The following is a 204,034-nucleotide window of genomic DNA, read 5'->3' on the forward strand; positions in this document are numbered from 1 at the left end:
GATCTTTTGATCTTGCCCGTAAAAACAAGATCAAAAGATCGCAGCCTTCGGCAGCTCCTACCAGTACACAACCGAATAGTGAACAAGTACACAAAACCAAAGAATTAATACATTCGACTGGCAGACTTTGGATAAGCTGCTAGCGTAAACAAGACGTGTCCTAGAGGCTTGAAAAGAAAGGGATTACGCCGTACGGCCGACAAGTGCCGAGTTGTCCATTGAGCCACCAGGGAATCGGGGATGAAGTTCAATCGAGTGGGGAAGACTCTTTTTCTGGCAAGTTCGCTGGCGGCTATGCCGTTCGCGCAAGCAGACAACGCCGAAGACTCCAATAAAAGTAACAACCCGCTGAACGTGGCGCCGGGCGCCAACCTGCAGGACTACTACACCCCCAAACTCTACGACAGCAACGCTCATACCAATGACGTCCTGCTGCGCGGCACGTTGCCGATCGCCCCGAACGACTTTATCGGTGTGCCACAACTGATACGCGCGACGCTGCCCATCAGCACCCGCCCCGATCCGCATAACGGTTACAGCACCGGCATGGGCGATCTGAACCTGTTCGACATCTTTATTCTGAAAACCGAAGGCGTGCAGTTGGGCATTGGCCCGCTGATCACCGCGCCGACCGCCGAACAGGACGAGCTCGGCACCGGCAAATGGCAAGGGGGCCTCGCGGCTGTCGCGATCGACGCCTCCCCGCGCGGATTGCTCGGCGCACTGGTTCAGTATCAAAGTTCTTTCGCTGGCGACAGCGACCGCGCCCACGTTGAAAGCGCGACCATGCAGCCGTTCATCATCCATAACCTGGAAAAAGGCTGGTACCTGCGCTCCACTGGCACCTGGACGTTCGACCTGAAAAACGACACCCACTACATCCCGCTCGGCCTGGGTGTGGGCAAAGCCTGGAAGTCCGGCAGCAACATCGTCAACGCCTTCATCGAACCGCAGTGGACCGTCGACCGCAAAGGCGACGGCCTGCCGCAATTCGTTGTTTATACCGGCATTAACTTGACCTTCGGCAAGTAAGGAAGACGCTATGCAGGTTACCCTCAAGGCCGCCGGCTACAGCTTGATGACGATGTTTGTCAGCTGTGGCGTCGGCGCCCAGGAATCCATCGCCAGCCCGCAAACTGATCGGAGCGCTATCTACGCAGCGACCGAGCGCCCGGCGGCGCCACTATTCGAATATTTATACAGCCAGAACTTTAAGCGGAGTCGTTGATGGTCAAGCCCTACGTTGTGCGCCCGTTACTGGCGCTGTGCATGATCGGCAGTCCGCTGCTGTACGCCGCCGAGGGCGGTGTTGGCCGGCCAATTACTGGTCAACAGGTGTTTTCCAACGCCGGTATCGTGCCGCCTGAGCCGGGCTGGGTCATGTCGTTGACCAGCATTTGGTACGACGGCTCGCTAAAAGGCAGCAACGGTGCGCCGATTTCCGGCGCGGTCAGTGGCGGGATCGACATGAAAGTGTCGTACACCATGGCCAACTTCACCCATGTCTGGGACACCGGCAAAGGTCGCTGGAACTACGCCTCGGCCGTTGGCATTCCCGTGCAGTACACCGACATCAAAGCCAGCATCACCGGTCCGCGCGGGCGCACGCTGGGTGACAGCGACTCCGGCACCCAATTCGCCGACGCCCTGATCACGCCGATCGCCGCCGGTTACCACTTCGACGAGTTGAACCACATCTCGCTGTCCCTGCCGATCTACGTGCCGACCGGTGCTTATAACGACGATCGACTGGCCAACCCGGGGCAGAACAATTACACGTTCATGCCGACCGTGGCGTTCACCCACCTCGACGGCAAGGGTGGCGAGCTGACGCTGTCCAGTGGTCTGGAGTTCTACACCGAGAACGACGCCACCGATTATCGCAACGGCAACATCTTCACCCTCGACGCCCTGTGGACCCACGGTTTCGGCAATGGCTGGAGCGCCGGCGTTGCGGCGGGTTATATCCAGCAACTGACCGACGACAAAGGCCAGACCGCCGATACCTTCAACGGCTATCGCGGTCGTTCCGTTGGCGCCGGACCGGTGGTGGGCTGGTCGGGTAAATTCGCCGACGCCCAAGCCAATATCAGCGCCCGTTGGGTACCGGAGTTCGACACCAAAAATCGTCCTGAAGGCAACGGCTTCAGCGTCAACATGACTCTGGCATTTTTCTAGACCCGGACACAAAGGACTGCCCCATGACTGCACTTACCGACCTCAATGCCCTGCAAGCCAGCATCGCCGAATCGGTGCTCGGTCAGGATCAAGTGATTCGGCAGATCCTGCTGGGCCTGTTGGCCAACGGCCATTTACTGTTGGAAAGTCTCCCGGGGCTGGCCAAGACGCGCACGGTCAAGGCGCTGGCCAAACACCTCGACGCGAAGATGAGCCGTATCCAGTTCACCCCGGATTTGCTGCCTTCGGACATCACCGGTGCCGAAGTGCTGCATCAGGTTGAAGGCAAAAACGAGATCCGTTTCCAACCCGGCCCGCTGTTCGGCAACCTGATTCTTGCTGACGAGATCAACCGCGCTCCGGCCAAGGTTCAGGCGGCGCTGCTGGAAGCGATGGAAGAACGCCAGATCACCGTGGCCGGCACCAGCCATCCGTTGCCGGATTTGTTCATTGTGGTCGCCACACAAAACCCGATTGAACAGGAAGGCACGTATCCGCTTCCGGAAGCACAGATGGATCGTTTTCTGATGAAAGTGCTGCTCGATTATCCGAGCGCCGACAACGAAAGCCAGGTGCTGCGCCTGCTGCGCGCCGAAGAATTCGCACAAGGCGCCAACACCGCGCCGAGCAAGGGTTTCAGCCTGACGCAGGAGGTGATTTTCGCGGCACGCAAGGAAGTCAGCGCGGTGCATGTGTCACCGGCCATCGACAGTTATCTGATCGACATCATCAACGCCACGCGCCATCCCGCCGACTACGACGAAGACCTCGCGCGCTGGATTTCTATTGGTGCCAGCCCGCGTGGCGGCATTGGTCTGGATCGTTGCGCCCGCGCCGATGCGTGGCTGCAGGGGCAGGATTTTGTTTCGCCGGACAATGTGCGCGCGGTGGTGCACCCGGTGCTGCGTCATCGTTTGCAATTGAGTTATGACGCGGTGGCTGACGGCGTCAATGCCGATCAAGTGCTCGATCGGATTCTCGATAAAGTAGCGATTCCGGCCTGATGTCAAATACGAAGAGCAACGACGGCCTGGTCTATGTCTCTCTCGCGCAGTTGATGGCGCTGGAGTTCAAGGCCCGTGACCTGAGTTTTCTCGCTCGTCAGCCGCAAGGCAGCATCCTTGCCGGCAACCATGCCTCGCGCCTGCGTGGTCGTGGCTTGAACTTCGATGAACTACGCCGTTACCAGCCGGGCGACGACCTGCGTCACCTCGACTGGCGTGCTTCGCTGCGCACCGGCAAACCGGTGGTGCGCACTTTTACTGAAGAGCGTGATCGTCCGGCGTTGATCGTGGTTGATCAGCGCATGTCGATGTTTTTCGGTTCGCAACGCAGCTTCAAATCCGCGATAGCCGCCGAACTCGGCGCATTGGCCGCGTGGATGGTGTTCAACGCCGGCGACCGGGTTGGCGGGCTGGTGTTCAACGATCAACGTATCGACAGCATCGGGCCGTTGCGCAGCCGTAAACGCGTTGAAGCGCTGCTCAGCCGCATCGCCGAACAGAATCAGGCGCTCGACGCGGCTAACCCGGATGCCGAAGGTGAAGACCAGCTCGACAAAGTCTTGCAGCGTTGCCTCGCGCTGGCCGGTCACGACCATTTGATCTGCATCGTCAGCGACTTCGCCGGGGCCGGCGAACGTACGTTGCAACTGATGCGTCAACTGTCGGCGCACAACGACGTGATCGCCCTGCAAGTCTACGATCCGCTGGCATTGAAGCTGCCGAATAATGGCCGCTTGCTGATTACCCAAGGCCAGTTGCAGGTCGAACTGGCCATCGAAAAACGCAATGTGCATCAACCGCTGGGGGATTTTCTCGGTGGTCGCTTGAAGGACGTCGCCACCCTGCTGCGCCGCAGTCAGGTGCCGCTGATGATGTTCAGCACCGCCGAAGAAGCCCACGCGCAACTGCGTGCCGAACTGGGCAAAAGCGCCGGGGCACGGCGATGAATCCGAATATCCCGAGCATCGATCAACTCAAAGAGTTGGCCCCGCCCGCGCCGGTCAGTTATGCGCCGCAAACGTGGGGCTGGTGGGTGTTGCTTGCGCTGCTGATCGTATTGGCAATCGTGATTGGCGTGCGCCGTTACCTGCAATGGCGCCGCGATGAATACCGCCGTGAAGGGTTGGCGCGACTGGCGCAACTGCGTAGCCGCAGTGACGACCTCAATGCGTTGCGCGAATTGCCCGAGCTGCTCAAGCGAGTGGCGCTTTCAATGCCTGGCCAATCTCTCAAACGCACTGCGATTCCTGTAGGAGTGAGCCTGCTCGCGAAGGGGCCAGTACATTCAACAGTTTCATCGACTGATGCGACGCCATCGCGAGCAGGCTCGCTCCCACAGGGGGTTGCGGCGCTTGGTAAAGAGGACTGGCAGCGCTTCTTGCAAGCGCACAGCAAGAAGCCGCTCCCGGCGGATTTCAGCGCACAACTCGCGCAACTCGCCTACGCCCCCGACGACACCCTGCGCGCCCTCCCCACGCCGCAGCGTCAGGCGTTGTTCGACACATGTCAGGACTGGGTGGAGCATCATCATGTGGCAGCTTGATTACCCATGGTTATTGCTTCTGCTGCCGCTGCCCTGGCTGGCTTACCGCTATCTGCCGGCCTACAACGAAGCGCGCAGCGCCGTGCGCGTGCCGTTTTTTGCGGCGATGAGCCGCGCGGTCGGCGAGGCGCCCACCCATGCCGGCACTCGGCGCAACGTCTGGCAATTACTCTTGAACCTGTTGGTCTGGGCGCTGATTTTGCTCGCCGTGGCACGTCCGGTGTTCGTTGAAAAACCCATCGAACGCCAGCAACCGGTGCGCGACCTGATGCTCGCCATCGACATCTCGCAGTCGATGGAAACCGAGGATTTCACCAACGCCAACGGCGAAAAAATCAATCGCCTCGCCGCCGTCAAAGACGTGGTGCAAGGCTTTATCGACAAGCGCAAGGACGACCGCCTCGGCCTGATCGTCTTCGGCAGCGGCGCTTATCCGCAGGCACCGCTGACCCTCGATCATGCGAGTCTGTCGCTGTTACTGGCCGACACCGGCATCGGCATGGCCGGGCCGAACACCGCGATCGGCGATGCCATCGGCCTCAGCCTGAAGCTGTTGGATAAAGCCCATGAGCAGGAAAAAGTGCTGATTCTGCTCACCGATGGCAACGACACCAGCAGCGCGATCACCCCCGATCATGCCGCCGAAATGGCCGCCAACAAAGGCGTGATCATCCACACCATCGGCATCGGCGACCCGAGTGCTTCGGGCGAGGCCAAAGTCAATCTGCCGGGTCTGGAGCAGATCGCGAAAACCACCGGCGGCCAGTTCTTCCGAGCTGAAGACCGCTCCGCGCTCGATCAGGTTTACAGCACCCTCGACCGCCTCACGCCGCATCAGGTGAAAACCCTCAGTCATCAGCCGCAACGCGAGTTGTTCTATTGGCCGCTGGGGGCGGCGATGTTGTTGCTGGGCCTATATCACCTCGGCGCGCTGCTGTGGCCTCGGCTGTCATTCGCCCGTCAGCGGCAGGAGGTCTGAGATGGACATCAACCTCAGCGACTTCCATTTCCTGCGCCCGTTCTGGCTCCTGCTCGCGCTGTTCGGCGCGTTGTTGCCGCTGATCTGGCGCCGCAGCCGAGATCTGCAACGACAGCTGCGCGGCAACATCGCCGAGCATTTGCTGCCGCACCTGTTGATCACGCCACAAGACAATCAACGCCTGCGCCCGGTGCATCTGCTCTGTGCGCTGTTGATTCTTGGCGCCATCGCGGCGGCCGGGCCGACCTGGGAGCAGGATCGTCCGGACTTTCTTGAAAACCGTGCGCCGCTGATCGTCGCTGTTGATCTGTCACCGTCGATGGACGCCAGCGATGTGCAACCGACGCGACTGGAAGCGGCCAAGCACAAACTGCATGATCTGATTCAGCGTCGCGCCGGCGCCCGTACGGCACTGATCGCCTACGCCGGCAGCGCGCACCTGGTGTTGCCGCCGACCGACGATCCCGCCCTGCTTGACTCATTTATTCAGGCGTTGGGCACCGGGTTGATCGACAAACCGGGGAAAAACGTCGCCGCGGTGATTGAGCAGGCGAAACGCTTGCTCAGCGCAGAAAAGACGCCGGGCAGCCTGCTGCTGATCACCGATGGCGCCGATACCGCGCAACTTGATGGCCTCGACAAGCAGCTGAGCGGCAGTCAGTTGCAAGTGTTAGTGATGGCGGTGGGCAGCGAGGACGGCGGCATGATCCACGACGCCAGCGGGCAGCCGCGCACCGATGCCAACGGGCGCCCGGAACTGGGCAGTTTTGATCAAGCGGCAATCAAACAATTGGCTTCTGCTATCGATGCGCCCCTCGGCAGTTTGACCCTGAATGACGATGATCTGGAGTGGATCGAACTGCACGCGCAACAGCACTTCCAAAGCGCCAGCGCCGAGCAGCGTGAATTGCACTGGAAAGACGCCGGTTATTGGCTGTGCTGGCCGTTGCTGTTGCTGGCATTTTTCGGCGTGCGCAAAGGCTGGAGCGTGAACTGGATGGCGGCGTTGCTGCTGGCCGTGGGGCTGGGTGGCATGCCGGCTCCGGCGCAAGCGAATGCACTGACCGACGCCTTCTTCACTCGCGATCAGCAAGGTCGCTGGGCCTTTGAGCACGGACACCTGCCTCAGGCAGCGGCGCTGTTTGTCGATCCGTACTGGAAAGGCGTCGCGGCTTATCACGCGTCTGACTATGACTTGGCGCTGGCGACTTTCGCGCGGCTGGACACGCCACAGGCGTACTTCTATCTGGGCAATATTTACGTGCGCCGTTTCAAGTTTGATGAGGCGATCGCCGCGTACACCCAAGCCTTGAAACTGCAGCCGCAATTCCCGGAGGCCACGGCCAATCTGGCGTTGGCGCAGGCGTTGCTCAAAGACACAGAAAGTGCCGAGAAAAATGCGCCGGAGACCAAACCGGATGAAGTGAAATTCGACAAGGCGAAGGGCAAGGGGCAGAGCAAGAAAATCGAGTCGGAGCAGGCGGCTTCGGATGCGCTGTGGTTGCAGAACCTGACGACATCGCCGGCGAAGTTTCTCAAGCAGAAATTCAGCTTGCAGGATCAGGCGGGGGTTAAGCCATGAATCTCCGGAACCGAGTTGCGGCCATCGCGAGCAGGCTCACTCCTACATTGATTTTGTGTACGGCAAAGATCCCCTGTAGGAGTGAGCCTGCTCGCGATGGGGCCAGAGCAATCACTACAAAACTCAGCATTTTGTTCCTGACAGGCCTGCTGAGCCTTAATGCCTTCGCAGCCGCCCCACAACTCAAAGTCCAGGCCCATCTGCAACCCGCCGAAGGCGCCATGGTCGGTGGCCTGATCGAGCTGCAAGTCGACGTCCTCACCGACACCTGGTTCACCAGCGCCGCCACCCTGCCCGATCTCAAACTCGACGGCGCTCTGGTCATGCCCCCGGACGGTCAGGCCCAGCACCTGAACCAGACCATCGACGGCCAATCCTTCAACGGATTGCGCTACACCTACCTGATCACACCCAACGTCGCGCGATCGTTCGATATCCCGGCCCTCACCGTCAGTGCCACTCCCGGCCAGGCTGAAAGCGAAATCAGCGCCCACAGCGAACCGCTGCAATTCAGCGCCGCCCGGCCGCCCGGTTTCAATCCCGGGGAAACGCCACTGGTTGCCACCGGACTGACCTTCAGCCAGAACGTGATCAACTCGGCCACACCACTGAAAGTCGGCGACAGCATTACCCGGCAACTCACCTTGAAGGCCGATGGCGCACTGGCCATGTCCTTGCCGATCCCGGCACTGGGCGATATCGACGGCCTCAGCCGCTATGCGAAAACCCCGCAAGTCACCAGCCTCGATGACGGCCGTGGCGACATTCTCGGCGGCCAGCGCATCGACAGCGTCACCTATCGCATCGACCGCGCCGGTTCGCACACACTGCCGGCCATCGAAGTGAAATGGTGGGACGCGAGCAGCAATCAAACGCGCACCGCGCAAGTGCCGGCAGTGACGTTCGCTGCCGCCGCCAACAGCGCCTACAAACCTGTGTTCTCCATCGCCGAAGACCTCAAGCAACTCGGCCAGAATCGCCTGCGGTTCTCCACACAATGGCTGATCTGGCTCGTGGCGCTCATCGCGATTATCGGCCTCGGCTACCTGAGCCGTCCGGCCCTGACTCGCGGCTACCGCACCCTGCAAGCGCGCAAACAAGCGCGGCACGCAGCGTGGTTGCAGTCGGCCGATTACGCCTGGCAACAAATCAATCCGCAACTTGAAGCCAAACCAGCGCAACTCAGTGCGCTGTATCTGTGGCTGCGCCGCAGTCGAATGGGTCTGAAACTCGTCGATGCCGGCCCGCGTCTGCAAGGCCTGTTGCGTGGGCTTTACGGTCGCGAACCGGCCACCGAGCAGACACTTGTCCAACTGCGCCAATCCTTGACTACGCTTCACAGTCAGGCCGAACAGCAGCACGCGAAACCGGCCTCGGCGCTGCGCCCGCTCAACCCTGTACACGAGAAGGATTTCCCATGACGCACCCGTTGCTGCACCGCCAACGTTTTGGCCTGGCTCTGCTGTTCGGTCTGGCCCTGCCGCTGCTGGCCCAGGCCAATGAGCCGCTGCCTTCGTGGAACGACGGCCCGGCGAAGAAAAGCATCATCGAATTCGTGCAGACCGTGACCGATCAGACGAGCAAGGACTTCGTCAAACCCGCCGACCGCATCGCCGTGTTCGATAACGACGGCACGCTGTGGAGCGAGCAACCGGCGTACTTCGAATTGCTGTTCGCTTTCGACGAGGTCAAGCGCACCGCCGATCAGCACCCGGAATGGAAAACCACGCAGCCATTCAAAGCGGTGATCGAAAACGACCACAAGGCCCTCGCGGCGTCAGGCATGGAAGGCCTGCTGAAAATCGTCGGCGCCACCCACAGCGGCATGACCACCGAAGCGTTTGATGATTACGCGAAAACCTGGCTGAGCCAGGCCCGTCATCCGAAAACCGGCAAGCCGTACAGCGAGATGATCTTCCAGCCGATGCTGGAAATGCTCGACTACCTGCGCAGCCAGGACTTCAAGACCTACATCGTCTCCGGCGGCGACACCGGTTTCATGCGCGCCTTCGCCGAGAAGGTTTACGGCATTCCGCCGGAACAGGTGATCGGCACCACATTTGTCACTTCTTTCGAATACAAGGATGGCAAGGCCTCGATCGTGCGCACGCCGAAACTGGCGCACAACGACGACGGCCCGGGCAAACCGGAAAGCATTGATGCGGTGATCGGCAAGCGGCCGATTCTCGCCTTCGGCAACTCCGACGGCGACCTGCAAATGCTGCAGTGGACGGCCGCCGGTACCGGCAAACGTTTCATGGGTTTGGTGCACCACACCGACGCCAAGCGCGAGTGGGCCTACGACCGCAAATCAGACATCGGCAAGCTCGACAAAGCTCTCGATGAAGCAAATTCCCGCGGCTGGACCGTGGTGGACATGGCGACCGAATGGCGCCGGATCTACCCGTTCGATCCGCCGGTAAACGAGCAGGTGCAATAAAAAAAGCGTGCTGCAGGACTGCAATAAACGTTATCAGCAATAAATGACCCCCCGCGAAAAGGAGCAAGTCAGATGACTCGCATACGCAAGTGGCTACCGAAATTCGCCTTGGTTGCGACCTCGGTGATGGCGCTGTCGGCAACCGCCACAGCGGCTGAAAAACCCAACATCCTGGTGATCTTCGGCGACGACATCGGCCAGACCAACATCAGTGCCTATTCGATGGGTGTTGTCGGTTACAAAACGCCGAACATCGACCGGATTGCCAAAGAAGGCATGATGTTCACCGACTACTACGCGGAGAACAGCTGCACCGCGGGTCGATCCTCGTTCATCACCGGTCAGACGCCACTGCGTACCGGTCTGTCGAAAGTCGGCATCCCCGGCGCTCCGGTAGGCCTGCAAAAGCGTGATATCACCATTGCTCAGGCACTCAAGTCTCAGGGTTATGCGACCGGTCAATTCGGCAAGAACCACTTGGGCGACAAGGATGAATACCTGCCGACCAACCACGGTTTCGACGAGTTCTTCGGCAACCTGTATCACCTCAACGCTGAAGAAGAACCCGAACGTCCGTACTGGCCAAAAGAAGATGCCGATTTCGTCAAGGCTGTTTCCCCTCGTGGTGTGATCCACAGCTTCGCCGACGGCAAGATCGAAGACACCGGCGCGCTGACCACCAAGCGCATGGAAACCATCGACGACGAAACCACCGCGGCGGCGCAAGCGTTCATCGAGAAACAGGCCAAAGCGGACAAACCGTTCTTCGTCTGGATGAACACTACGCGCATGCACTTGTTCACACACGTGCGTGATTCGATGAAGGGCCAGAGCGGCATGCCCGGCAACGAATATGCGGACGGCATGATCGAGCACGACGGTGATGTCGGCAAACTGCTGAAAACCCTCGATGACCTGAAAATCACCGACAACACCATCGTCGTCTACACCACCGACAACGGCCCTAACCAGTTCTCCTGGCCGGACGCGGCGACCACGCCGTTCCGCAACGAGAAGAACTCCAACTGGGAAGGCGCGTACCGCGTGCCTGCGATGATCCGCTGGCCGGGCAAGATCAAACCGGGTGAAGTCTCCAACGAGCTGTTCTCGGGTCTTGACTGGTTCCCGACACTGCTCGCCGCCGCAGGTGATACCGATGTCGCCAACAAGCTGCTCAAAGGCTGGGCGCCGACTTCCGGCGGCACCAGCTTCAAAGTGCACCTGGACGGTTTCAACCAACTGCCGTACCTGACCGGCCAGACCCCGAAGAGCGAGCGTAAGGAGTTCTACTACTTCAACGACGATGGCGTGCTGGTGTCGATGCGTTTCGGCAACTGGAAAGCCGTGTTCTGCGAACAGCGTGCACCGGGTGGTTTCAAAGTCTGGAGCGAACCGTTCGTGTGCCTGCGCGTACCGAAAATCTTCAACCTGCGCATGGATCCGTATGAACGTGCCGATATCGTTTCCGACCAGTACTACGACTGGACGACCAAAAACGTTTATCTGACCGAAATGGCGGTGATGAAATCCGCTGCATTCCTGCAGACCTTCATCGAGTATCCACCAAGCCAGAAACCGGCCAGCTTCAGTGTTGACCAGATCCGTGCTGCGGTAGATGCGAAAATCGCTGAAAAAATGAAAGCTGCACAGTAAGACCGCAAGACTGCCGCCCGCCTTCACCGGCGGGCGGACTTATTTTTAGTCGGATATCCCCCTTGTAGGAACTGCTGAAGGCTGCGATCTTTTGATCTCCATTGATAACCATAAAGATCAAAAGATCGCAGCCTTCGGCAGCTCCTACAGCGAGCAGGCCCGATCATTTGTATTGATCGTTCCCACGCTCTGCGTGGTAACTCATCCCGGGATGCTCTGCGTCCCATGCCAAAGCGGACGCGGAGCGTCCAGTGAGGCATTCCCACGCAGAGCGTGGGAACGATCAGCACAGTCGCCGTTTTTATCGAATTGAAAAAAGGCAATCCGCATGTCCTCACGTATCGCCAGCAAGCCGTCGGCCATACCCGCCTCGCACACCGCCTCCCCTTCACTGCTGACCCCCGCCCTGCTGCTGTGCATCTCCGGTGCCGCAGCACTGGTCTATCAGGTGCTGTGGATCAAGCAACTGTCGCTGGTGGTTGGCGTCGAGGTGTATGCGATCACCACGGGCATCAGCGCATTCTTCGCCGGTCTGGCCATCGGTGGCTGGCTGTTCGGACGCTGGGCGGATCGCTTGCAGCAACCGGTGCTGCTGTATGCCGGGCTGGAAGTACTGGTGGCGATATTGGGCGTTGGCGCGACCGTGGCCATGAGCATGGCGGCCAGTCCGTTCGCCTGGCTGCAGGATCACGTCGGTGTGTTCGCATGGTTGCTGCCGTTCGCCCTCGTGGGCATTCCGGCGGTGTTGATGGGCGGCACGCTGCCGGTGCTGGTGCGTTCGCTCGCGGCTGATCCGGGCAAGGCTGGCGGTCAGTTGTACGCTGCGAACACCTTGGGCGCGATTGTCGGCACCCTGCTCGCCGCGTTCTTTTTGATCGCCACCCTCGGTGTACGAGGCAGTTCGCTGGCCGCAGCGATGCTCAATCTGTTGGCGGCGGCTGGCGCCTTGTGGTTCGCCCGTCAGCATCCGGCACCGATTGTCACGCCGATCCATCACCATCCGGAGAAAGCTGCGGATCGCACGGCGCTGTGGCTGTATTCCATCGCCGGCGGTGTGGCGCTGGGTTATGAAGTGGTCTGGTCGCAATCGATCGTGCAGTTTATGAGCACCCGCACCTATGCGTTTGCCGTGGTGTTGGCGACGTACCTGACCGGCCTGTTTATCGGCAGCGCCCTGCTCGCCCGTCGCGTTGATCGCATTCGTGATCCGTGGGGCATGTTCGGTTTGTTGATTGCCGGCGCCGGCCTGATCGCGCTGCTGGAAATCGCCCTGCTCGGTCGTTGGCTGATTTACGCCCAGACCCAGACCGAGATGTGGTTGCTGAGTCTGGGCGCCAGTGAGCTGGTCGGCATGAGTGCTCGCTTTGTCGTCGCGGCGTTGAGCATTGTGTTTGTGCCGACATTGCTGCTGGGGGCGGCGTTTCCCTTGGCGCTGCGTTTGAGTGTCGGCCATGAGCGCGTCGGTCGCGATGTCGGCGCAGTGGTGGCGTTCAATACCTTGGGCGGGATTGTCGGGGTGATGCTCTGCGGCTTCCTGCTCATTCCGCTGCTGGGGCTGGTGCGCACGTTGGGCCTGCTGGCGATCATCGCGGCGGGCATCGGCTACTTCGCCGTGCGCAAGGGCCATGGTGTGAAGAAAGGCCGGCGTCAGGCAGTGGTCGCACTGAGCCTGGTCTCGGTCGCATTGGCGGTGCTTACGCCCGTCGACAAAATCGCCGGCCTGCTGCCCGGCGCACGCAACGGTACGTTGGCGTTTTACGAAGAAGGTCGTGGCGGCACGGTCGCGGTGGTTGCTCAAGGACGGGGCGAGAACAATTTCCATCGTCTGTACATTCAGGGCGTCTCTAACACTGGCGATGCCATGCCGTCGCTGCGTTACATGCGCATTCAGGCGCTGCTACCGCTATTGATCCACAACGGCGAACCGCGCTCGACCCTGGTGATCGGTTTCGGCACCGGCATCACTGCGGGCGCCATGCTGCGCTATCCGGGGCTGGAGCATCGCGTGGTCGCCGAGTTGCTGCCGTCGGTGGTGAAAGCGGCGCCGTTGTTCAAGGGCAACTTCAATGCTGCCAGTGATCCGGGTGTGGAAGTGCGTCTGCGTGATGGTCGTCAGGAATTGCTGCGCAGTGCGCAGACCTACGACCTGGTCACACTGGAGCCGCCACCGCCCTCCGCGGCCGGCGTGGTCAATCTGTATTCGCGCGACTTCTACCAATTGGCCGCGAGTCGTCTGCAGAAAAACGGCATCGTCGCGCAATGGCTGCCGCTGCCGACGCAAAACATCGATGACTCGCGCTCGCTGGTGCGCAGCTTCCTTGATGTGTTCCCGTATGCCTCGCTATGGACCAGCGAATTCCACGAGATGCTGCTGGTGGGCTCCATGGAGCCGATGGAACTGGACGCCGCGAAAATCACCGAACGTTTCCAGCAGGACAGCGTGCGCAGCACCTTGCAGGATGTCGGCATCGGTTCAGCGGCGGCGTTGCTTGCGACGTGGGTGACCGATCGCACCGGCCTTGAGCGCTTTGCCGCCGATGCACCGGCCGTAACCGATGATCAGCCGCGCATTGAATACGCGCCATGGGTGCGCAGCAAGGAAATCACTCGCGTGTTGCCGGCGCTGCTGGATCTGTATCAGCCACCGCCACTGATGAATGCTGATGCCGCTTTCACTGAGCGCATGGAAACCCATCGTCAACGGCTGATGCAGTTTTATCGAGCCAGCCTGCATGCGTATGACGGCGATCGGGATGCGTGGGGGCGGGACATGCGCGAGGTGATGCAGTGGGATGGCGCGAATCCGTATTACCGCTGGTTTACCGGGCAGTAATGCTGCCGACTGTAGGAGCAAAGCTTGCTCGCGAAAGCGGTCTATCAGGTCATTAATTACTGACTGACAGGACGCCTTCGCGAGCAAGCTCTGCTCCTACAAAAAAGGGGCCATCAGCCCCGATGCATTACTTGGATTCGGATTTCAGTTTCAGATAGGTCTGGTGCATATCAGACGCCCAGCCATCGATCACGGCTTTAACGTCTTCGGCCTTCAGCGCCTGGGAATCATTTTCCAGCGGTTTGCCGGTGCCTTTGCGCACAACTTGCGCCACGACCTTATTGCTGGCGCCGTCCATGAACACCGCTTCAGTGGCCAGGGTGGTTTCCTGATCACGGATGCCGGTGGCCGTGCTGACCGCCGCGGCTACCAAAGCAATCGGGATCACTTCATACGCGTGCAGCCCTTCGGTTTTGCTGCTGACGGCGGTGATGGCCGGACGCAGTACGATCACACCCGGCCCAGGCCCGGTGGCCAGTGGCAGCGACTTGCCCAGTTCACGCTTGAGCGCCTGATCGTAATAGCTGGTAATGCCATTGAGGGTTTGCTGAGAGATTTTTGCGGTCGGTTGCGGCTTCGGATAGAGCTGGCTTGGCTCGACGTAAACGCTGGTGAATTTATTGATGTCGAGTTTCGGATCCATCCAGCGCATCACCTCGGCACCCGACGGTGACTTGGCTTCCTTGAGCTGACTGTAATCCTTGAGAAACCCGGAGTACTCATCTGGAGCGACGGTTTTGCTCGAGCAACCCACCACGCCAAGGGTGGCGATGCACAGCGTGCCCATCATTACTGCTAGCTTCATGCTGTAACTCCTGTCAGAAAGCCGAAAGATTTGCATAAGGGGAGTTACAGGTATAGCTAAAACCTCAACTTTTGCGATGTAAAAGCAGAAAATTCACACAAGGCTGCGCGCCCGATCACAATGGTCATTTGACAGACGCCGGCCATCCGGCAAAGCTGCACCGAGCTTGAATGCACACCAGACGGTAAATGCACCTGGACCACGGAAGTCGTAATGCCCAAGCATAAAAATAAAGCGGTACAACCTGACCCTGATTCGTCTCAATCTTCACTTTCTCGTTACCTGTTCCCTGTCTCCATCGGCGTGCTGCTGGCGGCCGTGGCGGGGATCGGCTGGTTTCTGTTCAGCCCTGCGCCCGTTACCGCACCGCTCACGGTGCCCCCGATCAGTGCGCCGGCGCCCGCGCCTGCCGCGCCCAAGCCGCAAGCGGTCGCGCTGAAACCGGCGAGCATGGTCGACGAGCAACAATGCCAAGGCTGCCACACCGAGCAAGTCAAAGACTGGCAAGGCTCGCACCACCAATTGGCGATGCAACCGGCGAACGCCGAGACCATGCTCGGTGACTTCAATAACGTCACGTTCAAGGCTGAAAAAGAGACCACGAAGTTCACCCGCAAGGGCGACGAGTTCTGGGTCAATACGCCCGGCATCGACGGCAAGAACGCCGATTTCAAAGTGGCCTACACCTTCGGCATCGCGCCGCTGCAGCAGTACTTGATCGAGGTTGGCGAAGGCCGTTTGCAGGCGCTTGGCGTGGCCTGGGATACCCAGAAAAACCGCTGGTTTCATCTCTATCCCGGCCAAGGCGTGAACTTCAAGAATCCGCTGCACTGGAGCAAGCCGAGCCAGAACGCCAACTTCATGTGCGTCGAGTGCCACACCACCGGTTTCAAGCGCAACTTCGATGCCGCCAGCAATACCTTTAACAGTCAGTGGAACAGCCTCGGCGTCGGTTGTCAGGCCTGCCATGGCCCGGCCTCCAATCACCTGGAATGGACGCAGAAAAAGGGCGACCTGATCCATCAAGGTTTCGACGTCGACCTCAAGGACAAGAACGCCACGGTCGAGATCGAAACCTGCGCCCGTTGCCATGCGCGTCGTGCGCCGCTGGGCGATGGCTACACCGTCGGCAAACGCCTGATGGACGATTACCTGCCGAGCACCCTCACCCGCGAGCTGTATGCGCTGGACGGCAAGATCAAGGACGAGGTGTTCGAACACGGCTCGTTCCTGCAAAGCAAAATGTTCGACAAAGGTGTGCGTTGCAGCAATTGCCACAACCCGCACAGCAACGAACTGAAAGCGCCGGGCAACGCGGTGTGCCTGCAATGCCACAACACCGCCGGCAAAACCTCCGTTGAAGGGGTCGACGGCAAAGGCCTGCAAGCGAAGAATTACGACTCCATCGAACACACGCGCCACACCATGGGTCAGCCGGGTTCGCAGTGCGTGGATTGCCACATGCCCGGCAAGTTCTACATGGGCAACGACTTCCGCCACGACCACAGCTTCAGCATTCCCAACCCGGAACGCGCGCAGAAGCTCGGCACGCCGGACGCGTGTCTGACCTGCCATCAAGGCAAGGCTGGCGATAAAGTCACCGCGCAGTTCAAGCTGTGGAGCGCTTCCACCGCGCCGCAAGCACCGCGTTATGACGAAAGCCTGTGGCTGATCCGCAATGGCCAGCCCGGCGCCGCCGACGCGCTGTTTACGCAACTGCAACGCAGCAATCTGCCGGCAATCCAGCGCGCCACCCTGCTGGCGGAACTGCCGCTGTATCCAAGCGAACAGGCGTTGAAACTGGCGACACAGGATCTGAAAAATCCAGAGCCGCAGGTGCGTGAAAGCGCAGCGCGGGCAATCAGTGCGTTTCTGCCTCCGCCTGAACGTGCGCCATTGTTGTCGCCACTGTTGGGCGATCCGGTGAAAGCGGTACGCATTGTGGTCGCGCGGGATTTGCTCAGCGTCGCCCGCAGCAGCGGTCTCGGTGCGGCGCAAGCCAACTGGGAAGCCGCGATTGGCGAGTACGAGGCGGTGCAGAAGATTCTGCTGGAACGCGCCGAAGCGAACCTCAATCTGGCCATGCTCTATCAGGCCAGTGGGCGCAGTTCGGAAGTTGAAGCGTTGCTGCGAGATGCGCTCAAGCGTGATCCGGACTTCTACCCGGCGCTGGTGACACTGGTGCAATGGCTGGAGGCCAGCGGCCGTAGTCAGGAAGCGCAGACACTGCTCGACGACAGCATCAAGGAACACCCGGACGCCGCGCTGTTGCAGCACACTCGGGGCTTGTCATTGATCCGCGCCGGCAAGACGACTGAAGCGATGGTTGCGCTGCACAAAGCTGCGCAACTGGAACCGCAGAACGCCCAGTACGGTTATGTGCTGGCGGTGGCGTTGCACGAGGGCGGCAAGGTTGATGAGGCTTGCGCGATTCTCGAAGGTTTGCTGAAGGTACAACCAGCGAATCGTAATGCGCGGCTGTCGTTGATCCAGTACTACCTCGACAGCGGCCAGGAGCCCAAGGCGCAGGTGTTGTTGCAGGGGTGGAAGAAGATGAATATGGGGGATCCGGCGCTTAAGTGATTGGCTGGAAAATGTCGTCCCCTCACCCTAGCCCTCTCCCGAGGGAGAGGGAACCGAATGGGGAATATTCACGAGCTTCACCGACTTGAACGATCGGTTTTGAATCCATAATCGACTCGGTCTTTCACGTCGGTGTACTTCGCCCTACAACTCGATCAGTCCCCTCTCCCTCCGGGAGAGGGTTAGGGTGAGGGGCTTTTGATGGTTAAACCACAATCACCAGGAAGACGTCTCCCCGCTCCTCAACGCCATTTCCCGCCGACTACTCGCCCGCATCGCCTTGATCAGCGACACCGTGCCCACGAGCAATATCGCCGCACCAAACACAAAGTCGATGTTGTACAACTGAAAGTCCTGCACCGGCCCGACCAGCACCACCCGCACCACAGCAATCCCCACCAGCGTGGCCAGAAAATCGATCCCCGGTTCGTCGCGATAAAACACCAGCATCAGCGGCAGGCACAGCACCAGCAACATCAACAACACCACGACTTTGAACGAGTCTTTACGCTCAACGCTAAAGGCACATTCGTGCGCCCCGTAAGCCTTGTAATCCTCGTCGCGGATCAGCGAGTTTTTCTCGTTGATGTAGTCGACGCGGTTGTACTTCTGGATTGGCGTGAAGGTGTTGGACATTTCCATCAGCGTGGTGATGTTCCTGAAACGCAGGTCGATGCTCTCGCTGCCCTTGAGGTAATAGAGCACCGGTTTGTAGCCGTAGCGATAGGTGTCGAACGGGAACGCGGCGACCTGGCCCTGAACACCGATCGGGCGTGGTTCCAGTTCGGCGTAAGCGCTTTTGTTGGAGGATGCCAGGTTGCGACTGAGCGGCTGAACCTTGACTTGTTCAAGGAAGATCGGCGTCGCGCCGAATGTCCACTGCAGCGGTTCCAGTCTCAGGCGCAGTTCATTGCGACCGAGGTCGTAGCGATTGAACGTGCGCTCGGACACCACCAATGAGCCGTCGACCATGAACTCGCCGCGCAGGTTATTGGTGACGCGCAAGGTCAGTTGATCCTTGCCCAGCAACGCCGCTTGCGTGGACGGTGGCGTGCCGCACCACGCGGTGCTTTCGCCGACACCGCCGAGCTGGCCGTTGCGGTTTTCCTTGAACACATAGAAGTAACTGGCCCACAGCGTCAGCATCAACAGCATCGCCGTGAGGCCCAAAATCTTTTTGCCCACACTCACAAACCCGACTCCCTTCATCGATTCCATCGTCCAGCCGAATCCCGCTGGCGGGCGGGACTTTAACAAAATGCCATCATCGACCCAAGGAAATATCCCCGATGGCAGAGGCCCGTAAGGGTTTCCCCCACATCCAATGGCCGCAATACTTCTGCTGCCACACTGGCCCATTGTGGCGAGGGGATTTATCCCCGATGGGTTGCGAAGCAGCCCCAAAACCTGCCGACCCGGTACATCAGACACACCGCATGCAACGGGCTTGCGACTGCTGCGCAGCCGAGCGGGGATAAATCCCCTCGCCACAACGGAGTTCTCCTGACAGTGTCGGTGCAGCGGGAAACAGGCTCGGCGAAGGTACAAAAAACCATATCAGACCGCGTCAGATAGCCGCAGGCAAAGCCAATATCTGATCCGCACAAATCAACAATTCCTGAGCCTGTTTTGTTTTCCACGGTGTTCCTACAGTGCAGCCCATGTCAGACCGGGTGGCCTGGCAAGACTTTGCAACCGTGGATGAACTGACCATGAGCACAGCAATAATCGGACAGGCTTATAACTACAAAGTCGTCCGCCAATTCGTCATTGCGACCATTTTCTGGGGTGTCGTGGGGATGGCGATGGGGGTATGGATCGCCTCTCAATTGGTATGGCCGGACATGAATCTGGACTTGCCGTGGACCACCTTCGGCCGCTTGCGACCGTTGCACACCAGCCTGGTGATTTTCGGCTTCGCCGGCAGCGCGCAATTCGCCGCCAGTTACTACGCGGTACAGCGCACCTGCCAGGTGCGGCTGTACTCGGACACCCTCGCAGCGTTCACTTTCTGGGGCTGGCAATCGGTGATCGTGATCATGCTGATCACCCTGCCGCTGGGCTACACCACCACCAAGGAATACGCCGAAATAGAATTTTCCGGCGCGGTGTGGATGGCCGTGGTCTGGGTCGCCTACGCCGTGGTGTTCTTCACCACCGTGGTGCAGCGCAAGACCAAACACATCTACGTCGGCAACTGGTTTTTCGGCGCGTTCATTTTGGTGATTGCGATGCTGCACGTGGTCAATCACCTGTCGATTCCGGTCGACTGGTTCAAGTCGTATCCGGTGTATTCCGGGGCCACCGACGCGATGGTGCAGTGGTGGTACGGGCACAACGCGGTGGGTTTTTTCCTCACCACCGGTTTCCTCGGGATGATGTATTACTTCGTGCCGAAACAGGTCAATCGACCGGTGTATTCGTATCGGCTGTCGATCGTGCATTTCTGGGCATTGATCACCCTGTACATCTGGGCCGGCCCGCACCACTTGCACTACACGGCGCTGCCGGACTGGGCGCAGTCACTCGGCATGGCCATGTCGTTGATCCTGCTCGCGCCGAGCTGGGGCGGGATGATCAACGGCATGATGACGCTCTCCGGCGCCTGGCATAAATTGCGCACCGACCCGATTCTGCGCTTTCTCGTGCTGTCGCTGGCGTTCTACGGCATGTCGACGTTCGAAGGGCCGATGATGGCGATCAAAACCGTCAACGCCCTCTCCCACTACACCGACTGGACCATCGGCCACGTTCACGCCGGGGCGTTGGGCTGGGTGGCGATGATCACTTTCGGCGCGACCTACCACATGGTGCCGAAAGTCTTCGGCCGCGAGCAGATGTACAGCACGCCGCTGATCAACCTGCACTTCTGGCTGGCGACGATTGGCACGGTGTTGTACATCGCCTCGATGTGGGTCAACGGCATTACCCAGGGACTGATGTGGCGGGCGATCAACGAGGACGGCACGCTCACGTACTCGTTTGTCGAAGCACTGCAGGCCAGTCACCCGGGGTTCATCGTGCGTTTTGCCGGCGGGGTGTTCTTTCTTAGCGGGATGTTGCTGATGGCTTACAACGTCTGGCGTACGGTGCGCGTGGCTGATGTGGCGCTGGCTCAGCGTGAAGCGCAGATTGCCTGAGGCTGGGAGGCCGTCATGATCGAGGTGTTTTTTGATGGGCTGGGCGTGGTGTTTTTGTGGCTGGCGGTGGAGTACTGCTTGCGGCGGGAGACGGCGGAGAGTCTGGATGAGGCTAGTATGGTGCCGTTTGCTGACGATCCGGAGGTGGCGCGGCGGGTTGAGTTGGCTACCGGGAAAAGCGTGAAAGCGGTGGCGCCGGAAGCGCTAAAACCGGGTTGGATCAACCTCGATATGTAAATCCCGGCCCCTGTAGGAGCTGCCGAAGGCTGCGATCTTTTGACTTTGGATTTTTAGAAGCAAGATCAACAGATCGCAGCCTTCGGCAGCTCCTACAAAGGCGCGTGCGATCAGCCGCGTTCGCGGGGGATAAGGCTCTGCAATTGCAACGCCAAAAAATTCGCATCAAACACAAACGTGTCCGGATCCTTCAAACCATTGGTCTTGCGCCACTGCCACTCGCCGCCCGGCAGCCCCACCAACGAAATACTGCCGTAACGCGCCGCCGTCAGCCCCATCACCGCCAGCGAAATCTGCCCGGCGCTGCCCATCACATCGGGCACAAACTCCACCGGTTTGCCGGCAATCACGATGCTCAGTTTCTCGGTCTTGAACGTCGAGGTCTCGACCGGCGTACTCGGGCCGAACGCAACGTACGCCTCGCGGCTCACTTCCAGCAGATTCGGCGCCTGCACCGGCTCCAGCCATCGCTGAATATCGCCGAACAGCCCTTCGATCCGGCTCGCCCAGACCTGCGACTGCGTTTCGAACAGTTGCTTTTTGTGCGCTTCGCTTTCGGCGTAATGACGAAGCATCTCGCCCAGTTGCTGTACGTCGCTCATTGCTGTGTGCCTCGGAAAGGATCCTGCGATGTTCGATAGTGGCAGATCGAAGCCCCGGTGTACGGTAAATCGCCTGCGGTTTTGCAACACACCGTGACACTTGCGTGAAAGATCAGCGGTACAGTCAATTGCTGCTGGCATCAGGCCTTGAAGAAAAGGACACTCGGGGAAAACACAGATCATTGATCGAGGAATTTCAATGCGCACCATCGGCCTGATCGGCGGTATGAGCTGGGAGTCCAGCGCCGAATATTATCGACTCATCAACCAACAGGTTCGCGACCGGCTCGGGCCACTGCGTTCGGCGCAAATACTGATGTACAGCGTCGACTTCGGCCCGGTCGAACAAGCCCAGCACGCCGGGCGCTGGGACGATGCGGCGGCGATTCTGGTGGATGCGGCGCGCAGGCTCGAAGCGGGCGGCGCTGATTGCGTGGTGCTGTGTACCAACACCATGCACAAGGTCGCCGAGCAGATTCAGGCAGCGATCACCATTCCGTTTTTGCACATCGCCGAACCGGCAGCCCAGGCTGCGATCGCAATCGACGCACGCACCGTTGGCCTGCTCGGCACAGCGTTCACCATGGAACAGGATTTCCTCAAGCAGCGCCTGATCGCTCAGGGTTTGAAGGTTCTGGTGCCGGACGAAGCCGAACGCAAGGACGTGCACCGGATCATCTACGACGAACTCTGTGTCGGCGTGATCAGCGAAGCCTCGCGGCAGACCTACCAAAAAGTCATTGAATCCCTGACCGCACGCGGCGCTCAGGCAATCATCCTCGGTTGCACCGAAATCGGCATGTTGGTCAAACCCGAACACAGCGCCCTGCCCCTGCTGGACACCACCGAACTGCATGCGCAGTCGGCTGTGGCGTTCGCACTGGGCGACTGAGTCAGGTTTTAGTGCTGCGTCGCAGTCGGGCCATGCTCAGGGTGTCGACCCATTGCCCGTCACGCACCGCGTAATCGCGGAACAGCCCTTCATCCTCGAACCCGAACTTGCGGTAGAGGCTGATCGCCGCTTCGTTGTCGGCATACACCGAAAGCTCGACGCGGTGCAGGTTCATCCAGTTGTCGGCGACGTCCAGCGCCGCCGTCAAAAGCTTCGACCCAACACCTTTGCCCTGCCACGCCACCGCAACGGCCATGCCGAAACTGCCGGCATGCGCCCGGCGAATCCGTGAAAACGCTTCCAGCCCGAAATTGCCGATCACCACACCTTCATGCAGCGCCACCAGCTTCACCGCCCGATCGTTTTCCGCCTGCAACCGCTGACGCCAGACTTCGGTGGATTGAAACGGCATCTGCAACACCTGCCGCGCCACGGCCGGGTCGTTATACAGCGCAGTGACGCCCTCGATGTGGGCTTCGCTGAAGCGTTCGATATGGATGTCGTCAGGCATGGCAGATCCGTCCGTGATCTCTATGTGGCCGTCCACTCTAAACCGACAACGCCCTCATCCGCCACAGACAAACCCGTGTAGGAGCTGCCGAAGGCTGCGATCTTTTGATCCTTGTTTTTTAAGATCAAGATCAAAAGATCGCAGCCTTCGGCAGCTCCTACAGGGGGATGTGTGTGTCAGGTCAGGGCGACTTCTTCTTCGGCGACGGCCGCTGTTGCGGTTGTGGTCGAGGCTTGCGCGGTCTGGCTGAAATCGCGCAGATAGACGATGAATTCCTGCAACAGGCGATCCCACAATTCGAGGTTGCCGCGCAGGTGATCGTTGCTGACCCCGGCGCCGACCACCACGTCCATTTCCATCACCAGAAATTCGCCCTGCAACGACAACCGCGCAAAACGCCGAGTGGCGTTCCAGCGTTCCGCGACGCCGGCCGGCAGCTCACCTTGCACGCGCAATGCGCAACTGAACGTGAAGTCGACGTAGCTGCCCTGCTCCGCCGCCGGATTGCCGAAACGCACGGCGTAGCCGATGCCTTGGCTGGCGCTGAGTAGCTGGACGATGCCGTTCTGTTCGGTCTGGTTGACGCGATAACCGGCGGCTTGCAGCACATCGGTCAAGGATTGCGGGGACACCTGGGTGATCAATTGAGTCATTGGATCTTCCTTGTTCTTCAGATTGAGACGCCATGCTTGGGCTGATTCGGTCATGGCGTTTTCAAGCGTAGACCGTTCTGCCGGGTTGGCATGGAGAATCAAAATCAAAAGATCGCAGCCTTCGGCAGCTCCTACAGGGGAATACCGCCCAATGTAGGAGCTGCCGAAGGCTGCGATTTTTTGCTTCAGGAATAGACCGGCCAGGTGTCGACGATTTTGCCGCCGCGCACCGCGAGTAAATCGCCGAATTGCAGCAGTACGGCTTCAGTCTGGGTCGGGCGCAGGAAGACTTGATCTTCGATATTCAGGCCCACCGCGCTGGAGCCGTTGACCATCTCCTGATTGGAGCTGCGCCCGTATACCGTGTTGCTCTGCAAACCCTGTGGCGATTCGAATTCGGCCATCCAGTTGCCGCCGTAGATGAAAAAGGTCTCGCGCTGATTCGCGTCCCACCAAGAAAACAGCCGCGACTTGTCGTCCAGCGCCGGGATGTTCACCGCGCCGGTGCTTTTCAACACCGGCGTGGCGATATAGGTCGCAGGTACATGCTCGGTCAGCGACGGCAAATCGTAGTGCGTCGGCTTGAGCATCGCCGTGCCCACCGACACTTCCGTGCTCAGCTTCTCATGTTCATGCATGCGATAACTCGGGCTGCCGGCGGTGTTCAGGCACAGTCCGTCGTGCCACAAACCGGGAAACTGCTGTCGAGTGAAATCAACGCAGCGCTGATAAATCACCATGACTTTGGCGAACAATTCCTCGGGCGAACCGAGTATCCCCGGCACGCCCATGCCCACGAACGGGTCGTAGCCCATAAACCCGGCAAACTGCAGATGCTGCGGGTTGGCGCTGATCAGGGTGAGCATTTGCCCCAGCACATTCACATCACTGACCCCGCCACGATGCAGGCCAACATCCAGCTCGATGTTGATGCGCATCCGCGTGCCCAAGCCCTGTGCGAGTTGCAGGTATTGCTGCAATCGTTCAGGGCCGTCGAGCAGCCATTGCAACTGCTTCGACGGATCAAACGGGCCTTTGTGGGTTTGGTAAAACAACTCGGCTGAACGTACCGGCAATGGCTTGCCGAGCAAAATATCCGACTGCGGAAAGGTCACCGCATCGTGATTGAGAAACGGCTGATGAAACGACATCAAACGCTGTGTCCCCGCGCGTTGCGCGATGTAACTCAGCAGCCCCGGCGACGGCAGTGATTTCTCCACCAGGCGCAAATGTTTGCCGCCGCGCTTCACCGACTGCATGACCACGTCGATGTTGTGATCGAGGCGATCCAGATCGATCAGCAGCACCGGCCGCATCGAGCCTTCATCTTTCAACTCGCGATTGAGCGCACGAAAATAATCGCTGTAAGGCCCGCCACGATCGCCCGGCCGCAACCACGCGCCAACCCCGACCAGCAAGGCGCCGACACCCAATGTACCGAGCAGGAAGTTACGTCGATTAACCGCCATCAGCTCACCCCCAGAATCGATGACAAATGCGCGTTCAAGAATCGCCCGCTCGGATCCAGCGCCTGGCGCACGTCGACAAACTCGCGCCAGCGCGGGTACAGCGGTTGCAGGTTTTTCGCGTTGAGCGTGTGCAATTTGCCCCAGTGCGGGCGGCCGTTGTACTTCCAGAAAATCGGTTCGACCGCCGCAAAAAAGTTGTGATGATCCATCTGGTAATGCTGGTGCACCGAGATCGAACAGCTGTCGCGGCCCTCGAACATGCTCAGCGGAATGTCGTCGGCTTTGACGTAACGGTACTCGATGGGAAACCAGGTGCGCAGATCCTTGTCCTGAATCAGCTTGAGAATCTCGCGCAGACAGGCCGGGCCGTGTTCGGCGGGCACCGAATATTCCATCTCGTTGAAGCGCACGGTGCGCACGTTGGCGTAGATGTCAAACGAGTCGCCGATGCGATCATCGAAACTCGCCAAATGGCGCAGGCTGTTGAGCATGGTGCGGCGCAGGTCGGGGAAGTCGCTGCCATATTTGTCGATCTTTTCGATCAGAGTGACGAACTCGTTGCCGCCCTCTTCTTCCGGCGGGATGGGCGGCGTGGCCGGCTCGTCGGTTTCGTTGAGGGCGATGGACAAGGCGTAGTCGGAGTGGGTGACTACGAGCATTTCCCAGTGCTGGTTTTCGCTGGTGTTCTTGTCGATGTCTTCCAGCAGCTCTTCGGTTTTGGCGATCCATTGACGTTCGCGCAAGCGATAAGCCGGGCGGTTTTGCAGACGAATTTTGGTCGCCACGCCGAGGGCGCCGAGGGAGACCCGCGCCGCGTTGAACACCTCGGGATGACGCTGACTGTCGCAATCGAGCACCTCGCCGCTGGCCGTCACCAACTGCATGCCGCAGACGTGGGCCGAGTAGGACTGGAAGTTTTTGCCGGTGCCGTGGGTCGAGGTGGAGATCGCGCCGGCGAGGGTCTGGTAGTCGATGTCGGCCATGTTTTGCAGGGCCTGGCCGATGTCTTTTAACGGTACGCCCATGCGCGACATTGGTGTGCCGGCGGCGAATTCCGCCTGTAAGGTTTTTGCATCGTGATCGAGCAGGCCGTTGAAGTAGCTCAGCGACAGCAGCGTGCCGTCGGTGGGCACCAGAGCGCTGAAGGAATGCGCCGAACCGACCGGGCGGATCTTGCCTTGGGCCTGTTTGATCACACTTGTCAGTTCGTCGAGATTCTTCGGCGCAAGGCGCGCCGCCGGCAGGCAACTCTGCCCGCCCGACCAGTTGCGCCACGGAATCAGCCGTGGCGCGCGCATCAATTGGCCGAGAGCCGGATTGCTCGCCAACGCGCTGAACGCGCCGATGATGCTAGCCCGTTGCAATAACTGGCGCCGTGTCAGATCCATCGTCATGCCGGGCACCTTATTGTGGGAGCGGCTGGTCGGCCATGAAGCCGATCAATTGCAGAAATTGTTCTTCGCTGCACTCGACGCACTGACCCATCGGCGGCATACCGTTGTAGCCGTTGATGGCGTGGTCGAGCAGCGTGTCGGCGCCTTGCTGGATGCGCGGTTCCCAGGCTTTGCGGTCGCCGGTGAGTGGCGCGTTGGCGGCGAGATTGGCGTGGCAGAGCTGGCAACTGTTGGCGTAGATCTGCGCCAGTGCCGGGTCTTTGGGCATGGCGTTGCTGGCGGTGGTGGCCGGAGGTTTGGGGTCTTCGCCGCAGCCAAACAGCGCCACGGATAAAGTCAGCAGTAATGTGATGGGAATTGCCCGCATGACGATCCTCAAGGGTGGCATCGCTTATTGTTGTGATCACACCTTAAGGCAGGCGCGCCAGCGGGTTGAGGGCATTGCGGGACAGTGAGGGGGGCAAACGGGGCCAGCCGAATCCGACATATCCCCCTGTTGATGATCGTTCCCACGCTCTGCGTGGGAATGCAGCCCCGGACGCTCTGCGTCCGATTGGAACGCAAAGCGTCCCTTGAGGCATTCCCACGCGGAGCATGGGAACGAGCAGATCAAAAGATCGCAGCCTTCGGCAGCTCCTACAGGGGGGCTATGGGGCCACCCCTTCTGTTCTGGGGGTTTGCGTGACATTCGGGTGACATTTGCGGGTTTAAAATTCAGGGCATTCAGGCGTATAACCGTTACAGACTTTCAAATTGGTACGCGGGGTAGCGACATGAGCACAGCAAACATCCTTGGCAATCTGTTCCCTTCTGTCAGCGACATCCCGGAAAAATATCGCCTCGACGGTCAGGTCGAGCAACGTGAATATCTGGTCGACGGCCAGTTGCGCCGCTGGGACGGCCCGCTCGCCACGGTGCGCAGCCCGGTGTATCTGCACGGTGACAATGGCGACGAGCAAGTCATCCTCGGCAGCACGCCGTTGCTTGATGCCGACACCGCCCTCACCGCCCTCGACGCCGCCGTGCGTGCCTACGACCGTGGCCAGGGCCTGTGGCCGACCATGCGCGTGGCCGAACGCATTCAGCACGTCGAAGCCTTCCTCGGCCGCATGCGCCAACAGCGCGACGCCGTGGTGAAACTGCTGATGTGGGAAATCGGCAAGAACCTCAAGGACTCGGAAAAAGAGTTCGACCGCACCTGCGATTACATCGTCGATACCATCAACGCGCTCAAGGAACTCGACCGCCGCTCCAGCCGTTTCGAGCTGGAACAGGACACCCTCGGCCAGATCCGCCGCGTACCACTCGGCGTCGCGCTGTGCATGGGCCCTTACAACTATCCGCTGAACGAGACCTTCACCACGCTGATCCCGGCGCTGATCATGGGCAACACCGTGGTGTTCAAACCGGCCAAGCTCGGCGTTCTGCTGATCCGTCCTCTGCTTGAAGCGTTCCGCGACAGCTTCCCGACCGGCGTGATCAACGTGATCTACGGCAGTGGCCGCGAAACGGTCAGCGCGCTGATGGCCAGCGGCAAGATCGATATTTTCGCCTTCATCGGCACCAACAAAGCCGCCAGCGACCTGAAAAAACTGCACCCGAAACCACACCGCTTGCGCGCCGCCCTGGGTCTGGACGCGAAGAACCCGGGCATCGTCTTGCCGGAGGTCGATCTGGACAATGCCGTCAGCGAAGCCGTCACTGGCTCCCTGTCGTTCAACGGCCAGCGCTGCACCGCACTGAAAATCCTCTTCGTCCATGAAGACGTGGTCGACAGCTTTATCGAAAAATTCAACGCCAAACTGGCCACGCTGAAACCGGGTATGCCGTGGGACAGCGGTGTGTCGCTGACGCCGTTGCCGGAGGCTGGCAAAGTCGATTATCTGCACGGTCTGGTGGCCGACGCGCAGAGCAAAGGCGCGCAAGTGGTCAACCCCAATGGCGGCGAATCCCGTGAATCGTTCTTCTACCCGGCGGTGCTGTACCCGGTGAACCCGCAGATGCGCGTTTATCAGGAAGAGCAGTTCGGCCCGGTGGTGCCGATCGTGCCGTACCGTCACCTCGATACGGTGATCGATTACGTGCTGGAGTCGGATTTCGGCCAGCAGCTGAGCATCTTCGGCACCAACCCGGTGGCGGTCGGCCGACTGGTCGACACCTTTGCCAATCAGGTCGGGCGGATCAACCTCAACGCGCAATGCCAGCGAGGCCCGGACACTTATCCGTTCAACGGGCGCAAAAACTCCGCTGAAGGGACGTTGTCGGTGCACGACGCACTGCGGGTATTCTCGATCCGCACGCTGGTGGCGACCAAGTTCCAGGACAGCAATAAGGATCTGATCAGCGAAATCATTCGTGGCCGCGATTCGAGTTTCCTGACCACGGACTACATCTTCTAAGCGGATTGGGAAGTCATCAGCTTCTCGTCTAAATCCACAAAGCCCCCGGCATTTCAGTGTCTACACTGATTCCAGCGCTGCACTGGATGCCGGGAGCTGGACATGCTTGATTACGTCGCGTTGGGTCTGTTGGTGTTTGTCGGTCTCGTGCTGTTCTACGGGATCATCGTGCTGCATGACATTCCGTACGAAATTGCCGTTCACCGTAATCACCCGCATCAGGATGCGATCCATGCCACGGGCTGGGTCAGCCTGTTCACCCTGCATGCGCTGTGGCCGTTTCTGTGGATCTGGGCGATGGCGTATCGCGAGGATCGCGGTTGGGGTTTCGGTGACGGCAAACCGGTGCAGAACCATGTGCTGCGGCTGGAGCAGCAAGTCATAGAGCTGCAAGGTCGCATTGAGCGGCTTGAAGCGCAGTCACCGCGCTCTGATAAAGAGGGGAACTGAGCATGGATCTGCTGCTCATCCTCACGTACGCCGCATTCTGTGTCGCGCTGTTCAAGATCTTCCGCATCCCGCTGAATAAATGGACGGTGCCCACCGCCGTTCTGGGCGGAATCCTGATCATCGGTGCGCTGATTTTCACCATGAACTACAACCACCCCTACTCCGAGGTGGCGCGTTCCTACTTCGTTTCTGTGCCAGTGATTCCCATCGTCAGCGGCCAGGTGATCGAAGTACCGGTGCACGGCAACGAGCCGCTGGAAAAAGGCGATGTGCTGTTTCGCATTGATCCGACGCCGTTTGAAAACCGGGTGAAATCGCTGAAGGCGCAACTGGTCGCGGCCAAGGGCGATCGTTATCGCATCACCGAATTGATCCGCCGTAACTTCGGCACTCAGCGCGAACTGGATGCCGCCATCTCACGCACCGATGACCTGCAGGCGCAACTCGACAACGCCCAGTTCGAGCTGGACAACACCACCGTTCGCGCGCCGAGCAAAGGTTTCGTCACCCACGTTTCGTTACGCCCGGGAATGATGGCGAGCAAGTTGCCCTTGCGTCCGTCCATGGTATTCATCCCTGAAGAAGGCCAGTATTTTGCGGCGTGGATGCGTCAGAACAGCCTGCTGCGTCTGACTGTCGGCGACGAGGCAGAAGTCGCCTTCGACGGCATTCCCGGCAAGGTCTTCGAAGGTCGGGTGAAAAGCGTCATCGGCGTGATTGCCGAAGGACAGATTCAACCGTCCGGCACGTTGATCGGCTACACCGGTTCACCGCCGGCCGGGCGAGTGCCGGTGATCATTGAGATCACCGATCCGGACTACGCCCAGTACGCCAAACAGATGCCCGGCGGCGCTTACGGTCAGGCGGCGTTGTACAGTCAGCACTTCCACCACATCGGCGCGATGCGCAAAATTCTCCTGCGCATGGCGGCCTGGATGAATTACATTTTCCCTTTCCATTGATCTGAAAAACACTGACGAGAGGTTCGCACTGAGTACTCACAGCACCCATCGACTGCCACCGCTATTGCGCCGAATCCTGCGACCGTTGCTCGATCCATACCGGCGCTACCGCCACGCCCGACTGATCCACGCCGTGCGTGTTGCCCTCGGGTTGCTGGCGACGATTCTGCTGACCACCGGCATCAATCTGCCCCACGGCGAGTGGGCTTCGGTGACCATGCTGGTGGTGATTGGCGGCTTGCAGCACCACGGCAACATCGGCAAAAAAGCCGCCGAACGCGCCACCGGCACGTTGATCGGCGCCGCCGTAGGCTTGGTTCTCGTGGCGCAACAGGCGTGGCTCGGCATGCCGTGGCTGACGTACTTTGCGATGGCGGTGGTCTGCGGATTCTTCTCCTATCACGCCATCGGCAAGGGGGGTTACACCGCTCTGCTCTCGGCGATCACGGTGTTTATCGTCGCCGGGCATGGTGACAACCCGATCACCGACGGCTTGTGGCGCGGCGTCGATATTCTGATCGGTATCGCCCTCGCCCTGGCCTTTTCCTTCGCGCTGCCGCTGTACGCCGTGTACTCGTGGCGCTACAACCTCGCCGATGCGCTGCGCGATTGCGCCACGGTGTATGGACGGATCATCAGCGGCCAACCGGTCAGCGCAGACGAGCATTTGAAACTGATGGGCCGTTTGGGCACGGTGATGGTGCAACTGCGCTCGCTGATGCCGTCGGTGTCCAAGGAAGTGAAGATTTCCATGACCGAACTGGATGCGATCCAGCGCAACCTGCGCATGTGCATCAGCACCCTGGAAATCCTCGGCAACACCCGCCCGGACGCTAACGACCCCGAGGCCATGGCGCATCTGCAATCAGCGCTGAAGGCTGAACACCGGCAGATTCGGGTGCAATTGATCGGCATGGCGCGGGCGTTGAAAACCGGCGCAAGCCAACGTCTCGATCGACCTGTGGAGTTGCCGGACGCCGGCCTGGACGCCCCGGTTTACAGCGCGCTGGACGGTTATCGCTTATTGACCCGACAGCTTGCTGCGAACATCGGCGACATGCGTCAGCGGCTAGCGAAAACCGCGCCGCGCTGGAACATCTGAAGCGCGGCGAATTTTCCCATGTAACAACGCAGACATGATCACTACAATGCGCCATCGCAAAGTACGTGAATGGATGCGCACATGCAGTTCAGGGAAAACATCAATGCTTTGAGGGCACTCGCCGTTTTGTCGGTGGTGCTCTTTCACTTCAACGTCCTCGGTTTCGATGGCGGCTTTGCCGGGGTCGACATGTTTTTCGTGATCTCCGGTTTCCTCATGACCGGGATCATCTTCAGCGGCCTGCAAAAAGAGAAGTTTTCCCTGCTCGGCTTCTACGCCTCCAGAGCCCGGCGGATCATCCCGGCGCTGGCGACGCTGTGCGTGGCGCTATTGATTTTCGGCTACGTGTATTTGCCGCTGGATGATTTCCGCGAATCGATCCGCACGATCAAAAGCAGTCTGCTGTTCAGCTCGAACTTCTTGTTCGCCAAAGACGGCAATTACTTCGACGCACCGCTGCACGAGAACTGGCTGCTGCACACCTGGTCGCTCTCCGTCGAATGGCAGTTCTACATGCTCTACCCCGTGCTGTTCATGGGGCTGCACAAATTCTTCGGTTCGCAAAAGACCCGCTATGCGCTGCTCGCACTGGCGGTGATCTCCTTCGCCGCATCGGTAGTGGTGACCGAGAAAAATCCGACCTTTGCCTTCTACATGCTGCCCACCCGCGCGTGGGAAATGATTGCCGGCGGACTGGTCTTTCTGTTTCCGCTGCGGCTCAGCCAGCGTAACGGCCTGCTCAGCGAAGCGTTTGGCTTGATCGCGATTTTGATCAGCGTTCTGGGCTTTTCCGAAAACGATCTCTGGCCAGGTTATCTGGCGCTGCTGCCGGTGCTGGGGACGATGCTGGTGATTTACGGCAACACGCATTCGCTGTTCAGCCGCAACAAGGCGCTGCAATTTACCGGAAGCATTTCCTACTCCGTTTACCTCTGGCACTGGCCGCTGGTGGTGCTACTGTATCTGTGCGGTTTGCTCAGCAGTTGGCCGCATGTGCTGGGCGGCATTGTTCTGTCGTTCGTGCTCGGTGCGCTGTCATTCCGATACGTGGAATCGAAAACCCGCAAGATCACCACGCCGCCGCGCACGCTGTTCAAGTTCGCCGCGCTGACGGTGGCGGTCATTGCCGTGGCGTCGGTGACCTCGTCGCTAGTGAAGAAGTATCCCGCTGCGCGGTTTGCATTCGTCGACCTCGGGCAACCGCAATACGCCAGCAAACTCTACCCAAAAGCGTGCTACGCCAACGCCTACGACGCGGCGGACTGCAAACTGGGCACCGGGGACGTTTCAGTGATTTTGTTCGGCGACAGTCATGCCGAATCGACCGCCGCTGCGGTGCAGATGAACAATCCGCACGCCGCCCTATCGTGGTCACGCGGTGGCTGTCCTCAATTGCAGAACTTCGAAATGCACGACAAGGATCTGCAAGCCAAATGCCAAGCCTTCAACCATGAAAAGCTGCAGATCTTGAAGGATTCGTACAAAGGCGTTCCAGTGGTGCTGTTCAGTCGGGCCGCGCTGTACTCCGATCCCGGCCGGGGCAACAGCTATCGCATTCACTTCCCTGACAGTCCCAAAGGTGAATCGGCCTTCATCGATGAATACGTGGCCGAGTACAGCAAAACTGTGTGTGCGATCGCGCAAAACCATCCGGTGTATATCGTCCGGCCGATCCCGGAAATGCCCTTCAGCGTATATAAAGGCCTGAACCTCAATCAGCGGATTTTCCAGCAGACCGCCGATATCTCGGTGCCTTTGGTCGACTATCAAAAACGCAACAGGATCGCCAATTTCACCATCGAAGCCGGTGCCAAACAGTGCAACGCAACAGTGATCGACCCGACGCCATCGCTGTGCCCCGATGGCAATTGCATGGGCTCGCTGAATGGCGAGCCGCTGTACTTTGATGACAATCATCTGGTCGATGCCGGCAATCAGCTTTTGAAAGGCGCGTTCAAAGATTTAATCAAAGCCATTTAAGGCCGTGCAGCGACACCGGTTCTGGACTTGAAACCCCAGCCCTGTTGCATGCCCGCTGCCGCCAGCAGAATCGCCGCCACGCCCAGCCATTGCAGCGGTTGCAGTCGATGACCGAAGGCAAACCAGTCGACGAAAATCGCCGCAATCGGATAGATGAACGACAGCGCACCGGTCAGTGCGGTCGGCAGTTTCTGGATCGCGCCGTAGAGCAGCACGTACATCAGACCGGTGTGGACGATGCCCAGCGTGATCAGGCTGGCCCACGCACTCGGCGCTTGCGGCAGCGCGGAGAAATGCGCGAATGGTGCGAGCAACAGTACGCCGGTGCAGACCTGGATCAGCGCGATCAAGTGCGGCGGTGTGCCGGTCAAACGCTTGATGATCAGCGCGGCTATCGCATAGAGAAACGCCGCGCCCAATGCCAGGGCAATGCCCATCAGGTAATCGTTTCCGCTCGCGCCCTGAGTACCGTGGGCGCTGACAATCGCCAGCATCCCCATAAATGAAATCGCCAGCCAGAACAGTTTCTGCAGGGTGATTTTTTCGCCGAGAAACAGCGCCGCCAACCCCACCAACATGAATGGCTGCACGTTGTACACCGCCGTGCCGATGGCAATTGAGGCTTTCGAATACGAGGCGAACAACAGCAGCCAGTTGCCAACAATCGCCACACCGCTGAGCACCGCCAGCAAGAATGTGGTGCGAGTGAGGATGCCCGGGCGCAGAAAGCCGAACGCAGCGCAAATCAGCAACAAGGTGCCAGCGCCGAACACGCAGCGCCAGAACACCACGTCCAGCACCGGTTGCCCGGAGACCAACACGAACCAGCCGATGGTTCCGGATATCAGCATGGCGGCGGTCATTTCAAATGAGCCGCGGCGGATTGTTGTGTCCATCATTTATCTCCTGTCTTTGTGACAAAAGTATGCCAAGCGGACAGCGGCTCTCTCCAGAGCAAAAGACAGGCTAAACTGCGAATCTGCCTTTTTTATCGCGGGTGATTTTCTGAAATCGCCTAATCCGGGAGGAGCTACATGACTGACGATATCGACCAGATTCTGATTAGCGCATTGATGGAAGACTCGCGCCGCTCGCTAAAGGCATTGGCGCAGATCAGCGGATTGTCGTCACCCAGCGTGGCCGAGCGCTTGAAGCGTCTGGAAGAACGCGGCGTACTCAAGGGCTACACCGTTGAGATCGATCCGAAATGCTTCGGCTATCAACTGCAAGCCATCGTCCGCGTGCGGCCGTTGCCGGGGCAGTTGCAGGAAGTCGAGCGGCAGATCATGTCGATCCCCGAATTCACCGAATGCGACAAGGTGACGGGCGAAGACTGCTTTATCGCCCGCCTGCATGTGCGCTCGATGGAACAACTGGACACCCTCCTCGACCGCCTCAATACGCTGGCGGAAACCAACACCGCGATCGTCAAGAAGACCCCGGTCAAGCGCCGTTTACCGCCGATGGCGTGAGTGCTTTTCCAACAGGTTCGGCGTAGATTGAGTTTTTTCCGGCGAAGGATTGGCGGTGATGAAAACTCAGGTCATGTTGATTGCAGCGGTGCTGTTCAGTGGTTGCGGGACGGTGCAAACGGTCGTGCGCAGCGATCAAGCCGCGGCCAAGAGCCTCAAGGACGAAAAAACCTACTGCGGCGCCGTGCCCCGAATCTACAGCGGCGTGACCTACGACTTCTGCCTGATGCACGCGGAAGTGAAGGACGGTGTCGACACCTTCGACTACAACAATGCCAACCCCGGCGTGCTGATCGATGCAGCGGCGTCCGGCGTCCTCGATACGCTGTTGCTGCCTTACACCATCTATAAACAGCACACAGACGGCAGCATCATTATCAATTGATCCCGTAAGCTTTCCTGCAGACAACAAAAAACCCGCCGAGGCGGGTTTTTCGTTTTCTAATGACAGCGATCAGTCGTCGCGGCTCATGATGCCGAAGATCTGCAACAAGCTGATGAACAGGTTGTAGATCGATACATACAGGCTGATGGTCGCCATGATGTAGTTACGCTCGCCGCCATGGATGATGGCGCTGGTCTGGAACAGAATGCAGACCGACGAGAACAGCACGAAACCTGCGCTGATCGCCAGTTGCAGGCCGCTGATCTGGAAGAAGAAGCTAGCCAGCGTTGCGCCCAGCAAGACGAAGAAACCAGCGGTGATGAAGCCACCGAGGAAGCTCATGTCTTTACGAGTGATTAACACGTAAGCCGACAGACCACCGAAGACCAGTGCAGTCATGGCAAATGCCGAGCTGACCACTTCAGCGCCGCCCTGCATGCCCAGGTAACGGTTGAGGATCGGGCCGAGCAGGAAACCCATGAAACCGGTCAAGGCAAACGCCGACACCAGGCCCCACGCGGAATCGCGGAGTTTGTTAGTGAGGAAGAACAGCCCGTAAAAGCCGATCAGCACCACGAAAATGTTCGGGTAGCCAACGCGCATCTGCTGCGCAACGAAAGCCATCACGCCGCTGAATGCGAGGGTCAGAGCCAGTAGGCCGTAAGTGTTGCGCAGGACGCGGCTAACCTCTAGCTGCTCAGCCTGCACGCCGTTATTAACTGCGTAATCCTGTTCGCGCATGGCGACACTCCTGTTGGTTTGAAACGTTCAGTCGCAAAGATCATAACAGACGCTCTGTAACAAGCCATGCAGAGAGTTTGACAGTGTGTTTCATTCAGGTATTATGGCGCCCGCAACGCAACGGAGGTGTGGCCGAGTGGTTTAAGGCAACGGTCTTGAAAACCGTCGACTGTAACAGGTCCATGAGTTCGAATCCCATCGCCTCCGCCATATTTGGTACCGACAAAGCCCTGATTATTCAGGGCTTTGTCGTTTCTGGCGTCTGAGAATTGCGCGCAGTGCCTCACCTACCGCGTGATCGCCGCAGGTGAGGCATGCCCCCCCACGGCACGCTAAAACCCTTGCAATAAAGCACGCTCCCCAAGACGTCCTGATTGATTGCCTCCAGCGAAAACAAACGCTGAACGCAGGCATTTACCTGAGGCCTATCGCCTGAGTAGAATGCGAGTCATTATCAATCATGTACTTTCCGGGATGCCGATGAGCAGCGACGACACACTAGGCACTGCAGATCTAGCGCTGCTCTATCGCACCCACCACTCGTGGTTACATGGCTGGCTGAGCCGACGCATTGGATGTCGCGATAACGCCGCAGACCTGGCGCAAGACACCTTTGTGCGTCTGCTCAAATCCCGGCAATCAAGCCCCTTGCGCGAACCCCGTGCCTATCTGAGCAGCATTGCCCGCGGGCTGATGATAGATCAGTATCGTCGTCGCGAACTCGAACGTGCCTACCTGGAAAGCGTCGCGTTGCTGCCTCAACACGAGGTGCCCTCGGAAGAGAGCCGACTGCTCATTCTGGATTCGCTCGAGCGCATCGACCGCATGCTCGACATGCTCAAACCGCGAGTTCGCCAAGCGTTTCTATTTGCCCGGCTCGACGGTTTGACCTGTGCGCAAATAGCGGAAAAACTCGGCGTTTCCCGGGCGACGGTGGAGCGCGACCTGGCCACCGCCCTGCAACACTGCTATCGGTTGCGTTATGTCGAGGCATGAGTCGCAGGCGCTGGATCCGGCCGTTGTAGACCAGGCCATCCACTGGCAGGTGCGTCTGCGCTTCAACAAGGCAGATGAGCAAACGCAGCGCACTTTTGAGCTTTGGCTGCAGCAGCGTCCGGAGCATCGATTGGCGTGGCAGCGTGTGGAATCGCTTGGAGATGAATTCGCGAGCATGCCGCCGCAATTGGCCCGACAAACCCTTGATGGTTCCCGCCATGGCCTGCGCCGACGAGAAAGCCTGAAGCTATTAGGCCTTTTGGCCACGGTTGGCGCCGCCGCCTGGCTCGGCCGGGATTACACACCCGTACCGGCCATGCTTGCGCAGCAACGCAGCAGCACCGGCGAGCAACGCCGCGTGCAACTCGATGACGGCAGCCTTGTCCAGCTCAATAGCGACAGTGCGGTCGACAGCGATTTCGACGCCCAGCGACGCCTGCTCATTCTGCGGCGTGGTGAAATCATCGTGAATGTCGGCGCGGATGAACATGCGGCGCACGCGCGTCCCTTCTGGGTACAAACACGCGACGGAATCATGCGCGCACAGAGTCCCCGCTTCCTGGCGCGGGAACGTGACGACGGCACCCTGCTCGCGGTTCAGGGAGGCACCGTCACGGTGTTTCCTGGCGCCAGTCAAGCCTTGGCCGCCAGCAGTAGCCGCAGTGCCCAGACCGCCAATCAGTTGCTGTTCACATCAAGTGGCGCCCGTGAGTACAGGGAAAATGGCCTGGATGTCTGGGGCTGGAATGACGGGGTGATCAGCGCACGCAATATGCGCCTTGGGGATTTTATCGCGGAGTTGTCGCGCTACCGCCCCGGCGTATTGCGCTGCGCCGAAGAGGTTGCCGACCTTCGGGTTTCCGGCACTTTTCAGCTCGCCGACAACGATCAGGTACTGACATTGGTCGCGCAGTCGCTGCATCTACGCGTTGATTATCGGACGCGTTATTGGGTGACGTTGACCGCTGCCAGTTGAATAAACTTCTTTTGTCTTATTTAGCAAAAATAATGAGGTAGTTTCTCATTCTCGTTCGACTTGTAAGGAAGGCCGACTTACAGGCCAATCTGTCGATACCCTTCCTTGGAGCGAGAAAATGAGTTCGTCCGCGGTAACACAGCGCCATCCACTGAGCCACGCCGTACACGGTGTGATTCTGGGTTTGATGGTCAGCAGCTACGCCCTGCCGTCGCTGGCGCAATCTTCGAGCGCCGAACAGCGCAAACAGGTTCAGCAGTGGAATATCGCTGCCGGCCCACTGGCGCCGGCGCTTGACCGCTTTGCGCGCGAGGCTGGCATCAGTCTTTCCTACGATGCCTCGAGCGTTGCGAATCGCACAACGGCAGGCGTGAACGGCACGCTGGATACGTCGACCGCACTGTCGACGTTGTTGCAGGGAAGCGAATTGCAGATCGAGCAGCAAGGCCCGTCCGCTTACCTGCTGACACCTCAACCAGCGCCTGCCGGCCCACTTGAACTCGACGCAACGGGTATCGAGGACTACCGCCTCGCCCCCCTCATCATTAATGCCAAGGTCAGGGTCAGTGCCGACGACGACGCCAACTCGGTGGTCGCCAAGGAACTCTGGGTAGGCGGAAAAGTGGCCACCAGCATTCTCAATACACCGGCATCGGTATCGGTGGTTACCAACAAGGAAATGGAACAGCGCAGCGTCAGCACCACGGAAGAGGCGCTGCAATACACGCCGGGCGTAATCACTGACTTCTACGGTACGGATGACCGTAACGACTATTTCCAGATCCGCGGTTTCCAGGCCACCACCTACCGTGACGGCTTGACCCTGAGTTCGATGCGCGGCGTGCGCGAAGATCCATTCGCTTACGAGCGCATCGAAATTCTGCGCGGCGCCAACTCCACCCTGTTCGGCCCGGCCGATCCCGGAGGCTCGGTAAACTTCGTGACCAAACAGCCGCGCTTCGAGCAGTTCGGCCAGGGCTATGTGACCTACGGTTCGTTTGACCATGTCGAGACAGGCATCGATGTCGGCGATGCGCTGAACGACGAGAAAACCCTGGCTGGCCGCTTTACTGCCAAAGGCCAGAACAGCGACCGCGAGTACGACCACTCGCAGGACGACAACCAGTTGTTTATGGGTGGCCTCACGTGGGCACCGACGGATTACACGTCGGCGACGATGATTCTGGACTACCTGAAAACCGAAAGTTCGCCCAACAGTGGTGGCTATCCGCTGGACAAGGAATACGACCGCAGCAAGTTCTATGGCGAGCCCAGCTACAACTTTCACGATGTCGAGCGCACCAGCCTCAGCGGTAACATCACCCATGACTTCGACAATGGCTTCGTGCTGCGCAGCAACCTGCGTTACAGCAAGTTGACCGATGATTTCGGCTACGTTTACCTCAGCGACAGCGCCGCGCGAGTCGGTACTACCGTTGACCGCTATCAGTTTGGAACGGACACCGAAGCCGACCAGTTCAACGGCAATCTGATGCTGCAATACGATGCCCGTTTCGAGAACATCGACAGCAGCAGCCTGGTGGGCGTGGAGTACCTCGATTCGACCACCAAGGAAAGCTCGGTCTACGCCCCGACGACCTCGATTGACATTGCAAACCCGGTGTTTACGGGCGTGTCACGCTCAATCGCGCCGTATGCCGTGAACAAGCGAGACGCGACCACTAAAGCCGTCTTCCTGCAGCAGAACCTGTCGTTCTACGAGCGTTTCATCGTCACCGGGGGCGTGCGCAACGACTCGATGGATCTGACCAGCAAAGGCCTGGAATCGACTGAGAAAGACACCTTCTCCGAAACCTCTTACCGAGGTGCATTGACCTACATCGTCAACGATGAGGTGTCGACCTATGTGAGCATGGTGGAATCCGTCTCGCCGCCGCAGGTTGGCGTCACACCGCAGACTGGCAGGCAGTACGAGATAGGCGTGAAGTATGCGCCGATGGGGATGGACGCCCTGTTCTCCGCAGCCGTTTATGACCTGACCCAGGAAAACGTCACCATCGCCGTGGTGCTGCCGAGCGGCATCATTGAGCAACAGACGGTAGGCGAATCGCGTGCGCGTGGTCTCGACCTGGAGGCCAAGGCGCAGGTGACGCAGAACCTCAGCCTGATCGGTGGTTATTCCTATATGGAGTCCGAGGTACAGCGCGGTTCGTTGTACGACGGCAGCTCCCTGAAGGGCAATGAATTCGCCACGGCACCCAAGCATTCCGCTTCGCTCTGGAGTTATTACGACGTCCCCGCCACGGATGTCAGCGTTGGCTTGGGTGCGCGCTACGTCGGCGCGTATTACTTCGACGCCGCCAACTCAGGCAAAAGCGATGGCACCACGCTGTTCGACGCCGCGTTCAACTACAAAATCGCCAAGGGCACCGACCTTGCGGTGAACCTCAGCAACCTGTTGGATGAGCAGCACGTGGTCGGTTCCGGCACCGCGAACTTCTACAACCCGGGCCGCGAGATTACCGCCAAAGTGAGTTACAAGTGGTAAGCCGGTAGGCAGGCCTTCTCGCACATTGGAAGCGGTAGCCGCTGTACGGCGGGTACCGTCAACCTGGGCATCAATTGGCGAGCATTTGATACCGACAACACCGCGCCCGAGCCTAACGTGCGCACTCACGCGAGAAACGCGACCCAACCGGGTCGCGCCTCTCCGTCTCCAGACTGAGGTCTGTATTCAAAAGCCGCTCGATTACCGTTTCTTTTCCAGCGTGGCAGCTTGATTACCACCCTGCTCCGCAATCTTGCTCAGCTTCTCGTCAGCGCCTTTTTCTTCCGCAAGCGTTGCGGCCAATAGAGCCGCTGCGTCGTCAAGCTTGAGATGCCTGGCCATCGCAATCAACGTGCCATAGGCCGCAATTTCGTAGTGCTCAACCTTTTGCGCCGCTCCAATCAATGCCGCGTCGAGCACCGCGCCCTTGTCGATCTCTTCCAGCAGTTCTTTCGACTCTTCGACGAGACCTTCCATGGCCACGCACTTCATGCGCTTGAGTTTTATACCGGTCAGTTCCACCAGTTGATCAATGCGCTCAATCTGCCCATGAGTCTCCTCCAGGTGGGACGTAAACGCCTCTGCCAACAGTGGATTGGTCGCGGCTTTCGCCAAGCGCGGCAAGGCTTTGGTGATTTGTTTTTCCGCACTGTAAACGTCAGAGAGTTCATGGATAAACAAGTCTTCGACAGTTTTTCTAGCCATTTCCAAACTTCCTTCTGGTCAGTATTGGCGTCGCCTGATGGGCGTCCGCATGGGATCAACATGCATGCAAAACTTGCCGTGCATGAAGACTGACTCGCCTCATTCAGGACGTGTTCCGAAAATGTTCAAGGTGACGGACAAAAGGCTTTTTTCCTAAATCTGAAAACCGGGCGAACCAGCCACAAAGCGGTACGCCCGGTGCTCTGCATCAGATAGAAAACCGCACGCCAGATGGCGTGCGGCTAGCTCTTCAAGGTTGTGGTTCGCCTTGTACACCGGCCCCTAAATCCGCTCCCGTGATCGGATTGCTGTCCGGGTCGGACATCGTCCTGGCTTTCATGTCCATGAGCAGCGCTTCGTCCTCGGCGCTCAATTGCACAGAGGCGCTGCCGTCCCCACCATCCACGGCAGGCGCGGGCTCTTCCACGAAGTCCCAGTCGTCCCCTTCGTTCCAAGGGCCACGAGTGCTGCCTTCGCCTTGAGACATGTTGAAGTACACATTGGTGAACTCCGGCATACCCGGCAGTTTGCCCTGAGGGAAATTTGGCTGGATGGCGTGCAGTGCTTTTTCGAAAGATAACTGGTGGGCGATTTCACGCGTCATCAGAAATCCAAGCGCCTCTTTCACACCCGGATCATCAGTCACATTCATCAGCCGCTCATAGACGATTTTCGCCCTCGCCTCAGCAGCGATATTGGAGCGCATGTCTGCTGTCGGTTCGCCGATGGTGTCGACGTAAGCGGCCGACCAAGGAACGCCCGCCGAGTTAGTCAACGGCGCACCGGCGCCGTACAACAGACTCGTGATGTGGGAGTCGTTGCCGGCGCCGTTGATGGCGCGGTATAGCTCGCCTTCTTCCTCGACACCTTCGGCCATTTGTCCTTTGGCGCCCTTGTTCAACATCACGATGATCGACCCGACGATTTCAAGGTGACTGAGCTCCTCGGTGGCGATATCCATCAGCAGATCCTTTCGACCGGGATCGTCTTCCGCCAATGCTTGGGTGAAGTAGCGGGAGGCCGCTGCAAGCTCGCCCTGAGCGCCCCCGAACTGCTCCAGTAATAAATTAGCCAAACCAGGATTTGGCTGGGCAACGCGCACGGTGTATTGAAGTCGTTTGTTATGTAGGAACATGACATTCTCCTCAGGCGAATCAGGGTTGCGGTTCATTCGATAAGAGACCGAATGCCAACCCACGATCATCTGAAGCAAATGCGTCCTGGATAATTTCAAAAACCTTCTGCACTAACGACCAACGGAGGCTGATGACTGTTCAGCCTCCCCCGCCAGACGATGTGTTCGCGTACGGGATTTCAGGCGGCTGCTCAATTGCCACTGGGGTTGCCATGCAGCAGTCGAGTTCAATGACCAGCGTGATAATCCTCACCCGCCACCGCGCGCAGATAGGCTTCATCTGCATCCCTTCGCAGGTCGCACCATTCGGTCAGCGTTAACATGCCCAACCGATCCATCTCGTCGGACTGGCGCAACAGTTCGTCGTGCCAGGCATCGGGGCAGTCCATGCGCAGTGCTCGATTCTCCGACATCCGATGCCAGGCATCCAACGCCAGCAGTCTTGCTTCTTGCTCAGTCGTCAGCTGATTTCTGAAAACATTCATCACATCCACCCCCGAACATTTCCCGGTTGAGCAGGCTGTTTTGAAATAGGTTCAAAAGGGCTGACGAAGCACCGTCTTGCGCAAAGTTCGAATCACTCGTGATGGCGCCTGACCGCCCTCTCGTTAGGGTTGAGTCAGCGCCGCTGCACTTGCTTTCGAGCGCCAGGTAAACGCCAGCACCATCAGCAGGCCCAGACTCGCCATCGCTGCACCGGCCAAGGAGATCGCCGGATAACCCAGCCCGGCATTGATCACCGCGCCGCCCAGCGCCGCACCAATCGCGTTACCAAAATTGAAGGCACCGATGTTGACCGCCGAGGCCAGATTGGGCGCGTCTTTGGCCGCTTCCATGACGCGCATCTGCAGCGGTGGTACCAGGGCGAAGCTGGCGATACCCCAGATCAAAATGGCCACCGCGGCCGGCAAAGGCCAGCGCATCAGGACGGTAAACGCCAGCAAGATCACAATCAGCACGCTCAGCGAAACGATCAGGGTGCGATCGATCGAACGATCCGCAGCCTTGCCGCCCCACATGTTGCCCAGCGTCAGGCCCACACCGAATAGCACCAGCATGGCGGTGATGAAAGCGGAGGACGCGTGGGTCTCGCTGCTGAGGATCGGTGCAATGTAGGTGAAGACCGTAAACATCGCACTCGAGCCGACGACGGTCAGGGCCAACGCGCCCAGCACCGGGCCTCGGCCCAGTACGCGTATTTCAGCCAGTACGCCCACGCTTTGCGGTGCGCGCAGGTTGGGCAGCGCGAACCACAACGCCGCCATGGTCACCACGCCAAGGCCGGTAATACCCCAAAATGCAGTGCGCCAGCCGAACAGCTCGCCAAACCAAGCGGCCAGCGGCACACCGCCGATGGTCGCGAGAGTCAGGCCCATGAACATTGCCGCGACCGCCCCGGCACGTTTCTCCGGCGCGACCACACTGGCAGCCACGACGGAGCCGACGCCGAAGAACGCTCCGTGATTCAGTGAGGTCACCACCCTGGCGATCATGAGGCTGTAGTAATCGGTCGCCAGCGCTGACATCAGATTACCCAAGGTAAAAATCGCCATAAGACCGATCAGCAACGTTCGCCGCGGAATTTTGCCGGTGGTGAGGATCATCAACGGCGCGCCGAGCAGTACGCCCAACGCATAAGCACTGACCAGCAGGCCTGCGGCGGGAATGGACACGCCGAGATCCGCAGCAATGCCCGGCAGCATGCCCATCGGGGCGAACTCGGTAACGCCGATGCCAAAGGCACCAATGGCGAGTGCAACAAGGGGTGGATTGATACGCATGGAAAGGCTCCTTATCTATGCCGCCAATGCTACGATCCAGGCGTTTGAGGCGGTAGATAGCGATTTCGGCAATCACCTTTGCGTAAGAGGCACAAATGGACGTCAATGGCAGGTCAGGTGAAATGAGCGTGTTCGTCACGGTGGCGCAGGAAGGCAGTCTTTCGGCGGCGGCGCGCGCCTTGGGGCTGACGCCCTCGGCAGTCAGCCGGATCATCGCGCGTGCCGAACAGCGTCTGGGCACTCGTCTGCTGTTGCGAACCACGCGAGCGATCACCTTCACCGCTGAGGGCGAGGCATTCTTGCGAGGTGCCCGACGTATTCTGGCGGACATGGACGAGGTTGAAGACGCCATCGCCGATCAAGGCGTACCCAAGGGCCGATTGCGCGTCAGCGCGGCGCTTGGCCATGGTCGGCTGGCCATCGTGCCGTTGGTGGCCGCGTTCAGCGCGCAGTACCCGAATATCGTCGTCGACCTCACGCTCGGCGACGAAGTGGTCGACATCCTCGCTGGCCAGGCCGATGTGGCGGTGCGCTTTGGCCATCTGCCCGACAGCCCGCTGACCGCGCGCAGGATCGGCACGACCGGCCAAGTGGTGGTCGCATCGCCCGCGTATCTGCAGCGTCACGGCACCCCTCAAGAACCGCAAGACTTGCTCAGTCACAACTGCCTGCGCTTCAACTTTCGCCGCGCCGAACCCAACTGGCCGTTTATGCGCGACGGCCGTGAGTTTTCCCTGAAAGTCAGCGGCAACATCGAATGCAGCAGTGGTGAAGCACTGGCACAACTCGCCCGAGTCGGTGCCGGCATTGCGCGCATCGGTGAGTTCAGCGTCAGCGAGGATCTGCAGCGCGGCGACCTCATACCGCTACTGGAAACCTGGAACCCCGGCGATCAGGAACCGATTCATGCGGTGTTCGTCGGCGGCTCGACAATGCCGGCGCGAGTGCGCTTGTTCGTCGACTTCTTGCTGGAGCATCACCGGATGTAAGCGGTGTTCATCGTTCGATGCTCAGGCGGCGGATCTGCCGTAACTCACCTGCGTCCTAACGTCGCAGCAAACAGCTATTGGCAAATCCTGCACAAGCCTTAGAATCCCGCGCTCTCAAACAGTCACCCGAGTCGGTGGCTGAAAGCATCGCTGTTATAAATCACGTACCAGAATGGCTGGCCACACTTGCTCAAGTGCGGCCGATTGAACTGCCCTGCCCGTTCGGCGGGCGCTTGCACAACACACTTCGGTTTGGCATTGCCCTGCGCAGAGACGCACGTTCCGCTGCCCGATCCCTTGAGGTTTCTATGTCTCCGCGTTTGCTGGCCATGGCGCTGGCGCCCCTGCTCGGGCTGTTCATTATTGCCTTGGGCAACGGATTTCTGTCTTCCCTGACCACCCTTCGCCTGGACGCCGCCGGTGCGTCGGCGACGATGATCGGTGTCGTGTCATCGGCCTATTTCATCGGGCTGACCCTGGGCGCCTTATTCAATGACCGCCTGATTCTGCGCATCGGCCATATCCGTGCCTACGGCAGCTTTGCCTCGCTGATCGCCGTGACCATCCTCATGCAAGGATTGTTCTATGACACTTGGGGCTGGTTCGCCCTGCGCCTGATCAATGGCTGGGCCACGGTCGGCGTGTTTCTGGTGATCGAGAGTTGGCTGCTGCTGGCGGGTGACGCGAAGATTCGCGGACGCTTGCTCGCGCTGTACATGATCGTCTTGTACGGCGCCGGTGTGCTGGGTCAGGCAACGCTGGGCAAGATCACGGGTTTGAGCGACAGCGCACCGTTCATGGTTGCCGGCATGCTCGCATCGCTGTCGGTGCTGCCAATCGTGATCCTGCCGCGCGTGTCGCCCCTGCTCGATCAGGTCGAGCCGCTCAAGCCTCGGCAGTTGCTGGGCGTGACGCCGACCGGGCTGGTCGGGTGTTTCGGCTCGGGCGTGAGCATCGCGGCGATTTACACGTTGCTGCCGCTGTACCTGCAACGCATGGGTCTGAACGTGGGGGAAGTCGGCAGCATGATGGCCTGGACGATCCTTGGCGCCATGCTCCTGCAATACCCGGTCGGACGCTGGTCTGACCGTCAGGATCGCCTTCAGGTGCTGACCCTTCTGACCGTGGCATGCACGGTGTTGTCGCTGGTGATCGTGTGGCTGCCGTTGTCGTCGACGATGCTCGCGGTGATGCTGTTTTTGCTCGGCGGCGGCGTGTTTGCGCTGTATCCGGTTGCCGTCAGTCATGCCGCCGACCGCGCCCCGGCGGAAGCGTTGGTGCCGATGATTCAGGGTTTGCTGCTGATCAACTCTTTGGGCTCGGCGATCAGTCCGATGATGATCTCGCCGGTGATGAACTCGTTCGGCGCAAACGGTCTGTTCTGGGTCTTCGCTCTGGTCAATCTGTGCATGGTCACGTTCTTTTTCTGGCGGCGCGGCAAACGCCCGGTTCCGGCCAACCCCGCGCCTTTCGCAGCCGCAGCGACTTTCTCGCCGACAGGCGCGGAATTGCGCGTGACCGAAGATTTGCGCCAAGCGGTGCAAGAGCACCCGCCCATGGTCGATGCATTGAGCGGCGAGCCGGCGCCGCAGTGCGAAACGCGCTGAGTCCCACGCCAGTGCGGACGCTGGCGGCCCGCGCCTAAGCATCAATCCCCCAGATCATCCCAATAAGGCGGAGTGCCGATCGCTTTGATGAAGTACTCCCACACCACGCGAACCTTCTGGGAGCGCATGCGATTCTCCGGGGACAGCAAATGGATCGGGCTAGGCGTTGGCTCCACCGATCCTTGCCAATCCGGTAACAGCCGAATGAGTTGCTGGCTCACGAAACTCTCGCGGCTAAACAGCCAGGACGGAAAGAACACGATCCCCCTGCCCGCCAGCGCCGCTTCCACCAAGACCTGACCATTGTTACTTCGAAGCGGCCCCTGCACGTCGATGATGTCGGCCTTATCGCTGCCAGGCTTTGTGAAATACCAGCGCTGCGCCCCGCCCGTGCCCTTGTAAACCAGACAGGCGTGATGCCGCAGATCCTCTGGCGACGCGGGTTTGCCGTGCTTCGCGATGTACTGCGCACTGGCGCAAAGGACGTATTGCTGATCGCAGATTTTGCGGCCGATCAACCCGGAGTCGCTCAGGTGTCCGACCCGGAAGATGATGTCGACGCCCTCCTGCACCGGGTCGATAAAGGCATCGGTGACGGTCAGCTCGACCGTCAATTCGGGATACTGGTCATACAGACCGTTCAACAGTTTGACGATGTGCAGGCTGCCGAACGCGACCGGTGCGTTAATCCGTACCAGTCCACGAACCTCGCTACCCTTGCCGGTGATTTCCTCATCAGCGGCATCAAGCAGTTCGAGCACTTCGCGGATTTGCTGGTAGTAGCGCTCGCCCGCGTCCGTCAGTTTCACCGCACGGGTGTTTCGATACAAAAGTTGCTGACCGACCTCTCGCTCCAACGCCGCGATGAAGCGAGAAACGGAGGACGCCGGTACGCGAAAGTGCCGAGCCGTCGCCGAGAAACTTCCAGTCACGGCGACCATGGCAAAGTACCGGTGCGCTTTGAGGTGCATAAAAAGTCCGATCATCAAGAACAGTTGATGGGCACTACAGCAGAACTTCGTCTGCTTGTCCCGCCGCGAGATCCTTTCAGGCCTGTTTGCACCGGACACGAAAAAGCAGCCGCCCCGAATAACGGTGGCGGCTGCCAATGTGTCAGCTGCTAGTTAGCCTTGATAAGGCGGGTAATCGACATAACCCTCGGCGCCACCGCCATAGAAGGTTTCGCGTTTGGCTTCGCTCAGCGGCCAGTCGTTCTGCAGCCGCGCCACGAGATCAGGGTTGCTGATGTAAGCGGTGCCGAACGCGGCGAGGTCGATGATGCCGTCATTAATCAAGTCATCCGCACGCTGGCGCGACATGCCGCCCGCCAGAATCAACGCGGTGTCAGGCAGTTTCGACTGAATGGTCGACAGCAAATCGAGGAATGTTTCCTTCGGCCCGCCACCACCGCCCTCGGTACCCGGAGCCGGAAACCCGGACTGATCCATCACATGAACGTAGGCCAATTGCCGCGCGCCAATCTCGGCTGCCAACGCGGTGTAGGTTTCATCAATCTGCTCATACAACGGCATGTCGAACAGCTGACCATACGGCGAAATACGGATGCCCACCCGAGCCGCGCCAATGCGTGCGACCACGGCATCGATCACTTCCAGAGTGAAGCGCAGACGGTTTTCCAGGCGATCCGCCGAGTACTGATCGGTACGATCATTGACCAGCGGGTTCATGAACTGCTCGAACAGATAGCCATTGGCACCGTGAATTTCCACGCCATCAAAACCCGCCTCGATCGCGTTGTGCGCAGCCTGGGCGAACTCACCGACGATCCGCGACACCTCGGCGGTTTCCAGTTGGCGTGGCGCCGGTGGCTGTACCAGCGCCGGCTTGCCGTCAGCGTCGTAACCAAACGCAGTCGCGCCGACCGCTTGCTTCGACGTGGCGCTCACTGGCAATTTTCCACCTTCCTGGATCGACGGGTGCGAGACGCGACCGACATGCCAGAGCTGCGCAAACATCTTGCCGCCCACCGCATGCACCGAGTCGGTGGTGAGGCGCCATCCGGCGATCTGCTCGGCAGTGAAGATACCGGGGTTGAACAGATAGCCCTGCCCCTCACGGGAAATCGGCGTGCCTTCGCTGACGATCAAACCGGCGGTAGCGCGTTGTGCGTAATACAACGCGATGCGTTCATCGGCAGCATCATGGGGTGCGCGCGAGCGGGTCAGCGGCGCCATGACAATACGGTTTTTCAGCGTGGTGTCGCCCAGCGCGAATTCGTTGAAGAGTTTGGACATTGGAGTTTCCGATGTAGATCGAATGTGGCGACGATCAGCGGGAGCGACAGGTTGACGATGCGAACTGTCTCGAACTCGCGCCAAAGGCCCTGAGTTGCAACGATGGATCGATGCTAACTTCTGAGCCAGACGGCAACAATCCGCCGAAATCGCAAATGACTATTGCTTTTTCAGCAACGGGATTCGGCTTTTCTCTTCGGAATTTCTGGAGGGTTGTTGCTGGTGCGAGAGAGATAAAGCAAATGGGCGGCTACTTGAGCCGCCCATTTGAGGGTCACGCCTGAATCCATTTCAGGAAAGGCCTAGTTCTTCAACGCAACCTGTTTGGCCTCGATTTTCAGATCACTGAGGCGCTTGAGCATGGCGATGATGTTGACGCGAGCAGAGCCTTCATTGGCCAGGCGCAGACGTTTGACGCCAATAACGGAATCACCGAAACCCGCGGTAAAAGGCGTGCGGATGATTTCACGCAGAACAACCTTGTTGGTCGCGGCTTCCACCAACGTGTATTCCACCTCGCTGGTGACCTCGAAATTCAGCCCGAACAGTGGCTGGTCAACGCGCAGCAAATTCGCCCGCAGGGCATAAGCAGCGGATTCGCTGCCCAGCAAATCAGCGTTTGCGAGCGATTGCTTGAGTGCAGCGCCAAAGTCAGGACTATCGATTTCCGACGTCCACAGAGGATTGGTTTTATCCCCGCCATTCACTTCCGAAACCCGTACATTATTTTTCAGCTGTGCGTCATAGGTGCTTGCCTTGTCTTGATCGGCCGCGACCGTCATGCCGGAAATTTGAGCGGACGTGGCACAGCCCGTGCAGAGGGCGATCAGGGCAGAAGCTAAAAGCAGGCGCAGATAAGTCATTCGAAAATCCTTGAGAGTGTAAAATCCAACGAAGTCGCAAATGCTAGCACTTAGCCACTTTTTCAGCCACTTAGCGGTTCCTAGGTTCCTGGCAGCTGACTGAAAAACTTGTCCTGCTTGTATCGCAATGGTTGGATAGGCCGGCAGGACGAGGAAACATGTTTGTCGTAGCCGCTCTATTCAGCGGCTAGGCTCAGTGAACAGGTTGATGAATGTCGAAGAAAACGCCAGAAAACAAAGAAGCCGCCACCGCTACAGAGATTGAGCGATCGATTCAGGCCTTGAACAAAATGGCTGAACGGCTCTGGGGCGATGGTCGCGAAACTGAGGCCAAAGCTTTGCTGGACGCTTTGGATGCGCTTAACCGCGCACTCGACCGGATCCGCATTGGCGAGAGTCGGCGGGTGATTACGCTGCATTGAAGATTGGCCGACGCTGGCTGCTTACATGCAGCGCATCGCCGCTCGACCGAGTGTCCTTGCAGCCCTCGCGGCTGAGGCGGCGACGCAGCCGGTCTGATCCCTAAGGTTTCACCGCAGCCGTTGCCGCCTCATCGATAAACGCCGCCACTTCGGCAGCACGCGAGGCCAGCGAGGCATGGCTGGCATCCAGTGTGATGATCTTTTTCGCACCGAGTTTTGCCGACATCTGCCGCTGATTGTCGGGATGGATCATGTGATCTTCCGTGGAGATCTGATACCACGACGACTTGTTCTTCCATGCCGGATTGCTGATCGTGTCGCCGAAGGTGCTGGCCAACGGGGCCTTCTGTGCGACGGCCATGACCAGTGCTTCATCGGCGCTGAGATCCTGGCAAAAACTTTCGTGAAATTTATCGGCTTTGAGCCAGAGGAAACCGTCGCTGTCCGGCGCAAGATTCGGTGCGGCGGCCGGCAGGTGTTGCTGGGTCAGACCGCCGGGGCTTTCGCCGGCATCCGGGGCGAACGCGGCGATGTACACCAGGCCGACGACGTTCGGCTGATTGCCCGCCTCGGTGATCACCGCGCCGCCGTAAGAGTGGCCGACCAGCAACACCGGGCCGCTTTGTTGCGCGATCATTTTGCGCGTGCGTTCGGCGTCGTCGGCGAGGGACGTCAGCGGCATCTCAACCGCGTGAATATCCGTGTAGCCCTTGCGCGCCAGTTCGAGAATGACTTTGCCCCAATGCGCGGCGCCGCCCCAGAATCCGTGAACCAGTACAATCGTCGGTTTGTTGCTCATGGCCCTGCTCCTGTCTGAGAAGAGAAGATCGTTTGCCAATACCGCGCGAAAGTATGGTGCCGAATGCCGAAACGGGCCATGTCGGTGACGAACCTGTAAACTGGCGCGATTCTTAGTCGCTCACACAAGGGATCACCCATGGCCAACCAAGACATCATCTTCACTCCCGATCCGGACGCGGACTCCATTTCCTCGGACGTGACCACGTTCAACGGGATCATGATGTCCACGCAGATTCCGACCCGTGCCGATGGCAGCCTGGAACTCGGCGATATCACCCTGCAAAGCGAATGCACCCTGCAAGCGCTGAAGGTTGCGCTGGAACGTGCGGGCAGTTCGATGGATCGCGTGATGCACCTGACCATCTACCTCACCGACATGGCCGATCGCGCCGCGTTTAACGAAGTTTACAAACGCTACTTCGCCAAGCCATGGCCAGTACGTGCTGCGGTTGGCGTTGCGTCCCTGGCCGTCGAAGGCATGCGCGTAGAAGTCACCGCGATGGCTGCCAAGGCCTGATTTTCACCCCAGCCTTGCGCCGAACCAACTGACGCCTTCGCGAGCAAGCCCGCTCCCACAGGTTTCTTTGTCGCCCGCCTACTCGGCGACCACCGCTGGATCCCTGTGGGAGCGGGCTTGCTCGCGAAGGCGTCTGGTCAGGCGAAATCTTTATTGAATGCACCACCGCTTTCGCGAGCAAGCTCACTCCCACAGGTTCTTTGTCGCCCGCCTATTCGGCGATCACCGCTGAACCCTGTGGGAGCGGGCTTGCTGGCGAAGGCGTCTGGTCAGGCGACATCTTTATTGGATGCACCACCGCTTTCGCGAGCAGGCTCACTCCTACAGGTTTGTGTGTCACCCACCTATTTGGTGACCACCGCTGGATCCTGTAGGAGCTGCGGCACGCTGCGATCTTTTGATCTTGATCTGAAAAGGTCAAAAGATCGCAGCGTGCCGCAGCTCCTGCAAGGGCCCGGTGCCATCGGGCAGCACGGGCGTGCCGGGCGCGCGTTTCGGGGGTAGAATGCGCGCCTAACCGTGACAGCCTGACTAAAAAAACTATGTCCTTGCCCAAGCATCATCTGGAATTGCTCAGCCCTGCCCGCGATGTCGCCATCGCCCGTGAGGCGATCCTGCACGGCGCCGATGCCGTGTACATCGGCGGCCCGAGCTTCGGTGCGCGCCACAACGCCTGCAACGAAGTCGGCGAAATCGCCGAACTGGTCGAATTCGCCCGCCGTTACCACGCGCGCATTTTCACCACCATCAACACCATCCTGCACGACAACGAACTGGAACCGGCCCGCAAGCTGATCCATCAGTTGTACGACGCCGGTGTCGACGCGCTGATCGTTCAGGATCTGGGTGTGATGGAGCTGGACATTCCGCCGATCGAGCTGCACGCCTCGACCCAGACCGACATCCGCACCCTTGAGCGAGCGAAGTTCCTCGATCAGGCCGGTTTCTCGCAACTGGTATTGGCCCGTGAGCTGAACCTGCAAGAAATCCGCGCAATCGCCGACGAAACCGACGCTGCCATCGAATTCTTTATTCATGGCGCCTTGTGCGTGGCCTTCTCCGGCCAGTGCAACATCTCCCACGCGCAGACCGGGCGCAGCGCCAACCGTGGCGACTGCTCGCAAGCCTGCCGTTTGCCGTACACCCTGAAAGATGAAAAGGGTGGCGTGATCGCCTACGAAAAACACCTGCTGTCGATGAAAGACAACAACCAGAGCGCCAACATCCGCGCCCTGGTCGAGGCCGGCGTGCGTTCGTTCAAGATCGAAGGTCGCTACAAGGACATGGGCTATGTGAAAAACATCACCGCCTACTACCGCCAGCGCCTCGACGACGTGCTCGAAGACCGCCCGGATCTGGCCCGCGCTTCCAGCGGCCGCACCGCGCACTTCTTCCTGCCTGACCCGGAAAAGACTTTCCACCGTGGCAGCACCGACTATTTTGTCACCGATCGCAAGATCGACATCGGCGCCTTCGACTCGCCGACCTTCACCGGGCTGCCGGTGGGCACCGTCGAGAAAGTCGGCAAACGCGACATGCAGGTCATCACCCACGAGCCGCTGTCCAACGGTGACGGTTTGAACGTGCTGGTGAAACGCGAAGTGGTCGGTTTCCGCGCCAACATCGCTGAAGCCAAAGGCGAGTTCGAAGAGGACGGCGAGAAGCGCTACCGCTACCGCGTCGAGCCGAACGAAATGCCCGAAGGCCTGTTCAAGCTGCGCCCGAATCACCCGCTCAATCGCAACCTCGACCACAACTGGCAACAGGCGCTGCAAAAGACCTCGTCCGAACGTCGCGTCGCCCTGAGCTGGGTCGCACGTCTGCGTGAAGAACAGCTGGAAGTCACCGCCACCAGTGAAGAAGGCATCAGCGCCAGCGTCACCCTCAACGGCCCGTTCGGCGTCGCCAACAAGCCTGAGCAAGCGCTGGAACAGTTGCGCGATCTGCTCGGCCAGCTCGGCACCACGCAGTACCACGCCACCGACATCAAGCTGGATGCGCCACAGGCGTTCTTCATCCCCAACTCGCAGCTCAAAGCCCTGCGCCGTGAAGTGATCGAGAACCTGACCGCCGCGCGAGTCGCCGCTCACCCGCGCGGCGGCCGTAAAGCCGAAACCAGCCCACCGCCGGTGTACCCGGATTCGCACCTGACCTTCCTCGCCAACGTCTACAACCAGAAGGCGCGCGACTTCTACCACCGTCACGGCGTGAAGCTGATCGACGCGGCGTACGAAGCACACGAAGAGCCTGGCGAGGTGCCGGTGATGATCACCAAGCACTGCCTGCGTTTCTCCTTCAACCTGTGCCCGAAACAGGCGAAAGGCGTGACTGGCGTGCGCACCAAAGTCGCGCCGATGCAGTTGATCCACGGCGATGAAGTGCTGACGCTGAAGTTCGATTGCAAGCCGTGCGAGATGCACATCATCGGCAAGATGAAAGGCCACATCCTCAACCTGCCGCAACCGGGCAGCGTGGTCGGCCACATCAGCCCCGAAGACCTGATGAAAACCATTCCGCGCGCACCGCACTGAGTGGACGGCGTGCGCGGTGCTTCGGCGCCGCGCACGCCCGTATCACCAAGCCTGGCCAAATCGCAGGCATAAAAAAACGCCAACTTCTTGCGAAGTTGGCGTTTTTTCGAATATGGCAGGGGCGGCTGGATTCGAACCAACGCATGGCAGGATCAAAACCTGCTGCCTTACCGCTTGGCGACGCCCCTACTGCTCTTTCCAGCTACTTCGTTAGGTTCGCTGTGAGAACGGGGCGCAATTTACCAAGGTTTGTGAGGTTTGGGAAGCACGAAGTGAAATATTTTTTGTTTTAAAACAGAGACTTCCAAAACGCGCCTATTTCACCAGACGCTTTTCCTTTGAAGGACGATAACCAAAGAACGCGCTGTAGCACTTGCTGAAATGGCTCGGCGAGACAAATCCGCAAGCCACCAACACTTCAACCTGCGACAGCTCAGTGTGTTGCAGCAAACGCCGCGCTTCGGTAATCCGCAGTTCCAGGTAATAGCGCTGCGGTGTGGTGCCCAGTTGTTCCTTGAACAATCGCTCCAGTTGCCGACGCGAGCGCCCGGCGTACACCGCCAGTTGTTCCAGCTCCAGCGGCTCTTCCAGATTGGCGTCCATCAGCTTCACCACTTCACGCAGCGGCGCACTGACGCAGATGTTCTCGTCAGGCTTGATCCGCCGGTAACGCGATTCCTCAAACGCCAGAATGTCTTCGATGCCTTCAACCAGCGCCTTGCCGTGCAGGCTTTTGATCCAGTCCAGCGCCATGTGGAAAGCACCTGATGGACTCGACGCCGTGAGCCGATCGCGATCGATCACATACGGTTCGCTGCTGACGTGGGTGGCTTTGGCGATTTCGGTCAGTGCCGGACGATGCTCCGGATGAATCGCGCAACGATAGCCGTCGAGCAATCCGGCGCGGCCGAGAAACCACGAACCATTCCACAACCCGGCGAGACTGACGCCCCGCTCCGCCGCCGCTTTGAGTAGATGAATAAACTCATCACTCGCACGCAGCTCGGTGCGATAACCGCCGCACACCACCAGCAGATCCAGCTCTTCAAGCGCTGCCAAATCAAGACGTGCATCGGGCCGAATTACCAGCCCCAGATCACTGACCACTTCGCCGTCGCCCAAGCCGAACGTGCGCGAGGCAAACAGCCCCGGGCGCAGCAGATTGGTGGTCACCACCGTGTCCAGCGCCTGGGTAAACGCCGGCAGCGAAAAGTGTTCCAGCAGCAGAAAACCGGTACGGGTCAGGCGCGGGCTATCAGCGCTTTGCTCATTCAGATAGCGGAGGTTTTTCCCCTTCATGCCTCCGCTGAATTGGCGTCGTTCGATCAAGTTTTGTTCCATCGGTCATGTTGTTATGCGCCGATAGTTGGCTTGATCCGCGAAAGAGTCAATCACGCCTGTGGTTGATGGCTGGTTACGCAGTGAATCCCGCCGCCACCGGCCGCGATGGCATCGATGTTCAGCTGCACGATGTCGCGATCCGGGTACAGCGCGGACAGCAGATCGAAGGCCTTCTTGTCCGCGGCTTTGTCACCGAATTCCGGGGCGATGATCGCGCCGTTGATCACGAAGTAGTTGATGTAGCCGGCAGCGAAGTCCGGGTTGTTTTTGCTGAACTTGCTTTTGCGCGGATTGAGTGGCGGCGAAATCGTGTGGATCTGCAATTTGCGGCCGTCAGCATCGGTGGCGTTCTTGAGGATTTCCAGGTGCGCCAGCGTGACCTTGTAATCGTAGGATTCAGGATCGGTGTCGAGGTTGGCGATCACCACACCGGGCTTGATGAAGCGCGCGTAGAAATCGACGTGAGCATCTGTGATGTCCTTGCCCTTGATCCCCGGCAGCCAGATGATTTTGCGCAGGCCCAGACGCTCTTTCAGTTCCGCTTCGACGTCGGCCTTGCTCCAGTCGGGATTGCGATTGCGGTTGATCCAGCTGCTCTCGGTCATGATCCCGGTGCCGTGGCCATCGACTTCAATAGCACCGCCCTCGCCCGTCAACTCACTGCGGATATAGGTCGCTTGTGCGCCGTTGGACACGAGCGCGGCGATTTTCGCGTCTTTGCTGTGCTGCTGTTTATCGCCCCAACCGTTGAAGTTGAAATCCACCGCGCCCAATCCGCCCTCGTCGTCGATGACAAAGTTGGCGCCGATGTCGCGCATCCAGATGTCGTCCAGCGCCGTGGTGACGTAAGTGATGTTATTCGTGCCACAGAACTCTTCGGCAATGCTGCGCTCGTTCTGGCGGCAGAACACCGTGACTGGCTCATATTTGGCGATGGCACGGGCGATGCGACCGAGGGCTTCCTGGACGTCTTCGGTGAAGTCTTCCCAGATCGCGTCCTGCGCGCCGAAAGCGATGTAGGCGCGTTCGTGCTTGTCGCCTTCGTCGGGCATGAACCAGCGCCCCTGAGCGGCCGCAAGCACCTTGCCCGGCGACAGACCGAGGCCCATGAACGCAGCGCCCACACCGGCGGCAACGGTGACTTGTTTGATGAACTCACGACGAGTCGACATGCAGTGTATTCCTGTAAAAACCAGGGCCGGCGAATGCGCCGGCCGTGGATCATTGGCCAGTGGCAGTCTTGAATTTAGTCCAGGTACGCATGCGTGCGCGCATGTCGGCCTGAGGGATGTCTTTGCCCGGAATCAAACGCGCATAGGTCGCTTCGTCGAGGTAGATGTCCGGGTTGTCGCGCATGCTTGCATCGACACTCGCCCGCGCCTTGGCGTTGGACGTCGGGTAACCAGTGAAATTGCTGATCGCCGCCATGTTCGCCGGGCGCATGACAAAGTTGATGAACGCGTAGGCGTATTCCGGGTGTCTGGCGTCGACCGGAATGGCCATGGTGTCCATCCACACCGTGGTGCCCTCGCGCGGCACACGGTACTGAAACTTCGTGTGCTTGCCGGCGCTGTCCGAGGTGCGCTGGGCTTGAGTCATGTCGCCGCTGTAACCCAGCGACAGGCACAGGTTGCCGTTGACCAGATCGGTCACCGGTTGCGACTGGAATTTGCGAATGTATGGCCGCAGTTTCATCAGCAATTCACTGGCTGCAGCCAGATCCTCGGCTTTGCCGCTGCGCGGATCGCGACCGAGGTAATTGAGCACCACCGCCAGCGCTTCGTCCGGCGAATCGATCATCGAAATTCCGCAGTCGGCAAACTTCGCCGCCAGCTCCGGTTTGAACAACATGTCGAGGCTGTTGACCGGCGCATCGGCCATGCGCTTTTTGATCTCTTCCTCGTTGTAGGTCAGGCCGATGGTGCCCCAGGTATACGGCACCGTAGCTTTGCTGGAGTGCTCGTAGTGGCTGCGCAGTTTCTGCAAACCGGGCTCGATGTCGGCCAGTTCCGTCAGTTTCGATTGATCCAGCGGCATCAGGCTGCCGGCGCGCATCAAGCGCTCGGCGACGGTGTCGCCGGGGAAGATCAAATCGTAACCGCTGCCGCCGGAGAGCATCTTCGCTTCGAGGGTTTCGCTGCCGTCCATGACGTCGTAAATCACCTTGATCCCGGTCTCGGCGGTAAAGCGGCTCAGCGTGTCTTCGGCAAAATAATCGGCCCAGGTGTAGAGGCGCAGGGTTTTGTCTTCGGCGTGCAGCGACGGCATCACGCAGATCAGGGCCAGGCCCATCGCGCCGAGCAATCGTTTGTGGTGGGTAACCATGTCAAACCCCTTGAGTGTTCCAGCGTGCATGAAGGTGGCGACCGTCCTGACTCAGCAGCGGCCCATACATTTCCGGACGACGATCGCGGTAGATGCCCCAACTCAAACGTTCTTCACGCATGGCCGCCAGATCGACGCTTTGCACTAGCACACCGGTGCTGTCACGGTCGGCTGTGGCGAGTAACTGGCCCTTGTGATCGCTGATGAACGAGGAACCGTAGAAGCTCATTTGCAGGCTCGAATCGGTGGTCGCGGTTTCGCGCCCGACGCGGTTCGACGCCACCACCGGCAGTAGATTGGCAGCGGCGTGACCACGCATGGTCATCTGCCAATGGTCGCGGGAATCCAGCGCCGCGCAGCCCGGTTCCGAACCAATGGCGGTCGGATACAGCAGCACCTCAGCCCCCATCAACGCCAGACAACGCGCGGTTTCCGGGAACCACTGATCCCAGCAGATGCCGACACCGAGATGGCCGAACGCGGTGTCCCAGACTTTGAAACCGGTGTCACCGGGGCTGAAATATTCCTTCTCCTGATAGCCGATGGCGTTGGGAATGTGCGTCTTGCGATACACGCCCAACAAACGCCCGTCGGCATCGGCCACGCTCAGCGAATTGAAGTAGGCGTTGCCGGCCTTCTCGAACCAGCTCAGCGGCAACACCACGCCCAACTCGCGGGCCAGTTCGGCGAAACGCGCGAGCACGCGGCTGTCGCGATACTCCTCGGCCAGCGACATGTGTTTGTGGCTTTGTTCGATGCAGAAGTACGGCGTGGCGAACAGTTCCTGCAAGAGGATCACTTGCGCGCCCTGCTTCGCCGCATCACGGACGAGTTGCTCGGCACGATCAAGGTTGCCGGGTAAATCCCAGGTGCACGGCATCTGGGTGGTGGCGATGGTCAGTGTTGTCATGATTTCAACCCTTCACTGGCCAGGCTGGCTGCTGCTGGGTGATGCAATGCACACCGCCGCCGCCATGCGCCAGATGGTTGATCTGCACCGGCACCACTTCACGACCGGGGAAGGCTTTTTCCAGCACTCTCGCCGCGACGTTGTCCGCCTCGATGCCATAGGCCGGCATGATGATCGCGCCGTTGGCGATGTAGAAATTGGTGTACGAGGCGCAAAACACTTCCGCTTCGGTGTCGACTGCGTTGGTGGCTTCGAACAGTTCGATCAGCTCGAATTTGCGTCCTTGCGCATCGGTGGCCAGCTCCAGCGCTCGACGGTTTTCCCGCGCCACTTCGGCGTACACCGACGATTGATCGTGCGTCGCATCGACCAGCAACACACCGGGACGGGCAAAGGCGCAGACGCCGTCAACGTGGCCATCGGTCATGTCGCCGGTGACGTAATCCGGATCGCCCGGCAGCCAGATGGTTTTCTTCACGCCGAGCAGGCGGCTGAAGATCTCTTCCATCTCGGCTTTGCTCATGCCTGGGTTGCGATTGGGGTTGAGCAGCACCGATTCGGTGGTGATCAGCGTGCCTTGGCCATCGACATGAATCGCCCCGCCTTCGTTGCTCAGCGGCGTGCCTAAGCATTCCAGACCGAGGTGATTGAGCGCGCGGCGCGCCAGGCTTTCGTCCAGATCGTGCGCCGACTTGCCGCCCCAGGCGTTGAAGCGCCAGCTCACGCCAGCCAGGCCTTGCTGCGGGTGGCAGACAAACGTTGGGCCGGAGTCGCGGCACCAACTGTCATTCACCGCCAACGGGATCAGTTCGATGTTCGGCCCGCACAAGGCTTTGGCGCTGGCAATGGCCGATGGATCGACCACCAGTTTCACCGGTTCAAACCGGGCGATGGCATTGGCGACGCGAGCGAAATCTTCCTGCACCTGCGCCAGCGTCACGCGCCAACCGGATTCCCACAACGTCTGGTTGTGCGGCCAGACCATCCACGTCGCGGCATGGGTCACCCACTCTGCCGGCATCATCCAGGCGCTGTTTTTATTGTCGTTGTGCTGCATGATAAGCCTCGTTAGTTAAGCCACTGTGTTCAATGCGCTTATGCTACGGGCCGTAAAATCGGCAAACAAACGATGGATTTAGCAGACAACTGATTAGCGGAGCTTATCGATATGCTTAAACACTGGCCGCCGCTCAGCTCCCTGCGCGGCTTCGAAGCGGCCGCTCGACTGGGCAGTTTTCACAAGGCCGCTGAAGAGCTGAGCCTGACGCAGTCGGCGATCAGCCAGCAGATCCGCAGCCTTGAGGCGTATCTGGAGCAGCCGCTGTTTTTTCGCAGCGGACGCAGCGTGGCGCTGACCGATGCCGGCCACGATTTGCTCAGCACCACGCAGGCGATGCTGCAGCAATTGGCGGTGGGGATTCGCCGTTTGGGCCAGTATCAAAAGCCCAATCAACTGGTGCTCAACACCACACCGGCGTTTGCCCGGCACTGGTTGTTGCCGCGCCTGGCGGATTTCCGCGCGCTGCACCCTGAGGTTGATCTGTGGATTTACAGCACCGACGAAGTGCCGGACATGGCCACGCAAACCATCGATCTGGCGGTGCGCGACGACATCAGTTCACAGGCTGAATGCAGCTTCAAAGTGCTGCACGCCGATCGCCTCTATCCGGCGTGTCATCCGAGCGTTTTGGCGCTGCCGGCGCCACAGCGCACCACATTGCATGGCGAGCGGGAAATGGATTGGAGCCATTGGGCGGTCGAGGCCGGAATCGATGTCGGCCAGCAGGATCAGGGCCTGAATTTCTCCGATCCGGGATTGCTGCTGGACGCCGCGTGTTCAGGGCTGGGCATTGCGCTGGTGAGTCAGTTGCTCAGCCGTCAGGCGCGGGCTGACGGCGTGTTGCAGCCGTTGGTCGAAGACAGCATTCGGGGGCCGAACTGGGCGTTGCTGACCCACCGCGACAGTGAACAGGATCCGATGGCACGCAGCTTCAGCGAATGGTTGATTCATAACCTCAGCGCTGAATAACCGGTGCGTGCTGCGCCAAGACCTCAACCACCCAGTCGATGAAAACGCGTAATTTTAGACTGACGTGGCGGTTTGGCGGGTACGCCACGTAAAGCGGCATCGGCTCGAGCTGCCAGTTTTCGAACAACGGCACCAGTTCGCCCCGCGCTTCATGCTCGCTGGACATGTATGTGGGCAGCCACAGCACGCCCATGCCGGCCAGCCCGGCCGCGAGGTAGGCGTTGCCGTCGTCGACCGCCAACACGTGGCGACCTCTGATGTGCAGATTTTCGCTGGCATTGTGCAGGGCGTACGGCACTGGTTTGCCGGTGCGCGCCCAGAGAAAACCAACCACGCGGTGATGGGAATCTTCCAGTTCTCGCGGGTGATGTGGCGTGCCTGAACGAGCCAGATAAGCCGGTGCGGCAAACACGCCCAATCGCAGATCGGCGACCTTGCGCGCCATCAATGACTGATCCAGCAACTCGCCGCCACGCACCACGCAATCGACGTTCTCATCAATGATGTCGACAATGCGGTCACTGACGCCCATATCGATCTGAATATCCGGATAGCGCGCGTGAAATTCTGGCAGCGCAGGAATCAGGATCAACCGCGCCAGCGGGCTCGGCACATCCACTCGCAATCGTCCCTTCGGCAATGCCGCCACGCCCGGCAGACTGGTTTCGGCATCGTCCATATCGGCGAGCAGCTTGATCACGCGCTCGTAATACGCCGCGCCATCGGCGGTGACGTTGACCTTGCGCGTGGTGCGATTGAGTAATTTCACCCGCAATCGTGCTTCCAGTTGCTGCACCAGTTGCGTCACGGTGGTCTTGCTCATGTGCAGGGTTTCGGCGGCTTTGGTGAAACTCCCAGCCTCGACCACTCGGGCAAACGCCTGCATTGCGTCAAATCGATCCAAGGTTCGCGCCTCGATTGTTTGGGATTCACAAACAGTGAACGCCAAGCTTGCGCGTTTATCGCCCGCCTGCAAATACCTACAGTGGCTTCATCAACTCACCGATGGAGACACCCCATGACTCAGCGCGATGTCGTTTTTCCGGCCGCACGCCGTACCCTTTATGAGCGCAATCGCTACTCGCCAGCGATTCGCTCCAACGGTTTTCTATTTGTCTCGGGGCAAGTCGGCAGCACCGAAGACGGTACGCCGGAGCCGGATCTGCAGAACCAGGTGCGGCAAGCCTTTATCAATCTGAATGCGATCCTCAGCGAGGCCGGTTGCAGCTTCGACGATGTGGTCGACGTGACGATTTTCATCGTCGATCCGCACAGCAAATTCGAGACGATCTGGAATGTTGTGCTCACCGAATTCTGGGGCGATGCGCCGCATCCGACGGTCACCGCAGTGGGTGTGACGTGGCTGTATGGCTTTGATTTTGAGATCAAGGTGATTGCCAAACTGCCGTAAGCGATTTCCGGTCGTTCATACAACTTTGTTGCGTCCGCTCTGCTTGGCGGCGTAAAGGCGTTCATCTGCGAGTTTCAACACGCTTGGCGATGTCGCAGTGTTTGCATCGCGGCACGCCACACCGATGGACATCGTCAACTTGCCCACCTGCGGCACCTCGGTTTCTTCGAGGTGCGCGCGGATTCTTTCGGCAATCATCCGCGCGGTCTCCAGCGGGGTATCCGGAAGAATCAGTGCGAACTCCTCACCACCGGAGCGGCACGCCCAGTCACCCGAGCGCGAGTTCTGTTTGAGGATGTCGGCAACGCTTCGCAGGGCCACGTCGCCGGCGTCATGTCCAAAGGTGTCGTTGACGCGTTTGAAATGATCGATATCCAGCGCCAGCACGGAATACCCCTGCCCGGCCTGATCCAGCAGGTTCAGCGCAGCGTCCATGGCGCGACGATTGGCCAGGCCTGTGAGGGGATCACTTTGCGCTTCATGACTGAGCTGACCGAGTTTCTGATGGAGCAATTGCACCCCGGCCAGCATCGCCTGACGGATTGCAGCGGCGTCGCGGTACCAGGCATGCACCCGGTTCAAGCGCTCCGTGGTGTCAGGCGCGGCCAACTGGTCGGCGGCCGCCGACAATTGCCGCAAGGGTCGGGCGATCAGCGCTGTTCCAGCGAGGATTAGGGCCAGCCCGAGCAAACCCGCCGGTATCATCCCCACAACCATATCGCGCATCAGCTGTGCCAACGGCGCCAGGCTGCGTTCGCGAGGTTGCTGGACCACCACAGCCCAATTGGCTTCCGGCACACGAGCGTAGCCGGCCAGCATCGGCACACCTCGGTAGTTGTCGCCCTGCAAGGTGCCGTTTTCACCACGCAATGCGGCGTCCACCGTCAGGCTCCAGCCCAGCACTTCGCCGATCCGCTTCGAGTCAGGGTGATACAACAGCCGCCGATTACCGTCAGCGACGAAAGCGAAGGTGCCGTCGTGATGAAAATGACGACTGATCACCGTGTGAAACGCGCTTTGCTCAAGCAAGTAAACAGAGCCGCCCACCACACCGAGAAATGCACCGGACGGGCTGAAAACCGGTTGCGAAACAAACACCACCAGATTGCCCGCCGAGGAAACGTACACCTCGCTGACCAAGGGCCGGCGCTCTTTGAGGGCTTGCTGGATGCCCTGGGATTGCAGCGTGGCACCGACGATCTGCAAGCTGTCCGGATATGCCTGAAGCACTTGCCCGTTCGCATCGAGAATCGTCACCGAGTTGAAATCGGTGTCCTGCGCCTGCAAGCGCATGGCTTCTTTGCGCAATGCCCCAGGCTCATCCCAGTGATCGCCCAGCACCGTCGCGCTGTAATTCAAATGATTGTGCGCGGCGCCGAGAAACTCGCCGATGCTCGAAGCTACTTTCGCCGCATACGCGCCATTGGCTTCCAGCGTCGCGTGAATCAATGCGTCACGCTGTACGCGATAGGCGACATAGAGGCTGTTGCACAGCGTCGCGACGACCGACAGCAGGACAAAAAGCAGTATCAGTCCGCGCAGGTCGATTGGCAGCGGTCTGGAAAGCTTCATTCCGCCACCCACTGCGTGGATATCAACATTGGGGCATTGAGCGATGTGGATAACAGTAGATCCATGAACAAGACTTTTGCTGAGGGGAGCGAAACAGGAAACCGTCGCTGCCACGTTGGGAATGTCATGGAGGATAGGCAGAGACCTTGCCTTTGTCACAGCCCGGAATAGTGCGGTAACAGTTTCTCGGGGGTGAGTAATAAACAACCCTGTGGTGAAGGGATTTATCCCCTCACCACAGGGAGTAGCGTTTATCGTCCATAAATATTCCGACACACCCATTCGTTTGCCATTTCCTAGGTCGTCTGTTTGCATGCTCCACGGAATCAGCACTTGGATCATGGAGACGATCGATGAATATTTTGGTGGTGGGTGCGAGCAAAGGTTTAGGCAGGGCTTTCATTGAAGGCCTGGGCAACGCGGGAGACACGTTGATCGGCGTTTCCCGCTCGCGCCCAGACGGTTTGCCAGCGGATGCCGAGCGATCTGTACGCTGGGTAGAAGCCGATCTGATGAACCCGGCCAAGGCTGCGCAGGAGATTGAAAAAGCGGTACAGGCCGACGGACTGGATACGCTGATTTACAACCTCGGCATCTGGGAAGAGTTCGCCTTCGACAGCGCGTACGACTTTGTCGAAAGCGCAGACGACGAAGTGCAGGCCATCGTCAACTGCAACATCACCTCAACCATTTTGCTGATCAAACGTCTGCTGCCCCTTCTGCTAAAAAGTCCCCATCCCAGAATCATCCTCACCGGTTCGACCTCGGGTCTGCCACAGAGCGGGCGTCCGGAAGTCGCTTTCGGCGCATCCAAATTCGCCCTGCGCGGGATCGCCGAGACCCTGCGCGAAGGCTACAGAGAGCAGCGTCTGGCAGTGACCTGCCTGAATCTCGGCTATCTGAACACCGAAGATCTACTGAGCACACCGATTAATGTCGCGGCGCAGCGTGGAGAGGGACATCTAATCCCCGTACACGATGTCGTCGAGGTGGTGCGCATGATCCTTAGTTTGTCTCCGGCCAGCTACGTCAGGGAACTGACCTTGCCGGCGATCCTCGACGAACGTTTCTGAGCGCATCCCCCCGATGGCGCTGGCCTTTGCGCGCGTGAGTACGTATAACCTCGCCGATTCGTCTACCCTCACGTAGCGCCCTCTTTCAGCTCTTCACATCTTTTTGCCGCTCATGAAACGGAGATTTCCATGCTCAAACGAACCCTGGCATTGACCGCCGGCCTGGCCCTGTCCCTTTCTACGTTGATGGCTCAAGCCGCAGACGTTTTGCGCGTCAGCGCGATTCCCGATGAAGCGCCGACCGAACTGCTGCGCAAGTTCGAACCGCTGGGGGCTTATCTGGAGCAGCAAATTGGCATGAAAGTGCAGTTTGTGCCGGTGGCCGATTACCCGGCTGTGGTTGAAGCACTCGCTACCGATCGCCTCGATATGGCCTGGCTGGGCGGTTTCACCTTCGTTCAGGCACGTTTGAAGACCGACGCCACCACGCCGGTGATCCCGTTGGTGCAGCGTGAACAGGATGCGCAGTTCACCAGTAAATTCATCACCGCTGACCCGAACGTGCACAGCCTCGCCGACCTGAAAGGCAAGACCTTCGCCTTCGGTTCGGTGTCGTCGACCTCCGGCAGCCTGATGCCGCGTTATTTCATGCTGAAAAACGACGGCATCAAGCCGGAAGCGTATTTCAGCCGCGTTGCCTACTCCGGCGCTCACGACGCCACCGTGGCCTGGGTACAGGCCGGCAAGGTTGACGCCGGTGTGTTGAACGCCAGCGTCTGGCAAAAACTGGTAGACGCCGGCAAGGTCGACACCAACAAGGTGAAAGTCTTCGCCACCACCCCGACCTACTTCGATTACAACTGGACCGTGCGCGGCACCCTTGATCCAGCACTCGCGGCGAAGATCAAAAAAGCCTTCCTTGATCTCGACCCGGCCAACCCGGAGCAGAAGAAGATTCTGGATCTGCAAGCCGCCAGCCGCTTCATCGACACCAAGCCTGAAAACTACAAGGGCATCGAGGAAGCCGCCCGCGCCGCCGAACTGCTGAAATGACCTTAAGCCTCAAACAGGGCAGCCTGCGCCACGCCAATGGCGTCGATGCCCTGCGCGGTATCGATTTGCAGATTGGCGTTGGCGAACAGGTTGCGATCATCGGCCCGTCCGGGGCTGGCAAGTCGAGTCTGCTTAATCTGCTGGCCACCGCACTGCGGCCCAGCAGCGGTGAAATCGAAGTGCTTGGCGAACGCGCCTGGCACTTGTCTGCCCGCCTGCGTCAACGCCTGCGTGCACGCATCGGCCTGGTGCATCAGGCACCGCCGCTGCCGCCGCGTCAGCGCGTGGTCACGGCGGTACTGGCCGGCAAACTCGGCCAGTGGAGTCTGGGCAAAAGTCTGTTGAACCTGCTGCACCCGCTGGATGTGGCCGGTGCGCGTGCGGCATTGGCGCGACTGGATCTGGGCGACAAGCTGTTTGCCCATTGCCAACAATTGTCTGGCGGTCAGTTACAACGCGTCGGCATTGCTCGTGTGCTGTATCAAGCGCCAGAGATTTTGCTGGCCGATGAACCGGTGTCGGCGATGGATCCGGTGATGGCCGGGCATACCTTGTCGATCCTTTCGCGCCATGCCCGTGAGCACAACGTCACACTGATCGCGAGCCTGCATGCGGTCGATCTGGCGTTGTCGCACTTCCCACGGATCATCGGTTTGCGCGAAGGGCAGATTCTGTTCGACAGCCCGTCCGATCAAGTCAGCCCGGACATGCTCGACGCGCTGTACGCCAACGAAAAGCTGCAATCGCCGACCGCTGTGGCCGTGCCTTTGACTGTGCAGATTCCACGATGCTGAAAGCCGATTCACGCGATCCCGCTGCATGGCCACGATTGCTGCTGAGCTTGCTGGCCATTGCTTTGTTGTGGCCGGGGATTCAACTCAGCGAGCTGGATCTGAGTGTGCTGTTGCCCGGCAGCCAGAATGAAATGGGCCAGTTTGTCGCGCAATTCTGGCCGCCGGCGCACGACGAAGCCTTTCTGCAAATTCTGCTTAAAGCCACCCTGCAAACCCTGGCCATTGCCACTGCCGGTATGGCTTTGGCGTTGCTGCTGGCGGTACCTGCCGGTTTGATTGCCAGTCGCGCCCTGTCACTGTCCGCCGCCTCTCGCGGTGGCGTGCCGAGTCGTTTGGGACGTTTGTTGCGCTGGCCGGTTCGCGGGCTGCTGATTTTCCTGCGCAGCGTGCCGGAGATTGTCTGGGCACTGCTGTTCGTGCGTGCGGTCGGCCTCGGCCCGGCAGCGGGTGTGCTGGCGATTGCCATTACCTACAGCGGCATGCTCGGCAAGGTCTACGCGGAGATTTTCGAATCCACCGACCAACGCCCGGCGCATGCGTTGTTGCAGGCTGGCAGCGGCCGACTGGCGGCTTTCGCTTACGGCACGCTGCCCAATGTCGGCGCGGAATTGCTCTCGTACACCGTGTATCGCTGGGAATGCGCGATTCGTGCCTCGGTGGTGATGGGGTTTGTCGGCGCGGGGGGCCTGGGTCAGCAAATCGACCTGTCGATCCGCATGTTCGCTGGCGGTGAAGTCGCCAGCATGTTGCTGACGTTCCTGCTGCTGGTGCTGGCCGCCGATCAACTCAGCCGCTTGCTGCGCTGGAGGCTGGCATGAATCGCCTGATCAATTTGCTGCTGATCGCCGCTATCGGGGTTGCCGTGATTGCGTCCTTCGCCTATCTGGGTCTGGATCTCGGTGAACTGGGCAGCGCCACCAGCCTGAAGCAAATGGGCGCTTACGTGCAGCGTTTTCTCAGCCCGGATTTGAGCGCTGACTACCTGAAAGCAATCTTTCACGGCTCAATGGAAACGCTGGCCATGTCCGCTGTCGGCACGCTATTGGCGGCAGTTGTTGGCATTGTTCTGGCGCTGCCGGCGGCGGGACGTTTCGGCTGGCCGCTGCAAAGCGTTGCGCGCCTGCTGCTGAATGCCTTGCGGGCGATTCCGGAACTGGTCTGGGCGGCGCTGATGGTGCTCGCCGCCGGCCTCGGCCCGAACGCCGGCACCCTCGCCCTCGCCTTGCACACCACTGGCGTGCTCGGCCGGTTGTTCGCCGAAGCGCTGGAAAACACGCCGCCGCAACCGGCCGAGGCCATCCGTTTGCAGGGCGGCAACCCGATTCTCGCCTTCTGCTACGGCACCCTGCCCAATCTGGCGCCGCAACTGCTCGCCTACATCCTCTATCGCTGGGAAAACAACATTCGCATGGCCAGTGTGCTGGGTTTTGTCGGTGCTGGCGGCCTCGGCCAGATGCTCTACGTGAGCCTCAGCCTGTTTCAGGAAGCGCAGGCCAGCACGGTGATTCTGGCGATGCTGGTACTGGTGTTCCTAGTGGACTGGTTGAGTGCCTGGAGTCGCCAGCGCTGGGTCAAGGCGTAAACGGCGATGCTGGCGAGTGGATATCTGCCAGAAGCTGATTATGCTTCAGGAAAGCGTGCACACCTGCCCGACGGCAAACTGTGCACGCTTAACGCATCAGCGCTTCAGGCATCTGCCACAAGGCCAGGGTGAGATAAGCGGTATTGGGGGACTCCGGCCTACAACAGTAAGCACGACGGAGAACACCCATGGCCACGACTTACACAACATCCACCGGCAGTCCACCGCGCAGCGGCGGCATCACCAAGGAGGAGCGCAAAGTCATCTTCGCCTCCTCGCTGGGCACCGTTTTCGAGTGGTACGACTTTTACCTCTACGGCTCACTGGCGGCGATCATCGCCAAGCACTTCTTTGCCGGCGTCAACGAAACCACTGCGTTCATCTTTGCCCTGCTGGCGTTTGCGGCGGGCTTCGCGGTGCGGCCGTTCGGCGCGATTGTGTTCGGCCGGCTCGGCGACATGATCGGGCGCAAACATACGTTTCTGATCACCATCGTCATCATGGGCGTCTCGACCGCGATTGTCGGTTTGCTGCCCGGTTACGCGACCATTGGCGTCGCTGCACCGGTGATTCTGATTACCCTTCGACTGCTGCAAGGCCTGGCACTGGGCGGTGAATACGGCGGCGCGGCGACTTACGTGGCCGAACACGCGCCACGTAATAGACGCGGCTTCTTTACCTCGTGGATTCAAACCACCGCGACCCTCGGCCTGTTTCTGTCGCTGCTGGTGATACTCGCCTGCCGCACCGCGCTGGGCACTGAAGCGTTTGAAGAGTGGGGCTGGCGAATTCCGTTTCTGCTGTCGATCCTCCTGCTGATCGTCTCGGTGTACATCCGCCTGCAACTGAGCGAGTCGCCGGTGTTCCAGAAAATGAAGGACGAAGGCAAAGCGTCGAAAGCGCCGCTAACCGAGTCTTTTGCCCGTTGGGACAACCTCAAAGTGGTGATCATGTCGTTGCTCGGCGGCACGGCCGGGCAAGCGGTGGTCTGGTACACCGGGCAGTTCTATGCGCTGTTTTTTCTCTTGCAGACGCTGAAGATCGACCCGCAAACCGCCAACCTGCTGATCGCCGGATCACTGTTGATCGGTACGCCATTCTTCGTGATTTTCGGCAGCCTGTCCGACCGGATCGGGCGCAAACCGATCATCATGGTCGGCTGCATTCTGGCGGCGCTGACCTACTTCCCGATCTTTCATGCGCTGACCCAGTACGGCAATCCTGATGTGTTCATCGCTCAGGAGAAAAACCCGGTCAAGGTGATCGCCAACCCCGAACAGTGTTCGTTCCAGTTCGATCCGGTGGGCAAGGCCAAATTCACCAGTTCCTGTGACCTGGCCAAGACGCTGTTGGCAAAACGGGCGATTCCGTATGAGAACGTCACCGCCGAACCGGGCACCGTGGCGCAAGTGCGTATTGGCGACAAAGTCGTCGAGAGTTTCGACGGCAGTGCCCTGCCCGCCGCCGACTTCAAAACTCGCAATGATGCCTTCACCACGACCCTTGGCGCTGCGCTGAAAGAAGCCGGTTATCCAGAGAAAGCCGACCCGGCAAAAACCAATTACCCGATGGTGCTGCTGTTGCTGACCATTTTGGTGATCTACGTGACCATGGTTTACGGGCCGATTGCGGCGTGGCTGGTGGAGCTGTTCCCGACGCGAATTCGCTACACCTCGATGTCGCTGCCGTATCACATCGGTAACGGCTGGTTCGGCGGGTTCCTGCCAACGGTGGCGTTCGCGATGGTCGCGGCCACCGGGGATATCTACTACGGCTTGTGGTATCCGATCGTGATTGCGGTGATGACGGCGATACTGGGTACGTTCTTCCTGCCGGAAACCAAGGATCGCGACATTCTCAAAGACTGACCCGCCCCCTTGTAGGAGCTGCCGCAGGCTGCGATCTTTTGATTGTGTTTTTTAAGGTCAAAAGATCGCAGCCTGCGGCAGCTCCTACAGGAGTGTTGCGGTGTCAGAACGGGCCTTGGGTGACCACGCGGGTGTCGATGATCTGCTGCAATGCTTGAATTCGCTGCTGATAAACGTCGGTGAGGCATTTCACATCAGCGGCGCATTTGCCACGGGTTTTCAGCCACGCCTGTTGCTCGTCAATCAAGGCACCACGGCCGCCCATCGGCAGAAACCGGCGATCCAGTTTGTAGAGCAGCGCCATGCTCACGTCCATGTCGTTGAGCGCACGGTTGGCGCACACCGCTTTTTCATCAGCAGCCTTGGCGCGGTCGCAGTCGAAACTGGCGGCGTGTGCAGCATGGCCGATGATCAGGGCAGACAAGCCGAACAAGGTTGAAAGTAGAGTTTTGTTGCGCATAGGTTGGGTCATCCAGACAGCGATTGATCCCTCTTGGGCTAATGCATGAGCGCAAAGTTTCTGAACGCCTGCCAAACCACCGCCTCCAATGTTTACACCACTGGAGGTCACCACCATGAACAGCAACGACGACAAAACCCCGAACGCCCCGCCTACCGACACATCCGGCAAACCGGTGAACGTGGTTGAGCGTGATCTTGAAGACCACGATGACGACACCAAAGGTGTGGATGAGGTGATTACGCCTTCGTCTACCCGAGTGAAAGAGCAGGATGCCGAGACGCTGCAGCGCAAGGTCGATGAGATAGAGCGCAAAGTGGGGGATGGCAACTGAGGTGGGTTGTCTGCGAGATTTACCCCCTCACCCCAGCCTCTCCCCCAAGGGGTAGAGGGGGAAAGGGAGCCGAACTCTATGCCCTTCAAAACCCGAGTTCTGCTCGATATTTCATGTCGGCGCAACTTGATCCAGCAGCTCGGTCAGTCCCCTCTCCCTCCGGGAGAGGGTTAGGGTGGGTAAAGACCGGGTACATCCTTTACGTTTGAGACCGGGGACATGGTTTACAGGTATCAATCATGGTCAGGAGGTGCTGACCATGCCCTGGAATCAAGAGTCCCCAATGGATCAACGAGTGAAGTTAGTCAGCGACTGGCTTGGCGGCAGTTACACCAAGAGCCAATTAAGCCGGCGCTATGGCGTCAGCCGTCCGACCATCGACAAGTGGCTGGAACGATACGCAGCGTTGGGCGTAGATGGCTTGAAAGAGCAATCGCGCAAGCCGTTGAACTGTCCTCATCAAACGCCCGACGAAATCATCGCCAAGTTGCTGGCCAAGAAAAACGAACATCCCGATCGGGGACCCAAACAGATCATTGATCGCCTGCGCGTTTCCGATTCGCATATCCAATGGCCGGCGGCGAGTACCGCCGGGGAGTGGCTGAAGAAAGCTGGTTTGGTGGTGGCGCGACGGCCCTATCCCCCGCGTCCCCGTGCTCCAACACATTTGCGTCCGGTCGACGCGCCCAACCAGACTTGGTGTGCTGATTACAAAGGGCAGTTCAAAATGCAGGACGGTAATTGGTGCTATCCGCTGACCATAACCGATCAGATGAGCCGCTTTTTATTCGTCTGTCGCGCTTTGCCCAGTACGCACGGAGCGCCGACGCGGGAAGGCTTCGAGTGGGCTTTTCGAGAATATGGGCTGCCGGATGTGATCCGCACTGACAATGGCGCTCCTTTCGCATCGACAGGTCTGGCGCGACTTTCGAAGTTATCGGTTTGGTTTATCAGGCTTGGAATCCATGTTGAAACGATTACGCCAGGCCGTCCCGACCAAAATGGTCGACATGAACGGATGCATCGAACGTTAAAGGCAGCAGTGCCACCGGCGGAAAACCTGGTGCGCCAGCAGCTGGCTTTTCAGGATTTCATCCAAGACTTCAACCACCACCGACCGCATACCGCGCTGGGCATGAAACCACCGGCATCTGTCTATAGCCCGTCGATACGCGCTTATCCCGGTTACTTGCCTGCGCTTGAATATGGTTCCGATGTTGAAGTGCGCAAGGTTCGGTCAAATGGGGAAATTAAATGGAAAGGACAGCTGATTTTTCTAGGAGAGGCTCTGATTGGAGAGGACATCGCGCTGAAGGAGGTGGCTGATGATGCTTGGGAACTGTACCTTTGCAGCCACTGTTTAGGCAGGCTTGAAAGGGGCGCCAAACGCGTTTCAAGCCTGTAAAGGTGTAAACGATGTCCCCGGTCTAATTTGTAAAGGATGTACCGGTCTCTACAGTGAGGGCTTTTTCGTCGTATTCAGCTTCACAGCCGCCCGAATCAACGCCATCAACCCTTTTTCATCAAGCTCATCACCCTCGTGAATATCAATCGCGCGCCGCACATTCCCTTCCAGGCTGGCATTGAACAAACCCGTCGGATCTTCCAGCGCAGCGCCTTTGGCGAAGGTCATTTTCACCGCCGCTTTATAGGTTTCACCCGTACAGATAATCCCGTCGTGATACCAAGTCGGCACACCGCGCCATTTCCACGCTTCGACCACGTCCGGATCAGCCTTGTGCATGATCGCGCGAACCTTCGCCAGGGTTTCGCCGCGCCAATCGTTCAGAACCTGGATACGCTGATTGATCAGCACCGACGCTGCCTCTGCGCCCTCTTCTGGCTTGTCTTTCTTCATCACGGCTCTCCCGAGATTTTGGAGAAAGAACTTTAGACGTCACACTTTGCCCTCGCCAATTTCACCCCACACAAGTAACAGCGAAACGCTGGTGAAGGCTGAACTGTGGCGAGGGGATTTATCCCCGATGGGGCGCGCAGCGGCCCCGATTTTAAAAGCCGTGATCAGGCTTAATGATTCTGGACACCCCTAAAGGGCGTTAATCTACGCCCAACGACGAGGTGTGATTTGACCAGACGATATTTTTCGACAGATTTCAAACGGGATGCAGCGTGCCTGGTTTTGGATAAAGACTATTCGGTGAGTGAAGCCTGCGAAGCAATGGGCGTGGGCCCTACAGCTCTGCGCCGCTGGGTTGAGCAACTGCGTACGGAGCGCAGCGGCAAGACGCCTGAGAAGTCCAAGGCCATGACCGTTGACCAACAACGCATCCAGGAACTGGAAGCAACAATTCGACGGATTGAGCGCGAGAAAGAAATTTTAAAAAAGGCTACAGCTCTCTTGATGTCGGATTCCCTCGATCGGTAAGGCTGGTCGAGGAGTTAAGCGAGCAATATTCAATATCTGAGTTGTGCGGCGTATTTGGAATCAATCGCAGCAGTTATTACGAGCGTCTGAAGCAGCATGCAAAAGTGGATGTCGAGCGCGATCGCCTAAAGATCAATGCTGTTGAATTACATGAGCAAAGTCGCGGATCAATGGGCGCGCGCAGCCTGTCAAAAGCGTTGTGTAACGAAAAAGAGTCTGTAGGTCGTTACATGGCTCGCAGCCTAATGCGTGAACTCGGGCTGAAGAGCCAGCAACGGCGCAGGCATCGTTACAAACCCAGCGGTGGGGAGGCGCAATACGCCCCCAATCATTTGGAGCGTAAATTCAATGTCGACGCCCCCAATCGGGTGTGGTGTGGCGACGTGACTTACATTTGGGCCGGTACTTACTGGGTTTATCTGGCTGCTGTGCTTGATCTGCATGCCCGCCGCATCGTCGGCTGGGCGATGTCCAGAAGTCCGGATTCCGCTCTGACCTGTCGAGCGTTAAAGATGGCTTTCGAGTCGCGAGGACGCCCTGAAAACCTAATGTTCCATTCGGATCAGGGCTGTCATTACAGCAGTAAAGTGTTTCGTGAAACGCTGGCGGACCTGCGTATAAAACAAAGCATGAGTCGACGAGGAAATTGCTGGGATAACGCCCCGATGGAGCGTTTCTTTGGCAGTTTGAAATCTGAATGGATACCCAAGACTGGCTACCGAAACGAAGATGAGGCCAGTACCGATGTGTTGCGTTACCTGACCCATTATTACAATCGGATCAGGCTGCACAGTCACAACGGATATCGGACTCCGGTAGCAATGGAAGCCTTGGCAGCATGAGAAATGACCTAAACCCTATAACCGTGTCCAGTATCGTTTGACCAGATCACCGGGAGCGCTGCGCTCCATCGGGGATAAATCCCCTCACCACAGGGTAAATATCAGCTTGAGCGGCGGTTTTAACGAAATTTTCATACTCCCCCGCCTATGATCCCGCACCTCGTTGGGGAGTAGCCTGTTTCCGTGCACTGCGGAAGCGTTCGTATCAACATTCTCGGCAACATGCCGTGGTGCGAACACCTTTTGGTTGGTGAGACCGACGACACATCCATGCCTAAAGTCGGGCGTGTGGTTGTGTCGTTGACTCATAGCCCGACTGGAAGTATTCCCGTGAATCCTGTTTCCCTCATTTTCCTTGCCCTGGCCATGTCCACGGATGCGTTTGCAGCCGCCATCGGCAAGGGCTCCAGCCTGCATAAACCGCGTCTCACGGAAGCCCTGCGCACCGGTCTGATCTTCGGCGTGATCGAAGCCATCACCCCCATTATCGGCTGGCTGATCGGCCAGGCCGCGAGCCAATGGGTTGCCGAATGGGATCACTGGATCGCCTTCACCTTGCTGGTGGTTCTTGGCCTGCACATGATCTACAACGGTCTGAAGCATGAAGAAGAGGAAGAAGAAAAACCGGGTTCGCATTCCTTCCTGATCCTCGCCGTCACCGCGTTTGCCACCAGCATCGACGCCCTCGCCGTGGGCGTTGGCCTGGCGTTTGTCGACGTGAACATCTGGGTGGCTGCGGCGGCGATCGGTCTGGCGACCATGACCATGGTGACCATCGGCGTCATGCTCGGCCGGGTGTTGGGCTCTATGGTTGGCAAAAGAGCTGAAATCGTTGGCGGTGTGGTGCTGATGATCGTCGGTGCGACGATTTTGTATGAGCATCTCGCGGTCTGAGATTAGCCGTCAGACAGCGCCGTCAGTGCCAACGCGTTGCCTGGCGCCGCCCCGCTGGCGGTGTTGTCGAAAATGCACCAGGTCGTCGCGCCATGCGCATCGGCGGCCTGCAATACGCTAGCGAGGCTCTCTAAATAGGAGTCATCGTAGGCACTGTGGTAAATGCGCGGCGAACCGTGCAGGCGCCAATACCGCGTCCCTTGCCAGCCAACCGCGTAAGAATCACTGCTGATGCGCGACGGATCGACCACAGCCTGAGCGATCCGGTAAGCGATCAACAATGATTCGGCAGCCATCCACGACTCATGACGCGGCTCCAGCACCACGTCGCCGTCGAAACGCTGGCGCAACGCACTGAAAAACGCTTCGGCACTGACCGCATCAAATGCCAGTGACGGCGGCAATTGCAGCAACAAACAGCCCAATCGATCAGCCAAACCGCTGCACTGCGCCAGGAATTCCTCGAGCGCTTCGTCGCAAGCCACCAATCGACGTTCATGGCTGATCTGCTTGGGCATTTTTACCGAAAAGCGAAAACCTTCCGGCACCGAATCCGCCCAACGGTCATAGGTTGAGCGGCGATGTGGGCGGTAAAACGAGCTGTTGATCTCCACACAGTTGAGCCGCGCCGCATAGCGTTGCAAATGCGTGCCCTCCTCCGGAAATGCCGGCCAGTGTTCACGCCCAAGACTCCAGCCGGCACACCCAATGAAAATCAAACATCACCTCCTACCACGACACTCCCATGTAGGAGCTGCCGCAGGCTGCGATCTTTTGATCTTACAAACAACGTCAAAAGATCGCAGCCTTCGGCAGCTCCTACAGGGGGACATTATTTTTTGCTGGGGAGAACTGAGCTCAAAACCTGCTTGGCGGTTTGCACCAGAATCCCCGCCTCGTCCGGATCGCCCTTGAGCAACGTCGTGGCGAATTTCTTCGCTTGTTCGAGCTTGATGTGCGGCGGCAGCGGCGCCACGTTCGGGTCGGTCTTGAACTCGATCAGCACCGGCACATCGGAAGACAAAGCCTGTTCCCATGCGCCCGCTACGTCCTCTTCGCGATCAACGAAAATGCCTTTCAGGCCGATGGAAATCGCGAACAAGTGATACGGCACATCGGGAATGTTCTGCGACGCCTCGAACTTCGGATCGCCCTCCATCACTCGCTGCTCCCACGTCACCTGATTGAGATCTTCGTTGTTGAACACCGCGCAGATCCATTTCGGGCTCTTCCACTGCCGCCAGTATTTGGCAACGGTGATCAGCTCGGCCATGTTGTTCATCTGCATCGCACCGTCGCCCACCAGAGCAATCACCGAGCGTTCGGGATAGGCGAATTTAGCCGCAATCGCATAAGGCACAGCAGCGCCCATCGAGGCCAACCCGCCGGACAACGAACACATCATGCCGCGACGAATTTTCAGGTCACGGGCGAACCAATTGGCGCACGAACCGGAGTCGCTGGTGATGATCGCTTCATCCGGAACTCGCGGTGACAGCTCATAAACCACCCGTTGCGGATTGATCGGTTTGGCCTTGGCCATCGCGCGTTTTTCCAGGGTTTTCTCCCAGCTACCGCGCCAGCCTTCGACTTTCTTGCGCCACTTGCCCGAGGTTTTTTGTTCGAGCAACGGCAACAACGCCGCGAGGGTTTCCGCTGCGTCGCCGACCAGATTGACCTCCATCGGATAACGCAGGCTGAGCATGTCGGGCTGCAGATCGATCTGCACACCACGCGCCTGACCTTCTTTAGGCAAAAACTCCGAATACGGGAAGCCCGAACCGATCATCAGCAAGGTGTCGCACTCGGTCATCAACTTGTAACTCGGCTCGGTGCCAAGCAGGCCGATGCTGCCGGTCACCCACGGCAAATCATCCGGAAGCACCGCTTTGCCAAGCAGCGCCTTGGCCACGCCGGCACCAAGTTTTTCGGCGATGGCGATCACTTCATCCGTTGCCTGCAAAGCGCCGGCGCCGACCAGAATCGCGACCTTCTCGCCTGCGTTCAAAACGTCTGCCGCACGCTTCAAATCTTCGTTATAGGGCAGCACTTTCGGCTTGGTGTAACCGACGCCGGAATGCGCGGTGCCGTGCGCGCGGGCCGGTGCCTGATATTCGAGATCCTGCAAATCATTGGGCAGGATCAGCGCGGTCACCCGACGTTCGCCAACCGCCGTACGCACCGCGCGGTCGAGCAAATGCCGTACCTGCGAAGGCGCCGAGGCCTGCTGCACAAACGCGCCGGCGACGTCCTTGAACATCGACACCAGATCCAGCTCTTGCTGATAGTGACTGCCCAACGCCGTGCGCGCCTGCTGCCCAACGATGGCCAGCACCGGCATGTGATCCATCCTCGCGTCGTAAAGCCCGGTGATCAAATGCGAAGCCCCGGGGCCGGACGTGGCAATGCATACGCCCAGCTCGCCAGTGAATTTCGCGTGGGCCGAGGCCATGAACGCGGCCATTTCCTCATGCCGCGCCTGCACAAATTCAATCTTGCCTTTAGCTCGATCGAGCGCGCCGAACACGCCATTGATGCCGTCGCCCGGATAACCAAAAATCCGCGTGACGCCCCATTGGCTGAGCCGCTCAACCAGAAAATCGCCTACTGTCGTTGTCATCTCGATCCTCGTCTTTTCGCCGGTGTAAGGGTCTGGACAGTTGGGCGGATGGCGAAGTTTCGATTGATTACCTTGAAACGGTTTCTCGTTTACGATCCAACCATTGAGCCCGCAGGCCATTCGCGAGCAAGCCCGCTGCCACATTTGCAATGCATTGCAAAGTGGGAGCGGGCTTGCTCGCGAAGAGGCCAGAGCCATTCACACAAAATTTCGGCAGAGGAACACAGCATGCAAACGCCCCCACAATCCCTGCTGCTCCAACCCAACGACTGGGTACCGAACAACCCGCGCTTGGCGGTTTTAATCTACCGCCAGGCGATTGCCATCGAAGGCAACGACCCTGCCACGCTGTTCGAGCAAACTTTCAACGCCAATGGCTGGCCACCGCAATGGCGCTACGGGATTTACGATTATCACCACTATCACACCGAGGGCCATGAAGTGCTCGGGGTTGCCGTTGGCCATGCGCGATTGATGCTCGGCGGGCCCAACGGACATGCCGTTGAAGTCAGCGCTGGTGACGTGGTGCTGTTGCCCGCCGGCATCGGCCATTGCAACCTGGAATCAAGCGATGACTTCCTCGTGGTCGGCGCTTATCCGCCCGGGCAGCATGCCGATATCTGCCGCGAGGCGCCGACTTCGCAGCAGTTGGAGAAGATCAAGAATCTACCGTTTCCGCAAACGGATCCGGTGCAGGGATTGCACGGCGCGGTCAGCCAGCAGTGGTCGAAGTAACGGTCAACGATGCGGATGCACCGTCATCGAAACCAGTTTGATCACGATCGGCCGCACCACGAGGATGCACAGAAACGCCACCGGCATCGCCAGCTTGTAGGCGTGCAGCGCATTACTCAGGTAGTCGTTATCAATGCCTGAATTGGCGGCGGTAATCACCAGCGACATCAGAAAAGCCATGATCGTCGCCATGTACAACGCAAACACATACGGTGTCGCTCGCGCCGAGAGCCTGCGGCGACGGACATAAACGGCTTCAGCACTGCTTCGTTGATTCATAGGGCTTTCCATCCATTGACAGGGAGCGGGCACGTTAGCAAAGCCCTGGCCCCTCAACTAGACGGCCAAATGCAGGTGCTTTATAAAGCAGAACTTACGAATCAATCCCTTCCGGCAGGCCATCGATGAATCTGTTAGCGGCGATTGCCAGTTTTATCAAAGTGGTGGAATCCGGCTCTATCGTCGGCGCCGCCAAGGCGTTGGGCGTCAGTGCCGCAGCGGTCAGCCAGACCATTAATCGCCTGGAAACACACCTCGGTGTGCGACTGCTGCAACGCACTACCCGGCGCATGGCACTCACCGAAAACGGCGCGGTGTATTACGAAAAGGTCAAGCGAATTGCGGAGGATCTGGAGTCCGCGCAAAGTTCGATCAATCGCGAAGACAGCGAACTGCAAGGTCGCTTGAGCATCGCCTCGACCTCGGCGTTCGGCCGGCATGTGCTGGCGCCGCTGATTGCCGGTTTCGCCGCGCAACATCCGCGCCTGCTGATCGAATTGTCGACCACCGACGGCAAGATCAATCACATCCAGGACGGCATCGATCTGAGCTTGCGGATCAAGCCGCAACTGGAGGACGGCATCGTCGCACGCAAGATCGTTTCGTTGCCCTTCATCATGTGCGCCGCGCCGGCCTATTTGCAGCGCGCCGGTTGGCCGCAATCGCCTGACGATCTGCAAAACCATGCGTGCCTGGCGTTTCGGTATCCACTGGACGGGCGCTTTCTGCGCTGGAGTTTTATCCGCGATGGCCAGCGTTACGATGCCGATATCACCGCGACCGCGATCAGCGACGACATCGACGCGCTGACGCAAATGGCAATCCACGGCGCCGGCATCACCCGACTGGCGGAGTTCGTCGCGGCGCCGTATCTGCAAAACGGCCAGCTGCTGCCGTTGTTTGCACAACGCGACGACGCAACTCATGCGGTTGTCGAGCCCATGGAGATTTTCGCCTGCGTGCAGGAGCGCGCGGCGATGACGGCCAAAGTCAGAGCGTTTATCGAGTATTTGACCGAGCACCTGAAACAGCACTGGCCGATGGATTTTTGATACAAGTCGAACTCGCCCAAACGCGCGGAATCAGGCACAGTCGCGCCTCGGTGATCGCTGTACATCCTTCATGGAGAACCAAAACAATAATGCTCACACCTTCACCCCAAACCTTCCGCGGCAGTTGCCTCTGCGGGACCGTCAAATACCAGATCCGCTCACGGCCAAAAGCGCTTTCGCACTGCCATTGCAGCCAATGCCGCAAAAGCCACGGCGCAGCATTTGCCAGCTACGGCAGTGTGATGCGCGGCAACCTGGAACTGTTGCAGGGCGGTGAAGACCTCAAGTCCTACCAGTCTTCAGAATCGGTGGTGCGCCAGTTCTGCTCGCACTGCGGCTCGTCGATGTTCTGGTCGCGGGCACAGGGTGAATTTGCCGAGTGGGTTTCGGTGGCACTGGGCACGCTGGATACGCACTTCACCTCGGACAATCAGAAGCACGTCGAGCTGACGTCTAAGGCGTCGTGGTACGAGATGGCGGATCAACGGCCGAAGAGCCGCGCGTGAAGAGGGTAAACGGTGGTCGGGGTGATGCGACGATTTCAGACGCCCGACGATCTGCTTAACTGAGTGGTTGCAGTTCTTCATTAACGGAGGCCAGCCATGAAATTCAGTCATTCACTCACCGCACTGTTGGTAGTCGCCAGCCTGTTCGGTTGCGCCTCTGAATCCAAGCCCGGCGCAAACGTGACGCTCACCGCCACTCGCCAAAACAGCGGGCAGATCGGCAACGTCACGCTCGCCGACTGGGGCAAGGACACCGGTTTCAGCTTCTTCATCAGCGGCGCACCCAACGGGGCTTCCCTGCCCTTGCGCCTGTACACCTTCGTCAACAACGGCAGCTGCGCACAGCCCGGGCCCGTGGCGTATGCGATGAACGACAAGGTCAATACCGAACGCCAACCGGTGCGTGGTTGGGCCTTCTCAAGAAGCGCGCCGGTGCCGTTGTCGACGTTGCTGGCCGGTGAGTATTACGTGGTGGTGCGCACGGCCGCGAATGATGGGAATGTCGATATTTTCTGCGGGGATATCCGCCAGTAATCAGATCTCAGCGTCTGACAGATTGCTTTCGCGAGCAGGCTCGCTCCCACATTTGATTTGGGGTGTGCCCGGGCTTTGTGTTCGACAGAAATCTGTAGGAGCAAAGCTTGCTCCCACATTTGAGTTGGGTGTACACGGGCTTTGTGTTCGACAGAATATCTGTAGGAGCAAAGCTCGCTCGCGATGGCGACGGCGCAGACAACATCTCCATCGCCTGACACACCGCTTTCGCGAGCAAGCTCGCTCCCACATTTGATTTGGGTGTACACGGGCTTTGTGTTCGACAGAATATCTGTAGGAGCAAAGCTTGCTCGCGAAGGCGTCGGCACAGACAACCTCTCCATCGCCTGACACACCGCTTTCGCGAGCAGGCTCGCTCCCACATTTGATTTGGGGCGTACACGGGCCTTTGTGTCCGACAGAAATCTGTAGGAGCAAAGCTTGCTCGCGAAGGCGTCGGCACAGACAACCTCTCCATCGCCTGACACACCGCTTTCGCGAGCAAGCTCGGCTCCTACAGGATTTGGGATGTAACCGAGATTTTGGGTGCGGCCGAGAACCCTGTGGGAGCGAGCCTGCTCGCGAAGGCGGCGGCACGGTTAGCATCAGCGTGGCAGGCAGTCCGGTTTTACATGCATCACCCTTGATTGGGTATATTCCTCCTCGTGCATTCATCGATGACGAGGTCTGTTTCATGAGCAAGTCGCCCTACGTTCCGCCCAAAGTCTGGAAACACGAAGCACCGTCCGGCGGCCAGTTCGCCAGCATCAATCGACCAACCGCCGGGCCGACTCACGACAAAACCCTGCCGGTCGGTAAGCATCCGTTGCAGCTCTATTCGCTGGCCACGCCCAACGGCGTCAAGGTCACTATCCTGCTCGAAGAGCTGCTGGCATTGGGGCACACCGCTGCCGAATACGACGCTTGGCTGATCCGCATCAACGAGGGCGATCAATTCTCAAGCGGCTTCGTCGAGATCAACCCCAACTCGAAAATCCCCGCCCTGCTCGATCACAGCACCGAGCCGCAGACTCGCGTGTTCGAATCCGGTTCAATCCTGCTCTACCTCGCGGAGAAATTCGGCGCCTTCCTGCCCAAAGATCCGGCTGGGCGCACCGAAACGCTCAACTGGCTGTTCTGGCAAATGGGCGCAGCGCCCTATCTCGGCGGCGGCTTCGGCCATTTCTACGCCTATGCGCCAGAGAAGCTCGAATACCCGATCAACCGCTTCACCATGGAAGCCAAGCGTCAGCTCGACGTGCTCGATCGGCGTCTGGCGGAAAGCCCGTATCTGGCCGGCGACAGTTACACCATCGCCGACATCGCGGTGTGGCCGTGGTACGGCCAACTGGTGCGCAACAACGTTTATTCAGCGGCGGAGTTTCTCGCGGCGCAGGAATACACCCACGTGCAGCGCTGGGCCGAAGAGATCGCCAATCGTCCTGCGGTGATTCGTGGCCTGCGGGTCAATCGCACGTGGGGAGATGAGGGAACTCAGGTGCCTGAGCGCCATCAAGCCGAAGATTTAAGCTGACCCCCTCTCCCCCTCGCTGCCGATCACAATGTTCGTTGATTGGCAGCGACTCCCCGCTTAGCCCCCCGTGTTCTTAAACGCGCCAAATGTGAAAATTTCATTAACTAACTGACTCGTACGGGTTTCTTCGAGCGATTCGATCTGCCAGACTAATGCGAATAATTCCTACACGCAGTCGCAACAGATTCGTTTTTGTATTACTTGGGGAAGCAGATTGATGTCGTTTCACACCAAAAGCCGTCGTACAAACCGTTCACCTAACCTGTTGGCACTCGCCATCTGCATGGCCAGCATCACCAGCGTTTCAGCGGATGAAACGCCTGAAACCAAGCCGAAAGATGACACAGCAGCAACCGTTCTGGAGCTCGGCGCCACCGAAATCGGCGCCACGCAAATGAGCAGCACCACCGAAGGTTCGGGCTCCTACACCACCGGCCCGATGCAGACCGCGACCAAATTGCCACTGACCATGCGCGAAACACCGCAAGCGGTAACCGTCATCACCCGCCAGCGCATGGACGATCAGGCCATGACCAGCGTCAACGACGTGGTCAAAGCGACGCCCGGGTTGTTCCTCAGTCAGTCCAGCGGCCCGGGCCGGCAGACTTACAGCTCGCGCGGTTTTGACATCGACAACATCATGTACGACGGCCTGCCGAGTTCGTACCAACCGTTCTCGATGGCCGTGCAACCGAATCTGGCGATGTTCGACCGCGTGGAAATCATTCGCGGCGCCACCGGTCTCGTCACCGGCGCCGGCAACCCTTCGGCCGCGATCAACATGGTGCGCAAACGCCCGACGGCCGAGCAGCAAGTCACCCTCACCGGCGCCGCTGGCAGTTGGGATGATTATCGCGGCGAGATCGACGCCTCCAGCCCGTTGAACGAGAGCGGCACATTGCGCGGCCGCGTGGTGGGTTCCTATCAGGGCGCCGACAGTTTCCGCGACAAAGAACAAAACGATCACGGCTTGTTCTACGCCATCGGTGAAGCCGACCTGAGCGACAGCACCACCGCATCCCTGGGCTTCTCGCGTCAGAACGAGCAGACCAACTACTTCTGGGGCGGCTTGCCGCTGGGCACCGACGGACACCACCTCGACCTGCCCCGCTCGACCTATCCCGGCACCGACTGGGAAAACAAGAAGCTGCAGATCGACACCGTTTTCGGCGATATCGAGCACCGCTTCAACAACGATTGGCGCCTGCACGTCGCGGGTTCCGCCTCGACGCTGAACGGCGAATTCTCCGGCACCTATCTGTCGCGCTACAGCGGCCCGCTGGAAACCACCGCCTACCAGTCGCACAACACCGACAAACAAAGATCGATCGATGCGTTTGCCAGCGGCCCGTTTGAAGCCTTTGGCCGCACCCACGAACTGGTCGTCGGTGCGAGCAATCGCGTCTACGATGCGACCTCCAAAGAATACGACCCATACACCACCGCCTGGCCGATCGGCGCGCCGAAACCTGATTTCGTGCGCGACAGCAAAACCCGCACCGTCACCACGCAGGACGCGGTTTACCTGACCACGCGCCTGAGCCTCGCCGACCCGCTGACACTGATCCTCGGCAGTCGCCTCGACTGGTACGACTACGATGACCGCAGCGGCGATGGCGACTTTAAAGTCACCCGCAACCTGACGCGCTACGCCGGCCTGATCTACAAACTCGACGATCATCACTCGCTGTACGCCAGCTACACCGACATCTTCAGCCCGCAATCGTCGAAAGACTTGTCCGGCAAAGTGCTCGATCCAATCGTTGGCGAAAACTACGAAGTCGGCATCAAGGGCGAATACTTCAACGGTGCGCTCAACGCCAGCCTGGCGGTGTTCCAGATCGACCAGACCAACCGCGCCACCACCGCCGAAACGCAGTTGGGTTGCCCGGTCATGACCTGTTATCAGGCCTCGGGCAAGGTTCGCAGCCAGGGCGTCGACATGGAATTGCAAGGTGCGCTGACCGAAAACTGGCAAGTGGGCGCCGGCTACACCTACACCCGCGCGCACTACATCAAAGACGAAAACCCGGCCAACGATAATCAGCAGTTCGACACCGACACGCCGGAGCACCTGTTCAAGGTTTCGACGATGTATCGCTTGCAAGGCCCGCTGGAAAAACTCCGCGTCGGCGGCAGCGTCTACTGGCAGAGCCGCATGTACAACGACGTGCCAGTCGCCAACGGCACCTATCGCGTCGAACAGGGCAGCTATGCCACCGCCGACCTGATGGCCGGTTACGAAGTCAACCAGCACCTCGATCTGCAAGTTAACGCCAACAACATCTTCGACCGCGTCTACTACTCCGCTATCGGCTCCAACACCACGTGGGGCTCCAACGACAACTACGGCGATCCGCGCAGCTACATGCTGACCGCCAAATACAAGTTCTAAAACGACCAACGGCGCCGGGATTTTCTCGGCGCCGTTGCATTTGTTGCGCTGGAGCAATTAGTCATGTCGGCTAATAAGAGATAGTCTTTGACAGATATCTTTTCGAAGCGCCCGCCATGACCGACCCGCAATTCTCAGCTGACATCGACGCGATCAGCAGCATAGACGCCGTGCCGGTAATTCTGAGCATGGTCAAACACCTCACTGGCATGCGCTTCGCGGCAGTTGCCCGCGTCACTGAGCGCAACTGGGTGGCCTGCGCTGTAGACGATTCCATTGATTTCGGCCTGAAACCGGGTGGCGAGTTGGTGCTGGAGTCAACCATCTGTCACGAAATCCGCCAACACCAGCAACCGGTGATCTTCGGTCACGCCAGCACCCACCCGATCTTTTCCACGCACCACACGCCGATAACCTATGGCCTGGAAAGCTACATTTCCATTCCGATCGTCAAAGCCAATGGCGATTTTTTCGGCACGCTGTGCGCCATCGACTCAGTCCCGGCCAATCTCGATGAACCGGCCATCGCGAAAACCCTGACCCTGTTCGCCCAGTTGATCGCCATGAGCCTCGACACGCAAAGTCATCTGGCGGCCACCAAAGTTGAACTGGCCGATGCCAATGAACTTGGCCGATTGCGCGAGCAGTTCATCGCGGTGCTTGGGCATGATCTGCGCACGCCGTTGAGCGCGATTCGCATGAGTGCCGATCTGCTGGAAACCAAGACCGAGGAAAAACGTTCGCTGAATCTGATTTCGGCGATCCGCAACAGCTCGTTGCGCATGGGCGTGCTGATTGAAAACATCCTCGACTTTGCCCGTGGGCGGCTGGGTGGCGGGATTCCGATCCAGCGCAAACTGGTCGATGACCTGCAACAGACGCTGCAACTGACCCTTGAAGAAGTGCAGGCGTCACACCCGCGAGCGACGTTCACGCACACGCTGAACGTGCCGAGCGGCGTGTATTGCGATGCGCTGCGCATCAGCCAGTTACTGTCCAATCTTCTGGGTAATGCGGCCACTCACGGTTCGGTTCACGCGCCGATTGTCTTGAACGCCTACGCGGAAAACGATGAAATCGTGATCTCGCTGACCAACCAGGGCACGCCGATTTCGGCGCAATTGATGCCGCTGCTGTTCGAACCGTTTTCCCGTTCTGAAGCCGGCCATCGCAAAGAAGGTTTGGGGTTGGGGCTGTATATCGCGGCGCAGATTGCCACGGCGCACAACGGCACGTTGAGCGTGACTTCAGACGCCGAGTCGGGAACACGCTTTGTCGCGCGGTTCCCAGCTCAGTTCAAGTGGGTTTGAGACGTCGTCCCTTACGCCGTCTGCCGGCGCATCGCCAGAATCGCCGCCCCGAAACCAATGAACGTCGTCCCCACCACCCGGCTAACCCACCGTGACAGCGCGGGCCGGGTCAGTACGCCTTTGGCGCGTGACGCCAACGCCGCGTAGACGCTGAGCGACGATACCGAAAGCGCCATGAAGATCGAGGTCAGGATGAAAAACTGCGGCAGCAGCGCCGCGTCCTGATCGATGAACTGCGGGAACAGTGCGGTGAAAAACATCGTCGCTTTCGGGTTGGTCACTGCGGTGAGGAATGCCGATTTGAACAGCTTGCCGCGACTCGGGCGGTTTTTGCTGGTATCGCCGTCACTGCCAACTGCGAGCATTGGGCCCTTTTTCAGCAGTTGCTTGACCCCGAGGTAGAACAGATAGCCGGCGCCGAGAATCTTCACTGCGTTGAAGAGCATCTCAGAACTGGCGAGCAAGGCGCCGAGGCCCAGCATCGCGGCGGCGGACAGGCAGAACAGGCCGCTGGCGTTGCCCAGGGAAGACCAAATCGTGCTGCGCTGTCCGTGGGCCAGGCTGTTGTTGATGGCCATCAACGTCGCAGGGCCAGGGCTGGCAATTGCGATGGCGCCGACCAGGGTGAAGGTCAGAATCGAGTGAGAATCCATTTTCAGTGCTCGCGACAGGTGGGTGTCGGCATGTTACAGCAGCCAATCCGCCACACAACCTCAGGCCAATCATAGAACCTGTGGCGAGGGGATTTATCCCCGCTGGGGCGCGCAGCGGCCCTTTCTTTTGAATCTAAAGAGGGGCTGCTTCGCAGCCCATCGGGGATAAATCCCCTCGCCACAATGACCTCACATGCCACAGAGGTTTTTCTCATGAAAGATTTCGTAGAGGCAAAAAAAACCCCGCAACCCAATAAAGGCGCGGGGCAAAGAATTGGTTGGTTGCGGCCAACCAAAGGAGCTCTTTCAGATACGTGTTCGCACAGTCTTCAGATGCAATCCTGTGCAGCACGTTCAAAACTGGAGGGCAGCAAGTTCGAGGCGAGCAAGTGTCGTTCATAGATAAACACCTTGCCGCCAGTGCCGGCCTTGTAAGCCTCCAGCACGTTGTCGGCGGAAATCTTGCTCGGCACCACGATCCGGTAGCTGCGCTGGGTTTGCGAAACAGTCGGGCTGAGCGCATCGCCCTGCAACTTCGGCACCACGCAATCGGCGTATTGCGCCGGGGTCTTGCTGGTCTGCAGGGTCAGGCTCGGCGTGTTCGGGGCGGAAGCACAGCCGCCGAGCAACAAGGAAGCAACCACCAGAACAGGCGCAAATAAAGGACGCATCGGGTTCAATCCTGAAAATAAAAGGTTCGGTTTAACCGGCAATGGTTCAGCCTCACGGAGCCGCCATGGCCATTTATGTGTTGGGTTCAGCTCGCGGCGACCAGGGCCTTGAGCGAAGCGTCGAACTGCTTCAACGCATTCAGTTGCAGGTCACGCTGCTTGTCGATCTGCGCAGCAACAGCAGGCGCTGCCTGGTTATGCACCCAGACCGATGGCAAATTTTTCTCCACCGCGCCTTCGGCCTTGCCGATGTATTGCAGATTGGCGTCGTAGAATTTCGCGGTAAAACGCGCTTCAACCAGGCTATTACGCTGAGTCAGCAAGCGATTGAACGTGTCGAGCTTGACCACCACGTCCGGATGCGCCTGAATCAAGGCATCGAGATTGTCGTAAACGGTCACCGACAAAAACTGCTGCTGCAATGAACTGATCAACCAGTCGACCGCCAACTCCGGATCGGAACTGGCGACAAACGCTTCACGAATCCGCGAGTCCAGCGCGTCTTTTGCGCCGTTCGCCGCCATGTCGTGGTAACGCTCCAGATATTGCAGGTTTTCCAAAGTGTTTTCGCTGTACAACACGCCGACCGTTTGCGTGTGTTTCAACGCCGCACTGCTGGCCGTAATGGGTTGCAAGTGACACGACCGGGCGTCGTCTGCGTAGGTCGGTGCAGCGGCAACCGCCCCGCCCATCAGCAGGGCGACCATGGCCAGTCGAGTCAATGTGTTCATCGCGCAAATTCCTTGAGCAGCGTGTTCGATGGGGGCAATTTTCCGCCTAACGCCGCTAAAGCAGAACTTCCGTTTCGTGATGATCACTATTACTTCCAGCGATAGTTGCGCGCCGTGTAGATTGATACACACTCAATTCCAACGAAAAATAATCACAGAGGATCTTTCCTTGAGAACGTTTGATCTGATCCGCGACGCCGTACTGCCCGACTTCCGTGATCGGGTGGCCGAATACCTTGTCCAGTACGAAAGCGTCCTGCTCGACAAAGACATCCACGACCCACAGCTCATTCTCGACACCGCCAATCAACTGCGGGGCTACCTGCGTGGGCTGAACACCACGCGGGTGTTAGGCATGGCCTATTGGGAAGAACTGGATCGACGGGTGGTGGACACCTGGCTCGCGCCGCAGCCATGACCGAACGCCCGACGCGCGACGGCTCACACCGTCCGCGGCCGGGCCGACACCAGTGGTCTGCGCGGCAACGCGCCCCCTGCGAAAAATCCGCCCAAACGCTTACAATCGCCGGTCTTAATGCCCAATAGACAGGCTCGCTCAGAAATGCCGCTCGACCCTATTACAATGCTGACCATCTCGATTGCGCTTGCAGCCGCCGCGGCGCTGTATCTGGCAATCGAGTGGCGCAGCATTCGCGAGCCTTCCCTGCTGTTCTGGAGCGCCGGTTTCGCCACGATCACCGTCGGTTCCACCCTCGCCTTGCTACGCAGCAGCGGTTTTTTGCTGATCGGCATCTGGTTCGCCAACGGTCTGCTGGTGACCGCACACTTTCTGTTCCTGCTCGGTGTCGCGCGCTTCACGCAGACGCGCCTGTCGAGTGCCTGGTACCTGATTTTCGTCACCTGGCTGGTGATGTTGCTGCTGCCGGACGGGCCGCTGTGGTCGAAAGTCATGCTCGCGGCCAACTCGCTGCTGGTGGCGCTGGCAACGCTCAAAGGCAGTTTTCTGCTGCGCCCGCACGGTAAATCCCTGAGCGTCGGCGCCGTGCAACTACGCTACGTGTTGCTGGTGCACGGCGCTTTTTATATCGCCAAGGCGCTGACCGTGGTCATCCCCGGCACGCTGATTGATCTGGCAGCGTTTCGTGGCGAGATCATCCAGATTTCACTGGTCGAAGGCGCGATGGCGATCATGCTGATTGCGCTGTCGATGACCGGCACCGAGCGCTATCGCCGCGAAAAAGAGATCGCCCGCCTCGCCGAGCGCGACCCGCTGACCGCCCTCTACAACCGCCGCGCCCTGGAAAAACGTGCGCCGCGCTTGCTCGCCGATGTCTCGGCTGAACGTCCCGGCGCCCTGCTGCTGATCGATATCGACAACTTCAAACTGGTCAACGACCAGTACGGCCATATCGCCGGCGACCGCTTGCTGATCGCCTTGAGCGAGATGATTCGTTCGCTGCTGCCACGCAATGCGCTGACAGCTCGATTGGGTGGCGACGAGTTCGTCATCCTGCTCAACGGCGCCACAAGCGAGCGCATCGTCGAACTCGGCAACGTGCTGCGCGAGCAGTTTCTCGGCACCACTGCGCAGACATTCCCCACCACCGAACCCGTCACCTTGAGCCTCGGCGCCACCCTGTTCGAGGTGCCACCGGCCAGTCTGGCGGCGCTGATCGAACAAGGCGACACCGCGCTTTATGAATCCAAACGCGGTGGCCGCAACCGCATTCGCCTCACCGGGCTCCCACTTTCAGGATGAAATCAACATGACCAGCCTCGACACTGCTTTGCAAGACAGCGCCGCGCCAGAAGGCGTTTGCTATGGCTGCGGCGGCAGCAACCCGCACGGTCTGCACATCAAAAGCTACTGGCATGAAGACGGCGTGCACGTCCTCGCCGACCACGTGCCGGACGCCAAATACTGCGGCTGGCCGGATCTGGTCTACGGCGGCTTGATCGCGATGCTGGTCGACTGCCACTCCAACTGGACGGCGATGGCCTACCACTACCGCGCCGAGAGTCGCGAGCCGGGCAGCCTGCCGCGTATCGATTGCGTCACGGGCAATCTGGGCATCAAATTCATCAAGCCGACGCCGATGGGTGTGCCGCTGACCTTGCGCGCCAGAGTTGAAGGAGAAGTCGGGCGCAAGTCGCGGGTGATCTGCGAAGTGTTTGCCGGTGATGTGCTGACAGCGGTGGGTGATTCGGTGTTTGTGCGCGTTGATACGGGATCATTGGCGGATGCAGCGCACGGACGTTAAGGTAATTTGAACTCAAAACTTTCATCAAGGATTGTGAATGTCGCTTATCTCGCAACGTGTCGAAATGGCCCGCAATGGCAGCAACGATAAAGTCATCTGCCGCATGGCTTCGGGCTGGGCAGTCATGGGCGATGTGCAGTTTCTGCCGGGTTATTGCCTGCTGCTGCCCGACCCGGTGGTGCCGAGTTTGAATGATCTGGACGCGGAGGCCCGGGCGGTTTACCTGCTCGACATGGCGCGCCTTGGGGATGTGGTTTTGGCGGTGACCGGTGCGCTGCGCATGAATTATGAAATTCTGGGTAATTCAGAGCCAGAGCTGCATTGCCATTTGTTTCCCCGTTACGCCACGGAACCAGACGACAAACGCAAAATGCCTGCGTGGTTTTATGACTGGAAGACAGCGGTGCCTTATGCGGAGGAAGTGCATGGGGAACTGCGGATGAGGATTGCGCAGATGCTGGAGCCCCTCACCCTAGCCCTCTCCCAGAGGTAGAGGGGACTGATTGGGGGATGCTGATGAGGTTCGCCGACCTGAAAGTGCTTTGCCGAATCCAGAATCGACTCGGTCTTCTGAAAGTGCTTCACCGAATCCATAATCGACCCGGTCGTTCAGGTCGATGTATGACGCAAGACACCTCGGTCGGCCCCCTCTCCCTCCGGGAGAGGGCTGGGCGGGCGGCGTTCCGATGAGGGTATCGCTTAACGAGCCTGAAAATCAGCCCGAGCCGAATGCAATTTCTTATAGCTCTCAATCAAGCGCAAATGCCGATCCAGCCCTTCCAGCTTCATGCTGGTCGGCGTCAAACCGTAGAACCGCACGCTGCCATTCACCGAGCCAATCGCCGCATCCATCCGCTCGTCACCGAACATCCGGCGGAAGTTGGCTTCGTAGTCTTCCAGCAGCAAATCCTCATCCAGTTCCATCTCCAACACCACGTTCACCGCTTGATAAAACAAGCCGCGCTCAACCGTGTTGTCGTTATATTGCAGGAACGCTTCAACCAGATCCTTGGCCTGTTCAAACTTCTGCAATGCGAGATAAATCAGCAGACGGAGCTCCAGAATCGTCAACTTGCCCCACGGCGTGTTGTCGTCGAATTCGATGCCGATCAGCGTGGTGATTTCGGTGTAATCGTCCTGCTCGCTGTTTTCCAGGCCCTGGGCGAGGTTGCGCAGGCCGACTTTGCTCAAGCTGTGCAGGTTGAGGATGTCGGCGCGGAATTGCAGGGCTTTGTTGGTGTTGTCCCAGATCAGGTCTTCGATCGGGTAGATCTCCGAATAGTCCGGCACAAGGATGCGGCACGCCTTGGCGCCGATGTGCTCGTAGACCGCCATGTAGACTTCTTTGCCCATGTCTTCGAGGATGCCGAACAGCGTCGCGGCCTCTTCGGCGTTGGAATTTTCGCCTTGTCCGGAGAAGTCCCACTCGACGAATTCGAAATCCGGCTTGGCACTGAAGAAGCGCCACGACACCACACCGCTGGAGTCGATGAAGTGTTCAACGAAGTTGTTCGGCTCGGTCACCGCTTGCCCGGAGAACGTCGGCTGCGGCAAGTCGTTCAAGCCTTCAAAACTGCGACCCTGGAGCAATTCAGTCAGGCTGCGTTCCAGCGCCACTTCCAGGCTCGGGTGCGCGCCGAACGAGGCGAACACGCCGCCGGTGCGCGGGTTCATCAGGGTCACGCACATCACCGGGAATTCACCGCCCAGCGACGCGTCCTTGACCAGCACCGGGAAGCCCTGCTCTTCCAGACCTTTGATGCCGGCGAGGATGCTCGGGTATTTCTCCAGCACTTCCTGCGGCACGTCCGGGAGGGCCATTTCGCCTTCGAGAATTTCGCGTTTCACCGCGCGTTCGAAGATTTCCGACAGGCACTGCACCTGCGCTTCGGCGAGCGTGTTGCCCGCGCTCATGCCGTTGCTGAGGTAGAGGTTTTCGATCAGGTTCGACGGGAAGTACACCACTTCGTCATCGGACTGGCGCACAAACGGCAACGAGCAGATGCCGCGCTGAGTGTTGCCGGAGTTGGTGTCGTACAGGTGCGAACCGCGCAGTTCGCCGTCGCGGTTGTAAATGCCGAGGGTGTACTCGTCGAGGATTTCAGTCGGTAGTTCGTCTTTCGCGCCGGGCTTGAACCATTGCTCGTCCGGGAAGTGCACGAACTCAGCGTTGGCGATTTCTTCGCCCCAGAACTGGTCGTTGTAGAAGAAGTTGCAGTTCAGCCGCTCGATGAACTCGCCCAATGCCGACGCCAGCGCGCCTTCTTTGGTCGCGCCCTTGCCGTTGGTGAAGCACATCGGCGAATGCGCGTCGCGGATGTGCAGCGACCAGACGTTCGGCACGATATTGCGCCACGAAGCGATTTCGATCTTCATGCCGAGGTCGGCAAGGATGCCGGACATGTTGGCGATGGTCTGCTCCAGCGGCAGATCCTTGCCCGCGATGTAGGTGCCAGCCTCAGACGTGGAAACCGGCATCAACAAGGCTTGCGCATCGGCATCGAGGTTGTCGACTTCTTCGATGATGAACTCGGGGCCGGTCTGCACGACCTTCTTCACCGTGCAGCGATCGATCGAACGGAGGATGCCCAAGCGATCCTTGTCGGAAATGTCCGCTGGCAGTTCGACCTGAATCTTGAAGATCTGGTTGTAGCGGTTTTCCGGGTCGACGATGTTGTTCTGCGACAGGCGAATATTTTCCGTGGGGATGTTGCGGGTGTCGCAGTACAACTTCACAAAGTAAGCCGCACACAACGCCGACGAAGCCAGAAAGTAGTCGAACGGTCCCGGTGCCGAGCCATCGCCTTTGTAGCGAATCGGCTGATCGGCGATCACCGTGAAGTCGTCGAACTTGGCTTCAAGTCGAAGGTTGTCGAGAAAATTGACCTTGATTTCCATGCGGGATTACCAGAATACGGCTAAACGAATGGCCGCCATTATCCGGTTTTTGCGCGGGAAGTCTTGCGGTTTCGGGAATGGCCGATGACGGGGGCTGCCGTTATTTCGCCAACAGCTCGCGCACCCGCCCACCCAGCGCATCGACGGCAAACGGCTTGGTCAGCACGTGCATGCCGTCCTCAAGCTGACCGCCGCCAAACACTGCGCTCTCGGCATAACCGGTGATAAACAGGGTCTTCAGCTGCGGGCGCAATTGCAGCCCCGCTTCGGCCAGTTGCCGGCCGTTCATGCCGCCCGGCAGGCCGACATCGGTGACCAGCAAATCAATGTGCACATCGGAGCGCAACAGCTTCAGCCCGGCGACGCTGTCGGCGGCTTCGATCACCGTGTAACCGAGTTCGCCCAGCACGTCCGCCAGCAGCATGCGCACGGTCGGCTCGTCGTCGACCAGCAATAGGGTCTCGCCCAGTTGCGAGGCCGCGACGGACTCATCGGCAGGGTCATGTTCGTCCTGGCTGGCCTCGACATGATGGCGCGGCAGGTAAATCGACACCTGCGTGCCCTCACCCACCGTCGATTGAATCTGCACTTGCCCGCCGGATTGCTGAGCAAACCCGTAGATCATCGACAGCCCGAGGCCAGTGCCCTGGCCGATCGGTTTGGTGGTGAAAAACGGTTCGAACACATGCGCCATGACGTCCGGCGACATGCCGGTGCCGGTGTCACGAACGCTGACACAGAGGTAATCGCCTTCGGGCAGATCAATGCCGCGCGCTGCCTCGCGATTCATCCACTGATTGGTGGTTTCCAGGGTGATGCGACCGCCATCGGGCATGGCATCGCGGGCGTTCAGGCAGAGGTTGAGCAGCGCGTTTTCCAGCTGACTCTTGTCGACAAACGCCGGCCACAGCTCCGAGCTGCCGAGCGTCTCGACGACAATGCCCGGCCCGGCGGTACGCTGGATCAGCTCGGCCATGCCGTACATCAGCGTGTTGACGTTGGTGGCGTGCGGTTCGAGGGTTTGCCGGCGCGAGAATGCCAGCAGGCGATGGGTCAGCGATGCCGCACGTTTCGCCGCGCTTTGGGCGGCGACCATGTACCTGTCGACTTCGCTCAGGCGCCCTTGGCCGATGCGCCGGCTCATCAGCTCAAGCGCACCGGAAATACTGGTCAGCAGGTTGTTGAAATCGTGGGCGAGGCCCCCGGTCAGTTGCCCCACCGCTTCCATTTTCTGCGATTGGCGCAGTTTCTCTTCGGCCTGCATCAATTCGGCGGTGCGCTCGGCAACGCGCTGTTCGAGGGTCTCGTTGAGTTCGCGCAAACGCGCGGCGGTCTGCCGTTGCTGCTCTTCGACTTCGCGCAACGCCTCTTCGGCGATGGTGCGTTCGAGCAAATCAGCGGCCTGACGCGCGAGAATGTCCAGCAGGCGCAAATCGCGCTCGGAGGGATGGTGCGGTTTGTTCCAGTGCGTCGAGATCATGCCGAGCAGATGGCCATCGCGCGACATCAACGGCGTGGTCTGCGACGAACGGATACCGGTGCGGCGGAATGCGAGCAGGTCTTCGGTGCCGGCAATGTCGGCCCATTGTTCGAAATCGGGAATGATCGCGCGCTGGCCGAGTTTCAGCGCCAAGGTGCAACTGCTATAGGCCGCCGGGCTGACGTAATGCCAAAAACCGACCGCCTCGGCCGGCAGGCCATGGGCGTACAACAATTGCAGCTCGCCACCATGGCCGGCGCCGTGTTCCGGCGTACAGAGCAATTGCATCGTGCCGAACTGTGAACCGGTGATGAACACCGCCGCATCGACGATTTTGCCGTAGAGCGCTTCGCGATCCTGCTCGCCGATCAGGCTGACGCTGATGCTGTGCAGCAGTTCGATATCCGACAGCGCGGTTTGCGCCGCCGAAACATTGCCAGGAGCCAGGTCTGGAGGAAAAGCGGCGTAAAGGCCAGTCATGAGAGGCTCCCGAGAGCTGCAGATAATCGGGCGGCAGGTTACCAGCTAACGTCGGATTAAGGGATGCGACGTGCTGGCGCGCCGCCATCATCCGACGAGCAGCGCTTCATGGAACTCGATCGACGGGATCGCCACCTCGGCGCGGCGACTGTCGAGCCAGCCTCGGGTTTTGCCGACATCGAAGATTTGCCCCTGCTCAATCAGGATCAGCAAGAGTTCGTCGGCCACGCGATAGCGCCCGCAGTCCGGACAATCGCGTTCTTCCCATGGGCCTTGGCAATGAATGCGCTCAGCGCCCCCCGCACAAATCAGACAACTCATGACAGACACCTTTTTATAGTTTTCAACCGACCCGTCGTATGGCCGGTTTTGTGGTTGTCTGGTCGACTCGATGGAGGGGATGAAAGTTCTCGGGGCTGACGTTTTCAGAACAGACAGGTCGCATCTGCCAGTATCTGGCCAGCCAATACGCCCTCAAGAAGACTTGATCGGCCGCACTTTGCCGCTGAAGACTTTGAAGCCAAAGATGTTGTAAACCAGGGTCACCGGGATCAGCACGGCGAAACCAATCAACATGAACAGTTGGCTTTTCGGGCTGGACGTGGCGGCTTTCAAGGTCAGATCCGGCGGTACGATCAGCGGAAACAACGCAACCAGCATCAGCGCGAATGCCAGCACAAACACGCCCAGCGCGGCGAACAGCGGAACGCCATCGAAGCGGCTGCGAAACCCCGACCAGAACACCGCTGAAAGAATGGCGAGCACGGTCAGCGTCGGCGCCCAGACGCGAATATCGGTCAGGCGTTGCATGTATTGGGCCTGCAACGTTGCCGTCCATATCACCAACACGATCAACAGCATCACAGTGATCAGCGCCAGCACCCGCGCCTGGCGTGCGCAGCGCCGCTGCAAGTCGTCGACGGTTCGCCAATACAGCCAGCAAGCGCCGAGCCACGTGTAGCCGAGCACCAACACCACGCCGCAGAACAGCGGAAACGCCCCCAGCCATTCCACACCGCTGCCGGTGTAGTGACTGCCCTGATGCGGCACGCCTTGCACCAGCGTTCCCAACACCACGCCCTGAATCGCGCCCGCCAGCAAAGAACCGCACAACAGCGCGCCATCGACCCAACGCTTGATCGCTTCGTTGGGCGAGTGGTCGCGAAATTCCAGCGCCACCGCGCGCAGAATCAGCGCGAGGAACATAAGGATAAAAGGCAGATAAAGCGCCGGCAGCAAAATCGCGTAGGCCAGCGGAAACAGCGCGAGCAGCCCGCCGCCGCCCAGCACCAGCCAGGTTTCATTGGCATCCCAGATCGGCAGAATGGTTACCGCCATGGCGCGGCGGTGCTGGCTGTTTTCGGTCAAGCCGAGCAGCACACCGACGCCCAGATCCGTGCCATCGAGCAGCACGTAATTCATCACCGAGAAGGCCAGAGCGCCCGCGCACAGCAGCGTGATCCAGTCGGTGTCCATCAGGAATGCCCCGTTTCATCGGCCAGCGTCGGCTGCGGCCCGGACTCGTCCTGCTTTGGCGGCTCGCGCAATAAACGCAGCAACACCCACAGGCCGATGCCAAAAATCAGCAGATAAAACAGCAGAATCAGCCAGGTCGAAGCCAGCACTTGCGCGCGGGACACCGAGGACAGGCTGTCGGCCGTACGCACCAAGCCGTAGACGGTAAACGGCTGGCGACCCACCTCGGTGACAACCCAGCCGCTGAGCATCGCGACAAAACCCGCCGGCGCCATGCACACGCTGGCCCATAACCAGCCGCGCGACGTGTACAGGCTCTTACGACGACGGAGAAACAGGCTGACCACGCCCTGCCCCAGCATCAAAACGCCCAGTCCGACCATCAGCCGAAACGCAAAAAACACCGGCGCCACGGGCGGAATGTCCTGCGCGGGAAATTCATCGAGGGCGGCGATGGTGCCGCTGAGATCGTGGGTCAGGTACAACGAAGCCACTCGCGGAATCGCCACTTCCCAGTGATTGTGCCGTTGCGCCATGTCGGGCCACGCGAACAGCCGCAACGGTTCGCCCGCGCCCTCGGCTGGACGCGTCCACGAACCTTCAATGGCGGCGACTTTCTGCGGCTGCACTTTCAAACTGTGCTGGCCATGCAGATCGCCGACCACCATCTGCACCGGCATCAGCACGACGAGCAGCCACAGCGCCATGGAAAATCCCAAACGCGCCCGTGGATTGTCGGCGTTTTTGAGCAATTGCCAGGCACTGATGCCGGCCACCAGCGTCGCGGTGCCGAGCAACGCTGCCAGCGTCATATGCACCAGCCGATAGGGAAACGATGGATTGAAAATGATCGCCCACCAGTCTTCGGCGAAAAAACGGCCGTCGGCGGCAATCGAATACCCCGCCGGCGTGTGCATCCAGGAATTCGCCGAGAGAATCCAGAACGCGCTGATCAGCGAGCCCACCGCCACCGCGCAGGTGGCGAAAAAATGCAGGCGCGGGCCGACCTTCTTCATGCCGAACAGCATGATGCCGAGGAAACCCGCTTCGAGAAAAAACGCCGCCGACACTTCGTAAAACATCAGCGGGCCGAGAATATCGCCCGCCTGAACCGCCAGCCGCGACCAGTTGAGGCCGAACTGATACTCCAGAATCAGCCCCGAGGCAGTGCCCACCGCGACATTCAGGGCAAATACTTTCAGCCAATAGCGGTAAACATCGAGATAAATCTGCCGTCCGCTCTTTAGCCAAAGCGCCTCGAGCACCAGCAGAAAATTGGCCAGGCCGATGGTGAACGCGGCCAGCACGATGTGAAAACTGATGGTGATCGCAAACTGGCTGCGCGCCGCCATCAGCGCTGAGTCGAGCGAGTCCATGGCATCACTCAACCGTTGCCGATTTTATCTGCGCGCTTGATCGGGATGCGTGAACACGCTGCCCGCATCGCGCACCAACTGACGCCATTCGGCGCTGGTGATCAGCCCTTGCTCCTCCATGTCATCGGCGGCTTTGAGCAACTCGTCATATTGTTCTTCCGGATCCAGGCGCTTTTGCGATTGCGTCGCCAGTTTGCGCCATGCCGCCAGTGATTCTTTCTTCCGCTGATCGAACATAGGGGATTTCTCATCGAGGGCTTCACCGATAGAGATAAGTCCTTCCTGCGTCGTTCAGCGCGGGCGACGGATGGAGGGTGTTTATGCCGGTTGCGGATTCTCCTGAAAGAATCGCTTGGGCAGCACTGCCGGGCACAGATGGATGATCGACATGCGCACCACGTGATTGAGCATCACGAACGCCGGGTCGAGTTTGAGCAGCAACGCCGCTGCCGTCATCACCTCGACGCCGCCCGGCACCCACGACATGAACAGTGCGAGAAACGGCTTGCCGGTGAACTGGCTGAACGCGAAGGCAATCGCCAGCGTCGAGCAGAACGTCAGCGCGGTGACCACCAGCCCGGCGCGGATGTAGCGGACGAAATCCTTGAGGGTGATGTCTTTGAGACGGATACCGATCAGGCCGCCGAGCAGGATCAGCGCGACAATCGCCAGTGGCTCGGGCACCTGCAAATCGGCGTGAAAACCGACGTTGGCCGCCGCTGTGCAGAGCAAACCGGTGAGCATGTACGGCGCGGGGACATCGAAGCGTTCCAGCAGATACCCGGCGATTACTGCCGCCAGCGCGGGCGGGATCACCCGCAGGTAATCGTCCAGCGCGCCCAGAGTCGGTGCCGTGTTGTCTGCATGACCGCCCGCGATGACCGTCACCACCAGCAACAACGCGAGCAACCGCACGATGTGCACAAAGGCGATCCGCCCCGAGGCCGGGCCCTCCGCGCTGGTGACCGTCATCACCGCCGCCATTGCGCCTGGTATCGAACCGAGCAGGCTTTCCACATGACCCCAGCGTTCCATGCGCCGCAGCCAGTTGTAGCCGACGACGATTTGCGCGGTCATGCAGATCAGCAGGCCGAGCAGAATGCTGAAATCGCTGAGCTCGCCGAGCATTGAAGCGGTGACGATCGATCCCACACTGACGCCGAGCAACAACTGCACGGCGGCCACGAACGGGTAAGGCATACGCATGCGCACGCCGATTTTGCTTAACGCGGTGACCAGGCAGATCGCGCCGATCAGCTCGCCCAGCGGCAGGCCGGTCAGGTAACCAAGCCATGCGCCGAGCGCGGCCACGGGGATCGGGATGAGGCTTTCGAGCAGAGTCTTCATTGAATATCCATGTAGTTCTGAAGGCGATGTTGAGAAGCCGCAGGAATTTTCAGAAATATTTTTAAACATTTTTATAAGATGAACGCTGCACGGATCCAATACCGATTTCCGACCGATTGATACCCAAGGATGAACATGCTCGATCTGCGCCGCCTGCGTTACTTCCTGATCGTCAGCGACGAATTGCACTTCGGCCGCGCCGCCGCACGTCTGCACATCGCCCAGCCACCCCTGACCCGGCAGATTTCGGCACTGGAAAAAGAGCTGGGGTTTCAGCTGTTTGATCGCAGTAGCCGCAATGTCACGCTCACTGCAGAGGGTCGGCATTTTTTACCGCACGCGCGAGCGCTGCTGGAGAAGGTGGAAATGACGGAAGGCATTACGCGTAAGCTGGCGACTGGGTCTGCCGGGCATTTGGCGGTGGGGTATGCGAGCTCGATTGCGTTGTCGGATGTGTTTAGCGAGACGCTTAAGCGGTTTTGTTCTTTGTATCCGGATGTGCAGGTGACGGTGGATGAAGGGGCTTCGAATCATCAGTGTGCGCAGTTGATTGAGGGGCGGCTGGATATTGGGCTGAGTCGTTTGTTGCCGGTTGGCGAGGATGCGCGGGTTCAGGCGATCTGTTTGGGCAATGAACCGTTGGTGGCGGCGGTAGCAAGCGATAGCGCGCTGGCCTCGCGGGATCGGGTGACGTTGGCGGAGCTGAGCGCTTATCCGTTGATTGCGTTCCCGCAGGATTATGGTTCGGGGTTGAATGACATCGTTGAAGCGCTTTTTCGCCTGCATGGGCTGACGCCGATCGCTGGCCCGACGGGCAAACAGATCACCTCGATTATTGCGTTGGTCGCGGCTGGTCGAGGGGTTGCGGTGGTGCCTGAATGTGCGCGGGCGCTGGTTAAGCGTGGCGTGGTTTATCGGCCGCTAGCCGAGCCAGGTGCCGTAGCGCCGCTGTTGCTGCTGACGCGCAAGCACGAACGCAGTGCGCGGGTGCGGGCGTTTGTCGAAGTGATCAAACAGACAACACCAAACTGTAGGAGCTGAGCTTGCTCGCGATGGCGGAATCTCTGTTCCGAAGATGTTGCCTGACCCACCGCCTTCGCGAGCAAGCTCAGCTCCTACAAGGATTTGAGGGGTGTTCGTGGATTTGTGTACGGCGCAAAACCCTGTAGGAATGAGCTTGCTCGCGAAAGCGGAATGTCTGTGCCGAAGATGTTGCCTTACCCACCGCCTTCGCGAGCAAGCTCGCTCCCACAGGGTTTTGTGGGGTGTTCGGGATCTTCGGTACGACCGAGCCCCCTGTAGGAGCTGAGCTTGCTCGCGAAAGCGGTGGATCTGTACCGGAGATGGTGACTGACCCAAAGCAATCGCCAGCAGGCTAGCTCCCACAGGGATTGTGGGGTGTTCGGGATCTTCGGTACGACCGAGCCCCCTGTAGGAGCTGAGCTTGCTCGCGAAAGCGGTGGATCTGTACCGGAGAGGGTGACTGACCCACCGCTTTCGCGAGCAAGCTCAGCTCCCACAAAGATTTGTGGGGTGTTCGGGGATTTGTGTACGACCGAGCCCCTGTGGGAGCCGGGCTTGCCCGCGAAGGCGGCGGTGGGTTCAACATCGCACCCGGCTGCGTATCAGAATTTTTCGGCCACACGCCGATACGGATAATTCGGATCCTTGTACTTGCCCGCCTTCTGCCGCTTCGGCAGTTCGACCTTCTCGCGCTTCACATCCTCATAAGGAATGCGACTCAGCACATCAGTGATGATATTCAGCCGAGCCCGACGCTTGTCATTCGAATCCGCCACCAGCCAAGGCGCATGTTCGGTATCGGAATGTTTGAACATCTCATCCCGCGCCCGCGAGTAGTCGTACCAGCGGCTGTAGGATTTCAGATCCATCGGCGTCAGTTTCCAGATCTTGCGACCGTCATTGATCCGCGCTTCCAGCCGCCGCGTCTGCTCTTCCGGGCTCACTTCCAGCCAATACTTCAGCAAAATCACCCCGGACTGCACGATCGCATGCTCAACCCACGGGATCGACTTGAGAAACTTGTCCGCCTGCTCATCCGTGCAAAAGCCCATCACCCGCTCGACACCGGCGCGGTTGTACCAACTGCGGTCGAAGATCACCACTTCCCCCGCCGCCGGCAGATACGGCAAATAACGCTGCACATGCATCTGACTCTTCTCGCGATCGGTCGGCGCCGGCAGCGCCACCACGCGGAAAACCCGCGGGCTCACACGCTCAGTCAGCGCCTTGATCGTACCGCCCTTCCCCGCACCATCACGGCCCTCAAAAACAATACAAACCTTGACGCCCTCGGCGATCACCCACTCCTGCAACTTGACCAGCTCTACGTGCAGTTTGCGCAGTTGCTCAAGGTAATCCTTGGTTTTCAGCTTCGGACTTTCAGGCGCCTTGGCGTCCTTCTTTTTGTCTTTTGCCATGACCCGGCCCTCTCGAATGAATGCAGAAACAGAATGTTTATTGACGACACACACCAGACACGTGAGGTTAGTTCATGACCTGCTGTTTGCCATCGCCGGGTAAAAAGCAAAATTGCCATGTGTTTCCTTCGTTCTTTCCTGCGTCGCACTGTTCATTCATTGCCCGCCCTTGCCTGTCTGGAGTTTTTCGATGCCGTCGCCAAAATCCCTGCCCACTGCCCTGCTGGGCCTGGCCCTTGCCTGCCCGGCAATGGCCGAGACTCAAGGTCTGGAACTGGGGCAAGTGCTGATTTCGGCCGATGAGCAACGCGGTTCGGATGCGTCGGTTGAAGAAGCCAAAGAGCGCCTCGAGCAAGTGCCCGGCGGCACCAACGTGGTCGATATGCGCCAACCGTTGCAGGGCCGCGTCTCGAGTAATCAGGATGTGCTGGCCTATCAACCGGGCGTTTACGCGCAGTCGGCGGGCAACGAAGGCGTGAAGATTTCCGTGCGTGGTTCGGGCATCAATCGCGCGCCGGGCGCCCACGCCTCGGGCCTTTACACCATGCTCGACGGCCTGCCGCTGACCGGCCCCGGCGGTACGCCTTACGAATTGCTCGAACCGCTGTGGGTCGATCACGTTGAAGTGCTGCGCGGCACCAACGGTTTCGACCGTGGCTCACTGGCCCTCGGCGGCGCCATCGATTACGTCAGCCACACCGGCTACAACGCGCCGAAACTGCAAGTGCGCTACGCCACTGGCAGCCACGGCTATCAGCAGCGTCAGGTCAGTTCCGGGCAAGTGCTCGGCGACTTCGACTACTACGTGTCGCTGACCGATTCCAACGCCGACGGCTATCAGGATCACACCGCCAGCGAAAGCAAAGGCGTGATCGCCAACTTCGGTTATCGCTTCAACCCGAACCTGGAAACGCGCTTCTACATTCGCTACCGCGAAACCGACAACGACCTCGCCGGCCGCGTGACCAAGCACTCCATCGAGCACGATCCGCGCGCGGCCAACCCGTCTTACGTGGCGCGCGACGACAGCCGCAAGCAACCGGGCAGCACCTTCATCGGCAACAAAACCACCTTCTACATCGACGACGATTCAAGCATCCAGACCGGCCTCGTCTACCACGACTACCCGATGGATCTGCGCGAAGGCCCGAACCGTTTGAAAGTCGCTTACACCGATGTCAGCGGCACCTTCGACTACAAACGTCGCGACACGATCTTCGGCATGGAAAGCCGCAGCAACGTCGGCCTGCGCGTGACCAAACACCTGCCTAATGATGGCGCCAGCGAATTCGTGCGCATCCCCACCGGCAACACCGCCGGTTATGCGCCGGGCACAAAAATGCGCGATTTCACCTATCAGGGTTCGGACACCGTGCTGCATTTCGGCAACGACCTCGAAATCGCCAACGATCTGTGGCTGACCACTGGCCTCGCCGCCATCTACACCCGCCGCGAAAGCGACGTGACCTATCCGCAAAGCGGTGGCAAAACCAGCATGAACGACTGGGACTACGCGCCGCGCCTCGGCCTGCGCTACCAGATCAACCCGGATCTGCAAGTGTTCGGCAACCTCAGCCGCTCCGTCGAAGCGCCGCACCCGTGGTCGCTGATCTACAGCTCCAACGTGCGCTTCCCTTCCGGTAACGGCGCCGCGACGGGGACGCAGAAAGACCCGATCAAACTGCAAAACCAGACCGCGACCACGCTGGAACTCGGCGGGCGTGGCGACAGCGCCATCGGCGAATGGAGCCTGGCGTGGTACTACGCACAGGTTCGGCATGAACTGCTTTCAGTGCTGCCGGATGCCAACGCCGTCACGCCGTATGAGTTGAACGCCAGCCCGACCGTGCATCAAGGCGTCGAAGCGAGCCTCAACAGCAAACTCTGGTCGGCTGCCGATGGCCGCCAGTTGAGCCTGCGTCAGGCGTATACGTTCAGCGATTTCCACTATCGCGACGACGACCGCTTCGGCGACAACCGCTTGCCGGGCCTGCCGATGCATTACTACCAAGGCGAATTGCGTTACGACTGGCCGCAGGGGTTCTTTGCGGCGGTGAACACGCAACTGGTGTCGAAAGTTGCCGTGGATTATGCCGACAGTTACTACGCCGATCCGTATGCACTGTTCGGCGCAACGCTCGGCTACAACGCGCCGAAAGGTGATTGGCAGGGTTGGGTCGACATGCGCAATCTGACCAACAAACACTACGCCGCCACGGTCACGCCGGGGTATGACGACAAAGGTCTGGATGCCGCGCGGTCGACGCCGGGCGAAGGCATGGGGGTTTATGTCGGGGTTTCGTGGAGCTTGCTCTAACCCCACACCTTTGTAGAAGCAGAGCTTGCTCGCGAAGACGGCGGCACATCCCACACCTTCTTGGCTGACACACCGCTTTCGCGAGCAGGCTCACTCCTACAGGGGCTTTGTGTTCTGACTCAGATTTTGTGTACGACAGAAAATCTGTAGGAGCTGAGCTTGCTCGCGAAGGCGGCGGCACATCCAACATCAATGTGGCTGATACACCGCTTTCGCGAGCAAGCTCGCTCCCACAGGGATTTGTGGTGTGTGGTGGCGATTCTGTGTACGGCATAGCACCCTGTAGGAGTGAGCCTGCTCGCGAAGACGTCGGCACTTTCAATATCACTGTGGCTGACCCACCGCTTTCGCGAGCAGGCTCACTCCTACAGGGGATTTGTGGTGTGTGGCGAATTTTGTGTACGGCCGAGAAACCTGTGGGAGCGAGCTTGCTCGCGAAGACGGCGGCACGTTCAATATCACTGTGGCTGACCCACCTCTTTCGCGAGCAGGCTCACTCCTACAGGGGATTTGTGGTGTGTGGCGAATTTTGTGTATGGCCGAGAAACCTGTGGGAGCGGGCTTGCTCGCGAAGGCGGCGGCACATTCAGCATTTCTTTGACTGACCCACCGCTTTCGCGAGCAAGCCCGCTCCCACACTGACTGGTGTCGATCAGCCTATCTGCGCCAAATCCGCGTGTTCAACCATCCGAACACTGGCAAACGTCGACTCATTCCGTGCCTGCTCCAGCACCGTCAGCGGTTGCGTCGACACCGCCTTCAGCGCCGGTTTGCGGCTCATCTCCGACCCACCGCGCTCGTCGCTCGGCGGGACGCCAAAGTGTTCGCGATAGCATTTGGAAAAATGCGGCGTCGAAACAAAGCCGCAAACATGCGTCAACTCAACGATCGACAACGACGTTTGCTTGAGCAGTTGCCGCGCGCGAATCAGGCGCAGTTTCAAGTAATAACGCGACGGCGAACAGTTGAGGTATTTCTGGAACAACCGCTCCAGCTGTCGACGCGACAAATCAACGTACGCCGCCAGGTGATCGAGCTCAATCGGTTCCTCAAGATTGGCCTCCATCAGCGCCACAATTTCTTGCAGCTTCGGCTGATGCGTGCCGAGCACGTGCTTGAGCGGTACGCGCTGATGATCCTGCTGGTTGCGGACGCGCTCGTAGACAAACATCTCAGAGATGGCAGCGGACAAATCGCGGCCATGATCGCGACTGATCAGGTGCAGCATCATGTCCAGCGGCGCGGTACCGCCGGAGCTGGTGACGCGATTGCGATCGAGGCTAAACAGGCTGGTGCTGACGCTGACACGCGGAAACGCTTCCTGCATCGCCGCGAGAAACTCCCAATGCACGCTGCACTCAAAACCGTCGAGCAACCCGGCTTTCGCCAGCGCCCAACTGCCGGTGCACACGCCGCCCAAGCGCTTCGATTGACGCGCCAGGGCCTGCAGCCAAGTGATGTGCTCCCGCGAAATCACGCTCTGAATGCCGACGCCGCCGCAGACAATCACCGTGTCCACGCAGGGATTACTCCACGACCCATCCGGCGTGATCGGCACGCCGTCGCTGGCCCAGACCGGCGCGCCGCCAACGCTGAACGTCTGCCAGCGATACAGCTCACGCCCGGACAATTGATTGGCCATGCGCAACGGTTCGACGGCGGACGCCAGCGACATCAGGGTGAATTTGTCCAACAACAGAAAGCCAACGGATTGAGTCGCACCGTCAGGCGTGGCGGTCGATGACATCGGATTCGTGTCCTTACAGAAGCGTTGGTGGTTCGGCGTTAACCCGCTGACGTCACCCGGGCCGCCTGTGCAGGATCACGCGAGGTCACCAGGCCGAGGAAGGAAATCAGCAACGCGAGGCCAATGGTCGTGCTCACTTCGGTGCGGTGTTGTGGGGTGATCATCATCACCGTCAACGCCGCGCAAATGAACACGATCACCAGCCAGGTCAGCCACGGGAACAGCCACATGCGGAACGTCAGCTCGACGTTGCGCTGGCGCAAGATCCGCCGCATGCGCAGCTGCGACACGGCGATGGTCAGGTACACCAGCAAGGCAATCGCCCCAGAACTGGCGAGCAGAAATTCAAACAACCCGGCAGGCATGAAATAGCTCCATACGGTGATCGCCGCGCCCAACACGGTGCTGGCGAAAACAGCCGCCCGTGGCACGCCGGCGGCCGATGTCACCTTCAACGCCTTCGGCGCATCGCCACGGCGTCCTAGCGAAAACAACATGCGCGAAGCAATGTAGATCGAAGAATTCATGCAACTGGCGACGGCGATCAACACGACGACGTCGACCATGAACTTGGCGTGAGGAATATTCATGATTTCCAGCGCCCGTTGATACGAGCCGACCGAGGCCAGCAACGGATCATTCCAGGGCACCACGGAAATCACCACGAAGATCGACAGCAGGTAAAACACGCCGATGCGCCAGATCACTGAGCGCGTGGCTTTAGCGATGTTCTGCGCCGGGTTGTTGGATTCGGCGGCGGCGATGGTGACCGCTTCGGTGCCGATAAAACTGAACATGATGGTGATGAAAGCGCCGACCACCGCCGACAGGCCGTTGGGCGCGAACCCGCCGTGGGTCGCCATCAAACCGCTCAGGCCGCTGACTTCGCGATCCGGCACCCAGCCCATCAACACGGCAAAACCGACGCCGATAAACCCGATGATCGCCACGACTTTGGCCATGGCGAACCAGAACTCGAACTCACCGTATTTGGACACGCTGAACAGGTTGGTCACGGCCAGCGCAATGATCGACACCAACGCGAACAGCCACGCATCGATCTGCGGAAACCATTGATGGAGCACATGGCCGGCCGCCAGCGCTTCAATGGGAATCACCAACACCCAGAACCACCAGTAAAGCCAACCGATGGTAAACCCCGCCCAGCGCCCGATGGCCTGATCGGCGTAGGTGGAAAACGAGCCGGTGTCCGGATTGGCCACCGCCATTTCACCGAGCATGCGCATGACCAGCACCACGAGCAAACCCGAGAACAAATACGCCAACAACACCGCCGGCCCCGCCGCCGCAATGGCATGCCCCGAGCCCACGAACAAACCGGCGCCGATGATCCCGGCGATAGACAGCATTGTTACGTGACGAGGCTTAAAGCCCTGCGCCAATTGGCCATTCGAATCCTTGGACGGGCTAATCATTGGTTTTTTTATTCTCTGCTGATCGACATTTAAGCGACTGGACAGGGGCAACGGATCACCGTTGTTGCCGTACAAGAAGCACCGTCCAACCGCCGCAGTTCTTATCAAACCGATGTGGTTTTTTAATGAAAAGACACTTCACCTTATCTGGCTTGGTGGAGGGCTCAGTAGCCTGATGGCGTCATGGTTTGGTCTGAAATCGACACGGGGGAACCTTACAGTCTCGATCAAGACCCATCAGTCGAAAACCCAAAGCAAAACCTGTGGGAGCGAGCCTGCTCGCGAAGACGTCGGCACGTTCAATATCAATGTGCCTGACACACCGCTTTCGCGAGCAGGCTCGCTCCCACAGGGGATTTGTGGTGTGTGGCGGATTTTGTATATGGCCGAGAAACCTGTAGGAGCGAGCCTGCTCGCGAAGACGCCAGCACATTCAACACCTAAACAACTAACCCACCCTGCCCAGTCGCAACAATGGAAAACCACCCCCACCCTGCTAACCTCACCCCAACCACGCTAAGCATCCCCCACCACTGGATACCTCGATGAACTTCCGATGTCCTGACTGCAACCATCTCGTCAGCCACATCCCGCCCACCCACAAATGCCCCGACTGCGGCCACTTCTCCCACGACTGGCTCATCGATGACTGGGAAAGCTTTGCTGCCATCAAACGCAGGCACATCCACTACAACCTCATCATCATGGGCCTCGTCCTGATCAACATCCTGGCCGCCATCCTTTACCAATCAACCAACCCCTTCCAGTGGCTGATCAACCTGATCTTCCTCCCCGCCGTCATCAGCTGGATCCGCTGCCGCCAACAGCTCAGCCAAAAAGCCCACTACAAAGGGCATAAAGGCAACGTGGTATTCCCATGGTTCGCAGGCTTCGGCGGGCTATAACTAATCGCCACCCCCTGTAGGAGTGAGCCTGCTCGCGATAGCGCTCATCCAGCCAACATCAACATTGAATGACCCACCGCCATCGCGAGCAGGCTCACTCCTACAAGGATTTTGCCTGCTTACCCAGACCCCAAACCCGCCACCAACACTGTGGGAGCGGGCTTGCCCGCGAAGACGTCAGCCCATCCAACCCAAATCCAACAGCCATCAATCCCGCCGCGCCACGGTAAACCCCTGCCAGGAAAAATAGGCAAGTCTCAATAAAACCTTCTGTGGCGAGGGCGCTTGCTCCCGCTGGACTGCGCAGCAGGCCCTCTTTTTGATTTCAAAAAAATGGGGCAGCGCTGAACGGATCAGACTACAACCGAATGCGTATTTGCCTACGAAATCTTCGGGAAGTGGCTGGCTTGGACTGTGCTCCCCGCCACTCGATCGTGAAGATTTCGCCCAAGGCAGTACGCCGTTCTAACCATCCAGAACAGGCCAAACCCTTGGGCGTTTTTTATCGAAAAACGTGCGGGCCTAAAGCAGATGAACTGTGCCCCGCTCACTCATAAAACTTGCCAGCCAACAAAATAGCCGCACACCGCCGCCAGACATTCGACACTGCCGCATCCGCCTGAGCATTCCTCGAAGTAGCAACCGCCCAAGCAGCTGCCGCATCAAGAAACGTATCAACCGATCCATTTTCCCAGCCCGATGCGCCCGCCTCATAAGGAGACGATGCAGTCGCCTCCAACGCCCGCTCACGGGAGAAATCTGCACCCAGCGCAGCGACGAACTCGGTGAACGATTGCTCATCGGTCACACGTTCCAGCAACTCATCAAGATCTACAGACATAATCATCCTTGCGTCGAAAGGTTAGCGCCCAAAAACACGTGATAATCACGAGGAGCCCAAGCGCTACGCATCAACCTCAACATAACTCGACTCCCCGCCCCCACTCGCCCCAGACAGCCAGCCCCACACAAAACCCAACGTCGTCCGCCCCGCTTCATCAACCCCCACCGTCCCCCGCGACCAACCGGAAAGCATCTCGCCTCCCGTCGTCAAACAATGGAAAAGCAGCTCAATCGTATCGGCCCCAGTCACCCGGCCAACCTGATGCCCGAAGCGAATCCGACCGCCCTCATAAGTACTCAAAATGCCCGAACCCTCAACACGGTAATGAAACACCGTGTCAGCCCCCGACAACCCTTGCGCGTTGTTCGCTACGGCAAATCGACGGTCGTGCAAACGCTCGGTGACTTGTGAAAAAGCAGATTCCATAAAGGCTGCGTCCTTGTGTTCAGAGTTTCCGTTCCGATTGCCGATCATCCTAACTCAACGTCCGACCATCATTGGGAGGTGCCCGCCACGCAAGCGCAAAAACTACAACATCGAAGGCAATCGCCTACAGCCACCTCGGATCTCACCGACTTGTTTGTCCTCAGGTCAAACCCTATCGTTGAGCGCTTGCTGCAACCCAAGCGACTCGCTTTAACCCTATCAAGAACGGATTCATATGAACTGGGTCAGCCATTACCTGAAAAGTTTCAAAATAATCTCGAACAACTATCGATGGTTTACCGCAAGCTTCATCGCGGTATCCACACTGTTCATACTCTGCAGCGCCCTTAATTCCCTACTTCCAATACTACTGAGAAATGCCGCAAACACCTTTGACGGCGCTCCGAACGCAAGCACCCAGTTCCTCTTATTCGCAGGCTGCTACGCCTTACTCTGGACAGTCTCACAAGTGCTTTCCAGCGTTCGCGGCGTCTTTTCAGCGTGGATACTCGCCAAGTGCGACGCGACCCTTTACGAAACCATCCTCACCCGAATTTTTCAGTACGCTCACAGCAAACAGCGAACGCTCGACCCTGGCTATGTAGCGGCTGACATCAATCGATCGGCCAGCAGTTTCAGCCTGGTCACCGTGGGTGTTTTCTGGACAATCGTTCCTATCGCGGTTGAAATAATCGTCGCCATCAGCGTGCTTTACACCATTATGGGTGCGGCTTACGCGATGCTGTTTCTCGTCGCCTGCGTCGCACTGACATCCCTGGCCATCTACGTTGCCAAGTCCAGTTCAAGCATTCATCGCGCCTTGTTTGAAGCCGACAACAACCTTTCAAGCTATACCGTCGAAAGGCTTGGCAGGGTTTACGACATCAAGATCAACAACAGCTTGCCCAAGGAACTCGCCCTTGGCCGAACCTTCTTCGACAACTACGTCAAAACCATCAGAGACGCCAACCTTCGCATGGGCATTCGGATTGCCTGCCAAGGCTTGGCGATTGGCGCCGTACTGACATTTTTCATACTGTTATCCGGCCTGTACTACCGCACGAATTTTACGGCTGGCGATTTCATCATGATCGTTGGATACATCACCCTGTTCACCCTGCAACTCCATCTATTGGCGGGCACTCTGTTCAACCTTCAAGCCCACCTCATATCGTTGAACGACGGCATCAAATACATCGAAGAAGACATTAAAGAGCAGAACCACCCGAAGCATCACGCAGACGTCGAAGGCTTTACGCTCACAGGCGTAACACTGGCAAAGGACAACAGAACCATCCTGAACAACATCAACGGTCAGTTGATGTCTGGCGTAAATATCATTTCAGGAAAATCCGGCGCGGGAAAAACAACGCTGGTAAACATTCTTTTGGGTCTCGAAGAATCCCATACAGGAACGGCCCTCTACAGAGGACACCGGATCAGTGAGGCACTCACCGAACACATACTGTCAGAGGTTTCCGTCGCGCCGCAAAAACCGGTTCTGGTGTCCGGTACGCTCGAAGATAACCTGCTGTATGGCGCTGGTGATGTATGCCAAAACAGGCTAAAGGAAATTGTCGAACTGCTCGGATTCACACGGCAAGGCACTGACGCTGACGCTTTGCTGGCAACAGTAATAGACGTCGCCGGCAGCGGATTGAGTGGTGGTGAGAGACAGCGAATCGCCATCGGACGGGCGATATTAAGAGACAAGCCCACGCTAATACTGGATGAGCCCACGGCGGCGCTTGATGAACGAACCGCGCACAAAATCGTTGAATGGCTCGCCCTGCATACACGCAACTTGATCATCGTCACCCATGACGAAAAGCTGAAAAAGAAGTACGGCATAAAAATAGAATTGAATGAGACCACCGCTGACTCTATTCAAGTGTGACCCCGCGGAGTTCAAAAATCATGATCGCCGGGTGCCAAGGCAACTTGCCCAAACGCTTTTCCACGCTAAGTTTAAGGTCAGTAACAACAACGACCCCGCCCTCGCCCAGTACGAATCCACGGGAGGCTTGATGAACAACTTCCCGATCATCGCCACCGTTCTCTCGATGATCCTCGGCCTCTCCGTCACTCGCCTGCTGCTCGGCGCTCTCACGGTATTCCGCATCCGCCGCGTGGCAGCGCCGGATTGGGTGCCGCTGGTCTGGGCAGTGATGCTATTCACCACGCAACTGGAATTCTGGTGGGCTGTCAACGCACTCTCGACGGTCAAACAGACCTTCTCGTTTCTCGAGTTTTTACTGCTGGTGATGCTGACACTGTCGCTGTTTGTCACGGCGGCGTTATTGCTGCCGAGCCGTAGCGAAGATGAGCAGAACGGCCTGCGCGTCTACTTCGAACAGGATGGGCGATACGCATTGCTATCGCTGTCCACGTACTTGTGCCTGGGGATGGTCGTCAACGTCATGTTGTTCGACGCCTCGCCATTAGCACTGTGGGGCCTGCTGGACGCGATCATGATTGTGCTGCCAATCTGCGCGTTCTTCGCGCGATCGCGTAAAGGCTATACGACCATCACCCTGATCTACGTGCCTCTGAGCGTGATCGACTTCGTCATTTCGCTGGCGACCTGAAGCCGCAGAATGCATCTAAAACCCACTAACCTCCGGCGGATGAAGCCATAGGTGGCGAGGGAGCTTGCTCCCGCTGGACTGCGCGGCAGGCCCCGCTTTGAAAAGCAAAACCCACCCCACGCCCCGCCGAAAGCAAGCCCCTCCCCACAAATGACTGCCCTAAGCCGAAGCCTTCAGCTCGACATTATCCAGCGCCTTATTCACCGCCAACTCCCCCAACATCACAACCTGCGCAATCCCCAACAACGTATTGCGATTCGGCCCCTCCAGCATCCCGGCAAAATCCCCAAGCATCACCGTCGCCGAGGCCAACGACTCACACGCATTGACCAGCAACGTCTCAGTATCAGATTGCGGATTAACCATGAACAAAGTGCTGGGGCTATACGGCGTGGCCATGATCTTCTCGGGCGCAAGATAATGATCGAGCGCCCGCTCCGCCGCATCGTGAAGCTTCCTCGAATCGAACGATTCATAAGGCGACGCCGGATCCGTCACCGGCTCCTTCGGTGGTGTAGTGCTCATCAACTAAAACTCCAATCAGCAAACATCGAATAAACCCCCGTAGGAGCTGCCGAAGGCTGCGATCTTTTGATCTTCTTCTTACAACCAAACGAAAAATCAAAGGATCGCAGCCTGCGGCAGCTCCTACAGGGCGATCGCGGCGAAATCGCTAGTGCGGCAAGCGACGGCCATCCAGAACTCGATTGACCATCAGCTCACTCAGCATGATCACCTGATGCAGCATCAACAGCGCCCGGCGTTGTGAGTTGTCAACGTCATTGCCGATATCACGCGCCATGTCGCTGGCGGCGGCTAACGATTCACAAGCTTCGACGAGCAGGGTTTCTTCGTCCACGGCGGGATCGACCAGGAAGATCTGGCTGGTCTTGCGGGAAGGGATTGAGAGTTTCAGTGCGTCGGGGTTGAGGTAGAAATTGATGGCGCGTTCGGTCGCCTCTTTTATCTTTTGAGGTTCGAGCGATGGGTCGTACGGGATCGGATCGGCGTCCGGTGGGTTTGGAGTAACTTTGAACATAACAGCACCTCTTTCTTGAAAGAATGAAGAGCCGTCACTTTCGCTACCAAACGAAGGGTGGCGGCCATACGTGGGTTGGTAGACCGGTCAAGACAGAGAAAACCCGGCGCTCCCGGAGGAGCCCCACGCATGGCCACCATAAAGGCAGAGCCTCAAAAAAGAGACTGCATAAGGTGAAGCCGAACGTTCGTCAAGATACGGGCTACCAAACCCGATCACTGTTTTTTGCAGTGACAGGTACACGATATAGCCCGCTCCATAGTCGCGTATGCCAGCGGATTCTGAGGTGCGCGTAGGCAAGGGCGCAAGGCGATGTAGCCTTTATGGCGTAACGGTTTGTGTAATTTAAACGCGCCTGCAGCGTTACGTTTAATCAGAGCGAAACACTCATCTCCCATGGAGCGTCGAGCATGCTAAGGCTGTAATTGCAACACGGTTCAGTTCACGTTGAGCCGGATCCAAACAACGAACGACTGCATTCGGCCAAAAGCAGACCATGGACATGCGGGCGATACATAAGTAGTGTGTCCAATATCACGTCGTTTACCGCCTGGCCTAATGTCGCGTTTCTAGCGTGCCACTCAGCCAATCAGGGAGTTACACATGAACAAGGATCACTATTAGGCACAAGTGACGGAAAGCATTAAGCCATATTTGTCGTGTAGTTAGGAAAATAAATCGATTCAGGATTGAACATGAATTATAAGGATTACGACGAAAGCAAACCTCCATATATGGAGTTTGCAAATGACGACGCATCGATTTATCCCATATTGGAGGCGTTCGCCCCCAACAAGGATCATGATGCACTATATAAGTTGAATGCCATTTACAGATGGTCTGAAAACCTTATGGCCAATGCTTCAAGCCAAGCGGTGTGCAAGTCTGGTTGTTTCCATTGCTGCGCTCAGAAAGTCGCGGTTAAACCAGTTGAGCTAGATAATATACGTACCAATATTGGTGGCTTTCAGGCTAGGGATAATGGTCGCTTTTGCCCTCTGTTAGACATAGAGAAGGGGGCGTGCGGGATATACGAAGTGCGCCCATTAGTATGCAGAGCGATGTTGACTTTTGACAACCCCAAGTACTGTGAGAGCGGCGAAAGACACTGGATTTTTGATTTTAAACAACTCAATCCTGTGATGAATCAAGTGCTTGTTGATCATGAATTAGGTGAATATCTAGCACACAACATAGAGCAGATAATGCTAGGGGAAGAAGTCGACCTGAGAGATGAGTTCCAACCCTAGGCTTTGTCTGAAAAAAGGTGTCGCAGACACCGCATGGAACAAGCCAGCGAGACCATTGCGGCGTAGCTTTTGCAAGCTTGTCGAAACGCGTGACGATGGGGCGGTTCTCTGGCGGAAAACACTACGCCACTTGTGGCGCCTAATAATCGTTATACGCAAGAGGATATAGTTTGATAAATTTATTGATCGGGGGGATTCTTGGTCTAATTATTACTACGGTTGGCTTTGATATCATTCAAAGTCAAGATAGAAACTTAACATTTCAAACAATAACCAACATCATAATCGCCCTTGCTACTGTGGTCGCCGTCGCTATTAACTATCTTTCCGTAAAAAGCCAAAGAGAAAGCCGGCGCTGGGAGGTTAACAAAGACGCACTAATTAACGTTAGCACCACGTTATCCGACTTAATGACGCAAACCGGAAAGCTATCTGATAATGCCTTCAACGGTGCGCAAGGCATTCCTGAAGAACACAAATTCACACCTGATAATTCTATATATTCAAAGTTTGACAAATATTTGGCGCATACCGTTAGCGTTTATGGGCCGCTGCTGAATAAGGATATAATTTCCGCTATAGAAAAATACAAAAAGATTGATTCGAATATTACACGCGCATACAACATTGATGAATGTGATCTTTTTCAGGCATATGACGCTTCCTATGCTGCCCAAGAAGAACTCATGAAAATATTAAACAGATACATTAAAAAATACGCATCCATATAAACGTATAGCAACTGATTCAAATCGTTCGCTTCGCTCCCTGAGACTGGCTAAAGCCCGCCCCTTCGGTTAATCGTTGGCCAGCGTCCGCAACTGGCCGAAAGGAGTCCTAGCGGGAGCTACTCCCCCGCATAAACAAATATGGCCGCGTCCTTGTACTAGTGGCCTCTCACCCCTTCTTCCTAAACAGTTTTTCCACGTAGTACGTCACGCTCCACCGATCCTTCGGCCGCGGCTTATAGTGCGTTTTATTCCTCTGCCCCTGCTCCCCACCCGCCCCATTCGCCGTGTAGTAATAAAGCGCAATCGACCGCCGAGTGACGTGTTCAGGCGTAGTCAACGGCTCCGGATGCCCATGGTTACTATCCTTATCCGTATTAAAAATCACACACCGGTTATAAACCGGCAGCACCTTCTTCAGGCATTTCTTCATCCCCACATCCCAAAGCTCCAGGTTGCCGCCGTACGACTCCTGCCAGTCCTCAGTCAGGTAGATGATCACGTTCAGCCGCCGCTCAACATTGAGCTTTTTGTTCAGCCGAAAATCCGAGTGCACGCCCAGGAAGCCGCCGGTTTTGGTTTCGTGTAATCCGCCACCCGCGAAGTAAGGATCTGGAATCAGGCCTTGGATGCCGGTGAGTTTTTCGAGGAATTCCAGCATCGGTGCGGAGTTGAAGGTGTTGAACACGTTCTTCAGGTACGGGCTGCAGGCGTTGGGGCTGATCTGGCGTTTGAGTTGGCCTTTGTAGCCGCGCTCGTAGATTTGTTCATTGTTGGTCGGTTCGACCGGGAAGTGTTCGCGGATGCTGGCGATGACGTCTGCTTGCAGGAAGTTGTCGATGACGATGTGCGGGAATGGCGTGGCTTGGGTGTATTCGCTGGTCAGCGATTCGCCGAAAGCGCTGGCGGCGTTTTGGTCGAAGTCGAGTTCCGGGGTCAGGGTGATGGGGAGTGTTTGCGTGTTGGCTTGCATTGCCGCTCCAATGTTCTTCAAGTCTTTCAGGTCACGTCAAACAGGGCCAGGCGCTCGGCGCGGTGCCGCTGTTTGTTCGCTGGGTACAGTGGCGAGCAGGTTGCCATGTCGGCAATGGCCTGCCGAGTGTACTTTTCTGAAACGTGCTGTGGCGCTGTAACCACATGTTTCTGACTGTCACAAACTGGTCATATTTCCTCTGCTAATCTCCTCGGCGCCCTACCCCTACACCCTTGTCCTAGAGCCCCCACACGAAGGTGCCGCCACGGTGTTTCCGACTCACGTTCGCCAGCAAATTATCCTGCGCTCCGACAACCTCCGTTCGGATGACTTCGGTGCACTTTTTTCGAAGTTGTTTGGTAATCGCTATGCCGACAATCCGCCGCTGCCGTCGAACATCATTATTGGTGGGGTTTACGGGCGGCACGATGGTGTTAGTTTTCGGCGGATGCATTATCACGGCGATTTCACGGTGTCTTTTCCGGATCAGCAGGATGAGATTACGTTTGTCATTCCTACGGCGGGCAAGATTGTTTTTAACCATGCGACGGAGTCTGTTGGCGTCACGCAGGTTGGGTTGGCGATTGATAAGGCTGAGATTCGCTCGATGCGGTTTTTTGATGATCATGCGCATCATGGGATTTCGGTGAATAGGCATCAGTTGACGGAGCGGTTGTCGGCGCTGTTGGGTAAACCGATTCTGGAGAGGATTGTGTTTGAGCCGAGTGTGAATCTGGACTCGGCGGCGTTTCAGGGGATCAAGGCGTTGATTGATCTGGCGACGGGCGCGGAGTTTGATGCGCTGATCAACAGCGGGACGTTGATGCCGTCGCGGTTGCGCGAGATGTTGATTGATGCGGTGCTGGAGGCGTGGCCGCACAATTTTACCGAGGCGTTGCGGCGGCCGGCGCCGATGGTCGCGCCACGGCATGTGAAGTTGGCGGTGGAGTTTATTCAGGCGCATCCGGAGCAGTTGGTGAGTGGTGTGGATCTGGCGCGGTTGAGCAATGTGAGTCAGCGGGCGTTGCAGGAGGGGTTTCGGCGGTTTGTCGGGACGTCGATTGTGGCGTATCAGCGGCAGGTGCGGCTGGAGCGGGCTTATGAGGTGCTGGCGCGGCGGGAGTCGGGGTCGGTGACTGAGGTGGCGTTGAGGTTTGGGTTTAGTAATGTGGGGCGGTTTTGTCAGTATTTTCAGGGGGCTTATGGGGTTAGTCCGGCGGAATTTCGGGCTCGGCGGTGATCCTTTATTTGCCTGGGACACCATTGTGGCGAGGGGATTTATCCCCGTTGGACTGCGGAGCAGGCCTGATTCTTTGGGGCCGCTGCGCGCCCCATCGGGGATAAATCCCCTCGCCACAGGTTTTGTATCAGGCTTATGGATTTGAGTCTGGCTCTCAGATTTTGGGGTCGTCCTTGACCTTGGGTTTTTAGAAGGCGTAGCTGGCTTTCAGGCCGCCGTTAAAGCCGTGGCTGTCGCCGCCGCCATTGGCACCCACTTCTGCGCCCAGGCTCAGGGCGCCGAGGTTGGCCATGACGTTGACCCCGCCAGTGAACTGATCGCGGTTGTCGAAGGCGGCGCGTTGTTCGATATCCAGCCCTAGCAGGTGGCTTTGGCTGTCGACTTCGTTATCCCCCAGTGTGCGTTCGTAACCCACTTGTACGCCCGGCACCAGTTGCCATGCGCCCATCGCCACCGGGGCGAAACCGACGTTGAGGCTGGCGACGGCGCTGCGGCGGGTGGCGGTGTTGTCGTCGACGTCGAGGGCGAGTTCGCTGCCCTTCTCTGTGAAGCCGTTGAGGTCGAGGTGGCTGATGCGAAAGCCCAGGCTCGGCTCGAAAACCATGCCGTTGACCGGGGCGCGGTAGCCGAGGGCCAGCGTGGCGCCGGTGAGGTTGCCGTGGGTGTCGCCCTTCGCTGAGCCGAGGCCGCCGCCGAGGTCGCGTTTGCTGTCGTAGTCGATGTAGCCGGCGCTGGCGTTGGCGTCGACGAACAGGCCTTGTTCCAGGCTGGTGAAGCCGTAGCGGGCGCCGACGTTGAGGAAGGTGAAGTCGGTGTCAGCTTCGCCCCCCGCGCCGCCGACGGTGCCTTTGCTGTAGCCGAAACCGCCGCGTGCGCTGAGTTGTTCGCTGAAGCGTTGGGTGACCCCGACCATCAGGCCTTGGCTGTGTTCGTTGCTGCTTTCGGCGTGGGACGAGCCGTCGGTGCCGAGGTAGCCGGCCAGCGCGGTCGTCCACAAGCGGTATTGGCCGACTTTGAGGTCGGTGCCGCTAGCGAACGGTGCGGCGGCTTGTTCGATCATCGCGTTTTGACGCAGCAAGTAGCTGGCGGCGTCGGCGTGCACCTGGCCGCCGACCTGGGATTCGACACCGCCGAGGGTGCCGGCGTCGATGGCCGATTGCAGGTAATAGTTGTAGGCGCTGTAGGTGCCGGACAGATTGGTGTTCTGCAATTCGCGAAGCAGTTCGGCGCCGGCAGCGGCGTTGCCGATCAACCCAGCCTGACCCGGCAGGCTGTTGTATTCGACGAGTTTGCCGCGCAGGACGTAGATGGTTTCCTGCGAGAGGCCGAGGCCTTGTTTGAGGTAGTTGTCCATCGTGCCGTATTGCGCGGTGACTTCGTCGAGACCGGCTTGCAAGTAGCTGGCCTGCACGCCGAGCAGCGGCCCGTAGACGGCGGCCATGCTTGGCGGCATCGCTTTCAATGTGGCGGCGACGCGCGCGGAGGTGTAGTCGTTGGTCGCGAGGTAGTTGGCCATGATTGTTGCGTTGTCGACACCGGCGATGCTTTGCAACACGGCGGCGGTCCAGCCGGTGCGGTCTTTACCGGCGGTGCAGTGGAACAGTTGCGCGGCGTCGACGCTGGCGAGTGCGTTGAACAGCGTGCCGAACTGGCTGCGCATGCCGGCATCGTTGACGAAGGCACGGTTGGTCTGTTCCATCATGGCGACGGCGTCGGCGGCGCTGTTGAAACTGATGTTGGTGATGTTCGAGCCGGAGGTGGTGGCGCCGATGATGTCGATGTTTTGGTAGTTCGCGCCGTTGAGCATGGTGTCGGGCGTGCCGGCGATTTCGCTCGGGGTGCGCAGGTCGTAGACGGCTTTGATGCCAAGGCTGTTGAGCGTCGCCAAGTCCGCCGCCGACGGCGTGATCGCGTTGGAGCGGTAGAACACGCCCGCGCGCATGGTGCCGTCGTGGGCGGTGGAATAGCCAGTGGTGATGCCGGCGACATCGCGGAAGTTGTCGATGCTTTTCAAGCGCGGCGTGTCGAGGGGCACGGACTCGGCAGCGTGAGCAGCGGCGATGGACAGGCTCAGTACGGACAGCGAACACACAAGACGTTGAAACACGGTGCAGCCTCATTGTTTAAGCGTTGGGCTGCTGACTATGCGGAGCGAAGTGATACTGAATATGACAGTTTCGGTTTGTCGCGAAATGGCTGCGCGATTGGGCCGTCTGCTGCGTGATTGGGCTGTGGGGGATTGAATTTTGGGGTGTCAGTTGGGTTGGTTGTTGGCCGGGCTCCTACAGGGATTGTGTGTGTCTGTTGAATGTATGGGCACCGCCGAACATTGTAGGAGCTGAGCTTGCTCGCGAAAGCGGTGGGTCAGCGACGGTGATGTCGACTGGCATACCACTTTCGCGAGCAAGCTCGGCTCCTACAGGGATTGTGTGTGTGTCTGATGGATGTATGAGCACCGCCGAACATTGTAGGAGCTGGGCTTGCCCGCGAAGGCGGTGGGTCAGTGACGGTGATGCTGGCTGTCACGCCGCTTTCGCGAGCAAGCTCGGCTCCTACAAAGTCCGCGGTGGTTTGGGGTTATTGGGTGAACCGCACGCCTGGTTTGGCGCGTTCGTCGACGCTGAGTTCGAAGATGTCCGGGCGGGCGTAGTGGCCGACGACATCGTAGTCGTAACGCGCGCGGATCAAATCATCCGTGTCGATTTCTGCGCTGATCAGCCCGGCTTCATTGCGCAGCGGCCCGGCCAGAACGTCGCCCATCGGCCCGATGATCACGCTGCCGCCGGCAATCAATGGGCGCTCGGCGGGCCAGTTGGCAACGTCCACACCCAACTCGCGCGGCGACGCTTGCACCTGGCACGCGCTCACCACAAAACAGCGCCCTTCATGAGCAATGTGGCGCATGCTGACCTGCCACATTTCACGCTCATCAACCGTCGGCGCGCACCACACTTCTACGCCCTTGGCATACATCGCGGTGCGCAGCAGCGGCATCATGTTTTCCCAGCAGACCACCGCGCCGAGCTTGCCCACCTGCGTGTCGAGCACCGGCAGCGTCGAGCCATCGCCCTTGCCCCAGATCAGCCGTTCCGTACCGGTCGGCATCAGCTTTCGGTGCTTGCCGACCAAACCCTCGTGCGGATCGATATACAGCACCGTGCAATACAACGTGCTGCCCGCGCGCTCAATCACGCCGATCACCAAATTGGCGCCAGTGCGCGCCGACAAACCGACCAGCGCCTCAGTCTCGACACCCGGCACATCAATGGCGTTGGCAAAATACCGCGCATACGCCTCGCGCCCTTCCGGTAAGCGGTAACCCAATTGCGTACCAAACCCCTCACCTTTCGGATAACCACCGAGCAGCGCTTCCGGCATCACCACCAACGCCGCGCCGGACTCAACGATGGCCGCTTCATAACTGAGAATCTGTTCGAGGGTTTCGCCTTTGCCACCCGGCAAGGAGCCGATTTGCAGCGCAGCAACAATTGATTTGGCCATGTCAGTTCACTCCATAAGATCAGGTGTTGCTGATTCTCCGGCCGCACGGGATCATGAATAAAGCCCGATTCACTGCTGAATGAGATGAGCCTTATGAATATCGCCACCGTCGACCTCAATCTGCTTAAAGTCTTCGAAGCCCTGCATGAAGAGTCCAGCGCCAGCCGCGCCGCGCTGCGTCTGGGCGTGACGCAATCGGCGGTCAGTGCAGCGTTACGGCGTTTGCGCGATGTGTATGGCGACCAATTGTTCGTGCGTACCGGGCGCGGTCTGGCGCCAACGCTGAAAGCCAATCAGTTGAAACCGGTGGTCAGCGAGGCGTTGAACAAGTGTCGGCAGAGTCTGGCGATGGTCGACCCGACCACGCAGCAGTATGAGGGTCGCTCGGTAACCGTCGGCCTATCGGATGATTTCGAGATCGCCTACGGCCGGCGCCTGATCGAGGAAATTGCCCGCAGCGCGCCGAAGTTGCGCCTGATCTTCCGCCAGACCCACAGCCAGATCGTCGCCCGCGATCTGATGGAGCGCAGCATTGATCTGGCGATCACCGCCGGCGGTTTTGCCGAGCGGTTGCTCAGTCGTCAGGTGTTGGGTGAAGGCGGTTATGCGTGCCTGGTCGATCCGGCGAGCCTGGCGCCCGGTCAGCAGCAGATCGATCTGCAGGAATTCGTCGCCCGCGAGCACTTGCTGGTGTCGTCCGGGGGATTTATCGGGATTACCGATGAGGGGTTGGCGGCGCTGGGTTTGAGTCGTCGGGTCTGCGCCTCGACCACGCATTTTGCCGCGCTGCCTTATCTGCTCAAGGGCAGCCAGGCAGTGGCGACCATCCCGACGCACGCCGCCGAGAGTATCGCGGCGATCAGCGGGCTGACGTTGCTGCCCTGCCCGCTGCCGTTGCCGCGCTATCCGATCGAACTCGGCTGGCGCACCAGCACACAGATAGATCCAGTGGTGGTGAAGGTTCGCGAGGCGATTGCCGCCACGTTCACACCGGGCTGAGGCGTTACTTGTTCGCCGCCATCAGGCGATTGACTTCACTGCGCACCATGTTGGCGAATTCCGGCGGCGACATCGTGTCCAGTTCCGAACGTACCCATTCCGCCCATTTGCCTTTGCGCTTGCCGCGCTCGCCGAACAAACGCGCGGCTTCGCCTTTGGCTTTGCCCAGATTGTTCTGCCAGAGTTCGAACAGACGGGATTTCTCGTCCTCGAGCGCCGCGCGCTCAGCGAGGGATTTGTCGGCCAGATTGAAACTCATGGGGATTTATCCTGCTGCGTAAAATGGCGACATCTTACACGCTCGGCGGAAATCTCCTGCGCAGGTTTTGCCTGTTGATCTACATTCAGTGCAACTTTTCGCGCACCGTCGCACTCCATTGATCACGTCCATTCAACTGCAAGGAGTCACCCAATGGCCCGGAAATCCGCCGTGCAAGCCGCCCAGGATCAAATCAAGGATCAAGCCTTCAGTGAGCTTCAGGCGTTGATCGAAGAATCCGACAAACTGCTGAAGAACAGCGCTTCACTGGTTGGCGAGGAAGCGGAAACCCTGCGCGGGCAAATCGCCCAAAAATTGCAGCAGGCACTGGAATCGGTGTCCAGCGTGCGCGACCGTACCAAGCCTGCGGTAGACGCCACCGAAAGCTACATCGGCGGCCATCCATGGCAGACCGTGGCCATCTCGGCCGGTTTTGGACTGGTGGTTGGGTTGCTGCTCGGTCGTCGTTGATTTTTCTGCGCGATTGAAGCGAATGCCAGTCAGTTTTTGCTGACTGGCATTTTTGTGTGTGGATGCTGCTCTATGTGCAAGGCTTTGGACCGAGGTGATGCCTTCGCGAGCAAGCCCGCTCCCACATTGGATCTATGTCGTACGCGAAACCCCTGTGGGAGCGGGCTTGCTCGCGAAGGGGCCCGATCAGACAACGCAAATGTCAGACCGATAGCAGCTCATCAATATGCCGATACTCAGCCGCCAGCCCCGCCGCCAATTCCCGGGCGCGGCCCAATCGAATCGGCCCGCGCTCGATATCGATCAACAGCCCCGGACACGCCAGCGTCGGTAATCCCGTCCACGCCTTCAACCGCCCATCCGTGACCACCAGCAAGCGCTGCTGCTCGGCCGGAAAACGCTTGCGCCGCACCGTCAGCCATTGCTGCGCCTGTGCCAACGCCGCCACCAACGGCGTGCCACCGCCGGCGCCCAAAGCATCAAGCCAAACGCGCAAGCCGCTGGACGCCTTCAACCCCTGCACCTGCCACTTCGGCGCCGATCCGCTGGCCGTCAGCAACGCCAACCGCGCGCGTTGGCGATAAGCATCATCGAACAGTTGCGCGAGCAGACCTTTGGCATCGCTCAAGGCCTGATGTCGGCGGGTAGACGCCGAGGCATCGACGATCACCAGCCACAGCTCATGCGGCGTGCGGGTGCGCAGTTGAAACAATAAATCGGCGCGAGTTTGCGGGCGGCCGTTGAGCAGCGTCGCCGGCCAGTTCACCAAACCGCTGCGTGCGGCGTGGCGTTTGCCTTGGCGTCCGTTGTCCAGCCGACCAGCGCGGGGTCTGGCATCCGCCCCCGCGTCGGATCGGGGGCGAATGCCTAAAGCTTTTTTGGCCAGCTCGGTACTTCGCGGCGAGCACCGGTGGCGAGGGCCGGCGCGGGCATGTCGCCCCACTGCCCCTGCCCTTCGCTTGGTTCAGCCTGAGCATCGCTTGGCGATTGCGGTGGTTGTTGCGGACTCGACGCGGACTGCTCACGACGGCGATGGCGCAGTGCGAATTCAGCAACGGCGTCGATATCCGCTTCGCTGATCGCCTCTGCACCGCGCCATGCCGCGTGCGCCCGAGCGGCGCGCAGCCACACCAGATCTGCGCGCAATCCATCGACGCCGGCAGCAAAGCAACGCTCAGTGATCTGCGCCAGTGCGGCGTCGTCCAGCGGGATGTTGGCCAATGCACTTCGCGCATGTTCGCAACGCTCACGCAGGGTTTGTTGCTGAGTTTCCCACTGCGCGCAAAACCCTTGCGGGTCGCTGTCGAAATCCAGCCGACGCCGAATGATTTGCCCGCGCTCGGTCGGCGCGGTGTGGCCGCTGAGGGCGACGTTCAGGCCGAAACGGTCGAGTAGCTGTGGACGCAACTCACCCTCTTCCGGGTTCATCGTGCCGATCAGCACAAACCGCGCCGAGTGGCGATGGGAAATGCCGTCGCGCTCGATCAGGTTGGTGCCGCTGGCGGCGACGTCGAGGAGCAGATCGACGAGGTGATCGGGCAGCAGATTGACCTCATCGACGTAAAGCACACCGCCGTCAGCCTTGGCCAAAACGCCGGGAGAAAATTGCGCGCGGCCATCGCTGAGGGCCGCGTCGAGGTCGAGGGTGCCGACCAGGCGTTCCTCGGTGGCGCCCAGCGGCAAGGTGACGAACTGGCCGCTGGCGAGCAGATCGGCGAGGCCACGGGCCAGGGTCGATTTGGCCATGCCGCGCGGGCCTTCGATGAGCACGCCGCCGATTTTCGGGTCAATGGCGGTGAGGCACAGGGCGAGTTTCAAGTCATCGGCGCCGACCACGGCGGAGAGGGGGAAATGCGGGGTGTCGGTCATCATCATTACTCGGTCATGGTCGGTGAAATGCTTTTAATTGTGGGAGTGAGCCTGCTCGCGATGGCGGTGTGTCAGCCTACAACGAGTTAACTGAGACACTGCTATCGCGAGCAGGCTCACTCCTACAAGGAATCGCACTAGATATTTTCTTCTATGTCCAACAACAGATTCTCCAGTGCCTCTTTATAAGCCCCCGGCTCCTGCCACATCCCGCGCTGCTGCGCCTCTAGCATCCGTTCGGTCATATCACGCAGCGCATGCGGATTATGCTCACGGACAAAATCCCGCGTCGCTGGATCGAGCAAATACGCATCCGCCAGCAACGCGTACTGGTGATCATCGATCAACTGCGTCGTCGCATCAAACGCGAACAGGTTGTCGACCGTCGCCGCCATTTCAAACGCGCCTTTGTAGCCGTGACGCTTGACCCCGTCGATCCATTTCGGATTGGCTGCCCGCGAGCGAATCACCCGGTTCAGCTCTTCCTTCAACGTGCGGATCTTCGGCAGATCCGGCTGGCTGTGATCGCCGTGATAACTGGCCGCCGCTTCGCCGCGCAACGTTTCGACGGCGGCGAGCATGCCGCCCTGGAATTGGTAGTAATCGTTGGAATCGAGCAAGTCGTGCTCGCGATTGTCCTGATTCTGCAGAACCGCTTGCACCTGGCTCAGGCGCTGGACGAATTGTTCGCGGGCGGCGGTGCCTTCGTCGGAACCGCCGTAAGCGTACGCGCCCCAGTTCAGATAAACCTCGGCGAGATCGTCGCGGCTTTGCCACAAACGCCCGTCGATGGCGCCCTGCACGCCCGCGCCATAGGCACCGGGTTTGGCGCCGAAAATCCGCCAACCGGCCTGACGTCGTGCAGTGTCTTCATCGACGCCCGATTGCAGCAGCGCCTCGCGTTCGGCGCGGACTTTCGCGGCCAATGGGTTGAGATCCTCCGGCTCATCCAGCGCGGCAACGGCTTGCACGACGGCGTCGAACAGGCGGATCAGGTTGGCGAAGGCATCGCGGAAGAATCCGGAGACGCGCAGCGTGACGTCAACACGCGGGCGGTCGAGCAGGCTCAGCGGCAGAATCTCGAAATCGTCGACACGCTGACTGCCCGTCGCCCACACCGGACGCACGCCCATCAGCGCCATGGCTTGAGCGATGTCGTCACCGCCGGTGCGCATGGTCGCGGTGCCCCACACCGAGAGGCCGAGTTGGCGCAGGTGATCGCCGTGGTCTTGCAGGTGGCGTTCGAGGATCAGCGTGGCCGACTGGAAACCGATGCGCCACGCAGTGGTGGTGGGCAGGTTGCGCACGTCGACCGAGTAGAAATTGCGCCCGGTGGGCAGGACGTCGAGGCGACCACGGCTGGGTGCGCCGCTGGGGCCGGCGGGCACGAAGCGGCCGCTGAGGGCGTCGAGCAGGCCACGCATTTCGGCGGGGCCGCAGGCGTCGAGGCGTGGGGCGACGACTTCGCGCAGGTTCTCGATGATTGCGCAGACCTCCGCCCAACGCGGTTCCTGTGGGAGTGAGCTTGCTCGCGAAGGCGTCGTGTCAGTCGGTATGGATTTATCTGACCCACCGCTTTCGCGAGCAAGCTCGCTCCCACAGGGGGATTGTAGGGATTCGAAAATTAAGCACGTGGCGAACAGTTCGAGGCGTTCGCGGGTGTCGCCGGCGGTGCGCCAGGACTCGTCGCTTTGCGATTGCAGTGCTTCAGGACGCGGGCCTGTCCATGGCTCGGCCAACGCACAATCGAGTGGATCGAAACCCAGTTCGAACGCTTTGGCGAGTGCTCGCAATAGACTCGATTGCGCGCCTTTGCCGTCACCTCGTGGAATCCGCAGCAACGCCAACAATGTATCAATGCGCAAGCGCCCCGTCGGCGACTCGCCGAAAATATGCAAGCCATCGCGAATCTGCGATTCCTTCAGATCACACAAATACGTGTCCAGACGCGGCAACCAGATCGCCGCATCGGCGTCACTGTCCAGCCCGGCATCCAGCTGCAATTCACGATCAATCTGCGTGTCGCGCACCAGTTGCAGAATGTCGCGCTGCAACTCACGGGCGCGGCGCGGGTCAAGCAGTTGCGCCTCGTAATATTCGTCGGCCAACAGTTCCAGATTGCGCAGCGGCCCGTAGGTTTCGGCGCGGGTCAGCGGCGGCATCAAGTGGTCGATGATCACCGCTTGCGTGCGCCGTTTGGCCTGGGCGCCCTCGCCCGGATCGTTGACGATAAACGGATAGATATTCGGCAGCGGCCCGAGCAGCGCGTCCGGCCAGCAACTCTCCGAGAGCCCGACGCCTTTGCCCGGCAGCCATTCGAGGTTGCCGTGCTTGCCGACGTGGATCACGCCGTGCGCGCCGTAGGTGTTGCGCAACCAGAAATAGAACGCCAGATAGCCGTGCGGCGGCACCAGATCTGGATCGTGATAAACCGCGCTCGGATCAACCTGATAACCGCGCGCCGGTTGAATGCCGACGAAGGTCAGGCCGAAGCGCAGACCGGCGATCATCATGCGGCCGTCGCGGCACATCGGATCGTTTTGTGGCGATCCCCAGCGCTCAATTACCGCCGCGCGATTCGCATCCGGCAGCGCATTGAACATCGCTAAATAAGCGTCCATCGCCAGACTTTGCTGGCACGGGCGCAGGTCAATCGTGTCGAGATCGTTGCTGACGCCACCGAGCAATTGCTGGATCAACTCGGTGCCGCTGCCCGGCAACTCTGACGAGATCGGATAACCCTCGGCCTGCAACGCGCGAAGAATATTCAGCGCCGCTGCCGGGGTGTCGAGGCCAACACCGTTACCGATGCGGCCATCGCGGGTCGGGTAGTTGGCGAGAATCAACGCGATGCGTTTTTCAGCGTTCGGCACCTGCGCCAGATCGATCCAGCGCCGCGCCAGTTCAGCGACAAAATCCATGCGCTCAGGCTGCGCGCGATAGCAGACCACATCGGACTGACTGCGCTCGCTGCGCCACGCCAGATCCTTGAAGCTGATCGGCCGGCTGATGATGCGCCCGTCGAGTTCCGGCAAGGCAATGTGCATCGCCAGATCACGCGGGCCGAGGCCTTGCTCGCTGTCGCGCCAACCGGGCTCGTTGTCCTGCGCGCAGATCGCCTGAATCACCGGAATGTTGCGGCGAAACGGCCGCAGGTGCGGCGCTTCGGGGCTGGACTGGGCGAAACCGGTGGTGTTCAAAATCACCCCCGCCTCGACTTCATCCAGCCAATCCTCGACCACCGCGAGGCAGGCGGGCTCTTTCAAACTGGCCACCGCGATCGGCAGCGGATTCAAACCCGCCGCTTGCAAGCGCTGGCAGAACACATCGATGAACGCGGTATTCGCCGCTTGCAAATGCGAGCGGTAAAACAGCACCGCCGCGACCGGTTGCTCAGGCAGCCATTCGGCTTGCCAGTCACTCAGTGCAGCGGTGTTTTTAGTCGGGTGGTAAATCGCCGTGCGCGGCAGGGTCTGCGGCTCATCCCACGAGTAATCACGGGCGAGCCAACGGTTGGCCATGCAACGAAAGAAATCCAGCGCATTGCCCAGACCGCCCTGACGCAAGAACTGCCAGAGGCGGTCGCGATCCTCGGCATTAACGGTGCTCAAGTCGCTGAGCTCCGGATCAGGCCGGTCATCGCCCGGCACCAGAATCACCTGCACACCGCGTTCGGCCAACTCGACCAGACGCTCGACGCCATACCGCCAATAGGCGATGCCGCCGTGCAGCGAAATCAAAATCACCTTGGCGTGGCGCAGCACTTCATCGACGTACAAATCGACCGAAGCGTGATTCTGCACCTGCATTGGATTGGCCAGACGCAGGCTCGGATAATCCTCAGGCAACTGCTGCGCCGCTTCGGCGAGCAGCGCCAGACTCGAGTCGCCGCTGCACAGGATCACCAGCTCGGCGGGGGTTTGGCCAAGATCGGCAATGTTGTCATCCGAGACGAAACCGCCGGGCTGAGTCCTGAGCAGGTGCATGGTTTAAACGCTGAGCGCGGCGCGCAGTTGCGCTTCGAGTTGCGCCGCGTCGAGCTCCTGACCGATCAACACCAGACGCGTCACGCGCGCTTCATCGGCGCCCCACTGACGGTCGAAATGCTTGTCGAAACGCGTGCCCACGCCCTGAATTAACAGACGCATTGGCTTGTTCGGAATCGCCGCGAAACCTTTGACACGGAGGATGCCGTGCTTCACCACCAGTTGCGTCAGGGCGTCGAGCAACAGGCTTTCGTCGGCTTGCGGCAGTTCGATGGAGATCGAATCAAAGGCGTCGTGATCGTGGTCATCGTGATCGTCATCGCCTTCACCGTGGTGGTGATCGTGATGGCTGTGGCGGCTGTCGATGTGCTCTTCGGAACTGGCGCCGAGACCGATCAACACGTCGAGCGGCACACGACCGTTGCTGGCTTCGATGATTTTGACGGCGGGCGGCAATTCTTCGGCGACTTCAGCGCGAACGCGAGCGAGGTCTTCCGGGCTGGTCTGGTCGGCCTTGTTGAGGATTACCAGGTCGGCGCTGGCCAGTTGGTCGGCGAACAATTCGTGCAGCGGCGACTCGTGGTCGAGGTTCGGGTCGAGTTTGCGCTGCGCGTCGACCTGATCCGGGAACGCGGCGAAGGTGCCAGCGGCCACAGCCGGGCTGTCGACCACGGTGATCACTGCATCAACGGTGCAGGCGCTGCGGATTTCCGGCCACTGGAAGGCTTGCACCAGTGGTTTCGGCAGGGCCAGACCCGAGGTTTCGATGAGGATGTGGTCGAGGTCGCCGCGACGGGCGACCAGTTCGCGCATCACCGGGAAGAACTCTTCCTGAACGGTGCAGCACAGGCAGCCGTTAGCCAGTTCGTACACGCGGCCAACCGCTTCTTCTTCGCTGCAGCCGATGGTGCATTGCTTGAGGATTTCACCGTCGATGCCCAACTCGCCAAACTCGTTGACGATCACCGCGATGCGCCGGCCCTGAGCGTTGTCGAGCATGTGCCGCAGCAGCGTGGTTTTGCCCGAGCCGAGGAAGCCGGTGACGATGGTGACGGGGAGTTTGGCCAGTGTTTTCATCGGTATGCCCTTTGGCAAGCGGCGGGCATACGGGACGAGAACCGGCAACGCGCGTGCGTGCCCGGAGAGTTCGCCACCGGATCACCCCGCCCGGTTGAAATTGAGAATCTGTGACGAGGCAGGTCTCCTGGCTGACGGCGTTCAGGCGCGGGGCCTGGCGTTGGCTGCGCCTTCCCGCTGGCTCATGGGTTGAGCTGGCAGTGGCGTGGCAGCGAACAGCGCCGTTCACAGTTGCGGGGGCAGCCGCGGCATTGACCGCGTTCCCTTCTTAGCTTCGGCGTGGGCCGAAGAACCTCGAATGCGCAAGGCTACGCATCGGGTGGTGACCGGTCAATGGGGTTGGGTTTTGGTTATGTGAGCCTATCCATTGCTTCGGTGATGGCTGCTGGCGGTTTCGCTCTTACAGCGACTCACTTTTCCAGACGCCGAAAAGTAAGCAAAAGGCTTGGCCCCGGCGTACGGCACTTCGCTGAGGCTCAGTGTTCCCTCGCTACGGTGTCCATCCGGGGACATCGCCTACGGTTTGCTTCGCTGCACCTCCTCTCGATGTGTGCGGCTACGCCGCACGGCGCTACGCGCCTGATCTCCGGATGGACACCTACACTCGGCCTGCCGAAGGGGCTGAAAATCAAAAGCCGGATCAAAAGCCAAAGCAGATCAAAAGATCGCAGCCTTCGGCAGCTCCTACAGGGGTTTGCTTCGAAAGATGGGTTGGCTGCCAGCCTGCTTTCGCCAGCGAACAAAAGCACAGCCGATAACTCATGTAGGAGCTGCCGCAGGCTGCGATCATTTGATCTTGCTCTTAAAAGACAAAGTCAAAGGATCGCAGCCTTCGGCAGCTCCTACAGGTGGTCGCATCGGAAAGTATGTTGTCATCGCGAGCAAGCTTTGCTCCTACGAAAATCAAAAGCGGAAAACCCACGCTCCTCACCACTCAATAGGCCGAGTGTCAGCTCGCCTGCTTTTGATCTTGATCTCGGAGCCCGTCGGCAGGCTGAGCGGAGGGATTGATCCGGGGGTGGGAGCGCAGCGACCGTTTGGCGCAGCCAAACACAGCGAGAGGAGGTGCAGCGAAGCAAACCGTAGGCGCTGCCCCCCGGATCAATCCCGCAGTGAAGGAACCCGAGCCCTAGCGAGGGCCGAACGTCAGGGCAAAGCCTTTTCGGTTACCTTTTCGGCGTTTGGAAAAGGTGACTCGCCGTAAGGGCGAAACCCTAAGCCGCCGTTACCGCAGCAACGGATATGCCCCCCATCCAATTGACTCAAATCCCCCCTCATGCTCTCCTACACAACTTGTTACGGGTGCCCTTCACAGGGTGAAACGGGAAACCGGTGAATCATGTGCTTTACTCAAGCCATGTCAGTCCGGTGCTGCCCCCGCAACGGTAAGCGAGCGAAGCGTCAAAACCACTGTGCCCAAAAGCATGGGAAGGAGACGCTTGCAGGTCGGCCTGACGCCAACCCCTCGTGAGCCCGGAGACCGGCCTTTAACACACAGCGCGCACCTCGTGCGCAGCTGAACATAACAAACCCGCGGTGGGCGGGCGCTGTTCGAACCTCTGCGAGCCCGACCCGCAGGGGTTTTCATGCGCTCAAATCACCCACTGACACTCCAGAGGGAAGCGCCATGTCGATCATCAGCAGCACCGGCAGCAACACGGACAAAATCGCCAGCACCGCCACACTGAGCCAACGCCTGACCGCCGCGATCTTCGCGTCGATCCTCGGCGCCGGCCTGGTCTACTTCGCCGGCTTCTCGCACATCGAAGCGGTACACAACGCCGCTCACGATACCCGCCACAGCGCCGCGTTCCCGTGCCACTGAGACCTGCCGACATGATCAAGCGTATTGCGCAAACCGCAGGTTTTACCGGGCTTCTGGCCGCCCTGCTCCTCACCCTGCTGCAAAGCTTCTGGGTCTCGCCGCTGATTCTTCAAGCGGAAACTTTCGAAAAATCCGAACCCGTCGCCGTGCATGAACACGCCGAAGGCGCCATGGCTGGCCATACCCACGATGCCGAAGCCTGGGAGCCGGAGCCCGGCTGGCAGCGCGTGGTTTCGACCACGGGTGGCAATCTGGTCGTCGCCGTCGGTTTCGCCCTGATGCTCGCCGGTCTCTACACCCTCCGTGCGCCCACCAAAACTTCGCAAGGCCTGCTCTGGGGTCTGGCCGGTTACGCCACGTTCGTCCTCGCGCCGACTTTGGGTCTGCCACCAGAACTGCCGGGCACCGCCGCAGCTGATCTGGCTTCGCGACAGATGTGGTGGATCGGCACGGCCGCGTCGACCGCTGTCGGCCTGTCGTTGATCGCGTTCAGCCATCACTGGCTGATGAAAGTTCTCGGTGTGGCGATCCTCGCCGTGCCGCACGTGATCGGCGCACCGCAGCCGGAAGTGCATTCGATGCTCGCCCCTGAAGCATTGGAAGCGCAGTTCAAAATCGCTTCGCAGCTGACCAACGTCGCGTTCTGGCTGGCCTTGGGCCTGATCAGCGCCTGGTTGTTCCGCCGCAAAAGCGATGGCCAATACCACGCATGACGAATGACAGCGCAGCGCCGACCTTCGTGGTCGGCCTGGGTTGCCAGCGCGGCTGCCCCGTCAGCACGCTGCGCGCGTTACTTGATCAGGCGTTACAGGCGCATCGCATCGAGTTGCAAGCGATCAAGGCCTTGGCCAGCATCGACCTGAAGCGCGACGAGCCCGGTTTGCAAGAGCTCGCCGCGCAACTGGCGCTGCCGCTGCTGTACTTCAGCAGCGAAGAACTGGCCAGTTATCAGGAACGTCTCAGCCACCGTTCCGAGATTGCTTACGAACGCACCGGTTGCTACGGCGTCGCCGAAAGTGCCGCGCTGGCCCTCGCCGAACAGTTGATTCAGGCACCGGCAAAACTGCTGATTTCCCGACAAAAATACGCTCAGGCCACCTTCGCATTGGCCGGCGCTGCGTAAATTCCCGATAATCCCCGCCATTGATCATGAGCAATCTTCATCTGAAGTGTTGGCCATGCCCCTTTTTCACAGGATTTAGCGATGACCGTCTACTTCATCGGCGCCGGCCCCGGCGACCCGGAACTGATCACCGTCAAAGGCCAGCGGCTGATTCGCAGCTGTCCGGTGATCATTTATGCAGGCTCGCTGGTACCGGCGGCGGTGCTGGACGGTCATCAGTCTGAAACAGTGGTCAACAGCGCCGAATTGCATCTGGAACAGATCATCGAACTGATCAAAACCGCGCACGCGAACGGTCAGGATGTGGCGCGGGTGCATTCCGGCGATCCGAGTCTGTATGGCGCGATTGGTGAGCAGATTCGTTATCTGCGCGAGCTGAATATTCCGTTTGAGATCGTTCCCGGCGTGACGGCGACGGCGGCGTGTGCGGCGTTGCTGGGGGCGGAGCTGACCCTGCCGGATGTCTCGCAAAGCGTGATTCTGACCCGTTATGCCGATAAAACCGCGATGCCGGTGGGTGAGGAGCTGGGCAGTCTGGCGCAGCATGGGGCGACCATGGCGATTCATCTGGGCGTTAATCATTTGCCGAAGATTCTGCTGGAGTTGCTGCCGCATTACGGCGCGGATTGCCCGATTGCGGTGATTCACCGGGCGACGTGGCCGGATCAGGATTGGGTGGTGGGGACGCTGGCGGACATTGCCGAGAAGGTTGAAGCGAAAGGGTTTCGGCGTACGGCGTTGATTCTGGTCGGGCGGGTGTTGGGGAGTGAGGTGTTTAGCGAGTCATCGTTGTATCGCGCGGGGCATGCACACCTTTACAGGCCCTGAAAGCAAAAGATCGCAGCCTTCGGCAGCTCCTACAGGGAAATATATTCCAATGTAGGAGCTGCCGAAGGCTGCGATCTTTTGATTCTGTGGCTTTAGACAATGTATTCATCACGGGAAAATGCATTGCCTGAACTGGAACTGCTGCGCAGTTCATCGGGGATAAATCCCCTCGCCACAGCGCCGTTTTTCATATCCGCAGCGAACACCTTAGTAGTAGGCGTTTTCTTTCTGCGTGTGGTCGGTCACGTCACGAACGCCCTTCAGCTCCGGAATACGCTCAAGCAAAGTGCGCTCAATGCCTTCCTTCAACGTTACGTCCGCCTGGCCGCAGCCTTGGCAGCCGCCGCCGAATTGCAGAACGGCGATGCCGTCTTCAACCACATCGATCAGGCTGACCTGACCGCCGTGGCTGGCTAGCCCCGGGTTGATTTCGGTTTGCAGGTAGTAGTTGATGCGCTCGTTGACCGGGCTGTCGGCGTTAACCATCGGCACTTTGGCGTTTGGCGCCTTGATGGTCAGCTGGCCGCCCATACGGTCGGTGGCGTAGTCGACAACGGCGTCATCAAGAAACGCTTCGCTGAAGTGATCGATATACGCGGTGAAGCTTTTCAGCCCCAGCGCGGTGTCTTCAGGTTTTTCTTCGCCCGGCTTGCAGTAGGCAATGCAGGTTTCGGCGTACTGGGTGCCAGGCTGGGTGATGAAGACGCGGATGCCGATGCCCGGGGTGTTCTGCTTGGAGAGCAGATCAGCCAGGTAATCGTGGGCGGCGTCAGTAATGGTAATAGCGGTCATGGAAACTCCTCGCAGGCTTGGGCGCAGTTTACGCCAATCGTTGCGCCGGACAAAGTCCTAGTATTTTTGTCGGGAAAGATTCTCGTCAGGCTCGCCATCGACCCGCGCCTTGAGCCAGCGGTAACTGCGTTTTTCCACCCATTCGTAGCTCAGCCACGAACCAACGCCGATCGCCAGCGCACAGACGACGAACATCAGATACGGGTTGATCCCGTAGCGACGCGCAATGAAACCGCCCGCCGAGAGCACCAGCACGTGCATCAAGTACACCGAATACGAGCAGTCACCGAGCAATTTCAGCAAGCGGCTGCGCTCGACATAACGCTCCAGCGCCATGCACGACATCACCAGCACCGCACTCGGCACGCCCCAATTGAGCAGCCGTGGCGCCGGCGCCAAGTGATAAATCGCCAGCAACGCCGCGACAATCCCGGCCAGCGGCAGCCATAAACCGGCGCCGATCCAGCCGCGACGATAGAGCATGCCAATGCCAATCCCCAGCAGAAACTCGTAAACGATGTCCGAACGATAGAACTCGCTGATCCAGCCAAACCCCGTCCACGCCTGACTCACCGCAAACAGCAGCGCGGCGACCACCAGCAGACGCACTTGCAAGCGAAACAGCAGCGCCCAGGCAAACAGCACGTAGAAGAGCATTTCGTAATTCAGCGTCCAGCCGACATTGAGCGTCGGGTAGATTCCGTAGCCACCGGGGTTTTCAGTCGGGATGAACAGCAACGACAGCAGAAAATGGCCCCAATCCACGGTTTGATCGGGCAGCAACGGCTGGGCGAACACCACCAACAACGCCATTAGCGCCGTGTACAGCCAATACGCGGGGACGATGCGAAACAGGCGATAGAGCAGAAACCGCGCGGGCGGCAGCGGCTTATTTTCGGTGGAAAGGAAGATCACCAGACCGCTGATGACAAAGAACACATCGACGCCCACCGCGCCTTTGTCGATGAACCACTGCCCAATCGGCCCGCGCGCTTCGAAGTCGAAGAAAATCTGCATGAAATGGTGGCAGACCACCGTCCACGCAGCCAGCGCACGCAGGGCTTGCACTGAAATCAACATCACCCGCTCCCGTCCACACTCTCAAATCCACCACCACCCCAACGTCATCCGAACACTTCGATATGGCGCTGAACTCATGTAGGAGCTGCGGCACGCTGCGATCATTTGATTTTGATTTTCAAGATCAAAAGATCGCAGCGTTCCGCAGCTCCTACAGAGGAATTTTGTGGTGTTGCTTATGCGTGGGACAGCGGGCGGGCCTCAAAAGATCAAAGATTCTCGTACCGGTTCATATCGAGCACGCCCTCTTCCACCGGGTTGGTTTCGTGGATGTAGCGGCTCAGATCATGGAAATAGAACCAGAACTGCGGATGACTGCGACGAATCCCCCAGCGCTCGACGATTTTCTCGAATTGCGCCTGATCCCTGGCACTGTCCATGGCATCGACAAACGCCGGCACCTGATCAGCCGGGATGTTGAAGATGAAATTCGGATAGCTGCTCAGTACGCCGGGATAGATCGTCAACGTGTCCAGCCCTGGCTGATAACGCAGCGATTCTCCGGTGAGGAACGCCACGTTGCTGTGCGCGCGGTTGCGCAGCAGGCTATAGACCTCGCGTTTGCCGCTGGCCGTTTCGATGCGCAGCATGGTCGCTTCCGGCAACTGATCAATTACCTTCAAACCGGCGGCCGGCCGCGAGGTCAGGCGACTCAGCGCCTGTTCGGCATTTTGCAGCGCCGGGTCGATATTCGGTCGTGAGCAATAGGCGTTGTCGCAACGGTTGATCGGATCAGGTCGCGCATTCAGATCGCCATACCGCGCCAGCAATTGCATGGCGAAATCGTATTTCGGATCTTTTTCGTTGAGTTTCAGCGCGGTCGGTTTGTCGTCGTCGATCGACTCGTAATCCAGCCACATCTTGAACTGACCGCTGCTCTGGTACCAATCATCGAGGTAGTCCTCGCGGGAATCGGCGGGCATCAAGCGCAGGAAGTTCTGCTCGGCGCCGTTGCGGATCAGGTCGAAATACAGGCGGGTTTGCGCCTGATGGGAGACGTTGCCGAACACATCGAAGTTGACCGCCAACTGGTAATAGGTGCGCTCCAGCAGCGGATAGTCGAACAACCACATGGTTTGCGGCACTTCGCCGATCAGGCCTTTGGTCACCGAAGCACTGTCGAAGTGGCGGAAGATACTCAGCAGCGCGTTGTCGTTGCCGGCCCACAGCGTCGACCAGCTCGGCGCAGGGACTTCGGCATAGCTGTCGCGGCGCAGGGCCTCGTATTCATTACGTTTGTCGCGGTAGTTGTGCCACAGGGTCAGCACGCTGCCGACGTCGTCGTTCTGCCCCGGCATCGCCAGCAACGGCGTGGCCTGGCCGCGATAGTTCGGGTCGGTGATGTACAGGTCGTGCTCCGGGGCCTGGAACAGCGCCCAGAAGTTGTCGCGGATCACGTCCGTCGCGATCTGCCCACGGCACACCGGGCCGCGAATAAAGGTGCGGACGAAATACTCAGCGTTATCGAGCATGAACTGATAACGCGCCTGTGCCGGAATCGCTTCGAACGTAGCGAATGGATTGGCACGGCTGTTCGGCCCATAACCGGGCAAGGCGTTGACCTGCCAGTTGCCGCTGTAAAACAGGCTTTTCACCCGCGCCATTTTCGCCGCGCTCAGCGGGTAGGTGATGTGGGTTTTGTGCACGATCACCCCTTGCACCGGCCACAAGCGGTAATACACCTGCGTGCCCGGATCGTCGTTCGGGCGGCGGGTGGCGATCAGGTCGATCGGCTGGCCGGTCGGCGTACGCGAACGCACCCACTGGAAGAAATGCCCCGGCTCGCCGTCCTTGAAATAAAGGTGCGCGAGGAACAGATGCTCGTACAACCAACGACCGACCAGGCTTTCGCGGGCGCCGGGAGCGTTGAGGAGGTTTTCCCACTGAACGATTTGCAGGGATTCTTTGGCGCTCGGCGCCAGACCTTGTTCGTCAATCGGCGCACCGGAGGCGAGCCAGCGCTGCAACGTCTGGTATTGCTGATCGGTCAGGCCAGTGACCGCCAGCGGCATGCCCTCTTTCGGGTGAGCACCGGCGTAGCCTTCAAATTCGGCAGGCATTGCGCATTGATTTGCGCGGTTTAACCCCAGAACAATGTCTTCGGGCAACTTGGCGTTAGGCGTCAGCGGCGTCTTGTGCCCCAGCTCGAGCATCCGCGCCATCAGCGCCGCTTGGCTGCCCTGCGCATCGAGTACCGAATAGAAGTCTTTCTGCTGCCAGGCACGTTTGCCGAAGGCGTCATAAAACAATCGGGTGGTCGGCGCCGCTTTAGTGCGCTCGCCGTCATACACCGGCATTTTGCTCGCGCCACGGGCCGCGCCTTCGCCACTGCCAAGATTGAGCTGGCAGGCGGAGTCGTAGCACGCATGGCAGGCCACGCACTTCTCGGTGAAGATTGGCTGGATGTCGCGGGTGTAGGAAATAGATGGGGAAATGGCAGGTGCAGCCGCTGGCTCTTGCGCCACGGCGCCCCAGCTGAGAAACAGCAACACAAAACCCATGACGCGGTAAGACATGCTGCTGATCCCGATTTTATAAAAAAACGCCGCGATTCTACATTATGACGTCCGTACCAACATGAGCGATATTCATGCAAAAGCGCCACATGCTCTAAAACCGCACAGGTTTGTTATGATCCCGCTCCTTCGTAATGGTCTTTCCGAGTAGTCCAAATGTCCGATCGCAGCGTCCGCCTTCAAGCTCTCAAGCAAGCTCTCAAAGAGCGCATCCTGATACTCGACGGCGGCATGGGCACGATGATCCAGAGCTATAAGCTCGAAGAGCAGGACTATCGCGGCAAACGCTTCGCCGACTGGCCGAGCGACGTCAAAGGCAACAACGACCTGTTGGTGCTGACCCGCCCTGACGTGATCGGTGGCATCGAAAAAGCCTATCTGGACGCCGGCGCCGACATTCTCGAAACCAACACCTTCAACGCCACGCGTATTTCCATGGCCGACTACGGCATGGAAGAACTGGCCTACGAGTTAAACGTAGAAGGCGCACGACTGGCGCGCAAGATCGCTGACGCCAAGACTGCCGAAAACCCGGAAAAGCCGCGTTTTGTTGCCGGCGTACTCGGCCCGACCAGCCGCACCTGCTCGCTGTCGCCAGACGTCAACAACCCGGGCTATCGCAACGTCACCTTTGATGAACTGGTGGAAAACTACACCGAAGCCACCAAAGGCCTGATCGAGGGCGGCGCCGACCTGATCCTGATCGAAACCATTTTCGACACCCTCAACGCCAAGGCGGCGATCTTCGCCGTGCAAGGCGTGTTCGAAGAGCTGCACCTAGAACTGCCGATCATGATTTCCGGCACCATCACCGACGCCTCCGGCCGTACCCTGTCGGGCCAGACCACTGAAGCGTTCTGGAACTCGGTGGCGCACGCCAAGCCAATCTCCGTCGGCCTCAACTGTGCGCTCGGCGCCAGTGAATTGCGTCCGTATCTGGAAGAGCTGTCGAACAAGGCCAGCACCCACGTTTCCGCGCACCCGAACGCCGGCCTGCCGAACGAATTCGGCGAGTACGACGAACTGCCGTCGGAAACCGCCAAGGTCATCGAAGAATTCGCCCAGAGCGGTTTCCTCAACATCGTCGGCGGTTGCTGCGGCACCACGCCGGGGCACATCGAAGCCATCGCTAAAGCTGTGGCCGGTTACGCGCCGCGTCAGATTCCGGACATCCCTAAGGCATGCCGCCTCTCGGGTCTGGAGCCGTTCACCATCGATCGCAGCTCGCTGTTCGTTAACGTCGGCGAGCGCACCAACATCACCGGTTCGGCGAAATTCGCCCGGCTGATTCGTGAAGACAACTACACCGAAGCGCTGGAAGTCGCCCTGCAACAGGTCGAGGCCGGCGCGCAGGTGATCGACATCAACATGGACGAAGGGATGCTCGATTCGAAGAAGGCCATGGTGACCTTCCTCAATCTGATCGCCGGTGAACCGGACATCTCGCGCGTACCGATCATGATCGACTCCTCCAAGTGGGAAGTGATCGAAGCCGGCCTCAAGTGCATTCAGGGCAAGGGCATCGTCAACTCGATCAGCATGAAAGAAGGCGTCGAGCAGTTCATCCATCACGCCAAACTGTGCAAGCGCTACGGCGCCGCCGTGGTGGTGATGGCGTTCGACGAAGCCGGCCAGGCCGACACCGAAGCGCGCAAGAAAGAGATCTGCAAACGCTCCTACGACATTCTGGTCAACGAAGTCGGCTTCCCGCCGGAAGACATCATCTTCGACCCGAACATCTTCGCCGTCGCCACCGGCATTGAAGAGCACAACAACTACGCGGTCGACTTCATCAACGCCTGTGCCTACATCCGCGACGAGCTGCCGTATGCGCTGACCTCTGGCGGCGTGTCCAACGTGTCGTTCTCGTTCCGTGGCAACAACCCGGTGCGCGAGGCGATTCACTCGGTGTTCCTGCTGTACGCAATCCGCGCGGGCCTGACCATGGGCATCGTCAACGCCGGTCAACTGGAGATCTACGATCAGATCCCGCAAGAGCTGCGCGACGCCGTTGAAGACGTGGTGCTCAACCGCACGCCAAACGGCACCGACGCCCTCCTCGCCATCGCCGACAAGTACAAGGGCGACGGCAGCATCAAGGAAGCCGAGACCGAAGAGTGGCGTAGCTGGGAGGTCAACAAGCGTCTGGAGCATGCGCTGGTCAAAGGCATCACCACGCACATCGTTGAAGACACCGAAGAATCGCGCCAGTCGTTCGCCCGCCCGATCGAAGTGATCGAAGGCCCGCTGATGTCCGGCATGAACATCGTTGGCGACCTGTTCGGCGCCGGCAAAATGTTCCTCCCGCAAGTGGTGAAATCCGCCCGCGTGATGAAGCAGGCCGTGGCTCACTTGATCCCGTTCATCGAACTGGAAAAAGGCGACAAACCGGAAGCCAAGGGCAAGATCCTCATGGCCACCGTTAAGGGCGACGTGCATGACATCGGCAAGAACATCGTCGGTGTGGTGCTCGGTTGCAACGGCTACGACATCGTCGACCTCGGCGTGATGGTGCCGGCCGAGAAGATTCTGCAGGTGGCCAAAGAGCAGAAGTGCGACATCATCGGCCTCTCTGGTCTGATCACGCCGTCGCTGGATGAAATGGTGCACGTTGCGCGGGAAATGCAGCGTCAGGATTTCCATCTGCCGCTGATGATCGGTGGCGCGACCACGTCCAAAGCGCACACCGCAGTAAAGATCGAGCCGAAGTACAGCAACGATGCCGTGGTTTACGTGACCGACGCTTCCCGCGCGGTCGGCGTGGCGACGCAGTTGCTGTCGAAAGAATTGAAGGCCGGTTTCGTCGAGAAAACCCGTCTGGAATACGTCGATGTACGTGAGCGTACGGCCAACCGCAGTGCTCGTACCGAACGTTTGAGCTACGCAGCGGCCGTCGCCAAGAAGCCGCAGTTTGACTGGGCGACTTATCAGCCCGTTAAACCAACCTTCACCGGCAGCAAGGTTCTGGACAACATCGATCTGAAAGTCCTCGCCGAATACATCGACTGGACGCCGTTCTTTATCTCCTGGGATCTGGCCGGCAAATTCCCGCGCATCCTCGAAGACGAAGTGGTCGGTGAAGCCGCAACTTCGCTGTACAAGGATGCGCAGGAAATGCTCGCCAAACTGATCGACGAGAAGTTGATCAGCGCCCGTGCGGTGTTCGGTTTCTGGCCGGCCAATCAGGTGCATGACGACGACATCGAACTGTACGGCGATGACGGCAAGCCATTGGCCAAACTGCATCACTTGCGCCAGCAGATCATCAAGACCGACGGCAAACCAAACTTCTCGCTGGCCGACTTCGTTGCGCCGAAAGACAGCGAAGTGACCGACTACGTCGGTGGTTTCATCACCACTGCCGGCATCGGCGCCGAAGAAGTGGCCAAGGCCTATCAGGACGCTGGCGACGACTACAACTCGATCATGGTCAAGGCACTGGCCGACCGTTTGGCCGAAGCCTGCGCCGAATGGCTGCACCAGCAAGTGCGTAAAGAACACTGGGGTTATGCCAAGGACGAAACCCTCGACAACGAAGCGCTGATCAAAGAGCAATACAGCGGCATCCGCCCTGCCCCGGGCTACCCGGCCTGCCCGGATCACACCGAAAAAGCCGCGCTGTTCGCCCTGCTCGACCCGGAGGCCGAAGAAATGCGTGCCGGCCGCAGCGGCGTGTTCCTCACCGAACACTACGCAATGTTCCCGGCGGCAGCGGTCAGCGGCTGGTACTTCGCCCATCCGCAGGCGCAGTACTTCGCGGTGGGCAAGGTCGATAAGGATCAGATCGCCAGCTACACCTCGCGCAAAGGTCAGGAACTGAGCGTGACCGAACGCTGGCTGGCGCCGAACCTCGGCTACGACAACTGATCCAGCCCTGACGCAACATCCCGTGTGGAGCGGGCTTGCTCGCGAAAGCGGTCTATCAGCCAACACTTATGTTGAAGCCGATGGCCTCTTCGCGAGCAAGCTCGCTCCCACAGTTCGTTTTGCAGTGTTCTCCAAAGGGTTGGTTGGCGCCGAACCTCGGCTACGACAACTGATCCAGCCCTGACGCAACATCCCCTGTGGGAGCGAGCTTGCTCGCGAAAGCGGTCTATCAGCCAACACTTATGTTGAAGCCGATGGCCTCTTCGCGAGCAGGCTCGCTCCCACAGTTCGTTTTGCAGTGTTCTCCAAAGGGTTGGCTATGCTTGTCTGACACACACGGCAGACGAGGGATTTATGGACGATCCAGTCGACAACAAACCGCCGACCTTCTGGCAGATGCTGCACAGCGTCATGGCAGCGGCGTTCGGGGTGCAGAGCGGCAAGAATCGGGCAAGGGATTTCACCCATGGCAAGCCCAGCCATTTCGTGGTGCTGGGGATTTTGTTCACGGCCGTATTCGCGCTGACGCTGTTTGCCATCGTCAAACTGGTGCTGCATTTCGCCGGGGTTTGAAGGGGGTCAGCGCATCAGGGTTTGCAGGTTGAACGGGTAACGATAGGAATCCGGTTGGCCCTTGGCGGACAGCTTGCGGAAATGCACGCCGTAGTCCGGAGAGTCGCCCATGGCCAGCATTTGCCGAGCCTGGGGCTTGTCGATCAGTTGCAGCAAGGGGATTTGCCGATCGCTGCCGCCGTAGCGGTTCAGATCCACGCCCTTCTCGTAGTCGTGCAACTCGACCATCGCCCAGCCGCCTAGCGTGAAATGGCCGCCGACCAACGCGCTCAATCGACCGTCGACGAACGCCTGCAATGCCGCCGGTGAAGTATTGACCGCACTGAACAAAGCATCCTTGCCCGGGACTTTGCCGGTTTCGGCGTAGGCACGCATCGCCCCGAAGGCCATTTCATCGTTGGCCGACCACACCAGCGAAACCTTTGGATAGCGGCCGAATAGTTGTTTCGCCTGTTCGTAGGCGCGCTCTTGAGTCCAGCCGCTGTAAACCAGTTGGCGCAAACGCACGTGAGGATGCTCGGCCAACGCACGCTGCATGCCGTGCTCACGCAATTGCGCTGACGGGGTGATTTTCAGTCCGGAGAACGCCAGCATTTCAATCTGCTCACCCGCTGCCACCGGCGGATGCACACGGATCAGCTCCTTCATCATCAAGTAACCGCCCTCCTCGTCGTTCGGCACCAGACTGCCGATCTGATCGCCGCGCTCGCCGACTAACGCCTGTTGATCCGCCGTCAACGCGTTATTGACCATGAACAGCTTCACGCCACTGTTGTGAGCCAGGCGCAGAATTTGCGGCGCGATGTACTGTTCGTTGACGAAAATCAGGTAGTCGGGACGATTGGGCCCTTGCAGCGCGATGCGCGCCTGAGCGAGGGTCAGCTCTGGCTGACGTTGCGAATAGAGGATGTGCAGACCAATGCCGAGGTCGCGAGCGGCTGCCTGCATGAACTGCGAATAGCTGACCCAGAAGGCTTCCTGCGTCGAGCCCGGATTGAGGAACAGCACAGACTCCGCTCGCGCAGCGGTTGACAATAGCGCGCTGAACAGCAGCAAGCCGAGGTGCAAAAACTTCAACATGAGTCATCCGGGCCCAAGAAAAAATGGCCGCGCATTATAGCCCTCGAATCATCGGCTATTGGTGCCTGATCCCGTTTTTGTCCGACAATCGTCGCATGCGGGGCCCGGATGAGTCGTTTACTGATGGCTGACCCAGAATACCGCTGTCCCTACTACGAGAATGATCAGGAACAAAATGGCCCACGCATCGACGCTACTGTCGCTTTTTCTTGCCTTGGTCGGATTGCTCATTGCATCGCCTCTTGTCGGTTTTATCGGTGATTGCAGAAAGACTCGACCACAGTTAAGACGATGATTGTCCGCACTACAAATGTGGATTAGTTGACAGTGATTCTCGTTAGGCGTTTTGGTTCTTTACATATACTCAAACATCACTTTTGCGCATAACCCCAAACAGGTATATTGCCCCGGCTCCGTTAGGGAGAGCGCGGCCGTGCGCGCAGAATTGCAGAGGCACAATCGGACTCCAGCAAGCGAAAACGCAGTGCTACTCCGAATGGCCCAAGCCTGAGAACAGGACTTATATGTACGTATACGACGAGTACGATCAGCGGATCATCGAGGACCGCGTCAAGCAGTTCCGTGATCAGACCCGACGCTATCTGGCAGGTGAGCTGAGCGAAGAAGAATTCCGCCCCCTGCGCCTGCAAAATGGCCTCTACATCCAGCGTTTTGCGCCGATGTTGCGTGTGGCGGTGCCTTACGGCCAGCTGACGTCGCGTCAGATGCGCATGATGGCCAAGATTGCCCGCGACTACGACAAGGGCTACGCCCACATCAGTACGCGGCAGAACGTGCAGTTCAACTGGCCGGCGGTGGAAGACATCCCGGACATTCTGGCTGAACTGGCCACCGTGCAGATGCACGCAATCCAGACCAGCGGTAACTGCCTGCGCAACGTCACCACCGACCAGTTCGCCGGTGTCGCCGCCGACGAAGTGATCGATCCGCGCCCGTGGTGCGAGATCGTCCGTCAGTGGACGACGTTCCACCCGGAATTCGCCTACCTGCCGCGCAAATTCAAAATCGCCGTCAACGGTTCGACCGCTGACCGCGCCGCCATTGAAGTCCACGACATCGGCCTTGAGCCGGTGCACAACGCCGCTGGCGAACTGGGCTTCCGTGTGCTGGTCGGCGGTGGCCTCGGTCGTACGCCAGTGGTTGGCGCGTTCATCAACGAGTTCTTGCCATGGCAGGACCTGTTGAGCTACCTCGACGCCATTCTGCGTGTGTACAACCGCTACGGCCGTCGCGACAACAAGTACAAGGCGCGGATCAAGATCCTCGTCAAGGCACTCACGCCTGAAGTGTTCGCGCAGAAAGTCGACGCGGAAATGGAACACCTGCGCGGTGGCCAGACCACGCTGACCGAAGCCGAGCTGCAGCGTGTGGCCAAGCACTTCGTCGATCCGGACTACAAGGCCCTGGAAAACCAGACCGCTCAGTTGGCCGACCTCGACAAAGAGCATCCGGGTTTCGCCCGCTGGCGTACCCGCAATACCCTGGCGCACAAGAAGCCGGGTTATGTCGCCGTGACCCTGTCGCTGAAGCCAACCGGCGTTGCCCCGGGCGACATCACCGACAAGCAGCTCGACGCCGTCGCCGATCTGGCCGACCGCTACAGCTTCGGTCAACTGCGCACCTCCCACGAACAGAACATCATTCTCGCCGACGTTGAGCAGAGCCAGTTGTTCACCCTGTGGGGCGAATTGCGCGAAGGCGGTTTCGCCACGCCAAACATTGGTTTGCTGACCGACATCATCTGCTGCCCTGGCGGTGATTTCTGCTCGCTGGCCAACGCCAAGTCGATCCCGATTGCCGAATCGATCCAGCGCCGTTTCGACGACCTGGATTATCTGTTCGACATCGGTGAGCTGGATCTGAACATCTCCGGTTGCATGAACGCCTGTGGTCACCACCACGTCGGCCACATCGGCATCCTCGGCGTGGACAAGAAAGGCGAAGAGTTCTATCAGGTCTCCCTCGGCGGCAGCGCCAGCCGTGATGCGAGCCTGGGCAAGATCCTCGGCCCGTCCTTCGCTCAGGAAGTCATGCCTGACGTGATCTCGAAGCTGATCGACGTGTACGTTGAACAACGTACCGAAGACGAGCGCTTCATTGACACTTATCAGCGTATTGGCATCGACCTCTTCAAGGAACGCGTCTATGCAGCGAATCATTAAGAACAACGAAGTCGTCGACGAAACCTGGCACTTGCTGCCAAAAGATTTCAACATCGACGAGATCAGCAATTGCGACGACTTGATCGTGCCGTTGCAACTCTGGCGTGAACACAGCCGTATGCTCAAGGCCCGCGACGGCGGCCTGGGTGTCTGGCTGGACGCTGACGAAGAAGCCGAAGAAATCGGTGAAGACGTTGCCGAGTTTCAGGTGATTGCCCTGAACTTCCCGGCGTTCACTGACGGCCGCAACTACTCCAACGCCCGTTTGCTGCGCGACCGTTACGGTTTCAAAGGCGAACTGCGGGCGATTGGCGATGTGCTGCGCGATCAGCTGTTTTACATGCACCGCTGCGGTTTCGACGCCTTCGCTGTGCGCCCGGACAAAGACCCGTACGAAGCCCTTGAAGGTCTCAAGGATTTCTCGGTGACCTATCAGGCCGCCACCGACGAACCGCTGCCGCTGTTCCGTCGCCGCTAACCCGCGTTAGCCGTAACACCCGAATCTGAAACCGGAGCTGATCCGGTTTCAGATTTTTTATTGCCTGTTGTTTGATATGGGCTAATCAGCAGGCCCGAACGTTGGTACTTCAACAGGTGCCAAATGAGCTGTAAAACGATCCAGCGCAGCTTGAGTCAATCGATTGAACAGCGCCTTACGTAGATTGCCGTTATTCTCGGCTATGGCGGCCATCCGAAATGAAAGCTGCTCTCGGCTCAAATGCGTTAAACGGTCAAGTTCTAGCAATGCGAGCCTGGAACCTATTTCTATTTCGTCGAACAATTCGCTGTAGGCCCTCTCCAGGTATTCACCCCAGACGGGATGGGTCTTGAGCGAGTCCAACAACTCCGTCCCCTGCTCCGCTTGAATGACCTGCCGATAAACTTCATCAGCCGTTTGCGTGGAAACGTCCACGTCCAGGCGCTCGTTGATAGCAGTGGGTTGGCCAAGAAGATCAAGGCGTTGAGCCAGCCTCATTCGAAGCACAAAACTGATTTGCCCGGCTTCTTCGTTCGTCACCGATTGTATTTTCTGAAGGGCAATGACGTGCTTATAGGCCAGCTTCTCGACCAATCGCAAACGAAACAGGCTGCGTAACAAGCGCACAAACTGACGTTCCAGCAGGACATTACCCACTTGTGCAGCGCCCAAGGCTCGGTAACACAGAACGGTAACGGCCAGGTCACTGAACAGCAATGAGCAATCATCAATGCTGCGGGCATCCTTTTCGGCTATACGAAACAGCGATCTGCGCAATGCTGTGTCTTGGGAGGCTGATTCAATAACGCCCCAGACTCGCTCACGCAGATTGTTAAATGCCACGCGATAATCAACGGTGTATCGCAGCCGGATCAGCAAGGCGAAGAAACATCTGGAATTTGGCTGCAGGAACAATGCGCGCCACAGGTTACGCCGGCTCACCAGCAACTTTTCGGTTACACCTGTCAGCCAGATCGAGCTCATGGACACATCGAGCAATACCCGCGCAACCAGATCCGATTGCCCTGCCTGTTGGAGCCCGAGACTGATTTCGTTGAGTTGCTGATATTTCGAAAGACGATTCAGAGAGTCTTCGGAAAGAGGGTTTCCGCGTATATCAGTCCCGCGATTCAGAAGGTCGGCGTTGACCAGTACGTTTTGCGGGACGGATTCAATCTGATTGTCGCGCAGATCCAGTGTCCGCAAATTCGGCAGTCCCGCCGTGCCGTTTGGCCATTCGTTGATTCCCGTATTACGCAGACCAAGGTGTTCGAGTAAAGGCAGACGGGAGACATCGGGACAACGACCCAGGTCGGGATTGAAACTGAGTTCCAGGCGCTTTAATGAGCTCATTCCTGCCAACTGCCCCACCGACAGCTCTGTCAGATGAATGCGGTTTTCACTCAGATCCAGTGTTTCAAGGCTTTTCATCTCGCTGATGGCGGCTGGAAGACGTGTCAGTTCGGTGCCAACCAGGGACAGGACGCGTACGTTGCTGAATCCTGCGAGAAAACCGCTGAGGCCCGTTCCAGTGGCCACTCGATCCATGATCAGCGCGCCAACGTGGCTGAAATCAGCCGTCAGGTGCGGTAGATCGCCGATCAGCAGCGCCGGCAAAGACAGCTCATAGAGGCCTCCGTCCAGCGTTAACATCCGCGGCGTTTCTCGACGCCAGCAACGAATGATCTGAATCGCCGAGCGAAACCTCGCCAGCTTAGCCACTGTGACTCGCGGTCCGTTCAGCCCTTGATAGCTGCTATCACGCACCACCCATCTCTGTAGCGTTACACGCAGATTGAAAAACTCGACGCGCAGTTGCTCCAGTCGTCGAAGCACCATCAGCTCATCGTCACCCAGACGCTGAAGAAACTGATTGATTTGTTCATGGGAATACGCCGGATAAAGCTCCTGCGCTCTTTGCCGCAGTACGGCAGTGTCGGCACTGATCATGTCTCCGACGGGCGCTTGGCGCAAAGGCTCTTGCTGAATACGATCGGCCAGGCGCATCGGTGATTTGTAACCAGGGTGGACGGGCGAATTGCTCAACGTCAGATGAGCAAACTCGCGCCGCTGCAGGGCCATTGTGGTGATTTTCTTGCGCAACGTTGTGGCGCCATCGGCGCCGGCTACGCCCAAAGCTGTGCGGCGGTTCGGTGACAAGCCTTGCCAGAGTGCCTGAAAGAAATGCTCTCGCGTCCGCCCGGGCAGCACGGTGACGCGCTCGAACTTTTCGTCCAACACCTCGTAAGCGTACCCATGAGCGAGAATCTGAAAGTGCTCTTTTGCTGTTTCGTTGCCGAGTGCCGCCATCACATCATCGGTTTGCGTGCCATCAAGTATCTGAATGTAGATGCCATTGCTCCATCCGGGCAGATTTTCAAGTGCATCCAGCACCAGACGTCCGGTGTCTGTTGCACTTGCAGCATCAAGGTAAAAACCTTCGAATGCGCGGTTCTCACGAACCACCTGCAAATAGCGTCGAGCCTCCTCGGCCTGGCGAAGCGGCACATGACCCGCCTCCAACTCAAGTAGCTCATGAGCATCGGCATACCACACCAACTCATTGGCAAAAGCACCAGGCAAGTCAGGAAACAGATCCACCAGCAATGCAGACTGTTGGCTCAATGTAGGTCCGTTACGTTCATAAATAATTTGGAACAGATTGAAATTGTTGCCGATGGCGTGCTCAAGCACTATCTGACGCAGAGCCTCCTCCCCCGCTTCAGTGGCACTGACAGTCGAGAGCAGATGGTCGCGCTCCGACGCTCTGAAAGCCGACAGCACATCGCGGTAGAAATAACCTTTACTCAAAGCGTCGCGACTCACTTTTATATATCGGGTAACTGCCGCTCCCGATGAAAAGCTTTTGAGTGTCTGCCCAGTAAAATCGGTCATGTTCAATGCCGTATGCGCCGGCCACCGTGGCAGGGACGTCAGCAAATAAAGCTGCAGTTCGAAATCTGCCTGCAAAGCCGTCTGCAGCGTTTTCATCTGCGTGATAAAGCTGTTCACATACAGATCGGCATTGAACCGTTGTACGGTATCGTTCAATGCTGCGGGCGGGCTCCGGAGCTCGAGAATTGCCTGACGCAATTCATTTTCATGCACCCCGCTAGCGGTCATTGCCTCCATTACCAAAGCATCATCCAGTTGCGCTTCGCTGTAACCAAGACGCCTCAGCAGCGTCAGGCGACTCCATTCCTGCGGTAGCTCGGCATCATGACGCCAAGCGCCGGAACCATTGGTTTCAAGCAGAGGTGCGTACTCGTTCGGCAGTCGCGAGGGAGGCTGGAGTTCCCACATTTCAGTATCGAGTTGCGGGCGCACGGCATACAAATAAGGCCCCAGTATCAAATAGGCTTGTCCCGCCAGCCGACGCAGGCCCATTTCATCGGTTTTCAGCCAGGAGGGTAAGGCGATCGTCTGACGATAGGGTGCTATGTCCGGATCCCACAATCGCATTTTTCCGCTGGACATTTTGATTTGACGGAGCCGCGCAATTACCCCGTCGCTCTTGAGGGTTTTATACGCGGCGGAGATACCGGCCTGCCCCCCGGCGAGCACCGTAGCGAGGATCAGGTTCTCCATTGTGTCGAAGAAATACTCAGTCGCCTGTTCCTGATCGCCTTGCACCCAGCTTTCGATACCGAGGTAAACACCTTGCAGTAACTGGAATGCGGTGACCGCCATCAGAACTTCACCGACCCCCGGAATAAATGACGCCGCAAACAGTGCCAGATCAATGCCTACCGTTTCGTAGGTTTCAAGCCGAGCCAGTCGCTCTTTCTCATCTTCATCGCCTGTCGGCACCACCAACCGGCGCGCGTTGCTCTTGACCAATGCAAGGCGGTGTAGAAAAAGACCAGTCAATCCGTCCCCGTTCATGTCCAGGGTGGTGAGTCGTAAAACGGTCGCTTTTTTGGGCAAGGGAGATGCATTGGATGGCTCAAGCAGACGCGCTTTTATCTCGGTACGAAAAACGACTTGCTCCTCCAGTGCAACGAATCGTAAAAAGTACTCAAGGAATTCCGGATGCCAGAACCGAGCGCTCAGTCGAACCTCCAGCCTAAAAAAATCTGCAAACTCCTGGAGGGGTTGCTCACGATTACCCGGGAGGTAGAGAATCCAGCGTTTGTCATCAGTTTTCAGCTGAAGAACCATCACCCCGTAGATCGTGCAGTCCAGCAACTTGAGGGAGTGAAAACTGAATGCCTCCTGAGAGAACCCGTCAGCGTCACTTTGCGCCAAAGCGCCCCGTAATCGCTGATGGGTATCTGCCGAGATGTACTGTTTCATCAGAGAAAGCTGCATATCGACTTCAAGACTGCGTCGCGAATGAGTCACGCAGGCTTTTTGCGCCAGCGGATCACTCTCAAATATCTGCGTCAGATGTTCCTGATATTGCTTTCCAAAATCCTGGTTTCGACATAAAAGCGCAAACTCATGGGGTTTTATTGGCAAAACACGGTTGCCTTGCCCGGGGATGTGTTCTGGCAAGTAAATCAGTGAATCAGCATGATAGTTATCGGGGGTTGTTTCGCCTGATGTGAAGTTTTCGCAGGCTGCCCGCACGAGATCCCTGGCTAATGGAAGAACTAGCTTGCGCCTCAGTCCCAGCAGACTGGATGTAGATCTGACGTGCTGAAAAACGCCGCCCGTGATATCCAGTGACTCCTTGAGTTTTTCGGACAATGCCCGCGTTAACTTTACGGTGACAAAACGATCGGGGTCTTGCAGTTTCTCGAATACGTTGCGCGCCTTGTCTTTAGAGGCAAAACTGGCGATCAACGTGTCATACAGTGCTTTTCGTTGTGCAGAACTGCTTAGCGTGAACCACGCCGGTAACTCCGCGCTCTTGAAGAACTCGAAGAAAACGCCTTGCTCGTGAGGTGTCAGTGTGACGCGCGGTGTCGTATTGCCCGTCATGATTGCGCCCCCCCATCGATCGGCGCCCTTTTGACTGGAGACGGAATGAACGCGGAGATTCGCTCTTCAATCCGTAAAAAACCAGTGAATGGGTCACTGCCTTCTGGCGGTGATAATTGCAAATCCTGAAACAGGTACCGACACAGTTCGCTAGATGAATCCATCTCCTCAATCATGTGCCAGACACGACCCTGCAACGGCGCATAGTTAATGACGTAATCTGCAGTACGCGCCATCGTTCCGAAAATACCGAAGAGGCGCTCACTTCCAGATTGAGAGGCAATCCGCGACCAACTGGCGCTGAGTTCGACAGCTCGCTCGGCGCGTAATCCGGTGACCCATGAATCTGGCAGATACAAGGTATGCGTCGGTGCAGCCAGCCACACGTTAATACCGGTCTGCTGTCGATGTTCAACCACCCAGCGCAAACTATCCAGGTCGATTAGCGGGTTACCCGAGAGCAATAAATTGCCCTCAACCACAGACTGTTTTCGAACAGCTTCCGGGATGCGAAGCAAGTGGTTATCACGCAAATCCAGACGTTCCAGGTAGGGAATGTCGAAGATGCCAATGGGACTTACCGTGAGGCCGGATGCGCGTAAATTGATCTGACGCAATTGCGGCATGTCCACCAACAAGGGGGGAATGCCTAGCGGGTTATCGCTCATATCGATGTAGCGCAGCTGCTTCAACCCGGCAACTTGCCCCGCCGTGGCTTCGGTCAACGTCAGACCGGTGGAGCGCAGATTGAGCACCTCCAGCTGACTCATCTGGCCAATCGCTGGCGGCAATGTACCGACTTCCTGTCCAAACGCATTGAACAAACGCAGATCGACGTCCTTCATGTTCAACCAGCGCAGCTTGGGAAAACACTCAAGAAAGCCATTGAGACTGCCCCGCTGAGCAAGATGAAAGCCAGGCATGGACAGCGATATCACGTCACGAAACTTGATGTTGATTTGCGGCAGGCTGTACATCGGGTCAAACGCCATGTCCAGATGGAAACCGACAAACTGGCCACTCTCAAAGACCAGGCTCTCCGGGCCGCTACGCCCTTGCCAAATGGAGATCAGTTCATCAGCGAGCTCGTAACGGTTCTCTCGCTCCCGATCCATTCGGTTTTCGATGCGAGCGTCGTTTTCGTCTTCAATTTCAACAAGGCTCATGCCCCGCGACAGCCCCTCCTCTTCGGTCAGCAGTTCGACGTCCATATCATTGATATCCCAATGGATGTCTTCGATCCACTCGCTGATATCAGCACCCAACTGCTCCATTTGCAGTCTCAGTCGATCGATTTCAATTTGTGCACCGTCTCCAAAAATCCTCAGGAACTCATCCGCCTGGGCATCGGAAATGGCTGGATAGAGCTCTTTGACCTGAAGCCGCATCACTTGACGGGAAAACTCGGCGTTTTGTGCGGTTGCGGGAAAGCCACCACCTCGCAATCCGGAAAAGTGAAAACTCGCCCCGGAATCCATCCGTTGCAGTCCAATCATCAATTCGGAGTGCGTGAACGCACCTTCGCGGATCTTCGCCTGAAAATCCGCGAGTTGATGTTCGATACGCAAGCCAATTGCCACGCGCTGTTCAACCGTCAACGCATTGAGCAGGCACTGTTCGAAGGGCACATTGGGCGTCTTGATCAATTGTATTTTCAAGGTTGCAGAGGGCAGTCCGATGCTGTCGACGATGCGGCTGCCGATGCCCTCCTCCAGTACTTCGATTCGCAGGTGCAAAGGCCAGCCGGACAAGCGCTCGAGCGTGTGTAGCACCAGCACATCGGTGTCGACGCTGCTCGTCGACTGAAGATAAAGCCCCTCGTAGGCGCGACAGGTTCGGATGTGCTGCTCATACTGGCGCGCCTTGTCACTCAACCGGGCAAAAACGCGCTTGATGTCCTCCAAGGTATGCGGCGCATCGATGTCGATCCCGGAACGGTCGAGGAACTGCTCCACCGCGCATTTCGGAAGCGTTGGGTATTGCTGACGAAACAGCTGGATCCACGGATTGTCCGAGTGCTGCAAGGCTTCATAACGCTGGCGAAACAGTTCGGCCCTGTCGTGCTGCACCTGGCCGGCTTCAACCGAGCCCTCCGGAAGCGCATCTGCGGCTTGTTGCAAATCCTGATCGATCGCAAAACGGTCGATGGTGTCCTGCAAAATAGGTGTTGGCGCTCGCCCGTCTGTCTGAAGCAGTCGTAGAGCATCGTCGCTGACGCCACTGACATGGCGAATCTGCAACAAAACGTCGTGGCTGAATCGCTCGACGCTTGGCCCGATGCCGCGCATCAGGGCAATGCGCTCAGCAACGGGCACGGTTACCGGTGACTCAGTCGCCACGGCGGTATCTTCGGAGCCTACCGGTGTCATGACCCGCTCGTGCGGTACGCTTTTGATGCTTGCCTGCTCAGTGGCCGCAGTCGCCCCGGCAGTCAACAGCGGCAGCGCATTCAGCAAACCGAATACAGTACGGGTGATGCCTTGCGACCGTTCGGTTGTGGTCGTTGCATCAACCGTTTCCGCCAGCCCGTAACCGGCATCAATAAGACCCGCCAGTGCGAGCAAGCCCTCGCCACCGGGGATCAATAAAGCCAGCGGCCCGTAACGATTGAGCCATTGCACCAGCGGCTCGACCACTGCGCTCAATTGCTCGCGATTGACCTGGGCATCGTCATGGATCGTGGCGATGCTGTCGAGCGCGGCCTGTTTCATCGCGAGTACCATCTGCGCGAAAGGGTCTGTGTCGACCGTGACTTTCTGCAGGTTTATATATTCAGCCGGATCCCAGTAACCATCGTTGTTGAAAAAACCGGCAGACGTGGTCAGAAGATGCTGGCGAGGGAACATCGCCATCCCCTGCAAAGCGGTGACAACACCGGCGTGCAGAATGCCATCAGCCCGTTCATCTTCGATGTAGTGCGCCGCCAAAGCTTGAGTTGTTTCGCTGGTGCCTGCGGCCTCTACCACCCATCGTCGTAATGCTTGCAGGTCGACGAATTCGTGAAAAGGTGATGAGTTACCGGGGATATACAGCAACCTGCGATCGTGACCGGGCTGAGCGAAGCACCAGATATCAATCGAGTCGTAGCGGTAGATTCGCAATCGACTGAATTCGATCTCTCTCGAAGCGACAAATCGCCCTTGCAGTTGCTCAAGCGTGAGCGTTTCCCAGGCTTGCTGCGCGTCCAGCCCGGCACCGCGCAATGCCAATTTTAGTCCCTCGTCCGAGAGGCTGTGTTCTTGATGCTGCAAATACGCAGCCATGACATAAGCTGACTTGACCCCTGTTTTTAATGGATACCCGTCAGTTGCATTGATGTCTTTGTCAGGTGGCCAGGTCTGATTGACGTAGTCGCCGTAGCGAGTCTTCAGCTCCAGCGTCCAGACCCAGCGTTTGAAATCATGAGGTGTCAGCGCCAGTTGTGTATCCGATGCATAGCGCTGGGGGATGGTTTGGCGGTAGATGCCTTCGTAGTCACGATGACCGCCGCCGGGAAACGACGTTTCATCGATCTCGGCAATGGCAATTTCTGGCCCTACCGATGGTGGGGTGTACAGGCCGAAGACGGTCTCGCCAAAACGCCCGGCGCCGACCGTTTGCTGGTTGGTCATGGCCGCCTGCAGCAGGCTTTCCGTTCTGATCAGACGGCCTTGATGAATGCCATTGAGCGAGGGATAACCACGAAAATCATATTGCAGATACGCCAGTTGTGACGTCGTCGGGGCAATGTCCTTGCCCCAGCGATTCTCGATCAAGTTCCGGGTGAAGCGGGTGGCACTGCGTGGCAGCGCTGTTTCCAGTTCCGAGGCCCACTGCTCATGTCTGAGCCGGCGGTTTTCTCCGTTCTCCGTCATTCTCTGCAATCCTTTGCATCGCTATAGGAGTTATCAGCCTATAGGGTGCGCGGCGAGAAAAATGCAGGACGTTTCCGCGATGGGCGAGGAAATTTCGCTAGGGGGGATGGGTGTTCAAGATCAAAAGATCGCAGCCTGCGGCAGCGCCTACATGGGGATATCTGTAGGCGCTGCCGCAGGCTGCGATCTTTGCGGACGAGCCGCTAATTACCAGAAGCGTTGTTGGGTCAAACGACTCCACCAGCTCAGCAACACGCGATCGACCGAACCGCTGGCCGCCATGCCGATGCGCTCTTGCAGGCTCTTACGCTCGGCGTAATGCAGGTGATAAACCTCGGACTTCTTCGCGCGTTCAGCGAGATACTCGTCACTGGTCTTGAGTTCGTCGACCAGCTGTTTGTCCAGCGCTGCCACACCGAGCCAGACTTCACCGGTAGCCACTTCGTCGATCGCCAGTTGCGGGCGATAGCGTGACACGAAGTTCTTGAACAGTTGGTGGGTGATGTCGAGGTCTTCCTGGAATTTCTCGCGGCCCTTTTCGGTGTTTTCGCCAAACACGGTCAGGGTGCGTTTGTATTCGCCGGCGGTCAGCACTTCGAAATCGATGTCGTGCTTCTTCAACAGGCGGTTGACGTTGGGCAACTGCGCGACCACACCAATCGAGCCGAGGATCGCAAACGGCGCGCTGATGATCTTCTCGCCAATGCACGCCATCATGTAACCGCCACTCGCGGCCACCTTATCGATGCACACGGTCAGCGGCACGCCGGCTTCGCGGATACGCGCCAGCTGCGAGGACGCCAGGCCATAGCTGTGCACCATGCCACCGCCACTTTCGAGACGCAGGACGACTTCGTCTTTCGGCGTCGCGAGAGTCAACAGTGCAGTGATTTCATGACGCAGGCTTTCGGTAGCCGAGGCTTTGATATCGCCATCGAAATCCAGCACAAACACCCGCGCTTTGGCGTCAGGTTTGTTCTTCTGCTTCTTCTCGGTTTTCTCGGCTTTGGCCTGGCCCTTGCGCAGCGCCTTGAGCTGATCCTTGTCGAGCAATGTCTGCTCCAGGCGTTCACGCAGGCCCTTATAGAAATCATTGAGCTTGCTGACCTGCAACTGACCGGCCGATTTGCGCCGGCCCTTGCTGCGCAACGCGGCAAAACTGGCGAGCACCACCAATATGGCGATCACCAAAGTAACGGTCTTGGCCAGGAAACTGGCGTATTCGGTGAAAAACTCCACAGAGACTCCTTAAAACAATGCGCGGATGCGAAACACACGCGGGATGACGCCAGCATACCCATGCACCGGCCCGTCGGCCAGCCGTGAAACCTCTGGCAACACGCCTGTAACGGGCATTTCAAACAAGCGTATGTTTTTTCATTGACAGCTCTCCGTCATCCTCATAACCTCGCCAAACCTTCAACGTACCGGGATGACGCGGACGTGGGCAGCATCTATCTGATTCGACATGGCCAGGCCTCCTTTGGTGCAGACGACTATGACGTCCTGTCGCCGACCGGTGTACGCCAGGCAGAAATCCTCGGTCAGCACCTCGCTGAACTGGGGATCAGCTTTGATCGTTGCATTGCCGGAGACCTGCGTCGTCAGCAACACACGGCTACCAGCGCACTGGAACAGTTCAGCGCTAAAGGCCTGAATGTGCCAACGCTGGAAACCGATGCCGCGTTTAACGAGTTCGATGCCGACGCGGTGATCCGCGCCCTGCTCCCGGCGATGCTCGAAGACGAACCGGAAGCGCTCGACATCCTGCGTAATGCCGCGCAAAACCGTGGCGAGTTCCAGCGTATTTTTGCCCTGATCATCGAGCGCTGGCTGGCTGGCACGTACGACACGCCGGGGCTGGAAAGCTGGCTGGGGTTTGTCGAGCGGGTTCAGGGCGGGCTGCATCGCATTCTCGATCTGGCGGACAAAAACCAGAAAATCGCCGTGTTCACTTCCGGCGGCACCATCACTGCCCTGCTCCACCTCATTACACAAATGCCTGCCAGACAGGCCTTCGAACTGAATTGGCAAATCGTCAACACCTCGCTCAGCCAGCTGAAATTCCGCGGCCGCGAGGTGGCACTGGCTTCCTTCAACAGTCACGCACATCTGCAACTGCTGAAGGCCCCGGAACTCATCACTTTTCGCTGAGTCCGGATGACTGTGACCCTTGCTGTAACCACCCAGCTCCTATGACCAAAAAAAGGATCGAATCATGACCTCCGTAGCTGATGCCGTAAAAGCAATGCAAGCCAAGTTCAACCCAGCCGCTGCTGCCGGCCTGGATCTGGTCTTCGGTTTCAACATCACTGACGAAGACAAGCAATACTCGCTGATCGTCAAAGACGGCACTTGCGACATCCAGGAAGGCGAAAACCCGGACGCCAACTGCACGCTGGTGCTGGACAGCGAAACCCTGAAAGGTATCGTCAGCGGCGAAACCGACGGCATGCAGGCTTTCATGGGCGGCAAGCTGCGCGTTGAAGGCGACATGATGCTGTCGATGAAACTGTCCGAACTGTTCCCTGCTTAATAGCAGCGTTCAGCGACACAAAAATCCCGCCCTTTGTGGCGGGATTTTTGCGTTCATGAGTTGGAGAAATGGTCAGTTCAGCGCCAACTCTTCCAACAATCGGGTATCCAGGCCGAAACGCTCCTGCGAGATCATGCGGAACTGCCCTTCGGCCAACTCGCAGCTCACCAGCAAATTCCATGAGTGCCGGGTCGCCGCCGAGGGCACCAGCAAGAAAGGGTGTTCGGCGAGTAACGCATCGGCAAAATCTTGCTGATTCGGTGACGTCCGTGCAGGACTCATCCAGTAGGGATTCGGCAATTCTTCCGGCTGGACGACCCGAACCAGGGCCTGATCGGATATCTCAAAGCACGTAAGGACATGGGGTTTTGTATCCAGACGATTAAAACTGCCGTGTGCCGCCACTTCGAGAATGGCCGTGGACGGATCGACTGACGCGTATACAACACGCCGTCCCGGACGGTTCCAGCGTCCCCCCTTACGCTCGGAGCCAATGCCACTGCTCCACGTGCATTTGTAGGCTTCCGGGTCGACACGCCAGGCAAACCAGCGATCATCCCAAGGCAGCGGGTTCATTGATAAACCCCGTATTTTGTCCGGTGCAGGTAGGCGTCGACCACTTGATAACCGAAAGGATTCTCGACCAGTTCAATCGGTTTGTAGCCGTTGAGCCATTTGGTCGGCTTGCGCAACCATTCTTCGGCCTCCGCCTGACCGTCGAAGACCTCGGTGGCAACTTCCAGCACATGGGCATATTGAAAGGCAACCATGCTTTGTTGCTGGCTGAGCAGGAAGGGTTTGCTGTCTTTGAGCAAGCGCCGCACGGTTCGGATGGATTTGCCGGTGATCATCTGAACAAGCTCACCCTCCTGGTAAAGCTCAGAGGTGGCGATCAGATTGACGACGTCCTGCAGTTCAAAACCTTGCTGCGTGTACCGGATGATAAACATAGGGTCTTCACCCCACTCCCTGCCGCGCAAGAGTACGTCGACAGGTTTGCCTTCGACCCGCTTCAGCCCCGTAAACCGAAGCGGTTTAGCAGTGGACATCGCATTGGCCTCCGAGGGGCACCTGGCTCGAACATCGCGCCAAAAATAGCGAGGGTGATAACGCGCTGCGTCGTTTTCAACGTGTATGTTTTGCATAATCCATCCGTTGTCAGGGGCCCGAACGTCCGAGCCGTAAGCGACTTCAATGTCACGTTCGATGTTATAGACCAGGCGTCCGACGACCAACCTGAAACAGTTGTCGGAAATATCCCGGTATTTGCGAAAAACACTCCGGCATCCGTAGGACGTTACTGGCGTTCAATACGCACGCACAGCAGTAATCATCGGGAAACGTTGACCCTGATCAGATCAATCCCCTCTCCCCCCGGGAGAGGGTTAGGGTGAGGGGCTTTTGCCCTTACAATACGCCGACCTCCCAAACCGGCCCGCCCATGGACATCGACCTCGCTCGCACCTTTCTCGAAATCGTCCGCCACGGCAGTCTCGCCGCCGCTGCGCAGAAGCTGTTCGTCACGCAAACAGCGATCACCGCCCGCGTGCAAAAACTCGAAAGCCAGCTGGGCAGTACGTTGTTCGTGCGCAACCGCGCCGGGGCAAAACTGACGCCCAACGGCGAAGCGTTCGTGGTCTATGCCAATCAACTGGTGCAAACCTGGGAAGCCGCGCGTCGTGATCTACCGCTCCCCGAAGGCCTGCACAACGTGTTGCACATCGGCGGCGAAGTCAGCCTGTGCAATCCGCTGATGCTCAGTTGGGCCGCTGAATTGCGAGAGAAAATCCCCGGGCATGCCCTGCGCATGGAAATTCGCGACGGTGAAAATCTGCTGCGGCAGCTCGAACTCGGCGTTCTTGACGCCGCGCTGGTCTATCAGCCGGAATACTGGCCGGGACTGCAGGTCGAGCAAGTGCTGGAAGAGAAACTGATTCTGGTACGCGCACCCGAGCGTCCCGATCCCTACGTTTACATCGACTGGGGCCCGGATTTCCGTCGTCAGCACGACGCCGCCCTGCCGGAAAAAGCCAAAGCTGCGCTGAGCTTCAACCTCGGCCCGCTGGCTCTGCAATACATCCTCGAACACGGCGGCAGCGGCTATTTCCGCACGCGCGTGGTGCGCACGTATCTGGAAAGCGGCGCGTTGGAAGCGGTGACCAAAGCCCCGGAATTCAGCTACCCGACGTATCTGGTGTATTCGCGAGATCGCGACTCGGCAACGCTGCAACAGGCCTTTGATCTGCTACGCGAGGTGATCCACACCGATGACGACTGGTCGCAGCGCTGGAACCCACTAAGCTGATAGCCGTTTTACACCGAAGCATGGCGCATGTGACCTCAAGGTTCGGCCTGCACAAATGGCCGGATCGGCTACGCTGCCGGGTATAACAACGATACCCGCAGGTGAACGCAGTGAGGCAGACCACCGAGGCATTTCGCAGCCGCTACCGTGCGGCCATTCATCCGCGCTACAACCCTTGGCTGCACGGGGTTTTCGTGCTGCTGTTCGGCGTGCTGGCCATCGTCGGGTTCTGGGGCACCGTGCAGCAAGTGCGGCCGCTGGAATGGCTCACTGTGCCGTTGAGCCTGTTGCTGTTCAACTTCGGCGTGTACATGGTTCATCGCCATCTCGGCCACCATAAAAAAGCCTTCGCGAAGATGTTCTACGCCCGGCATGCCGGCGATCATCACAGTTTTTTCACCCCCGGCCACATGACCTACGACAGTGCTCGCGACTGGCGGGTGATTCTGTTCCCGGCATGGCTGATCGTCATTCACACGCTGCTGATCACCCTGCCGTTGTGGTGGCTGATCGCGCAGGTGAACGCCAACGTTGCCGGGCTCTTCGCCGGGTGCATGGTGCTCGGATATCTGACTTACGAAGTGTTTCACGCCTGCGAACACCTGCCGCCAAACAACCCGCTGACACGCTTGCCGTGGATCCGGCAGATGCGCCGTTTGCACGAACTGCATCATCGTCGCGAACGCATGCAGGAACGTAATTTCAATATCGTTTTCCCGCTGATGGACTACCTGTTCGGCACCCTTTACTGGGAGTCGGAACCCGCCCCTTTGAGCTATTCAAAAATGCCCATGACCCGCCTGCAGCACCAGATCGATATCGCCGGTGAGCCGATCGCCGTGCTCGCCTACGCCGCCAGCGTCAACCGCTGGCCGGAGTGGCATCCGTCGTCGCTGAAGATCGACGGTGCACACGGCCCGCTGCATGCCGGCTCGCGTTTCGAAGAGGACATTCATGCCGGAGGTCGCGCAGGGCATTTGCGCTGGGAGGTCACCGAATACCTGCCGGGCCGCCGCTGGTGCGCGCGGGCCCAAGGTGATCATGGCTTGTCGTTGCTGCTGACGTATGAGTGCGCGGCCGAAGGTAACGGCACGCGGTTTGTGCGCACGCTGGATTATCGCTTTGAAGGTTTGGGCATGCGCATCGCCAATCACCTGCTGCTCAAACGCCGGATTGATCGCGAATCGGCGGCGTCGATGTTGGCCTTGCGCGACATGGCTGCTCAGCACCTGGCCTCGGCGAGGGCCAGCGCGTGAAGGTGCGGCACGTTGTGTTGTTACCGCTCGTCATCGTCATCGGATATTTACTGCTGATGCCGACCAAAATCGAACCAGTCGCCTGGTCGCCGCAGCATGCGCCATCGCTGAAAGAAGGCCCCTACGCCGAGAACCAGAAACTCAAAGGCGCAGCGCAAGTCGGGCCGAGCGATATCGAAGGCCCGGAGGCGCTGCTGCTGGAGGAGGATTTCCTGATCACCGGCCTGCATGACGGCCGACTGATCCGCACCAGCCTCGATGGCACGCAGCGCCAAGTGCTGGCCGATACCGGCGGGCGTCCGCTGGGATTGGCTCGGCATCCGAACGGCATGCTGGTCATTGCCGACGGGGTGAAAGGCTTGCTGTCGCTGGATGCGCAAGGGCAATTGATCCCGCTGACCACCGCCGCCAATGGCTTGGCCTTCGGTTTCACCGATGATGTGGCGATCGATGCGCCCGGGCATTTCGCCTATTTCAGCGATGCGAGCAGCCGTTGGGGTTACGGCCATGACGGCGAGGCGATCATCGAGCACGGCGGCGACGGGCGTTTGCTGCGCTATGACTTTCAGACCGGCAAGACCAGCGTGTTGCTGGACAAACTGGAGTTCGCCAACGGCGTGACCCTCGGCCCGGATGACGCCTATGTACTGGTCAATGAAACCGGGGCTTATCGCATCAGCCGCTATTGGCTGACCGGGCCGAAAGCCGGCACTCACGACCTGTTTATCGACAATCTGCCGGGGCTGCCGGACAACCTCGCGTTCAATGGCCGTGACCGGTTTTGGGTGGCGCTGTATGCGCCGCGCAATACGCTGCTGGACGCCACGGCGGGGCATCCGTTCCTGCGCAAGATGATCGTGCGGGCGTTGAAGCTGGTGCCGGCGCCGGTGGACAAGCGCGGGTTTGTGCTGGGGCTGGATCTGGACGGCAAGGTGATTGCCAATTTGCAGGACGCCAGCGATGGCAATTATTCGCCGATTACCACGGTTAGGGAGTATGGGCAGTGGTTGTATTTTGGGTCGTTGAAGGCGACGCATATGGCGCGGATGTCGTTGGATGGGGCCCTTAAGTGAATCTGGTGGATTGATGTTGAATTGAACGACGCCTTCGCGGGCAAGCCTTGCTCCTACAGTTGAAATGCAATCATCTGTAGGAGCAAGGCTTGCCCGCGAAGGCGTCAGTCAGTTACTGGATTTATCGAATTTTTCGGGATCTTCGTCTTCCGGCAAATCCTCATCCGGCTCTTCCGGATTAGCCGTCGTGTGCGCCGGGCTATTCGGCTCAGGATGCGTCGGAACCGGGTCAAAAGCGCCCTGCTCTTCACTGGGGAATTTGGGATCGTTCATAAGGCACCTCGCAAAGAGTCGATGATTGAAGACTCTGAACATTCGAGGTGCCGGTCGGGGCTCTCGTTCCAGTCAATCCGCAACCGATGGTCGGCGGATCAACCCGCCTTCAGGATCGCGCCTGCAATTGCTCGACAATCTTGTCTTTGACCTGCAAGCGTTTCTCTTTGAGTTTTTTCAGCGTGTCATCGCTGGGCGCATCCGAGGTCGCCGTCTCGGCCTTGACTACATCGGCGTCTGCCTGGGAATACTTGTTGATCAGTGCGTCCAGATGTGGATCCGCGGTGCGTTTTTGCTGGATCTCTTCCTTCGTAAGCTTCAAATCCTGTAACAAGTCATGAGTCACCGGCATGGAACACCTCCGTCAATTGATCGGCTGGCCCGCGCGACCGATTGCGCTGGCCAGTTATCAGAATGGCCTCGGTTGGGGCGTTCTGTCGACCACCTGTCAGACCAGCGGTGCCCGTTCGTCGCCCTGTCGCAAATGCGATAAAACCTTTAAACGCCGCGCCGCCTCCATTGAGTATCACCAACAAAAACCTGCGTGGAGATACACCAATGGACGGATTCAACTTGCGTCATCTGTTTTTGGCTGTCGCTTTGAGCACCGGTATGGGCAGCGCTTTCGCCGCGACTGACAATGATTTCGTCGATAACGCCGCTGCCGGTGGTATCGCTGAAATCGAAGCGAGTCGCCTGGCCCTGGAAAAGAGCTCATCGGCCGATATTAAAGCGTTTGCCAACATGATGATCACTGACCATGGCAAGGCTAACGATGAGCTGGCGAGCATTGCCAAGGCCAACGATATCGAGGTGCCGGATACCACGACGCTGGTCAAACAGGCCAAGGAAAAAATCCTCGACATGCGTGATGAGTCGTTTGATGCGGCCTACGCCAACAATCAGGTGAAGGCGCACGAAGAGACCATTGAGCTGTTCAAGAAACAGGCGAATACCGTGACGGATGACAAGGTCAAGGGCGCGACTGAATTGAAGGCGTTTGCGCAGAAAATGTTGCCGGGGTTGGAGAAACATCTGGCGGCGGCGAAAGAGCTGCAGGCCAAGCATCCTAGTAAGTAAAGGCTTTACCGTCACCCCAGCCCTCTCCCGCAGGGAGAGGGGGCCGACCGAGTTGAATGTTCGAGGTACGTCGACCTGAAAGGTCTGCATCGAACTCAGGATTCAGATGCTAACTCAGGTTCAAGTATCGAAATCCAGAGTCGAACTCAGATTTTGAACAACACAAAGATCGGCTCCCTTCCCCCTCTACCCCTTGGGGGAGAGGGCTGGGGTGAGGGGGATCGATTCAAGCCCCACCACGATAACCAAGCAAAAAAAGCCGCATCCAAAAGATGCGGCCTCATCATTTACGCCCAACCTCAACCCCCATCCGTATCAATATCCGCATCCGTCTCCTCCCCCGGTTCCGCACGATCCGGCTTAGGCTCAAACCCCGGGCTGAACTCGTTGTCATTATCCGTATGCTTGTTCTTCTGATCCACCGCCGGATCGGCGCTTTGCGCCTGGCCATCCTCACCCTGCTGCTGCGTCGGCGCAGGCTGCCCCGGCACTTGCGGATCGATTGCCGGATCGTTACGGTTGATCGGTTCGGAGGATTGATTCTGTTGCGGATTGGTTTGCTCGTTCATAATCACCTCGTTCGTCAAAGCAAGCGCGACTGAAACCAGCCGGGCCTTGAAGATTCGAAGCCTGCACCACGTCAACGTTCAAAACATCTCCACTCCCCGTCACGCCGACTAGAGTTACCGGGGCGTTCGTTGCGCCAGATCAAAAATATCCTGGCGGGATCGAACAACTATTTAGAACGGCAAATGTCGATGTCTTCGCGCCGATCAATTTTTATCGAATCGGCCCCAAATTCGTTACGGAGCAACAGGCACATGGCAGCACTGCAGAACAGCACACTCGATGCGATGAAAAACAAGCAAACGCAACTGCTGAGCGAATGGATCAACGGCCTGCAAGCCAGCGGTTCCACGCGCAATCTGAAAGAACACGACCTGCAGCAACAAACCTCCGAATTTCTGCAATTGGTGGTCAGCGGTCTCGAGAACGACAACGGCACCAACATCGCCACGCCAGGTTGGGAGGCGACCCGCCAGTTCCTCGAAAAGCTCTCGCACAGTCGCGCCCTGCTCGGCCAGGATTCGCAGCAAACCGCCAGCTTCATTTTCGCCCTCAAAGGCCCGCTGTTTAACCTGCTGCAAGCTCACTACAAAGAACAACCGGCGCTGCTCGCCGAACAACTCTGGGAGATCTCCGAGCTGCTCGACGCGTTCGGCATGCACACCATCCGCACCTTCCAGAAATCCCGTGAAGCGGTGATCAAGCGTCAGCAGGAAGAACTGCTGGAACTGTCGACTCCGGTGGTCAAGCTGTGGGACGGCGTTTTGGCGCTGCCGATGATCGGCACGCTCGATTCGCAACGCACGCAAGTGGTGATGGAATCGCTGCTGCAACGCATCGTCGACACCGGTTCGGAAATCGCCATCATCGACATCACCGGCGTGCCGACGGTCGACACCCTGGTTGCGCAACACCTGCTGAAAACCGTGACCGCGATCCGCCTGATGGGCGCTGACTGCATCATCAGCGGCGTACGTCCGCAAATCGCGCAAACCATCGTCCACCTTGGTCTCGACCTGCAAGGCGTGGTGACCAAAGCCAACCTGGCAGACGCGTTGAAACTGGCCCTGACCCGTCTGGGTATCAGCCTCGTCAAGACGGCTTAAGCATGGAACGTATCCCGATTCTTCAGATGGGCGACTTTTTGCTGGTGACCATTCAGGTCGACATGCATGACCAACTCGCCCTCACCCTGCAGGACGATTTGTCCGAACGCATCAGCAAAACCTCGGCGCGCGGGGTGTTGATCGACATCTCGGCGCTGGACATGGTCGACTCGTTCATCGGCCGGATGATCGGCACGATTTCCGGCCTGTCGAAAATCATGGACGCCGAAACCGTGTTGGTCGGCATGCAGCCGGCCGTCGCGATCACCCTGGTTGAACTCGGCATGACCTTGCCCGGCGTGAGCACCGCGCTGAACGTCGAGCGAGGGATGAAACTGCTGCGAGAACGAGTATTGCAACAATGACCGTGCGCAGTAGCGGTACTCAACCGATCCATATCGAGCAAGACGTGGTACTCGCGCGTCAGACCGCGCGCAAGCTCGCCACTGAGTGCGGCATGCGCCTGATCGACCTGACCAAAATGGTCACGGCGGTCAGCGAGCTGGCGCGCAACACCATGGTCTATGGCGGTGGCGGCGACATGGACTGGCAGATTCTCGATGAGGATCACAAGGTCGGTCTGCGTCTGACGTTTCGCGATGAAGGCCCCGGCATTCCCGACTTGAAACTGGCGATGACCGATGGCTGGACCTCCGGCAGCGGCATGGGGCTGGGCCTGACCGGCGCTAAACGATTGGTAGAAGAGTTCGAACTCGACACCGAACCCGGCAAAGGCACTCGAATAACGATTACCCGATGGACATGAATATCCGCTCCAGCCTGACCCAGGTGCTGCCGATCGAGGACAGCAGCCAGATCGGCTACGCACGGCGTACCGCGCAGCAATTGGCCGAACGGCATGGCTTCGATGAACGCGATGCGGGGCGTGTTGCACTGGTGGCGACAGAGTTGGCCAGCAACATACTCAAGCACGCCAGCCACGGTGAAATGCACTTGCGGGTGTTGCCGCGCCCTGATGGTTTTGGCATCGAAATGCTCGCCGTGGATCGCGCCCAGGGCTTTGATCTGGAGGCTTGTCTGGCCGACGGCTTCTCCACCGGTGGCACCCAAGGCATCGGTCTCGGCTCGATTTCGCGCCAGGCCGAAGTGTTTGATGTCTACGCCGATAACCGTGGCGCGGTATTGCTGGCGCGACTGTATCCGCGCGCTGACCGGGCGCCCGACATTCGCTTCGGTGTCAGCCAGCACTCGCTGCACAACGATCCCGCGTGCGGCGACGTCTGGCACCTGGCCTATGAGGACGGCAACATCAGTGCGTTGATCATCGACGGTCTGGGCCATGGCGAAGAAGCCGAACGCGCCGGCCTTGCAGGCGCCGAAACCTTCGCCCTGACGCCGTTCGCCGAACCGGTCATGCTGATGGAGGACATGCATCGCGACATGATCGGCAGCCGGGGCGGCGCTGTCGCGTTTACCCAGTTCAACGCGCACCGCGACAGTCTGACTTTTGCCGGCGTCGGCAACATTGGCGCCAGCCTGATCTCCGCCGACAAATCCCGCGGGCTGGCCTCGCACCCAGGCATTGTCGGCGTGCAGTACCGGAAAGCCCGGCCCTTTGACTATGCTCACGTGAACGGACATCTATTGATCATGTACAGCGACGGCTTGCAGTCCCGTTGGAACCTTCAAGACTATCCCGGCCTGGTGCACCGCCATCCCGCCGTGATAGCCAGCGTCCTGCACCGCGACTTCTGTCGCGGGCGCGACGATGTAACGGTGCTGGTCGTTGCCCTGGAGGCCGCCCATGGCTGAGTCGCCGATTCTCAACAGCGCCGAACAGGCCGCGCTGATTGCGCAATTGCAGAGCGAAACCGCGGCCCTGCGCGAAGAGCTCGATGAAACCAACCAGGGCGTGCTGGCCCTGTACGCCGAACTCGATATTCAGGCTGAGGAGCTGCGCCAGGCCTCGGACTTGAAGAGCCGTTTTCTGTCGTACATGAGCCACGAGTTCCGCACGCCGCTGGGCTCGATCCTGAGCATCAACAGCCTGCTCGCCGATGAACTCGACGGCCCGCTCAGCCCTGAGCAGCACAAACAGGTCGCGTTCGTCAGCACTGCCGCCCGCGAGCTCAGCGACATGGTCGATGACTTGCTCGATCTGGCGAAAATCGAGGCCGGGCGCATCACCATTTCCCCGGCGTGGTTCGACATGTTCGACCTGTTCTCGGCACTGCGCGGGATGTTCCGGCCGATTGTCGATGCCTCGGCGGTCGATCTGATTTTCGAAGAACCGGTCGGCCTGCCACGTCTGTACACCGATGACAAGAAACTCGCGCAGATCCTGCGCAACTTCATTTCCAACTCGCTGAAGTTCACCACACGCGGCGAAGTGCGGGTGTCGGCGCGGCTGGAAGGCATCGACAAAGTACGTTTTGCCGTCAGCGACACCGGTATTGGTATCGCTGCCGAGCTGCATGGCGCATTGTTCGAGGACTTTTCCCAGGTCGACTCGCCGTTGCAGAAACGTCTGCGCGGCACCGGGCTGGGCCTGTCGCTGTGTAAACGCTTCGCGGCCCTGCTGGGCGGTGAAGTCGGCCTGGAAAGCACGCCGGGGGTCGGTTCGACCTTCTTCGTGATCATTCCGCTGGCGATCGCTCTGGAGAACGTCGATGAAACGTGACATCCGCCTGTTGATCGTCGACGACAACGTCGCCACCCGCTACGCCCTGCGCCGGCGTCTGGAACGCCACGACTACCAAGTGCTGGAGGCCGGCACCGGGACTGACGGGCTGGCGCTGATCGAGAGCGAACCGCTGGATGCGCTGATTCTCGACGTCAACCTGCCGGACATGAGCGGTTTCGACATTGTGCGCATCTTGCGTGCCGATGCGCGCACCGCGTTGCTGCCAGTGATCCACGTGTCCGCCGCCTCGATTCAGACCGGCGACATCATCACCGGTCTCGACGCCGGCGCCGATGCTTACTTGATTCACCCGGTCGACCCGGATGTGTTGCTCGCGACCCTGCGCACACTGCTGCGAGTGCGCGACACCGAAAACGCCCTGCGTGAGAGCGAGGCGCGATTCCGCGAGATTTTCGCCAACGTCTCGGCGCCGATTGCGGTGCTTGATGCGCATTTGAAAGTGCATGAATGTAACCACGCCTTCGCCCAACTGATTCTCGACAATCAGGATCCGCAAACCCTGCGCGAATGCTTCGCCGACGATCAAAGCGCAATCCTCAACGAACTGCGCCTGCGCCTGGTCGATGGCGAACGCTGGAAAGGCACGCTGAACATGCGCGTGCTCGGTGAGCTTCGCGAGACTGAATGGCAGATTTCGCCGTACCGCACGCCGGAGCTGAGCCTGGTGTTCGTCGAAGACGTCACCGAACACCGTCATCGCGAACGCTCGCACCTGGCGCGACTGGACGACACCACCACGCAACTGGCCAAGGAAGTCGCCGAGCGTGTGCGTGCCGAATCGCAGTTACTGCAAGTGCAGAAAATGGATGCGCTGGGCAAACTCACCGGCGGCATCGCCCACGACTTCAACAACCTGCTGACCGGCATCATCACCAGCCTGGAATTGATTCAGAAACGCGTGGCTGACGATCGACCGGAAAAGGTGCAGTTCTACGCCAAAGCGGCACTGAACTCGGCAATGAGCGCCGCCGCCCTCACCCATCGCTTGCTGGCCTTCGCCCGTCAGCAACCGCTGGACACGCGGCCGGTGGACATCAACGAGCATGTGCGGTCACTGGAAGAACTGCTGACCCGCACCATCGGCGAACGCATCAACCTCAAGCTTGAGCTGACCAGCAAACCGGCGATTGCGCTGGTCGACCCGGTGCAGCTGGAAAGTGCGGTGCTCAATCTGGTGATCAACGCCCGCGATGCGCTGCCCTCGGGCGGTAATGTCTGGGTCAACACTTACGCCGCTTATTCCCATGGCGATCCGAATCTGGCCGATGGCGCTTACGTCGCCCTGTCGGTGCGCGATGACGGCACGGGCATCGAGCACAACGTGATCGACAAGGTCTTCGATCCGTTCTTCACCACCAAACCGCTGGGCCAGGGCACGGGGTTGGGGTTGTCGACCATTTACGGTTTCGCCCGCCAGTCCGGCGGCGATGCGCACATTCGCAGCGTGGCGCGACGCGGCACAGAAGTGACAATCATGTTGCCGGCGACCAGCGATCCGACCGGTGCTGACATTCCGGCACCAGTGGTCGATCCGCAGGGCACCGGTGAGCATGTGCTGATCGTCGAGGACATGCCGTCGGTGCGGATGTTTGTCACTGAAGTGCTGGAGGATGCCGGTTATCGCTGCACCCAGGCGGCGGATATCGAAACGGCGCTGGAACGATTGCAGAACGATGCGTCGATCAATCTGCTGCTGACTGATGTCGGCTTACCGCGCATGAGCGGGCGGGAACTGGCGGACGTGGCGCGGGGCTGGCGTGAGGGTTTGCCGATCCTGTTTATGACCGGGTATGCGGAAACGGCGATCAATCGGCAGGTGTTTCTCGGGACAGGCATGGACATGCTGGTCAAACCATTCCAGATCAGCGAACTGCTCGACAAAGTCCGCCGCACCCTCGACGGCGCCTGACAGATCGTTTTCGCGAGCAAGCTCGGCTCCTACAGTGTTCTGCGGTGTACTCGGAACCATCGTAGGAGCTGAGCTTGCTCGCGAAGAGGCCAGCCCGGCCAATACACCTATCGGTTCAACGCGCGGGCCAAAAACGGCGCAGTCTTGCTCTTCTTGCTCGCCGCAACCTTCTGCGGCGTGCCCGCCACCACAATCTTGCCGCCCTGATCGCCCGCACCCGGGCCGATGTCGATCACCCAGTCACTCTGCGCGACCACGCGCATTTCGTGCTCGACCACAATCACCGTATGACCCGCCGTCACCAGCGTATCGAGCTGTTCCAGCAACCGGTCAACATCGCGCGGATGCAACCCTGTGGTGGGTTCATCCAGCACATACAACGTCGCGCCGCGTTGATTGCGTTGCAACTCGGTAGCCAGTTTGATCCGCTGTGCTTCACCGCCGGACAACTCTGTGGCCGGTTGCCCGAGGCGCAAATATCCGAGGCCAATATCGCGCAGCACTTCCAGCGAGCGACGAATCCCCGGCTGCCCGGCAAACACCGTCACCGCCTCATCGACCGTCAATTGCAGCACCTGCGCGATGCTCAAACCCTCCCACAGCACCGCCAGCGTCTGCGGGTTGTATCGCGCGCCATGACAGGTCGGGCACGGCGCATACACGCTGGGCATAAACAACAATTCCACACTGACAAACCCTTCACCCTCGCACGTGGCGCAACGGCCCTTGGCGACGTTGAAAGAAAACTGCCCGGCGTCGTACCCCGCCGCGCGCGCCTCGGGGGTGGCGGCGAACAGCTTGCGCACGTTGTCGAACAGCCCGGTGTAGGTCGCCAGATTGGAGCGCGGTGTGCGGCCGATGGGTTTCTGATCAACTTGCACCAGCCGTTTGATCGATTCCAGTCCAGCCGTGACCTGGCCGCTGCTGACCTGCGGCGCATCGTCTTCGAGGCTGAGCTCTTCCGCTTCGCTTTCAACCGTCGGCCGCCCCAGTTGCGCGCCGACCAGTTCGAGCAATGCCTGACTGACCAGACTCGACTTGCCCGAGCCGGAGACACCGGTGACCGAGGTAAAACAGCCCAAGGGAAATTCAGCACTGAGGTTGTTGAGGTTATTGCGGGTGATGCCATCAAGTTTCAGCCACGCCGTCGGCTTGCGCGCAGCGCGAGTTTGTCGCTGGGTTTCAGCAAACAGATAAGCGCGGGTTTGCGACTCTTTAATATCGGCCAATCCCGCCGGAGGGCCGCTGTACAACACCTGCCCGCCCTTCTCGCCCGCCGCCGGGCCTACGTCGATCAACCAGTCAGCGCGGCGCATGGTTTCCAGATCATGCTCGACCACGAACAGCGTGTTGCCGTCCGCCTTCAGCCGCTGCAAAGCTTCGAACAACGCCTCGCCATCCGCTGGATGCAAACCGGCAGAAGGCTCGTCGAGCACATAAATAACGCCGAACAACTGCGAGCCCAATTGCGTCGCCAGGCGCAAGCGTTGCAGCTCACCGGACGACAACGTCGGCGTGCTGCGCTCCAGCGCCAGATAGCCGAGTCCCAGATCGGTTAAGGTGCTGACGCGCTCCAGCAGATCTTCGGCAATGCGCTGCGCCGCCAGACGCTTCTCCAGCGACAGGTTCGGCGTGTGTCGCACATCCGGCGCACTCGCGTGACCACTGCCGCCGTGGGCCACCCTTTGCTGACGAGCCTCGCGGGTTTGCGCATGGCTCAGGGTTTCGCCGGTTTCCTCGGCGTGCTGCAGATAGCTCGCCGCAGCTACCGGTCGCAGCACCTCGGCCACTTGCAGCAACGGCATCTGCGACAACTCACCAATGTCGTACCCGGCAAAGGTCACCGACAACGCTTCACGCTTAAGGCGTTTGCCGTCACATAACGGGCAAGGACTGCCGAGCATGAATTGCGAAACACGCTTCTTCATCAGCGCACTTTGCGAATGGGTAAACGTGTGCAGGATGTAGCGACGCGCGCCGGTGAAGGTGCCCTGGTAGCTCGGCTCCATTTTGCGCTTGAGGGCGACGCGGGTTTCTTCCGGGGTCAGCCCGGCGTACACCGGCACGGTCGGGGTTTCTTCGGTGAAGAGAATCCAGTCGCGCTGCTTTTTCGGCAGTTTCTTCCACGGAATGTCGACGTCGATGCCCATGGTCACGAGGATGTCGCGCAGGTTCTGCCCTTGCCACGCCAGCGGCCAGGAGGCCACGGCGCGCTGGCGGATGGTCAGATTCGGATCGGGCACCATCAGCGCTTCGGTGACTTCATAGACCCGGCCGAGGCCATGGCAGTCCGGGCACGCGCCCTGCGGGGTGTTCGGCGAAAAGTCTTCGGCGTACAGCATCGCCTGCCCCGGCGGGTAACTGCCGGCGCGCGAATAGAGCATGCGAATCAGGCTCGACAATGTGGTCACGCTGCCCACTGAAGACCGCGTGCTTGGCGTGCCGCGCTGTTGTTGCAGGGCCACGGCGGGCGGCAGGCCCTCGATGGAATCGACATCGGGCACGCCGACCTGATCGATCAGCCTTCTCGCGTAGGGTGCGACGGATTCGAAGTAGCGGCGCTGGGCTTCGGCATACAAGGTCGAGAATGCCAGCGAGGATTTGCCCGAGCCGGACACGCCAGTGAATACCACCAGCGCATCGCGGGGGATGTCGATGTCGACGTTCTTCAGGTTGTGTTCACGCGCGCCCCGCACACGAACCATGCCGGCGGGTGCTTTCGAATTACGCTTGGAAGTCATTGGCGGGCCTTGATCGGAAAACAGAAAAAACGTCTATGACTAATGAGGCCTCATTGATTGCGGAGTTCATTGTGGCGAGGGGATTTATCCCCGTTGGAGTGCGAAGCGCTCCCCTGCATTTTTCCAGTTGAACCGCATTCTCAGGATTTACGACTGCTGCGCAGCCGAACGGGGATAAATCCCCTCGCCACAGGTAACTCCCTACAGAGCTCGAGTAGGCTCAAGGTTCTGTCCCAGTCAGGCATTAAGCACCGCACGAATCATCTGCAACATCGCTTCCGGGCTGTACGGCTTGCTCAGCAAATGCGTGTCCGGGCTCAACTGGTGATTGCGCGAGATGATGTCGCGGGTGTGCCCGGAGGTGAACAGCACCGCCACCGCCGGTATCTGCACTTTGGCCCACGCCGCCAGATCCGAACTCTTGATCAACCCCGGCATGACCACGTCGGTAAAGATCAGATCCACCTCGATCCCTTCCAGCAACATCTGCATCGCCACATCGCCGTTACCGGCCGTCAACACGCGATAGCCTTCCTCGCGCAGCAACTCGACCGCCGAGGCACGCACGGCGTCGTTGTCCTCGACCACCAGAATCGTCTCATGCCCGCCGCCCTGCAGATTCTCCACACTCGGAGCCTCATCGCGAACCGGCCGCAAGCTGCGCGGGAAATACAACTGCACCCGCGTGCCCTCGCCGACCTGGCTGGCAATCTCGACATGCCCGCCGCTCTGTTTGACGAAGCCAAACACCATGCTCAAACCCAACCCCGTGCCTTGGCCGTCAGCCTTGGTGGTGAAGAACGGTTCGAACACTTGCTCAAGTATCTGCGCAGGAATACCAGCGCCGGTATCGCTCACCGCCACGCGCACAAACTCGCCGGGGACGATGCCTTTACCCGCGCAAAACTCGCTGTCGAGTCGAACGTTGGCGGCACTCAAACCAATCGTGCCTTCGCCCTTCATCGCATCGCGGGCGTTGATCGCCAGATTGAGAATGGCGTTTTCCAGTTGATTGCGGTCGACGTTGATGTGCCACGGCTCTGCCGGTAATTGCACATCAATCTGAATGGTTTCGCCCAGTGCGCGCTGGAGCAATTCGCCGACGCCATCGAAAATCTGCTGCGGATTGCACACCGCCGGCGACAACGGTTGCCGGCGCGCGAATGCGAGCAGTTGCGAAGACAGTTTGGCGCCACGCTCGACCGCTGCCAGCGAGGCACTGACGCGGCGCTGCACGTTGGCGTTATCAGGCTCATGCCGGGCCAGCAAATGCAGATTGCCAGCGATCACTTGCAGCAGGTTATTGAAGTCGTGGGCAACGCCGCCGGTGAGGCCGCCAATCGATTCAAGCTTCTGCGACTGGCGCAGTTGCTCTTCTGCCGCGAGCCGCGCCTCGACTTCTGCGCCGACGCGCTGTTCGAGGTTGCGGGTGAATTTAAGCAGGGATTCTTCGGCGATTTTGCGTTCATGAATGTCGATCAGCACGCCGGGGAAGCGCAGCGGTTCGCCGTTCTCGTTGAACTGGCAAGCGCCGCTGGCCAGCACCCAGAAATAGCTACCGTCGCCGCGACGAACCCGATATTCGGCGTTGTACGGCTCGCCGGTCTGCACGCACCGGGTGACTCGTTCCTGCACCCAGTCGAAGTCATCCGGGTGGATGCGCGACTCGGCAACGTCCTGAGACAAATTGCTCAGATCCTGATCCGGCGGGTAGGAGAAGGTGCGGGCAAAACGCTCATCCGCGGACAGTCGGTTGTTTTTCACGTCCCACACGAATGAACCGACCAACGCCCCCGCATTCAATGCCAGACGCACGCGTTCGTTATCGGCGCGATAGGCGTTTTCGGCCTCTTGGCGCAGTCTTTCGGAAATCACGAACTCGGTGGTTTCCACCACCATTGCCATCACCCCGGCAGGCGCTCCGGCATCATTGGAAACGGGACTGTAATAGAGATCGAGCCAAACCTCCTCGGGGACACCATCGCGCAGCAGTACCAGCGCCTTGTTGCGAAACGACAAGGTGCCGCCCGCCAGGCAGGTGTCGACCACATGGCGATTGAATTCGGCGACTTCCGGCCAGCCCAGTTCTACCGGCACACCGAGCAGATACGGATGGCGACCACCGGCAAATTCCGAATAGGCGTCGTTGTAGATCATGTAGCCGGCACGGCCCCAGAGCATGACCATCGGCAGCGGCGAGGCCAGCATCAATTGCACCGCACTGCACAGGCTCGCCGGCCAGGTATTCAGTGGGCCCAGTTCAGTGTGGCTCCAGTCGAACGCGCGGATACGTTCGGCCATTTCGCCTTGCCAGCCATCACAGCCGTGGCTATCGGATAAAAACTGCATCGACTGACTCGGTGTCCTGTGGTGGTTGCCCGATAAATCGCGACGCCAGAACGACGCGACGCCCGTCTGTTTCGAGCGTCTTCAGTCGTATTGGTTTCGTAAGAGGTATAGCCGATTTCGTCCCCGCTCGGAGACTAGACCCCGATCAGGTGCTTGAGCGGATGGTAGCCAGTTTTCATCTTCGCGGCGACGTCGAGAATGGCTTTTTCGATGCCGTTCAAATGCATGCAGGTCAGCTCGATGGCAGCGCTCTGATTGCCAGCCTCGATGTATTCGATCAGGCGCAGGTGTTCGTCATCGCGGCACACTTCATGGCTGTCGTCGTCCAGTGCGGCGGCATACAGCGAGGCGCGCGAGATCAGCTTCTGGAACCAGTCGAGCAACACCGGGTTATTGAGGCTGCGCGCCAGTTTGATGTGGAACTCGCCGAGCAGATGAATCAACCGTTCGTGGTCACCGGCAGCGTGCGCTTCGTCTTCCAGCAATAGATGTTCACGCAAGTCCTGCATCGCCGCGCTGTCCTTGCGTCGGCACAGTTCAGTGACGATGCCGATCTCGATTAGACGGCGGGTTTCGAACAGCGAACGGATCTCTTCATTGCTCGGCAATGACACCGACGCACCTTTGTTGGGCTCGGTGGTAACCAGGCCATCGGCCTCCAGTTGCTTCAACGCGGCGCGAACCGACGTGCGGCTGACATTGAATAAATCGGCCAATGAGGCCTCGCCCAGCTTCATCCCCGGGCGCAACGAGCGCTTGCTGATCGCCTCGTAAACCCCTTGGTAGACGCGGTCGACCGTGGTTTCCAGTTTCTTCTCGGTCATTCAAACACTCCTTTAGCGTCGGGCAACCAACCCCTGGCGATCGCTGGCCAAAGAAAAAGGGGGTTGCACACGCAGATTAATCCGGGTATTTCTAAATTGCATTCAGATATTGCATACAATAAATAGAGGATTGCACCAATATGGGTCAACCAATAGCAATTGAAGTGCGCAACGTCTCAAAACGATACTCTGATGATCCAGGCCTCGCGCCGGCCCTCGACAATGTTTCGGTGAACATCGCCGACAACGAATTCTTTACCCTGCTCGGCCCTTCGGGCTGCGGCAAAACCACCCTGCTGCGCACCATCGCCGGCTTCGAACACGTCAGTGAAGGCGAGATTCGTTTGGCCGGTGAACCGGTCAACGATCTGCCGCCATTCAAGCGCCGGGTCAACACGGTGTTCCAGAGTTACGCGCTGTTTCCGCACATGAGTGTGGCGCAGAATATCGCCTTCGGCCTCGAGATGCAGGGTCTTGATCGCAAGTTGATTCCGGATCGCGTCAACGAAATGCTCGCGCTGGTGCAAATGGAGCATCTGGCCGGGCGCAAACCCGCGGAATTGTCCGGTGGCCAGCAGCAGCGCGTGGCTCTGGCCCGGGCCTTGGCGCCGAAACCGAAAGTGCTGCTGCTCGACGAACCGCTGTCAGCGCTCGACCTCAAGTTGCGCAAAGAAATGCAGGTCGAACTCAAGCGCGTACAGAAAGAAGCCGGGATCACCTTCATTTTCGTCACCCACGATCAGGAAGAAGCGCTGACCCTGTCCGATCGCATTGCGGTGATGTCGGCCGGCAAGATCCTGCAGATCGGCACCCCGACCGATATCTACGAGCACCCCAAACACCGTTTCGTCGCGCAGTTTATCGGCGATATCAACTTCTTGCCTGGCCAGCTCAAGCACGGCGAACACAACGAAAAACTCTTCGTGCCCAACGGCATGCCAATCGAAATCCCTTGTCAGCAACAGAGCTTCGCCGGCAGCAGCGTGCAACTGGCGTTTCGCCCGGAGCGCTCGCAACTGGTCGACGCCAGCCAGCCGCATCACCTGCGCGGGGTCATTGAAGCTGTGCTGTATGTCGGCACGGCGACGCTGTACCAGTGCCGGCTGAACAACGACATCAAAGTCATGCTGCGCGAAAACAACGAGGGCTTGAATCCTGGCCGCGCAGTTGGCGAACGCGTTGCCGTGCACCTGCCGCCGCACGCCTGCCTGTTGATGGAGGCCTGAGATGAGCGTCAGCAGCACTTCCCCTGCCCTCAACCGCGCGCTGTTGCTCAGCCCGGTGGTGTTGACCCTGCTCGCCCTGATCGCCATTCCGCTGGGGATCATGGGCTACATCAGCCTGCTGCCGCGCAACACTTACGGCGGCGTCGACTGGCAAGCGCCATGGCAACTGCAAAGCTACGTACAGCTGTTTTTTCAGGAAGGTTTTGACGGTGAACTGGAACTGAACTGGGTCTATGCCCAAGCGTTGCTGCGCTCGGTGCTGCAGGCCGGCGGCACCACCGTGCTGTGTTTCCTGTTCGGGTTTCCGGTGGCATTGTGGATGTCGAGCCTGACCCCGCGCCGGCGCAATTTGATGGTGTTGCTCATCACCATTCCGTTCTGGACTAACCTGCTGATCCGCAACTACGCGTGGCTGATCATCCTCCGCGAACACGGTTGGGTTGCGCAGAGCCTTAACGCGCTGTTCCCCAGCGCCGGCGGCATCACCCTGCTCTACAACGATTTCGCGGTGAGTGTCGGTCTGGTCTACAGCTTCCTGCCGTTCATGATTCTGCCGATCTATTCGACGCTGGAAAAACTCGACTGGCGTCTGGTCGAAGCCGCTTACGACCTCGGGGCCAATCGTTGGCACGCGTTGCGCCGCATCATTCTGCCGCTGTCGATGCCCGGTGTGATCGCCGGCGCGTTGCTGGTGTTTGTGCCGAGCCTGGGCGCGTTCATCACTCCGGCGATTCTCGGCGGCGGCAAGACGCTGATGATCGGCAACCTGATCCAGCAGCAGTTCGGCACCGCGCGCAACTGGCCACTGGGCAGTTCGCTGTCGTTCCTGTTGCTGGCGATTCTGCTGGTGTCGCTGGTGCTCTATGCGCTGTACAGCCGCCGCGCGGCGAAGACCATCCATCGGGGGGCGAAAGCATGATTTCCCTGCACCTGAAAAAACTCCCGGGCACCCGCGAAATCAGCCTGCTGATCCTCGCCTATCTGTACCTGCCGATCTTCGTGTTGATCGCTTACAGCTTCAACGCCAACCGTTCGGCGACGGTGTGGACCGAGTTTTCCTTTGCCTGGTACGGACGGATTCTGGCCAACCCGTCGATTCAGACGGCGGCGCTGAATTCGATCATCGTCGCAACCATTGCCACGGTCTGCGCCACGGCAATTGCGCTGCTCGCGGCGCTGGCGACGTACCGGCCGTTCTACGGGCAGAAAATGGTCGAGGGCGGCATCAACCTGCCGCTGATCCTGCCGGAAATCGTCACGGCGGTGGCGACGTTGCTGCTGTTCATGGCGCTCGGCATCAAGCTCGGTTTGCTCACGGTGATCGTCGCGCACATCGGCTTCTGCATTCCTTTCGCTTACTTGCCGATCCGTGCGCGGCTCAACGATCTGGACAAGAGCCTGCTGGAAGCGGCGAACGATCTTTATGCCAATCCGTGGCAGGTGTTTCGCCGCGTGACCTTGCCGTTGCTGTGGCCGGCGGTGTTGTCCGGTGCGGTGCTGGCGTTCGTGGTCAGCCTTGACGATTTCATCATGACCTTCTTCGTCGCCGGCCCGGGTTCGACGACGTTGCCGGTGTACATCTTCTCGGCGATCAAGGCTGGCGTGACCCCGGAAATCAACGCGATTTCGACGCTGATGCTGCTGATCTCGATTGTCCTGGTGGTGCTGGCCTTCTGGCTGGGCCAACGCGGTAAACAACAATAAATCTGGAGCGCTCTGTTCATGAAAATCAAAAGCATGCGGTTGGCAATGTCCGGTCTGGCCCTGAGTTGTTTCACCGCGTTCAGCGCCCACGCCGCCGAACCGAAAGAGCTGTTTTTCTACAACTGGACCGATTACTACCCGGTCGAATTGTTGGCCAAGTTCGAGAAGGAAACCGGGATCAAGGTGACCATGGACGGTTACGACAGCAACGAAACTTTGCTCGCGAAATTGCAGGCCGGTGGCGCTGCGTATGACGTGATCGTGCCGTCGCAGTCGATCATGCAGACGTTGATCAAGCAGGATCTGTTGATGGAAATCGACACGCCGACCTTGAGCAATTTCCAGTACGTCAAAGAACCGTTCCGCGATCCGAGTTTCGATCCGGGGCGCAAGTTCTCGGCGCCGTATTTGTGGGGCACCACCGGGTTTTCCTACGACAGTGCGCGGGTGCCCGGCGGCAAACTGGATGACTCGTGGAAAGAGTTCTTCGAACCGCGCAAAGAGCTGCAAGGCCAACTCGCCGCGCTGGATACGTCGAGCAGCGTGATCAACGCCGCCAGCCATTACCTGAACGTCGACGAATGCAGCGAAAACCCGCAAGACGCCAAACGCATTCTGGAATTGCTGCAAAAGCAGAAGCCGTTTTTGAAGATGTACAGCTCCGACAACACCGTCGACCGCATGGCCTCGGGCGAGGTGATCATGATGCAGAACTGGAACGGCTCGACCGCGCGGGCGACCTTGCAGAAGAGCACGATCAAGTACGTCTATCCGCGTGAAGGCGTGGCGATGTTCCAGGACAACTTCGCCGTGCCGAAAAGCGCCCCGCATCCGGGCAACGCGAAGATTTTTATCGACTGGATGATGAAGCCGGAGAACGCCGCTGCCGTGTCGAACGCCATTGCTTACGCCAACGGGATTCAGAGCGATTCGTTGCTTGATCCGAAGTGGAAGGTGATGGACGCGATCAACATGCCAGAGGAGTACGCCTCGCGTCTGCGCCCGGAGAAGGAATGCAGCAACAAGGCGCGGGAGCTGCAGGATCGGATTTGGTCGAAGCTCAAAGGCTGATCCGAGACCGCTGCCCTCACCCTAGCCCTCTCCCAGAGGTAGAGGGGACTGACCGAGGTGTCTTGCGCCATACGCCGACCTGAAACAACCAGTCGACTATGGATTCAAAGCAAATATTCCAAGTCGGTGTATCTCTCCAATATCCCCCATTCAGTCCCCTCTCCCTCCGGGAGAGGGCTAGGGTGAGGGAAAAAATCCAAAGACCTGAACGAGGTTTGTATGACCCAGCCACACTGGCTACGCAACGTGCGCCCCTACGGCGCCGCCGTCGAAGACCTGCTCATCGAAAACGGCCGCTTCACTCAGCGCCGTCCGGCCAGCAATTCGCCGCTGTCCGCCAGCGACATCGACGGCCACAATCAACTGCTCACCAGCGCATTGGTCGAAAGCCACGTCCACCTCGACAAAACCCTCTACGGCCAACCCTGGCGCCCAAACAGCGCGGGGCCGACGCTCAAGGACTACATCAGCAACGAGCGCCGCATTCTCCGCGAAGTCACCGCGCCCATCGCCGAACGCGCCGGCGCGCTGCTGGAAAACTGCATCGCCCGTGGTTCGCTGACCATGCGCTGCCACGTCGACATCGACCCGGAATTCGGTCTGCGTCACGTCGAAGCCATGCAGCAACTGCGGGAACGCTACAAAGACTTCATCGACCTGCAACTGGTGGTGTTCCCGCAAACCGGTTTGATCAGCCGCCCCGGTACCGCCGAATTGATGCGTGAAGCAATGGCGCTGGGCGTGGAAAACGTCGGTGGGCTCGACCCGTGCGGCATCGACAACGATCCGATCGCGCAGCTCGATTTCGTTTTCAAACTCGCGGCTGAATTCGGCCGTGGCGTCGATATTCACCTGCACGACAAAGGTGAGCTGGGCCTGTGGCAAATCGCGCTGATCGCTGATTACACCGAGCGTTTCAACTTGCAAAACCGGGTGATGATCAGCCACGCCTACTGCTTCGGCATGTTGCCGTGGAGCCAGGTCAAACCGGTCGCCGAGCGTTTGGCGGCGCTGGGGATTTCGCTGATGAGTTCGGCGCCGGCCGACACCGCTGTGCCGCCGTTTCTCGCGTTGCGCGAGGCCGGCGTCAATGTCTGCCTGGGTTCCGACGGCATTCGCGATGCATGGTCGCCGATGGGCAATGGCGACATGCTCGAACGGGCGATGTTGTTGGCGTTTCGCTTTGATTTGGGCAAGGACGATGAGCTGGCGGCGGCGTTCGAGGCGGCCACGGTAAATGGTGCGCGGGCGCTGGGTATCGAGGATTACGGTTTTGCAATTGGTCAGCGTGCGGACTTCTTGCTGATGCCGGTTGAGACGCTGGGCGAGGCGGTCGTGGCGCGGCCGTTGCGTCAGGTCTATCGCGGTGGCACGTTGATCGCCGAAGGTGGCCGTTTGCTGAGCAGCCGTCTGTGAAACGCATCGGTCTCAAGGCCAGTTGCGTGGTTGGTTTCGACGGCGCGCAGCATGTGCTGTGGCGCGACGGTGAAGTGGTGTTTTCGGGGTCCCGTATCGAATTCGTCGGGCGCGGTTATGCCGGGGCGGTGGATCAGTGGATTGATTACGGCAATGCGCTGATCGGCCCTGGCTTCATCGACCTCGACGCGCTGGGCGATCTCGACTCCACGGTGTTGACGCTGGACAACGGCGACGAACGCGCCATGGGCCGCATGTGGTCATCCGAGTATCTGGCCGCCGGCCCGCGTGAGACATACAGCGCCGACGAAGAAGTCTTCAAATACCGCTACGCCTTCACCCAGTTGATCCGCAACGGCATCACCACGGCGATGCCGATCACCTCGATGTACTACCGCGAGTGGGCGGAAACCTACGACGAATTTGCCGCCGTCGCCGATGTTGCCGGTGAACTCGGTTTACGCACTTACCTCGGCCCCTGCTACATGAGCGGCATGAGTTACTGGCAGGCCGACGGTACCCTCGCCCATCACTGGGATGAAGCTCGCGGGCTGGCCGGACTGGATGCGGCCGAACGCTTTTTCAAGGATTTCGACGGCGCCCATGACGGTTTGATTCGTGGCGCGCTGCTGCCGGATCGCATCCAGACCTGCACACCGGCATTGCTGCAACGCACCGCCGCGCTGAGCCGCGAACTGAATGCGCCGATGCGTCTGCATTGCTGCCAGGCGCTCAGCGAAGTGGCGATGGTTGAGCAATTGCGCGGCGCGTCACCGCTGGAGTGGTTGCAGCAACTGGACTTGCTCACGCCGCGCAGTCTGCTGCCGCACGGCATCTACACCGCTGGCGACGATGATTTGCAACGGCTGATCGACGGCGGCGCGAGTCTGGTGCATTGCCCGTTGGTGTTTGCCCGCGATGGCGAGGCGTTGAATTCATTCGGTCGCTACCGCGACAAGGGCATCAACTTCGCCCTCGGCACCGACACCTGGCCGGCGGATCTGCTGGAAAACATGCGCCACGGTTTGAACATTGCGCGGCTGATGGAGGGCGGCTCGGCGTTGACCAGCAGCCTCGATCTGTATAACGCCGCGACCCTCGGTGGCGCGCGGGCGTTGGGTCGCGATGACCTCGGTCGACTGGCCCCCGGCGCCAAAGCCGACATCACCGTATTCAGTCTGCGCGGCCTTCATCTGGGGCCATTGTTCGACCCTTTGAAAAACTTGCTGCTGGCCGGGCGCGGCGACGATTGCGTCGCCAGTTACATCGACGGTCGTTGTGTGATGCACGACGGTCAGGTCACCGGCGTCGACTACCCCGCCCTGCAACGTCAGGCCCAACTTCAATACGAAAAACTCATGCGCAGCCACAGCGACCGCGCGTTTACCCGGCCGGACTGGAAAACCCTGTTCCAGCCGTCCATTCCATTCGCCGATGACTACAGCGCCGACGCGCCATTGAGCGCCATCGATCCACTTTCCTAGAGGTTTTTGCCCATGCACAGTTTCGATTTCAGCCAGCTCAGCCCACGGGAAAAATACAAGATTCTCATTGGCAGCGTCGTGCCTCGGCCGATTGCGCTGGTGACCACCATCGATGGCGAGGGCCGGATCAATGCCGCGCCGTTCAGCTTCTTCAATGCACTGTCGGCGGATCCGCCGATTCTGGCGCTGGGCGTGGAGAACTATGGCGATCAGAGCCCGAAAGACACCACGCGCAATATTCAGCTGAATCAGGAATTCACCGTGAACATCGTCAGCGACGCGTTGGTGGAGGCCATGAACGTGTGTGCCGTGCCGTTTGCTCCGGGTTTCGATGAGTTGACCGCTGCAGGCCTGACGGCGATTCCCGGTACCACGGTGAAATGCCCACGCATTGGTGAGGCGCCGGTGGCGCTGGAGTGCCGGCGGATGATGGCGCTGAACATCGGTCAGTCGCGGGAGATCATTTTCGGTGAAGTGTTGATGGCGCATGTGCGCGATGAGCTGATCGATCCGAAAACCTTGTACATCGATCAATTGGGGCTGGATGCGATTGGGCGTATGGGCGGCCATGGTTATGCGCGCACCCGTGATTATTTCGACCTGCCGACTCGCTCGTTGCAAGCGTGGACGGAAGCACCGGGCGGTGGCGAACGGTTCTGGCCAGCCGCAAAATAAACCAACAGCAAAAGATCGCAGCCTTCGGCAGCTCCTACTGATCGTTCCTACGCTCCGCGTGGGAATGCCGCCATGGACGCTCTGCGTCCACTGTGACGCGGAGCGTCACGGGATGCGTTCCCACGCAGAGCGTGGGAAAGATCAATGCATTCCCCCTGTAGGAGCTGCCGCAGGCTGCGATCTTTTGATCTTTCAGTCAGTGCCGTATTTCGGCGAACGCGGGCCGTATAGCAGGCCTGCGTGCTGACCGGCCGAGAGCAGACGATTGCTCGCCACACCGGCAATCGGGTAACCGGCATCGGTCGAACTGTTGATGATCTGCTTCACCGCTGCGGTGATCAGCATGCCGATCAAACCGCCGCCACCGTTGTTGCCGCCCTCTTCGCTCGACGCCCGCGCCGAACCGGTCCACAGCGTTGTGCCGCTTTTCAGATCCACCAGTTTCGCCGTCGCGGTCACGGCGGTTTCACTGCTGATCACCAGATAACGCGTGCCGTACTCGGTCACGGTGATATACAGCGCCGCGTCCGCACCGAAGATTTCCTTCAGTTTGTTCGGCGGGGCCTGATGGATATCGTCCGGGGTGGTCAGGCCGTTCTGGCGGAAAGTTTCATCCACCAGCGCAATCGGCAACACGTAATAACCGGCCTCGGCCAGCGGGAACGTCACTTGCGACAGCAGGCTGTAAGAGGCCTTCACATCCGGCGAAGTGTTCAGCGGCGGCAGCACCAGAATGGTCTTCGGGCGTGCCTGTTTGTACGCCGAATAGTCCACGGTTTTTGGCGCTACGCAGCCACCGAGTACGGTCAGGGCCAAACCAGCGGCGAGTAACTTCAGGGTACGCGAGATCATTTGGCGTCTCCGGTCTTGGCGTTTTTAAGCAGAAAATCCATGTACGGGCCGGACTCGGGGAACAGCGCTTTCTCGGTGTTGAACTGCTGCACCATCTGATCGTCCTTGCCCATGCTCAGGTAGAGCAAGCCAAGGTGGGCGTGGTAACCCGGCGGCACGGCTTTGCCGGTGGAGCGAATCTTTTGCAGGTCACGTTCCAGCACTTCGGCCTGCGCTTCTTTCGGCTCTTCGCCTTTGAAGTATTCGTAGACCTGCGGTTGGTAATCTTCCCACTGGTACAGGGTTTTCGGGCCGGCACAACCGGCCAGCAAGGCACTGGCGGCCAGCGTCAGCGCCATCAGCGAGCGCGACAACGTCGAATTCATGGGTGTTGCTCCTTGCAATCAATGGGCGTCGATCAGTTGCCCGGCTTCCAGGCACCGGCGTTCATGCCATCGACCAGACGATTGATCGCCTCGCGCATGGCCAGATCCAGTACTTTGCCGTTGAGGGTGGAGTCGTAAGCTGCGGTGCCGCCGAAGCCGACGATTTCGCGGTTGGACAAGGCGTATTCGCCAGCGCCTTGCGTGGAATACACCACTTCGGAAGTGCTGATGTTGACGATGTTCAGGTTGACCTTGGCGTACGCGATCTGGGTTTTGCCACGGCCAAGAATGCCGAACAACTGGTGATCGCCGATCTCTTTGCGGCCGAACTCGGTAACGTCACCGGTGACCACGTAATCAGCACCCTTCAAGCGCTGGGCCTGGCCCTTGATCGCCGCTTCCTGCTGGATCTCGCCCATGTTGTCGCGATCCAGCACGCTGAAGCGGTTGGTCTGCTGCAAGTGGGTGATCAGGATGGTTTTGGCCTGGCCGCCGAGACGATCGACGCCATCAGAGAAGATCCCGCGCATGTAGCTGGAGCGGTTGTCGAACTTGCCCACGGCCATCGGCACACGTACGCCAGTCCAGACTTGAGAGGCGCTTTCAACCTTGGCCACTGGCAACGCGCGCGAGCTTTCGGTGGCGCAACCGGCAAGGGTACCGGCCAACGTGCCGAGCACGGCAATGGCAACGCCTGAGACCAACATCCGGGAGATCATTCTCACTGAGTATTCCTTCTTGAAAAACGGTGTGTCCCGGCACGGCGACGTGGGGTGGGAGCTTGAAAGGGGCGGCATTATGACAAAGTGCCATCATTGCGAACAGATATTTTTGACGCCAACGAAATGGCCTGTTTACCCCCTGTCGATCGTTCCCACGCTCTGCGTGGGAATGCCGCTACGGACGCTCTGCGTCCGCTGTGACGCGGAGCGTCACGGGAGGCGTTACCACGCAGAGCGTGGGAACGATCAGGTCGGAGTTTTATTAGTGGAAATCGCGGCTTTGCACGCGGATGCCATTGAGCAGTGGGCTGAGGTCGCTCAAGCGTCCAGCAATCAAATGGCGGACTTCGCCTTGGCGCTCCCAGCGGCCATCCACCTTGAGCAGTTGCGAACCGACCAACACCTGCCGTTGACGCTCGGCCAGATCGCGCCAGACCACCACGTTGACGTTGCCGAATTCATCTTCGAGGGTCACGAAGGTCACGCCACTGGCGGTACCCGGTCGCTGCCGCCCGGTGACCAGTCCGGCAACGCTCACTGGCCGGCCATGCTCGACATCGAGCAACTCCTGCGAACTGCGGCAGCGCAGTGCCTTCAATTCACCGCGCAACAGCGCCAGTGGATGAGGGCCCAGCGTGGTGCCAATCGTCGTGTAATCCGCGTGCAAATCCTCACCGACACTCGGCTTGGGCAGCACTACATCAGGCTCTTCCTGACTCGGCAAGCCAGCAAATAATCCCAGTTGTTTCTGCACCCCGGCGACTTCCCAACGCGCCCGATGCCGGTGCCCAGCCAGGCCGCGCAACGCGCCGGAGTCCGCCAACAACGCCTGCGCCCGACTGTCGAGCGCGGCCCGTTCGCCGATGTCGGCGATGTCGGCAAATATCCCGCGCGAGCGTGCAGCTTCAATGCGCCGGGCATCGTCTTCGCGAAAGCCCTTGATCATGCGCAGACCCATGCGGATCGCCGGTTGTGCCCCGGCAATCGGTTCCAGACTGCAATCCCAATCGCTGGCGCGCACATCGACCGGGCGAATCTGCAAATGATGCCGGCGTGCGTCTTGCAGGATTTGATCGGGGCTGTAAAAACCCATCGGCCAACTGTTGATCAGCGCACAAGCGAACGCCGCCGGTTCGTGGCACTTGAGCCAGCAACTGGCGTAGGTCAGTAAGGCAAAACTGGCGGCGTGGGACTCAGGGAAACCGTAGCTGCCGAAGCCTTTGATTTGCTCGAAGATCTGCGCAGCGAACTCCGGCGTGTAACCGTTTTTCTTCATGCCGGCGGCCAGTCGTTCCTTGTGCGGTTCGAGTCCGCCGTGACGTTTCCACGCGGCCATCGAACGGCGCAACTGATCCGCCTCACCGGGGCTGTAATCGGCGGCAACGATGGCGATCTGCATCACCTGTTCCTGAAACAGCGGCACCCCCAGGGTTCTTTCCAGAACGACCTTGAGTTCTGGCGACGGGTAGGTTTCCTCTTCTTCCTTGTTCCGGCGGCGCAGGTACGGGTGCACCATGCCGCCCTGAATCGGCCCCGGCCGGACGATGGCGACCTCAATCACCAAGTCGTAAAACGTCGCCGGTTTCAGGCGCGGCAGCATCGACATCTGCGCCCGCGATTCGATCTGGAACACGCCGATGGTGTCGGCGCGGCTGATCATTTCGTAGGTCGGTTTGTCTTCGGAAGGAATCGTCGCCAGGCTCAAATCCTGATTGCGATGCCGGCGCAGCAGGTCGAAGCAGCGGCGAATCGCACTGAGCATGCCGAGGGCAAGGATATCCACCTTGAGCAGGCCGACCGCGTCGAGGTCGTCCTTGTCCCACTGAATGATCGTGCGGTCGGCCATCGCCGCATTTTCGACCGGCACCAGCATGCTCAGCGGTTGCTCGGAAATCACGAACCCGCCGGGGTGTTGTGAAAGGTGCCGGGGGAAACCGATCAATTGGCCGGTCAGGCTCAATACCCGCCGTAGCACCGGGCTGTCAGGGTCGAAGCCGCCCTCAAGCAAACGCTCCAGCGGTGGCGTTTCGTCGCTCCAGTGGCCGCAACAATCGGCCAGCGCGTTGATCTGATCCGGTGGCAGGCCCAAGGCCTTGGCCACGTCGCGTACGGCACCGGCCGCGTGATAGGTGCTGACCACCGCCGTCAGCGCCGCACGATGACGGCCATAACGGCGAAACACGTATTGCAGGACTTCTTCGCGGCGTTCGTGCTCGAAGTCGACGTCGATGTCCGGCGGCTCGTTGCGCTCTTTTGACATGAACCGCTCGAACAGCAACGTGGTGTGATCCGGATTAATTTCGGTGATGCCCAAGGCAAAACACACCGCCGAGTTGGCCGCCGAGCCACGGCCCTGACAGAGGATTTTTTGCTCGCGGGCAAAGCGCACCACGTCATGCACGGTGAGGAAGTAGCTTTCGTAGCCGAGCTCGGCGATCAGCTGCAATTCCTTGTTGATCTGCCGCAACACCTTGAAGGGCGCGCCCTTCTTCCAACGCCAGGCGATGCCCTGTTTCGTCAGTTGTCGCAACCAGGAACTGGCGCAGTGCCCCTCCGGCACCAACTCTTTCGGGTACTGATAACGCAACTCGCCGAGATCGAAAGTGCAGCGCCGGGCCAGAGTCACCGACGCTTCCAGCAGTGCTGGCGGATACAGTTCGCGCAACACCTCGACACTGCGCAAATGCCGCTCGCCATTGGGATGCAGGCGCAACCCGGCCTCGGCCACCGGCACGTGATGACGGATCGCAGTCATGGTGTCTTGCAGGGCGCGCCGACCACGGGCGTGCATGTGCACATCACCGCTGGCCACGGCGGGAATCTGCAGTTCACCGGCCAGACTCAACAACCTCGCCAAACGCTGTTGATCGTCCTGGCCACGATGCAATTGCACCGCCAGCCACAGGCGCTCGCCGAACGTCTGCTTCAGCCAGCGGCCCTCTTCCACGTCATCCAGTGAGTCCGGCACCCACAACACCAGCAACCCCGGCAGCGGCTCGCTGAAATCTTCGCGCAGTACCTGATACTGACCTTTCTGGGTGCGCCGCCGGGCGCGAGTGATCAAGCCGCACAGCGCCTGATAACCGGCGAGGCTCTCCACCAGCAACACCAGTTTCGGGCCGTTTTCGATGCGCACTTCGCTGCCGATGATCAGCGGCAGCTCAACCGATTTCGCCGCTTGCCAGGCCCGGACGATCCCGGCCAGCGTGCATTCATCGGTGATCGCCAGCGCCTGATAGCCGTGTTTTTTTGCCCGTTGAAACAGCTCAAGGGCACTGGAGGCACCGCGCTGGAAACTGAAGTTCGACAGGCAGTGCAATTCGGCATAGCCGTCATTCATGCGAACCAGCCTTGCAGCCACAACGGCCCGCCCTCACCCACCGCGCGATACGCCCAGCCTTGCTGACCGGCGCGGTTCTGGATCAGGTAATAATCGCGGCGTACATCGTCACCGTCCCACCAGCCGGATTCGATGCGCTCCGGGCCCATGAGGATCCGCGCCGAACCTTGCGGCACACTCTGCGGCTCACCGAGCAACCAGCCCGGACGGTGCACGCCGGGCAACACGGCGCAGCGCTGTTTATCGACGCCGTGCTGCCAAGCGCACTCCGGTCGATGATCAGCCTGAAAGCGCAAACCCTGCACCGCGTCATCACCCAGACGCGCGCGCAGGCGTTCGCGCAACTGCTCCCACGGCAGCGTCTGCTGCGGGCGGTCATCGAACAGCTCCTGAAACTGCGGGACGAAACTCGGCAGATCTTCGGCGCGCAGACGAAAGCCGCGCACCGGCGCCTCAACCTGCACTTGTTCCAGCCGCCCACGGGCCAATTCGAAAAGCATTGCCGGATCACGTTCGGCGCTGAGCAGGCCGACTTTGATTACGGTGTCCGGCAGCCCGGCATGTTCCAGATGCAGATCAAAACGCTGCACGCCGCTGTCGCGACCACAAAGGAACGCCGACAGATCACCGGTCAAACGCCGTAACGGGAACAACAAGGCCTGATGCGATTGCACGTCGAAGTTGAGTTCGATGCGTACATCAAAACGATCCGGCGGCAGGTAAAACTCCAGCGCCAGTGGTCGTGCACCGAACAAGGTGTCGAGGTGTTTAAGCATCTGCGCTTCGAAACGCCGGGCCAGCGCCTGACGCGGCAGGCTCTGCACCTGACTGAGGTTGCGCAGGCCCATGCGCGACAACGCCGTGGCCACGCCCGGTTCCAGACCGACGCGGTCAACCGGCAACTGGCCGAGGTGATGCTGCAAAGCTTCGCCGTCGGGCACCACTAAACCGTCGTAAGCATTGGCCAGCACTCGCGCGGCCACCGGGTTGGGGGCGGCGACGATGCGATGGCGGAAACCCAACTCGGTCAGCTCCTTGCGCAAACGCGCTTCTAACTGCGCCCAGGAACCAAACAGACCAAGGCTGGACTCGATCTCGAACACCACGGTGCGCGGGTAATGCACGCTGACCTGCGCGCTGAAACCGTAGGCCCACGCGGCAAGAAACTGCTGCCAGTGTTCGACTTCGGCGGCCTCGTAATCGGCGGTAGCAAAACCTTTGCTCATCGCCTGAGCGGCGGTCATCGACTGTCCGGCACGCAAGCCAAGTTTGCGCGCGGCCGGGTTGACTGCTTGCAGCACCCGCCGCTGAGCCGGGCCGCTGAGCAGCACTAACGGTTCATCCGGATCAGCGCGCTGACGCAGCACCGCGTCCAAGGCCAATTGCGGAAAAAGAATACAGACCCAGCGCATGCTGACCTCAATGACCCACGGCAAAGGCAATCGGCGCCGTACGCGCCAAGCCGCCACGGCACTTGAGCACGCGCAATTGTGCGGGTTTGGCGTCGATGGCGATGCGCAACGCCGCCGGTGACGGGTTGACCGCTTCGCTCAACGGTCGCCAAGCAAAGGCCAGGGTCTGACCGGTTTCCGCCGCCACCTGCAAACGCCGCAACGCACGATCATCGGCCTTGTGCGGCCAACACAGCACCGCGCCGCAACTGCCTGAACGCAAACACTGTTCCGCCGCCCACAAGGCATCGCGCTCACTGGCTTGGATCACCGACAATTGACGCAGATCGACCCCGGCGTTTTCCCACGCCTGCGGATACGGCACGAACGGCGGCGCCACCAGCACAATGCGCTCACCCGCCGCCGACAATCGCGCCAGCGTCGGCCAGACCAGTTGCAGTTCACCGACACCGGGGCCGGCCAAGAGGATTTCACTCAACGCCGCTTCCGGCCAGCCACCGCTGGGCAGTGCCGCGTCCAGCGCTGCATGTCCGGTCGGTTGCGGGCTGGCCGCCGGTGGCGCAGGCCGGCCCTTCCAGACCTGGCCGCCATTGAACAGCGTATCCAACGCAACGACGGCGCCCATCAGCCTTGCCTCACCAGACCGCAGAACACCCCTTCGATGGCCAGATCCTGATCGTCACGCACGACAATCGGCCGATACGCCGGGTTGCGCGGCAACAAGCGCACTTCGTCGCCAACCCGTTCGAAGCGTTTGATGGTGACTTCACCGTCGAGGCGCGCCACGACAATCTGGCCGTTAAGCGCTTCGGGATTACGTCGCACACCGACCAGATCACCGTCGAGAATGCCGTCCTCGATCATCGAATCGCCCTGCACCCGCAGCATGTAATCGGGCGTGCGCGAGAACAGCGCCGGGTCGAGCATCAAGCGGCTATGGACGTCGGCATCGGCGCCAATCGGCGCACCGGCAGCGACGCGGCCGAGCACGGGAATGTCGAGCAGTTCGGGGCGCGGCGGCTGACCGAGCAAACGAATGCCCCGGGCCTGATTGGGATTGACCTCGATAAAACCGGCTTCAGTGAGCGCGAGCACATGCTTGCGCGCCACGCTGCGCGAGGCAAAACCAAAAGCCTCGCTGATTTCAGCGAGGCTTGGGGGCTGACCGTGCTCGGCGATTCGATCGCGGATAAAGGTCAGGATGGCGGTACGGCGGGGAGTGAGGTTCGTCATGGAGTACATTTGTACTCTTTTGGCTTTTTCCTGACAAGCGCCGCCAGTCCGGATCCCCGGAAATCAATGTAGGAGCTGCCGAAGGCTGCGATCTTTTGATCTTGTTTTAAAAAGCCACATCAAAAGATCGCAGCCTTCGGCAGCTCCTACATGAAGTGAACGCGATCATCGTGGAAGACGGTGAGGCCATCACCCAGGGGAATGGGGTATCAGCTTAAGCCACGTTCGGCCAGGAATTCGGCGATGTAATCAATGAAGGCGACAACCTTGGCCGTGGCCCGCCGATGGCTCGGGTACACCGCCAGAATGTGCGGGCCAAAGGTGTCGGGATCGATTTCGTAATCAGCCATGACCCGCACCAGTCGCCCGTCGGCGATATACGGCGCGGCGCTCCACAGCGGCGTGTGCAGCAAACCGCGCCCGGCCAACGCACTGGCCAGCAACAAATCGTAATTATCGCTGCGCAACAACGGCGCCGTGGGTTGCGCCAGACTCAAACGCTGGCCATCGCGTTCGGCCCACCAGAATTCGCGGCTCAGCAACGGATGCTGATAAAGCAGCCATTCATGTTGTTCAAGGGTCTGCGGATTCACCGGCAAGCCCTTGCGCGCCAGATACTCGGGGCTGCCGCACAGGGCCAGACGATTGCTGCCGACCACCCGCGCGATCAGCCCCGGCAAATCATCGTGACCCTCGCGCAACGCCAGGTCATAACCACTTTCCAGCAGATTGACGAACGCATCGCACAGATCCACTTGCAGGCTGATCTGCGGGTATTGCTGTAAGAATCCGTCACACACTTGATCGAGAAACGCCCGCCCATAGGCCAGCGGCGCAGTAATTTTCAGGCTGCCGCGCAAGCCGTGCTGTAACTGCTCGATTTCCTCGCTGGCCTCGTCGAGTCGCTGCAACACCAGTCGCGCGGTTTCCAGGTACACCCGGCCGATTTCCGTGAGCAGAATCCGCCGCGTGCTGCGCTCGAACAGCCGCGCGCCCAGCTCCGACTCCAGATGATTGACCGCTTTGGTCAGCGCCGACGGGGTCTTGCCCAACTGCTCGGCGGCGCGGCTGAAACTGCCGAGCTGCGCGGTGACCACGAACATCTTTAATGCGCCCAACTTGTCCATGCTTTTTCCATTCAGGCAAAAACGTTTTTCGTGAGGGAGGCGTTCTGTCAGCCGCTGACAGCCACTAATCTCGCCATCAGACGCAATAACAAGGAAATCTTCAATGAAAAGATTCATCCCGAGTCTGTTGGTAGCCGCTGTAAGTTTTGCCTCGATGGAAGCCATGGCCGCACCTGATCTGATCCTGGTCAACGGCAAGATTTTCACCGCCGACCGCGCGCAACCCAAGGTGCAGGCCCTCGCCGTAGAGAACGGTAAAGTGCTGAAGGTCGGTACCGACGCGCAGATCAAAGCGCTGATCGAACCCGGCACCCAAGTCATCGACCTCAAGGGCAAAGCATTGATGCCCGGCCTGATCGACAGCCACTCCCACGCGATTTTCGGTGGACTGGAGATGACTTCGGCGAACATGGAAGACGAAGTCGTCGGCCTCGACGAACTGCAAAAGCGTCTGCGCGACTGGCGTGCAGACGGCAAGGCGAAACACGGCGACGTGCTGAGCATTGCCGGCATGAGTTCGGTTTATTGGGCGCAGGCAGAGGCCTTGGGCAAAACCTTCAACAGCGGCGAATGGGCCGATGTGCCGGTGGTGTTTATCGGCAGCGACCACCACACGGCGTGGGCCAACAATGTGATGCTCAAGCGTGCCGGGATTGACGCGGCCCTGCTGAAAACCCTGCCCGACGCGGAAAAAGACACCATCGGCAAATTGGCCAGCGGCGAGCCGAACGGTTTTGTGGTCGATGCCGGTTGGGATCGGGTCGCCTCGAAAATGCCAGTGCCAAGCCCCGCCGACATGTTGAAGGCCGCAAAATCAGCGGTGCGCTACAACAACAGCCTCGGCATCACCGCGTGGATGGATCCGGCCGCCAACGCCGCACCGGGCGAAGCGGTGTTCGCGCTCAAACCCACCGAAAAAACCGTCGGCGTGCTGCCGGCTTATAAAGCGCTGTCGGAAAGTGGCGACATGAGCGTGCACGTCGCGGCGCTGCTGGTGGCCAATCCGAAAAGCGTGCCCGCCGATCTCGATACGCTGGACAAGGTGCGCCAGCAATTTCAGGGCATTCCCAACCTGACCCTGCCCGGCATCAAGATCTTCGCCGATGGCGTGATCGAATTCCCGGCGCAAAGCGCGGCGATGATCGACCCGTACAGCAACTCGCACAAACAGGGCGAACTGCTGATCGATCCGCAGCATTTCGGCGAACTGGTCAGCGCCATCGACCAACGTGGCTGGCTGGTGCACATCCACGCCATCGGCGACCGCGCGGTGCGTGAATCGCTGAACGGCATCGCCCAGGCACGCAAGGATCGCCAGAGCGGCGTGACTCACTCGATCACTCACCTGCAAATGGTCAACCCGAAAGAGTTCGCCCGTTTCAAACCGCTCAACGTCATCGCCTCGATGCAGTTGCTGTGGGCCAGCGCCGACGACTACACCACCGACATGATCAAGCCCTACGTCAGCGCCCTCGCCTTCCGTTATCAGTACCCGGCGCATTCTCTGCTCAAACAAGGCGCGACAATTGCCGGCGCGAGCGACTGGCCGGTGTCGACGCCGAACCCGTTCAACGCCATGGCGCAGGCGATCACCCGCGTCGGCCCATTGGGCGTGCTCAATGCTGATGAGCGTCTGGATCGCGACACCATGTTCTATGCCTACACCGTCAATGCGGCGCGCACGATTGGCCTGGAGAAACAGATCGGCTCGCTGACGCCGGGCAAGCAGGCGGACTTTATCGTCCTCGATCGCGATGTGTTCAGCGTCGACAACAAAGATCTGCATGACACCCAGGTGTTGCAGACCTGGTTTGGCGGCCGTCAGGTCTACACCGCCACCCAATAACAACGCGTTTCCCCCTGTGGGAGCGGGCTTGCTCGCGAAGAGGCCAGTCTATTCAACATCTTCATTGACTGAACCACCGCTTTCGCGAGCAAGCCCGCTCCCACAGGATTTGTGTGGGTGGCAGGGATCGCATTCCCACCCACAATTTTCGTACTGCCCCAACAATAATCACAACATCGGGACTTCACATGAAAGCCTTGCCCCTGTTCGCCCTGAGTTTCTTGAGCGTGCTGCCCTTGAGCAGCCAAGCGATCCCTTTGAACGATGACTTTGCTGTGTTGGTGGATCTCACTTTAGCCAGCGACTACCGCACCCGTGGCATCTCGCAAACCCAGAATGACCCTGCCGTGCAGGCCGGTCTGACCCTTGCCCACAGCAGCGGTCTGTACCTCGGCGCGTGGAGTTCGAACGTCGATTTCGGCGGCGGTCTAAAAACCCGTCAGGAAGTCGATTACTACGCCGGTTGGCTGTGGCAAGCGACCGAAGCGGTCAGCCTCGATCTGGGCTACATCAAGTACGCTTACCCCAAGGAAAGCCAGTTCAACCAAGGTGAGGTCTACGGGATTCTCGGCGTGTACGGGGTGAAACTGGCGGCGTATTACTCCAACGACGCGCCGGGGATCGATAGCAAGCAAAACTCGCTGTACACCTACATCGGTTATGAAACCGAATTGCCGTACGACTCGGGGCTGAAGCTGCGTTACGGCAATATGGATTTCAAGGATCCGCATTTGTATTCGGCGTCTGGCAGCGCTGAAGACTCGTACCGCGAATGGGAGGTGAAACTCACTCACAACCTCGCCGGCGTGGTGTTGGGCCTGAGCTATATCGATACCGACCTCTCACAGAGCCAATGCCTGAGTAACTGGGGCTTCAAGGACGTCTGCACCGCGACCGTCGTCGCCAGCCTAAGCAAATCCTTCTGACAAATCGATCCGCTGTAGGAGCAAAGCTTGCTCGCGAAGGCGTCGTATCAGTCAGCAAATATGTTGGCCGACATGACGCCTTCGCGAGCAAGCTCTGCTCCTACAGGGGCGGCGGTATTTTCTGTAGTTGTTACAGGATGTTTACGGAATTTTTACTATTGTTCTTCTACAGTTACACGCGCAACCGTGTGTGTTTTCTATTTGAGTAGAGGAAAAATGCGAATGGCTTTGGGCAACGGACTGCGTTTACCGTCCATCACTTCTACCCGACTGGTGCTGTTGTTTTCGTTGGCACTGGTCGCGCTGTATAACCTGGCGACCTGGAAGGCGCTGGGCACGCTGATCACCCTGCAAGGCGCGCAAAAACTGGCGTTTTTCGCCTCCTTCGGGCTGTTTTTGTGGGCCGCCATTACTCTCTTGCTGACTCTGGTGTCGTTCCGCTGGACGTTGAAACCGGCGCTCACCGTGGTCGCCCTGCTCTCGGCCTGCGCCGCGTATTTCATGAATGAATACGGGATCACCATCGACACGGTGATGATCCAGAACGTCTTCGAAACCACCCCGTCCGAAGCCACCGCGCTGTTCAACGGCAAATTGCTGACCTATGTGCTGCTGCTCGGCGTGCTGCCGGCGGTGTTGATCTGGCGTTGGCCGGTGAGTTATCGGCCGTTCTTTCGCGGGTTGCTCAACAAGGTTCTGGTGATCATCGGCTGCGTGCTGGTAATTGCCGCATCGGTGGGCACGTTCTATTCGACTTACGCGCCGATCTTTCGCGAAGAAGACAAGCTCACCCACTTCATCAACCCGACCAACTACATCTACGCGATCAGCAAATACACCAAGCAACGCCTGGGCATCAAAAAGCACTTCGTGGTGCAAGCCATCGGTGAGGACGCGGTGATGAACACCAAAGCGGCCAGCCGCGAGAAAAAATCGCTGATGGTGTTTGTCGTCGGCGAAACCGCCCGGGCCGATCATTTCTCGTTGAACGGTTATGAACGCGAGACCAATCCCGAGCTGAGCAAACTCGACATTCTCAACTTCACTCAAGTGCATTCCTGCGGTACGTCGACGGCGGTGTCGGTGCCATGCATGTTTTCGATGTTTCCGCGTGAGGATTACAGCGACAAGAAAGGCAAAACCTACGAAGGCCTGCTCGACATTCTTCAACGGGTTGGCGTGCAAGTGTTGTGGCTGGACAACAACAGCGATTGCAAAGGCACCTGCCTGCGCGTGCCGCACCGTGACATCGCGAAGAGTCAACCGGGGCCGTTCTGCGACGGCAATAACTGCCTCGACGAAGCGTTACTGCAAGACCTGCAAAGCTACATAGACAGCCTCAAGGGCCACGCGATCATCGTCCTGCACGCCGACGGCAGCCACGGCCCGGAATACTACGAGCGCTATCCGCAAGCGCTGGAGCGCTTTAAACCGATCTGCCACACCAATCAGTTGGGCAGTTGCAGTCGCGATGAACTGGTGAATGTCTACGACAACACGATTCTGTACACCGACCATTTCCTCGCCAAGGTGATCGAGTTGCTCAAACGCAATCAGGCGACGCTGGATACGTCGATGATTTATGTGTCCGATCATGGCGAATCACTGGGTGAGAACGGCCTGTATTTGCATGCGGCGCCGTATGCATTGGCGCCGGAAGCGCAGACGCATGTGCCGATGGTGATGTGGTTTGGTGATCACACACTGGCCAATGAAGGGATTGATCGCGGTTGCCTGCAGGGTAAGACCGGGGAAGCCGGTTTGAGCCACGACAACCTGTTTCATTCGGTGCTCGGGTTGTTTGAAGTGAAGACGTCGCTGTATCAACCGGGGCTGGATATTTTCCACGGCTGCCGGCCCTCAATGACAGCCGCGCAATAACCCGACTGGCTGATTGCTGATTGGCAATGATCAATGTAGGAGCTGCCGAAGGCTGCGATCTTTTGATCTTGATTATAAAAAACAGGATCAAAAGATCGCAGCCTGCGGCAGCTCCTACAGGGATTGTCATAGGTTTGCCAGATAGGCCCACGGGTAGATGCCGCGTTGGTGGCCGTCGCTGAAGATCAGTTGCACGCCGTAGCCCTGGGGGTTGAGTTCGATCAGGCGAATGCGCTCATCTACCAGCGGCACCATGCCTTTCAGGCGAAACGCGCGGCATTGCGAGCAGGGGCACTGGCGGCGCAGTTCGGCGTGGTTGAGTTGCTGTTCACGGCCATCCGGCCAGTTCAGGCGCAGCGTTCGTTCACTTTGTGAGTTACCCACCGACAGCGGGTTCATTGCAGCTGACTCAGGGCAATGCGCACGGCTTTGCGCACTTCCGGGTCGCCGTCATCCTGCGCGGCCTGCAACGCGGCGACGGCGCCGCGATCATTCAGTTCACCCAAGGCCAGTGCGGCTTCTTTGCGCAGGTTGCTGATGCGATGGCCGAGGGTTTCGATCAATGCGTCCAGCGCCGGAGCGAAACGCAGGCGACCGAGGCTGCGCGTGGCACGCAAACGTACCTGCCAATAGTCATCGCTCAAGGCGTCAACCAGTGCTGAGCCCGCGTCAATGTGGCCGATCTTGCCCAAAGTCGTCGCGGCTTCTTCGCGCACTTGCCAGGCGTTGTCCTGCAAGGCCTGGCGCAGTGCTGGCAGAACGTCGGCGCTGGAGGCCAGGCCCAATGCACCGGTGGCGGCGCGGCGAACTTCGGTGTCGGGATCGTCGCTGGCCAATCTTGCTAATGCCGGTAACGCGTCGAGTTGCTTGAGCCAGCCGAGTACGCCCACCGCTTCACGACGCACGCTGGCATCGGCATCGTTCAGCGCCGAGAGCGCAGCCGGTGCGGCATCGGCGAATCGCAGTTCACGCAATGCACGGAACGCCGCAATACGAACGCTGACATCAGCGTGATCCGTCCACGGCAGAATCACCCGCCCCGCCGCTTCGGTTTTGAGCAGGCTCAAACTCTGCGCGGCAGCGGATTGCACCGATGGCGCGGGATCAGTCAGCGCCTCACACAAGGCTTGCACGACGTCTTCATCTTCCCAGGCTTCCAGCAATCGCGCGGCTTCAGTGCGGACTTCTTCAGCGGGATCCTGGCCCAAGCGATCCACCAGCCAGAGCAGGCCATCCGGCTCTTCAAGATCGGCCAGATCAATCAGGGCAATGCGCCGTACCCCGGCGTCTTCAGCGGTCAGGCGCGGTTGCAGGGCGAGGATGTCAACGTTATCGGTCACAGCAAAAATAGAGGTCATAGGGCAAATCGCGGCAAAGGGTTTTCGGGAGGCAGACCGAGCGGGTTGAGGCGCGGCAGCGGTCGGTCGTCGTCGTGGCGCAGCAGGTCGAGGCAGTGGCGTTTGAGGCGCGAGAATTCAGGGCTGGTGACCAGCTCGGTGGTGCGCGGTCGGGCAAAGTCGAGGCGCAGATCTTCGATGATGCGCCCCGGCCGCGCGCTCATCACCAGCAAGCGGTCGGCAAGAAATAGCGCCTCGTCGATGTCGTGGGTGACGAACACCACGGTGGTGCGGATGCGTGTCCAGATGTCCAGCAGCAGCTCTTGCATGTTCAACCGGGTCAGCGCATCCAGCGCGCCGAACGGCTCGTCCATCAGCAACAGGCGCGGGCGATTGACCAGCACCCGGGCGATTTCCACGCGTTGCTGCATGCCGCCAGAGAGCTGGTCGGGCCAGCGTTCGGCGAAGCCTTCGAGGCCGACCAGTTTGAGAATGTCGTCGGCGGCGCGATGCCGTTCAGCTTTGCCGATGCCGCGCATCTTCAGGCCGAAAGCGACGTTGTCGCGCACCGTGCGCCACGGGAACAGCGTGTGATGCTGGAACACCATGCCGCGCTGTGGTGATGGGCCGGACACTTCGCCGCCATCAACTTTCAGGCTGCCGGCGTGAGCGCTCAAATGCCCGGCCAATGCACCAAGCAACGTCGATTTGCCGCAACCGGACGGGCCGAGAATGCACACGAACTGGCCGGGCTCGATCTGGCAATCGAGGCCTTGCACCGCTTCAAAGGCTTCGAGACCTTCGCCGAGGACGATGGACAATTGGCGAATGTCGATCCGCCCTTCCGGGGTTTGCATCGCGCTCATCAGGCTTTTCCTCGCGGTCGATGCCAAGGCGTGAACAACCCGCCCAGACGTTTGATCAGCAGACTGCTGCCCATGCCCAACACCCCGATCAAGAGCATGCCGACGACGATGTCGGCATAGTTCTGAATGGTGTAGGACTCCCAGGTGTAATAGCCGATGCCGAACTGGCCGGAGATCATTTCCGCCGTGACGAGGCAGAACCATGAAGTGCCCATGCCGATCGCCAAACCGGTGATGATGCTTGGCGCAGCGCCGGGCAGGATCACTTCCAGCAGGATCGCCCGGCGCCCTGCCCCGAGGCTTTTCGCTGAGGCAATCAAACGTGGGTCGACGCCTTCGACGCCGTGCACGGTGTTGAGCAGGATCGGGAACAACGCGCCGGTGAAGGTGATGAAGACCATCGACAATTCGGAGGACGGGAACATCAGAATCGCCAGCGGAATCCACGCGACGGCGGGGATTGGGCGCAGGACTTCCAGCGGTGGCAGCAGCAGGTCTTCGGCCCATTTTGAACGGCCGATGGCGAGGCCCAGGGCGATGCCGATGACGAGCGCTGCGAGGTAGCCGGCGAAGACGCGGCTGAGGCTGGCGGTCAGGTGTTGCAGGAGCTTGCCGGAGTCGCCGAGGCCCAGCGCGGCTTCGATCACCGCGATGGGTGTCGGCACGTTGGCGAAGGTGACGAGGCCGAGGTTCCAGTGGTGGCTGGCGGCGAGTTGCCAGAACAGCAGGCAGAGCAGCAGTGATGCGGCCCTCGGAACCCAGCGAAAGTAAGATCGATACACAATTATTCCTCACAACCGAGATCTGATCGTTCCCACGCTCTGCGTGGGAATGCATCCCGTGACGCTCCGCGTCACATCCAAAGCGGACGCAGAGCGTCCATTGAGGCGTTCCCACGCAGAGCGTGGGAACGATCTACGTTTGAGTTAACGACTGGCAACGGCTTGGGTGGTGGCATCGGTGAAGTCAAAGACTTTGCCGCCCTGCGCCGAGGCAAATTGCTGAGCCTGGCCTTTGAGCAGGAAGGCGCTCAAGCGCCCCTTGGCATCACTGGCGAACCACGCCTGTTCGGCGAGCAACTTGATCCCGCTATCACTGGCCTGCGCATACACCGCCCGAACGTTTTTACCTTCTTGCTTCAACGCCGCCAGCGCAGTAAACGCCTCTTCCGCCGAGGCGTATTGGCGCACCTTGCCCTCACCGCGCACCCAGATTTCGGCGACATGGCTAACGTCAGTGATTGCTTTTCCCGTTACCGCATCCGTGCTCTTCAACGGCGTCTGCGCGTAATCCGCCAGCTGCGCCGTGTAATCCAGACCCGACGCTTTGAACGCCGCACGAATATATTGATCGTCAATGAAGTTGTTCAGATCGAGCCCGCGATCAGCCTTCTTCAGCAGCTTCAGCGTGTCGATCGCGGTACCCACCGCCTGACGATATTCCGGCTTCCAGCTCAGGTCGCGGGTCTGCACACCGAGCGGGCCATGGAACAGGTAGTTCACCTCAGCATCGACACCGGTGACTTTGGCGATCAACTCGCTGTACTTCTCAGGCTCAGCGGCGAGCAACTGATTGGCCTCGATGCTCGCACGCAGATAAGCGACGACGACTTCCGGGTACTTCTTCGCATACGCCTGATCCACCAGCGCACCATGGAACGTCGGCGCATTGGCCTGGGCGCCGTCATAAATCTTGCGCGCGAAACCCCGGCTCGGGAACAGTTCGGCGAACGGCACAAAATCGGCGTGAGCGTCGATCTTGCCGGCCTGCAATGCGGAGCCGGCGACTTCCGGCGGCTGGGCGATGATGTTGACGTCCTTCAGCGGATCCCAGCCCTGCGCCGCCACGGCACGCAGCAACATGCCGTGCGCGGTGGAGGCGAACGGCACGGAAATGGTCTTGCCCTTGAGTTCGCTCAGCGACTGCACACCCGATGCGCTCGGCACGACAATGCCGTTGCCGCTGCCCTTGATGCTGCCCGACAGCACGCTGATAAACAGGCTGTGCTTGCCGGCGGTTTCAAACGCCACGCCGTTGAACGCACCGGGGAAATCGGCCATGGCGCCGAAGTCGAGTTTGCCGGCGACCATCTCGTTGGTCAGCGGTGCGCCGCTGGTGAAGTTCTTCCACTGCACATCGTACGTGGCGTCTTTGTAGGCGCCGTCGTGGGGCAGGTATTTGTCGAGCAGTCCGAGTTCACGAATCAACAACCCGCCGGCGGCGCAGTTGATGGTGGTGTCCTGGGTGCCGATGGCGATGCGGATGGTTTCGGCCGAGGCCGACACGGTGAACGAAGCCAGTACCAGACCGGCGATTGCTGCACGCAACATGGTTGTTTCCCCTCGAATCATTTATTTGAGTTCGTCTCCGCCGCGATCAGGGCGCGGTGGGAAACGAGGGGTTTTCGATGGATCCAGCGTCCGGGGTTTGCCGGATGGCTAATGGTTTGCCACAAATCCCTGTGGGAGCGAGCTTGCTCGCGAAAGCGGTTTGTCAGGTGTCGATGTGCTGGCTGGATCACCGCATTCGCGAGCAAGCTCGCTCCCACAGTGGATTGCGTTTCAACGCAGGAGATAGGGAATGTCGACTTTCACGGCACCCGTCGGGCAATCCTTCTCGCACGGCATGCAGTACCAACATTCATCGAACGCCATGTAGGCCTTCTGCGTCGCCGGATTAATCGCCAGCAAGTCCATCGGGCAGACATCGACACACACGGTGCAGCCCTTTTCGGCGATGCATTTGTCCTCATCGACGGTGACGGGGGCGTTGGAGCGGAAGAAGATTTCTTGAGCTTGATAGGCCATGGTTCGGACTCTCTTTCAGGTGTGCATCAAGCGGCAAAGGCGCCGACCCGCAAACGGTCGTAGGCCTGCATTTCCTCGGCATCGAGCGGGATGATGTAAGGCTCGACGGCTTTCTTGAAACTGGTCATCTGGCCGTCATCGCCCTTCTTCAGATGGCAATGGCAGAACCACTCGCTGTCGTTACGCTGCGGGTGATCGACACGATAGTGATAAAGACCCCAGCGGCTTTCCGCACGGAACAACGAGGCGCGCGCAGCCATTTCGGCGCAGTCGCGAATCACGCTGGTTTCCATGGCGCGCATCAGTTCGTGGGCGTTGTTGGCTTTCATCTGATCAAGATCGCGTTCGATGTCGCTGAAGCGTTGCAGGCCGATCTGCATTTTCTTGGTCACTTTCGGCGGTTGCAGGTAATCGTTGACGAAGCGCCGCAGCTTGTATTCGACCTGCGCCGGCGGCAGACCGTGTTCGCGATCCAGCGGCGCGTAGACCCGGGCTTTTTCCTTTTCAATCTGCTCGGCATCCAGCGCAGAAAACTCACGCCCGGCGACAAAATCCGCCGCGTTGTGTCCGGCAAACCAGCCGTAGGTGAAGGCGCCAAGCATGTAGTTGTGTGGCACGGCCGCCATGTCGCCCGCCGAGTACAAGCCTTTCACCGAGGTTTCCGCGCGTTCGTTGACCCACACGCCAGACGCCGAGTGACCACTGCAAAAACCGATTTCGGAGATGTGCATTTCAACCATTTGCGTGCGGTAGTCGGTGCCGCGATTGGCGTGGAACTGGCCGCGACTCGGGCGCTCGTTGCTGTGCAGAATTTCCTCGATGTTCTGGATGGTTTCTTCGGCCAGGTGATCGAGTTTGAGGAACACCGGGCCGTTGCCGCTCTCCAGTTCCTGGTGGAATTCCCACATCATCTGCCCGCTCCAGTAGTCGCACTCGATGAAGCGTTCACCCTTGTTGTTCGCGGTGTAACCACCCAGCGGGCCGGTGACGTAGGCGCAGGCCGGGCCGTTGTAATCCTTGATCAGCGGGTTGATCTGGAAGCACTCGAGGTTGGCCAGTTCGGCGCCGGCGTGATAGGCCATCGCGTAGCCGTCGCCGGCATTGGTCGGGTTTTCGTAGGTGCCCATCAGGTAGCCCGACGATGGCAGGCCGAGTCGTCCGGCGGCGCCGCAGGCGAGGATTACCGCTTTGGCTTTGATCACATGGAAATCGGCGGTGCGGCAGTCGAAGCCCATCACCCCGTTGACGGTGCCCTCCTCGTCGGTCAGCAACCGCGTGCAGACGAGGCGATTGGTGATGCTCACCCGCGCACGTTTCAACTGGCGATAGAGGACTTTTTTGATGTCGTGCCCTTCCGGCATCGGCAGCACGTAGGCGCCCATGTGGTGGACTTTTTTCACTGCGTAATCGCCGGTTTCGTCTTTCTCGAACTTCACGCCCCAACGGTCGAGTTGTTCGATGGTTTCGAAGCTGTGCGTCGCGTAGGCGTACACCGCAGCTTGGTTGACGATGCCGTCATTGGCGATGGTGATTTCCTTGGTGTACTGCTCCGGCGTCGAGTGGCCGGGGATGATCGCGTTGTTCAGGCCATCCATGCCCATGCTGATCGCGCCGCTGCGTTTGACGTTGGCCTTGTCGACCAGCAGCACGCGCAGGTCGCGGTTCTTTTCTTTGGCCTTGATGGCGGCCATCGGCCCGGCAGTGCCGCCGCCGATGACGACGATGTCGTATTCCTGTTCGAGAACGTTGCGGGTCATGCCTGCTCCCCTTTTTGCCGGTCGATCCGCAGGCGGTACTGGAACGCATCGCCACGGTAGTAAAGGTGTTCGAAGTCCAGCGGCTGGCCTTGTGCGTCGTGGGTCAGCCGCTCAATGCGCATGATCGGTGAGCCGGCCTCGACATTGAGCGCCTGGGTCAGATCGCTGTCAGCGAGCACCGCGTCGATGGCCAGATCAGCGTGGCCGAGGGCGATGCCGCAGTCGTTTTCAAGGATCAGGAAGATGTCGCGGGTGACCAGATCAGCCTTCTCCAACCGTTCGCCGACGGCTTTGGGCAGGTAGGTGATTTCCAGCGAGATTGGTTCGCGATTAATCAGGCGTACACGCTTGATCTGCGCGACGATCTCGCCTTCGGCGACCTGCAAACGCTCGGCCACGCGCTTGTCGGCCGGGATGAATTTGAAGCTGCGCAGGCGGTTGATCACCTCGTAGCCACGCCCGGTCATGGACTCGGCGAGGCCTTGCAGGCTGCTGACGTTTTGAAAGGTTTTCGGCTTGGCGACGAAGGTGCCTTTGCCGTGGATCTTGAAGATCAGGCCTTCTTTTTGCAGATCGCCCAAGGCCTGGCGCACGGTGATGCGGCTGACTTTGAACAGTGCACCGAGCTCGCTTTCGGACGGCATCTGGCTGTCTTGCGGGTATTCGCCGTCGAGAATGCGCGCACGGAGGACGTCGCGTAATTGGGTGTGCAGAGGAACGCTACTGAGGGAGAGAACGTTATCGGTCATCGCGGGATCACTTGTTATAACGAGTTATGACGTGATCTTAGAGTTGTTATGACAAGGTTAGAAATATTGTTTGGGCATAACCTTAGATTCGGTGTTGAAAATCAAAAGATCGCAGCCTTCGGCAGCTCCTACATGAGACCGCGA

The 204,034-nt window shown here is 59.2% G+C and carries 180 protein-coding genes, 2 tRNA genes, 1 pseudogene and 3 riboswitches; of the genes and pseudogenes, 95 read left to right on the forward strand and 88 right to left on the reverse strand.

The window, feature by feature from the left end; all coding sequences use genetic code 11:
* Positions 1-240: 240 nt before the first annotated feature.
* The 12 genes from AD669_RS13705 to AD669_RS13760 all read left to right on the forward strand — a co-directional run bounded on the left by AD669_RS13705 (position 241) and on the right by AD669_RS13760 (position 14,212).
* Positions 241-1,032, forward strand: coding sequence for a hypothetical protein (locus AD669_RS13705; protein ID WP_053120622.1), 792 nt, complete (start codon positions 241-243; stop codon positions 1,030-1,032).
* A gap of 10 nt (positions 1,033-1,042) precedes the next feature.
* Positions 1,043-1,228 (forward strand): hypothetical protein, encoded by a 186-nt coding sequence (locus tag AD669_RS13710; protein WP_053120624.1) that lies wholly within the window; start codon positions 1,043-1,045, stop codon positions 1,226-1,228.
* Positions 1,228-2,178, forward strand: coding sequence for a transporter (locus tag AD669_RS13715; protein WP_053120626.1), 951 nt, complete (start codon positions 1,228-1,230; stop codon positions 2,176-2,178). Before AD669_RS13710 ends, AD669_RS13715 begins: the two co-directional genes overlap by 1 nt.
* Positions 2,179-2,201: 23 nt before the next feature.
* Positions 2,202-3,182, forward strand: a complete 981-nt coding sequence (locus tag AD669_RS13720; RefSeq protein WP_053120628.1) for a MoxR family ATPase — start codon at positions 2,202-2,204, stop codon at positions 3,180-3,182.
* Positions 3,182-4,129, forward strand: coding sequence for a DUF58 domain-containing protein (locus AD669_RS13725; RefSeq protein WP_053120630.1), 948 nt, complete (start codon positions 3,182-3,184; stop codon positions 4,127-4,129). Before AD669_RS13720 ends, AD669_RS13725 begins: the two co-directional genes overlap by 1 nt.
* Positions 4,126-4,725 (forward strand): DUF4381 domain-containing protein, encoded by a 600-nt coding sequence (locus tag AD669_RS13730; RefSeq protein WP_053120631.1) that lies wholly within the window; start codon positions 4,126-4,128, stop codon positions 4,723-4,725. Before AD669_RS13725 ends, AD669_RS13730 begins: the two co-directional genes overlap by 4 nt.
* Entirely contained in the window at positions 4,712-5,704 is a 993-nt protein-coding gene (locus AD669_RS13735; RefSeq protein ID WP_053120633.1) for a VWA domain-containing protein, read from the forward strand. Before AD669_RS13730 ends, AD669_RS13735 begins: the two co-directional genes overlap by 14 nt.
* Position 5,705: 1 nt before the next feature.
* On the forward strand, positions 5,706-7,286 hold the full coding sequence (locus tag AD669_RS13740; protein WP_053120635.1) for a VWA domain-containing protein: 1,581 nt from the start codon (positions 5,706-5,708) through the stop codon (positions 7,284-7,286).
* Positions 7,283-8,707: a BatD family protein gene (locus AD669_RS13745; protein WP_053120637.1), complete on the forward strand. Its 1,425-nt coding sequence runs from the start codon at positions 7,283-7,285 to the stop codon at positions 8,705-8,707. Before AD669_RS13740 ends, AD669_RS13745 begins: the two co-directional genes overlap by 4 nt.
* A complete protein-coding gene (locus AD669_RS13750) occupies positions 8,704-9,726 on the forward strand; it encodes an HAD family phosphatase (protein ID WP_053120639.1) in 1,023 nt (340 codons plus the stop codon). Before AD669_RS13745 ends, AD669_RS13750 begins: the two co-directional genes overlap by 4 nt.
* A 72-nt stretch (positions 9,727-9,798) precedes the next feature.
* Positions 9,799-11,379, forward strand: coding sequence for an arylsulfatase (locus AD669_RS13755; RefSeq protein ID WP_053120641.1), 1,581 nt, complete (start codon positions 9,799-9,801; stop codon positions 11,377-11,379).
* A gap of 328 nt (positions 11,380-11,707) precedes the next feature.
* A complete protein-coding gene (locus tag AD669_RS13760; RefSeq protein WP_053120643.1) occupies positions 11,708-14,212 on the forward strand; it encodes a fused MFS/spermidine synthase in 2,505 nt (834 codons plus the stop codon).
* Positions 14,213-14,339: 127 nt separating this feature from the next.
* Here AD669_RS13760 and AD669_RS13765 read toward each other — a convergent pair whose 3' ends face one another.
* Complete coding sequence (locus tag AD669_RS13765; RefSeq protein WP_053120645.1) at positions 14,340-15,017, reverse strand: DUF3313 domain-containing protein; 678 nt, start codon at positions 15,015-15,017, stop codon at positions 14,340-14,342.
* A gap of 213 nt (positions 15,018-15,230) precedes the next feature.
* On the opposite strand from AD669_RS13765, the gene AD669_RS13770 reads away from it, so the two are divergent.
* Positions 15,231-17,600 (forward strand): tetratricopeptide repeat protein, encoded by a 2,370-nt coding sequence (locus AD669_RS13770; RefSeq protein ID WP_053120647.1) that lies wholly within the window; start codon positions 15,231-15,233, stop codon positions 17,598-17,600.
* A gap of 216 nt (positions 17,601-17,816) precedes the next feature.
* Here the strand turns inward: AD669_RS13770 and AD669_RS13775 are convergent, their stop codons facing one another.
* Entirely contained in the window at positions 17,817-18,791 is a 975-nt protein-coding gene (locus AD669_RS13775; RefSeq protein ID WP_053120935.1) for a hypothetical protein, read from the reverse strand.
* A gap of 521 nt (positions 18,792-19,312) precedes the next feature.
* Here AD669_RS13775 and ccoN point away from each other — a divergent pair.
* Positions 19,313-20,740: a cytochrome-c oxidase, cbb3-type subunit I gene (gene ccoN / locus AD669_RS13780; protein ID WP_053120937.1), complete on the forward strand. Its 1,428-nt coding sequence runs from the start codon at positions 19,313-19,315 to the stop codon at positions 20,738-20,740.
* Between the two features lie 15 nt (positions 20,741-20,755).
* Positions 20,756-20,977, forward strand: coding sequence for a hypothetical protein (locus AD669_RS13785; RefSeq protein ID WP_053120649.1), 222 nt, complete (start codon positions 20,756-20,758; stop codon positions 20,975-20,977).
* Between the two features lie 110 nt (positions 20,978-21,087).
* Here the strand turns inward: AD669_RS13785 and AD669_RS13790 are convergent, their stop codons facing one another.
* Positions 21,088-21,579, reverse strand: a complete 492-nt coding sequence (locus tag AD669_RS13790; RefSeq protein ID WP_053120651.1) for a hypothetical protein — start codon at positions 21,577-21,579, stop codon at positions 21,088-21,090.
* 199 nt (positions 21,580-21,778) lie between these two features.
* Here AD669_RS13790 and AD669_RS13795 point away from each other — a divergent pair, with 199 nt between their 5' ends.
* Complete coding sequence (locus tag AD669_RS13795) at positions 21,779-22,471, forward strand: aspartate/glutamate racemase family protein (RefSeq protein WP_053120653.1); 693 nt, start codon at positions 21,779-21,781, stop codon at positions 22,469-22,471.
* A 1-nt stretch (position 22,472) separates the two neighbouring features.
* Here the strand turns inward: AD669_RS13795 and AD669_RS13800 are convergent, their stop codons facing one another.
* The 5 genes from AD669_RS13800 to AD669_RS13820 all read right to left on the reverse strand — a co-directional run bounded on the left by AD669_RS13800 (position 22,473) and on the right by AD669_RS13820 (position 26,865).
* Positions 22,473-22,982 (reverse strand): GNAT family N-acetyltransferase, encoded by a 510-nt coding sequence (locus AD669_RS13800; protein ID WP_053120655.1) that lies wholly within the window; start codon positions 22,980-22,982, stop codon positions 22,473-22,475.
* A 176-nt stretch (positions 22,983-23,158) separates the two neighbouring features.
* On the reverse strand, positions 23,159-23,635 hold the full coding sequence (locus tag AD669_RS13805; RefSeq protein WP_053120939.1) for a YbjN domain-containing protein: 477 nt from the start codon (positions 23,633-23,635) through the stop codon (positions 23,159-23,161).
* Positions 23,636-23,820: 185 nt separating this feature from the next.
* Positions 23,821-25,029 carry a DSD1 family PLP-dependent enzyme gene (locus AD669_RS13810; RefSeq protein ID WP_172680116.1) on the reverse strand — a complete coding sequence of 403 codons (1,209 nt, stop codon included), beginning with the start codon at positions 25,027-25,029 and terminating at the stop codon, positions 23,821-23,823.
* Positions 25,030-25,103: 74 nt separating this feature from the next.
* A complete protein-coding gene (locus AD669_RS13815) occupies positions 25,104-26,432 on the reverse strand; it encodes a D-arabinono-1,4-lactone oxidase (protein WP_172680117.1) in 1,329 nt (442 codons plus the stop codon).
* Between the two features lie 76 nt (positions 26,433-26,508).
* Entirely contained in the window at positions 26,509-26,865 is a 357-nt protein-coding gene (locus tag AD669_RS13820) for a cytochrome c5 family protein (protein WP_053120664.1), read from the reverse strand.
* 406 nt (positions 26,866-27,271) lie between these two features.
* On the opposite strand from AD669_RS13820, the gene AD669_RS13825 reads away from it, so the two are divergent.
* The 5 genes from AD669_RS13825 to AD669_RS13845 all read left to right on the forward strand — a co-directional run bounded on the left by AD669_RS13825 (position 27,272) and on the right by AD669_RS13845 (position 33,391).
* Entirely contained in the window at positions 27,272-28,897 is a 1,626-nt protein-coding gene (locus AD669_RS13825; protein WP_053120666.1) for an NADP-dependent glyceraldehyde-3-phosphate dehydrogenase, read from the forward strand.
* Between the two features lie 102 nt (positions 28,898-28,999).
* Positions 29,000-29,347, forward strand: coding sequence for a DUF3302 domain-containing protein (locus AD669_RS13830; RefSeq protein ID WP_053120668.1), 348 nt, complete (start codon positions 29,000-29,002; stop codon positions 29,345-29,347).
* 2 nt (positions 29,348-29,349) lie between these two features.
* Positions 29,350-30,309 carry an HlyD family secretion protein gene (locus tag AD669_RS13835; RefSeq protein ID WP_053120670.1) on the forward strand — a complete coding sequence of 320 codons (960 nt, stop codon included), beginning with the start codon at positions 29,350-29,352 and terminating at the stop codon, positions 30,307-30,309.
* Between the two features lie 52 nt (positions 30,310-30,361).
* Positions 30,362-31,411, forward strand: a complete 1,050-nt coding sequence (locus AD669_RS13840) for an FUSC family protein (protein WP_172680118.1) — start codon at positions 30,362-30,364, stop codon at positions 31,409-31,411.
* Positions 31,412-31,492: 81 nt separating this feature from the next.
* A complete protein-coding gene (locus tag AD669_RS13845) occupies positions 31,493-33,391 on the forward strand; it encodes an acyltransferase family protein (protein ID WP_053120672.1) in 1,899 nt (632 codons plus the stop codon).
* On the opposite strand, the gene AD669_RS13850 is transcribed toward AD669_RS13845, so the two are convergent.
* Positions 33,388-34,287 (reverse strand): DMT family transporter, encoded by a 900-nt coding sequence (locus AD669_RS13850; protein WP_053120673.1) that lies wholly within the window; start codon positions 34,285-34,287, stop codon positions 33,388-33,390. The two genes, AD669_RS13845 and AD669_RS13850, sit on opposite strands and share 4 nt — an antisense overlap.
* A 138-nt stretch (positions 34,288-34,425) precedes the next feature.
* Here AD669_RS13850 and AD669_RS13855 point away from each other — a divergent pair, with 138 nt between their 5' ends.
* Entirely contained in the window at positions 34,426-34,863 is a 438-nt protein-coding gene (locus tag AD669_RS13855) for an Lrp/AsnC family transcriptional regulator (protein ID WP_053120674.1), read from the forward strand.
* A 58-nt stretch (positions 34,864-34,921) separates the two neighbouring features.
* Positions 34,922-35,248, forward strand: coding sequence for a YceK/YidQ family lipoprotein (locus AD669_RS13860; protein ID WP_053120675.1), 327 nt, complete (start codon positions 34,922-34,924; stop codon positions 35,246-35,248).
* A gap of 69 nt (positions 35,249-35,317) precedes the next feature.
* Here the strand turns inward: AD669_RS13860 and AD669_RS13865 are convergent, their stop codons facing one another.
* Positions 35,318-35,989 carry a Bax inhibitor-1/YccA family protein gene (locus AD669_RS13865; protein WP_053120677.1) on the reverse strand — a complete coding sequence of 224 codons (672 nt, stop codon included), beginning with the start codon at positions 35,987-35,989 and terminating at the stop codon, positions 35,318-35,320.
* Positions 35,990-36,111: 122 nt separating this feature from the next.
* Between AD669_RS13865 and AD669_RS13870 the strand changes: the two genes are divergently transcribed.
* From AD669_RS13870 to AD669_RS13885, 4 genes are all read left to right on the forward strand, one after another.
* Positions 36,112-36,199, forward strand: a tRNA-Ser gene (locus tag AD669_RS13870).
* A 270-nt stretch (positions 36,200-36,469) separates the two neighbouring features.
* Positions 36,470-36,985: a sigma-70 family RNA polymerase sigma factor gene (locus AD669_RS13875; protein ID WP_053120679.1), complete on the forward strand. Its 516-nt coding sequence runs from the start codon at positions 36,470-36,472 to the stop codon at positions 36,983-36,985.
* Complete coding sequence (locus tag AD669_RS13880) at positions 36,972-37,961, forward strand: FecR domain-containing protein (protein ID WP_053120681.1); 990 nt, start codon at positions 36,972-36,974, stop codon at positions 37,959-37,961. The genes AD669_RS13875 and AD669_RS13880 overlap by 14 nt, the downstream gene beginning before the upstream one ends.
* Before the next feature lie 118 nt (positions 37,962-38,079).
* Positions 38,080-40,470 (forward strand): TonB-dependent siderophore receptor, encoded by a 2,391-nt coding sequence (locus tag AD669_RS13885; protein ID WP_053120683.1) that lies wholly within the window; start codon positions 38,080-38,082, stop codon positions 40,468-40,470.
* 201 nt (positions 40,471-40,671) lie between these two features.
* On the opposite strand, the gene AD669_RS13890 is transcribed toward AD669_RS13885, so the two are convergent.
* From AD669_RS13890 to AD669_RS13905, 4 genes are all read right to left on the reverse strand, one after another.
* Positions 40,672-41,175: a ferritin-like domain-containing protein gene (locus AD669_RS13890; RefSeq protein WP_053120685.1), complete on the reverse strand. Its 504-nt coding sequence runs from the start codon at positions 41,173-41,175 to the stop codon at positions 40,672-40,674.
* 250 nt (positions 41,176-41,425) lie between these two features.
* The gene (locus AD669_RS13895; RefSeq protein ID WP_053120687.1) at positions 41,426-42,310 is read right to left on the reverse strand and encodes a manganese catalase family protein; all 885 of its coding nucleotides are present in this window, start codon (positions 42,308-42,310) and stop codon (positions 41,426-41,428) included.
* A 227-nt stretch (positions 42,311-42,537) separates the two neighbouring features.
* Positions 42,538-42,795, reverse strand: a complete 258-nt coding sequence (locus AD669_RS13900; RefSeq protein WP_053120943.1) for a hypothetical protein — start codon at positions 42,793-42,795, stop codon at positions 42,538-42,540.
* A gap of 123 nt (positions 42,796-42,918) precedes the next feature.
* On the reverse strand, positions 42,919-44,091 hold the full coding sequence (locus AD669_RS13905; RefSeq protein ID WP_053120689.1) for an MFS transporter: 1,173 nt from the start codon (positions 44,089-44,091) through the stop codon (positions 42,919-42,921).
* Between the two features lie 95 nt (positions 44,092-44,186).
* Here AD669_RS13905 and AD669_RS13910 point away from each other — a divergent pair, with 95 nt between their 5' ends.
* Both AD669_RS13910 and AD669_RS13915 read left to right on the forward strand, forming a co-directional pair.
* Positions 44,187-45,080 carry a LysR family transcriptional regulator gene (locus AD669_RS13910; protein ID WP_082341444.1) on the forward strand — a complete coding sequence of 298 codons (894 nt, stop codon included), beginning with the start codon at positions 44,187-44,189 and terminating at the stop codon, positions 45,078-45,080.
* Between the two features lie 308 nt (positions 45,081-45,388).
* On the forward strand, positions 45,389-46,687 hold the full coding sequence (locus AD669_RS13915) for an MFS transporter (protein WP_053120692.1): 1,299 nt from the start codon (positions 45,389-45,391) through the stop codon (positions 46,685-46,687).
* A gap of 41 nt (positions 46,688-46,728) precedes the next feature.
* Here AD669_RS13915 and AD669_RS13920 read toward each other — a convergent pair whose 3' ends face one another.
* The 3 genes from AD669_RS13920 to AD669_RS13930 form a co-directional block, all read right to left on the reverse strand.
* Positions 46,729-47,796, reverse strand: coding sequence for a LysR family transcriptional regulator (locus AD669_RS13920; protein WP_256218859.1), 1,068 nt, complete (start codon positions 47,794-47,796; stop codon positions 46,729-46,731).
* Positions 47,797-47,811: 15 nt separating this feature from the next.
* Entirely contained in the window at positions 47,812-48,942 is a 1,131-nt protein-coding gene (locus AD669_RS13925) for an alkene reductase (protein WP_053120696.1), read from the reverse strand.
* Positions 48,943-49,244: 302 nt separating this feature from the next.
* Entirely contained in the window at positions 49,245-49,805 is a 561-nt protein-coding gene (locus AD669_RS13930; RefSeq protein ID WP_256218860.1) for a hypothetical protein, read from the reverse strand.
* A gap of 212 nt (positions 49,806-50,017) precedes the next feature.
* On the opposite strand from AD669_RS13930, the gene AD669_RS13935 reads away from it, so the two are divergent.
* Positions 50,018-50,227: a hypothetical protein gene (locus tag AD669_RS13935; protein ID WP_053120698.1), complete on the forward strand. Its 210-nt coding sequence runs from the start codon at positions 50,018-50,020 to the stop codon at positions 50,225-50,227.
* Positions 50,228-50,327: 100 nt separating this feature from the next.
* On the opposite strand, the gene AD669_RS13940 is transcribed toward AD669_RS13935, so the two are convergent.
* Positions 50,328-51,026: an alpha/beta hydrolase gene (locus tag AD669_RS13940; protein ID WP_053120700.1), complete on the reverse strand. Its 699-nt coding sequence runs from the start codon at positions 51,024-51,026 to the stop codon at positions 50,328-50,330.
* Between the two features lie 138 nt (positions 51,027-51,164).
* Here AD669_RS13940 and AD669_RS13945 point away from each other — a divergent pair, with 138 nt between their 5' ends.
* Together AD669_RS13945 and AD669_RS13950 are read left to right on the forward strand one after the other, a co-directional pair.
* A complete protein-coding gene (locus AD669_RS13945) occupies positions 51,165-51,545 on the forward strand; it encodes a RidA family protein (protein WP_053120702.1) in 381 nt (126 codons plus the stop codon).
* A gap of 542 nt (positions 51,546-52,087) precedes the next feature.
* Positions 52,088-54,076, forward strand: coding sequence for a U32 family peptidase (locus AD669_RS13950; protein ID WP_053120704.1), 1,989 nt, complete (start codon positions 52,088-52,090; stop codon positions 54,074-54,076).
* Positions 54,077-54,189: 113 nt separating this feature from the next.
* Here AD669_RS13950 and AD669_RS13955 read toward each other — a convergent pair.
* From AD669_RS13955 to AD669_RS13980, 6 genes are all read right to left on the reverse strand, one after another.
* A tRNA-Gln gene (locus AD669_RS13955) sits at positions 54,190-54,264 on the reverse strand.
* Positions 54,265-54,391: 127 nt separating this feature from the next.
* The gene (locus tag AD669_RS13960; protein WP_053120706.1) at positions 54,392-55,417 is read right to left on the reverse strand and encodes a GlxA family transcriptional regulator; all 1,026 of its coding nucleotides are present in this window, start codon (positions 55,415-55,417) and stop codon (positions 54,392-54,394) included.
* 50 nt (positions 55,418-55,467) lie between these two features.
* The gene (locus AD669_RS13965; protein ID WP_053120709.1) at positions 55,468-56,589 is read right to left on the reverse strand and encodes an agmatine/peptidylarginine deiminase; all 1,122 of its coding nucleotides are present in this window, start codon (positions 56,587-56,589) and stop codon (positions 55,468-55,470) included.
* Between the two features lie 49 nt (positions 56,590-56,638).
* Positions 56,639-57,742: an extracellular solute-binding protein gene (locus tag AD669_RS13970; RefSeq protein WP_053120711.1), complete on the reverse strand. Its 1,104-nt coding sequence runs from the start codon at positions 57,740-57,742 to the stop codon at positions 56,639-56,641.
* Position 57,743: 1 nt separating this feature from the next.
* Positions 57,744-58,652 (reverse strand): N-carbamoylputrescine amidase, encoded by a 909-nt coding sequence (gene aguB, locus AD669_RS13975; RefSeq protein ID WP_053120713.1) that lies wholly within the window; start codon positions 58,650-58,652, stop codon positions 57,744-57,746.
* Positions 58,653-58,656: 4 nt separating this feature from the next.
* Positions 58,657-59,709 (reverse strand): agmatine/peptidylarginine deiminase, encoded by a 1,053-nt coding sequence (locus AD669_RS13980; protein ID WP_053120715.1) that lies wholly within the window; start codon positions 59,707-59,709, stop codon positions 58,657-58,659.
* Positions 59,710-59,820: 111 nt separating this feature from the next.
* On the opposite strand from AD669_RS13980, the gene AD669_RS13985 reads away from it, so the two are divergent.
* Positions 59,821-60,681, forward strand: coding sequence for a LysR substrate-binding domain-containing protein (locus tag AD669_RS13985; protein WP_053120717.1), 861 nt, complete (start codon positions 59,821-59,823; stop codon positions 60,679-60,681).
* Here AD669_RS13985 and AD669_RS13990 read toward each other — a convergent pair.
* The gene (locus AD669_RS13990) at positions 60,668-61,585 is read right to left on the reverse strand and encodes a LysR family transcriptional regulator (RefSeq protein WP_053120719.1); all 918 of its coding nucleotides are present in this window, start codon (positions 61,583-61,585) and stop codon (positions 60,668-60,670) included. The two genes, AD669_RS13985 and AD669_RS13990, sit on opposite strands and share 14 nt — an antisense overlap.
* A gap of 114 nt (positions 61,586-61,699) precedes the next feature.
* Here AD669_RS13990 and AD669_RS13995 point away from each other — a divergent pair, with 114 nt between their 5' ends.
* The gene (locus AD669_RS13995) at positions 61,700-62,092 is read left to right on the forward strand and encodes a RidA family protein (protein WP_053120721.1); all 393 of its coding nucleotides are present in this window, start codon (positions 61,700-61,702) and stop codon (positions 62,090-62,092) included.
* A gap of 15 nt (positions 62,093-62,107) precedes the next feature.
* Here the strand turns inward: AD669_RS13995 and AD669_RS14000 are convergent, their stop codons facing one another.
* Positions 62,108-63,664, reverse strand: coding sequence for a diguanylate cyclase (locus AD669_RS14000; RefSeq protein ID WP_053120723.1), 1,557 nt, complete (start codon positions 63,662-63,664; stop codon positions 62,108-62,110).
* 353 nt (positions 63,665-64,017) lie between these two features.
* Between AD669_RS14000 and AD669_RS14005 the strand changes: the two genes are divergently transcribed.
* The 6 genes from AD669_RS14005 to AD669_RS14030 all read left to right on the forward strand — a co-directional run bounded on the left by AD669_RS14005 (position 64,018) and on the right by AD669_RS14030 (position 69,974).
* Entirely contained in the window at positions 64,018-64,737 is a 720-nt protein-coding gene (locus AD669_RS14005) for an SDR family oxidoreductase (RefSeq protein ID WP_053120725.1), read from the forward strand.
* A gap of 129 nt (positions 64,738-64,866) precedes the next feature.
* Complete coding sequence (locus AD669_RS14010; protein ID WP_053120727.1) at positions 64,867-65,730, forward strand: putative selenate ABC transporter substrate-binding protein; 864 nt, start codon at positions 64,867-64,869, stop codon at positions 65,728-65,730.
* A complete protein-coding gene (locus AD669_RS14015; RefSeq protein WP_053120729.1) occupies positions 65,727-66,524 on the forward strand; it encodes a phosphonate ABC transporter ATP-binding protein in 798 nt (265 codons plus the stop codon). The genes AD669_RS14010 and AD669_RS14015 overlap by 4 nt, the downstream gene beginning before the upstream one ends.
* Positions 66,518-67,342, forward strand: coding sequence for an ABC transporter permease (locus tag AD669_RS14020; RefSeq protein WP_053120731.1), 825 nt, complete (start codon positions 66,518-66,520; stop codon positions 67,340-67,342). Before AD669_RS14015 ends, AD669_RS14020 begins: the two co-directional genes overlap by 7 nt.
* Positions 67,339-68,106, forward strand: a complete 768-nt coding sequence (gene phnE / locus AD669_RS14025; protein WP_053120733.1) for a phosphonate ABC transporter, permease protein PhnE — start codon at positions 67,339-67,341, stop codon at positions 68,104-68,106. The genes AD669_RS14020 and phnE overlap by 4 nt, the downstream gene beginning before the upstream one ends.
* Before the next feature lie 188 nt (positions 68,107-68,294).
* Positions 68,295-69,974: an MFS transporter gene (locus AD669_RS14030; protein WP_053120735.1), complete on the forward strand. Its 1,680-nt coding sequence runs from the start codon at positions 68,295-68,297 to the stop codon at positions 69,972-69,974.
* Between the two features lie 103 nt (positions 69,975-70,077).
* On the opposite strand, the gene AD669_RS14035 is transcribed toward AD669_RS14030, so the two are convergent.
* Positions 70,078-70,434 carry a lysozyme inhibitor LprI family protein gene (locus tag AD669_RS14035; RefSeq protein ID WP_082341445.1) on the reverse strand — a complete coding sequence of 119 codons (357 nt, stop codon included), beginning with the start codon at positions 70,432-70,434 and terminating at the stop codon, positions 70,078-70,080.
* Between the two features lie 115 nt (positions 70,435-70,549).
* On the opposite strand from AD669_RS14035, the gene AD669_RS14040 reads away from it, so the two are divergent.
* Together AD669_RS14040 and AD669_RS14045 are read left to right on the forward strand one after the other, a co-directional pair.
* On the forward strand, positions 70,550-70,768 hold the full coding sequence (locus tag AD669_RS14040; RefSeq protein ID WP_053120737.1) for a hypothetical protein: 219 nt from the start codon (positions 70,550-70,552) through the stop codon (positions 70,766-70,768).
* A 259-nt stretch (positions 70,769-71,027) separates the two neighbouring features.
* On the forward strand, positions 71,028-72,173 hold the full coding sequence (locus tag AD669_RS14045) for an integrase core domain-containing protein (protein ID WP_053120739.1): 1,146 nt from the start codon (positions 71,028-71,030) through the stop codon (positions 72,171-72,173).
* 48 nt (positions 72,174-72,221) lie between these two features.
* Here AD669_RS14045 and AD669_RS14050 read toward each other — a convergent pair whose 3' ends face one another.
* Positions 72,222-72,626: a DUF1801 domain-containing protein gene (locus AD669_RS14050; RefSeq protein ID WP_053120742.1), complete on the reverse strand. Its 405-nt coding sequence runs from the start codon at positions 72,624-72,626 to the stop codon at positions 72,222-72,224.
* A gap of 228 nt (positions 72,627-72,854) precedes the next feature.
* Between AD669_RS14050 and AD669_RS28120 the strand changes: the two genes are divergently transcribed.
* Both AD669_RS28120 and mntP read left to right on the forward strand, forming a co-directional pair.
* Positions 72,855-73,996, forward strand: a protein-coding gene (locus tag AD669_RS28120; protein WP_371262377.1) for an IS3 family transposase whose coding sequence is annotated in 2 segments (ribosomal slippage) — positions 72,855-73,116 and positions 73,116-73,996 — 1,143 coding nt in all. Because the reading frame shifts where the segments join, the coding sequence is not laid out codon by codon here.
* Between the two features lie 153 nt (positions 73,997-74,149).
* A riboswitch (yybP-ykoY riboswitch) is annotated at positions 74,150-74,319 on the forward strand.
* A 7-nt stretch (positions 74,320-74,326) separates the two neighbouring features.
* Entirely contained in the window at positions 74,327-74,890 is a 564-nt protein-coding gene (gene mntP / locus AD669_RS14065; protein ID WP_053120748.1) for a manganese efflux pump MntP, read from the forward strand.
* Positions 74,891-74,892: 2 nt separating this feature from the next.
* Here mntP and AD669_RS14070 read toward each other — a convergent pair whose 3' ends face one another.
* The gene (locus tag AD669_RS14070) at positions 74,893-75,609 is read right to left on the reverse strand and encodes a DUF72 domain-containing protein (RefSeq protein WP_053120749.1); all 717 of its coding nucleotides are present in this window, start codon (positions 75,607-75,609) and stop codon (positions 74,893-74,895) included.
* A gap of 113 nt (positions 75,610-75,722) precedes the next feature.
* Positions 75,723-77,510 (reverse strand): thiamine pyrophosphate-requiring protein, encoded by a 1,788-nt coding sequence (locus tag AD669_RS14075; RefSeq protein WP_053120751.1) that lies wholly within the window; start codon positions 77,508-77,510, stop codon positions 75,723-75,725.
* Positions 77,511-77,738: 228 nt separating this feature from the next.
* On the opposite strand from AD669_RS14075, the gene AD669_RS14080 reads away from it, so the two are divergent.
* Positions 77,739-78,245, forward strand: coding sequence for a cupin (locus AD669_RS14080; RefSeq protein WP_053120752.1), 507 nt, complete (start codon positions 77,739-77,741; stop codon positions 78,243-78,245).
* A gap of 3 nt (positions 78,246-78,248) precedes the next feature.
* On the opposite strand, the gene AD669_RS14085 is transcribed toward AD669_RS14080, so the two are convergent.
* The gene (locus AD669_RS14085) at positions 78,249-78,524 is read right to left on the reverse strand and encodes a DUF2798 domain-containing protein (RefSeq protein ID WP_053120754.1); all 276 of its coding nucleotides are present in this window, start codon (positions 78,522-78,524) and stop codon (positions 78,249-78,251) included.
* Positions 78,525-78,649: 125 nt separating this feature from the next.
* Here AD669_RS14085 and AD669_RS14090 point away from each other — a divergent pair, with 125 nt between their 5' ends.
* The 6 genes from AD669_RS14090 to AD669_RS14115 all read left to right on the forward strand — a co-directional run bounded on the left by AD669_RS14090 (position 78,650) and on the right by AD669_RS14115 (position 85,855).
* Complete coding sequence (locus AD669_RS14090) at positions 78,650-79,576, forward strand: LysR family transcriptional regulator (protein ID WP_053120756.1); 927 nt, start codon at positions 78,650-78,652, stop codon at positions 79,574-79,576.
* An 89-nt stretch (positions 79,577-79,665) separates the two neighbouring features.
* Complete coding sequence (locus AD669_RS14095; protein ID WP_053120758.1) at positions 79,666-80,082, forward strand: GFA family protein; 417 nt, start codon at positions 79,666-79,668, stop codon at positions 80,080-80,082.
* Positions 80,083-80,178: 96 nt separating this feature from the next.
* Positions 80,179-80,616, forward strand: coding sequence for a hypothetical protein (locus AD669_RS14100; RefSeq protein WP_053120760.1), 438 nt, complete (start codon positions 80,179-80,181; stop codon positions 80,614-80,616).
* Positions 80,617-81,310: 694 nt separating this feature from the next.
* Entirely contained in the window at positions 81,311-82,150 is an 840-nt protein-coding gene (gene yghU, locus AD669_RS14105; RefSeq protein WP_053120762.1) for a glutathione-dependent disulfide-bond oxidoreductase, read from the forward strand.
* Positions 82,151-82,367: 217 nt separating this feature from the next.
* Complete coding sequence (locus AD669_RS14110) at positions 82,368-84,545, forward strand: TonB-dependent siderophore receptor (protein ID WP_053120764.1); 2,178 nt, start codon at positions 82,368-82,370, stop codon at positions 84,543-84,545.
* A 116-nt stretch (positions 84,546-84,661) separates the two neighbouring features.
* On the forward strand, positions 84,662-85,855 hold the full coding sequence (locus AD669_RS14115; RefSeq protein WP_053120767.1) for a GAF domain-containing sensor histidine kinase: 1,194 nt from the start codon (positions 84,662-84,664) through the stop codon (positions 85,853-85,855).
* A gap of 11 nt (positions 85,856-85,866) precedes the next feature.
* On the opposite strand, the gene AD669_RS14120 is transcribed toward AD669_RS14115, so the two are convergent.
* The 3 genes from AD669_RS14120 to AD669_RS14130 form a co-directional block, all read right to left on the reverse strand.
* Positions 85,867-86,508: a LysE family translocator gene (locus tag AD669_RS14120; RefSeq protein ID WP_053120769.1), complete on the reverse strand. Its 642-nt coding sequence runs from the start codon at positions 86,506-86,508 to the stop codon at positions 85,867-85,869.
* Positions 86,509-86,837: 329 nt separating this feature from the next.
* Positions 86,838-87,179: a hypothetical protein gene (locus AD669_RS14125; RefSeq protein WP_053120771.1), complete on the reverse strand. Its 342-nt coding sequence runs from the start codon at positions 87,177-87,179 to the stop codon at positions 86,838-86,840.
* Positions 87,180-87,265: 86 nt separating this feature from the next.
* Positions 87,266-87,910, reverse strand: a complete 645-nt coding sequence (locus AD669_RS14130; RefSeq protein WP_053120773.1) for a hypothetical protein — start codon at positions 87,908-87,910, stop codon at positions 87,266-87,268.
* Between the two features lie 169 nt (positions 87,911-88,079).
* Between AD669_RS14130 and AD669_RS14135 the strand changes: the two genes are divergently transcribed.
* The 4 genes from AD669_RS14135 to AD669_RS14150 all read left to right on the forward strand — a co-directional run bounded on the left by AD669_RS14135 (position 88,080) and on the right by AD669_RS14150 (position 90,625).
* Positions 88,080-88,328 carry a hypothetical protein gene (locus AD669_RS14135; protein WP_053120775.1) on the forward strand — a complete coding sequence of 83 codons (249 nt, stop codon included), beginning with the start codon at positions 88,080-88,082 and terminating at the stop codon, positions 88,326-88,328.
* Positions 88,329-88,472: 144 nt separating this feature from the next.
* Positions 88,473-89,630, forward strand: coding sequence for a GGDEF domain-containing protein (locus tag AD669_RS14140; RefSeq protein WP_053120777.1), 1,158 nt, complete (start codon positions 88,473-88,475; stop codon positions 89,628-89,630).
* Positions 89,631-89,637: 7 nt separating this feature from the next.
* Positions 89,638-90,132 carry a PaaI family thioesterase gene (locus AD669_RS14145; RefSeq protein ID WP_053120779.1) on the forward strand — a complete coding sequence of 165 codons (495 nt, stop codon included), beginning with the start codon at positions 89,638-89,640 and terminating at the stop codon, positions 90,130-90,132.
* A 37-nt stretch (positions 90,133-90,169) separates the two neighbouring features.
* Positions 90,170-90,625: an HIT family protein gene (locus AD669_RS14150; protein ID WP_053120781.1), complete on the forward strand. Its 456-nt coding sequence runs from the start codon at positions 90,170-90,172 to the stop codon at positions 90,623-90,625.
* A gap of 206 nt (positions 90,626-90,831) precedes the next feature.
* Here AD669_RS14150 and AD669_RS14155 read toward each other — a convergent pair whose 3' ends face one another.
* The 7 genes from AD669_RS14155 to AD669_RS14185 all read right to left on the reverse strand — a co-directional run bounded on the left by AD669_RS14155 (position 90,832) and on the right by AD669_RS14185 (position 99,189).
* The gene (locus tag AD669_RS14155) at positions 90,832-93,030 is read right to left on the reverse strand and encodes an OsmC domain/YcaO domain-containing protein (RefSeq protein ID WP_053120782.1); all 2,199 of its coding nucleotides are present in this window, start codon (positions 93,028-93,030) and stop codon (positions 90,832-90,834) included.
* A gap of 100 nt (positions 93,031-93,130) precedes the next feature.
* Positions 93,131-94,990 carry an ATP-binding protein gene (locus AD669_RS14160; protein WP_053120783.1) on the reverse strand — a complete coding sequence of 620 codons (1,860 nt, stop codon included), beginning with the start codon at positions 94,988-94,990 and terminating at the stop codon, positions 93,131-93,133.
* A gap of 87 nt (positions 94,991-95,077) precedes the next feature.
* A complete protein-coding gene (locus tag AD669_RS14165; RefSeq protein WP_053120786.1) occupies positions 95,078-95,311 on the reverse strand; it encodes a hypothetical protein in 234 nt (77 codons plus the stop codon).
* Positions 95,312-95,464: 153 nt separating this feature from the next.
* Complete coding sequence (gene cydB / locus AD669_RS14170; protein WP_053120787.1) at positions 95,465-96,466, reverse strand: cytochrome d ubiquinol oxidase subunit II; 1,002 nt, start codon at positions 96,464-96,466, stop codon at positions 95,465-95,467.
* Positions 96,466-97,842, reverse strand: a complete 1,377-nt coding sequence (locus tag AD669_RS14175) for a cytochrome ubiquinol oxidase subunit I (protein ID WP_053120789.1) — start codon at positions 97,840-97,842, stop codon at positions 96,466-96,468. The genes cydB and AD669_RS14175 overlap by 1 nt, the downstream gene beginning before the upstream one ends.
* 24 nt (positions 97,843-97,866) lie before the next feature.
* A complete protein-coding gene (locus AD669_RS14180) occupies positions 97,867-98,079 on the reverse strand; it encodes a hypothetical protein (protein ID WP_053120791.1) in 213 nt (70 codons plus the stop codon).
* An 81-nt stretch (positions 98,080-98,160) separates the two neighbouring features.
* Entirely contained in the window at positions 98,161-99,189 is a 1,029-nt protein-coding gene (locus AD669_RS14185; protein WP_053120792.1) for an AbrB family transcriptional regulator, read from the reverse strand.
* A 135-nt stretch (positions 99,190-99,324) separates the two neighbouring features.
* Here AD669_RS14185 and AD669_RS14190 point away from each other — a divergent pair, with 135 nt between their 5' ends.
* The gene (locus AD669_RS14190; RefSeq protein WP_053120949.1) at positions 99,325-100,230 is read left to right on the forward strand and encodes a LysR family transcriptional regulator; all 906 of its coding nucleotides are present in this window, start codon (positions 99,325-99,327) and stop codon (positions 100,228-100,230) included.
* A 584-nt stretch (positions 100,231-100,814) separates the two neighbouring features.
* Here the strand turns inward: AD669_RS14190 and ppk2 are convergent.
* Positions 100,815-101,630 (reverse strand): polyphosphate kinase 2, encoded by an 816-nt coding sequence (ppk2, locus tag AD669_RS14195; RefSeq protein WP_053120794.1) that lies wholly within the window; start codon positions 101,628-101,630, stop codon positions 100,815-100,817.
* A 190-nt stretch (positions 101,631-101,820) separates the two neighbouring features.
* Between ppk2 and AD669_RS14200 the strand changes: the two genes are divergently transcribed.
* Positions 101,821-103,947 carry a TonB-dependent receptor domain-containing protein gene (locus tag AD669_RS14200; RefSeq protein WP_053120796.1) on the forward strand — a complete coding sequence of 709 codons (2,127 nt, stop codon included), beginning with the start codon at positions 101,821-101,823 and terminating at the stop codon, positions 103,945-103,947.
* 652 nt (positions 103,948-104,599) lie between these two features.
* On the opposite strand, the gene AD669_RS14205 is transcribed toward AD669_RS14200, so the two are convergent.
* Positions 104,600-105,694, reverse strand: coding sequence for a GlxA family transcriptional regulator (locus AD669_RS14205; RefSeq protein ID WP_053120798.1), 1,095 nt, complete (start codon positions 105,692-105,694; stop codon positions 104,600-104,602).
* A 38-nt stretch (positions 105,695-105,732) separates the two neighbouring features.
* Positions 105,733-107,130 carry a GABA permease gene (gene gabP / locus AD669_RS14210; RefSeq protein ID WP_053120800.1) on the reverse strand — a complete coding sequence of 466 codons (1,398 nt, stop codon included), beginning with the start codon at positions 107,128-107,130 and terminating at the stop codon, positions 105,733-105,735.
* Between the two features lie 545 nt (positions 107,131-107,675).
* Between gabP and AD669_RS14215 the strand changes: the two genes are divergently transcribed.
* The gene (locus AD669_RS14215; protein ID WP_053120802.1) at positions 107,676-108,035 is read left to right on the forward strand and encodes a hypothetical protein; all 360 of its coding nucleotides are present in this window, start codon (positions 107,676-107,678) and stop codon (positions 108,033-108,035) included.
* 547 nt (positions 108,036-108,582) lie between these two features.
* Here the strand turns inward: AD669_RS14215 and AD669_RS14220 are convergent.
* Positions 108,583-108,876, reverse strand: a complete 294-nt coding sequence (locus AD669_RS14220) for a hypothetical protein (RefSeq protein WP_218187433.1) — start codon at positions 108,874-108,876, stop codon at positions 108,583-108,585.
* 63 nt (positions 108,877-108,939) lie between these two features.
* Positions 108,940-109,305 carry a hypothetical protein gene (locus AD669_RS14225; RefSeq protein WP_053120950.1) on the reverse strand — a complete coding sequence of 122 codons (366 nt, stop codon included), beginning with the start codon at positions 109,303-109,305 and terminating at the stop codon, positions 108,940-108,942.
* A gap of 235 nt (positions 109,306-109,540) precedes the next feature.
* Here AD669_RS14225 and AD669_RS28895 point away from each other — a divergent pair, with 235 nt between their 5' ends.
* Both AD669_RS28895 and AD669_RS14235 read left to right on the forward strand, forming a co-directional pair.
* Complete coding sequence (locus tag AD669_RS28895) at positions 109,541-111,202, forward strand: ABC transporter ATP-binding protein (protein WP_053120806.1); 1,662 nt, start codon at positions 109,541-109,543, stop codon at positions 111,200-111,202.
* A 130-nt stretch (positions 111,203-111,332) separates the two neighbouring features.
* Positions 111,333-111,893, forward strand: coding sequence for a hypothetical protein (locus AD669_RS14235; protein WP_053120808.1), 561 nt, complete (start codon positions 111,333-111,335; stop codon positions 111,891-111,893).
* 159 nt (positions 111,894-112,052) lie between these two features.
* On the opposite strand, the gene AD669_RS14240 is transcribed toward AD669_RS14235, so the two are convergent.
* Together AD669_RS14240 and AD669_RS14245 are read right to left on the reverse strand one after the other, a co-directional pair.
* Positions 112,053-112,418, reverse strand: a complete 366-nt coding sequence (locus tag AD669_RS14240) for a DUF6124 family protein (protein ID WP_053120810.1) — start codon at positions 112,416-112,418, stop codon at positions 112,053-112,055.
* Between the two features lie 148 nt (positions 112,419-112,566).
* Positions 112,567-112,932: a DUF6124 family protein gene (locus AD669_RS14245; protein ID WP_053120812.1), complete on the reverse strand. Its 366-nt coding sequence runs from the start codon at positions 112,930-112,932 to the stop codon at positions 112,567-112,569.
* Positions 112,933-113,627: 695 nt separating this feature from the next.
* On the opposite strand from AD669_RS14245, the gene AD669_RS14250 reads away from it, so the two are divergent.
* Complete coding sequence (locus AD669_RS14250) at positions 113,628-114,182, forward strand: YkgJ family cysteine cluster protein (protein WP_053120814.1); 555 nt, start codon at positions 113,628-113,630, stop codon at positions 114,180-114,182.
* Here AD669_RS14250 and AD669_RS28465 read toward each other — a convergent pair.
* A pseudogene (locus AD669_RS28465) lies at positions 114,179-114,291 on the reverse strand (IS5/IS1182 family transposase); the annotation flags it as partial. The gene AD669_RS14250 and the pseudogene AD669_RS28465 sit on opposite strands and share 4 nt — an antisense overlap.
* Positions 114,292-114,352: 61 nt before the next feature.
* Here AD669_RS28465 and AD669_RS14255 point away from each other — a divergent pair.
* On the forward strand, positions 114,353-114,913 hold the full coding sequence (locus AD669_RS14255) for a hypothetical protein (protein WP_053120816.1): 561 nt from the start codon (positions 114,353-114,355) through the stop codon (positions 114,911-114,913).
* A gap of 166 nt (positions 114,914-115,079) precedes the next feature.
* Here AD669_RS14255 and AD669_RS14260 read toward each other — a convergent pair whose 3' ends face one another.
* A complete protein-coding gene (locus AD669_RS14260; protein WP_053120818.1) occupies positions 115,080-115,883 on the reverse strand; it encodes a 2OG-Fe(II) oxygenase in 804 nt (267 codons plus the stop codon).
* Between the two features lie 268 nt (positions 115,884-116,151).
* On the opposite strand from AD669_RS14260, the gene AD669_RS14265 reads away from it, so the two are divergent.
* The gene (locus tag AD669_RS14265) at positions 116,152-117,123 is read left to right on the forward strand and encodes an AraC family transcriptional regulator (protein ID WP_053120820.1); all 972 of its coding nucleotides are present in this window, start codon (positions 116,152-116,154) and stop codon (positions 117,121-117,123) included.
* Positions 117,124-117,310: 187 nt separating this feature from the next.
* On the opposite strand, the gene AD669_RS14270 is transcribed toward AD669_RS14265, so the two are convergent.
* On the reverse strand, positions 117,311-119,230 hold the full coding sequence (locus AD669_RS14270) for a tyrosine-protein phosphatase (protein WP_053120822.1): 1,920 nt from the start codon (positions 119,228-119,230) through the stop codon (positions 117,311-117,313).
* Positions 119,231-119,700: 470 nt separating this feature from the next.
* Positions 119,701-120,624: a carbon-nitrogen hydrolase family protein gene (locus tag AD669_RS14275; protein ID WP_053120824.1), complete on the reverse strand. Its 924-nt coding sequence runs from the start codon at positions 120,622-120,624 to the stop codon at positions 119,701-119,703.
* Positions 120,625-120,708: 84 nt separating this feature from the next.
* On the opposite strand from AD669_RS14275, the gene AD669_RS14280 reads away from it, so the two are divergent.
* Entirely contained in the window at positions 120,709-121,623 is a 915-nt protein-coding gene (locus AD669_RS14280; protein WP_053120825.1) for a LysR family transcriptional regulator, read from the forward strand.
* 4 nt (positions 121,624-121,627) lie between these two features.
* Here AD669_RS14280 and AD669_RS14285 read toward each other — a convergent pair whose 3' ends face one another.
* Positions 121,628-121,882, reverse strand: a complete 255-nt coding sequence (locus AD669_RS14285) for a hypothetical protein (RefSeq protein ID WP_053120827.1) — start codon at positions 121,880-121,882, stop codon at positions 121,628-121,630.
* A 153-nt stretch (positions 121,883-122,035) separates the two neighbouring features.
* Here AD669_RS14285 and AD669_RS14290 point away from each other — a divergent pair, with 153 nt between their 5' ends.
* Positions 122,036-122,353 carry a YqjD family protein gene (locus tag AD669_RS14290; protein WP_008088645.1) on the forward strand — a complete coding sequence of 106 codons (318 nt, stop codon included), beginning with the start codon at positions 122,036-122,038 and terminating at the stop codon, positions 122,351-122,353.
* Between the two features lie 202 nt (positions 122,354-122,555).
* Here AD669_RS14290 and AD669_RS14295 read toward each other — a convergent pair whose 3' ends face one another.
* The 4 genes from AD669_RS14295 to cobW all read right to left on the reverse strand — a co-directional run bounded on the left by AD669_RS14295 (position 122,556) and on the right by cobW (position 129,285).
* Positions 122,556-123,239 (reverse strand): VWA domain-containing protein, encoded by a 684-nt coding sequence (locus AD669_RS14295; RefSeq protein ID WP_256218863.1) that lies wholly within the window; start codon positions 123,237-123,239, stop codon positions 122,556-122,558.
* Complete coding sequence (locus tag AD669_RS14300; RefSeq protein WP_053120954.1) at positions 123,221-124,222, reverse strand: ATP-binding protein; 1,002 nt, start codon at positions 124,220-124,222, stop codon at positions 123,221-123,223. The genes AD669_RS14295 and AD669_RS14300 overlap by 19 nt, the downstream gene beginning before the upstream one ends.
* 137 nt (positions 124,223-124,359) lie before the next feature.
* Positions 124,360-128,208 (reverse strand): cobaltochelatase subunit CobN, encoded by a 3,849-nt coding sequence (gene cobN, locus AD669_RS14305; protein ID WP_053120829.1) that lies wholly within the window; start codon positions 128,206-128,208, stop codon positions 124,360-124,362.
* A 3-nt stretch (positions 128,209-128,211) separates the two neighbouring features.
* Positions 128,212-129,285 (reverse strand): cobalamin biosynthesis protein CobW, encoded by a 1,074-nt coding sequence (gene cobW, locus AD669_RS14310; protein ID WP_053120831.1) that lies wholly within the window; start codon positions 129,283-129,285, stop codon positions 128,212-128,214.
* A 99-nt stretch (positions 129,286-129,384) separates the two neighbouring features.
* A riboswitch (cobalamin riboswitch) is annotated at positions 129,385-129,597 on the reverse strand.
* A 971-nt stretch (positions 129,598-130,568) separates the two neighbouring features.
* Positions 130,569-130,789, forward strand: a riboswitch (cobalamin riboswitch).
* A gap of 123 nt (positions 130,790-130,912) precedes the next feature.
* Between cobW and AD669_RS14315 the strand changes: the two genes are divergently transcribed.
* The 4 genes from AD669_RS14315 (at position 130,913) to cobM (ending at position 133,061) form a co-directional block, all read left to right on the forward strand.
* On the forward strand, positions 130,913-131,110 hold the full coding sequence (locus tag AD669_RS14315; protein WP_053120833.1) for a CbtB domain-containing protein: 198 nt from the start codon (positions 130,913-130,915) through the stop codon (positions 131,108-131,110).
* A gap of 11 nt (positions 131,111-131,121) precedes the next feature.
* Positions 131,122-131,823: a CbtA family protein gene (locus tag AD669_RS14320; RefSeq protein WP_053120835.1), complete on the forward strand. Its 702-nt coding sequence runs from the start codon at positions 131,122-131,124 to the stop codon at positions 131,821-131,823.
* Positions 131,820-132,233: a cobalamin biosynthesis protein gene (locus tag AD669_RS14325; RefSeq protein WP_053120837.1), complete on the forward strand. Its 414-nt coding sequence runs from the start codon at positions 131,820-131,822 to the stop codon at positions 132,231-132,233. Before AD669_RS14320 ends, AD669_RS14325 begins: the two co-directional genes overlap by 4 nt.
* A gap of 81 nt (positions 132,234-132,314) precedes the next feature.
* A complete protein-coding gene (gene cobM / locus AD669_RS14330; protein WP_053120839.1) occupies positions 132,315-133,061 on the forward strand; it encodes a precorrin-4 C(11)-methyltransferase in 747 nt (248 codons plus the stop codon).
* Positions 133,062-133,268: 207 nt separating this feature from the next.
* Here the strand turns inward: cobM and nfuA are convergent, their stop codons facing one another.
* From nfuA to AD669_RS14345, 3 genes are all read right to left on the reverse strand, one after another.
* A complete protein-coding gene (gene nfuA, locus AD669_RS14335) occupies positions 133,269-133,853 on the reverse strand; it encodes a Fe-S biogenesis protein NfuA (RefSeq protein WP_007912592.1) in 585 nt (194 codons plus the stop codon).
* 57 nt (positions 133,854-133,910) lie between these two features.
* A complete protein-coding gene (locus AD669_RS14340) occupies positions 133,911-134,933 on the reverse strand; it encodes an acyltransferase (RefSeq protein WP_053120841.1) in 1,023 nt (340 codons plus the stop codon).
* A 209-nt stretch (positions 134,934-135,142) separates the two neighbouring features.
* Positions 135,143-137,449 (reverse strand): fatty acid cis/trans isomerase, encoded by a 2,307-nt coding sequence (locus AD669_RS14345; RefSeq protein ID WP_053120843.1) that lies wholly within the window; start codon positions 137,447-137,449, stop codon positions 135,143-135,145.
* 156 nt (positions 137,450-137,605) lie between these two features.
* Between AD669_RS14345 and metH the strand changes: the two genes are divergently transcribed.
* Together metH and AD669_RS14355 are read left to right on the forward strand one after the other, a co-directional pair.
* Complete coding sequence (gene metH / locus AD669_RS14350; RefSeq protein WP_053120845.1) at positions 137,606-141,316, forward strand: methionine synthase; 3,711 nt, start codon at positions 137,606-137,608, stop codon at positions 141,314-141,316.
* A gap of 354 nt (positions 141,317-141,670) precedes the next feature.
* Positions 141,671-141,889, forward strand: coding sequence for a DUF2970 domain-containing protein (locus tag AD669_RS14355; protein WP_008080467.1), 219 nt, complete (start codon positions 141,671-141,673; stop codon positions 141,887-141,889).
* Positions 141,890-141,895: 6 nt separating this feature from the next.
* On the opposite strand, the gene AD669_RS14360 is transcribed toward AD669_RS14355, so the two are convergent.
* Positions 141,896-142,969, reverse strand: coding sequence for an ABC transporter substrate-binding protein (locus tag AD669_RS14360; protein WP_053120847.1), 1,074 nt, complete (start codon positions 142,967-142,969; stop codon positions 141,896-141,898).
* A 524-nt stretch (positions 142,970-143,493) separates the two neighbouring features.
* On the opposite strand from AD669_RS14360, the gene AD669_RS14365 reads away from it, so the two are divergent.
* Together AD669_RS14365 and AD669_RS14370 are read left to right on the forward strand one after the other, a co-directional pair.
* The gene (locus AD669_RS14365; protein WP_053120848.1) at positions 143,494-145,152 is read left to right on the forward strand and encodes a nitrite/sulfite reductase; all 1,659 of its coding nucleotides are present in this window, start codon (positions 143,494-143,496) and stop codon (positions 145,150-145,152) included.
* On the forward strand, positions 145,136-145,630 hold the full coding sequence (locus AD669_RS14370; RefSeq protein ID WP_008080464.1) for a DUF934 domain-containing protein: 495 nt from the start codon (positions 145,136-145,138) through the stop codon (positions 145,628-145,630). The genes AD669_RS14365 and AD669_RS14370 overlap by 17 nt, the downstream gene beginning before the upstream one ends.
* An 81-nt stretch (positions 145,631-145,711) precedes the next feature.
* Here AD669_RS14370 and AD669_RS14375 read toward each other — a convergent pair whose 3' ends face one another.
* The 3 genes from AD669_RS14375 to sohB all read right to left on the reverse strand — a co-directional run bounded on the left by AD669_RS14375 (position 145,712) and on the right by sohB (position 155,649).
* Positions 145,712-150,556 carry an NEL-type E3 ubiquitin ligase domain-containing protein gene (locus AD669_RS14375; RefSeq protein WP_053120850.1) on the reverse strand — a complete coding sequence of 1,615 codons (4,845 nt, stop codon included), beginning with the start codon at positions 150,554-150,556 and terminating at the stop codon, positions 145,712-145,714.
* The gene (locus AD669_RS14380) at positions 150,553-154,410 is read right to left on the reverse strand and encodes a dermonecrotic toxin domain-containing protein (RefSeq protein WP_053120852.1); all 3,858 of its coding nucleotides are present in this window, start codon (positions 154,408-154,410) and stop codon (positions 150,553-150,555) included. Before AD669_RS14380 ends, AD669_RS14375 begins: the two co-directional genes overlap by 4 nt.
* A gap of 207 nt (positions 154,411-154,617) precedes the next feature.
* Positions 154,618-155,649, reverse strand: coding sequence for a protease SohB (sohB, locus tag AD669_RS14385; protein ID WP_053120855.1), 1,032 nt, complete (start codon positions 155,647-155,649; stop codon positions 154,618-154,620).
* 204 nt (positions 155,650-155,853) lie between these two features.
* On the opposite strand from sohB, the gene AD669_RS14390 reads away from it, so the two are divergent.
* Positions 155,854-156,564: a histidine phosphatase family protein gene (locus AD669_RS14390; RefSeq protein WP_053120857.1), complete on the forward strand. Its 711-nt coding sequence runs from the start codon at positions 155,854-155,856 to the stop codon at positions 156,562-156,564.
* Positions 156,565-156,628: 64 nt separating this feature from the next.
* Positions 156,629-156,946 carry an SCP2 sterol-binding domain-containing protein gene (locus AD669_RS14395; RefSeq protein ID WP_053120860.1) on the forward strand — a complete coding sequence of 106 codons (318 nt, stop codon included), beginning with the start codon at positions 156,629-156,631 and terminating at the stop codon, positions 156,944-156,946.
* Positions 156,947-157,018: 72 nt separating this feature from the next.
* Here AD669_RS14395 and AD669_RS14400 read toward each other — a convergent pair whose 3' ends face one another.
* Together AD669_RS14400 and AD669_RS14405 are read right to left on the reverse strand one after the other, a co-directional pair.
* On the reverse strand, positions 157,019-157,522 hold the full coding sequence (locus AD669_RS14400) for an RES family NAD+ phosphorylase (protein WP_053120862.1): 504 nt from the start codon (positions 157,520-157,522) through the stop codon (positions 157,019-157,021).
* Positions 157,519-157,995: an antitoxin Xre/MbcA/ParS toxin-binding domain-containing protein gene (locus AD669_RS14405; RefSeq protein ID WP_053120865.1), complete on the reverse strand. Its 477-nt coding sequence runs from the start codon at positions 157,993-157,995 to the stop codon at positions 157,519-157,521. Before AD669_RS14405 ends, AD669_RS14400 begins: the two co-directional genes overlap by 4 nt.
* 392 nt (positions 157,996-158,387) lie before the next feature.
* Here AD669_RS14405 and AD669_RS14410 point away from each other — a divergent pair, with 392 nt between their 5' ends.
* From AD669_RS14410 to AD669_RS14420, 3 genes are all read left to right on the forward strand, one after another.
* Complete coding sequence (locus AD669_RS14410) at positions 158,388-159,251, forward strand: LysR family transcriptional regulator (RefSeq protein WP_053120866.1); 864 nt, start codon at positions 158,388-158,390, stop codon at positions 159,249-159,251.
* Between the two features lie 110 nt (positions 159,252-159,361).
* Complete coding sequence (locus AD669_RS14415) at positions 159,362-160,507, forward strand: SRPBCC family protein (RefSeq protein WP_053120956.1); 1,146 nt, start codon at positions 159,362-159,364, stop codon at positions 160,505-160,507.
* A 56-nt stretch (positions 160,508-160,563) separates the two neighbouring features.
* Complete coding sequence (locus AD669_RS14420) at positions 160,564-161,580, forward strand: SMP-30/gluconolactonase/LRE family protein (protein ID WP_371262378.1); 1,017 nt, start codon at positions 160,564-160,566, stop codon at positions 161,578-161,580.
* A gap of 108 nt (positions 161,581-161,688) precedes the next feature.
* On the opposite strand, the gene AD669_RS28605 is transcribed toward AD669_RS14420, so the two are convergent.
* On the reverse strand, positions 161,689-161,853 hold the full coding sequence (locus AD669_RS28605; RefSeq protein WP_172680115.1) for a hypothetical protein: 165 nt from the start codon (positions 161,851-161,853) through the stop codon (positions 161,689-161,691).
* A gap of 109 nt (positions 161,854-161,962) precedes the next feature.
* Positions 161,963-162,205 carry a YdcH family protein gene (locus AD669_RS14425; RefSeq protein WP_053120870.1) on the reverse strand — a complete coding sequence of 81 codons (243 nt, stop codon included), beginning with the start codon at positions 162,203-162,205 and terminating at the stop codon, positions 161,963-161,965.
* Between the two features lie 206 nt (positions 162,206-162,411).
* Here AD669_RS14425 and AD669_RS14430 point away from each other — a divergent pair, with 206 nt between their 5' ends.
* Positions 162,412-162,933 carry a DUF4142 domain-containing protein gene (locus tag AD669_RS14430; RefSeq protein WP_053120872.1) on the forward strand — a complete coding sequence of 174 codons (522 nt, stop codon included), beginning with the start codon at positions 162,412-162,414 and terminating at the stop codon, positions 162,931-162,933.
* A gap of 299 nt (positions 162,934-163,232) precedes the next feature.
* On the opposite strand, the gene AD669_RS14435 is transcribed toward AD669_RS14430, so the two are convergent.
* A complete protein-coding gene (locus AD669_RS14435; protein ID WP_053120874.1) occupies positions 163,233-163,502 on the reverse strand; it encodes a hypothetical protein in 270 nt (89 codons plus the stop codon).
* 252 nt (positions 163,503-163,754) lie between these two features.
* Between AD669_RS14435 and AD669_RS14440 the strand changes: the two genes are divergently transcribed.
* The 6 genes from AD669_RS14440 to AD669_RS14465 are packed head-to-tail and all read left to right on the forward strand — an operon-like array spanning position 163,755 to position 169,180.
* Positions 163,755-164,606, forward strand: a complete 852-nt coding sequence (locus tag AD669_RS14440; protein WP_053120876.1) for an STAS domain-containing protein — start codon at positions 163,755-163,757, stop codon at positions 164,604-164,606.
* Positions 164,607-164,608: 2 nt separating this feature from the next.
* The gene (locus AD669_RS14445; protein WP_034155679.1) at positions 164,609-164,971 is read left to right on the forward strand and encodes an STAS domain-containing protein; all 363 of its coding nucleotides are present in this window, start codon (positions 164,609-164,611) and stop codon (positions 164,969-164,971) included.
* Positions 164,968-165,372: an anti-sigma regulatory factor gene (locus tag AD669_RS14450; RefSeq protein ID WP_008084828.1), complete on the forward strand. Its 405-nt coding sequence runs from the start codon at positions 164,968-164,970 to the stop codon at positions 165,370-165,372. The genes AD669_RS14445 and AD669_RS14450 overlap by 4 nt, the downstream gene beginning before the upstream one ends.
* Positions 165,369-166,379 carry an ATP-binding protein gene (locus AD669_RS14455; protein WP_053120958.1) on the forward strand — a complete coding sequence of 337 codons (1,011 nt, stop codon included), beginning with the start codon at positions 165,369-165,371 and terminating at the stop codon, positions 166,377-166,379. Before AD669_RS14450 ends, AD669_RS14455 begins: the two co-directional genes overlap by 4 nt.
* Positions 166,372-167,247: a sensor histidine kinase KdpD gene (locus AD669_RS14460; RefSeq protein ID WP_053120878.1), complete on the forward strand. Its 876-nt coding sequence runs from the start codon at positions 166,372-166,374 to the stop codon at positions 167,245-167,247. Before AD669_RS14455 ends, AD669_RS14460 begins: the two co-directional genes overlap by 8 nt.
* The gene (locus AD669_RS14465) at positions 167,237-169,180 is read left to right on the forward strand and encodes a response regulator (RefSeq protein WP_053120881.1); all 1,944 of its coding nucleotides are present in this window, start codon (positions 167,237-167,239) and stop codon (positions 169,178-169,180) included. The genes AD669_RS14460 and AD669_RS14465 overlap by 11 nt, the downstream gene beginning before the upstream one ends.
* Positions 169,181-169,287: 107 nt before the next feature.
* On the opposite strand, the gene AD669_RS14470 is transcribed toward AD669_RS14465, so the two are convergent.
* From AD669_RS14470 to AD669_RS14480, 3 genes are all read right to left on the reverse strand, one after another.
* Positions 169,288-171,921, reverse strand: a complete 2,634-nt coding sequence (locus AD669_RS14470; protein WP_053120883.1) for an excinuclease ABC subunit UvrA — start codon at positions 171,919-171,921, stop codon at positions 169,288-169,290.
* Positions 171,922-172,158: 237 nt separating this feature from the next.
* Positions 172,159-174,270, reverse strand: coding sequence for a PAS domain-containing sensor histidine kinase (locus tag AD669_RS14475; RefSeq protein WP_053120884.1), 2,112 nt, complete (start codon positions 174,268-174,270; stop codon positions 172,159-172,161).
* A 134-nt stretch (positions 174,271-174,404) separates the two neighbouring features.
* Positions 174,405-175,094, reverse strand: a complete 690-nt coding sequence (locus tag AD669_RS14480; protein WP_053120886.1) for a GntR family transcriptional regulator — start codon at positions 175,092-175,094, stop codon at positions 174,405-174,407.
* Positions 175,095-175,234: 140 nt separating this feature from the next.
* On the opposite strand from AD669_RS14480, the gene AD669_RS14485 reads away from it, so the two are divergent.
* From AD669_RS14485 to AD669_RS14515, 7 genes are all read left to right on the forward strand, one after another.
* A complete protein-coding gene (locus AD669_RS14485; protein ID WP_053120888.1) occupies positions 175,235-176,320 on the forward strand; it encodes an ABC transporter ATP-binding protein in 1,086 nt (361 codons plus the stop codon).
* 1 nt (position 176,321) lies between these two features.
* On the forward strand, positions 176,322-177,239 hold the full coding sequence (locus AD669_RS14490) for an ABC transporter permease (protein ID WP_053120890.1): 918 nt from the start codon (positions 176,322-176,324) through the stop codon (positions 177,237-177,239).
* Positions 177,236-178,024 carry an ABC transporter permease gene (locus AD669_RS14495; RefSeq protein ID WP_053120891.1) on the forward strand — a complete coding sequence of 263 codons (789 nt, stop codon included), beginning with the start codon at positions 177,236-177,238 and terminating at the stop codon, positions 178,022-178,024. Before AD669_RS14490 ends, AD669_RS14495 begins: the two co-directional genes overlap by 4 nt.
* Before the next feature lie 18 nt (positions 178,025-178,042).
* Positions 178,043-179,095: an extracellular solute-binding protein gene (locus AD669_RS14500; RefSeq protein WP_053120894.1), complete on the forward strand. Its 1,053-nt coding sequence runs from the start codon at positions 178,043-178,045 to the stop codon at positions 179,093-179,095.
* A gap of 219 nt (positions 179,096-179,314) precedes the next feature.
* Positions 179,315-180,511, forward strand: a complete 1,197-nt coding sequence (locus tag AD669_RS14505) for an amidohydrolase family protein (protein ID WP_053120896.1) — start codon at positions 179,315-179,317, stop codon at positions 180,509-180,511.
* A complete protein-coding gene (locus AD669_RS14510) occupies positions 180,508-181,995 on the forward strand; it encodes an amidohydrolase family protein (protein ID WP_053120898.1) in 1,488 nt (495 codons plus the stop codon). The genes AD669_RS14505 and AD669_RS14510 overlap by 4 nt, the downstream gene beginning before the upstream one ends.
* 12 nt (positions 181,996-182,007) lie before the next feature.
* Entirely contained in the window at positions 182,008-182,670 is a 663-nt protein-coding gene (locus AD669_RS14515) for a flavin reductase family protein (protein ID WP_053120900.1), read from the forward strand.
* A gap of 192 nt (positions 182,671-182,862) precedes the next feature.
* On the opposite strand, the gene AD669_RS14520 is transcribed toward AD669_RS14515, so the two are convergent.
* The 8 genes from AD669_RS14520 to AD669_RS14555 form a co-directional block, all read right to left on the reverse strand.
* Positions 182,863-183,522: a DUF799 domain-containing protein gene (locus AD669_RS14520; protein ID WP_053120902.1), complete on the reverse strand. Its 660-nt coding sequence runs from the start codon at positions 183,520-183,522 to the stop codon at positions 182,863-182,865.
* Positions 183,519-183,887 carry a DUF4810 domain-containing protein gene (locus AD669_RS14525; RefSeq protein WP_053120904.1) on the reverse strand — a complete coding sequence of 123 codons (369 nt, stop codon included), beginning with the start codon at positions 183,885-183,887 and terminating at the stop codon, positions 183,519-183,521. Before AD669_RS14525 ends, AD669_RS14520 begins: the two co-directional genes overlap by 4 nt.
* Before the next feature lie 32 nt (positions 183,888-183,919).
* Entirely contained in the window at positions 183,920-184,606 is a 687-nt protein-coding gene (locus AD669_RS14530; RefSeq protein WP_172680119.1) for a CsgG/HfaB family protein, read from the reverse strand.
* A 265-nt stretch (positions 184,607-184,871) separates the two neighbouring features.
* Entirely contained in the window at positions 184,872-187,970 is a 3,099-nt protein-coding gene (locus AD669_RS14535) for an error-prone DNA polymerase (RefSeq protein ID WP_218187434.1), read from the reverse strand.
* The gene (locus AD669_RS14540) at positions 187,946-189,361 is read right to left on the reverse strand and encodes a DNA polymerase Y family protein (protein ID WP_053120910.1); all 1,416 of its coding nucleotides are present in this window, start codon (positions 189,359-189,361) and stop codon (positions 187,946-187,948) included. The genes AD669_RS14535 and AD669_RS14540 overlap by 25 nt, the downstream gene beginning before the upstream one ends.
* 7 nt (positions 189,362-189,368) lie before the next feature.
* The gene (gene imuA, locus AD669_RS14545; RefSeq protein ID WP_053120911.1) at positions 189,369-189,986 is read right to left on the reverse strand and encodes a translesion DNA synthesis-associated protein ImuA; all 618 of its coding nucleotides are present in this window, start codon (positions 189,984-189,986) and stop codon (positions 189,369-189,371) included.
* Positions 189,986-190,603 (reverse strand): transcriptional repressor LexA, encoded by a 618-nt coding sequence (lexA, locus tag AD669_RS14550; RefSeq protein WP_053120913.1) that lies wholly within the window; start codon positions 190,601-190,603, stop codon positions 189,986-189,988. Before lexA ends, imuA begins: the two co-directional genes overlap by 1 nt.
* A 200-nt stretch (positions 190,604-190,803) precedes the next feature.
* Positions 190,804-191,721, reverse strand: a complete 918-nt coding sequence (locus AD669_RS14555; RefSeq protein WP_053120915.1) for a LysR family transcriptional regulator — start codon at positions 191,719-191,721, stop codon at positions 190,804-190,806.
* A gap of 103 nt (positions 191,722-191,824) precedes the next feature.
* Here AD669_RS14555 and AD669_RS14560 point away from each other — a divergent pair, with 103 nt between their 5' ends.
* From AD669_RS14560 to AD669_RS14570, 3 genes are all read left to right on the forward strand, one after another.
* Positions 191,825-193,567, forward strand: a complete 1,743-nt coding sequence (locus AD669_RS14560; protein WP_053120917.1) for an amidohydrolase — start codon at positions 191,825-191,827, stop codon at positions 193,565-193,567.
* A gap of 188 nt (positions 193,568-193,755) precedes the next feature.
* Positions 193,756-194,493 carry a TorF family putative porin gene (locus tag AD669_RS14565; RefSeq protein WP_053120919.1) on the forward strand — a complete coding sequence of 246 codons (738 nt, stop codon included), beginning with the start codon at positions 193,756-193,758 and terminating at the stop codon, positions 194,491-194,493.
* A 222-nt stretch (positions 194,494-194,715) separates the two neighbouring features.
* A complete protein-coding gene (locus AD669_RS14570; RefSeq protein WP_053120921.1) occupies positions 194,716-196,374 on the forward strand; it encodes a phosphoethanolamine transferase in 1,659 nt (552 codons plus the stop codon).
* A 126-nt stretch (positions 196,375-196,500) separates the two neighbouring features.
* Here AD669_RS14570 and AD669_RS14575 read toward each other — a convergent pair whose 3' ends face one another.
* From AD669_RS14575 to AD669_RS14610, 8 genes are all read right to left on the reverse strand, one after another.
* Complete coding sequence (locus AD669_RS14575) at positions 196,501-196,773, reverse strand: DUF971 domain-containing protein (protein WP_053120923.1); 273 nt, start codon at positions 196,771-196,773, stop codon at positions 196,501-196,503.
* Positions 196,770-197,732, reverse strand: coding sequence for a HEAT repeat domain-containing protein (locus tag AD669_RS14580; protein ID WP_053120924.1), 963 nt, complete (start codon positions 197,730-197,732; stop codon positions 196,770-196,772). The genes AD669_RS14575 and AD669_RS14580 overlap by 4 nt, the downstream gene beginning before the upstream one ends.
* Positions 197,729-198,577, reverse strand: a complete 849-nt coding sequence (locus tag AD669_RS14585) for an ABC transporter ATP-binding protein (protein WP_053120927.1) — start codon at positions 198,575-198,577, stop codon at positions 197,729-197,731. Before AD669_RS14585 ends, AD669_RS14580 begins: the two co-directional genes overlap by 4 nt.
* The gene (locus AD669_RS14590) at positions 198,577-199,359 is read right to left on the reverse strand and encodes an ABC transporter permease (RefSeq protein ID WP_053120929.1); all 783 of its coding nucleotides are present in this window, start codon (positions 199,357-199,359) and stop codon (positions 198,577-198,579) included. Before AD669_RS14590 ends, AD669_RS14585 begins: the two co-directional genes overlap by 1 nt.
* Positions 199,360-199,503: 144 nt before the next feature.
* Positions 199,504-200,907, reverse strand: a complete 1,404-nt coding sequence (locus tag AD669_RS14595; protein ID WP_053120931.1) for an ABC transporter substrate-binding protein — start codon at positions 200,905-200,907, stop codon at positions 199,504-199,506.
* 231 nt (positions 200,908-201,138) lie between these two features.
* Positions 201,139-201,384, reverse strand: coding sequence for a ferredoxin family protein (locus AD669_RS14600; RefSeq protein WP_003225615.1), 246 nt, complete (start codon positions 201,382-201,384; stop codon positions 201,139-201,141).
* 26 nt (positions 201,385-201,410) lie between these two features.
* Positions 201,411-203,141 carry a fumarate reductase/succinate dehydrogenase flavoprotein subunit gene (locus tag AD669_RS14605; RefSeq protein WP_053120932.1) on the reverse strand — a complete coding sequence of 577 codons (1,731 nt, stop codon included), beginning with the start codon at positions 203,139-203,141 and terminating at the stop codon, positions 201,411-201,413.
* Positions 203,138-203,890, reverse strand: coding sequence for a GntR family transcriptional regulator (locus AD669_RS14610; RefSeq protein ID WP_016774450.1), 753 nt, complete (start codon positions 203,888-203,890; stop codon positions 203,138-203,140). The genes AD669_RS14605 and AD669_RS14610 overlap by 4 nt, the downstream gene beginning before the upstream one ends.
* Between the last annotated feature and the right edge of the window lie 144 nt (positions 203,891-204,034).

This window comes from Pseudomonas sp. P1.31 (assembly GCF_001269815.1).
GTDB lineage: Bacteria > Pseudomonadota > Gammaproteobacteria > Pseudomonadales > Pseudomonadaceae > Aquipseudomonas > Aquipseudomonas rustica.

Bases quoted from the DNA above. Each gene is read 5' to 3' on its own strand.
- AD669_RS13705 (WP_053120622.1), top strand. From the start codon at position 241: ATGAAGTTCAATCGAGTGGGGAAGACTCTTTTTCTGGCAAGTTCGCTG.
- AD669_RS13710 (WP_053120624.1), top strand. From the start codon at position 1,043: ATGCAGGTTACCCTCAAGGCCGCCGGCTACAGCTTGATGACGATGTTT.
- AD669_RS13715 (WP_053120626.1), top strand. From the start codon at position 1,228: ATGGTCAAGCCCTACGTTGTGCGCCCGTTACTGGCGCTGTGCATGATC.
- AD669_RS13720 (WP_053120628.1), top strand. From the start codon at position 2,202: ATGACTGCACTTACCGACCTCAATGCCCTGCAAGCCAGCATCGCCGAA.
- AD669_RS13725 (WP_053120630.1), top strand. From the start codon at position 3,182: ATGTCAAATACGAAGAGCAACGACGGCCTGGTCTATGTCTCTCTCGCG.
- AD669_RS13730 (WP_053120631.1), top strand. From the start codon at position 4,126: ATGAATCCGAATATCCCGAGCATCGATCAACTCAAAGAGTTGGCCCCG.
- AD669_RS13735 (WP_053120633.1), top strand. From the start codon at position 4,712: ATGTGGCAGCTTGATTACCCATGGTTATTGCTTCTGCTGCCGCTGCCC.
- AD669_RS13740 (WP_053120635.1), top strand. From the start codon at position 5,706: ATGGACATCAACCTCAGCGACTTCCATTTCCTGCGCCCGTTCTGGCTC.
- AD669_RS13745 (WP_053120637.1), top strand. From the start codon at position 7,283: ATGAATCTCCGGAACCGAGTTGCGGCCATCGCGAGCAGGCTCACTCCT.
- AD669_RS13750 (WP_053120639.1), top strand. From the start codon at position 8,704: ATGACGCACCCGTTGCTGCACCGCCAACGTTTTGGCCTGGCTCTGCTG.
- AD669_RS13755 (WP_053120641.1), top strand. From the start codon at position 9,799: ATGACTCGCATACGCAAGTGGCTACCGAAATTCGCCTTGGTTGCGACC.
- AD669_RS13760 (WP_053120643.1), top strand. From the start codon at position 11,708: ATGTCCTCACGTATCGCCAGCAAGCCGTCGGCCATACCCGCCTCGCAC.
- AD669_RS13765 (WP_053120645.1), bottom strand. From the start codon at position 15,017: ATGAAGCTAGCAGTAATGATGGGCACGCTGTGCATCGCCACCCTTGGC.
- AD669_RS13770 (WP_053120647.1), top strand. From the start codon at position 15,231: ATGCCCAAGCATAAAAATAAAGCGGTACAACCTGACCCTGATTCGTCT.
- ccoN (WP_053120937.1), top strand. From the start codon at position 19,313: ATGAGCACAGCAATAATCGGACAGGCTTATAACTACAAAGTCGTCCGC.
- AD669_RS13785 (WP_053120649.1), top strand. From the start codon at position 20,756: ATGATCGAGGTGTTTTTTGATGGGCTGGGCGTGGTGTTTTTGTGGCTG.
- AD669_RS13790 (WP_053120651.1), bottom strand. From the start codon at position 21,579: ATGAGCGACGTACAGCAACTGGGCGAGATGCTTCGTCATTACGCCGAA.
- AD669_RS13795 (WP_053120653.1), top strand. From the start codon at position 21,779: ATGCGCACCATCGGCCTGATCGGCGGTATGAGCTGGGAGTCCAGCGCC.
- AD669_RS13800 (WP_053120655.1), bottom strand. From the start codon at position 22,982: ATGCCTGACGACATCCATATCGAACGCTTCAGCGAAGCCCACATCGAG.
- AD669_RS13805 (WP_053120939.1), bottom strand. From the start codon at position 23,635: ATGACTCAATTGATCACCCAGGTGTCCCCGCAATCCTTGACCGATGTG.
- AD669_RS13820 (WP_053120664.1), bottom strand. From the start codon at position 26,865: ATGCGGGCAATTCCCATCACATTACTGCTGACTTTATCCGTGGCGCTG.
- AD669_RS13825 (WP_053120666.1), top strand. From the start codon at position 27,272: ATGAGCACAGCAAACATCCTTGGCAATCTGTTCCCTTCTGTCAGCGAC.
- AD669_RS13830 (WP_053120668.1), top strand. From the start codon at position 29,000: ATGCTTGATTACGTCGCGTTGGGTCTGTTGGTGTTTGTCGGTCTCGTG.
- AD669_RS13835 (WP_053120670.1), top strand. From the start codon at position 29,350: ATGGATCTGCTGCTCATCCTCACGTACGCCGCATTCTGTGTCGCGCTG.
- AD669_RS13845 (WP_053120672.1), top strand. From the start codon at position 31,493: ATGCAGTTCAGGGAAAACATCAATGCTTTGAGGGCACTCGCCGTTTTG.
- AD669_RS13850 (WP_053120673.1), bottom strand. From the start codon at position 34,287: ATGGACACAACAATCCGCCGCGGCTCATTTGAAATGACCGCCGCCATG.
- AD669_RS13855 (WP_053120674.1), top strand. From the start codon at position 34,426: ATGACTGACGATATCGACCAGATTCTGATTAGCGCATTGATGGAAGAC.
- AD669_RS13860 (WP_053120675.1), top strand. From the start codon at position 34,922: ATGAAAACTCAGGTCATGTTGATTGCAGCGGTGCTGTTCAGTGGTTGC.
- AD669_RS13865 (WP_053120677.1), bottom strand. From the start codon at position 35,989: ATGCGCGAACAGGATTACGCAGTTAATAACGGCGTGCAGGCTGAGCAG.
- AD669_RS13875 (WP_053120679.1), top strand. From the start codon at position 36,470: ATGAGCAGCGACGACACACTAGGCACTGCAGATCTAGCGCTGCTCTAT.
- AD669_RS13880 (WP_053120681.1), top strand. From the start codon at position 36,972: ATGTCGAGGCATGAGTCGCAGGCGCTGGATCCGGCCGTTGTAGACCAG.
- AD669_RS13885 (WP_053120683.1), top strand. From the start codon at position 38,080: ATGAGTTCGTCCGCGGTAACACAGCGCCATCCACTGAGCCACGCCGTA.
- AD669_RS13890 (WP_053120685.1), bottom strand. From the start codon at position 41,175: ATGGCTAGAAAAACTGTCGAAGACTTGTTTATCCATGAACTCTCTGAC.
- AD669_RS13895 (WP_053120687.1), bottom strand. From the start codon at position 42,310: ATGTTCCTACATAACAAACGACTTCAATACACCGTGCGCGTTGCCCAG.
- AD669_RS13900 (WP_053120943.1), bottom strand. From the start codon at position 42,795: ATGAATGTTTTCAGAAATCAGCTGACGACTGAGCAAGAAGCAAGACTG.
- AD669_RS13905 (WP_053120689.1), bottom strand. From the start codon at position 44,091: ATGCGTATCAATCCACCCCTTGTTGCACTCGCCATTGGTGCCTTTGGC.
- AD669_RS13910 (WP_082341444.1), top strand. From the start codon at position 44,187: ATGGACGTCAATGGCAGGTCAGGTGAAATGAGCGTGTTCGTCACGGTG.
- AD669_RS13915 (WP_053120692.1), top strand. From the start codon at position 45,389: ATGTCTCCGCGTTTGCTGGCCATGGCGCTGGCGCCCCTGCTCGGGCTG.
- AD669_RS13925 (WP_053120696.1), bottom strand. From the start codon at position 48,942: ATGTCCAAACTCTTCAACGAATTCGCGCTGGGCGACACCACGCTGAAA.
- AD669_RS13930 (WP_256218860.1), bottom strand. From the start codon at position 49,805: ATGACTTATCTGCGCCTGCTTTTAGCTTCTGCCCTGATCGCCCTCTGC.
- AD669_RS13935 (WP_053120698.1), top strand. From the start codon at position 50,018: ATGTCGAAGAAAACGCCAGAAAACAAAGAAGCCGCCACCGCTACAGAG.
- AD669_RS13940 (WP_053120700.1), bottom strand. From the start codon at position 51,026: ATGAGCAACAAACCGACGATTGTACTGGTTCACGGATTCTGGGGCGGC.
- AD669_RS13945 (WP_053120702.1), top strand. From the start codon at position 51,165: ATGGCCAACCAAGACATCATCTTCACTCCCGATCCGGACGCGGACTCC.
- AD669_RS13950 (WP_053120704.1), top strand. From the start codon at position 52,088: ATGTCCTTGCCCAAGCATCATCTGGAATTGCTCAGCCCTGCCCGCGAT.
- AD669_RS13960 (WP_053120706.1), bottom strand. From the start codon at position 55,417: ATGGAACAAAACTTGATCGAACGACGCCAATTCAGCGGAGGCATGAAG.
- AD669_RS13965 (WP_053120709.1), bottom strand. From the start codon at position 56,589: ATGTCGACTCGTCGTGAGTTCATCAAACAAGTCACCGTTGCCGCCGGT.
- AD669_RS13970 (WP_053120711.1), bottom strand. From the start codon at position 57,742: ATGGTTACCCACCACAAACGATTGCTCGGCGCGATGGGCCTGGCCCTG.
- aguB (WP_053120713.1), bottom strand. From the start codon at position 58,652: ATGACAACACTGACCATCGCCACCACCCAGATGCCGTGCACCTGGGAT.
- AD669_RS13980 (WP_053120715.1), bottom strand. From the start codon at position 59,709: ATGCAGCACAACGACAATAAAAACAGCGCCTGGATGATGCCGGCAGAG.
- AD669_RS13985 (WP_053120717.1), top strand. From the start codon at position 59,821: ATGCTTAAACACTGGCCGCCGCTCAGCTCCCTGCGCGGCTTCGAAGCG.
- AD669_RS13995 (WP_053120721.1), top strand. From the start codon at position 61,700: ATGACTCAGCGCGATGTCGTTTTTCCGGCCGCACGCCGTACCCTTTAT.
- AD669_RS14000 (WP_053120723.1), bottom strand. From the start codon at position 63,664: ATGAAGCTTTCCAGACCGCTGCCAATCGACCTGCGCGGACTGATACTG.
- AD669_RS14005 (WP_053120725.1), top strand. From the start codon at position 64,018: ATGAATATTTTGGTGGTGGGTGCGAGCAAAGGTTTAGGCAGGGCTTTC.
- AD669_RS14010 (WP_053120727.1), top strand. From the start codon at position 64,867: ATGCTCAAACGAACCCTGGCATTGACCGCCGGCCTGGCCCTGTCCCTT.
- AD669_RS14015 (WP_053120729.1), top strand. From the start codon at position 65,727: ATGACCTTAAGCCTCAAACAGGGCAGCCTGCGCCACGCCAATGGCGTC.
- AD669_RS14020 (WP_053120731.1), top strand. From the start codon at position 66,518: ATGCTGAAAGCCGATTCACGCGATCCCGCTGCATGGCCACGATTGCTG.
- phnE (WP_053120733.1), top strand. From the start codon at position 67,339: ATGAATCGCCTGATCAATTTGCTGCTGATCGCCGCTATCGGGGTTGCC.
- AD669_RS14030 (WP_053120735.1), top strand. From the start codon at position 68,295: ATGGCCACGACTTACACAACATCCACCGGCAGTCCACCGCGCAGCGGC.
- AD669_RS14035 (WP_082341445.1), bottom strand. From the start codon at position 70,434: ATGCGCAACAAAACTCTACTTTCAACCTTGTTCGGCTTGTCTGCCCTG.
- AD669_RS14040 (WP_053120737.1), top strand. From the start codon at position 70,550: ATGAACAGCAACGACGACAAAACCCCGAACGCCCCGCCTACCGACACA.
- AD669_RS14045 (WP_053120739.1), top strand. From the start codon at position 71,028: ATGCCCTGGAATCAAGAGTCCCCAATGGATCAACGAGTGAAGTTAGTC.
- AD669_RS14050 (WP_053120742.1), bottom strand. From the start codon at position 72,626: ATGAAGAAAGACAAGCCAGAAGAGGGCGCAGAGGCAGCGTCGGTGCTG.
- AD669_RS14075 (WP_053120751.1), bottom strand. From the start codon at position 77,510: ATGACAACGACAGTAGGCGATTTTCTGGTTGAGCGGCTCAGCCAATGG.
- AD669_RS14080 (WP_053120752.1), top strand. From the start codon at position 77,739: ATGCAAACGCCCCCACAATCCCTGCTGCTCCAACCCAACGACTGGGTA.
- AD669_RS14085 (WP_053120754.1), bottom strand. From the start codon at position 78,524: ATGAATCAACGAAGCAGTGCTGAAGCCGTTTATGTCCGTCGCCGCAGG.
- AD669_RS14090 (WP_053120756.1), top strand. From the start codon at position 78,650: ATGAATCTGTTAGCGGCGATTGCCAGTTTTATCAAAGTGGTGGAATCC.
- AD669_RS14095 (WP_053120758.1), top strand. From the start codon at position 79,666: ATGCTCACACCTTCACCCCAAACCTTCCGCGGCAGTTGCCTCTGCGGG.
- AD669_RS14100 (WP_053120760.1), top strand. From the start codon at position 80,179: ATGAAATTCAGTCATTCACTCACCGCACTGTTGGTAGTCGCCAGCCTG.
- yghU (WP_053120762.1), top strand. From the start codon at position 81,311: ATGAGCAAGTCGCCCTACGTTCCGCCCAAAGTCTGGAAACACGAAGCA.
- AD669_RS14110 (WP_053120764.1), top strand. From the start codon at position 82,368: ATGTCGTTTCACACCAAAAGCCGTCGTACAAACCGTTCACCTAACCTG.
- AD669_RS14115 (WP_053120767.1), top strand. From the start codon at position 84,662: ATGACCGACCCGCAATTCTCAGCTGACATCGACGCGATCAGCAGCATA.
- AD669_RS14120 (WP_053120769.1), bottom strand. From the start codon at position 86,508: ATGGATTCTCACTCGATTCTGACCTTCACCCTGGTCGGCGCCATCGCA.
- AD669_RS14125 (WP_053120771.1), bottom strand. From the start codon at position 87,179: ATGCGTCCTTTATTTGCGCCTGTTCTGGTGGTTGCTTCCTTGTTGCTC.
- AD669_RS14130 (WP_053120773.1), bottom strand. From the start codon at position 87,910: ATGAACACATTGACTCGACTGGCCATGGTCGCCCTGCTGATGGGCGGG.
- AD669_RS14140 (WP_053120777.1), top strand. From the start codon at position 88,473: ATGCCGCTCGACCCTATTACAATGCTGACCATCTCGATTGCGCTTGCA.
- AD669_RS14145 (WP_053120779.1), top strand. From the start codon at position 89,638: ATGACCAGCCTCGACACTGCTTTGCAAGACAGCGCCGCGCCAGAAGGC.
- AD669_RS14150 (WP_053120781.1), top strand. From the start codon at position 90,170: ATGTCGCTTATCTCGCAACGTGTCGAAATGGCCCGCAATGGCAGCAAC.
- AD669_RS14155 (WP_053120782.1), bottom strand. From the start codon at position 93,030: ATGGAAATCAAGGTCAATTTTCTCGACAACCTTCGACTTGAAGCCAAG.
- AD669_RS14160 (WP_053120783.1), bottom strand. From the start codon at position 94,990: ATGACTGGCCTTTACGCCGCTTTTCCTCCAGACCTGGCTCCTGGCAAT.
- AD669_RS14165 (WP_053120786.1), bottom strand. From the start codon at position 95,311: ATGAGTTGTCTGATTTGTGCGGGGGGCGCTGAGCGCATTCATTGCCAA.
- cydB (WP_053120787.1), bottom strand. From the start codon at position 96,466: ATGGACACCGACTGGATCACGCTGCTGTGCGCGGGCGCTCTGGCCTTC.
- AD669_RS14175 (WP_053120789.1), bottom strand. From the start codon at position 97,842: ATGGACTCGCTCGACTCAGCGCTGATGGCGGCGCGCAGCCAGTTTGCG.
- AD669_RS14180 (WP_053120791.1), bottom strand. From the start codon at position 98,079: ATGTTCGATCAGCGGAAGAAAGAATCACTGGCGGCATGGCGCAAACTG.
- AD669_RS14185 (WP_053120792.1), bottom strand. From the start codon at position 99,189: ATGAAGACTCTGCTCGAAAGCCTCATCCCGATCCCCGTGGCCGCGCTC.
- AD669_RS14190 (WP_053120949.1), top strand. From the start codon at position 99,325: ATGCTCGATCTGCGCCGCCTGCGTTACTTCCTGATCGTCAGCGACGAA.
- ppk2 (WP_053120794.1), bottom strand. From the start codon at position 101,630: ATGGCAAAAGACAAAAAGAAGGACGCCAAGGCGCCTGAAAGTCCGAAG.
- AD669_RS14200 (WP_053120796.1), top strand. From the start codon at position 101,821: ATGCCGTCGCCAAAATCCCTGCCCACTGCCCTGCTGGGCCTGGCCCTT.
- AD669_RS14205 (WP_053120798.1), bottom strand. From the start codon at position 105,694: ATGTCATCGACCGCCACGCCTGACGGTGCGACTCAATCCGTTGGCTTT.
- gabP (WP_053120800.1), bottom strand. From the start codon at position 107,130: ATGATTAGCCCGTCCAAGGATTCGAATGGCCAATTGGCGCAGGGCTTT.
- AD669_RS14215 (WP_053120802.1), top strand. From the start codon at position 107,676: ATGAACTTCCGATGTCCTGACTGCAACCATCTCGTCAGCCACATCCCG.
- AD669_RS14220 (WP_218187433.1), bottom strand. From the start codon at position 108,876: ATGTCTGTAGATCTTGATGAGTTGCTGGAACGTGTGACCGATGAGCAA.
- AD669_RS14225 (WP_053120950.1), bottom strand. From the start codon at position 109,305: ATGGAATCTGCTTTTTCACAAGTCACCGAGCGTTTGCACGACCGTCGA.
- AD669_RS28895 (WP_053120806.1), top strand. From the start codon at position 109,541: ATGAACTGGGTCAGCCATTACCTGAAAAGTTTCAAAATAATCTCGAAC.
- AD669_RS14235 (WP_053120808.1), top strand. From the start codon at position 111,333: ATGAACAACTTCCCGATCATCGCCACCGTTCTCTCGATGATCCTCGGC.
- AD669_RS14240 (WP_053120810.1), bottom strand. From the start codon at position 112,418: ATGAGCACTACACCACCGAAGGAGCCGGTGACGGATCCGGCGTCGCCT.
- AD669_RS14245 (WP_053120812.1), bottom strand. From the start codon at position 112,932: ATGTTCAAAGTTACTCCAAACCCACCGGACGCCGATCCGATCCCGTAC.
- AD669_RS14250 (WP_053120814.1), top strand. From the start codon at position 113,628: ATGAATTATAAGGATTACGACGAAAGCAAACCTCCATATATGGAGTTT.
- AD669_RS14260 (WP_053120818.1), bottom strand. From the start codon at position 115,883: ATGCAAGCCAACACGCAAACACTCCCCATCACCCTGACCCCGGAACTC.
- AD669_RS14275 (WP_053120824.1), bottom strand. From the start codon at position 120,624: ATGGCCAAATCAATTGTTGCTGCGCTGCAAATCGGCTCCTTGCCGGGT.
- AD669_RS14280 (WP_053120825.1), top strand. From the start codon at position 120,709: ATGAGCCTTATGAATATCGCCACCGTCGACCTCAATCTGCTTAAAGTC.
- AD669_RS14285 (WP_053120827.1), bottom strand. From the start codon at position 121,882: ATGAGTTTCAATCTGGCCGACAAATCCCTCGCTGAGCGCGCGGCGCTC.
- AD669_RS14290 (WP_008088645.1), top strand. From the start codon at position 122,036: ATGGCCCGGAAATCCGCCGTGCAAGCCGCCCAGGATCAAATCAAGGAT.
- AD669_RS14300 (WP_053120954.1), bottom strand. From the start codon at position 124,222: ATGACCGACACCCCGCATTTCCCCCTCTCCGCCGTGGTCGGCGCCGAT.
- cobN (WP_053120829.1), bottom strand. From the start codon at position 128,208: ATGCACCTGCTCAGGACTCAGCCCGGCGGTTTCGTCTCGGATGACAAC.
- cobW (WP_053120831.1), bottom strand. From the start codon at position 129,285: ATGAAAACACTGGCCAAACTCCCCGTCACCATCGTCACCGGCTTCCTC.
- AD669_RS14315 (WP_053120833.1), top strand. From the start codon at position 130,913: ATGTCGATCATCAGCAGCACCGGCAGCAACACGGACAAAATCGCCAGC.
- AD669_RS14320 (WP_053120835.1), top strand. From the start codon at position 131,122: ATGATCAAGCGTATTGCGCAAACCGCAGGTTTTACCGGGCTTCTGGCC.
- AD669_RS14325 (WP_053120837.1), top strand. From the start codon at position 131,820: ATGACGAATGACAGCGCAGCGCCGACCTTCGTGGTCGGCCTGGGTTGC.
- cobM (WP_053120839.1), top strand. From the start codon at position 132,315: ATGACCGTCTACTTCATCGGCGCCGGCCCCGGCGACCCGGAACTGATC.
- nfuA (WP_007912592.1), bottom strand. From the start codon at position 133,853: ATGACCGCTATTACCATTACTGACGCCGCCCACGATTACCTGGCTGAT.
- AD669_RS14340 (WP_053120841.1), bottom strand. From the start codon at position 134,933: ATGTTGATTTCAGTGCAAGCCCTGCGTGCGCTGGCTGCGTGGACGGTG.
- AD669_RS14345 (WP_053120843.1), bottom strand. From the start codon at position 137,449: ATGTCTTACCGCGTCATGGGTTTTGTGTTGCTGTTTCTCAGCTGGGGC.
- metH (WP_053120845.1), top strand. From the start codon at position 137,606: ATGTCCGATCGCAGCGTCCGCCTTCAAGCTCTCAAGCAAGCTCTCAAA.
- AD669_RS14355 (WP_008080467.1), top strand. From the start codon at position 141,671: ATGGACGATCCAGTCGACAACAAACCGCCGACCTTCTGGCAGATGCTG.
- AD669_RS14360 (WP_053120847.1), bottom strand. From the start codon at position 142,969: ATGTTGAAGTTTTTGCACCTCGGCTTGCTGCTGTTCAGCGCGCTATTG.
- AD669_RS14365 (WP_053120848.1), top strand. From the start codon at position 143,494: ATGTACGTATACGACGAGTACGATCAGCGGATCATCGAGGACCGCGTC.
- AD669_RS14370 (WP_008080464.1), top strand. From the start codon at position 145,136: ATGCAGCGAATCATTAAGAACAACGAAGTCGTCGACGAAACCTGGCAC.
- AD669_RS14375 (WP_053120850.1), bottom strand. From the start codon at position 150,556: ATGACGGGCAATACGACACCGCGCGTCACACTGACACCTCACGAGCAA.
- AD669_RS14380 (WP_053120852.1), bottom strand. From the start codon at position 154,410: ATGACGGAGAACGGAGAAAACCGCCGGCTCAGACATGAGCAGTGGGCC.
- AD669_RS14395 (WP_053120860.1), top strand. From the start codon at position 156,629: ATGACCTCCGTAGCTGATGCCGTAAAAGCAATGCAAGCCAAGTTCAAC.
- AD669_RS14400 (WP_053120862.1), bottom strand. From the start codon at position 157,522: ATGAACCCGCTGCCTTGGGATGATCGCTGGTTTGCCTGGCGTGTCGAC.
- AD669_RS14405 (WP_053120865.1), bottom strand. From the start codon at position 157,995: ATGTCCACTGCTAAACCGCTTCGGTTTACGGGGCTGAAGCGGGTCGAA.
- AD669_RS14410 (WP_053120866.1), top strand. From the start codon at position 158,388: ATGGACATCGACCTCGCTCGCACCTTTCTCGAAATCGTCCGCCACGGC.
- AD669_RS14420 (WP_371262378.1), top strand. From the start codon at position 160,564: ATGCCGACCAAAATCGAACCAGTCGCCTGGTCGCCGCAGCATGCGCCA.
- AD669_RS28605 (WP_172680115.1), bottom strand. From the start codon at position 161,853: ATGAACGATCCCAAATTCCCCAGTGAAGAGCAGGGCGCTTTTGACCCG.
- AD669_RS14425 (WP_053120870.1), bottom strand. From the start codon at position 162,205: ATGCCGGTGACTCATGACTTGTTACAGGATTTGAAGCTTACGAAGGAA.
- AD669_RS14430 (WP_053120872.1), top strand. From the start codon at position 162,412: ATGGACGGATTCAACTTGCGTCATCTGTTTTTGGCTGTCGCTTTGAGC.
- AD669_RS14435 (WP_053120874.1), bottom strand. From the start codon at position 163,502: ATGAACGAGCAAACCAATCCGCAACAGAATCAATCCTCCGAACCGATC.
- AD669_RS14440 (WP_053120876.1), top strand. From the start codon at position 163,755: ATGGCAGCACTGCAGAACAGCACACTCGATGCGATGAAAAACAAGCAA.
- AD669_RS14445 (WP_034155679.1), top strand. From the start codon at position 164,609: ATGGAACGTATCCCGATTCTTCAGATGGGCGACTTTTTGCTGGTGACC.
- AD669_RS14450 (WP_008084828.1), top strand. From the start codon at position 164,968: ATGACCGTGCGCAGTAGCGGTACTCAACCGATCCATATCGAGCAAGAC.
- AD669_RS14455 (WP_053120958.1), top strand. From the start codon at position 165,369: ATGAATATCCGCTCCAGCCTGACCCAGGTGCTGCCGATCGAGGACAGC.
- AD669_RS14460 (WP_053120878.1), top strand. From the start codon at position 166,372: ATGGCTGAGTCGCCGATTCTCAACAGCGCCGAACAGGCCGCGCTGATT.
- AD669_RS14465 (WP_053120881.1), top strand. From the start codon at position 167,237: ATGAAACGTGACATCCGCCTGTTGATCGTCGACGACAACGTCGCCACC.
- AD669_RS14470 (WP_053120883.1), bottom strand. From the start codon at position 171,921: ATGACTTCCAAGCGTAATTCGAAAGCACCCGCCGGCATGGTTCGTGTG.
- AD669_RS14475 (WP_053120884.1), bottom strand. From the start codon at position 174,270: ATGCAGTTTTTATCCGATAGCCACGGCTGTGATGGCTGGCAAGGCGAA.
- AD669_RS14480 (WP_053120886.1), bottom strand. From the start codon at position 175,094: ATGACCGAGAAGAAACTGGAAACCACGGTCGACCGCGTCTACCAAGGG.
- AD669_RS14485 (WP_053120888.1), top strand. From the start codon at position 175,235: ATGGGTCAACCAATAGCAATTGAAGTGCGCAACGTCTCAAAACGATAC.
- AD669_RS14490 (WP_053120890.1), top strand. From the start codon at position 176,322: ATGAGCGTCAGCAGCACTTCCCCTGCCCTCAACCGCGCGCTGTTGCTC.
- AD669_RS14495 (WP_053120891.1), top strand. From the start codon at position 177,236: ATGATTTCCCTGCACCTGAAAAAACTCCCGGGCACCCGCGAAATCAGC.
- AD669_RS14500 (WP_053120894.1), top strand. From the start codon at position 178,043: ATGAAAATCAAAAGCATGCGGTTGGCAATGTCCGGTCTGGCCCTGAGT.
- AD669_RS14505 (WP_053120896.1), top strand. From the start codon at position 179,315: ATGACCCAGCCACACTGGCTACGCAACGTGCGCCCCTACGGCGCCGCC.
- AD669_RS14515 (WP_053120900.1), top strand. From the start codon at position 182,008: ATGCACAGTTTCGATTTCAGCCAGCTCAGCCCACGGGAAAAATACAAG.
- AD669_RS14520 (WP_053120902.1), bottom strand. From the start codon at position 183,522: ATGATCTCGCGTACCCTGAAGTTACTCGCCGCTGGTTTGGCCCTGACC.
- AD669_RS14525 (WP_053120904.1), bottom strand. From the start codon at position 183,887: ATGAATTCGACGTTGTCGCGCTCGCTGATGGCGCTGACGCTGGCCGCC.
- AD669_RS14530 (WP_172680119.1), bottom strand. From the start codon at position 184,606: ATGATCTCCCGGATGTTGGTCTCAGGCGTTGCCATTGCCGTGCTCGGC.
- AD669_RS14540 (WP_053120910.1), bottom strand. From the start codon at position 189,361: ATGCGCTGGGTCTGTATTCTTTTTCCGCAATTGGCCTTGGACGCGGTG.
- imuA (WP_053120911.1), bottom strand. From the start codon at position 189,986: ATGGGCGCCGTCGTTGCGTTGGATACGCTGTTCAATGGCGGCCAGGTC.
- lexA (WP_053120913.1), bottom strand. From the start codon at position 190,603: ATGTACTCCATGACGAACCTCACTCCCCGCCGTACCGCCATCCTGACC.
- AD669_RS14555 (WP_053120915.1), bottom strand. From the start codon at position 191,721: ATGGACAAGTTGGGCGCATTAAAGATGTTCGTGGTCACCGCGCAGCTC.
- AD669_RS14560 (WP_053120917.1), top strand. From the start codon at position 191,825: ATGAAAAGATTCATCCCGAGTCTGTTGGTAGCCGCTGTAAGTTTTGCC.
- AD669_RS14565 (WP_053120919.1), top strand. From the start codon at position 193,756: ATGAAAGCCTTGCCCCTGTTCGCCCTGAGTTTCTTGAGCGTGCTGCCC.
- AD669_RS14570 (WP_053120921.1), top strand. From the start codon at position 194,716: ATGGCTTTGGGCAACGGACTGCGTTTACCGTCCATCACTTCTACCCGA.
- AD669_RS14575 (WP_053120923.1), bottom strand. From the start codon at position 196,773: ATGAACCCGCTGTCGGTGGGTAACTCACAAAGTGAACGAACGCTGCGC.
- AD669_RS14580 (WP_053120924.1), bottom strand. From the start codon at position 197,732: ATGACCTCTATTTTTGCTGTGACCGATAACGTTGACATCCTCGCCCTG.
- AD669_RS14585 (WP_053120927.1), bottom strand. From the start codon at position 198,577: ATGAGCGCGATGCAAACCCCGGAAGGGCGGATCGACATTCGCCAATTG.
- AD669_RS14595 (WP_053120931.1), bottom strand. From the start codon at position 200,907: ATGTTGCGTGCAGCAATCGCCGGTCTGGTACTGGCTTCGTTCACCGTG.
- AD669_RS14600 (WP_003225615.1), bottom strand. From the start codon at position 201,384: ATGGCCTATCAAGCTCAAGAAATCTTCTTCCGCTCCAACGCCCCCGTC.
- AD669_RS14605 (WP_053120932.1), bottom strand. From the start codon at position 203,141: ATGACCCGCAACGTTCTCGAACAGGAATACGACATCGTCGTCATCGGC.
- AD669_RS14610 (WP_016774450.1), bottom strand. From the start codon at position 203,890: ATGACCGATAACGTTCTCTCCCTCAGTAGCGTTCCTCTGCACACCCAA.